General features: G+C 43.6%; 210 protein-coding genes and 9 tRNA genes (1 of these 219 running past the window's edge). 118 read left to right on the top strand and 101 right to left on the bottom strand.

The annotated features are described in order from the left end of the window. Positions 1-294 precede the first annotated feature (294 nt). Positions 295-1,758, top strand: coding sequence for a sensor domain-containing diguanylate cyclase (locus MSG36_RS10210; RefSeq protein WP_050646202.1), 1,464 nt, complete (start codon positions 295-297; stop codon positions 1,756-1,758). Between the two features lie 135 nt (positions 1,759-1,893). Here MSG36_RS10210 and MSG36_RS10205 read toward each other — a convergent pair whose 3' ends face one another. Next, entirely contained in the window at positions 1,894-2,148 is a 255-nt protein-coding gene (locus tag MSG36_RS10205) for a YgjV family protein (protein ID WP_017068159.1), read from the bottom strand. A gap of 268 nt (positions 2,149-2,416) precedes the next feature. Here MSG36_RS10205 and MSG36_RS10200 point away from each other — a divergent pair, with 268 nt between their 5' ends. The 3 genes from MSG36_RS10200 (at position 2,417) to MSG36_RS10190 (ending at position 4,836) form a co-directional block, all read left to right on the top strand. Then, positions 2,417-3,004: a DUF4136 domain-containing protein gene (locus tag MSG36_RS10200; RefSeq protein WP_248367603.1), complete on the top strand. Its 588-nt coding sequence runs from the start codon at positions 2,417-2,419 to the stop codon at positions 3,002-3,004. A 178-nt stretch (positions 3,005-3,182) separates the two neighbouring features. Further along, positions 3,183-4,367 (top strand): D-alanyl-D-alanine carboxypeptidase family protein, encoded by a 1,185-nt coding sequence (locus tag MSG36_RS10195; protein ID WP_248367602.1) that lies wholly within the window; start codon positions 3,183-3,185, stop codon positions 4,365-4,367. A gap of 175 nt (positions 4,368-4,542) precedes the next feature. Further along, the gene (locus MSG36_RS10190) at positions 4,543-4,836 is read left to right on the top strand and encodes a YkgJ family cysteine cluster protein (protein ID WP_081090056.1); all 294 of its coding nucleotides are present in this window, start codon (positions 4,543-4,545) and stop codon (positions 4,834-4,836) included. A 51-nt stretch (positions 4,837-4,887) separates the two neighbouring features. On the opposite strand, the gene MSG36_RS10185 is transcribed toward MSG36_RS10190, so the two are convergent. Further along, positions 4,888-5,784, bottom strand: a complete 897-nt coding sequence (locus MSG36_RS10185; RefSeq protein ID WP_248367601.1) for a LysR family transcriptional regulator — start codon at positions 5,782-5,784, stop codon at positions 4,888-4,890. 117 nt (positions 5,785-5,901) lie between these two features. Between MSG36_RS10185 and MSG36_RS10180 the strand changes: the two genes are divergently transcribed. After that, positions 5,902-6,282: a DoxX family protein gene (locus tag MSG36_RS10180; RefSeq protein WP_248367852.1), complete on the top strand. Its 381-nt coding sequence runs from the start codon at positions 5,902-5,904 to the stop codon at positions 6,280-6,282. A 79-nt stretch (positions 6,283-6,361) separates the two neighbouring features. Here MSG36_RS10180 and MSG36_RS10175 read toward each other — a convergent pair whose 3' ends face one another. From MSG36_RS10175 to MSG36_RS10150, 6 genes are all read right to left on the bottom strand, one after another. Continuing rightward, on the bottom strand, positions 6,362-8,038 hold the full coding sequence (locus tag MSG36_RS10175) for an RluA family pseudouridine synthase (RefSeq protein ID WP_248367598.1): 1,677 nt from the start codon (positions 8,036-8,038) through the stop codon (positions 6,362-6,364). A gap of 150 nt (positions 8,039-8,188) precedes the next feature. Then, entirely contained in the window at positions 8,189-8,809 is a 621-nt protein-coding gene (locus tag MSG36_RS10170; RefSeq protein ID WP_050634257.1) for a glutathione S-transferase, read from the bottom strand. A gap of 35 nt (positions 8,810-8,844) precedes the next feature. Then, the gene (locus MSG36_RS10165) at positions 8,845-9,876 is read right to left on the bottom strand and encodes an NADP-dependent oxidoreductase (protein WP_248367595.1); all 1,032 of its coding nucleotides are present in this window, start codon (positions 9,874-9,876) and stop codon (positions 8,845-8,847) included. Positions 9,877-10,016: 140 nt separating this feature from the next. Continuing rightward, positions 10,017-10,610, bottom strand: coding sequence for a TetR/AcrR family transcriptional regulator (locus MSG36_RS10160; protein ID WP_061016789.1), 594 nt, complete (start codon positions 10,608-10,610; stop codon positions 10,017-10,019). A gap of 158 nt (positions 10,611-10,768) precedes the next feature. Beyond that, complete coding sequence (locus MSG36_RS10155; protein ID WP_060981209.1) at positions 10,769-11,242, bottom strand: FKBP-type peptidyl-prolyl cis-trans isomerase; 474 nt, start codon at positions 11,240-11,242, stop codon at positions 10,769-10,771. A gap of 75 nt (positions 11,243-11,317) precedes the next feature. Beyond that, positions 11,318-11,944: a thioredoxin domain-containing protein gene (locus tag MSG36_RS10150; protein ID WP_004731367.1), complete on the bottom strand. Its 627-nt coding sequence runs from the start codon at positions 11,942-11,944 to the stop codon at positions 11,318-11,320. Between the two features lie 271 nt (positions 11,945-12,215). Here MSG36_RS10150 and MSG36_RS10145 point away from each other — a divergent pair, with 271 nt between their 5' ends. Then, positions 12,216-12,851, top strand: a complete 636-nt coding sequence (locus MSG36_RS10145; RefSeq protein WP_060981210.1) for an OmpA family protein — start codon at positions 12,216-12,218, stop codon at positions 12,849-12,851. A 110-nt stretch (positions 12,852-12,961) separates the two neighbouring features. On the opposite strand, the gene MSG36_RS10140 is transcribed toward MSG36_RS10145, so the two are convergent. Both MSG36_RS10140 and norR read right to left on the bottom strand, forming a co-directional pair. After that, on the bottom strand, positions 12,962-13,321 hold the full coding sequence (locus MSG36_RS10140) for a glutaredoxin (RefSeq protein WP_060981211.1): 360 nt from the start codon (positions 13,319-13,321) through the stop codon (positions 12,962-12,964). Between the two features lie 89 nt (positions 13,322-13,410). After that, positions 13,411-15,003 carry a nitric oxide reductase transcriptional regulator NorR gene (gene norR, locus MSG36_RS10135; RefSeq protein WP_248367593.1) on the bottom strand — a complete coding sequence of 531 codons (1,593 nt, stop codon included), beginning with the start codon at positions 15,001-15,003 and terminating at the stop codon, positions 13,411-13,413. Positions 15,004-15,371: 368 nt separating this feature from the next. Between norR and hmpA the strand changes: the two genes are divergently transcribed. Beyond that, positions 15,372-16,568 (top strand): NO-inducible flavohemoprotein, encoded by a 1,197-nt coding sequence (gene hmpA / locus MSG36_RS10130; protein ID WP_050634252.1) that lies wholly within the window; start codon positions 15,372-15,374, stop codon positions 16,566-16,568. A 155-nt stretch (positions 16,569-16,723) separates the two neighbouring features. On the opposite strand, the gene MSG36_RS10125 is transcribed toward hmpA, so the two are convergent. Continuing rightward, the gene (locus MSG36_RS10125; RefSeq protein WP_050634251.1) at positions 16,724-17,671 is read right to left on the bottom strand and encodes a TDT family transporter; all 948 of its coding nucleotides are present in this window, start codon (positions 17,669-17,671) and stop codon (positions 16,724-16,726) included. A 239-nt stretch (positions 17,672-17,910) separates the two neighbouring features. Beyond that, a complete protein-coding gene (gene clcA, locus MSG36_RS10120) occupies positions 17,911-19,317 on the bottom strand; it encodes a H(+)/Cl(-) exchange transporter ClcA (RefSeq protein ID WP_248367591.1) in 1,407 nt (468 codons plus the stop codon). Between the two features lie 552 nt (positions 19,318-19,869). On the opposite strand from clcA, the gene MSG36_RS10115 reads away from it, so the two are divergent. The 3 genes from MSG36_RS10115 (at position 19,870) to MSG36_RS10105 (ending at position 23,109) form a co-directional block, all read left to right on the top strand. Continuing rightward, positions 19,870-20,853: a GTP-binding protein gene (locus tag MSG36_RS10115; RefSeq protein ID WP_017069160.1), complete on the top strand. Its 984-nt coding sequence runs from the start codon at positions 19,870-19,872 to the stop codon at positions 20,851-20,853. 182 nt (positions 20,854-21,035) lie between these two features. Continuing rightward, positions 21,036-22,322 carry a DEAD/DEAH box helicase gene (locus tag MSG36_RS10110; RefSeq protein WP_019821956.1) on the top strand — a complete coding sequence of 429 codons (1,287 nt, stop codon included), beginning with the start codon at positions 21,036-21,038 and terminating at the stop codon, positions 22,320-22,322. Between the two features lie 166 nt (positions 22,323-22,488). Next, on the top strand, positions 22,489-23,109 hold the full coding sequence (locus MSG36_RS10105) for a LysE family translocator (protein WP_248367588.1): 621 nt from the start codon (positions 22,489-22,491) through the stop codon (positions 23,107-23,109). Between the two features lie 241 nt (positions 23,110-23,350). Here the strand turns inward: MSG36_RS10105 and MSG36_RS10100 are convergent, their stop codons facing one another. Continuing rightward, complete coding sequence (locus MSG36_RS10100) at positions 23,351-25,378, bottom strand: PhoX family phosphatase (RefSeq protein WP_248367586.1); 2,028 nt, start codon at positions 25,376-25,378, stop codon at positions 23,351-23,353. 254 nt (positions 25,379-25,632) lie between these two features. Between MSG36_RS10100 and MSG36_RS10095 the strand changes: the two genes are divergently transcribed. From MSG36_RS10095 to MSG36_RS10070, 6 genes are all read left to right on the top strand, one after another. Continuing rightward, positions 25,633-25,974 carry a YggL family protein gene (locus MSG36_RS10095; RefSeq protein WP_048606344.1) on the top strand — a complete coding sequence of 114 codons (342 nt, stop codon included), beginning with the start codon at positions 25,633-25,635 and terminating at the stop codon, positions 25,972-25,974. 267 nt (positions 25,975-26,241) lie between these two features. After that, positions 26,242-26,382, top strand: a complete 141-nt coding sequence (locus MSG36_RS10090; protein WP_172378940.1) for a hypothetical protein — start codon at positions 26,242-26,244, stop codon at positions 26,380-26,382. Beyond that, entirely contained in the window at positions 26,375-27,058 is a 684-nt protein-coding gene (locus tag MSG36_RS10085; RefSeq protein ID WP_248367584.1) for a spondin domain-containing protein, read from the top strand. Before MSG36_RS10090 ends, MSG36_RS10085 begins: the two co-directional genes overlap by 8 nt. 9 nt (positions 27,059-27,067) lie before the next feature. After that, the gene (locus MSG36_RS10080) at positions 27,068-27,748 is read left to right on the top strand and encodes a spondin domain-containing protein (RefSeq protein ID WP_017062627.1); all 681 of its coding nucleotides are present in this window, start codon (positions 27,068-27,070) and stop codon (positions 27,746-27,748) included. Between the two features lie 81 nt (positions 27,749-27,829). Beyond that, positions 27,830-28,561 carry a response regulator transcription factor gene (locus MSG36_RS10075; protein WP_248367583.1) on the top strand — a complete coding sequence of 244 codons (732 nt, stop codon included), beginning with the start codon at positions 27,830-27,832 and terminating at the stop codon, positions 28,559-28,561. A gap of 66 nt (positions 28,562-28,627) precedes the next feature. Beyond that, positions 28,628-30,001, top strand: coding sequence for a HAMP domain-containing sensor histidine kinase (locus MSG36_RS10070; RefSeq protein ID WP_248367582.1), 1,374 nt, complete (start codon positions 28,628-28,630; stop codon positions 29,999-30,001). Positions 30,002-30,049: 48 nt separating this feature from the next. Here MSG36_RS10070 and MSG36_RS10065 read toward each other — a convergent pair whose 3' ends face one another. Further along, on the bottom strand, positions 30,050-30,514 hold the full coding sequence (locus MSG36_RS10065; RefSeq protein WP_017062624.1) for a hypothetical protein: 465 nt from the start codon (positions 30,512-30,514) through the stop codon (positions 30,050-30,052). 158 nt (positions 30,515-30,672) lie between these two features. Next, entirely contained in the window at positions 30,673-31,602 is a 930-nt protein-coding gene (locus MSG36_RS10060; RefSeq protein WP_248367850.1) for a DMT family transporter, read from the bottom strand. Positions 31,603-31,751: 149 nt separating this feature from the next. Here MSG36_RS10060 and MSG36_RS10055 point away from each other — a divergent pair, with 149 nt between their 5' ends. Next, positions 31,752-32,210, top strand: a complete 459-nt coding sequence (locus tag MSG36_RS10055) for an Lrp/AsnC family transcriptional regulator (RefSeq protein ID WP_019821936.1) — start codon at positions 31,752-31,754, stop codon at positions 32,208-32,210. A gap of 169 nt (positions 32,211-32,379) precedes the next feature. Here the strand turns inward: MSG36_RS10055 and MSG36_RS10050 are convergent, their stop codons facing one another. Continuing rightward, positions 32,380-32,622, bottom strand: coding sequence for a hypothetical protein (locus MSG36_RS10050; RefSeq protein WP_017062621.1), 243 nt, complete (start codon positions 32,620-32,622; stop codon positions 32,380-32,382). Between the two features lie 269 nt (positions 32,623-32,891). Next, positions 32,892-33,467 carry a hypothetical protein gene (locus MSG36_RS10045; RefSeq protein WP_248367581.1) on the bottom strand — a complete coding sequence of 192 codons (576 nt, stop codon included), beginning with the start codon at positions 33,465-33,467 and terminating at the stop codon, positions 32,892-32,894. Between the two features lie 96 nt (positions 33,468-33,563). On the opposite strand from MSG36_RS10045, the gene MSG36_RS10040 reads away from it, so the two are divergent. From MSG36_RS10040 to phaC, 5 genes are all read left to right on the top strand, one after another. Continuing rightward, positions 33,564-34,247: an SH3 domain-containing protein gene (locus tag MSG36_RS10040; RefSeq protein ID WP_248367580.1), complete on the top strand. Its 684-nt coding sequence runs from the start codon at positions 33,564-33,566 to the stop codon at positions 34,245-34,247. 530 nt (positions 34,248-34,777) lie between these two features. Beyond that, entirely contained in the window at positions 34,778-35,518 is a 741-nt protein-coding gene (locus tag MSG36_RS10035; protein WP_048613548.1) for an SDR family oxidoreductase, read from the top strand. Positions 35,519-35,544: 26 nt separating this feature from the next. Continuing rightward, positions 35,545-36,756 (top strand): acetyl-CoA C-acetyltransferase, encoded by a 1,212-nt coding sequence (locus MSG36_RS10030; RefSeq protein WP_248367579.1) that lies wholly within the window; start codon positions 35,545-35,547, stop codon positions 36,754-36,756. 132 nt (positions 36,757-36,888) lie between these two features. Then, entirely contained in the window at positions 36,889-37,236 is a 348-nt protein-coding gene (locus tag MSG36_RS10025) for a phasin family protein (RefSeq protein WP_076651599.1), read from the top strand. Positions 37,237-37,311: 75 nt separating this feature from the next. After that, on the top strand, positions 37,312-39,138 hold the full coding sequence (gene phaC, locus MSG36_RS10020; RefSeq protein ID WP_248367577.1) for a class I poly(R)-hydroxyalkanoic acid synthase: 1,827 nt from the start codon (positions 37,312-37,314) through the stop codon (positions 39,136-39,138). A 127-nt stretch (positions 39,139-39,265) separates the two neighbouring features. On the opposite strand, the gene MSG36_RS10015 is transcribed toward phaC, so the two are convergent. From MSG36_RS10015 to napF, 6 genes are all read right to left on the bottom strand, one after another. After that, on the bottom strand, positions 39,266-39,403 hold the full coding sequence (locus tag MSG36_RS10015; protein WP_010430103.1) for a TIGR02808 family protein: 138 nt from the start codon (positions 39,401-39,403) through the stop codon (positions 39,266-39,268). 11 nt (positions 39,404-39,414) lie between these two features. Then, complete coding sequence (locus MSG36_RS10010; protein WP_009845456.1) at positions 39,415-39,996, bottom strand: NapC/NirT family cytochrome c; 582 nt, start codon at positions 39,994-39,996, stop codon at positions 39,415-39,417. Between the two features lie 29 nt (positions 39,997-40,025). Further along, positions 40,026-40,487: a nitrate reductase cytochrome c-type subunit gene (locus MSG36_RS10005; RefSeq protein ID WP_017062614.1), complete on the bottom strand. Its 462-nt coding sequence runs from the start codon at positions 40,485-40,487 to the stop codon at positions 40,026-40,028. A gap of 125 nt (positions 40,488-40,612) precedes the next feature. Continuing rightward, positions 40,613-43,102, bottom strand: a complete 2,490-nt coding sequence (gene napA, locus MSG36_RS10000; protein WP_248367575.1) for a periplasmic nitrate reductase subunit alpha — start codon at positions 43,100-43,102, stop codon at positions 40,613-40,615. After that, complete coding sequence (locus tag MSG36_RS09995; protein WP_060981227.1) at positions 43,099-43,404, bottom strand: chaperone NapD; 306 nt, start codon at positions 43,402-43,404, stop codon at positions 43,099-43,101. Before MSG36_RS09995 ends, napA begins: the two co-directional genes overlap by 4 nt. Positions 43,405-43,427: 23 nt before the next feature. After that, positions 43,428-43,907, bottom strand: a complete 480-nt coding sequence (gene napF, locus MSG36_RS09990) for a ferredoxin-type protein NapF (RefSeq protein ID WP_060981228.1) — start codon at positions 43,905-43,907, stop codon at positions 43,428-43,430. A gap of 253 nt (positions 43,908-44,160) precedes the next feature. On the opposite strand from napF, the gene narQ reads away from it, so the two are divergent. Next, entirely contained in the window at positions 44,161-45,891 is a 1,731-nt protein-coding gene (gene narQ, locus MSG36_RS09985; protein ID WP_248367573.1) for a nitrate/nitrite two-component system sensor histidine kinase NarQ, read from the top strand. After that, a complete protein-coding gene (locus MSG36_RS09980) occupies positions 45,878-46,510 on the top strand; it encodes a response regulator (RefSeq protein WP_008219279.1) in 633 nt (210 codons plus the stop codon). Before narQ ends, MSG36_RS09980 begins: the two co-directional genes overlap by 14 nt. A 182-nt stretch (positions 46,511-46,692) precedes the next feature. On the opposite strand, the gene dcuC is transcribed toward MSG36_RS09980, so the two are convergent. From dcuC to MSG36_RS09965, 3 genes are all read right to left on the bottom strand, one after another. Further along, positions 46,693-48,060, bottom strand: coding sequence for an anaerobic C4-dicarboxylate transporter DcuC (gene dcuC, locus MSG36_RS09975; protein ID WP_009845449.1), 1,368 nt, complete (start codon positions 48,058-48,060; stop codon positions 46,693-46,695). A gap of 445 nt (positions 48,061-48,505) precedes the next feature. Further along, positions 48,506-49,012 (bottom strand): hypothetical protein, encoded by a 507-nt coding sequence (locus MSG36_RS09970; RefSeq protein ID WP_248367572.1) that lies wholly within the window; start codon positions 49,010-49,012, stop codon positions 48,506-48,508. After that, a complete protein-coding gene (locus MSG36_RS09965; RefSeq protein WP_248367571.1) occupies positions 49,005-49,709 on the bottom strand; it encodes a winged helix-turn-helix domain-containing protein in 705 nt (234 codons plus the stop codon). The genes MSG36_RS09970 and MSG36_RS09965 overlap by 8 nt, the downstream gene beginning before the upstream one ends. 357 nt (positions 49,710-50,066) lie before the next feature. Here MSG36_RS09965 and MSG36_RS09960 point away from each other — a divergent pair, with 357 nt between their 5' ends. The 4 genes from MSG36_RS09960 (at position 50,067) to MSG36_RS09945 (ending at position 58,107) form a co-directional block, all read left to right on the top strand. Further along, positions 50,067-52,313: a lipase gene (locus MSG36_RS09960; RefSeq protein ID WP_248367570.1), complete on the top strand. Its 2,247-nt coding sequence runs from the start codon at positions 50,067-50,069 to the stop codon at positions 52,311-52,313. Then, a complete protein-coding gene (locus MSG36_RS09955; protein WP_248367569.1) occupies positions 52,303-53,496 on the top strand; it encodes an outer membrane protein transport protein in 1,194 nt (397 codons plus the stop codon). The genes MSG36_RS09960 and MSG36_RS09955 overlap by 11 nt, the downstream gene beginning before the upstream one ends. A gap of 194 nt (positions 53,497-53,690) precedes the next feature. Further along, positions 53,691-55,043, top strand: a complete 1,353-nt coding sequence (locus MSG36_RS09950; RefSeq protein ID WP_248367568.1) for an efflux RND transporter periplasmic adaptor subunit — start codon at positions 53,691-53,693, stop codon at positions 55,041-55,043. Further along, positions 55,030-58,107: an efflux RND transporter permease subunit gene (locus tag MSG36_RS09945; RefSeq protein WP_248367567.1), complete on the top strand. Its 3,078-nt coding sequence runs from the start codon at positions 55,030-55,032 to the stop codon at positions 58,105-58,107. Before MSG36_RS09950 ends, MSG36_RS09945 begins: the two co-directional genes overlap by 14 nt. Positions 58,108-58,270: 163 nt before the next feature. On the opposite strand, the gene MSG36_RS09940 is transcribed toward MSG36_RS09945, so the two are convergent. The 4 genes from MSG36_RS09940 to MSG36_RS09925 all read right to left on the bottom strand — a co-directional run bounded on the left by MSG36_RS09940 (position 58,271) and on the right by MSG36_RS09925 (position 62,219). Next, positions 58,271-59,182 (bottom strand): 2OG-Fe(II) oxygenase, encoded by a 912-nt coding sequence (locus MSG36_RS09940; protein ID WP_248367566.1) that lies wholly within the window; start codon positions 59,180-59,182, stop codon positions 58,271-58,273. A 235-nt stretch (positions 59,183-59,417) separates the two neighbouring features. Continuing rightward, positions 59,418-60,182 carry a DUF481 domain-containing protein gene (locus MSG36_RS09935; protein ID WP_248367848.1) on the bottom strand — a complete coding sequence of 255 codons (765 nt, stop codon included), beginning with the start codon at positions 60,180-60,182 and terminating at the stop codon, positions 59,418-59,420. Positions 60,183-60,373: 191 nt separating this feature from the next. Then, positions 60,374-61,270 (bottom strand): hypothetical protein, encoded by an 897-nt coding sequence (locus MSG36_RS09930; RefSeq protein ID WP_248367565.1) that lies wholly within the window; start codon positions 61,268-61,270, stop codon positions 60,374-60,376. A gap of 232 nt (positions 61,271-61,502) precedes the next feature. Next, complete coding sequence (locus tag MSG36_RS09925) at positions 61,503-62,219, bottom strand: GntR family transcriptional regulator (protein WP_009845448.1); 717 nt, start codon at positions 62,217-62,219, stop codon at positions 61,503-61,505. A gap of 318 nt (positions 62,220-62,537) precedes the next feature. Here MSG36_RS09925 and mngA point away from each other — a divergent pair, with 318 nt between their 5' ends. The 4 genes from mngA to manA all read left to right on the top strand — a co-directional run bounded on the left by mngA (position 62,538) and on the right by manA (position 69,765). Continuing rightward, positions 62,538-64,472: a PTS 2-O-a-mannosyl-D-glycerate transporter subunit IIABC gene (mngA, locus tag MSG36_RS09920; protein ID WP_050634219.1), complete on the top strand. Its 1,935-nt coding sequence runs from the start codon at positions 62,538-62,540 to the stop codon at positions 64,470-64,472. A 236-nt stretch (positions 64,473-64,708) separates the two neighbouring features. Continuing rightward, positions 64,709-67,363 carry a mannosylglycerate hydrolase gene (gene mngB / locus MSG36_RS09915; protein WP_248367563.1) on the top strand — a complete coding sequence of 885 codons (2,655 nt, stop codon included), beginning with the start codon at positions 64,709-64,711 and terminating at the stop codon, positions 67,361-67,363. Positions 67,364-67,408: 45 nt separating this feature from the next. Further along, on the top strand, positions 67,409-68,575 hold the full coding sequence (locus MSG36_RS09910) for a glycerate kinase (protein ID WP_248367561.1): 1,167 nt from the start codon (positions 67,409-67,411) through the stop codon (positions 68,573-68,575). Between the two features lie 2 nt (positions 68,576-68,577). Next, a complete protein-coding gene (manA, locus tag MSG36_RS09905; protein WP_081230495.1) occupies positions 68,578-69,765 on the top strand; it encodes a mannose-6-phosphate isomerase, class I in 1,188 nt (395 codons plus the stop codon). Between the two features lie 230 nt (positions 69,766-69,995). Here the strand turns inward: manA and MSG36_RS09900 are convergent, their stop codons facing one another. The 3 genes from MSG36_RS09900 to MSG36_RS09890 form a co-directional block, all read right to left on the bottom strand. Continuing rightward, positions 69,996-70,286, bottom strand: a complete 291-nt coding sequence (locus tag MSG36_RS09900) for a putative quinol monooxygenase (RefSeq protein WP_048615323.1) — start codon at positions 70,284-70,286, stop codon at positions 69,996-69,998. A 203-nt stretch (positions 70,287-70,489) separates the two neighbouring features. Beyond that, positions 70,490-71,860 carry an endonuclease/exonuclease/phosphatase family protein gene (locus MSG36_RS09895; RefSeq protein ID WP_248367559.1) on the bottom strand — a complete coding sequence of 457 codons (1,371 nt, stop codon included), beginning with the start codon at positions 71,858-71,860 and terminating at the stop codon, positions 70,490-70,492. 279 nt (positions 71,861-72,139) lie between these two features. Further along, positions 72,140-73,282: a fatty acid desaturase gene (locus MSG36_RS09890; protein WP_050634213.1), complete on the bottom strand. Its 1,143-nt coding sequence runs from the start codon at positions 73,280-73,282 to the stop codon at positions 72,140-72,142. A gap of 167 nt (positions 73,283-73,449) precedes the next feature. Between MSG36_RS09890 and MSG36_RS09885 the strand changes: the two genes are divergently transcribed. Continuing rightward, on the top strand, positions 73,450-73,995 hold the full coding sequence (locus MSG36_RS09885; RefSeq protein WP_048613495.1) for a GNAT family N-acetyltransferase: 546 nt from the start codon (positions 73,450-73,452) through the stop codon (positions 73,993-73,995). A gap of 173 nt (positions 73,996-74,168) precedes the next feature. Here MSG36_RS09885 and MSG36_RS09880 read toward each other — a convergent pair whose 3' ends face one another. From MSG36_RS09880 to MSG36_RS09780, 21 genes are all read right to left on the bottom strand, one after another. Continuing rightward, a complete protein-coding gene (locus tag MSG36_RS09880; RefSeq protein ID WP_164091088.1) occupies positions 74,169-75,194 on the bottom strand; it encodes a GGDEF domain-containing protein in 1,026 nt (341 codons plus the stop codon). 282 nt (positions 75,195-75,476) lie between these two features. Further along, positions 75,477-76,412 (bottom strand): ribosome biogenesis GTPase YlqF, encoded by a 936-nt coding sequence (gene ylqF, locus MSG36_RS09875; protein WP_050646173.1) that lies wholly within the window; start codon positions 76,410-76,412, stop codon positions 75,477-75,479. A 180-nt stretch (positions 76,413-76,592) separates the two neighbouring features. After that, positions 76,593-77,087 (bottom strand): hypothetical protein, encoded by a 495-nt coding sequence (locus MSG36_RS09870; protein ID WP_248367557.1) that lies wholly within the window; start codon positions 77,085-77,087, stop codon positions 76,593-76,595. Then, a complete protein-coding gene (locus MSG36_RS09865) occupies positions 77,078-77,809 on the bottom strand; it encodes a winged helix-turn-helix domain-containing protein (protein WP_248367555.1) in 732 nt (243 codons plus the stop codon). The genes MSG36_RS09870 and MSG36_RS09865 overlap by 10 nt, the downstream gene beginning before the upstream one ends. A 180-nt stretch (positions 77,810-77,989) precedes the next feature. After that, positions 77,990-79,585 carry an MFS transporter gene (locus MSG36_RS09860; RefSeq protein ID WP_248367553.1) on the bottom strand — a complete coding sequence of 532 codons (1,596 nt, stop codon included), beginning with the start codon at positions 79,583-79,585 and terminating at the stop codon, positions 77,990-77,992. Positions 79,586-79,691: 106 nt separating this feature from the next. Next, positions 79,692-80,474 carry a hypothetical protein gene (locus MSG36_RS09855; RefSeq protein ID WP_248367551.1) on the bottom strand — a complete coding sequence of 261 codons (783 nt, stop codon included), beginning with the start codon at positions 80,472-80,474 and terminating at the stop codon, positions 79,692-79,694. Positions 80,475-80,899: 425 nt separating this feature from the next. Then, positions 80,900-82,552, bottom strand: a complete 1,653-nt coding sequence (locus MSG36_RS09850; protein ID WP_248367548.1) for a M28 family peptidase — start codon at positions 82,550-82,552, stop codon at positions 80,900-80,902. Positions 82,553-82,679: 127 nt separating this feature from the next. Continuing rightward, positions 82,680-82,853 carry a hypothetical protein gene (locus MSG36_RS09845; protein WP_248367545.1) on the bottom strand — a complete coding sequence of 58 codons (174 nt, stop codon included), beginning with the start codon at positions 82,851-82,853 and terminating at the stop codon, positions 82,680-82,682. Between the two features lie 277 nt (positions 82,854-83,130). Next, a complete protein-coding gene (locus tag MSG36_RS09840) occupies positions 83,131-84,723 on the bottom strand; it encodes an amidohydrolase (RefSeq protein ID WP_248367544.1) in 1,593 nt (530 codons plus the stop codon). A gap of 195 nt (positions 84,724-84,918) precedes the next feature. After that, positions 84,919-86,535, bottom strand: coding sequence for an MFS transporter (locus MSG36_RS09835; RefSeq protein ID WP_248367543.1), 1,617 nt, complete (start codon positions 86,533-86,535; stop codon positions 84,919-84,921). A 476-nt stretch (positions 86,536-87,011) separates the two neighbouring features. After that, the gene (locus MSG36_RS09830) at positions 87,012-87,971 is read right to left on the bottom strand and encodes a DUF2860 family protein (RefSeq protein ID WP_248367542.1); all 960 of its coding nucleotides are present in this window, start codon (positions 87,969-87,971) and stop codon (positions 87,012-87,014) included. A gap of 553 nt (positions 87,972-88,524) precedes the next feature. Beyond that, positions 88,525-88,842 (bottom strand): cytochrome c, encoded by a 318-nt coding sequence (locus tag MSG36_RS09825; RefSeq protein WP_248367539.1) that lies wholly within the window; start codon positions 88,840-88,842, stop codon positions 88,525-88,527. 337 nt (positions 88,843-89,179) lie between these two features. Next, the gene (locus MSG36_RS09820; protein WP_248367536.1) at positions 89,180-89,869 is read right to left on the bottom strand and encodes a response regulator transcription factor; all 690 of its coding nucleotides are present in this window, start codon (positions 89,867-89,869) and stop codon (positions 89,180-89,182) included. A 119-nt stretch (positions 89,870-89,988) separates the two neighbouring features. Continuing rightward, positions 89,989-90,870 carry a hypothetical protein gene (locus tag MSG36_RS09815; protein WP_248367533.1) on the bottom strand — a complete coding sequence of 294 codons (882 nt, stop codon included), beginning with the start codon at positions 90,868-90,870 and terminating at the stop codon, positions 89,989-89,991. After that, positions 90,860-93,244: a fimbria/pilus outer membrane usher protein gene (locus MSG36_RS09810; RefSeq protein WP_248367846.1), complete on the bottom strand. Its 2,385-nt coding sequence runs from the start codon at positions 93,242-93,244 to the stop codon at positions 90,860-90,862. The genes MSG36_RS09815 and MSG36_RS09810 overlap by 11 nt, the downstream gene beginning before the upstream one ends. Before the next feature lie 91 nt (positions 93,245-93,335). After that, positions 93,336-94,022, bottom strand: a complete 687-nt coding sequence (locus MSG36_RS09805; protein WP_102479224.1) for a fimbria/pilus periplasmic chaperone — start codon at positions 94,020-94,022, stop codon at positions 93,336-93,338. Between the two features lie 2 nt (positions 94,023-94,024). Continuing rightward, positions 94,025-94,750: a molecular chaperone gene (locus MSG36_RS09800; protein ID WP_048668843.1), complete on the bottom strand. Its 726-nt coding sequence runs from the start codon at positions 94,748-94,750 to the stop codon at positions 94,025-94,027. 89 nt (positions 94,751-94,839) lie between these two features. After that, entirely contained in the window at positions 94,840-95,337 is a 498-nt protein-coding gene (locus tag MSG36_RS09795) for a hypothetical protein (protein ID WP_017058208.1), read from the bottom strand. A gap of 77 nt (positions 95,338-95,414) precedes the next feature. Continuing rightward, a complete protein-coding gene (locus MSG36_RS09790) occupies positions 95,415-95,939 on the bottom strand; it encodes a hypothetical protein (RefSeq protein WP_248367530.1) in 525 nt (174 codons plus the stop codon). A 768-nt stretch (positions 95,940-96,707) separates the two neighbouring features. Continuing rightward, positions 96,708-97,712, bottom strand: a complete 1,005-nt coding sequence (gene ltaE, locus MSG36_RS09785; protein WP_248367528.1) for a low-specificity L-threonine aldolase — start codon at positions 97,710-97,712, stop codon at positions 96,708-96,710. 17 nt (positions 97,713-97,729) lie between these two features. Continuing rightward, on the bottom strand, positions 97,730-98,245 hold the full coding sequence (locus MSG36_RS09780; protein WP_248367525.1) for an NUDIX hydrolase: 516 nt from the start codon (positions 98,243-98,245) through the stop codon (positions 97,730-97,732). A gap of 288 nt (positions 98,246-98,533) precedes the next feature. Between MSG36_RS09780 and MSG36_RS09775 the strand changes: the two genes are divergently transcribed. From MSG36_RS09775 to MSG36_RS09750, 6 genes are all read left to right on the top strand, one after another. Further along, positions 98,534-100,189: an ATPase RavA domain-containing protein gene (locus MSG36_RS09775; RefSeq protein ID WP_229648400.1), complete on the top strand. Its 1,656-nt coding sequence runs from the start codon at positions 98,534-98,536 to the stop codon at positions 100,187-100,189. A gap of 11 nt (positions 100,190-100,200) precedes the next feature. Continuing rightward, on the top strand, positions 100,201-101,646 hold the full coding sequence (viaA, locus tag MSG36_RS09770) for an ATPase RavA stimulator ViaA (RefSeq protein WP_017070584.1): 1,446 nt from the start codon (positions 100,201-100,203) through the stop codon (positions 101,644-101,646). 199 nt (positions 101,647-101,845) lie between these two features. Further along, positions 101,846-101,919: transfer RNA gene (locus MSG36_RS09765), tRNA-Cys, on the top strand. Positions 101,920-101,965: 46 nt separating this feature from the next. Beyond that, positions 101,966-102,041 (top strand) — tRNA-Gly (locus MSG36_RS09760). An 80-nt stretch (positions 102,042-102,121) separates the two neighbouring features. After that, positions 102,122-102,208: transfer RNA gene (locus MSG36_RS09755), tRNA-Leu, on the top strand. Positions 102,209-102,272: 64 nt separating this feature from the next. Further along, positions 102,273-102,346 (top strand) — tRNA-Cys (locus tag MSG36_RS09750). 75 nt (positions 102,347-102,421) lie between these two features. Here the strand turns inward: MSG36_RS09750 and MSG36_RS09745 are convergent. Beyond that, positions 102,422-103,210, bottom strand: a complete 789-nt coding sequence (locus MSG36_RS09745) for a lipase (protein ID WP_248367523.1) — start codon at positions 103,208-103,210, stop codon at positions 102,422-102,424. 349 nt (positions 103,211-103,559) lie between these two features. On the opposite strand from MSG36_RS09745, the gene MSG36_RS09740 reads away from it, so the two are divergent. The 9 genes from MSG36_RS09740 to cobA all read left to right on the top strand — a co-directional run bounded on the left by MSG36_RS09740 (position 103,560) and on the right by cobA (position 109,708). Continuing rightward, positions 103,560-103,646 (top strand) — tRNA-Leu (locus MSG36_RS09740). 67 nt (positions 103,647-103,713) lie between these two features. Then, positions 103,714-103,787 (top strand) — tRNA-Cys (locus MSG36_RS09735). A gap of 46 nt (positions 103,788-103,833) precedes the next feature. Continuing rightward, positions 103,834-103,909: transfer RNA gene (locus MSG36_RS09730), tRNA-Gly, on the top strand. A gap of 80 nt (positions 103,910-103,989) precedes the next feature. Further along, a tRNA-Leu gene (locus tag MSG36_RS09725) sits at positions 103,990-104,076 on the top strand. 64 nt (positions 104,077-104,140) lie between these two features. Continuing rightward, positions 104,141-104,214 (top strand) — tRNA-Cys (locus MSG36_RS09720). A gap of 603 nt (positions 104,215-104,817) precedes the next feature. Next, positions 104,818-107,376 (top strand): nitrite reductase large subunit NirB, encoded by a 2,559-nt coding sequence (gene nirB / locus MSG36_RS09715; RefSeq protein ID WP_050646228.1) that lies wholly within the window; start codon positions 104,818-104,820, stop codon positions 107,374-107,376. A 15-nt stretch (positions 107,377-107,391) separates the two neighbouring features. Beyond that, positions 107,392-107,715, top strand: a complete 324-nt coding sequence (gene nirD, locus MSG36_RS09710) for a nitrite reductase small subunit NirD (RefSeq protein ID WP_248367521.1) — start codon at positions 107,392-107,394, stop codon at positions 107,713-107,715. Between the two features lie 123 nt (positions 107,716-107,838). Continuing rightward, positions 107,839-108,654 carry a formate/nitrite transporter family protein gene (locus MSG36_RS09705; RefSeq protein WP_248367520.1) on the top strand — a complete coding sequence of 272 codons (816 nt, stop codon included), beginning with the start codon at positions 107,839-107,841 and terminating at the stop codon, positions 108,652-108,654. Positions 108,655-108,931: 277 nt separating this feature from the next. Beyond that, complete coding sequence (gene cobA / locus MSG36_RS09700) at positions 108,932-109,708, top strand: uroporphyrinogen-III C-methyltransferase (protein ID WP_017071487.1); 777 nt, start codon at positions 108,932-108,934, stop codon at positions 109,706-109,708. Positions 109,709-109,759: 51 nt separating this feature from the next. Here the strand turns inward: cobA and MSG36_RS09695 are convergent, their stop codons facing one another. Further along, positions 109,760-110,311: a DUF4174 domain-containing protein gene (locus MSG36_RS09695; RefSeq protein WP_248367519.1), complete on the bottom strand. Its 552-nt coding sequence runs from the start codon at positions 110,309-110,311 to the stop codon at positions 109,760-109,762. Between the two features lie 270 nt (positions 110,312-110,581). On the opposite strand from MSG36_RS09695, the gene MSG36_RS09690 reads away from it, so the two are divergent. The 3 genes from MSG36_RS09690 to MSG36_RS09680 all read left to right on the top strand — a co-directional run bounded on the left by MSG36_RS09690 (position 110,582) and on the right by MSG36_RS09680 (position 113,183). Next, positions 110,582-111,055 carry an NYN domain-containing protein gene (locus tag MSG36_RS09690; RefSeq protein WP_004731130.1) on the top strand — a complete coding sequence of 158 codons (474 nt, stop codon included), beginning with the start codon at positions 110,582-110,584 and terminating at the stop codon, positions 111,053-111,055. An 80-nt stretch (positions 111,056-111,135) separates the two neighbouring features. After that, positions 111,136-111,801: a response regulator transcription factor gene (locus MSG36_RS09685; RefSeq protein ID WP_017062555.1), complete on the top strand. Its 666-nt coding sequence runs from the start codon at positions 111,136-111,138 to the stop codon at positions 111,799-111,801. Then, the gene (locus MSG36_RS09680) at positions 111,798-113,183 is read left to right on the top strand and encodes a sensor histidine kinase (protein WP_248367518.1); all 1,386 of its coding nucleotides are present in this window, start codon (positions 111,798-111,800) and stop codon (positions 113,181-113,183) included. Before MSG36_RS09685 ends, MSG36_RS09680 begins: the two co-directional genes overlap by 4 nt. 185 nt (positions 113,184-113,368) lie before the next feature. Here MSG36_RS09680 and MSG36_RS09675 read toward each other — a convergent pair whose 3' ends face one another. Continuing rightward, the gene (locus MSG36_RS09675) at positions 113,369-114,673 is read right to left on the bottom strand and encodes a dicarboxylate/amino acid:cation symporter (RefSeq protein WP_048612623.1); all 1,305 of its coding nucleotides are present in this window, start codon (positions 114,671-114,673) and stop codon (positions 113,369-113,371) included. A gap of 564 nt (positions 114,674-115,237) precedes the next feature. Between MSG36_RS09675 and MSG36_RS09670 the strand changes: the two genes are divergently transcribed. From MSG36_RS09670 to MSG36_RS09640, 7 genes are all read left to right on the top strand, one after another. Continuing rightward, on the top strand, positions 115,238-117,334 hold the full coding sequence (locus MSG36_RS09670; protein ID WP_248367517.1) for a TonB-dependent siderophore receptor: 2,097 nt from the start codon (positions 115,238-115,240) through the stop codon (positions 117,332-117,334). A 194-nt stretch (positions 117,335-117,528) separates the two neighbouring features. Next, positions 117,529-118,296, top strand: coding sequence for a DUF3450 domain-containing protein (locus MSG36_RS09665; RefSeq protein WP_050622345.1), 768 nt, complete (start codon positions 117,529-117,531; stop codon positions 118,294-118,296). Then, positions 118,296-119,672, top strand: a complete 1,377-nt coding sequence (locus MSG36_RS09660) for a MotA/TolQ/ExbB proton channel family protein (RefSeq protein WP_248367515.1) — start codon at positions 118,296-118,298, stop codon at positions 119,670-119,672. Before MSG36_RS09665 ends, MSG36_RS09660 begins: the two co-directional genes overlap by 1 nt. Continuing rightward, the gene (locus tag MSG36_RS09655) at positions 119,672-120,232 is read left to right on the top strand and encodes a MotA/TolQ/ExbB proton channel family protein (protein ID WP_004731144.1); all 561 of its coding nucleotides are present in this window, start codon (positions 119,672-119,674) and stop codon (positions 120,230-120,232) included. The genes MSG36_RS09660 and MSG36_RS09655 overlap by 1 nt, the downstream gene beginning before the upstream one ends. Then, positions 120,229-120,633, top strand: coding sequence for a biopolymer transporter ExbD (locus tag MSG36_RS09650; protein WP_004731145.1), 405 nt, complete (start codon positions 120,229-120,231; stop codon positions 120,631-120,633). Before MSG36_RS09655 ends, MSG36_RS09650 begins: the two co-directional genes overlap by 4 nt. A gap of 19 nt (positions 120,634-120,652) precedes the next feature. Next, positions 120,653-121,273 (top strand): energy transducer TonB, encoded by a 621-nt coding sequence (locus MSG36_RS09645; RefSeq protein ID WP_248367513.1) that lies wholly within the window; start codon positions 120,653-120,655, stop codon positions 121,271-121,273. Then, positions 121,270-122,448, top strand: coding sequence for a hypothetical protein (locus MSG36_RS09640; protein WP_248367511.1), 1,179 nt, complete (start codon positions 121,270-121,272; stop codon positions 122,446-122,448). The genes MSG36_RS09645 and MSG36_RS09640 overlap by 4 nt, the downstream gene beginning before the upstream one ends. A gap of 160 nt (positions 122,449-122,608) precedes the next feature. On the opposite strand, the gene MSG36_RS09635 is transcribed toward MSG36_RS09640, so the two are convergent. Continuing rightward, on the bottom strand, positions 122,609-122,929 hold the full coding sequence (locus tag MSG36_RS09635; protein ID WP_048608214.1) for a hypothetical protein: 321 nt from the start codon (positions 122,927-122,929) through the stop codon (positions 122,609-122,611). A gap of 451 nt (positions 122,930-123,380) precedes the next feature. Here MSG36_RS09635 and MSG36_RS09630 point away from each other — a divergent pair, with 451 nt between their 5' ends. The 9 genes from MSG36_RS09630 to MSG36_RS09590 all read left to right on the top strand — a co-directional run bounded on the left by MSG36_RS09630 (position 123,381) and on the right by MSG36_RS09590 (position 130,101). After that, positions 123,381-124,010: a PepSY-associated TM helix domain-containing protein gene (locus tag MSG36_RS09630; RefSeq protein ID WP_048608216.1), complete on the top strand. Its 630-nt coding sequence runs from the start codon at positions 123,381-123,383 to the stop codon at positions 124,008-124,010. A gap of 84 nt (positions 124,011-124,094) precedes the next feature. Next, positions 124,095-124,613 (top strand): DUF2271 domain-containing protein, encoded by a 519-nt coding sequence (locus MSG36_RS09625; RefSeq protein ID WP_048608218.1) that lies wholly within the window; start codon positions 124,095-124,097, stop codon positions 124,611-124,613. Between the two features lie 111 nt (positions 124,614-124,724). After that, on the top strand, positions 124,725-125,561 hold the full coding sequence (locus MSG36_RS09620) for a DUF4198 domain-containing protein (RefSeq protein ID WP_048608220.1): 837 nt from the start codon (positions 124,725-124,727) through the stop codon (positions 125,559-125,561). A gap of 116 nt (positions 125,562-125,677) precedes the next feature. After that, a complete protein-coding gene (locus tag MSG36_RS09615; RefSeq protein ID WP_248367510.1) occupies positions 125,678-126,013 on the top strand; it encodes a hypothetical protein in 336 nt (111 codons plus the stop codon). Continuing rightward, positions 126,010-126,585, top strand: coding sequence for a hypothetical protein (locus MSG36_RS09610; protein WP_193840443.1), 576 nt, complete (start codon positions 126,010-126,012; stop codon positions 126,583-126,585). Before MSG36_RS09615 ends, MSG36_RS09610 begins: the two co-directional genes overlap by 4 nt. 45 nt (positions 126,586-126,630) lie before the next feature. Then, on the top strand, positions 126,631-127,566 hold the full coding sequence (locus tag MSG36_RS09605; protein WP_193840442.1) for a zinc ABC transporter substrate-binding protein: 936 nt from the start codon (positions 126,631-126,633) through the stop codon (positions 127,564-127,566). Then, complete coding sequence (locus tag MSG36_RS09600; protein WP_248367509.1) at positions 127,566-128,300, top strand: metal ABC transporter ATP-binding protein; 735 nt, start codon at positions 127,566-127,568, stop codon at positions 128,298-128,300. Before MSG36_RS09605 ends, MSG36_RS09600 begins: the two co-directional genes overlap by 1 nt. Beyond that, positions 128,300-129,175 (top strand): metal ABC transporter permease, encoded by an 876-nt coding sequence (locus tag MSG36_RS09595; protein ID WP_017067856.1) that lies wholly within the window; start codon positions 128,300-128,302, stop codon positions 129,173-129,175. The genes MSG36_RS09600 and MSG36_RS09595 overlap by 1 nt, the downstream gene beginning before the upstream one ends. 2 nt (positions 129,176-129,177) lie before the next feature. Then, positions 129,178-130,101 (top strand): ABC transporter substrate-binding protein, encoded by a 924-nt coding sequence (locus MSG36_RS09590; RefSeq protein ID WP_248367508.1) that lies wholly within the window; start codon positions 129,178-129,180, stop codon positions 130,099-130,101. A 116-nt stretch (positions 130,102-130,217) separates the two neighbouring features. On the opposite strand, the gene MSG36_RS09585 is transcribed toward MSG36_RS09590, so the two are convergent. After that, the gene (locus MSG36_RS09585; protein WP_048608234.1) at positions 130,218-130,427 is read right to left on the bottom strand and encodes a DUF2986 domain-containing protein; all 210 of its coding nucleotides are present in this window, start codon (positions 130,425-130,427) and stop codon (positions 130,218-130,220) included. A gap of 97 nt (positions 130,428-130,524) precedes the next feature. Here MSG36_RS09585 and MSG36_RS09580 point away from each other — a divergent pair, with 97 nt between their 5' ends. Both MSG36_RS09580 and MSG36_RS09575 read left to right on the top strand, forming a co-directional pair. Beyond that, complete coding sequence (locus MSG36_RS09580; RefSeq protein WP_048613523.1) at positions 130,525-131,040, top strand: GNAT family N-acetyltransferase; 516 nt, start codon at positions 130,525-130,527, stop codon at positions 131,038-131,040. Positions 131,041-131,042: 2 nt separating this feature from the next. After that, the gene (locus tag MSG36_RS09575; RefSeq protein ID WP_050622357.1) at positions 131,043-131,438 is read left to right on the top strand and encodes a nitrous oxide-stimulated promoter family protein; all 396 of its coding nucleotides are present in this window, start codon (positions 131,043-131,045) and stop codon (positions 131,436-131,438) included. A 95-nt stretch (positions 131,439-131,533) separates the two neighbouring features. Here the strand turns inward: MSG36_RS09575 and MSG36_RS09570 are convergent, their stop codons facing one another. Next, entirely contained in the window at positions 131,534-132,931 is a 1,398-nt protein-coding gene (locus tag MSG36_RS09570; protein ID WP_248367507.1) for an MATE family efflux transporter, read from the bottom strand. A 50-nt stretch (positions 132,932-132,981) separates the two neighbouring features. On the opposite strand from MSG36_RS09570, the gene MSG36_RS09565 reads away from it, so the two are divergent. From MSG36_RS09565 to MSG36_RS09555, 3 genes are all read left to right on the top strand, one after another. Further along, positions 132,982-133,875: an AraC family transcriptional regulator gene (locus tag MSG36_RS09565; RefSeq protein ID WP_248367506.1), complete on the top strand. Its 894-nt coding sequence runs from the start codon at positions 132,982-132,984 to the stop codon at positions 133,873-133,875. Positions 133,876-134,023: 148 nt separating this feature from the next. After that, positions 134,024-134,356 (top strand): winged helix-turn-helix domain-containing protein, encoded by a 333-nt coding sequence (locus MSG36_RS09560; RefSeq protein WP_048608241.1) that lies wholly within the window; start codon positions 134,024-134,026, stop codon positions 134,354-134,356. Between the two features lie 173 nt (positions 134,357-134,529). Continuing rightward, complete coding sequence (locus MSG36_RS09555) at positions 134,530-134,865, top strand: winged helix-turn-helix domain-containing protein (RefSeq protein ID WP_048608244.1); 336 nt, start codon at positions 134,530-134,532, stop codon at positions 134,863-134,865. A gap of 151 nt (positions 134,866-135,016) precedes the next feature. On the opposite strand, the gene MSG36_RS09550 is transcribed toward MSG36_RS09555, so the two are convergent. Next, positions 135,017-136,168, bottom strand: a complete 1,152-nt coding sequence (locus MSG36_RS09550; protein WP_050622360.1) for an MFS transporter — start codon at positions 136,166-136,168, stop codon at positions 135,017-135,019. On the opposite strand from MSG36_RS09550, the gene MSG36_RS09545 reads away from it, so the two are divergent. Further along, complete coding sequence (locus MSG36_RS09545) at positions 136,140-136,379, top strand: hypothetical protein (RefSeq protein WP_248367863.1); 240 nt, start codon at positions 136,140-136,142, stop codon at positions 136,377-136,379. The genes MSG36_RS09550 and MSG36_RS09545 overlap by 29 nt on opposite strands. 57 nt (positions 136,380-136,436) lie before the next feature. On the opposite strand, the gene MSG36_RS09540 is transcribed toward MSG36_RS09545, so the two are convergent. Continuing rightward, the gene (locus tag MSG36_RS09540; RefSeq protein WP_248367505.1) at positions 136,437-137,462 is read right to left on the bottom strand and encodes an AraC family transcriptional regulator; all 1,026 of its coding nucleotides are present in this window, start codon (positions 137,460-137,462) and stop codon (positions 136,437-136,439) included. A gap of 369 nt (positions 137,463-137,831) precedes the next feature. On the opposite strand from MSG36_RS09540, the gene MSG36_RS09535 reads away from it, so the two are divergent. Then, positions 137,832-139,436, top strand: coding sequence for a long-chain fatty acid--CoA ligase (locus tag MSG36_RS09535; RefSeq protein WP_248367504.1), 1,605 nt, complete (start codon positions 137,832-137,834; stop codon positions 139,434-139,436). Next, positions 139,429-141,078 (top strand): GMC family oxidoreductase N-terminal domain-containing protein, encoded by a 1,650-nt coding sequence (locus MSG36_RS09530; RefSeq protein ID WP_248367503.1) that lies wholly within the window; start codon positions 139,429-139,431, stop codon positions 141,076-141,078. Before MSG36_RS09535 ends, MSG36_RS09530 begins: the two co-directional genes overlap by 8 nt. A 132-nt stretch (positions 141,079-141,210) precedes the next feature. Here the strand turns inward: MSG36_RS09530 and trxC are convergent, their stop codons facing one another. Further along, on the bottom strand, positions 141,211-141,645 hold the full coding sequence (trxC, locus tag MSG36_RS09525; RefSeq protein WP_004731082.1) for a thioredoxin TrxC: 435 nt from the start codon (positions 141,643-141,645) through the stop codon (positions 141,211-141,213). A gap of 122 nt (positions 141,646-141,767) precedes the next feature. On the opposite strand from trxC, the gene MSG36_RS09520 reads away from it, so the two are divergent. The 5 genes from MSG36_RS09520 to MSG36_RS09500 all read left to right on the top strand — a co-directional run bounded on the left by MSG36_RS09520 (position 141,768) and on the right by MSG36_RS09500 (position 145,822). After that, positions 141,768-142,865: a ketoacyl-ACP synthase III gene (locus tag MSG36_RS09520; RefSeq protein WP_248367844.1), complete on the top strand. Its 1,098-nt coding sequence runs from the start codon at positions 141,768-141,770 to the stop codon at positions 142,863-142,865. A 22-nt stretch (positions 142,866-142,887) separates the two neighbouring features. Next, positions 142,888-143,352, top strand: a complete 465-nt coding sequence (locus MSG36_RS09515) for a GNAT family N-acetyltransferase (RefSeq protein WP_248367841.1) — start codon at positions 142,888-142,890, stop codon at positions 143,350-143,352. A 108-nt stretch (positions 143,353-143,460) separates the two neighbouring features. Further along, the gene (locus tag MSG36_RS09510; protein ID WP_248367501.1) at positions 143,461-144,693 is read left to right on the top strand and encodes a glycosyltransferase; all 1,233 of its coding nucleotides are present in this window, start codon (positions 143,461-143,463) and stop codon (positions 144,691-144,693) included. Positions 144,694-144,914: 221 nt separating this feature from the next. After that, positions 144,915-145,391: a YeeE/YedE family protein gene (locus tag MSG36_RS09505; protein WP_248367837.1), complete on the top strand. Its 477-nt coding sequence runs from the start codon at positions 144,915-144,917 to the stop codon at positions 145,389-145,391. After that, positions 145,391-145,822: a YeeE/YedE family protein gene (locus MSG36_RS09500; protein ID WP_048613543.1), complete on the top strand. Its 432-nt coding sequence runs from the start codon at positions 145,391-145,393 to the stop codon at positions 145,820-145,822. The genes MSG36_RS09505 and MSG36_RS09500 overlap by 1 nt, the downstream gene beginning before the upstream one ends. A 93-nt stretch (positions 145,823-145,915) precedes the next feature. Here the strand turns inward: MSG36_RS09500 and MSG36_RS09495 are convergent, their stop codons facing one another. Next, positions 145,916-146,791 (bottom strand): endonuclease/exonuclease/phosphatase family protein, encoded by an 876-nt coding sequence (locus MSG36_RS09495; RefSeq protein ID WP_248367499.1) that lies wholly within the window; start codon positions 146,789-146,791, stop codon positions 145,916-145,918. Positions 146,792-147,094: 303 nt separating this feature from the next. Here MSG36_RS09495 and nrdD point away from each other — a divergent pair, with 303 nt between their 5' ends. Both nrdD and nrdG read left to right on the top strand, forming a co-directional pair. After that, entirely contained in the window at positions 147,095-149,215 is a 2,121-nt protein-coding gene (gene nrdD, locus MSG36_RS09490; protein WP_048613547.1) for an anaerobic ribonucleoside-triphosphate reductase, read from the top strand. Positions 149,216-149,370: 155 nt separating this feature from the next. Beyond that, positions 149,371-149,841 carry an anaerobic ribonucleoside-triphosphate reductase-activating protein gene (gene nrdG / locus MSG36_RS09485; RefSeq protein WP_050053060.1) on the top strand — a complete coding sequence of 157 codons (471 nt, stop codon included), beginning with the start codon at positions 149,371-149,373 and terminating at the stop codon, positions 149,839-149,841. 135 nt (positions 149,842-149,976) lie between these two features. Here the strand turns inward: nrdG and MSG36_RS09480 are convergent, their stop codons facing one another. Continuing rightward, positions 149,977-151,404 (bottom strand): MATE family efflux transporter, encoded by a 1,428-nt coding sequence (locus tag MSG36_RS09480; protein ID WP_248367497.1) that lies wholly within the window; start codon positions 151,402-151,404, stop codon positions 149,977-149,979. Positions 151,405-151,573: 169 nt separating this feature from the next. On the opposite strand from MSG36_RS09480, the gene MSG36_RS09475 reads away from it, so the two are divergent. From MSG36_RS09475 to MSG36_RS09460, 4 genes are all read left to right on the top strand, one after another. After that, positions 151,574-152,410, top strand: a complete 837-nt coding sequence (locus tag MSG36_RS09475) for an AraC family transcriptional regulator (RefSeq protein ID WP_248367495.1) — start codon at positions 151,574-151,576, stop codon at positions 152,408-152,410. Between the two features lie 211 nt (positions 152,411-152,621). Continuing rightward, positions 152,622-153,806 (top strand): amino acid aminotransferase, encoded by a 1,185-nt coding sequence (locus MSG36_RS09470; RefSeq protein ID WP_048612657.1) that lies wholly within the window; start codon positions 152,622-152,624, stop codon positions 153,804-153,806. An 11-nt stretch (positions 153,807-153,817) separates the two neighbouring features. Next, entirely contained in the window at positions 153,818-154,504 is a 687-nt protein-coding gene (locus tag MSG36_RS09465; protein ID WP_248367493.1) for a RimK/LysX family protein, read from the top strand. 324 nt (positions 154,505-154,828) lie between these two features. After that, positions 154,829-156,436 (top strand): ABC-F family ATPase, encoded by a 1,608-nt coding sequence (locus MSG36_RS09460; RefSeq protein ID WP_081090187.1) that lies wholly within the window; start codon positions 154,829-154,831, stop codon positions 156,434-156,436. A 168-nt stretch (positions 156,437-156,604) separates the two neighbouring features. Here MSG36_RS09460 and MSG36_RS09455 read toward each other — a convergent pair whose 3' ends face one another. Both MSG36_RS09455 and MSG36_RS09450 read right to left on the bottom strand, forming a co-directional pair. After that, positions 156,605-157,129, bottom strand: coding sequence for a hypothetical protein (locus MSG36_RS09455; RefSeq protein ID WP_248367490.1), 525 nt, complete (start codon positions 157,127-157,129; stop codon positions 156,605-156,607). Between the two features lie 98 nt (positions 157,130-157,227). After that, positions 157,228-157,605 carry a NirD/YgiW/YdeI family stress tolerance protein gene (locus MSG36_RS09450; protein ID WP_048608277.1) on the bottom strand — a complete coding sequence of 126 codons (378 nt, stop codon included), beginning with the start codon at positions 157,603-157,605 and terminating at the stop codon, positions 157,228-157,230. A gap of 277 nt (positions 157,606-157,882) precedes the next feature. Here MSG36_RS09450 and MSG36_RS09445 point away from each other — a divergent pair, with 277 nt between their 5' ends. From MSG36_RS09445 to modC, 4 genes are read left to right on the top strand one after another with little or no spacing between them, the layout of a single operon-like run. Beyond that, a complete protein-coding gene (locus MSG36_RS09445; RefSeq protein WP_248367487.1) occupies positions 157,883-159,349 on the top strand; it encodes a cobyric acid synthase in 1,467 nt (488 codons plus the stop codon). 56 nt (positions 159,350-159,405) lie between these two features. Beyond that, positions 159,406-160,164 carry a molybdate ABC transporter substrate-binding protein gene (modA, locus tag MSG36_RS09440; protein WP_248367484.1) on the top strand — a complete coding sequence of 253 codons (759 nt, stop codon included), beginning with the start codon at positions 159,406-159,408 and terminating at the stop codon, positions 160,162-160,164. Further along, positions 160,165-160,863 carry a molybdate ABC transporter permease subunit gene (gene modB, locus MSG36_RS09435; protein ID WP_019822703.1) on the top strand — a complete coding sequence of 233 codons (699 nt, stop codon included), beginning with the start codon at positions 160,165-160,167 and terminating at the stop codon, positions 160,861-160,863. After that, positions 160,860-161,966, top strand: a complete 1,107-nt coding sequence (gene modC, locus MSG36_RS09430) for a molybdenum ABC transporter ATP-binding protein ModC (protein WP_122080968.1) — start codon at positions 160,860-160,862, stop codon at positions 161,964-161,966. The genes modB and modC overlap by 4 nt, the downstream gene beginning before the upstream one ends. A 312-nt stretch (positions 161,967-162,278) precedes the next feature. Here the strand turns inward: modC and MSG36_RS09425 are convergent, their stop codons facing one another. Continuing rightward, a complete protein-coding gene (locus MSG36_RS09425; protein ID WP_017069091.1) occupies positions 162,279-162,716 on the bottom strand; it encodes a DUF3069 domain-containing protein in 438 nt (145 codons plus the stop codon). Between the two features lie 152 nt (positions 162,717-162,868). Between MSG36_RS09425 and MSG36_RS09420 the strand changes: the two genes are divergently transcribed. Both MSG36_RS09420 and MSG36_RS09415 read left to right on the top strand, forming a co-directional pair. Beyond that, entirely contained in the window at positions 162,869-163,819 is a 951-nt protein-coding gene (locus tag MSG36_RS09420; protein WP_048608284.1) for a diguanylate cyclase, read from the top strand. Between the two features lie 78 nt (positions 163,820-163,897). Next, complete coding sequence (locus tag MSG36_RS09415) at positions 163,898-164,908, top strand: Solitary outer membrane autotransporter beta-barrel domain (protein WP_029235605.1); 1,011 nt, start codon at positions 163,898-163,900, stop codon at positions 164,906-164,908. A 143-nt stretch (positions 164,909-165,051) separates the two neighbouring features. Here MSG36_RS09415 and MSG36_RS09410 read toward each other — a convergent pair whose 3' ends face one another. Then, positions 165,052-166,293, bottom strand: coding sequence for a GGDEF domain-containing protein (locus MSG36_RS09410; RefSeq protein WP_122080967.1), 1,242 nt, complete (start codon positions 166,291-166,293; stop codon positions 165,052-165,054). A gap of 477 nt (positions 166,294-166,770) precedes the next feature. Between MSG36_RS09410 and MSG36_RS09405 the strand changes: the two genes are divergently transcribed. The 9 genes from MSG36_RS09405 to MSG36_RS09365 all read left to right on the top strand — a co-directional run bounded on the left by MSG36_RS09405 (position 166,771) and on the right by MSG36_RS09365 (position 175,390). Further along, positions 166,771-167,139 carry a late competence development ComFB family protein gene (locus tag MSG36_RS09405; protein WP_017060104.1) on the top strand — a complete coding sequence of 123 codons (369 nt, stop codon included), beginning with the start codon at positions 166,771-166,773 and terminating at the stop codon, positions 167,137-167,139. 39 nt (positions 167,140-167,178) lie between these two features. Continuing rightward, positions 167,179-167,460: an HlyU family transcriptional regulator gene (locus tag MSG36_RS09400; protein WP_004731023.1), complete on the top strand. Its 282-nt coding sequence runs from the start codon at positions 167,179-167,181 to the stop codon at positions 167,458-167,460. Between the two features lie 300 nt (positions 167,461-167,760). Then, positions 167,761-169,308 (top strand): Re/Si-specific NAD(P)(+) transhydrogenase subunit alpha, encoded by a 1,548-nt coding sequence (pntA, locus tag MSG36_RS09395; RefSeq protein ID WP_122080966.1) that lies wholly within the window; start codon positions 167,761-167,763, stop codon positions 169,306-169,308. A 10-nt stretch (positions 169,309-169,318) separates the two neighbouring features. Next, on the top strand, positions 169,319-170,716 hold the full coding sequence (gene pntB, locus MSG36_RS09390) for a Re/Si-specific NAD(P)(+) transhydrogenase subunit beta (protein WP_248367482.1): 1,398 nt from the start codon (positions 169,319-169,321) through the stop codon (positions 170,714-170,716). A gap of 287 nt (positions 170,717-171,003) precedes the next feature. Further along, complete coding sequence (vxrA, locus tag MSG36_RS09385) at positions 171,004-172,476, top strand: sensor histidine kinase VxrA (RefSeq protein ID WP_048608294.1); 1,473 nt, start codon at positions 171,004-171,006, stop codon at positions 172,474-172,476. Further along, the gene (vxrB, locus tag MSG36_RS09380; RefSeq protein WP_017060099.1) at positions 172,451-173,110 is read left to right on the top strand and encodes a response regulator transcription factor VxrB; all 660 of its coding nucleotides are present in this window, start codon (positions 172,451-172,453) and stop codon (positions 173,108-173,110) included. The genes vxrA and vxrB overlap by 26 nt, the downstream gene beginning before the upstream one ends. Then, complete coding sequence (locus tag MSG36_RS09375) at positions 173,110-173,997, top strand: DUF2861 family protein (protein ID WP_050650390.1); 888 nt, start codon at positions 173,110-173,112, stop codon at positions 173,995-173,997. The genes vxrB and MSG36_RS09375 overlap by 1 nt, the downstream gene beginning before the upstream one ends. A gap of 50 nt (positions 173,998-174,047) precedes the next feature. Then, positions 174,048-175,196 carry a conjugal transfer protein TraF gene (locus MSG36_RS09370; RefSeq protein ID WP_122080963.1) on the top strand — a complete coding sequence of 383 codons (1,149 nt, stop codon included), beginning with the start codon at positions 174,048-174,050 and terminating at the stop codon, positions 175,194-175,196. A gap of 41 nt (positions 175,197-175,237) precedes the next feature. Then, positions 175,238-175,390 carry a YoaH family protein gene (locus tag MSG36_RS09365; RefSeq protein WP_004731009.1) on the top strand — a complete coding sequence of 51 codons (153 nt, stop codon included), beginning with the start codon at positions 175,238-175,240 and terminating at the stop codon, positions 175,388-175,390. A 731-nt stretch (positions 175,391-176,121) separates the two neighbouring features. On the opposite strand, the gene MSG36_RS09360 is transcribed toward MSG36_RS09365, so the two are convergent. Beyond that, positions 176,122-177,390 (bottom strand): GGDEF domain-containing protein, encoded by a 1,269-nt coding sequence (locus tag MSG36_RS09360; RefSeq protein ID WP_248367480.1) that lies wholly within the window; start codon positions 177,388-177,390, stop codon positions 176,122-176,124. A gap of 1,176 nt (positions 177,391-178,566) precedes the next feature. Between MSG36_RS09360 and MSG36_RS09355 the strand changes: the two genes are divergently transcribed. Then, positions 178,567-178,941, top strand: coding sequence for a regulator (locus MSG36_RS09355; RefSeq protein ID WP_248367478.1), 375 nt, complete (start codon positions 178,567-178,569; stop codon positions 178,939-178,941). 249 nt (positions 178,942-179,190) lie between these two features. Continuing rightward, positions 179,191-180,567, top strand: coding sequence for a class I SAM-dependent methyltransferase (locus MSG36_RS09350; protein ID WP_248367476.1), 1,377 nt, complete (start codon positions 179,191-179,193; stop codon positions 180,565-180,567). 60 nt (positions 180,568-180,627) lie between these two features. Here the strand turns inward: MSG36_RS09350 and MSG36_RS09345 are convergent, their stop codons facing one another. The 11 genes from MSG36_RS09345 to MSG36_RS09295 all read right to left on the bottom strand — a co-directional run bounded on the left by MSG36_RS09345 (position 180,628) and on the right by MSG36_RS09295 (position 188,426). Further along, positions 180,628-181,776: a DGQHR domain-containing protein gene (locus MSG36_RS09345; protein WP_248367475.1), complete on the bottom strand. Its 1,149-nt coding sequence runs from the start codon at positions 181,774-181,776 to the stop codon at positions 180,628-180,630. After that, the gene (locus MSG36_RS09340) at positions 181,773-182,321 is read right to left on the bottom strand and encodes a hypothetical protein (protein WP_248367473.1); all 549 of its coding nucleotides are present in this window, start codon (positions 182,319-182,321) and stop codon (positions 181,773-181,775) included. The genes MSG36_RS09345 and MSG36_RS09340 overlap by 4 nt, the downstream gene beginning before the upstream one ends. A 547-nt stretch (positions 182,322-182,868) precedes the next feature. Then, on the bottom strand, positions 182,869-184,293 hold the full coding sequence (locus MSG36_RS09335; protein WP_248367470.1) for a zonular occludens toxin domain-containing protein: 1,425 nt from the start codon (positions 184,291-184,293) through the stop codon (positions 182,869-182,871). Position 184,294: 1 nt separating this feature from the next. Then, on the bottom strand, positions 184,295-184,639 hold the full coding sequence (locus tag MSG36_RS09330) for a hypothetical protein (protein ID WP_050634067.1): 345 nt from the start codon (positions 184,637-184,639) through the stop codon (positions 184,295-184,297). Positions 184,640-184,642: 3 nt separating this feature from the next. Continuing rightward, positions 184,643-185,893, bottom strand: a complete 1,251-nt coding sequence (locus tag MSG36_RS09325) for a hypothetical protein (RefSeq protein ID WP_248367467.1) — start codon at positions 185,891-185,893, stop codon at positions 184,643-184,645. Positions 185,894-186,016: 123 nt separating this feature from the next. After that, positions 186,017-186,232 carry a hypothetical protein gene (locus MSG36_RS09320; protein WP_019350626.1) on the bottom strand — a complete coding sequence of 72 codons (216 nt, stop codon included), beginning with the start codon at positions 186,230-186,232 and terminating at the stop codon, positions 186,017-186,019. Between the two features lie 19 nt (positions 186,233-186,251). Next, a complete protein-coding gene (locus MSG36_RS09315; RefSeq protein WP_019350627.1) occupies positions 186,252-186,479 on the bottom strand; it encodes a hypothetical protein in 228 nt (75 codons plus the stop codon). Positions 186,480-186,495: 16 nt separating this feature from the next. Further along, positions 186,496-186,837: a DUF1293 family protein gene (locus tag MSG36_RS09310; RefSeq protein WP_050634299.1), complete on the bottom strand. Its 342-nt coding sequence runs from the start codon at positions 186,835-186,837 to the stop codon at positions 186,496-186,498. Next, positions 186,825-187,937: a replication initiation factor domain-containing protein gene (locus MSG36_RS09305; protein WP_065105746.1), complete on the bottom strand. Its 1,113-nt coding sequence runs from the start codon at positions 187,935-187,937 to the stop codon at positions 186,825-186,827. The genes MSG36_RS09310 and MSG36_RS09305 overlap by 13 nt, the downstream gene beginning before the upstream one ends. Next, positions 187,927-188,127 carry a hypothetical protein gene (locus MSG36_RS09300; protein WP_016792045.1) on the bottom strand — a complete coding sequence of 67 codons (201 nt, stop codon included), beginning with the start codon at positions 188,125-188,127 and terminating at the stop codon, positions 187,927-187,929. The genes MSG36_RS09305 and MSG36_RS09300 overlap by 11 nt, the downstream gene beginning before the upstream one ends. 2 nt (positions 188,128-188,129) lie before the next feature. Further along, positions 188,130-188,426 (bottom strand): hypothetical protein, encoded by a 297-nt coding sequence (locus MSG36_RS09295; protein ID WP_050634301.1) that lies wholly within the window; start codon positions 188,424-188,426, stop codon positions 188,130-188,132. A gap of 130 nt (positions 188,427-188,556) precedes the next feature. Between MSG36_RS09295 and MSG36_RS09290 the strand changes: the two genes are divergently transcribed. Beyond that, complete coding sequence (locus tag MSG36_RS09290; RefSeq protein WP_050053076.1) at positions 188,557-188,925, top strand: DUF3693 domain-containing protein; 369 nt, start codon at positions 188,557-188,559, stop codon at positions 188,923-188,925. 176 nt (positions 188,926-189,101) lie between these two features. Here MSG36_RS09290 and yciH read toward each other — a convergent pair whose 3' ends face one another. Further along, positions 189,102-189,413 (bottom strand): stress response translation initiation inhibitor YciH, encoded by a 312-nt coding sequence (gene yciH / locus MSG36_RS09285; protein ID WP_008221404.1) that lies wholly within the window; start codon positions 189,411-189,413, stop codon positions 189,102-189,104. Positions 189,414-189,416: 3 nt separating this feature from the next. Next, a complete protein-coding gene (locus MSG36_RS09280; protein WP_052879566.1) occupies positions 189,417-189,785 on the bottom strand; it encodes a DUF3319 domain-containing protein in 369 nt (122 codons plus the stop codon). A gap of 100 nt (positions 189,786-189,885) precedes the next feature. Between MSG36_RS09280 and MSG36_RS09275 the strand changes: the two genes are divergently transcribed. Further along, positions 189,886-190,854, top strand: a complete 969-nt coding sequence (locus MSG36_RS09275; RefSeq protein WP_248367464.1) for a tyrosine-type recombinase/integrase — start codon at positions 189,886-189,888, stop codon at positions 190,852-190,854. 144 nt (positions 190,855-190,998) lie between these two features. Here the strand turns inward: MSG36_RS09275 and MSG36_RS09270 are convergent, their stop codons facing one another. Both MSG36_RS09270 and MSG36_RS09265 read right to left on the bottom strand, forming a co-directional pair. Continuing rightward, entirely contained in the window at positions 190,999-191,994 is a 996-nt protein-coding gene (locus MSG36_RS09270; RefSeq protein ID WP_248367461.1) for a D-alanine--D-alanine ligase, read from the bottom strand. Between the two features lie 179 nt (positions 191,995-192,173). Beyond that, positions 192,174-192,737, bottom strand: a complete 564-nt coding sequence (locus tag MSG36_RS09265) for an SPOR domain-containing protein (RefSeq protein WP_017060092.1) — start codon at positions 192,735-192,737, stop codon at positions 192,174-192,176. Between the two features lie 216 nt (positions 192,738-192,953). Here MSG36_RS09265 and MSG36_RS09260 point away from each other — a divergent pair, with 216 nt between their 5' ends. Next, on the top strand, positions 192,954-195,635 hold the full coding sequence (locus MSG36_RS09260) for a bifunctional acetate--CoA ligase family protein/GNAT family N-acetyltransferase (RefSeq protein WP_248367458.1): 2,682 nt from the start codon (positions 192,954-192,956) through the stop codon (positions 195,633-195,635). Here MSG36_RS09260 and MSG36_RS09255 read toward each other — a convergent pair. Further along, on the bottom strand, positions 195,627-196,514 hold the full coding sequence (locus tag MSG36_RS09255) for a LysR family transcriptional regulator (protein ID WP_048612676.1): 888 nt from the start codon (positions 196,512-196,514) through the stop codon (positions 195,627-195,629). The two genes, MSG36_RS09260 and MSG36_RS09255, sit on opposite strands and share 9 nt — an antisense overlap. A gap of 225 nt (positions 196,515-196,739) precedes the next feature. Here MSG36_RS09255 and MSG36_RS09250 point away from each other — a divergent pair, with 225 nt between their 5' ends. Continuing rightward, entirely contained in the window at positions 196,740-198,878 is a 2,139-nt protein-coding gene (locus MSG36_RS09250; RefSeq protein WP_248367455.1) for a TonB-dependent hemoglobin/transferrin/lactoferrin family receptor, read from the top strand. Between the two features lie 339 nt (positions 198,879-199,217). Here MSG36_RS09250 and galE read toward each other — a convergent pair whose 3' ends face one another. The 4 genes from galE to MSG36_RS09230 form a co-directional block, all read right to left on the bottom strand. Then, positions 199,218-200,231, bottom strand: coding sequence for a UDP-glucose 4-epimerase GalE (gene galE, locus MSG36_RS09245; RefSeq protein ID WP_248367452.1), 1,014 nt, complete (start codon positions 200,229-200,231; stop codon positions 199,218-199,220). 82 nt (positions 200,232-200,313) lie between these two features. Beyond that, positions 200,314-202,290 carry a diguanylate cyclase gene (locus MSG36_RS09240; protein ID WP_248367449.1) on the bottom strand — a complete coding sequence of 659 codons (1,977 nt, stop codon included), beginning with the start codon at positions 202,288-202,290 and terminating at the stop codon, positions 200,314-200,316. Beyond that, positions 202,290-202,826 (bottom strand): YfiR family protein, encoded by a 537-nt coding sequence (locus tag MSG36_RS09235; RefSeq protein WP_248367446.1) that lies wholly within the window; start codon positions 202,824-202,826, stop codon positions 202,290-202,292. The genes MSG36_RS09240 and MSG36_RS09235 overlap by 1 nt, the downstream gene beginning before the upstream one ends. After that, positions 202,816-204,879, bottom strand: coding sequence for a TonB-dependent receptor (locus tag MSG36_RS09230; RefSeq protein ID WP_248367442.1), 2,064 nt, complete (start codon positions 204,877-204,879; stop codon positions 202,816-202,818). Before MSG36_RS09230 ends, MSG36_RS09235 begins: the two co-directional genes overlap by 11 nt. Positions 204,880-205,049: 170 nt before the next feature. Here MSG36_RS09230 and MSG36_RS09225 point away from each other — a divergent pair, with 170 nt between their 5' ends. The 3 genes from MSG36_RS09225 to MSG36_RS09215 all read left to right on the top strand — a co-directional run bounded on the left by MSG36_RS09225 (position 205,050) and on the right by MSG36_RS09215 (position 207,652). Further along, positions 205,050-205,793 carry a 5-oxoprolinase subunit PxpA gene (locus tag MSG36_RS09225; protein WP_248367439.1) on the top strand — a complete coding sequence of 248 codons (744 nt, stop codon included), beginning with the start codon at positions 205,050-205,052 and terminating at the stop codon, positions 205,791-205,793. A gap of 163 nt (positions 205,794-205,956) precedes the next feature. Continuing rightward, entirely contained in the window at positions 205,957-206,709 is a 753-nt protein-coding gene (locus tag MSG36_RS09220) for a carboxyltransferase domain-containing protein (protein WP_248367436.1), read from the top strand. Continuing rightward, entirely contained in the window at positions 206,702-207,652 is a 951-nt protein-coding gene (locus MSG36_RS09215; RefSeq protein WP_248367433.1) for a biotin-dependent carboxyltransferase family protein, read from the top strand. Before MSG36_RS09220 ends, MSG36_RS09215 begins: the two co-directional genes overlap by 8 nt. A 180-nt stretch (positions 207,653-207,832) precedes the next feature. Here MSG36_RS09215 and MSG36_RS09210 read toward each other — a convergent pair whose 3' ends face one another. From MSG36_RS09210 to MSG36_RS09200, 3 genes are all read right to left on the bottom strand, one after another. Further along, a complete protein-coding gene (locus tag MSG36_RS09210; RefSeq protein ID WP_248367432.1) occupies positions 207,833-209,287 on the bottom strand; it encodes an FAD-dependent oxidoreductase in 1,455 nt (484 codons plus the stop codon). 532 nt (positions 209,288-209,819) lie between these two features. Beyond that, on the bottom strand, positions 209,820-212,258 hold the full coding sequence (locus MSG36_RS09205; protein WP_248367431.1) for an ABC transporter permease: 2,439 nt from the start codon (positions 212,256-212,258) through the stop codon (positions 209,820-209,822). 1 nt (position 212,259) lies between these two features. Continuing rightward, positions 212,260-212,934: an ABC transporter ATP-binding protein gene (locus tag MSG36_RS09200; protein ID WP_248367430.1), complete on the bottom strand. Its 675-nt coding sequence runs from the start codon at positions 212,932-212,934 to the stop codon at positions 212,260-212,262. Here MSG36_RS09200 and MSG36_RS09195 point away from each other — a divergent pair. The 5 genes from MSG36_RS09195 (at position 212,933) to mrdA (ending at position 220,953) form a co-directional block, all read left to right on the top strand. Beyond that, the gene (locus tag MSG36_RS09195; RefSeq protein WP_048608336.1) at positions 212,933-213,550 is read left to right on the top strand and encodes an arylesterase; all 618 of its coding nucleotides are present in this window, start codon (positions 212,933-212,935) and stop codon (positions 213,548-213,550) included. The two genes, MSG36_RS09200 and MSG36_RS09195, sit on opposite strands and share 2 nt — an antisense overlap. Positions 213,551-213,631: 81 nt before the next feature. Then, the gene (gene fabV / locus MSG36_RS09190; RefSeq protein WP_248367429.1) at positions 213,632-214,831 is read left to right on the top strand and encodes an enoyl-ACP reductase FabV; all 1,200 of its coding nucleotides are present in this window, start codon (positions 213,632-213,634) and stop codon (positions 214,829-214,831) included. 178 nt (positions 214,832-215,009) lie between these two features. Continuing rightward, entirely contained in the window at positions 215,010-216,917 is a 1,908-nt protein-coding gene (locus tag MSG36_RS09185) for a GGDEF and EAL domain-containing protein (RefSeq protein WP_248367428.1), read from the top strand. 120 nt (positions 216,918-217,037) lie between these two features. Beyond that, on the top strand, positions 217,038-218,693 hold the full coding sequence (locus MSG36_RS09180; RefSeq protein WP_248367427.1) for an ABC-ATPase domain-containing protein: 1,656 nt from the start codon (positions 217,038-217,040) through the stop codon (positions 218,691-218,693). 361 nt (positions 218,694-219,054) lie between these two features. Beyond that, a complete protein-coding gene (gene mrdA, locus MSG36_RS09175; RefSeq protein WP_248367425.1) occupies positions 219,055-220,953 on the top strand; it encodes a penicillin-binding protein 2 in 1,899 nt (632 codons plus the stop codon). Positions 220,954-221,078: 125 nt separating this feature from the next. Here the strand turns inward: mrdA and MSG36_RS09170 are convergent, their stop codons facing one another. Then, positions 221,079-221,699, bottom strand: a complete 621-nt coding sequence (locus tag MSG36_RS09170) for a DNA-J related domain-containing protein (RefSeq protein ID WP_248367423.1) — start codon at positions 221,697-221,699, stop codon at positions 221,079-221,081. A 574-nt stretch (positions 221,700-222,273) separates the two neighbouring features. Next, entirely contained in the window at positions 222,274-223,113 is an 840-nt protein-coding gene (locus MSG36_RS09165) for a 2OG-Fe(II) oxygenase family protein (protein ID WP_052879583.1), read from the bottom strand. Positions 223,114-223,314: 201 nt separating this feature from the next. On the opposite strand from MSG36_RS09165, the gene MSG36_RS09160 reads away from it, so the two are divergent. Beyond that, positions 223,315-223,923: a DUF2238 domain-containing protein gene (locus tag MSG36_RS09160; protein WP_017069655.1), complete on the top strand. Its 609-nt coding sequence runs from the start codon at positions 223,315-223,317 to the stop codon at positions 223,921-223,923. 109 nt (positions 223,924-224,032) lie between these two features. Here the strand turns inward: MSG36_RS09160 and MSG36_RS09155 are convergent, their stop codons facing one another. From MSG36_RS09155 to MSG36_RS09135, 5 genes are all read right to left on the bottom strand, one after another. Then, positions 224,033-224,284, bottom strand: coding sequence for a hypothetical protein (locus tag MSG36_RS09155; RefSeq protein WP_017060071.1), 252 nt, complete (start codon positions 224,282-224,284; stop codon positions 224,033-224,035). A 21-nt stretch (positions 224,285-224,305) separates the two neighbouring features. Continuing rightward, positions 224,306-225,211: a DMT family transporter gene (locus MSG36_RS09150; protein WP_248367422.1), complete on the bottom strand. Its 906-nt coding sequence runs from the start codon at positions 225,209-225,211 to the stop codon at positions 224,306-224,308. A 49-nt stretch (positions 225,212-225,260) separates the two neighbouring features. Next, on the bottom strand, positions 225,261-226,952 hold the full coding sequence (locus tag MSG36_RS09145) for an SgrR family transcriptional regulator (RefSeq protein WP_248367421.1): 1,692 nt from the start codon (positions 226,950-226,952) through the stop codon (positions 225,261-225,263). A 154-nt stretch (positions 226,953-227,106) separates the two neighbouring features. Further along, the gene (locus tag MSG36_RS09140) at positions 227,107-227,340 is read right to left on the bottom strand and encodes a DUF3389 domain-containing protein (RefSeq protein WP_248339004.1); all 234 of its coding nucleotides are present in this window, start codon (positions 227,338-227,340) and stop codon (positions 227,107-227,109) included. A gap of 95 nt (positions 227,341-227,435) precedes the next feature. Further along, a complete protein-coding gene (locus MSG36_RS09135; RefSeq protein WP_004730936.1) occupies positions 227,436-227,861 on the bottom strand; it encodes a hotdog fold thioesterase in 426 nt (141 codons plus the stop codon). Between the two features lie 140 nt (positions 227,862-228,001). On the opposite strand from MSG36_RS09135, the gene MSG36_RS09130 reads away from it, so the two are divergent. Continuing rightward, positions 228,002-228,790 (top strand): M48 family metallopeptidase, encoded by a 789-nt coding sequence (locus MSG36_RS09130; RefSeq protein ID WP_248367419.1) that lies wholly within the window; start codon positions 228,002-228,004, stop codon positions 228,788-228,790. A 137-nt stretch (positions 228,791-228,927) separates the two neighbouring features. Here the strand turns inward: MSG36_RS09130 and MSG36_RS09125 are convergent, their stop codons facing one another. After that, positions 228,928-230,010 carry a site-2 protease family protein gene (locus MSG36_RS09125; protein ID WP_248367417.1) on the bottom strand — a complete coding sequence of 361 codons (1,083 nt, stop codon included), beginning with the start codon at positions 230,008-230,010 and terminating at the stop codon, positions 228,928-228,930. 357 nt (positions 230,011-230,367) lie between these two features. Here MSG36_RS09125 and MSG36_RS09120 point away from each other — a divergent pair, with 357 nt between their 5' ends. Then, on the top strand, positions 230,368-230,686 hold the beginning of the coding sequence (locus MSG36_RS09120) for an outer membrane protein transport protein (protein WP_248367415.1). Its footprint extends 941 nt past the window's final position; only the first 319 of its 1,260 coding nucleotides appear in the window; the start codon lies at positions 230,368-230,370; its stop codon lies off the right edge, out of view.

The following is a 230,686-nucleotide window of genomic DNA, read 5'->3' as shown; positions in this document are numbered from 1 at the left end:
TTAATGCTAAGTAATCTCTTTATAGACAATAGATCGTAGTAATAGGTAATAAATGCGAATGCTTTTAAGTCTATTTATCAGGATGTTAGTATAAATTAAGTCATCAATTTAAACGTAAAATTAAAACGCCGAACTGAATCCAGTTCGGCGTTTTTGTCATAAGTCACAGATTGCGTATAGAAACCCTTGAAAATATCGACACTCGTTCAGTAAAAAATAAAAACATGATATAAAACAGTCTGTATATAAGAGAAGTCACAGCGTTACCTGAAATTATAAATCTACGGGGTAATCTTGAAAGTCAGACGTAAATACATTCTTAATTTTTCAATTGCGCTCGCCGTCGTGTCGATGATTCTTTCTGCCTTTCAATTTAATCGAACTGAAAGGTCATTGTTGGAATCTAACCAACTGTTTTTTCGTACGATTGTGAACGCGAGTTACGATATTGTCGACACCACAGTGAATGAGGCGATAAAGACATATCTTAAAGGAATTACGGATACCGTTGCGTCTCATGTATGGCATACCACGCCAGAACAAGAAGTTGAACAGGTAAGCCAAATTGCCCGTGAATTGCATATTGGACAATCGGGTTATATCTATTTGATGTCACCCCAAGGCGTCCACCTTTATCATCCATTCTTGCAAGGTCAGAAGCGCGGACATCTTACTCATATCCAAAAACAGCTCACTATTGACTCTGGCATGATCGAGTACTTTCACGCTAATCCTCATGAAATAAGCCGTAGAGCCAAAGTCGCTTATTCGATGAGGCTCCCGAGTGGCAACACTTTGGTTGCGACGACCTATAAAGAAGAACTGATGTATTTGGTCGATCTTGAAGGTTTAAAAGACAAACTTAGAAAGTACGCGTTTGGTGATAGCGGATATGTATACATTGTCGATCTGCAAGGTAACTTAGTGCTTCATCCGGATTATGAACATAAATCATTGAAATCCTTAATAGGCTACTCGTCTGAACTGCTTATTGATCGAATCGCCACCAAACCAGAAGGTCAATTCAGTTACTCGATTTCCAGTGATAGTGGCACGACCAACAAAAAAATCTTCTATAAGTTTTACCCTTATCTTAATTGGGTCATTTCTGCAGGTATCTTAGAGCAAGAGCTTAATCGAAATCATAGCCTGTTGTTTATTAGTTTGATGGCTTTGGTTGTAAGTTTGTTGAGCATTATTGTCGTGTTGGTTCTTTACCTGCGGCATCGTCATCTCAAAATCTTGGATGTGGCAAGCCTAGATTACCTTACTGGGCTTCCTAGTCGACGGAGTTTTATCGAGCAGCTAAAACTGAAAATTACTCAGAATTCACCTTATCCGATAACGAATGTCGGCGTCATCTTGCTTGATATTGACCATTTCAAACGGGTCAACGATCAATATGGTCACGCTCAAGGCGATCGAGTTATCTGTGCGGTCGCAAAGTCACTTAAGAGATTTGTTAACCGTCGTCGTTTGATTGCACGCTATGGCGGTGAAGAGTTTATTTTGGTGACGTTTGATTGTGATGAACATGAGTTATTCGAATTATCAGAGGCGTTACGGCTATGTGTTGAGCAACTTCAAGGCTTGGTGTCGCCAGTGACTATCAGCGCTGGGTGTTGCCATACACAAGCACTGACTGACATTGAAACCGCTATCGATAAAGCCGACAAAGCGCTTTATCAAGCAAAAGAGAGTGGACGTAACAACACTCAAGCGTATCGAGAGAACGAATATCACGTTGCTTACATGTGATTGGTTGAAAGACTCGTTGGATTGAAAAGTTTTGTGCACACAAATCGAGTTCTTGAGAACGACAGACACAAAAAAGCCCAAATAGATCGCTCTATTTGGGCTTTTTCAGAATTATTTGAAAGGCTAATCGCTAATTTAAGCTTTCGCTGCTTTCATCGCTTCCGTTTTTTTTTCCTTTTGCATTTTTGCAAGGAAGTAGATGTTTACACAAGCGATAAAGCCGTTGGTGGCTGCAACTGGCCATGCGTCAATCATGATGCCGTATGCTGTGAAGAGTGCACAGCCAATAAAGTTAAGGACACGCAGACGAACGATATCTTTCATTGTTAATGAAATTGCGACCATAATAGACGCAGCGTAACCTAAAATTTCAACCATATTGAATTCCATTGTTTGACCCTCTTAAATTTGCCGATACTTTGTCGGTACCAATTCTTCTCTTCATGAGATGATTGAGGAAGCTCCGTGCCTCGAATGGTCTGGTTTTGTTTAACGGGGTGAACTATACCAACTCTGTTTTTGTGATTAAACCCCCAAAACGGACAGAAGTGAAGGTTAGCGATTACGCAAACGTTTAATGACCTTTCTATTAACATAATTACTATTTATGTTGGAGGTTAAATTGATAGTTATTCTTATATAGGTAAGGAAGCCTCGAATGATAAAGCGATCCATTTGTGCAACAAAAAGCATAACAAAAGCAGCACTATTGGCTTTGATGGCTATTGGGCTGACCGCATGCACCACGCAAGAAATACCACCCTCGCACAATTATGGTGTGGTCACTAGCGGTGACTTTGATTTTATGAAACACGGCGTGATGACGTACTCTTGGCACCCTGAATCAGAAAAGGTTTACTTTTCTCAAAAATACGATGAAACCGTGGTGACCGATTTAGTGCGTGATTCGATTCAAGAACAGCTCTCAAGTAAAGGTTACCAGTTAAAACAGGATGGTGTCGGCGATGTTGTTGTAGGCTTTGGATTAGCGGAAGAATCGGAACTGAACGATGAATCAATCTTCGATGCGATTAAGCTATCTACTGGTGTGCCATTTTACGATGGTGAAGGTAAAGTTGCGGAGAAAGGATCGTTGTACATTGCGTTTTTCGTACCTAACTCTGAGGTCGTACAATGGCAAGCATTAGCACAGTCTGGCATCCAACCTGATTTAGAGCCAAGCGAGAGCAAACAGCGTATTACTGGCTTTGTTGAAATGTTATTTAGACGTATGCCTGAGCGATAGAATTAGGCGTTAGATGTATTTGTTGAGTCAATATTAGTTGTTGAAAATATGGTCAGATCGCAGATTATACTTTTTTATTTGTAACGAATGGTACAAATACGTAAAGCAACGTAAAGTTCGCGCTTCTTTTGCTAGCATTTGTCTATACTGCTCAAAACGTTAACTTAGGTTTGATTCAATGAAACTGTTTTCCAAATACTCTCTCCCTCTATTAAGTATATTCATTGTAAGTAACGCAGCGATGGTAAGTAATGCAGCTATCGCAGCACCTTCTATAGTACCGAGCCCACCTAGCCTAGGCGCAAAAGGGTATGTGTTAATTGATTTTAATTCTAGTGATGTGCTGGTAGAAAAAAACGCACACACTAAGTTAAACCCAGCGAGCTTGACCAAACTGATGACCAGCTATGTGGCAGGTCAAGAGATGAAGCGAGGCAACATTTCTGCCGATGATCAGGTACGAATCAGTGAAAATGCGTGGGCGAAGAACTTCCCAGACTCCTCAAAAATGTTCATCGAAGTAAACACTGATGTAGCAATGATGGACCTTTATCGTGGTTTGATTATTCAATCCGGTAACGATGCGAGTGTTGCGATTGCGGAACACGTTGCGGGCTCGCAAGATGCATTCGTCGACCTGATGAACTCTTGGGCGACCTCTCTGAAGCTAGAAAACACCCATTTTGCCAATGCACATGGTTTAGACGCTGACGATCTCTATTCGACTCCTTATGATATAGCGCTACTCGGTCGTGCCATTATTCGTGATTTACCGGATGTGTATGGCTTATACAGCGAGCGCTCTTTCAGTTACAACGGAATCACACAGCATAACCGTAATGGCTTGTTGCGTGATAGAAGCTTAACCGTTGATGGCATGAAAACGGGCTACACCTCTGGTGCTGGCTACAGTTTGGCGAGTTCAGCGACACAAGGTGAGATGAGACTTATCGCGGTTGTGATGGGCGCATCAAGCGTTAAGAGCCGTGAATCAGACAGCAAACAGCTGTTGAGCTATGGTTTCCGTTTCTTCGATACACTAAACCCGCACAAAGGCGGCGATCAAGTGGCTGAAGAGAAGGTATGGTTTGGTGAGCAAGACACATTGAAACTAGGTGTGGCAGAAGACACGTTCATTACGTTGCCTAAGTCGGACAGCAAAAAGCTGACTGCATCTATCGAGCTTAACTCTGAACTGAAAGCGCCGATTACAGAAGGTCAAACTCTAGGTGTGGTTCATTACACTGTTGATGGTGAAGATGTTCAAACTCAGCCTTTGATCGCGCTTGAAGCGGTTGAACAGGGCGGTTTGTTCAAACGTTTAATGGACTACGTTAAGCTGTTCTTCGCGAGCCTATTCTAAATAGAGCTTGTGGCGATAAGCCGCGCTGAAAAGTCGAAATATTATGGGTGTTGTGAGTGAATCACAGCGCCCTTTGTTATTTCTACATCAATGAAAACGCCGCGCCGCACTATCTTTATTAGCCGTGGCGGGCGGTTTCGATTACTATACGCAAAATTTAGCAGTGTAGTCACTTATGACGATAGAGATAAAGAACGTAACCGAACCCGAAGTAACCTGTGCCAATTGTCAGGCATGCTGTTGTCGTTTAGAGGTTATGATCATCACAGATACGGGCGTACCTGAAGAGCACATCGCTTACGATGAATGGGGCGGAGAAACCATGAAGCGCTTAGATGACGGCTGGTGTTCTGCGGTAGATAGAGAAACACTGATGTGTACTATCTATGAAAACCGACCATGGATCTGTCGTGAGTTCGAAATGGGCTCTTATGAATGCGTTGATCAGCGCAAGGATGTAATGGGCTAGGACTTTATCTTAGCTATCGATCTCAGTTGAGCTCTAGCTGTTCTTAGAGCTTTAACTATTTCTTGAACTCAAATACTCCGCAAGAAAATCGATAAACACTCGGATTCTTTGGGGCAAATAGTCGCTCGCATGATACACCGCGTACATTGGTAACTGGTCATTACTCCAATCTGTCAACAACCGTATTAATTCCCCTTTCTCTACAAACTCTTTACCCATCCAATTCGGCAAAGCGACAATACCTAAACCTTGACGAGACATCTTAAGCAGCATTTCTGGGCTGTCTGAAGTGAATATTTGATTTACTTTAATACTGCTGGCTTTGTGGCTCTTGTCGGTAAAACGCCACTCATTCACAGGCGTCATCAGTGAATAAGTTAAGCAGTGGTGTTTGATTAATTCTTGAGGCTGTTGCGGTGCTCCGTGTTTCTCTAGGTATTCGGGTGAGGCGAAGTAGTGAACTTTGTTATTAAACAGCAAGCGCGCTTTTAGCCCTGAGTCTTTCAGCTGTGATGCGCGGATGGCGACATCAATATTGTGTTCATTGAGATTAACGATACGGTCGTCAACACTGAGATTAATCCGTATCCCCGGATGTTGTTCAATGAATGCTTGAAGCGGTTCACTGAGTAACATGGTTGAAAAGGCACTTGGAGCGGATATTTTCAATTCACCTTCTACGGACTCAGTTTCTCGCTTGAGCTGACTTTCTATTGCGGACATTTCTTCTAGGAAGCGGACACAGTAAGTGAGGTAGTCTTTTCCTGCATGAGTTAGGGATATTTTGCGACTGTTTCGCTGAAATAGCGTCATTCCTAAATCACTTTCTAACCACGCAATCTTTTTACTGACGGCACTTTGTGTCATGTCGAGTTTATTGGCAGTAGCAGTAAAACTGTTCAGCTGCGCAGTTTCCACGAAGATACGAATACACTCAATTTTATCCATTCCACTTGCCTTATGTCTGCTATCTAAACTCAACCATTCCAAATTGGAATCTTAACTATCATAAAATTAGCATTTATCGTTCGATTTATGAATGATTAAATAATCCCACTGACGTTAATAACTCTTAAGAAAGGTGGCGATATGATTTCAGTGGTGAGTGTATTACTGGTGGTGTTCTTTTTATTGGCAAGCTCAATCAAGACACTTGCTTGGCAGCGTAAAGTGTTCGAAATCCAACTTGGTTTTTTTAAAAGTTATGGTTTAAACCGAGTGATCATGTTTCTAGTTGGCATGGTTGAGTTTTCGGGAGCCGTATTGTTGCTCTGTGCTTTGGTTGGTTTAGCACCTGAACATACGCAACTGATGGGAGGTTTGATATTAGCGAGTACTTCACTAGGGGCGATTTACTTTCACTTGAGATTCGATACGTGGAAGGATGGTATTCCCGCGATGGTGACTCTGTTGGGCTCTGGCTTCTTGGTCATTGCAGCGTACTAAGTTTATTCGTATGTAGCGATAGAGGTGAGAGGCAAAGGAAATAAGAGTAGGGCACGAAGCCCTACTAAATGGAAACGGCTTAGAACTCAGAAGATACTTCAAACTCCATCCATTCACCGGTTGTCGGGTGAATCAACTTTAGGTAGCCAGCGTGTAGGTGTAAGCGCTCGCGTTTGTACCCGTATAAGTCGTCACCACGAATAGGTGCACCAAGCCCTAATGGGTGAGCGCAGTGTACTCGCAGCTGGTGGGTTCGCCCTGTTTTAGGGTACAGGTGAACCTTGGTTTTGCCATTATGAGTGCTCACCGCTTGCCAATGGGTCTCTGCATTTCGGCCGTGTTGATGGCAAACCAGTTGTCTTGGTCTGTCTGTGATGTCGCCGCGCAAAGGAAGGCTGATATCGCCAGATTCGCCCGTTATCTCACCATCTAACAAAGCGGTGTAGCGCTTCTCTACGGTTCTATCAATGAACTGCTTCTGAATGTGCTTGTTTGACTCTGCCGTGAGCGCCAAGATCAACAAACCTGACGTCGACATATCCAATCTATGGATAATCAAAGGACCAGTCGCATCCGGGTAACGCGCTTTTATGCGGGTATAAACTGAATCTTCGATGAACTTACCGGGAACCGACAAGAACTCTTCAGGCTTATTGACGACCACGATCTCGTCGTCTTCATAAACAATATCAAAAGACTTACCTACAGCAGGGTTCACGATAAGCGGGTTATCTTCTAGCTCTATGCCACTTAGCTGGTGTTCGAGGATCTCAAAGCTTTTACTCTGACAAACAGGGTAGAGGTTTGCGTGTTGTCGAATGATATCTGTAGGCGGTAATCCCCACCAAAATTCAGATAATGCTAACGGCTTGAATCCGTGTTCAAACGCAAAGTTAAGCAACTTAGGTAGGCAGCAGTCGCCAGAGCCTTCAAGTGCGTCTTTGCCATCGAGTAATTCGAGCAAGTTCTTAGATTGCTTGGCTTGATCGATAAAGCGATAGTGAGAGAGGCGTTGAGTTTCCAACAGCTGTGAAACTGCTTGGTGATCTTGCTTACGGTTTTTCAGTTCGTTTTCAATCAAATTAACGTGTGATTGGCGCTCTGCGATCTTCTGTTTCCACTCAATACGAAGTGCTTTTAGGTCACGTTTCTCTTGGCTACTTTGATTACCCAGTTGTTTGAGCAAATTCGTCGCCGACTCTAGATTCCCTAATGCTTTTTCTTGGTTTGCTTGCTCTCTGAGTTCGTTACGTTGGGCTTTATTCGCGGCCATAGCTAACTGAAAGGCTTCGATAGCTTGTGCTGATTCGATTTTTAACCCTTCAAGCTTGGCCAATAATGCGTCTAGGTTGTGCGACTGTTGTAGCTTTTCAATGTCACCCGCAAGTTGCAATTGGTGAGCAAGGTTCGCACTGTTTTGAGAGTGAAACTGTTTTGAATCGAAGGCTGGTGGAACAAAGTGAATGTTGTTTAACTGAGAGACCAAAGCCGCATCTAACTGCAAGCCTGAAAACGCAGAAAGGTAACCTAACTCTTGTGTTGTTGGATTCTGCACAAGAAGCACAGCGTAGAGATTACCTTGCGAGGTTTCATTCACACCACCGTCGATAAGTGACTGTTGAAGCTGCAACATAGCGAGTTCACACACAGGGTGCGGCGTATAGTAATACGGGAACGTAAAGCGAGTCGGTAGCGCTAAATCGACATTCGTGTTTGCTAGGTGCAGAGGTGTGTATTGAGCGAGGTTTGCTGGCATTAAGATCAAACTCTATGGCTATTCAGTTAGAGTTCGGTATTGTTGTCGAAATGAAGACAAATGAGAAGCCAAAGCAGAAGATAAATCGGCTTTGGCTTGATTTAGTTTCTCGTGTTTACCCTGGAAAGCACGCGTTTGAGTGAAACTCGATCAGTTCGAGTGTTCTAGCTCTACTTGCTCAGCTTTTTGGTAAGCAGGGTGGCTCTTTAAAAGCTCGCCGTATTTAGCAATGTTAGGGTAAAGCGCAGTTGCACCAAAGTTACCCACGATTTCTACGATGAACGACATCATAAAATCTGCACCTGTTAGTGTGTCTGCAACCAAGTAGGTTTTACCTTCAAGTGCATTATTCACGTAAGTTAAGATCTTTTGGTTTTCATCGTCTGCATAACCGCCTAGGAAGTTAGTTTCACAGCCGTCTTTCATCACAAAGATCTTAAGCAACATTGGCAAAATACCTGAGCTCTCAGCGAAGTGAAGCCACTGCGAATATTCGACGTAGTCTGCGGTGCCGCGTGTAGGTGCGAACTTACCCTGACCGTATTTGTCGATTAGGTATTCCGTGATAGCACCAGATTCAGTGATCACGACACCATCGTCTTCAATGACAGGAGATTTACCCAATGGGTGAATGGATTTGAGTTCTGGTGGTGCAAGAAAAGTGACACTGTCTCGTTGGTAGGGTTTGATTTGGTAATCTACTCCAAGCTCTTCCAATAGCCAGATGATGCGCTTTGAGCGCGACTTATTCAGGTGATGCAAAGTAATCATGATTCTACCTAGTTAACGGGTTCAGTTTATTGAATTTATTTAGCTTCGTTCGTTTTGATAACAAGCTTACCGAAGTTCTGACCTTCCAATAGGCCCATGAATGCTTGTGGCGCATTCTCTAGACCTTCAACCAGGTGCTCACGATAGTGCATCTTGCCTTGAGATAGCCATTCTGTCATTTGAACAGCAAACTCGTTGTAGCGGTGTGCGTAGTCATCAAAGATGATGAAACCTTGCATCTTAATTCGTTTAACCAGCAGCATACCCATCAGGCTAGACATACGATCTGGGCCTTCAGGCAGTGAAGTCGCATTGTATTGAGAGATAAGGCCACACACAGGAATACGAGCACCTGTGTTAAGCAGAGGCATTACTGCGTCGAATACCTTGCCACCAACGTTTTCAAAGTAAACGTCGATGCCGTTGTCACACACTTTAGCGAGTTGCTCTGCGAAGTCGTCAGCTTTGTGGTCGATACATTCATCAAAGCCAAGTACCTCTTTCGCGTACTGGCACTTATCTTGACCGCCTGCAACGCCGATAACACGACAGCCTTTTAGTTTGCCGATTTGTCCAACGGTTGCGCCTACAGCACCTGTTGCTGCCGCAACGACTAGCGTGTCGCCTTCTTTAGGTTGGCCGATATCAAGCAAGCCCATGTAAGCGGTAAAACCAGGCATACCCATGATGCCAAGCGCGTAAGAAGGGTGCGTTGGTTCTTTGCCGAGTTTGATTAGGCCTTCACCGTTAGACACACCAAGATCTTGCCAACCTGTGTAAGCCAGAACCCATTCGCCAATTTCGTAATCAGCGTGGTTTGATTCTTCAACCTGACATACGGTTGCGCCAACCATCACTTCATCAATCGCAACGGGATCTGCGTAAGATTTAGCATCGCTCATACGACCACGCATGTATGGGTCTAGTGAAAGGTAAACTGAGCGAAGTAACATCTCGCCGTCTTTGATACTTGGCGCAGCTACTGTCTCTAAACGGAAGTTGTCTTGAGTCGGTGCGCCAACTGGGCGAGATGCCAATACGATGCGGCGATTGTCTTGTTGAGTCATTGGATATCCTTAATTTATGTTTTATATATTTAGAATTAGACCAGTCGTCTAGTCTTGTTGTCTAAAAATCCCGCCGTCATCAAATTGATAAGAGGGCGGGTGATTTCTTTTAAGTTAAAGCCAATCAAACGCGCTGCGCGTTATTGGCTTTCACCTTTTAAAATTCGTTCAGTAAGGCTCAAAGCCGACTGTAAGCTATGGGAGCTCTGGCTCAGTTTGCTTAATAAGCTTGCACCTAACCACATAGAGTATAGGTTCTGAGCTGCTTCTTGGCTGTCTTCAACCTTTATAGAGCCATCTGCAATACCGCCGACAATGCACTGTTCGATGGTATTCGTCACTTTCTCAGCACCTTTTAATAGCGCTTGGCGCATAGGATCAGAGAGATCAGAAACTTCCGCGCTGAGTTTAACGACCAAGCATTTATGAGCATTACAGGTACCGTTTTCGGTCTTCGCCCATAGCGAGAAATAGCTCAAGATTCGCTGATAATGATTACCTTCACCGTGTACTAAAATTGCTTCAATCTTAGTAATGTAGTTTTCAAAATAGTGTTGAATCAACGCCTCGCCAAATTGCTCTTTAGATTTAAAGTAGTGGTAAAACGATCCTTTCGGCACGTCCGCTTCTTTAAGCAATTGCGATAGTCCAACGCCGTTAAAGCCGTTGTTTACTATTAGTTGATAGCCAACATCTAAAACATGTAGGCGTGTGTCATTCGTTTTTTCGTTCATGGTCGGTACTATAAGTTAAATTAGACCAGTCGTCTAGTGGTCGGTTTTCAAGGGTATATTCGGCCGTTTGCTAAAGTAGCTAAAGTGGCTTCAAATGTTCAAATATAAAAAAGCCCCAACATAGCGCGTATGTTGGGGCTTAAATCGGTCGCCTTCGATTATTTGATAGAGATGAGCTCTACATCAAAAATCAGAGTCGATGATGGTGGGATAGGGCCTGAACCGCCTTTACCGTAAGCTAGAGTGCTTGGAATGAATAGACGAACTTTTTGGCCTTCAACCATGTAAGTCAAACCTTCTTGCCAGCCTTTGATTACTTGCTTAAGGGCAAATGAGATTGGCTCGCCACGCTCAACAGAGCTGTCGAAAACAGTGCCATCGATCAGCGTACCGTGGTAGTGAACCGTTACTTTGCTGTTCTTAGTTGGGTGCTCTGTGCCTGTACCTTCCTCAAGAACAAGGTATTGAAGGCCGCTTTCAGTCGTAATCACGCCTTCTTTAGTGCCGTTTTCGAGTAAGAACTGCTGGCCTTGCTCGAAGTTTTCTCCGCCAGACTTATGATTCGTCCAAGTACGGTAAATCATGAAACCCGCCAAAAGAAAGACAATGACCGGGATGACAAATTTAGACATAGTAAAACCTATTTATATTGAGTGCTGAATTTCGTAGTTAATGCAGAATGTGTTAATCCGCCGGCAAAGCCGCGATTATGGTTGAGTCAAAAGGTAGTTGATCGTTTTTGCGATACCAGCAACGTCTTGGTGACCTGCTGTTAGTACTTGGTATTTACCGTTGATGATAAAGGTTGGTACTGAGTTGATCTGACCTTTTACTGAGATCTCTTCTGCTTTTTTAACGTAGTCGAAAAGAGCAACTTGCTGTTCTTTGTTCAACTGGTATGGGCTAACCAAACCACGAGAAGTAAACGCTGTCTCTAGTGCTTGTTGACGTTGCTCTGGTGTTGCATCTGCACCCATTTGAACGGCACCAAATAAGTCGTCCATGAACGCGTGGTCAGGTGTAGCATCAAGCTGCATCACTGCTGTGTAGTAGATCATTGCGCTGATTTGAGCGCTTTCGTTGAACGTCACGTGCATCTTGCCAATAGTTTGGTCTGTTAGAGACTCAATCTCTGGAATTGCACTTTCCATTTGACGGCAGTGACCACAGTTAAGAGAGAAGATTTCAGTGATCGGGGACAAGTTAAATTCTGTTAGAGCAGTTGGAAGCGCTTCGTATTGAACGCCTTTTTGCGGCTCGTCTGTTTCGCTACAACCCGCGATAATAAGTACGGCAGCGAGTGCTGTGATGAATTTAGTAAAAGGTTTAAACATAATGTTTGCTCTAGCGTTGAGAAGTCCTGAGATTCTAACTATTTAGTACGAATTGGAAAACAATTATAAGGTAAATAAATGCAAACAGTTGGAACTAGCGGATGAAGACAGGCTAGTTGACGGTTAACTGTGATCAACAGCACTTTTTTTGGATCTGTTTTCTTTTGATATAAAGTTTTCGTCTAAAGTTTTTCCCTCGGTGCCGATATAGACATTAGTGAATGGTTTATCTGCATGAGTGGTTGGTGAAGTAATGAGATATTTAGCGATAATGTTAAGCATAGCTTTGGCAGGGTGTGAAACGACATTACCAACGGGCATGTTGGGCGATGATATGCTAGAAACTGCACCGCAAACCGATTACGACTTGATGCATCCTGAATGGGGTGTGGTTCAAACGACTCATGTAGCAAGTAATCGTGGATACTCGATTCAGAGCAGCACCCATCAACAAAGCACCATCACTACCAACTACGGACGTGGCGTATCGACTAACGATCCACTGGAAGTCTTTCTAAGACAAAACCGTATCGATTTTGAAGTGTTGCCGGGTAACCATGTGATGGTTAAGCTTGAGCAGCACGTGAACTTTAAAACAGGTTCAGCATTCCCTGAACCAGCTTATAACCAATGGCTAGATACGTTAGGCAGCTACCTTGCTCAGCGCCAAGATATTGATGTGGTGATTGAAGGTCACACCGATAATACGGGCACAGATCGTATCAACGATCCGCTATCAGAGCAGCGTGCAAAAGAAGTGAAGGCTCGATTAGAGAGCAACTACGTATCAAGCCGCTCCATTTATACACGAGGCTTTGGCGAGTATGTACCAGCTTGTACAAACACCTCTGCGCAAGGCAAGGCGTGTAACCGCCGTGTGGAGCTGATGCTGATTGTCGCGAAGTAGTCATTTGAGCTTTCACTCCTAATTTGAAAACGACTAGCGCTAGATAACAGACATAAAAAATCCCTCACATTCGAGGGATTTTTTGTATCTGGCTTTTGTAGTTTTATTGCTTATGCAAACTGCTTTTCTAAGTAAGTCACGATATCTGAAGATTCGTACATCCACTCAGTTTTGCCGTCTTTTTCGATACGTAGACAAGGCACTTTCACACGACCGCCGCCAACTTCAAGTTCTGCACGGTGTTGCTCGTTGTTTTTTGCATCACGAAGTTCAAATTGAACCGACTGACGTTTCATCGCGCGGCGCACTTTCACACAAAATGGGCATGCTTCGAATTGGTATAACGTGTGCGTTTTTGCTTGCTCATTCACTTTGCTTTGCTCTTCTTGAGAACGCTTCACACCACGTGGGCTGAAAACAAAGTTCAATAACAAGATGACACGACCTAAGAACCAACGGATAAACTTCATAACTCTCTCTACATATTTAAAATTAGCGTTACAATTTGCAGCATTATATACACAAGTTTTGTCAGATGCTCGCAACAAACCGCTAATATCTATTTTGTCCGTTCGATCGTGTGAGACTTAGCCACATTTAGCCCTAAACGTTTAGACAGTCGAGTCAGGTTTGCTCGGTCTGTTTTCAGAACTCGTCCTGCTTGTGCCCAGTTAAAGTTTGCATCTTCCAATACCTCAGTAATGATACTGCGCTGAAAATCGTCCGTTGCACCACGTAACCCTGCAGAAAGGTCGATCGTTGGTGTTGATAATGGCGTGTTCTTCACCTGTGTCGTCGCAATTGGCTGATCTTGGTCTAGAGGACCACAATCTTCTTTGGTGATTGTCACCAGGTTTTTATTGGCGCTACGGGCTAACGCTTTCAATGCGGAACGACTGATCACGTGCTCAAGTTCACGCACGTTACCCGGCCAACCATAACGGTTTAGGAAAGAAAGAACGTCAGAGCGGAACTTAACTTGGTTGATACCAAGCTTACGACGCGCTTGTTCTAAGAAGAAACCAGCTAATAGGCTGATGTCATCACCACGATCTTTCAGTGCAGGCACCGCGATAGGGTACACACTCAGTCGATGGTATAAATCGGCTCTGAATCGACCGTCTTCAACTTCTTGCTTTAAGTCTCGGTTAGTTGCAGCCAGAACACGAACATCAATGGTTTGGATATTGTCTTGGCCAACAGGTTGGATTTCGTTGTTTTGCAGCGCACGCAGTAACTTACTTTGCGCAGCTAAGGGTAATTCACCAATTTCATCTAAGAACAGTGTGCCACCATCGGCTAGAGCAAACTTACCTAAGCGGTTTTTGTCTGCGCCAGTAAACGCACCACGAACGTGACCAAACAGTTCACTCTCTACCAAGTTCTCAGGAATAGCAGCACAGTTAACGTAGACCAGCGGATTTCGCTTCCGTTGAGATTGGTGGTGCAGGGTACGAGCCACGAGCTCTTTACCAACACCAGTATCCCCATGAATCAGGATATTAAATTCAGACGGTGCGACAACCGCTATGTCGTTCTTGAGCGCGACCATGGTATCACTGTTACCAATCAACTCGCCGCCGTCACGTTCCCACGCTTCTACGTTCAGTTCTTCGAGTAATTGCTTTGACTGCTTTGCTTGATGTTCAAGTTGCGAGAAGGTCAACGCCATCTGCATGGTTGAGGCTGCAATAGCCGCCAGCACTTCAAGGTTACGCGCCGGAATATTCGCGAAGACATCAGGTTTCAAGCTGTCTAGAGTCAGAATGCCTAATAACTTGTCGCCAAATAGCAAAGGCAAGCCCATACAAGCATGCATTGGTAAATCGCCATCATGGTCAATAAGCAAACCATCGAAAGGATCGGGTAGGGAGCTGTCAGCATCGAAACGGACAGGAGAGCGAGACGCACAGATCTCTTCAAAACGTGGGTGTTCTGAAATGATAAAGCGACGACCGAATGTATCTCGGCTGAGCCCTTGCATTGCGATAGGTACTAGCGTGTCGCCTTGAAGGCTTAAAAGCGCGACACAATCACACGTTATGGTTTTGCGAATGGCATCGATCAGGCGATTAAAACGATCTTGATCGTTGACACCACTTGCGAGGCCAATGGTCATTTCCATGAGGGTAGATGCGGAGATATCTTGCATAAAAAACTCTAACTGTGTGTGTTTATCAACATAATAGAGTCTTATTGACTTAAAAAAAAGGTCTTTTTGACATTTTTATAAGATGAGTTTTGAGAAGAAAACCAGTAATGATGGGGATTGATAAAGTTGGCACTGATTGTGCAAAAGATACAGCGAAGCCCAATTATAGCTCTGATTAAACAGACTATTCTTGATCTCAATCAATCAGGTGGCATTAATCAGGTTTCGCGATTTTTTGAAATGAAAACGAGTCAAAATAACTCAGTTTCTAAAAATAACTCAGGTTTCAGAAAATCGATAAGTCATTCTCAATTTTTAGTAGTCAAAATGACATATAGGTCATAAGGCTCAGTGTTCGGAGTAAATTCATGCTTAACAATGCACATATCGAAATCATCAAATCTACTATTCCTCTACTTGAGAGCGCAGGCCCAGCTTTAACTCAGCACTTTTATCAACGTATGTTCACGCATAACCCTGAGTTGAAAGATATCTTCAATATGACTCACCAAAGAACAGGTCGCCAAGGCGTAGCACTGTTTGAAGCTATCGCGGCATATGCAAAGAACATTGAAAATCTAGCAGCGTTAACAACAGCCGTTGAACGTATTGCTCAGAAACACACAAGCTTTAACATTCAACCAGAGCACTACCAAATTGTTGGTTTGCACCTGATTGAGACATTACGTGAACTAGCTGCTGACGCCTTTACTCCAGAAGTGGAAGAAGCATGGACAGCCGCTTACCTATTCTTGGCGCAAGTATTCATCGATCGTGAAGCTGAACTTTACCTACAGCGTAAGCAAGCTGTTGGTGGTTGGGAAGCGGCACGTGCTTTTGTGATTGCAGACAAGATCGAAGAGTCAGCGCTAGTAACTAGCTTTATCCTTCAGCCAAAAGACGGCGGTGAAGTTCTGGATTACACTCCAGGTCAATACATCGGTATCGAAGTGAAACCGGAAGGCTCTCAATACAGCGAGATTCGTCAATACTCACTGTCTGATAAGCCAAACGGAAAGCAATACCGTATTTCTGTTAAACGTGAAGGACAAGGCCAAGAGACACAAGGCGTTGTATCTAACCACCTACACGATACGGTTGCTGTTGGTGATGAAGTTAGCCTATACGCACCAGCGGGTGACTTCATGTATCAAGAGCGCAGCAAGCCAGTAACGCTTATCTCTGCTGGTGTTGGTGTAACGCCAATGCAGTCTATGCTTGAGTTCCTAAACATGGAAGATAAAAACGAGCCAGTACTTTACCTTCACGCTTGTGAGAACGTAGGCCAACACTCTTTCACGACTCGTGTTAAAGATATTGTTGCCGACAAAGGTTGGGAAGCGAAAACGTGGTACATGAACAAAGATGAATCTGCATGTGAAAACACGCATCAAGGCCAAATGGATCTAGCGTCTATCTCTGATACTAAAGGCTTTGAAGAGAGCGATTTCTACATCTGTGGTCCTGTTGGTTTCATGAAGAACATCGTAGAGCAGCTAGATGCATTGAAAGTTGACCGTTCACGCGTTCACTACGAAGTATTCGGCCCTCACGCTAACTTCTAATAGTTCTCGAGAGTTCTATTAACACTCGCCTGATCTATTAAAAACCTTGCCTATTCAAAAGGCCTCACATTGTGAGGCCTTTTTTGGTTTGCTCTGTCTAACATCATCACCTACTGCAGAGTATGATGGTTCAGCTAAGATCTTTTCGCTTCGACCTAAGAACGTTTCACCTTCTTGGACATGTAGTCGGAATCAAAAAACTCAGGCCAGTACATTTTCACGTAACCACCGGCTACCCAAATTACTAGGATGGTGGCGATGGTTAGCTCAAAGAAACCGAACTTGTGCAGCCAGTACCATTGTGGGTATTCCGCGCCGAAAAATGTGGTTAGACGATGCATGGCAATAGCGCTGATCACGGATGGGAAGGTGACGGCAGCAATTGAAGGTTGGAACTTCAAACGCATTAGGCGGATGTAACACAAGTAAATCAATAGTGTCATGGTGATGGCGATGCCAGACAATGCGCCTGTTAGAATCGGATCTGGATTGTCGAAGTTAACCAAGTAAGCAGCTAAAGATAAGTTAACCGGAGCTGCCATGATAGCAAGTGTTGGTCTTGCTCGGCGAGGAAGATTGCCTTCGAACACCAAGCGGTACAACACCACTGGCAACATAAGGAAATAGATACCAATACAAGTGACCGCAAGTGTTTCTGAAAATACGGTGTGCCCGAACTGTGTGCCAGCTAAGGAACTGCTGATCAAACCGACCGGATACAGAAACCAACTCGGTACAATGTTCGACATTTTGAAGTTGATGATCTGAAAACTGAAGAACAACACCATCATGGTAAAGTGCAGCAATAGCGCGCAGAACCAAACTGGGTAGGCGATAGCTGGCGATATCTCGGCTAAATAGTCGCACAGAATCAGTAAAGCCATGCTCATTGGTGCCATCAAGCTTCCGCTTAACGGGTGGCGAATATCATTAAGGAAGGTATTAAAGCTCGTTAAATAGCGCAGTAAAACAGGCAGCAATAATAGCGCGCCGAATGCAGCGAGGTAGGGACGAATTATCTCACCAATGCCCGGGATATATAACGCCCAAGCTTGTCCTAACCCAATAACGCCAAGTGCTAAAGACGCCTGAGATGGCGGCACATTTTTTACTTGGGTTAATCTTCTCCAGTTCAACGACTTACTCCGACTTAGTTAATTAAAGACTTTTAGATTATTTGCTTTAGTTAGAGTGTGTAGGTCTTTCATCAATAGATTTTGAGGGCACTCAACTAATTTTGAGTGGATGATACCAAGTTTAACGTTTGCTTTTTTGATTTTGATACGGAATCGGGAGATTAAGCACGTTGAATGTGTGCTTTTGTTTCATGAGTCATTTTTAATTAACGTACTTCCTCTTGCTGAGGGAGATCTTGCTGTCTTAGTTTTTCGTTTTTCAGCGTACGGTTAAGCAGTTGACTGTAAATTGGCTGCCCACCTAACATTTGAGCAATGATTACCGCACCTAAGCAGGTAATGATCAACGGCAGGATCAGGTAGTAGTTATTGGTCATTTCAATAACCAACAGAATACCAGTGATAGGCGCTCGAACGGTGGCGGCAAATAAGGCTCCCATGCCAGCAATGGCAAACATACCCGGTTCAATATTCAGTTCAGGAAAGACTGCCGCTGCGATAAGCCCAAACGCATAACCAAAGAGTGTTCCTAGCGCAAGCATTGGTGCAAAGATACCGCCTGGCGCACCAGAGCCGAAACAAAGCAGGGTTGTGAGGACTCGGCCTAAGAAAATCAGCAACAACACGTTGGCGCTGTAGCTGCCATTCGTGATGTTCGGGATGATACCAATACCACCACCAGTTAATTCAGGTATATAGAGCAGCAACAAGCCAAAGCAACCACCAAGTAGGGTACCTGTCATCAAGTAGCGTTTACGGTCATTCTTGTGGATCGCCACAAACAGGTCTTGGGAAAGTGTAATCAGTTTATTGAAAATCACACCAAATAGGCCGAACAACACACCTAACAACAAGAACAACCAAAGTGCGTTGAGTTCAGGTGGCTGGTACTGAGGCATTGTGATAACGGCAGATTGACCATTGATAGAACGAAACACAATGTTGGCTGAAATCGCTGAGATGATGACGGCTTTGATTGATATGAGTGAGTAGCGAAACTGCGGTCTCATCTCCTCGACCACAAACATGATTCCTGCCAGTGGTGCATTGAATGCGGCGGCTAAACCACCTGCGGCACCCGAAGCTAATAGTGAATGACGAGTGTCGTCATCTTTGACTCGAAAGATATCAGTGACCATACGACCGATACTGCCGCCCATTTGAACAGTTGGCCCTTCACGGCCTAAAACCATACCAGAGCCTAACGCGCCCATGCCGCCAAAGAATTTTACGGGTAATACTCTCCACCATCGAACAGGACGCATTCCGTCCATTGCGCCTTCGATTTCAGGGATACCTGAGCCTGCAGCTTCTGGAGCAAATCGGTGAACGAGGAAATAGCCAATAAAGGCGAATGCCGCACTAATAAGGAAAGCAGCAAGCCACAGTGGTAAATGGCTACCGATTTCATCTTTCAGCCAATCGGTACGAGTTTCTGTGATGAAATGAACCGCAACTTCGAAATAGGTACCCACTACACCTGCAAGTACACCCACAATACAAGAAAGAAAGAGAACGGAAGCTGGGGTCTTATCTCTTGAGAGAAATTGATTAATAGCATCCCTTGGCATTTTTGCTAGTAAGGACTGCTTAATTTTCTCTCTTCTGGTCATAGAAATAAGTTTCCTGAATGAGTTAAGGCGGGGTTGCATTAAATTATACGCTTCCTCTGCATATCCTATAGCAACAAAGTTGAAAAGTTGAATTTCATTTATGGAATGTACGTGTTACATAAATGGAATTTATGGCCAATAGTGGAATCACCGTCACAATTTTGATCGATTCTCTGGCGGCGGCTTGAATATCCCCAAAAATGAACCATAGTTAAATCGTAAAGCAACATAACGAACCGCAAGGAGAAGTGAGGTTTTACACACAATTTGGATGGATTCAGAAACAAAGTTTTAGTTCCTCGTTAAATGTTCAGGTCGATATTTAAGGCTTCCTGATTCGCGAACTCACGATTGAGTAACGAGGGTGAGGCGTACTGAGTAAGTACGCCTTTAGTTCGTCTGGAGCATCCCATTTCCACATTCCGCTTCTACTGCTTTATCTCTTCTGATTATTTTCGCGCCAACCTCTATTAACGAATCTCAGTGTAAACAATCGATTGGGGTCAACTTTTTGGTGATTGAGTATATACTCCCTTAAAAAGGAGAACTGATATGACTAAAAAAGTTCCTACAAACATCATTACGGGTTTCTTGGGTGTTGGTAAAACGACAGCCATCTTGAACCTGCTAAAAAATAAACCTGAGAATGAAAACTGGGCTGTTCTGGTTAATGAGTTCGGGGAAATCGGTATTGACGGTGCTTTGATGACAGATCAAGGCGCATTGATTAAAGAAGTGCCGGGTGGTTGCATGTGTTGTACTGCGGGCGTGCCTATGTCGGTAGGTATTAATGCCTTACTTCGCCAAAAACCAGACCGTTTATTGATTGAGCCGACAGGGCTTGGTCACCCTAAACAAGTGATTGCGACACTGACTTCCGATCAGTACACGCCTTATGTTGATTTAAAAGCGACGCTTGGTTTGGTTGACCCTCGAAATCTTTCTAATGAAAAGTACACCTCGAATCAGAATTTTAATGATCAATTAAACAGTGCAGATGTGATTCTTGGTACTAAAGTTGACCTTGTTCATTCTGAAGACATCGATGTGTTTAACGATTGGGTGACGGATCAAACGCCAGCAAAAGTCTTCCACAAGCTAATTCACGATGGTGAAGTACCATTGGAAGTGTTAGACATTGAAAGAGTATACGGCAGTGCTTCCTCTCATATTGAAGCACATCATCATGATCACGCTGAACAAGAGCCTCAATTCCAACTTCCTCCCGGTGAAGCTTTCATCCGTAAAGAGAATAAAGGACAGGGCTATTTCAGTTGTGGTTGGTTGTTTGGCGCAGAGCATAAGTTCGACTTCGATGCGCTATTCTCTATGTTGTCAGATCTAACGGCCGAGCGTGTAAAAGCTGTCGTGAACACCGACCAAGGTTGCTACGCATTCAATGTCGCGAATCAAGTCGTGTCTGTGAACGAAATTACGCTTGATGGCTTTGAATCTCGATTGGAAGTGATCGACTCGCAGCTCATGCCGTGGGGCGATCTCGAGCAGATTCTACTCAAGCTGTGTGGTATCAAATAGCCCTGTTTTTGCTGTTTGAACCAAGGATCTTGGTGTTTAGCTTGTTGAAGGCGGGATAAACACCAGATTAAATGAGAAAGTTTGCGTTATATCACGATAAATGTGAGATAAATCACTCTAATTACTTTATAGTGCTCGGCTGAAATAAGAATGTAGGCTGTCTGCTTAAGGAACCCGTAACAATGTCATTTTCCTCTCAAGGTTTTGCTCCTGAATTAGTCAAAGCGTTGACTGAGTGTGGTTATGAAAAACTCACTCCAATTCAACAAAAAGCGATTCCAATGGCTCGTAAAGGCCATGATATTTTTGCTACTGCTCAAACCGGTACGGGTAAAACAGCGGCATTTTCATTGCCTGTTATCCAACACCTTTTGAACAGCGGTAAAAAGGCGTCTAGAGGAACGGCTCGCGGCCTTATTCTTGCTCCAACTCGTGAGCTTGCTGCGCAGATCGCTCAAAACATTAAAGACTACGTTAAATACACAGATCTAAGTGTTTCTGCGGTTTACGGTGGTAACAAGATGTCTTCACAAGTTCGTCAACTAGAACTGGGTGTGGATATTTTGGTTGCAACCCCTGGCCGTTTAGAAGAGCACTTAGAAGCGGGTAACGTGTCTATTGCTAACCTAGAATTCCTAGTATTTGATGAAGCTGACCGTATCCTTGATATGGGCTTTATCAATGCCGTTCGTAAGATCATGTTGGATGTAGAAACATCACCGCAAATCATGATGTTCTCTGCAACGACTTCTACTCAGTTAAACCAACTGTCTGTTGATATTCTGCGTAAACCAAAACGTATTAGTGTTGAGCGCGAAAACTCTACGGCTGCTACTGTTGGTCACGTGGTTTACCCAGTGGATCAAGAACGTAAAACTGAACTGCTTTCTGAGCTTATTGGCCGTAAAAACTGGCGCCAAGTGCTTGTGTTCGTGAACTATAAAGAAACAGCGAATGATGTAGTTAAAGAGCTTAAGCTTGACGGTATTAAAGCGGTACTTTGTCACGGTGATAAAGCGCAAAGTGCTCGTCGTCGTGCTTTGGATGATTTCAAAGAAGGCAGAGCACGTGTGATGGTAGCAACCGACGTTGCAGCTCGTGGTCTTGATATCGAAGACTTACCACACGTAATTAACTACGACATGCCTTTCCTAGCGGAAGATTACGTTCACCGTATTGGCCGTACAGGTCGTGCTGGTAAACAAGGTCACGCAATCTCTTTCGTTAACCGCGAAGAAGAGCTGACTGTTGTTCAAGTTGAAAAACTGATTCAACAACGTATTCGCCGTGTTGAACAACCGGGTTACGAACCGAAGAAACGTGATGCTTACATCGAGAAGCTGAACACTAAATCGGCTTACAAAAACCGTCAGGGTCGTAAGAACAACGCGAACGAAGAGCCACAAGATCAAGCAAGCGCTGAACGTCGTTTGACTATGATGAAGCGAATTAAAAACCGTCGTAAGTAAAATTACGGTTGGTGATTGAAAAGAGCCACTGTTATGTGGCTCTTTTCGTTTGTATTGATCGCAATATTGTTTATTGTCATTACTGCTTCGTTTCAACCTCGCTTCATTTCAAGCCCGATCAAGAAACAAGAACTATTAAATAAAAATAAGTCGATAAGGTAATAATATGGATAGCGCACTACTTTGGGCTTTTATTCCCACGTTTTTCTTCGTGTCAATCACGCCCGGTATGTGTATGACTTTAGCTCTGACACTGGGGATGAGTGTTGGATACAAGCGTACATTATGGATGATGATCGGTGAACTGGCTGGTGTCGCTGTGGTTTCTATTGCTGCGGTATTGGGTATCGCTTCGATCATGTTGAATTACCCATGGCTATTTACAGGCTTTAAGTTTGTGGGCGCAGGGTACTTGTTCTACTTGGGCGTTCAGATGTGGCGTTCGAGAGGCAAGCTGGCGATCAGTACTGATAACCAAACCACAAAAGTCAGCAATGATTGGGACTTGGTGGTTCAAGGTTTCGTGACAGCTATTGCTAATCCGAAAGGCTGGGCGTTTATGATTTCTCTACTGCCTCCTTTTATTAACAGCAATAAAGATTTAGCACCTCAGTTGATGATTCTGGTTTCTATTATCTTAGCTTCTGAATTTGTTTGCATGACCTTATACGCGACAGGCGGAAAGAGCTTAAAGCATATGCTGGGCAAAGCCGATAACGTTAAGTTGATGAACCGTATTGCGGGCACGTTAATGATGGGTGTTGGTGTTTGGTTGTTTGTGAGCTAATTCTAGTTAGCCTAAGACGAGCAGAGATCCCCGACTCAGACGTTCCTCCTTCTCGAGGGTGACGCGTACTTGGGATGATGACTACTTAGGATTACGGTGAGTTTTGAAAATTCGGATTCTTACTTAAACCGAAGAATGAAAAGAATATAAAAAGAGCGATAGGGCATTTGGCCTTATCGCTCTTTTTGATTTTACCTAGCTAGATGTTAGAAATGCTTCTGAACTTAGCCAGTTCTACCGATTAAACCGCGATTTCCCCACCGTCTTCACGACGAATCACAACCGTTGATGCTCTTGGGCGGACATTGCCTTGAGTTTGTGCTGTTGCATCTTCAGACGATGGCCAATTTGCAGGGTGTTGAATGTTCACAAACAGTGACTTGAAATCTGGGCTGATGGTAAAGCCAGTCACTTCACAACCGTTTGGACCCACAAAGAAGCGTTTAAGCTGTGCTTGGTTGTTTGCATCAATCACCGCGCTGTTGCCGTTGTCATCCGTTAACTGAGATGGAACCACTGCCAGCATTTGGTCATTGGTGTAGCCAGTTACTTCATCTGCGCCGTTATCTGTCTGAATCCATAAAATACCACGAGCATCAAACGCTAAGCCGTCAGGGCTCGCGAATTGGTTCATGTCTGTTAGACCTGAGCGGTTAATAGACTTGTCTTCCACTGCTGGAGAGCCAAATACGAAGATATCCCAATCGAACTCGCTTGCCGTTTTGCCTTCATCCCAACGGATAACATGACCGAACTTGTTGTCTACGCGAGGGTTCGCAGAGTTCGCTTCTTTACGCTTGTTGTTATTCGTCAGCGTTAGGTAAGCCGTACCTGTCATTGGGTCAACAGAGCACCATTCAGGGCGATCCATTGGCGTTGCACCAACAAGGTCGGCCGCACCTGCGGTATTAATGATAAGCGCCGCTTGAGAATCAAATGAATCACCTAGCTTGCCGCCGTTTGTGGTCTTGCTGCTCAACGTTAGTGGTAGCCATGTACCTGAACCATCATCATTGAACTTAGCCACATACAGTGTGCCTTTGTCCATGTATTTGTCACCCGCACTTAGACGATTGCTTGGATCTGCGTCACGTGGGTCCCATTTCTCTTCAGAAACGAATTTGTAAAGGTATTCAAAGCGAGAATCGTGACCAGAGTAGAATACGATTGGCTCGCCTTCGGTCAACTTACCAAACGTACAGCCTTCGTGACGGAAACAACCCAGTGCAGAACGTTTTTTAGCGCGAGAGTTTGCTGTGTATGGGTCGATTTCAACAATGTAGCCGTGACCATGTGCTTCGTTACGGTAATCGTCCATTGCTGACTCACCTGTTGGCGTCACATCAAAGCGTGCAAACTCGTCTAAGCGTTCTTGTTTGTTACCTGAAAGCGTGTCCCAACCGTAACGTGTTTTGTCGGTAGCGATACCAATACGTTCTTGCGCTGGCGTTGTCTCGCCTTTATTAACGAAATAACCCGGCCAGTTTTCTTCACACGTTAGGTAAGTGCCCCATGGCGTGTAGCCATTACCACAGTTGTTCAAGGTGCCACGAGCTTGGCTGCCATCTTGTGAGAATTTGGTTTTGGTAAATTCACTGTGAGCAACAGGGCCAGACAGATCCATTACGGTCGCGCCCGTGTAGCGGCGGTTAAGTGGATCGTTATCGACCATCACCCATTGGTTGCCTTCAAGTTTTACACGAACCACACTGACGCCGTGTGCGTTGATCTCTTTACGTACTTCATCAAGGCTAGGACGGTTGCCTTCATCGTATGTAGGACCATTAGCGTGCAGTGCTTTTTGGTCGATGTATTCGTGGTTGATCACCAACAAACCGTCGTTGCTGTTACCATTAAGCGGGAAGAAGTGCATGCCGTCGTGGTGCATGCCTAGTGAGTTTGCTTGATCTTGTGCGTTGTTGGTGCCGTCTTTTAACCAAGCATTGCCTTGCTTGTTGAGTGGAGTACCCCAAGGAACCAATACTTGTGCTGTATAGCCTTTTGGCACAACGACACTGTCTGTCAATGAGCCTTTAACCGATTCGAATGCAAGTGTAGCAGTGCTTTTTTGCGGTGCGCTAGATGACGCTGTCGCCGCGTGCGCCGTGCTGTGGCCTGCTAAACCAAACGCACCAAATGCGGTCATTGCACTGATGCCCAAACCGCCTTTTAGAACATTTCTTCTTGAAAGGTTCGCATCTAAAACTTCTTCGAAGGGCTTGTTGTTGCTCTTGTTAAAACGAGTGCTATCAAATGTTTCCTTGCTCATCTCGACTGCTTCCTATTGGCTGATTTTATTATTCGTTATTCATGACTAACCCAGTTATTAACTAATGAGTTAATAAGTTTGGTCAATGTGTGACTAATCGTGAAGCAGTTAAGTGACAGATTTTTATAGATTTGATTAAGGTTTTGTTTCTGTAGCACGAATTTTGCCATTAACACTCTCGTGCAATACAAAACTCTTGGGGATTAGGGTAGAACTGTGTATAAATGCTTTATCAAACGAAAAGAGAGACAGTTATGAAATTAGATAAAATCGAAAACAAAAATCGCCGCCTACGCAAAAAGCTATACCTAGGTGAATTCGCGATTCTGGGTTTTGAAGTAAGCTGCAAGACTTCGATTGCTGATTTTGACCAATACGATGTGTTCATTGACGAGTTCATTGATTTCATCGACAGCATCGGTCTGTGCTTTGGTGGCGGCGGCCTTGAGCTGTTTGAAGGTTTCTTATGCTCGATTGAGCGCTACCGTTCAGTAACAGAAGCAGAACAACTGCAAGTTGCACAATGGCTTGAAGCTCGTGCTGAAGTAAGCAAAGTGGAAGTTAGCGAGCTGATTGACGCAAACTACGCGTTCTAATTTGATGTTGTGTTGTTCGCTTGATTGCAAAGGCCAAATTCGGCTTAGGAAAGAGTAACAACAGTACGCCAGAGTAAAGGCCGAATCGTTAAATCGATTCGGCCTTTTTGCGTTTAATTCGCTCCATTTCTATTCTTTACCTTCTTTTCTATCCCTTATTACGCAAATAATGAATTGATACTTTTCGCTTAAATATTAGTACCTTATCACTACTTTTATTGGCAGTAATAAGTTTGGATAAACTTGTGAGAGTTTTATGAGAATTCAATGAAGTTGCTGATAGATTTGATCGCCATTCTTAGGGTCAACAACACCACAGTTCGTTCTGGCAAAGGTAACGGTATATCGCTGTTATTCGTTTTGTTGGTAACGATAGGACTCGATAAAGGATGGAATCAAAATGAATAAACGTACTCAAATCAGCTTAGTGATCAGCTCGGCTATGCTGGCCTTCGGAGCGGCTCAAGTTCAGGCTGCTGAGCTTGAAGTCACTGTCACTAATACAACGAAAGGGATCTACTTTACGCCTATCTTAGCGGCGGCTCATGACTCAAGCCTGTTCATGTTCAGAACGGGTGAAACGGCTTCTGCGGAACTAGAGTCCATGGCCGAAGGTGGCGATATTTCAGGTTTATCTGGTGTCATTGCTAACGCGGGAGGCGTGGTGGTTGAGAATCCAGCCGCCGGAATCCTCAATCCGGGCGTCGCAACTACGTTTGATATCAGTACTGGCGATTTAGAGTACCTATCATTGGGTGCCATGCTGCTGCCGACTAACGACGGCTTTGTTGGTCTAGATAGCTGGAAAATCCCAACTCAAGCGGGCACCTACAAAGCGACTCTAAATGGTTATGACGCAGGCACAGAAGCCAATGATGAGCTGGCGGGCAGCATGCCTAACCCTCCATTCATTACCTTTGGCGCTGGTGGTACAGGTGTAGAAACGGCAGTATCAAACGCTAAGGTTCATATTCATCCGGGTAACATTGGTGATAGTGACGCGGCGGGCGGCATCAGTGACCTCGATAGCAGTAGTCATCGTTGGTTAAACCCTGTTGCAACTATCACCATTGTTGTGAAGTAAGGGGGATGTATGAAAGCTAGAATTCTATTTATCGCTGCATCAGTAGCCGTTTTGGCGGGTTGTCCGGACGATGACGACGATTACTATCGCTATGATGTGAGTGTTACTAACCTCACCCCTAATCAACCAATGTCACCACTCGCGGTGTTGACTCACAATACGAATTTTGACCTGTTTGAAGTTGGTCAAAGTGCCTCTGTCGATCTTGAATACTTAGCGGAAGGGGGCAGTAATGCACAATTGCTTGCGCTTAGTGACAGTGACGCCAATGTTTATCAAGGCATCTCAGGTAATGGGCTGATTCTTTCAGGTGAGCAAGACACGGTGTCTATTCGTGTCGACCCAAATCAAGAAGGGTATATATCTGTCGCTTCGATGTTGGTTAACACCAATGATGCGTTTGTCGGCGAATCCGGATTATCGCTCAAGTCATTAGCGGTGGGTGATACCTTTACAATGAACATGAATGTGTGGGATTCGGGAACTGAGCTGAACGATGAGCTTGCTGCAACCATTCCGGGACCGGCAGGCGGTGGTGAAGGTTTTAATACCACACGAGACGATACCGATGTAGTGAGTTTCCACTCTGGCGTAATCAGCCAAGATGACGGCCTCACGACCTCTACTTTAAGTGCCAATCATCGCTTCCTTAATCCCGGTGCAAGAATCACCATTACTCGAACTGAGTAACAGGTTGAAAGCACGATGAAAGAATTCCTGCTCTGTTCCGGTCAATTGAAAGGTGGGCAGACTCAGAATAGAGCAGGGATCATGAATAGTGCTGCGGTAAATTTGATGGCAAACATATTGTTGGTTGAAAACGATGATGACTTGGCTGAACTGGTGCAGATGCATCTTAAGTTCCAAGGGCACAACGTAATCAGAGCTAATGTGATTGAAAAGGCTCAGGCGCTCTATAAAGAGGGTCATTTCGATTTGATCGTACTGGATCGTGGCTTACCAGACGGTGACGGACTCGATTTCTGTCGAATGTTGCGTCAGCAAGAGGATTGGACGCCAGTACTCATGCTAACCGCAAGAGACGCTGAGTTAGATAAGGTGTCAGGCTTAGAAGCCGGTGTTGATGACTACATAACGAAACCTTTCAGCGTTCTCGAGTTTCAAGCAAGAGTGAGGAACGTGCTTCGCCGTTTAAGCCATGTCGAATCAGCGACTCAAGAGGTTGTGACAGCAGAATCGATTATGAATTTTGGTGGGCTCACTATTCAACCTGAACGCCATCAGGTGTCACTCAATAACCAAGACGTACCGCTGACGGCTACCGAGTTTACCTTACTTCATTTCTTAGCAACCCATCCGGGACGTGTGTATAGCAAAGACGAGCTGCTCGATCATGTTTGGAATACTCATCACTCTGGCTATCACCATACCGTGTGTAGCACAGTCAATCGTCTAAGAACTAAGCTTGCGATGCCGAATAGTGATGATGATTTCATTAAAACCGTTTGGGGTGTTGGCTATAAGTTTGAGTCGAAAGCTTAGCCCTATGTGTCGCGTCCGAAGTTTACTAAAAGAGCAGTAACACCTAAGAGCCATCGAGGAGAGAACATGAGTTTCAAATCGCGTTTAGTGTTGTTCACCAGTTTGTGGTTTCTGCTCGTGAGTGTGGTGATTGCTTACACCTATCATTGGCAAAAAGAGACCATAGAACAAAGAACTAAGCAGAGCTTACACAAAGAGCTCGCGGTTCATATGCGCGATGATAATCCTCTGATGATTGGTACCGACTACAACCCTAAAGCGCTCAAATCCATTTTCCACACCTTGATGTTGATAGGGCCAGATTTCGATATCTATTTCCTCGACAGTCAGGGCAAAATTACGACTCATGCTGCGCCAGAAGGCACTGTGTTAGCCAACCAGATAGACTTAGCACCCATTCAACAGTTTTTAAACGACGAGCCTTATCCCATTCTGGGGGAAGATCCGATCAATCCGGGGGCTCGCAAGGTGTTTTCCGTAGCAGCGATTGAAGAGCTAGGTTCGACCGTCGGGTATCTGTACGTTTTGATTGGCAGTAATCGTCACACCGTGATTGCCAATTCGCAGGTCGACACGCCATACATCGCGCTAGCAGGGCTCATGCTTATCTCTATCCTAGGTTTTGCGGTTGGGGCTTATCTGTTGGTTAAACGTAGCCTGTTAAACCCAATAGAAGCAGTAACTAACAAACTTCAACAGCAAGCAGAGCAAGATTTTCGATTGGATCCGAACTTCATTCATCAAGTACCAGAATTGGTGCCGATTGCACGCTCGTATCAGTTGATGGCGAAGCACATTCAACAGCAGTTTTTGCAACTTGAATATCAGTCATCACACCGCAGACAAAGCTTATTACAGCTCAGTCATGATTTGAAAACGCCATTGTCGAGTGTGTTGGGTTATCTGGAAACGTGGAAGATTCAAAACCCGCAATCAGACCCGTTAATTGACGTTGCTTACCGTAATGGCAACAAGTTGTCTGAACAACTCCATTCGCTGTTAGATAGCGCCAAGAATGATAACCCGGTACCCACATATCAATACGCTTCAATCGATTTCAATGGGCTGATGAGCGAATGTTTAGAAACGATTCAAAGCCAGTATCGCCATAAGAATGTTGAGTTGAACGTTAATATGCATAATGGAATCAAGGCTGTGGGTGACAGTGATCTGCTTGAGAGGTTGATTTTGAATCTGTTAGATAATGCATTGAGGCATAGCCCAAGTGGCACCGTGGTGTCGTTAGAGGCTGGTTTTGAAGCGGATTCAAAACGGGTGAAGGTGGTGATTCATAATGAGGTTGAACAAGAAGCGCCGAACGGTTCGTTAGGTATTGGCACTAAAATCGCGCAGTCGATACTGATGTTACATCACAGCGTGCTAGAAACAACAAAGGCAGAGAACTCGTTCCAGCAAAGCTTTTACTTGCCTTCGGTATAGCTCTATCTGCCTTCGTTTAGCTTGATGTGTTCTTGCGTAGAACTAACGTTAAGCGTCTTTACTGTCTTCGTTGCCTTCGTTCACTTTCGCGTAGAAGTGAAGCAGCTCAGTTAATTCTTTAACCCAGCCAAACGCATCTTTAGGTGCGTTCTTTAAGATCTTTTCTACTTTCTCACAGTGCACTTCGATTGCGATTGCTTCTTCAAGATTGAAAGAAATTGAGTAGAAGTGCCAAAGCAGTAAGCGAGTCATTCGCTCGATGTTCTGTTGCGAGTTATCCGACTCTGAGAAGGCTAGGTTTACTTCACCAAGCGCGATAGCGGTCATTCGAAGCATTGCGTCAAATTTCGCTGATTGCATGCGTTCTTCGCTGGTGACTTCTTCTTGCTCGAACGTAAACAATTCCGTCATTGCATCTTCAGGAACAAGGCGATGAATCATTCTTAAACTAAATTCTTCTAGTTCATGGCGAGGCATGGTGATTAAGCAATTTAAGGTGTAGTCGCGTTGCATGGTGTTCTCTTGGATCTGCAAAAAGGTCGGACAGTTTAATGGAGAAGCGAGCTCAGAAAAAGCAGATTTTAGATAAGCCTACGTTTGTAGGCTTATCTGTGTACTACAAGCCCTAAAATCGATGCTTAGGGGATCTGTATTTAGGTTTGAACGCAGTATCAGGCTTTGCTGTGGCTTGGCGGTTGGTACTGCATGGACTGGTCGTTTCTCATGAATATGTTGCTCGCGACCAAACTGCCGATGCAAATAGAACCAAGGGCGAGCCAAGTCATCGCATCTGGAATCTCGTTAAAGAGCGGGATCGCCAACAAGGTTGCCACAGCGGGTGTTGCACTGCCAAAAGCGGCAGAGCGTTCAGCCCCTAAGGTATTAACCGCATAAAGGTAAGTGAACGCCGCGATTAAACCCGCCCCAACGCCTTGCAGTGCTGAATGAACGCCAAGCTCTGTAAAGGGCCAATTAGCGATTGGTGTGTCCATAAGGTGGCTTGGGAGAGTTCCAGTAAAGATTAGTACGAGTAACAGCAAAGTAGAACAGAGAGAAATAAAACCGGCACTGACTAACGCATTAAGATTAGCGACACGGGCTGAGATGGTGAACATCGCCCACATTAAACTTCCGCATAAAAACAACAAATGACCTTTGGTGTATTCAAAGTTGAAGCTGCTTAAGCTACTCCCTAAAAACAACAGTATGCCGAGCAAAACCAAACCTAAACCAACAACACGGTGTCGGCTGAGTGGCTGCTTAAAAAAGAGTACCGCAATTCCAGTTACGAACAGAGGGAGCGTGCCCGGAACAAGAGCACTGCCATGTGATACCGGAACAAACTGCATCGCCGTTCCCGCAACGAGCAGATAAGGTAATCCGCTACCTACGAACATACCCGTTAGATATCGTTTAGGGACTTCAGCAATCGTGCTGCGTGCTTTCCACATCAAAGGCAATAACACCACAGCCGGTATGAGAAATCTTGTGAGAGCGATATCGGCAGGTGTTAAATCTGAATTTGCGCCGCCTTTAAGAGACAGGAAAAAGCTCGCCCAAATGAGTAGGGTGACAGTAATAGATAAGTAGCCAAGATTCATAATATAGAAGGAGAGTGGGTGATGACTCATTATGGAGCAGTTGGTGTGCCACAGGTTGGCAAGTTTTGGCTCAACTTGAACCATCGTTGATGATTTCTGCTAATATTTATCAAATAATTAACGGATTTAACTAATCTTTGGTATTTGCTATGGATAGAATTGATAGGCACCTTCTCGAACTGCTACAAAAAGATGGTAGGTTAACCACGGCTGAACTTGCTGATGAAGTGGGGTTATCACCTTCGCCTTGTGCAAGACGAGTCAAAAGGCTAGAAGAAAAGGGCATTATTGACGGTTATCGTGTGAGCTTGTCACGAGAACAAGTCGGCATCGCAATGAGTGTGTTTGTTGAAGTGAGCTTAAACAACCACCAAGAAGTGTCGATTGATAAGTTTGAAGCGGCCATTGTAGAGATGGAGGAGGTGATCAGTTGCCACGTCGTATCTGGGGCTTATGACTATTTGCTAGAAGTGGTTAGCCCGAACTTGATGGCCTACGAGGCATTTACAAGAAAACTTCAAAGGCTCTCTAACGTCAAAGACATTCATACCCACCTTGCTATAAGACAAGTAAAAGGCAATGCACCACTGCCAATTTATACCGATTAAGCCAAACTCTGAGCAGTAACACGAAGGCAGAATGAGCTGAAAACGAAATGGTTTACTCTTGAAGTAGAAGCGCGGTCAATATCAAAAATCATCCATTAAGTGTCAGGCTTCAGGCAATAAAAAACGGAGCCCCTCGTGAAAGGTGCTCCGTATATGATAGGTGCAAAACTTAGTGATACTTAAAGTTAGAGATTGAACAATCCCCAGTTTGTGCATTAATTCTGAATGAAAAAGCATGTGAATGATAATCCACGCCGTCATTCCAAATTGTCTCTCCAAATATCTTACATAGCTCTAGCTCACTTACTGAACCGAACTCTTCCATGTGTTTAGCTACAGATAAAAGTTTACCTCTTATCTCTGCAGTCCATTCCGTGTTACTCAAGCAGTTGAAAGCCATAGTCTTTTGCATATTACCTAGCCAAAATGTTTCTTGTTATTAAGTTATATGAAGATTCATGATAACAATTTTCTGGCGTTTGTAAATCTATTTTGTGATGAATATCTCACATACTCGCTTGCATTGGTCGGAAATTGAACTTTATTGTTGATGGATAGCACATTACTTTTACAACCTATTGATAAAGCTTTGATTAACGAGTTCTTAGAATATTATGAATGGGATTGGGCATATTTATCGGAAAAGTCCAGTCGAACGAGTGAGAGAATCTAATGGTGATTTCAGTTTGATGCATCGTTTACCGGTTGGTTTATGTGGCGCGCTTCATCAATCATCGTCGCTTCTCTGCGGTATTTTGAAGACAGCTGACGGAATTTTTCACTGAGTGTATGGAGATCTCGGGAGAGTGATTGTGAGCTTTGGACGTGCACCTGCGCGCTTTCTGCCTGGCGTGGGAGTTTTGCTTTGGTGCAGTGTTTGGCGACGGCTTGCCATGAATACGCTAGAGAGTCAGCGCCTTCAAGTTCACTAGACACAACATACGCCTGTTGTAGCAAAACCTCGGAGACGTCATACGCGGTATTCATATGATTATTGAGCTGCACATTAAACCTTTCTTCGTACTTTGCCCAAAGCTCAATGATCTGCTTTTCATTAAAGTGTTTAGATAACAATGTCTGTGACTCATAGGTTGAAAGAACTTGGTTGAACTCTTTGGTGTACTGATTATAGCGACCTTCAAAAGAGAGTTGACGATCCAACAGTGTTTGCCAGTTTTCACGGTCACAATGATTCGCTAGAGCGACCTTGGCACTCAAAGTTACGCTTACAATGATAACCTTCCCCCAAAAACTCATGACTTTCCTCTACTTACCGTGCGCTCTATTGAGAGTATAGATGAGCAGCAGCATGAGTTGATGTACACTTGAGACATACCTATAACGGAAGAGCTGGTGGATTTGATGAAAAAAGCGCTGATCGCTTTACTTGTGTTGTTGATATTGGGCGGAGGGGGAGGAGCGGCATATTACTTCTTGGTCATGAATAAAGACCCAATCCCACAAGAGAAAACGGAAGAGCCGGCGTTAGAAGCTACCGAGCAATCTGAATCTGACCTTGTACCCATCATGGATCTTCAGCCTGAACCCGAGCAGACGGAATTTTACGTTTTGGAGAGAAAGCTTGAAGTGGTCGAGCAACCTGAAATTGATGGCTTGATAACAGATTACCTCTATAAAGGAGAAAAGGTGGTGGTACTCGAGAAACAAGGCGAATGGGCACGTATCTCAGACTATATAGTCCTTAAAGAAGGCGGCCCACAGACGGCGGAATGGGTCTCTATGTCAGGCTTATCGAATGATGAAGTCATTATTTCGGAAAAAGAAAGTAAAGAGATATTGGATTCCTATTTGGTTAAGTCTGATGACCTTAAGATCCATCAAGAAAAATTCCGTAATTCGGTGGCTAAACTGATCTCTGAAGGGAAGTGTGTCCCAAGTGATTTTGAAGAATTAGGCGGATGGGTGAAATCTGTTAAGTACAGCAATCGAGATGTATATTTTATTTATTGTGGTGGGTTGTCCCTTGAAAACAAAATTTATCTTGATGTAAATACAAATGAAATATTTACGAAGTAAGATCCCACGCTCTATTTATTAATGCTATTTACTTAAGCCCACTCATAGATTGAGTGGGCTTTTTTTGTCTATTCATAATGCTCATCTTCCCCATTTAGAATGTTAATTATATTGAAGCTTATATAGAATTATTAGGAACCATTTATTAATGGCTAATAAGAGTTTTGCTATTATTCTCGTGATCAATCATTTCAAATTCCCACATTGCATAATTCTTGAAACAAGCTGAGAGATATAGATTTATTTCGTATTTACAAAGGCTTATCTGCTTGGTGATAAAAGTAAAATTAAATAAACCTTATTAATATCAGAGTTTTGCGTTGATTTACATATTCGTAACATTTCATTGATTTTGGGATGTAAGTCTAGTTTTTAATCATAATACGAAAATATTTTATATTTGTAATAATACTTTTTGATTTTGAGTTGTAAGGTTTAATTAAAGCAAAACGTAAAGTTTAATTATCAACTAAGACATTATCTTATTAACATCATTGTTATTTAATTGCTTGTAAGGGATGGAACCATTAATGAAAAAGCTTGCTTTAATTACAGGGTCAAAAGGCGGTATCGGCTCAGCAATTTCCTCTAAATTAGTTGCAGACGGCTATCGTGTTATCGCGACTTATTTTACTGGAAATTACCAATGTGCCTTGGATTGGTTTAACGAAAAACAATTCACCGAAGATCAAGTGAGATTGTTTGAATTAGATGTTACCAATACTGCGGAATGTGCGCTGAGCTTAAGCAAGTTGTTAGAGGAAGAAGGCACGGTGGATGTGCTAGTCAATAACGCAGGTATTACACGTGATAGCGTCTTTAAAAAGATGGATGCCGAAGCGTGGAAAGAGGTTATCGAAACGAACTTAAACAGTTTGTTCAACGTGACTCAACCTTTGTTCGCTCCTATGTGTGAAAAGGGTAACTGCCGAGTCATCAACATCTCTTCCGTCAATGGTCTTAAAGGTCAATTTGGACAAACTAACTATTCAGCAGCGAAAGCTGGAATGATTGGTTTCTCTAAAGCATTGGCTGCGGAAGGCGCTCGTAGCGGCGTAACAGTTAACGTGATTGCCCCTGGCTACACAGCAACGCCTATGGTTGAGCAAATGAAACCTGAAGTACTGGATTCAATCAAGAACCAAATCCCGATGAAACGCTTAGCGACACCTGTTGAAATTGCAGACGCAGTGGGCTTTTTAGCGAGTGAATCTGGCGCGTACATTACAGGCGAAACATTGTCTGTGAATGGCGGCTTGTACATGCACTAATTGGCGAAACTCAAGGGATTGGAATGATGGAAAAAGTATTTATTGTTGCGGCTAAGCGCACTCCTATTGGTGCATTTACCGGGTCGCTAAAAAACGTATCTGCAGGCGAGCTGGCTGGCGTTGCGATCAAAGGTGCACTTGAGTCTGTCGATCTTTCGTTAGATGCGATTGATGAAGTGATCGTCGGCAACGTGATTTCGGCAGGTCAAGGCATGGGGGTTGCTCGTCAGGCTTCCATCTATGCAGGGCTTCCTGAAGAAACACCAGCATACGGTGTGAACATGATTTGCGGAAGCGGCATGAAATCAGTGATGGACGCAGCGGCGCACATCAAAGCACAAGATGCTGAAGTGGTTATTGCTGCTGGCGTTGAAGTGATGTCACAAATTCCTTTTGTGGTACCAGCGAGCGTTCGTAATGGTCACAAAATGGGTGACATCTCAATGAAAGACTTACTGGTTGGTGATGGCTTAACCGATGCGTTTAATCACTACCACATGGGCATGACCGCTGAAAATATTGCGAACACGTTGAATATTTCGCGCCTAGCTCAAGATAACTATGCCTTAGAGAGCCAACAAAAAGCCGTTGCTGCGATTGAGGCGGGTAAATTTAACGAGCAAATCGTGCCTGTAGAAGTTAAGCAGCGCAGACAAACTGTCACTTTTGATACCGATGAGTACCCGAAGTCAGATGCAACCTTCGAAGGTCTACAAAAGCTTCGTCCTGCCTTTGACCGTGAAGGAACAGTCACGGCTGGTAACGCTTCGGGCATCAATGATGGCGCGAGTGCAATCATCTTAGCGTCTGAATCGGCGGTAGCGAAACATGGTCTAACACCTTTAGTGGAACTGACCAGTTACGCACAGTCTGGTCTGGACCCAAAGATCATGGGTTTAGGACCCGTAGAAGCTGTTTCGAAAACGCTTGATAAGGCGAATCTAACTCTAGAAGAAGTAGATTTGTTTGAATTGAATGAAGCGTTTGCAGCTCAAGCTCTTGGCGTGATGTACCAATTGTCAGAGCAGCATGATTTACCGCTTGATGCGTTCAAGCCAAAGGTCAACGTCAATGGTGGTGCAATCGCGCTTGGCCATCCTTTAGGTGCTTCAGGCAATCGAATTATTGTTTCACTCATCCATGAAATGCTTGAACAGAAAACGACTTATGGCGTTGCTTCACTCTGTGTGGGTGGAGGAATGGGAACCGCTGTTTTGCTAAAAGGTATGGAAGGTTAGAACCTGACATATCGGTGGCAAGCTTAAAAAGATCGATTCAGCTTTGCAAAGCATCGTGAGTTAGTCGATGAGCGTCGGCTGAATTGATAGTGACACAAATTTATTAAACTATGTATTCATCAGGAGTTATTTATGTACACGGATATTTTCAAAACAATTACTGACCAAACTGAAAAGCAATTTGAACCGTACTTAAAGTTCAACAAGTTGGTTGCAAAGAACGTCCAAACGATGACAGAGCTGCAAATGAATGCGATGCAGACTTACACGGACATGGGTCTTGCGCAAATGAAGGCAGTGACTGAAATCAAAGACGTGACTAGCCTAACGGCTTTCAACAGCCAGCAACTAGCAGCACTAACTCAACTGTCTCAACAGATGATGAGTGATAGTTCAAAGCTTCAAGCTGTGGCTAAAGAGTTTAAAGAAGATGTTGAAACACTAACAACTGAAAACTTGAAAACAGTTACACCTGCATAAATAAAATCGCCATCGAGTTAGCACTGTGTTTACTGTGAGGCTCGGTGGCGATTTTCCGATTATTGGAGTCATGTTATGTTTCAACACTTCTTTTCGGACTACCTTGTTAAACTTCAACAAACAAACCAGCAATGGTGGGAAAGCTTTGAACAAAACAAGGAAGCCGCGCAATCTCCCCTCAATCAAGCGATGCAAGAATTGAACTTTGATGATGCATCAAAAATCTTCGAACAAGCCGCCAACCAGCCCGCAGTTCTACTTCAGCTACAATCTCAATGGTGGGAACAGCAACTTAAGATCTGGCAGAATGCCGCGCTGATGGGCAACACCGAAAGTGTTATTTCTGAAGATCGCAGCGATAAGCGCTTTATTGATGAAGCTTGGAAAAACGACCCGTTCTACAGCTTTATCAAGCAATCCTATTTGTTATTCAGTAAAAGCTATATTGATACCATCAACTCTATCGAAGGTATTGACGATAAAACTAAAGAACGTGTTGCGTTCTTTTCGCGTCAGGCAATCAATGCACTGTCGCCAAGCAATTTTATTGCAACTAACCCAGAGTTGATGAAACTGACGCTTGAAAGAAATGGTGAAAACCTGCTTGATGGATTAGAGCAGTTACAAGCAGACGTTGAAGCGAGCGCCGATATCCTCAAGATCCGTATGACTAACAATAACGCTTTCCGATTAGGTGTTGATGTTGCTAACACCGAAGGTGATGTTGTCTTTCAAAACGAATTGTTTGAACTGATTCAATACTATCCTAAGACACCGCAGGTCAATGCGACGCCTTTGCTGATCGTCCCGCCATTCATCAACAAGTACTACATTCTTGACCTTCGTGAGAAGAACTCGATGGTGCGCTGGCTGCTAGAGCAAGGACATAGCGTATTCATGATGTCTTGGCGCAACCCAGGTGAAGCGCAGAAAGACTTAGAATTTGGCGACTATGTCACTGAAGGCGTAGCGAAAGCCGTGACGGCAATTGAAGACATCACAGGTAAAGAGCAAATCAACGCCGCAGGTTACTGCATTGGTGGCACTGTGCTCGCTTCAACTGTCGCTTATTACGCCGCAAAGCGTATGAAGAAACGCATTAAAACCGCGACTTTCTTTACGACCTTGTTAGACTTCTCTCAGCCGGGAGAGGTGGGTGCCTATATCAATGAAACGATCATCAACGCTATAGAGAAACAGAACGACGCTAAAGGTTTCATGGATGGTCGCTCATTAAGCGTGACATTCAGCTTGCTTCGTGAAAACAGCTTGTACTGGAACTACTACATCGATAACTATCTCAAGGGCAGCAGTCCAATGGAGTTTGACCTGCTGTATTGGAACAGTGATAGCACTAACGTTGCCTCTACATGCCATAATTTCTTGCTGCGAGAGCTTTATCTTGAAAACAAACTGGTTAAAGACAAAGGTGTGAAAGTAGGCGGTGTTTGGATCGATTTGAATAAGATCAAGATACCAAGCTATTTCATCTCTGCGAAAGAAGACCATATTGCCTTGTGGCAGGGGACTTACCGCGGTGCACTGAATACCGGTGGTAACAAGACGTTTGTGCTTGGTGAATCAGGTCATATCGCAGGTATTGTTAATCATCCAGACAAGAAGAAGTACGGCTTTTGGCTCAACGATAACCTAGACGATTCTGCAGATGAGTGGCTATCGAACGCTACTCACAACGAAGGTTCATGGTGGACTCACTGGAATCATTGGTTACAGGGTTTTGAAGCTGACGAAAAAATCGAACCTTTCAATCAAGGCTCTGAGCTTAACCCTGTGATTGGTAAAGCGCCGGGTAGCTATGTAAAACAGGTGCTGCCGATTGTCGATCAAGAGCAGGTTGATAAAGAGACTGCAGAGAAAGAAGCGCCAGAAAACGAAGCTTAGGGCGTTAAGTCACATTCAATTATAAAGAAACACAACGTCAGATAATAAAAAAGCCACTGAAGTCAGTGGCTTTTTCGTATCAACTCATATCAGAATTTACTGGTAGAAGTTGACGTCATCTCGATTGTTAATCGATTTCTTTGTCTTTACCCATAGATAAAATCCAAAGAGATACGGCTGCAACACCTGCGAAGCCGCCAAGAATGATAACTGGCATAGCGCTGTAACCTAGGATGTGCCAAATTACGCTTTCTAAAGTACTCATTCAATCGCTCCTTATTGCCAGCCTTCAACGCCGTGCATGTCTGGTAGTTTGTGTGCAATACCTTTGTGACAGTCCACACACGTTTTTTCACCAGAAGCTAGCGCAGTCGAGTGTTGTTTCGCACTACGAGGGCTCTGCTCTGAGAAGTCCATGTAATCGAACTGGTGACAGTTACGACACTCAAGTGAATCGTTCTTTTTCAATCGAGCCCATTCGCGTTCCGCTAGGTGAGCACGACGTGCCTTGAACTTTTCTTCGGTATTGATGGTTTTCGCAATAAAGTGTGCATATAGCTCTTTAGATGCTTGAACCTTACGAACAATTTTATCTGTCCATTCATGAGGTACGTGACAATCTGAACAGATAGCACGAACACCAGAACGGTTAGAGTAGTGAATTGTCTCTTGGATTTCAGCAACGATAGGTGCGTGACAGCCAGAACAGAATTCTTCTGTGTTGGTCGCCTCCATACCCGTGTTGAATGCACCCCAGAACAAAAGACCACCCGAGAAACCCAAGAATAAAACAACGCCTACGGCTGCTTTACTTGGCGTCGCGAGTCTTTTCCAAAACGCTTTAAGTAATTTTATCATATATAGCCTCTCTTACAGTCCGGCTACGATTAACGCAGTGAATCTACAGGTTTGAACTCGTTCTCAACTAGTGGCTTAGCATTAGCTTGAGGTACGTGACACTGTAGACAGAAGTAACGACGAGGTGATACGTCTGCAAGTACCGCATCTTCACGGTTCATGTAGTGAGTTACACTCACTTTAGTCGCACCCATTTCTTTTGCGTTTTTCCAGCTGTGGCAAGAAAGACACTTGTTAGCGTTAAGAGAAACTTCATAGCTACGAATAGTATGAGGTACTAGAGGTGGTTGGTACACGTAGTCACTCTCAAGTACTTGGTCACGAGGGAACTTTTTGAAGTCATCTGCTGCGCGAGTTGCTTCAAGTTCACTTGCACCACGTAGAGATTCTACGCCACCAATGCCGCCTGGGTTATCCAGCTCAGCTTCAGCTTGAACTGCACCAGCTAGCAAAAGACCAGCTGATAGTAGGGCAGTAATCAGTTTTTTCATGGTTAATTTCTCCGCCTAAAGGCTAATTCTTTGAGTGGACTACTTCTTTCAAAAAGTAACGAAAAAAGTAGTCGCAATATTAAATACGTTAGATCTTGTATCTAGGTTCTAAAAGCGCTTGGCTATTAAGAAACCTTAGTGATCTTAACTGGACACTTCTTGTAATCCGTCTGTTTAGACAGAGGATCCGTTGCATCCAAGATCAACTTGTTGATCAGAATTCTTGCATCAAAGAATGGTACGAATACCAAGCCTTGTGGTGGACGGTTACGGCCACGAGTTTCAACACGAACGCGTACTTCACCACGTTTGTTTTCGATAAGAACTTCATCACCACGGCGAAGGCCACGAGCTTTAGCATCTGCAGGGTGGATGTAACAAAGTGCATCCGGCACTGCTTTGTAAAGTTCTGGTACACGACGAGTCATAGTACCTGTGTGCCAGTGTTCAAGAACACGACCTGTACATAGCCACATATCGTATTCATCGTTTGGTACTTCTGGTGGCGCTTCGTATGGAGCATTGATGATCAGTGCTTTACCATCTGGCTTGCCGTAGAAGTCCCAATCAGAACCTTTCTTAGCGTATGGATCTGAACCTTCTTTAAAGCGCCATAGTGTCTCTTTACCGTCAACAACAGGCCAACGTAGACCACGAACTTGGTGGTAGCGATCGTATGGTGCTAAATCGTGACCGTGGCCGCGACCAAAGGCTGCGTATTCTTCGAATAGACCTTTTTGAACATAGAAACCTTGAGCTTGTGCATCGTCGTTAAGCTCTTGAGCTTCAGACAGTGGGAATGCATCAACGTTGCCGTTTTTGTAAAGCACGTCGTACATCGTTTTACCACGATGTTCAGGTGCTTTAGCAAGAAGCTCTTCGCCCCAAACTTCTTCAACGGTGAAGCGTTTAGAGAACTCCATGATTTGCCATAGGTCAGATTTCGCTTCACCTACAGTTTTAACTTGTTGGTACCATGCTTGTGTACGACGCTCTGCGTTACCGTAAGCACCTTCTTTTTCGATCCACATTGCTGTTGGAAGGATAAGGTCAGCAGCTTGAGCTGTTGCCGTTGGGTATGGGTCAGAACATACAATGAAGTTGTCTGGGTTACGGTAACCTGGCAGACGTTCAGTGTTGATGTTTGGACCAGCTTGCATGTTGTTGTTACACATTACCCAGTAAGCGTTGATCTTACCGTCTTTAAGCATACGGTCTTGAACAACAGCGTGAGCACCTGGTTTCGGTGGGATAGTGCCTTCTGGAAGTTTCCAGATGTCTTCTGCAATCTTACGGTGTTTAGGGTTAGCAACAACCATATCTGCCGGTAGACGGTGAGAGAACGTACCAACTTCACGAGCTGTACCACACGCAGATGGTTGGCCAGTTAGTGAGAATGGGCTGTTACCTGGAGTAGAAATCTTACCTGTAAGAAGGTGGATGTTGTACACAAGGCTGTTCATCCATACGCCACGAGTATGTTGGTTCATACCCATAGTCCAAAGTGACATTACTTTGATGTTTGGATCTGCGTATTGCTTAGCCAGCTTGATAAGGTCGTCTTGAGATACACCTGACATTTCAGACGCTTTCTCTACTGTGTATTCAGCAACAGAAGCTTTGTACTCTTCGAAGCTAATATCAGTCATTTTGCCTGAGTTAGGGTTCGCAGCTGCTTTCTGTAGTGGATCATCGTCACGAAGACCGTAACCGATGTCTGTCGTTGCTTGCTTGAAGTGTGTGTGCTTCTTCACGAAGTCCCAGTTAACTGCATCGTTTTGAATGATGTAGTTTGCTACGAAGTTCGCAATAGCAAGGTCAGACTGAGGGTTGAAGATGTAACCAGTGTCAGCAAGCTCGAAAGAACGGTGGTAGTAAGTAGACAGTACGTTTACTTTAACGTGTGGGTGGCTTAGACGACGGTCTGTAATACGAGTCCATAATACAGGGTGCATTTCTGCCATGTTTGAACCCCACAGTACGAATGCGTCTGCGTGTTCAAAGTCATCGTAACAACCCATTGGCTCATCGATACCGAAAGTACGCATGAATGCGCCTACCGCTGAAGCCATACAGTGACGAGCGTTTGGATCGATGTTGTTTGAACGGAAGCCCGCTTTCATCATCTTAACGGCTGCGTAGCCTTCCATTACTGTCCATTGGCCTGAACCGAACATACCAACACCTGTTGGACCGTTCTTCTTCAGTGAAGCTTTCCATTTCTCAGCCATTACGTCGAAAGCTTTGTCCCAAGATACTGGTGCGAAATCACCATCTTTATGGAACTCACCATCTTTCATACGCAGTAGGGGAGTCTCAAGACGGTCTTTGCCGTACATGATTTTTGAAAGGAAGTAGCCTTTAATACAGTTAAGGCCTTTGTTTACAGGAGCTTCTGGGTCGCCTTGAGTAGCAACCACTTTACCGTTTTGAGTACCTACTAGTACCGAACAGCCCGTACCACAAAAACGACAAGGCGCTTTATCCCACGTGATTTTTGTTTGATCAGAGCTAGCAATCAGGTTGGTTGCTGTTGCTGGTAGAGATACACCTGCAACGGCTGCCGCTGATGCAGCTGCGTTTGCTTTCACAAACGCACGTCTTGTCATTTTCATACTTCACCCTCAAGTTGAGAATTGTTGCTTCCAGTTTCTAAATCCGTTTCGTCTAGTCCAGTCTCGATTTGGTGGTAAACCAAAGCTGTCCCTAAAACGTTCGTAATATTATTAATTTCTTCGATGGTGTCCGTTACAAAACCTTGGTTTTCGGTTTCTAGAACCACTATGATTTTGCCTTCAGGACTGCTGCCGTAAATCTCTGCATTATCGAATTTCTCGATTTGTGCTTTGATCTCGTCTAGATGCTCTGGGCTCACATGAACGACTAAACTTGATATATGCACTTCATTTAGTGCCATAAATTGCTCTCGTTATTTTTGTTTTATGCATTACTCACAAGAATAGCTGAAGTAGGACAAACTGCTACGCAGGCTCCACAACCGCTACACTCATCTAACTCGATTTTTGGTAGAGCAACACCGCCTGCTCTAAGTTGAAATTGAATGGCCATAGGTTCACACATGTCACCACAGCTTCGGCATTCAACATTTTGTTGCGCTAAGCACTTATCAGAGATACTTGCTTTTGCTTGCCAAGGCTCTCCTTGCTTTGGCTTAAAAATAGGTTCGGGACAAACGTCAGCACATTGGTAGCAAAACGTGCATTCGTCTTTTGAAAAGTCGACAGTAGGAAAACCACCGTCGCCAACAATGATGATGTGCGTCTCGCAACTTTCGATGCATTTGCCGCAACGTGTACAATCATCTGTAAAGCTTTCTAGGTTGTTAATCCAAGGCAATCTAATTTGGCTTGAATCTACTTTTTGCCTAGAAAATAGGCGTCGTCTCGATAGGTCTACCACTAAATGCCTACTTGTGTTGCTAAGATGTTGTAATTGTAGATCATTGTTTCGTTAATATCTTGTCATTTATCCTCACAAGTAGTGTAGTTTTAGAAATATTTGTATAAATACCCCTTAAGGGCTAAATGGGATTCTATATTGTCTTAGATCAATAAATTACGAAGCGTTTGGTCACATATTGAATGGAGCTCTGTTTTTTGATGTGTGACAATAGGTTTCGGACAGCCACTTATTTACATTCAGGATATTGATTTTGCTTATTAAACCTGTTTCATCTGTAACGAGTACAATAGCTAAATCACTGCTATCCATACTTCTTCTTTCGGTTGCTACCACTGGTTTTGCGATCTTCACATTGGCGTCAAGTCTAAACGACGCAGAGGCTGTTAACGTGGCTGGTTCAATGCGCATGCAAAGCTATCGTTTAGCCCATGATATTCAAATAGAATCTGTCGATTACGAATCTCATATTCATGAATTCGAAAGCTCTCTTTACTCGCCATCCATGACCAACTTAGTCAGTTGGAATGTGCCAGCTGACATTACACAAGACTACTATCTGATTATTGGCCGTTGGCATGAATTGAAACAAGTCTTGAATAGTGAAGATCGCGATCACTACCTCGTGTTGGTTGAAAATTTCGTGGCTGAAATCGATGGCTTCGTTTATAAGCTGCAAGAGTTCTCTGAAGATAAGTTAATAAAGTTAGCGTGGGCTGGTGGTATAGGCCTCGGTGGAATTCTGGTCATATCTCTTTTTGTTGTTCACTTTGTACGTAAACAAGTTGTTAAGCCACTGCACGCGCTCGTTGGAGCCAGTCAGCGGATCAAAAACAGTGACTTTGAGGTGGAATTAAAGGTCACCAACAATAATGAACTGGGCATTCTGACTAAGACGTTTAACTCGATGGCTAAAGATTTGGGCGTGCTGTATCGAAACCTTGAGTCAGTTGTAGACGCTAAGACAGTCGAGTTGCAAAACGCCAACCAATCTTTGCAGGCACTTTATCACTCTTCACAAGAACTTACGGTTACACGTATCGCCCCAGAAAACTTCCGAGCTATTCTGCAGCACCTAGTCAGTCTAGACGGAATAGAGTCGTTAAGGCTTGAGATAGCTGATAACTCGGGTCGTTCATTGATTATGGATGAAGGGTATGATTCGAACTTGGATTATGAAAAGTTTGAAATGAAGTTGGATGATAACGAGCTTATCTTGGGCTATTTATATTGTTCATATCATCATGGTCATTCAACTAAGACATTAATTGAGAGTTTTATTCAACTCTTATCGCGAGCTATCTATTATAATCGCGCGCAGAAGAAAGCCGAACAGCTTATTATTATGGAAGAGCGCGCGACGATTGCCCGTGAGCTGCATGACTCGTTGGCTCAATCACTGTCGTACTTGAAAATTCAAGTGACGCTGTTGAAGCGCGTGATTGGTAAATTGCCAGAACAACAGCATCGAGAGCAATCTGAACAAATAGCGTCGGAAATCGGCAACGGTTTAGCTGATGCCTATACTCAATTACGAGAGCTGCTCACGACCTTTAGGTTGACGATAAAAGAGGGCAACTTCGGAGATGCTTTGAGCACCATGCTTGAAGAACTCAGCGAAAGAACAGATGCAAAGATTAACCTAACCAATAATCTTTCATCCATAGAGCTTGATGCACATAGTCAGGTTCACTTGCTTCAGTTGATTCGTGAGGCAACAATAAATGCAATAAAACACGCCAATGCCGACTTGATAGATGTATGCTGTATCGATGAGGACGGTGAAGTATTAGTCGTGATTAAAGATAATGGAGATGGCTTTGACTCAAGTAGTTCCAAGACGAACCACTACGGGATGAGCATTATGCAGGAGCGTGCGGCAAGACTGAATGGCGACTTAACGATTGAAGCAGCTCAAGGTGAAGGCTGTACAGTCATATTGAAATATAAAAGTTTGAAGGAAGTTAAAGTTGACGATTTGTAAAGTAATGCTGGTTGATGATCATCCATTGATGCGTAGAGGTATAAGCCAATTACTGAGCTTTGAAGATGAATTCGAAGTGATTGCAGAAGCAAGTAACGGTACTGAAGCAGTCGCTCTTGCCCATGAAGAAGAACCTGATTTGATCTTATTGGATCTTAATATGAAAGGTATGTCTGGACTTGATACGCTGAAAGCACTTCGTACTGATGGCTCAAGTGCTAACATCGTTATTCTAACGGTTTCTGATAGCCCTGCAGACATAGAAGCGATCGTAAAAGCGGGCGCTGACGGTTACTTGTTGAAAGACACAGAACCCGATGAGTTAATCGAACTGCTTAAGCAAGCACACAGCGGTGACAAGGCATACAGCAGTGTGGTTGCTCGTTACCTGAACGACGCCGGTAGCCGCAACGATATCTTCGACCAACTGACTGAACGCGAAATGCAAATCCTTCAAGAAGTTGCGAAAGGTTACCGCAACAAACAGATCGCTGATCACCTGTTTATTTCTGAATCGACAGTTAAGGTACATATGAAAAGCTTGCTGAAAAAGCTGCAAGTGCCTTCACGTACTGCTGCCACGGTTCTGTATCTAGAGCGCTATGGTGAAATGAAGTAGGGCTTGTTCCTTTGAAATAAAACTATTTCAAGCCTGACTGCTTATATGTGTCTCGATAGTCTTAACGATGTTGAGACAGTGATATTAAAAAAGGCGCTGAACTTATTAAGTTCAGCGCCTTTTGTTTAAGCATTTTATATCGATATTGGTATTACTAAGTAGCTGTGCTTACTAACGTTGGCTTACGCTGCCATAGGAACCAATACAAGCGTACCGAAGATAACGGTAATAAGACCGCAGATTACCGGTACAGACGTACGTTTCACGACTTCAAATGGGCTGATTTTACCCATACCAGAAGTCGCTACGATTACGCCAGATACTGGAGAAATTGTGCGGCCTAAGTTAGACGCTTGAAGCATTGGGATGATTAGGAATGCTGGGTTCAAGCCCATTTTCGCCGCTAATGATGGAGCCAGTTCTACGAATGCATAGAAAGGCGCATTACCAGAACCTGTCGCGATAGCTGCAGCAACTGTTAGACCTGTTAGAATAAGCATCAATGCGATACCGCCTGCACCTGCAGATTCAGCAAGACCAATTAAGTTATCAATTGCACCGATAGACATTAGACCTTGAGCAAATACGCCCGCCGCAACCAACAGCATTACCACGCCTTTGAACGCGTCAGCCATGCCTTGGTAGCAAGAGTCTAAATCTTCTAGTGTTTTCTCGCCGTCAAACTTCTTAACAACGTAATCGATAACTGCACCCACGAAGATAGAACCTACCACAATGGTGTAGATATCAAGTGAAAGCCCTGGAATCGTACGACCGTTGAATAGGAAAACGCCGATGATAGGTAGGAATGGAAGCGCAGCGTAGAAAGCTGGTGCCGTTGTTTCGATTTCAGAAACGTCAACTTTTTCCATTGGTGTGTTTTCTTTCTTATCTAGGTATTTGTTCCAGAAGAAAGCCGCACCTGCCATCACGATGATCGCACAGATAGAAACAGGCAGTACTGTTTGAACCGCAAACACATCAAGAGACATGCCTGATTTTTCTGCCGCGATAACCACATCGCCAGAGGTCGGTGAAAGAATGATGGCTGCAGGTGATGCACAAACCGCAACTGCTGCTGGGCGAGAAATACCCATTGCCGTCATCATTGGGAATAGGGTTGCCATCAATAGCACACCAAGACCCGTTGCAGAACTTACTGCTAGAGACATTAGACACGCTACGATGTAAGCCGCAACAAGAAGTACATATGGAGATTTGATAGCAGCAAGCGGTTTAGAGAATTGTTTCACTACCACGTTGTTAGCACCAATGTGCGTCATGTAAGAAGCAAAGCCACAAAGTAGCATGATTTGCATGCCTAGGCCGCCCCCGCGGTACTGAAGCATGTACTTAACAAATTCTAGTGAGTCGGTAACCATGTTACCTGTTGAAGCGACCTTAGCTGGTAAGACTGTGTGACCAATAAGGCCAGTAATAAGAAGTAGGGCAAGGCCAGCAGTTAGTAATACACCTGCCGCTTTATAGCCTTTCACAATAAAGTAACCAACAGCAATAGTAATCACCAATCCGATCAAGAGCTCTAACATAGAAATCTCCACAAAGTTTAAAAAATATAAGAAAGTGTTTCAGAATATGACAATGAATGTACAGAAAACTGCACTGTGGCACGAGGCATAGTTGAGGTTGATATGATCTAAGACAAACATTTTTTTCGATGTTAATTGTGGTTATAAATCGTGATTAACTACTGTTGTTTAGATGTTAATAAACAAATTTTGTGGCTCGTTAGAATATAACTTGGATCACCTTTGATTGTTCTAGTTGCATATGGAAGTGTTGTTTTATAAATCGCGAGTGTTTTTTGTGCTTTGGAAGGAAACGTGTAACGAAGTGGGTATTTATCGGGGTAAAGAGATGAGAATCTTAGCTTTGAAGCTTACTTATGTTTAACGCCTACTTATTTCCTTTAAGTAAGCGTTAAAACACAAGCAGTCACCAAAATATAATTAAGCTTAAAAATAGCGAGCGAGTTTAGTTCATATCAACGTTAGGGGTGTCATTTGAATACGTTGGCAGTTCAGAACAGACGACCTTCTTACAAAAATGAATCATCCCATAGCGAGTAACGAGCAAAAGCTCTTCTCTATTCAATGGAATGTAAGGCATCGCGTCAGAAGATAGGGTAGACCCTTCACTTATCATGACCTTTTCGTAAAACGACAACTCGCGATTCGGGATGATTTGCTGGTGTTGGTTCTCATCCAGTGAGATGTCGTGTTGAGTGGCAGAGTAAGATCCCGATGACGTAAAGCCGACTTGCTTAGTCGATACGTACAATAGGTCATAACTGTCATTCTTCTTAAATTCGATGTTAATAGAAGACTGGTTATGAATCATATTATTGGACGGGTTAATAATCGACGCTGTATTTGCTAAATAATGCCCTTCAAGATGTGATTTAGGAATAAAAGTAGAAAGCCACCCGACTAATACGCCAAGCAGTACCACAAAAATTGCTGTATTCGTTTTGTTATTCACAAGCCACTCCTTTAAATCCGGCAGGGAAGCTCAGAGATTTTCCTGAATTATCGATGATGATTTTTCGTCCCTTATATTCATAAAGCGTCACGTTGAATAATTCATTAAAAGTGAATTCGTCGGATTCAATTTTACATGAGATAAAATGCTGACCCACGAGATCTTCGCCTAGGCTATTTCTATCTAAATAAGAAAACAAATAATGGGATAAACCTGCAGTCACTACAAATAATGCAACCAGTGCTAATAGACTGTTTGTTTTTTTCGTAGCGACCGTTGTCTCGGTTGTTGAGCTTTTTGTCGCTGTGCTGTTTTCAGGATGTTTCGTTTCTTGTTTTGGTTGCGATTGAATTTTACGCAGCGCGCGTTCTTTGTCTTGTGTCACTTGTCCTGCAAATCGGTAGCCTTTACCACGCTCAGTGACAATGATCATTCCGCTCTTATCTTCTAACGCTTTTCGGCAAATCGAGATGGTTTGCATTAGGCTGCCATCTTCTACGTAAATACCTTTAGACACCCACACCTGCTCAATTAGAACTTGGCGAGTGATCACCTCATTAGGTCTCGAGATAAAAAACTTAAGCAGCTCTGATTCATTAGAACCTATTGGGTACGTACGGCCCGTCTTAAAGTGATGGATTTCACTCTCTTCTAAATTGACCTGTATATCATCATTGATAATAAATTCAGCAGACATCTGGGTTCTCATTATTATAAGCGTTCTAACCTAAATATAACAAATCTTACAACAAACATAAACTTACTGACTTCATCGTCTTTGATATTTAAGTGTATGAATTTATGGTAATTATCAACCTAATTAGATTTCCTTATATACCTTTTTGAGGTTGTTTAATGTGGTTTCAGGTGCTTGCCGTTAGTAGCTATTGGATCATTAGCGGGTGACGCTGATTTAGTGGGTGTGGGTTAATTGCTCAAATTTCTTACGTAGTTTTATCAACGTGTCATTCCAACTCTGTGTTGCCTTGCTCTCTACGAATAAAAGTCGAGTTTACCTCCGACTCAATCGGCAATTCAAATAACGATAAATCGCATGACCACACCAGTTAAATGCGAAAGCTACGAAGGAGCTGTTTTGAAAGATTTCAGTAAGCCATATATATGTGGACTAATTACGCTTGCCTTACTCGGCTGTCAGTCTGAAGACTCGACTCAAGATGCCGTTTCGGTATTGGTTCCCTACAACATTAATGAACTACCAAAACCAAACGATGGGTATGGGTATGACGACGATGGAACAATATCCGGTGTCGGTGAAGACGTTGCCGCAATGTCATCGACCAATGATGCTTATTATCAGGACTACAACAATTCATACGCAGCCCTAGACGGTTGGGGACTTTGTGCGGAACCGATTTTAATTCCGCTTCAAAGTGTTAATTCGGACAAACGTTATCCACTCAATAACGAAACCTTAGCCGGGAATGTTGTATTAATTGATGACCTAACAGGCGAAGAAGTCGTCACTCAAATATCCGCTGATGGTTCCAATATTAAAATTCAATGTGAATCAGGTTTAGTTGAAAGTCGTACTTATTCGATTGTAGTAACGGATGGGGTAAAAACTGAATTTAATGAACCGTTAAAAGCAGACGCTAGTTTTGATGAATTGATTTATTCAGATGTTCCATTAAATAGTGAAAAAGAAGAAGTTCTTCATGCTCAGATAATTAATGCCATTAGCTCATATCAAGCGTTATATCCGGGTAACGGTCTTCCTGTATACGCTGCTCAATTTAAAACTCAGAGTGCTTATTCGCCTCTGGATACGATGAGAAATAACCACGTGCTGTATGGGAGTTCGTTTATTGGTACTCGAAGTGAAGTTACGGGTTTAAAACCAGATTATGACTTGTACCATAAGACGCTGAAAATACCATTTTATTTACCATTTACAAAAGAGAGAGAAGCCGAGTGCACCGTCGACGAATTTGACCCGAAAGAAAATTGTCCACCGCTGTATGAATGGATTACGAACACTTCGGGGGGATTTCCTACTGCGGATAACCCTACGCCTCAAATAACTGAGGACCTTGAAATAACCGCTGATATCTATGTTCCAAATAACTGGGATTGGAATAAAGGTGAACAATTGCCGACCACGATCTTTATCCATGGTGTTACAGCTGAGCGCGGCACAGCTTCTTTGATGGCTAAAGATTACACCACTAAAGGCTATGCCGTGGTGGCGATCGATATGCCATATCACGGGGAAAGAATGCGCTATGACAATACCGATCCAGACGGTGAGGGGCCGGAGAAAGGGGTAGAGATTAGTGCTAGAGCAGACAAGGCGTTCTTCATCAATATTGATTCCCCTTTAGCACTGCGTTCTAACCTTCAGCAATCAGTGTCTGACTTTTTAGGTCTTCGCTATGCCTTGAGTAAAGAAGCGTGGGTTAAAAAAGATGACGTTCACTTAATTGGACAATCCTTGGGTGGAATTATGTCGGTAATGGTCAGCGAATTCAGCCAAGTTAAAGATGGATTCCCAACTAATACTGCTTTTGGATTCAACACGGTGAACTTTGTTGTCCCAGGCCAGGGGCTCACTAATTTGGTTCTGTCTTCTCAAACTTTAGGCCCTGAGATGTCTGAAGGGGTTAAGAAATCCCCAGATGTGCAGCGTGGCATTGCTGAAACTGTCATACCAGATACATGTACAACAGAAGCGACGAATCAACAATGTATTGAAGCACTTAGAGAGTTTGTAGAGCTTTCATCTGATAACGCGCTACTTGTTAGTCAGCTAGAGAATGACATCTTCGATTTAGTTGTTACCGACCTTAAACAAGGGGTCCAAGCCACAATAGATAGTGCAGACCCTGCTAGCTTTATCTCTCGCCAAGTAGCTGCTGAGCAACCAACTCTTTTGTTGGCAGCCGTGGGAGATTGCGGGGAAACCTGTGACGTTGGCGTTGATTACGTCCCAGATAGCGTAATTCCGAATACCGCGCCAGATAACATTCGTACTGGTACTGAACCACTGATTACTGCGCTTGGCTTAGACCCAATAACAGGCACATCAGAAAATACTAATGAAAAGCGTGGAGCAGTAAGAACCACAACGGGCGGGCATGGTACGTATTTGTTCCCCTATGAAGGTCCTGTTGATGAAAATGGCTTGCCGGGCACGCCGGGCGAAAACATGTCTGATGTACGTGAAGCTGTCGACACACAGCAAGTTGCTGTTGCTTCAATGGTAATGAGTGACGGAGCAGTAGTCGTTATTAATAACGAAGATCATATCGAAACAGAGGTGCCTCAAGATGAAGAATAAACTTTTATTGGGCACTGCCGCTGCTCTTGTTCCTTGCTTAACTAATGCGGCTGGATTTCAACTTAACGCGCAGTCAGCAACGGGGTTAGGTCGTGCATTTGCCGGTGATGCAGTGATGGCAGATAGCGCTGCTATTGTTGCTAAGAACAGTGCTGCGATGGCTTACATCGAGCAACCAACACTCTCTGTCGGCGCTATCTATATCGATAGTGGTATTGATGTGTCTAGTGTTAGCTACACACCAATGATTGGTGATACTGAAATGTTAGATGACCAATCATTAGACGCAGGGACATTAGTTCCGAACATTCATTATGTGCATCCTATCGAAGGTTCTAAGTTCACTCTGGGCGTAACAGTCCATTCCAATTTCGGTACTGATGTTGAGTTTGACGAGTCGTTCGAAGCGGATGAGTTTGGAGGAAAAACGGCGCTTTCCAGTATCAATGTTGGCTTCGCTGTGGCTTATGAGTTGTCTGAAAAAATCAATTTGGGCGCAGGGCTAGATGTTATTTACGGTGAGGGTGAAATATACCGCCAAAACCTGTTAAACGTAGATGCTGATGGTTTCGGTTTGGGGGCTAACGTTGGTGCGACCTACCAAGTCAATGAACATAACAAGTTTGGTATTACTTACCGTTACAGCCCAGATATTGAAGTGGAAGGTGACATTACCAAAGGTGGTGTCCCTGCCGACAAGATGAATGTTCCGTTACCAGACACTCTAGAGTTTTCCGGATGGCACCAACTCAACGAACAGTGGGCTTTCCACTACAGCCTGCAGTGGGTGAACTGGTCTGAATTTGACTCGCTAACATCTAACTCATATGACGACTCGATCAAAGAGTACCAGTGGAAAGATGCAGGACATGTTTCTGTCGGTGGTACATACATCATGTCCAAAGACATCGTTCTACGAGCGGGTTACATGTACGACATTTCCCCAACTGACGAACTCACATCGTTATCAATTCCTGATGTTAACCGTCATTGGTTCACAGTCGGAGGAACATATAACTTCACGGCCGCCAGTTCTGTGGACATTGGTGTCGGATTTATCGTCGGAGAATCACAAGATATTGACGAAAGCCTGACGACGATCCCAGGAACGAGTTCCAATATAACTGCTGATGTGACTGCCGATGCTCTCTTACTCGGTGTTCAGTATCAGCATCGTTTTTAACTTTTACTTTGGAGTTCAGAGCGTAAAAATTTAGGAATCATATAAAAATTGCAGGGCTCGACAGTGAGTTGAGCCCTTTTCTCATTATTAGCTGTTTTAGCATTATTTAAATAGCTGGAAGCTCATTAAGTAAGAAATAGCTGCTTAGAAAAACGTTTTAATTCAGACGAATTCAACGGTTATGGTTATTAAAAATGAAATTTACAAAGCTTAGTAAAACAATCTGTTTGGCACTGTTTGCCTTCCATATCTCTCCATCGTTTGCCCAAGACTCAAACTTGATTCCTGTGACTATCGAAAAAGCGCACAAACAAGCATTCACTTCTTCAATCAACGAGGTTGGCAAAATCAGAGCAACGGATTCTGCTGCATTGACATTTAGTGCCTCTGACAAAATTCTTAATATCCATTTCAAAGATGGAGATTCAGTTAAAAAAGGCGAACTGATCGCTCAACTGGACAATACCAAAGCGAAAGCCGATTTAGACAAAGCAAGAAGCTCTCTAGCGTTAGCAAAGTCAAAATTAAAGCGAGTACAAGAATTACTAAAGAAACAGCCTGACTCTATGTCTCAGCAAGATGTCGAAGAACTGGGAGAACAGGCGAATCTAGCCGCAGCTGATTTCCGTCAGAAAGAAGCGCTGATGAATGACTATTTATTGGTAGCGCCATTTGATGGGCAGCTAACTAACTTCACCCACTCAGTGGGCAGTAAGATTGATAGCGCAACCGCGTTGGTCAGCTTAATCAAACTCGATCCTGTTGAAGTTCAGTATTCCATTGGCCAGTCGGACTTGGGCAACGCAAAGCTTGGGCAGAATGTTTCCATCCAAGTTGATGCATTTGTCGATGAAGCGTTTTCTGGCGTAGTGGATTACATTGCGCCAGCGGTGGACGAGAGCTCAGGCCGTGTAGAAGTGCACGCGCACGTGACTAACCCAGAACATCGCTTAGTTCCGGGTATGTTTGCCAAAGTAAGTCAGATGACAAGCGAAGATTCAACACAGATGGTGGTTTCTCAAAACTCCGTTCAAGCAAAAGATGCAGAGCGCTTTGTTTGGGTCGTGAATGGTGAAAAAATCGAGCAACGCATTGTCGAATTAGGCGTGAATACTAACGATGGTTACGTTGTTGTCGAGAAAGGCTTGAAGCTGGGTGATAACGTCGTTGTGACGGGACAACAGAACCTTAAGAAAGCGTCGTTAGTTAAGATCATGAACCCAAATGCTGAACAGAAAACCGTTGAGCTAATAACGGAACCGACAAGCAAAGAGAACATTCAGCAGACCGCTGAGCCTAAAGTAGAAAAGACCGTAACACAGGTGGATGAACCACATCCGATTGAACCTTCAGTTGATTGGACGGAAGCATCGAAAGTTGTAGATGAAGCGATCAACGCAAACAGCGAGCAAGCAGAGACGAGTGCGACTGTTGAGCAATCATCGAGCGAAAGTCAAAGCAAGGAAACTCACAGCAAAGAAACTCACAGCAAAGAAACATTAAGCAAGGAAGCTGTAGCGAAGGAGAATCTGAATGAAGCTTCCTGAAATTTGTATCAAACACCCAGTGTTTGCGTCTGTTCTGAGCATCACCATTGTTTTGCTTGGGCTTTTGTCGTTTCAAAAGCTCTCAATCCAATACTTTCCAGAACATAAAACACCTTCAGCAACGGTAACGGCTGCGATCAATGGCGCTAGTGCTGAGTTCATGTCGCGCAATGTGGCAGATAAGCTCATCACCGCTGCAACGGGCCTCGACAGCGTGAAAACCATGACGACGGACTGTCAGGAAGGCACGTGTAATCTAAAAATCATCTTTGAAGATGCCATTAATGACGTCGAATACACTAGCTTGATGAACAATCTGCGTAGCAGCGTCGAAGCGATTGGTGATTTCCCGCCGAGCATGACGGATAAGCCAACGGTAACGGATGACTCTTCTGACACCAGTATGCCGAGTAACATCATCACGTTTGTGAATACTGGCAAGATGTCTAAGCAAGACATGTACGACTACATTAGCCAGCAAGTCGTGCCTCAATTTAAGCACATCCAAGGTGTGGGTGGCATTTGGGGGCCGTATGGTGGCAGCGAAAAAGCGGTGCGTGTTTGGTTGCAACCGGATCGCATGATGGCGCTCAATATGAGTGCTTCCGATGTGGTTGGAACATTAAGCTCATATAACGCAACGTTTACCGCGGGTACTATCAAGGGGCAAGTGCGAGATTTCTCCATCAACCCAGTAAACCAAGTAACCAGCGTTGATGATGTGCGAGACTTGGTGGTCCGTGTTGATGACGGCAAGATCATTCGCATCGGGGATATCGCTGAAGTCAAAATGGGTGAGGAGAGCCTTACGCCGAGTATTCTTCGTGTTGATGACAACCTAGCAATGTCGATTCAGGTGTTACCACTGAAAAGTGAAAACCCTGTAACCGTTGCGAATAAAGTTAAGAAACAAATTGATCTGATTCAGCCTCAGTTGCCAGAAGGCATCGAGATGAAGATGGTCTACAACCAAGCTGATTTCATTAAAACCGCAATTGATGAAGGCTTCATGACTTTAGTTGAAGCGATTGTTCTGGTTTCAGCAGTGGTGGTTCTGTTCCTTGGCTCTTTTCGAGTTGCTTCAATTCCGATCATCACCATCCCGGTGTGTGTGATAGGCGTATTTGCAGTCATGCATTTACTTGGATTTAGCATCAACGTACTGACGATTCTGGCTATCATTCTCGCCATTGGTTTGGTGGTTGATGATGCGATTGTTGTGGCGGAAAACTGCTACCGTCATATCGAAGAGGGGGAAACGCCGTTCAATGCTGCAATTAAAGGGTGTCGAGAGATCGTCTTTCCAGTGATTGCGATGACGCTAACTCTGGCGGTTGTTTACTTACCAATTGGCTTGATGGCTGGCTTAACCGCCGATCTATTCAGACAGTTCGCGTTCACACTTGCAGCCGCGGTGATTATTTCTGGGTTTGTGGCGTTAACGCTATCGCCAATGATGAGCGCTTACTTAATGAAGCCAGTTTCAACGCCAGCGAAGTGGTATCAAAAAGTTGATGCGAAGCTTAACGTTCTGTCTGACGTGTACACCAAGGAACTAGGTAAGTGGTTTGAGCGTAAAGCCTTAATGAGCGGTATCGCTTTGGTATTGATTGCTTTGTCTGCGCTAGCAGTTTGGAAGATGCCTCAAGTGTTGCTTCCAACAGAAGATACCGGTTTTGTTGAGGTGACGTCTACGCCACCAACAGGTGTTGGTCGTCAGTATCATCTAGATAACAAGGAACAACTTAACAGCGTGTTCAAAGGAGATAGTTCAGTAGAAGCGAACTTATCTTACATTGAAGGTACACCGACCAATCACGTTTTATTGAAACCGTGGGGTGAACGTGACCAGTCAGCTGATGAATTAGTTAACGAGTTTATCGCTAAAGCACAAAGTTCGGTCTCTGCTTACGGTATGTCTTTCAAGGTTCGCTCTGCAGATAACCTGAACATCGCTACCAACATGATCCTCGAACTGACCACGGTTAACCGTGATACCACTGTGCTGTCTGAAACTGCGAGCGAAGTCGTTAAGGCGCTTGAAGATTACGAGGGCGTGACCAACATTAAGAACTCAATGTTGCGTGACCAATTACGTTACGACTTGTCAATTGATCGCAATGCGATTGTACTGTCTGGTGTTGATTACGGTAACGTAACCAATGCGTTATCGACGTTCCTTGGTTCTGTTAAAGCGGCAGATTTGCAAGCGGACGACGGTTATACATACCCAATTCAAGTTCAAGTGAACCGGAGTGATCTTGGTGATTTCAAGGTGCTCGATAAGCTGTATGTGGATTCACAGTCGGGTCAAAGGCTGCCTTTGTCTCAGTTTGTATCAATCAAACAAGTGACATCGGAATCTAACTTCAAGACGTTCATGGGTAAAGACAGCGCTGAAATCACCGCGGACTTGATGCCCGGATATACGGCGAGCGACGTGAAGGCATACATTGATGACACGGTACCAAGCCTGTTGAAACCTGCTCAGAGCTACGAGTTCAATGGAATAGTTAAAGACCTGATTGATTCAACCGCGGGCGCACAAGTTCTGTTCGTATTGGCGTTGATTTTTATCTTCTTGATCTTGGCGGCGCAGTTTGAAAGCTTTGTCGATCCGATGATCATCTTGTTGACGGTTCCATTGTGTATTGTGGGCGCGATTTTGACGCTTTCGGTATTTGGTCAAAGCCTGAACATTTACTCGAAGATAGGATTGCTGACACTGCTTGGCCTCGTGACCAAACACGGTATTTTGCTGGTGGAGTTTGCCAACGAGAAACGCAAATCTGGCGCGAGTGCGAAAGAAGCGGCGATCAGCAGTGCACGTTCAAGGCTGCGTCCAATCTTGATGACCTCACTGACGATGATCCTCGGTTCATTGCCATTGGCACTGGCGGATGGCCCAGGTTCATTAGGTCGAATCAATATTGGTTTGGTATTAGTCGGCGGTTTGACAGCCGGAACCTTCTTCTCACTGTTCTTAGTGCCAGTGGCTTACGTTGGCATGGCGAATCTAAAACAGATGGACATACTGACTCGGTTGAGAACGAAACCCGCATAACTCGCCATATAGATTGACCAGTCAATTGAAGTGAAAACTAAAACGCGCCTACCATGAACCATGGTAGGCGCGTTTTGTATTTATTCTCTCAATTGCCGAGAAAGGCTATGGAGTTTGTATCATCTAACATGGTACGAAGCTGTCTAGAACTGTGCGAAACTGCCTAGAACGGTGCAAAATTGTCATGTACCACTGTTGGTACTGTCCAGCGTTGATGCGCATCTATAGTCTCTAGCACCGGATTTTGGTGTGGTATTTGTCCACGGTCGCCATACAACCACAAAACTAAGTTCGAACGTTCACCACTTGTTATCGGCAGCGCCGCATGGGCAACGTTTCCTCGATGAATCATAGCGACACCGGGCGTGAATGTCGTTTCGTTCATCTTACCCGTAGCAGGGTCATAAAAGTTAAGTTCTGAGCCTGAAAACTCTTCATCTGGTATATTTACGTTTATGTTGAGCGTGACAGAAGACGCATCAGTATGAAGACGTAAAGACGTATCTTTGTTCGCTTGATACTGAATCGAGAACCCAAAAGTTTGCGTATCGTAACCCATGATTTCAGGGAACAATAAGCGAGCGATAGGACGCATGTAACTGTCGAGTAAATCTCGGTAAAACGCTTGGAAACTTGGCGCGGCTAAATAACCTTCAGATCGGCTGTCTAACATTGCTCCACCACGGTTGAGCACTATGCCATATGGTGGGCGTAGCGGGATTTGAGCGTTAGAGACCGCTTCCAAGTAATCACGCAACTCAGCGAGACGTTCAGCATCAAAGAACTGAAACTTAAACACCCCAGGAGAGATCTCTTCGAGTAAATCTTTTACCGCGATTTCTTTCGTTGGATCTTGCCAAGCTTCTCTAACAGCCTCACGAAGGCGGGCATCTAACAGCGAATCATCGAAATCCAATTGGCTGCCTTCCGCACTTGCTTCCCATTCTTTCCAGGCTTCGCTGAACAAGCCCTTATTGTTGTCCCAAAACTGTTGTACAGAAGGAGCTCGTTGAAGCATCGCTTCTCGTGTCGGTAAATCGATGGCGCGTGCGCGCTCTAGTTGATTAGATAACATAATGTGTTCGCTCCTTTTGTTTGCTTGCGAACAATCTATTACACCAAGGTTTGTAGATAAACGGGGTGCTGGGCAAAACAGAATTAACCTTTTCTATATAATCAAATAGCGGCTTAGCGGTTCTGCTTAAGTAAATAAGCGTCAGGAATAGTTAGTGACGAACAAATTACGGAGTGATGGAGAAGCTTAGACGATCATGCAAATCCTTTTGCATGTTCGATGGGGGAAGCGTTATTTAGAAATCGTAGTTTAGATTCATTGAGCTGTAGATTTCGGCGTTACTTTGGTCTGATGCGACAGTAGTGTTGTAGATGTATTCGGTATCAAAAGTTAGCGCCAAATTGCCCATTAAGATGTTCTTTAGATAGCCTTTAAGGTTGTAATTGGTGTTCTCTTCACCGTAAGCCATGTTAGCCGTTGCCCCCATAGAAAACGTTTCTGTTAGGGTTAATGATCCATCAATATTGGCATTGACGATCAGTTCATAGTTCTCTTTGTTTGGAAACTCTTCATCAGAAGACTGTCGCTTACTGATTCGGTAACCCGGACCGGCAGATCCTTGGAGTTTGATTCTTTCTGTATCATAAAAGTGGCGACCCAACCCTGTAGCCGTTATGAATTGCTTACGATAAGTACCAAAGTGGTCGTGTTCAAAACGTGTTGTTGCGACCAAATAGGTGACTTCGTTCAGGTCATAGCTGATGCCATAGTTGGTGGTATAGCGATTGGTGCCGTCTTCGTCGTTTTCAGCATCGGTATAGTAGGTATCAAACTGAACTCGTTGGCCCCAGTTCTCTTTTTTGTATCCAACAGAGATTCCAGAGTTGATCGACAAAGATGAGCTGGTGTTTTGCGAGTAGATAAACCCGAGCTTGGTCAGGGTCGTAAAAGGAGATTCTTCAGCTTCTTCTTGTAACTCGGAACCTTCGCTTAATACGACGTCGTCCTCAAGTACCACTTCTTCAACCTCTTCTCCAGCCTCTTTTCCAAATATGGGCATAGAGAACGCGATGAGAAATAGAGGCAGATTTGCTCGGGAGCGTGTGTATGAAACTGTGTTGGTTAATGGGCGCGTTGTTTGTGAGATAACGTGTGTCGACATAATGGTTTGGTATATAAGGTGATTGAACACGACGAACGCAAGGCTAGTCGTGAAGAGTCGTCAATGATTGAATCGAAAATGCGTGTGAGTTATGACGCCATAGGCAAAGGCGAAAAAATCGTTTTTATCGCTGAGAAACCGTTACCTCGATGAGGATTGAAATCTTCAATGTGGACAAAGAATTCAAGTATCTCAGAGGGTTTATCGTCTTCGATTAGCAAGAACTCGAGTAGCCCTTGTTCGACATGGCATGAAACGATGGTCTCGCTCGATTGATCTGCTGAAATCTGTTCAACATTGATCACAACGCTCGTCTCGGGTAGGACATTGAAAGCATCTTGCGCGCACTTAAGAATACAGCTGCAGACATACTCTCGATATAAGGTATTGCTTTCCGAAAGAGACATCGTTTCAAGCTTCACCTCACCTTGGCACAATACCTTTTTTTCTTTAGGGATCACGTTATGCTTATTGACCTGAATATTGACCTCCAGCAGGTGACCATTCTTATAGGTATTGAAGTTATGGTTAATCAGCTTGGTGTCGACTACCGCGGCGTTAATCGGGTTCTGTTGCGCTTCGGAAAGGGCTGATAGTTTTGCTTCACTATCGTTGTTTAAAATACCTTTCGATAATTGATTGCCCTTGGCCCAGTAGCTGTAGTTTTGAACCCAATGCACAAACTCTGTCTTGTATTGCTCGATGTCTTGTTCGGCGGCACGCTCGATATTATTGGTGAGGGTGTACAACTTCGACTTGTTGCCTAGCAGCATATCTAGCCAGTTAGGTTTGTACTCATCGAGAGCTTCCATGGCTTTGACTTTATTATCGAATCGAACCGTTGGCATTGTCGGCGCAGGTTCCATCGCAATCGACTCCCAATTCATTTTTGGGGTCGGAATGGTATGCACGGATTGGATTAAGTGGAGGTGCTGATTGAATAAGCTCACTTCACTTACAGCGTCCTCAAGTTGTTTGGTATTCATCTACATTCCTGTCGACTGTTGTTCTTGTAATTTGGCGCTTAGTTTATGGTCAAAGCGCGCGAACAGTATTTAAATGAATGTGAATGATCTTTCGTGAGGTTGCTTGATATTGGTTTAGGAATATTTTGAGGAAAAAGTTTGGTTTACTATTGAGATAACAGCATAGAAACACAGAGAACAAGGCGCTCTCTGTGTTGGTCATTTTGCTATTATAGAAACTCGTTGATGAGTATTATCTCTGGCGTCTTGCGACCAAAGTAAATCGGTAATCGTTAGACGTGAAGTAGTTTCGGCTGTATTCAAATACCGTGTTATTGGCGAGGTAACCGCGAGTACGTTTTTCAATGATAGGCTGAGCTGGGTCAATACCTAACTGTTTAGCAACGTCTTCAGGCGGAAGAATCGGTACCAGTTCTTGCTCACTTCGATCAATCACCATGCCTTTGGTGTTCTCAATAAAGTCGTATTTTGATGTCTGCATCACTTGATAGGTGAGATCTGGGAATAGGGCAACAGGTAACCAAGTTTCTTCAACCGTGATTGGATTATTGTCTATGAAACGAACACGTTTTACGTAGAAAACCAATTCGCCTTCTTTGATATCTAAATGTTCAGACATCGCCAAAGAACACGGCTTCATTTCGAAGGCCAGAACTTCACTGTGTGTGACCACATCCAAATGCGCCCACTTTTCTTGAAAGCTCGACTGTTTGTAGATGTCGTAATTGATCTTGTTCTCTTTGACGTAAGTGCCGCTGCCTTGAACGCTTTCAAGCTCATCGTTTTCGATCAGTAGTTTCAGCGCCTGTCTAACCGTTACACGGCTTACCGAGAATACTTCACGCAATTGCGCTTCTGTTGGGAGTGCTTCTCCAACTTTATATTCTCCAGAACTGATCTTTTCTCTTATTGCATCGGCGATTTGGCGATACATAGGGAGTCTTGCCATTTTTGCCTCATTTGTGCGCTAGGACAACTAGACTTTGATTAACAACCTGTACCTTAAATACGTAAATTTGCTCTATATAAGCCTTGCTTTAAAGGTTAGTGTGAGCATCGTATCGGCGTTTTGTAGTACATATAATACAAATTAAACGATACATAACAAGCTTTCTTAAAAGGATTTACCAATACGATTTGAATACAAATTAAATACAAATATGTATTGGTGAGATCGTGATCACGGATTAAATGTCTTGAAGTTGTATTATTCTTCTCGTCGGCAGGGACGACTGTCGTACTAATCCGTGACTATGGGACAAAGGTTATGAAACTTACTACTCTAACGAATAAGTCGCTCGTAAATCTGCAAACTACGTTTAGCAGTCGAGAAGAAGCGATTTACGCACTTGCTGACCAACTGGATCAGCAAGGCAAACTGCATAACAAGCAAGAGTATCTTGATGCAGTATTTGCTCGTGAAGAGCAAGGCCCGACAGCGCTTGGTGAAGGCCTAGCAGTACCGCATGGCAAGACTGACGCGGTTAAGGAAGCTGGTTTCGCTGTAGCAACATTGAAAGAAGAAATGAAATGGAAAGGCTTGGATGAAGACGAAGATGTGAATCTTATCTTCCTCATCGCTATTCCGAATGCAGAAGCGGGTTCTACCCACATGCATCTGCTCACTGCACTGACAACTACATTGGTTGACGACGATGTTCGCGAAGCAGTATTAAAAGCAACAACCGCTGAAGAAATCTTTGCGCTTCTTGATGGCGATAATCAACAAGATGAAAAACAAGACAACTTAGATACAAATGCACCGACAATTGTATGTGTTACTGCATGCCCTGCAGGCATTGCTCATACTTATATGGCGGCAGAGTATCTTGAAAAGGCGGGCAAAAAGCTTGGCTATAACGTGCATGTTGAAAAACAGGGCGCAAACGGTATTGAAGATCGTTTAACGGCTGAGCAATTAAACAATGCAGTGGCTTGTGTATTTGCTGCTGAAGTTGCGATTAAAGAATCTGAGCGTTTTAACGGCATTCCTCGTGTAGAAACGCCAGTTGCAGAACCGATTAAACACGGTGAGCGCATTCTAAACGAAGCGATCGAAGAGTCGAAAAAAGGCAACGGTGCAGAGCGTAAAGTTGCTACTGATGACAAACCTAAGAAAGTGCCACTAAAAACAGAGCTCAAACAAGCACTGCTTTCAGGTATTTCTTACGCGGTTCCTCTTATCGTTGCTGGTGGTACTGTGCTTGCGGTTGCTGTTCTTATCGCGCAAATTTTTGACCTGCAAGAGCTCTACGCAACAAAAGATTCTTGGCTATGGATGTATCGCAAACTAGGTGGCGGCCTATTGGGTACATTGATGGTTCCAGTGCTAGCCGCTTACACAGCTTACTCATTAGCCGACAAACCCGCACTTGGTCCTGGTTTTGCCGCCGGTATTGCAGCAAACATCATTGGTTCAGGTTTCCTAGGCGGTGTCGTTGGTGGTTTGATCGCCGGTTACGTGATGCGCTGGGTGAAAGAGCATGTTCGCTTAGGCCCTGCGTTTAACGGCTTCCTTACTTTCTACCTTTACCCTGTGATTGGTACTTTGGTAGCAGGTAGCTTGATGCTGTTTGTTATCGGTAAACCTGTTGCGTTCCTAAACCAAGGTCTGACGGATTGGTTGAACGGTATGTCAGGCACTAACGCTCTGCTTCTAGGTGCGATTCTTGGCCTGTTTGTATCATTCGACTTGGGTGGTCCGGTAAACAAAGCCGCTTACGCATTCTGTTTAGGTGCAATGGCAAACGGTGTTTATGGCCCATACGCAATCTTCGGCTCAGTGAAAATGGTATCAGCGTTCACCGTAACGGCTTCAACCATGATCGCTCCGCGCTTATTCAAAGACTTCGAGATTGAAACGGGTAAATCAACTTGGTTACTTGGCTTGGCGGGTATTACCGAAGGTGCAATCCCAATGGCGATTGAAGATCCAATCCGTGTAATCGGTTCGTTCTTACTAGGCTCTGTAGTGACAGGCGCGATGGTTGGTGCGGCAGGTATTGGTCTATCGACTCCGGGCGCAGGTATCTTCTCTATCTTCTTGTTACACGATTCTGGTTTGGGCGCATTCTCTGCTGCGGCAATCTGGTTCGGTGCTGCGATTGTCGGCACAGTGATTTCAACCATTACTCTTCTGATGTGGCGTGGTCACGCTGTAAAAAAGGGTAAGTTTGAAGCAAGTACTGCAACACAGAACTAACTGAATTTTGAGTTAGCTCCTAACTCACTACGAAATCAATATATAAAAAATAACGAACAACTGGCTGTCCTAAATACCTGTGCTCCTAACGGTTTTATTCACACAGATTCTGGGCGTGGTTTTCTGCACCCTAAATTTAGTGGCAGCCAATTTTAAACCCTTGAAAAACTTTAATTTAGTCGTATTTGGGTTCGAACTTTAGTTTTACTCGAAGCGACACATTTAGGTAAATGATTATGACTACATCACGCGTACACATTACTCCTCACATGCACTGGGATCGTGAATGGTATTTCACAACGGAAGAGTCTCGTATTCTTCTTGTGAACAACATGGAAGAAATCATGAACCGTCTGGAGAGCGATCCAGAATACAAATACTACGTTCTAGATGGTCAAACCGCCGTTCTAGAAGACTACTTCGCAATCAAACCAGAAAACACAGAACGCGTAAAAGCATTGGTTGAAGCGGGCAAGCTTATTATCGGCCCTTGGTATTCTCAAACCGACACAATGCAAGTTTCTGGTGAGTCAATTGTACGTAACATGATGTATGGCATTCGCGACTGTATGAAATTTGGCGATGCAATGAAGATCGGTTACCTACCAGATTCTTTCAGCATGAGCTCACAGCTGCCGATGATCTACAACGGTTTCGACATCACGCGTGCAATGTTCTGGCGTGGTTGTTCAGAACGTCATGGCACGAATAAAACAGAATTCTTATGGCAATCAAACGACGGCAGTGAAGTTACGGCACAAGTGCTTCCGCTAGGTTACGCAATTGGCAAATACCTTCCACAAGACGAAGAAGGCTTGCGTGCTCGTTTAGATAAGTACTTCCCAGTGCTAGAAAAGCCATCGGTAACGAAAGACATTTTGCTGCCGAATGGCCATGACCAAATGCCGATTCAAAAAGACATCTTTGAAGTAATGGACAAGCTTCGCGAAATCTACCCAGATCGTGAATTCTCAATGAGCCGTTACGAAGAAGTGTTCGAGAAAGTAGAAGCGGCGCGCGACCAACTCGACACAATCAAAGGCGAGTTCAACGACGGTAAATACATGCGTGTTCACCGTACGATCTCTTCTACGCGTATGGATATCAAACTGATCCACGCGGAAATCGAAAACAAGATTGTAAACATCTTAGAACCGCTAGCGTCTATCGCTTGGACATTAGGCTTTGAATACCACCACGGTTTGATTGAGAAAATGTGGAAAGAGAGCATGAAGAACCACGCTCACGACTCGATTGGCTGCTGTTGTTCTGACAAGGTTCACGCTGAAATCCTAAACCGTTACATCCTTGCGGACGACATGGCGACCAACCTGATTCATTTCTACAAGCGTAAGATTGTTGACCACATGCCAGATCGCGAAGGTTGCGACAAGCTGGCGATGTTTAACCTTTCTCCATACGAGCGTGAAGAAGTGGTGAACACGACTATCACTATCCGCGCTCAAGAATTCTCAATCTTTGATGAAAACGAAAACCCAGTTGAGTACTTCATCCAAGACAAGCGTCAAATTGACCCAGGTAAAGTAGACCGCCAAATCGTTCACTACGGTAACTACGACCCGTTCATGGAGTTTGATATTCAAATCAAACGCACTGTTCCAGCGATGGGCTTCACCACGTTACACATCCAAGGTAACGAGAAGGGCGCAGTTAAAGTCGCAGAGCAGAAAGACTACTTGCTAGAGAACGAATACTACCGAATTAATGTAAACGACAACGGTACTCTGACTATTTTCGATAAAGAGACAGAGCAAGTATTCGACCAAGTACTTCGTTTGGAAGACGGTTCTGATGACGGCGATGAGTACGATTACTCTCCATCTCGTCAAGAATGGTTACTGTACTCAGACGAGTTCCCAGTCGAAACATCGATTGACCACCAAGGCTTCCAATCGGTAGCGAACATCGCTTTCCGAATGAACGTACCTGCAAACCTTGCAGAGCGTGAAGAACGCACGGGTCAAAACGGATTCGTTGAAGCGCAATGCCAAGTGGTATTGAAGCAAGGTTCTCGCCGCATCGAAGTCCGTATGGAATTGGACAACCAAGCCGACGACCACCGTGTACGTGTATTAGTACCAACGCCATTTATTTCTGAAACTGTGGTTGCAGATAACCAGTTCGGTTGTATTACTCGACCAACCAATGACCCAGCAATGGCGGTTTGGGAAGAAGAGAAGTGGAAAGAAGCACCTGTTCCTGTGTATCAGTTAATGAACTTCGCAGCGCTAGAAAACGGCAAAGCCGGTATGGCGATTATGTCGAATGGTCTACGTGAATTTGAAGTGATTGCATCTCAAGGTGACGAGAATAGAGATACTTTCGCACTGACACTATTCCGCGGTATCGGCGTGTTGGGTAAAGAAGAGCTATTGCTTCGTCCGGGTCGTCCTTCAGGTATCAAGATTCCGACCCCAGATTCACAAGTGCGCGGCAAGTTGGTCTGTGAATTCACACTGTGTGGCTTCTCTGGCAACCACATTGACGCGAACATCATGGCGCAAGCACGTGACAATGTCACTCAAATCGAATGCTACAACAAGATCCCTTACAACGCGATGAAGCTAAACGTAGGCGAGCAAAACCTACCAATGAGCTTTAGCCTTCTATCTAAGCAACAATCAGGTGCGGTATTAAGTGTGCTTAAGAAAGCGGAAGACGAAGATGCGTTGATCATGCGTGTCTACAACCCAGCAGAAACGGGTTCAGTATCGGATTCAATCTTTTTCACTCAAGTGGTTTCAAGCTGGAAAGAGACAAGCATGGACGAACGCGTTCGTGAAGGTGATTTAGCAACTGAAACCTTTGGTGACTTGTCTTTTGGCGAACTGGCTTCTTGCCAAGCGAAAACATTCCAAATCAAATTCTAATTTCAATCGCCCGCTCACCTTGGTGGGCGGGAATGGTGACCGACAATGAAAATTGTAATTGCCCCCGATTCATTCAAAGAATCACTCGACGCTCATCAAGTTGCGTCTTGTATTGAGCGTGGATTCGCTGACGTTTTTCCTCACGCAGAGTTTGTGAAAATGCCACTCGCCGATGGCGGAGAAGGCACGGTAGACGTGTTGCTAGACGCGCTTAATGGTAAGAAACAACGGCTGCACACGACGGATCCAATCGGACGTGAATGTACGGCTTACTGGGCATCCTTAGAGCAGGCTGTTGATGGAAAAAAGGTAAAAACTGCCTTGGTGGAGTTTGCTCAAGCATCGGGTTTAGATCGATTAACCGTAGAAGAAAGATCACCTCTTACAGCATCATCTTACGGCACAGGGTTGCTGATCAAAGATGCGCTAGATAAAGGCGTAGAACAAATCATCATTGGTCTGGGCGGTAGTGCCACCAATGACGCAGGTGCTGGCATCTTACAAGCGTTGGGAGGCCAGCTATTAGACAAGCAAGGCAACGAGCTATCTGGTGGCGGTGCCGAGTTAAGTCAGTTAGCAAGCATCGATCTTGATGGACTGCACCCTAAATGCAAAGAAGTGACGTTCGTTGTCGCATGTGATGTGAATAATCCTCTATGTGGTGAAAGCGGAGCCAGTGCCGTGTTTGGTCCGCAGAAGGGATCATCAAAAGTTCAAGTTGAACAACTTGATACTGCGATCGGTCACTTTGCCGATATCGCTCAAACACATACGGGTACCAATCATCGCGACACAGCTGGTTTTGGTGCTGCTGGTGGCACACCTCTGGGGTTAAGTCTTGCATTCAATATCCAAATTAAAGCGGGTATTGAGATGGTATTAGATGCTTTGGATGCAGATAAGGTTCTTGAAGGTGCTTCACTGGTCGTGACCGGAGAGGGACAGATGGATAACCAAACCCTGCAAGGTAAAACACCTTTCGGCATCGCTCAGCGAGCTCAAAAGTTGAGTATTCCAACCATTGGAATTGCGGGCTCTTTGGGGCAAGACGTTGAAAAGCTTTACGGTTCAATGTCTAGCTTATTTGGAACCGTACGTTCACCTCAGTCTTTAGATCAAGTTTTATCAGAAGCGAATCAAAACCTGACTCGCACTGCCCGTAATATCGCCGCCACGCTCAAGCTTGGCAGCCAGATTTTTAATGAGAAGTAATTATGTCTCTATTTAAACTCGACAACGTTATTCAAAACTACGCATGGGGAAGCAAAGACTCCATCAACCAACTGTTTGGTATTGTGAACCCAAACCAAGAACCGCAAGCAGAAATTTGGATGGGTGCTCATCCTAATGGTTGCTCAAAAGTAGGTGATACCGGTGAGTCGCTTTCTCACATGATTGATGAAAACAAAATCGATGTCTTAGGCGGGTACACGGCGGCACGTTTTGGTGAATTACCTTTCCTGTTTAAGGTGTTGGCCGCTGAAACACCATTATCAATTCAGGTTCACCCGAACAAGCGAAAATCAGAATTAGGTTTTGAGCGAGAGAATGCACTTGGCATCCCTTTGAATGCGTCTAATCGTAACTACAAAGATCCAAATCATAAACCTGAGTTGGTTTATGCGTTGACCTTTTACAAAGCGATGAATGGCTTTCGTCCAATCGTAGATATTATTGCTTTGTTCGAAGAAGCGGATATTCCTTCGTTAGCGATTGAACTTAATGTACTAAAAGCCAATGCCGACAGTGATTCTCTAAAGTCTTTCTTTAGCGCAATTATGTCTCTTGAAGGTGACCGCAAAGCGTCTGCGCTTAATGAACTTTATGCTGCACATGCGCGACCAGCAAAAACGGTCATGGGACGTGAAGCTTTGCAATACAGCATTGAATTCAAACAGCACTATCCGGGTGATATTGGTTTGTTCGCCCCATTGATGCTCAACACGGTTGAATTGGCGCCGGGTGAAGCGATGTTCCTGTTCGCAGAAACCCCACATGCTTATGTTCAGGGCACAGGCTTGGAGATCATGGCAAACTCAGACAATGTGCTGCGTGCAGGTCTCACACCCAAATATATCGATGTCCCTGAGCTTATCGACAACACGATCTTTGAGCCGATTAAGCCAGAAGATATTCGTCTTAAGCCTGTATTGAAAGAGGGCAAGATGAGCTATCCGATTCCGGTGGATGACTTTGGCTTTGATATCTTATCTGCGACTGATGAGAGCAAGTCACAGTATTTACGTAGCGCGGAGATATTGTTCTGTGTGGAAGGAGAGGCGACCATTACCTCAGAAGGTCGTACAGTTTCTCTTAAGCCCGGAGAATCGGTCTTTGTAAGTAGTAATTCAAGTGTTTACCAATATCAAGGGAATGGCATTTTGGCTCGTGCTTTTAACTAGTGCCCCCGTGCTAGCGATCAGCAAAAGAAATGTCAGAGTGCTACCGTAAAGTGGTACTCAATATTGGATTGATGGTTGTTACCTATCTGTCTTTTACAGTCATGATTATTGACCATACCCGCTACTCTGGCGGGTTTTTTCATTGTTAGAATGAGCAAATATAAGCCTGTTGAAAAGACAAACCCTGCGATCAGAGCAGGGTTTTTATTGAATCAGTAATGAGTGACTGGTTAAGCAATGTGCGTCATTTTATTAAGCACAAAGGTTTCAATACAACCTTCAGTCGCAGCCATGTAGTCAGCGATGTGTTGGCTCGCTAAGTGTTTCTCTAGATGAGCTTCAGACTCCCAGTTCTCATGAAAAACGAAGTGAGCAGGGTTACTGTTGTCTTGGTGCAGATCGTAGTTAATACAGCCGTCTTCAACACGGGTTTTATCGATCAATTTAATCATCTCAGCTTTTACAAGCTCTGTTTTGTCTTCTTTAGAGACGATCGTTGCAATAATAGTCAGTTTGCTCATTTTCAATTCCTTCGCTTTAAACTCGATAAGTTCAAGTAATGTAAGTATAAATTCAGACTGAAGAAAGAGTTCTGAAATCCAATAACTATGGTTCTTAGCATCCACAATTCAAACTCGAGAGTATAGAGTTAAGGGCTATCGGTTACGCTTATTAAAAAGCCCTCATAGAAACAAGAGGGCTTCGTAGGTCTCAATTGAATGGGTTAGTGACTGAAATCAGCCTTTACCCAGATCATTCGGTGATCAGATGATACGTCTTTTCCGTTACCATAATCACCAATTCGTGAGTCATTGAATAGCTTGCGTCCTTCTTCGTATGAAGCAGACCAATAAACACCAGATTCAACAATGTTTAATGAAGCGGACGGAAGTGCGTAATCTACAGCAAGTCCAAATGTCGAAGTGATACGGTTTGGCTGTGGGTGAGACGATGATTTATCTACCGCATGTTCAGCGGCACCATAACTTGTTGGATACAAGCTGCCATTGGTGACATCTTGGTTAACTAATGCATCATTGTGCAAGTCCTGCATTACAGAACTAATACCATCGCCATCTACTGGGTCTAGGTTTTGATCGCCCATCATTACAAAGTGTTTACCTTGCTCTAAGCCACCAGTTTTTCCTGAATCGTCATAGATGAATGACTTGTTTTGGATGTATTGGTGCCAGAAGTCTACTTCTGCTGCGTTTTGTTCAATGTTCTTACCTACATCGAAAGCGGGTGGAGTGGGGTGTGACATCAATAAGTGAACGGTTTCTGTACCATCTTTGGTAGGGATTAGGATTGGTGCATCAACGTGGTTCTTTGAAGATAAACGAACTTCTTCCCACTCTTCAGCTGAGTACCACTCATCGCCGCAACTCATGCCTGCAGGGATTGTATTTGACCCATCACAAACAGTGATTGTTGGAATAGTTGCACCTTCAAGATCTTTCCATTTGAACTCTTGGAATGTACGTGTGTTGGCAGTGTCTATCTCATACTTAGACATTAGAGCAAACGCGTATTGACCATGGTAGAAACCGAAGCCCCATGCATCTCCTGGCAATGTTCCAGGAGTACCATCGTTATCTAAATCAAAACCAAATTCGTTTAATAAACCTGTGTTGGTAGAGTAGCTTTCAAAATATGGGTATGAAATTGGCTCTAGGTTCGCGTCACCACCTGCGCCTTCAATACTTTGAGCAACAGAAAGATAGTTCTTTTGAAAACCTTCTAGCGCTGACTTATCAGTACCTGTCCCGTCGTTGTTAAACTCAGCCATCATTAGCACATCAGGACGATTCTTTTGAATTACGGCTGCGACGTTGCGGATCTGAATAACTTTCGCTGCTGTTTCTTTGTCAGCAGCGCTAATTGTATTATCCAAATAATCTGACACCAACGTCGCTTGAGCGCTAGGTTCGATTTGCATTTCAGTTACGAGATCTTGAAAGGTTGCGCGGTCAAATGACAAATTATAGGTAGCGATCTTAACTTCTTCAGGTTGAACGTAGTCAGTGTCGCTGCTACAACCAATTAGAAGTGCAGAAGAGATGGCGAAAACGATAGATGTTTTTAACAATTTCATAAAGTGGGTCCGCTATTTGCTGAAAGAAATTTGGGACGCGCATATTATGAGATGGACATCATTCTGTAAGTGATATTTGTCACAGGTAAGGCTCCAAGATGACATTTTGTTGCATTGAAAATGTGACATTTGGAACTAGTGTCTTTTATTAGAATAAAGACTTAAAATTCATGGGTTTAATTAGAGCTGTGAATTAAAAAAGCCCTCATAGCAATATGAGGGCTTTTGAATAAGAATCAAACTGTGTTGTTACTGGGGTGTTAAGCGTACTGTTTTACCTTAAGCGTATTGCTCAACCGTCATTGCCCAATTTTTCTTCTGTCGTTCGAAATTCATTTTGATTTGCTGATAACGAACCTTAAGAACTGAGTGTTCGTACTTTTTCACAACGTCTTCGCGCTTGCTTTCAAGTAGCTGCTTTTTAACTTCGTAATACTCGTTCATGTTTGATACTAGAGCATCAAACTCTTGTTGAAGCTTCTCCGCGATTTGTTGCTTGTCGGCACGATGCATGATTTTTTGCTGGGTGCGTTTAAGTAACATTGACGCTTCAGCTTTCTCGATACGAGCTTGAGGGGTTTTCTTAAGCTTACTTGCCAGACCCATCAACGAAGCACTCTTGATCAACCACTTTGTTGGATCGTATTGCCACCAGTAGATGCCGTTACGGTAGTCGTTCTCAAAGATGTGGTGGAAGTTATGGTAACCTTCGCCAAAAGTAAGAACCGCTAACACACCGTTATCACGGGCTGTGTTTTTGTCGGTAAAAGGTTGGCTACCCCAGATGTGAGCAAGGGAGTTAATGAAGAATGTTGTGTGGTGATTAAGTACCAAACGAACCGCGCCTACGATTAACAACATGCCAAGTACGTCACCGTAAATAACACCTAAAGCGATAGGAACACCGAAGTTCATTAGTAATGCTAACAGAACATAGTGCTTGTGCTGCCACATAACAATCTTGTCTTTTTTAAGGTCACGGCAGTTTTCGTAGTTTTCGTACATTGAGGTGCTGTAATTACGAATCATCCAGCCAATGTGTGAGTACCAAAATCCACGTTTTGCAGAATATGGGTCTTTGTCGTTGTTATCGACATGCTTGTGATGCACACGGTGATCAGAAGACCAGTGTAGCGCGCTGTTCTGCAGGGCAAATGCGCCACCTAAAGCAAACAGGAATCTTAGGCTTGAATGCGCTTCAAACGCTTTGTGTGACCATAAACGGTGATAACCCGTCGTGATTGAAAGGTTACAGAACGTAAAGCAGATTGCTAGCCATATCCAGTGCTCCATGCCATAGCCAAAAAAGTAGCCATAAACGGGAGCTGCTACAACAGCAAGCAGCATACTAAAAGAGAACACAAAAATATTGAGCCAGATTAATGGCGGCTTTTTTGTAGATTGTTTGTCGGCACTATTCATTAGCAAATTTCCAATTGGGCTTACATCTGTGCGCTAGAATATCAGCGTACACGTGTAAGTCAATATTGAAAGTGTAAACGTGTATTAGTATGTTTTGCTTAAATATTGTATAAAGGTAGTGTGAAATGTAGTAGCAAGTCATAAATGGAAGTACTAAGGGCTAATAAATGGAAATTAAGGTAGCTGAATATAAAGATTATGAGCGGATTGCCCAATTACACGCGGATAGCTGGAAGCTATATTACCGTGGCATTCTTGCTGATGATTACTTAGAAAATGATGTTTTGGAGGACAGATCTGTTATTTGGCAGACTCGTTTGATTAATCCTCCTTTCAACCAACATGTTTTATTGCTTGAAGAAGGCGGTTTACTGGTTGGTTTCGTCTGCGCGTTCGGTAATCACAACTTTGAACGTGGCACGTTCATCGATGCGTTACACGTAGACAATAATTATCGTGGTCGAGGTGTAGGCAAGCGTCTGTTGTCTGAACTATCGAAGTGGTTGCAACAATACTATTCGGACTCAGGGCTCTACCTAGAGGTGATGTCTGAGAACCACCAAGCGATAGCTTTTTATGAAGCGATTGGCGGCAAAGAAGAACTCGAGCAAGTTTGGAACGCGCCATGCGGCAGCCAAGTGAACGAGAAAGTGATTTCTTGGAACTCTCCCGTTGAACTTGAACAGAAAACAGCAAGCGTCGTGTATTCTTAGTCGATTCTTGTTGAATACTGGTTTTGCTGAGTAGCAAATAGCAGGTTCTTATCGAAGCTAATTTAAAGCAGAAGAACAAAGACAAAAGCCCCGAGCATTAAATTGTTCGGGGCTTTTTTGATTGAATTGGTGGTCATTAAATGAATCGCTAAGGAGCGTGAAATATTGGCCGACTAATCACACCATGTGATCTTATTTCTACCGCCTTTTTTCGAAATGTAGAGTGCTTGGTCAGCGTCGTCGATAAGCTGCTCGACAGAACCAAGGGCTTGAGGGGCATGTTTCACACCGATTGAAATTGTTACTTCTAATCTAAGGCGAGTAGGGGATTCTAAAAGGGCATTAACCAGCGATTCAATTGAAGCCTCGGTTTCTCCTTGGACCAGCACCAAAAACTCTTCACCGCCGTATCGAAAGCAGTTACTGCTAGTCGGTAGTCGTTTTTGAATTTCATCGGCCAGTTCTTTAATCACCATGTCACCCATTTGATGGCCGTAGGTGTCGTTAATCGATTTGAAATGATCAATATCTATCATGATCGATGTAATGGATCGCTGACGGTCTATGCTCGGTTCTATCACCTGATGAAGATAAAGGCGGTTGTAGCAGCCCGTTAGTGCGTCTTGATAGGAAAGGGCCTCGAACATATTAGATTGCTTGCGAAGTTGAATCGCTTGTTTGCGGAGTTGCTCGGATTGAGCGAAACGCTTGTGTACTTCCAAGTCACGTCTTATACAAGCCGCTGAGATCAGGATGTAAGCCGAAATATAAACGGAAATTGTTTCTATTTCATGCTCTGGCTCCACTTCATAAAGCAGTGGCGCAAGGCCGATGAGATAAGCCAAAAAGATAAACGACAGCGTAGATATACTGTATCTGGCTGACAATCTTGAAAACGTACCAATGTAGATCATCACTAAAATGATGCCACCTTGGTAATCGAAGTTGTTCAGCTCGATGGCTAGTCGACCGACATAGACCAAGAAAAGTGAGCTAATTACAAGGAAGGCACTTTCTACGAGTTCCAATACGTTGGGTTTGTTTGTAATACAGTATCTGGCGGCGGCCATCATCAATAAAAAAAGTATGACTCGGAAAATGATAGGCGTAATGCACTCGCTACCAAAGTGGATGTAGTCGGTGACGATAAAAGCACAGAATATTGAGATAGGGATGTAGATGAAATTTATGTACGGCAAATAAATTTCATTATCGAAATAGGTTTTAAATCTTTGATTCTTGAACCCAGAATAAGAGCGCATTGAGAAATTAGCCGAGATTGATACACAATAATTTGCGTAGTATGTCACAGTCTTTGGGATTGTAAACGACCATTTCTATAGATTTGTCAGTATGTTAGCTAGATCAACAAACGGTAGCGGGCAATATTCACGCTCTATTATCGATAGAGCGTGAATATCTAGAGGTAGGTGTAAGAGTGGTAAATAGAAACTAAAGCAGATTATAAAAACTAATCGCGATTAACGCTTGTTCTTCAAGTAACGCTTACGACGCTCTTCTTTTTTCTTAATCTGTTGTTCCGCTTTCAGCGCAGCCGCTTCTTCAACTTCGATCAGCTCTTGTGTGATCATTTCTGGCAACTCAAGCGTTACCTTACCTAAAGTGCCATTACGCAATTCGTGAAGCAGGATTTCTGAACATTTGTGAATGTCGATATGTCCACCGGCACGAAGTGCACCACGCTTACGACCAATCGCTTCCATCAATTCGATGTCAGACTCTGGCAGTTCTTCAATTTGGTAACGTTCTTGCAAAAGGTTAGGGTACTGCTTTGCTAGGTATTCTACTGTGTAGAATGCCACTTCATCGTATTCCATTGCTGTATCTTTTACAGCACCTGTTGCAGCCAAGCGGAAGCCACTGTGTGGGTTTTCTACTTTAGGCCAAAGGATTCCAGGTGTATCAGAAAGGATCACGCCATTCTGCAGATTGATACGTTGTTGACGACGAGTTACCGCAGGTTGGTTACCAGTAACCGCAATCGTACGTCCAGCCAAGCAGTTGATGATGGTCGATTTACCCACGTTCGGGATGCCCATGATCATTGTACGAATGTTCTTGCCCATCTGTTCACGGTGCGGTGCCAGTTTACGTACTAGCTCCATAACGTGGTTCACTTCTTCTTTTACACTAGTCGTAATCGCAATCGCTTTAACGCCTTGCTCTTTCTCGAAGTGTTCAATCCAACGTTCAGTGAGCTCAGGATCGGCAAGGTCGCGCTTGTTCAACACTTTTACACAAGGCTTATCGCCGCGCAGTGAAGAGATCATTGGGTTTTCACTACTGAACGGGATACGAGCGTCCAGTACTTCGATGATCACATCAACCTGTGGGATAACTTCTTCGATTTCTTTGCGGGCTTTATGCATGTGACCCGGAAACCATTGAATAGACATAGAGATAAACCTTGATAAATATATTTGCTGCACATTGTAAGGGTTGGATGATACGTGTAAAGGTATATCTATAAAGGGACGATAAAGATATCGCTTTATCGTCCTCTCACATTGATTTTAGCTGATGCTGAATGAATTGGAACAAGGGATTACGTCGCCAAGACTGAATGTTTGGAGTTATTATTCGCGACGCTTAAGAACAACGCCCATTTTTTCCCCGAACGAGAGGGTTAGGTACATGAAGATTTCATCATCATCGACGGCCCATGACTTACCCGAAACCAAGCTACCCGTTCGTGGTAACTCGCGATTTAAATAAGCTTCTAGTGCTTCTTTGTTAGTGTAATTCAGCTCGGTTAACGAGAAGGTGATCTTTGAGTCAACTCGTCCTTGAACTTGGATATTGCTGGTTACACTCGTTTGAAACGGTGTTGCAGAATCCGATTTAGGTTCGAAAATGGTAATTAACCGTGCACTCTCAGACTCGGGACCATCGATGATGAGTTGAGTCCTGATACTTAATGAGCGCTCGACATAATTAACGGTCGTGTGTCCACTCCAAAAGCCAGTAAACGGTTTAGTTGGCGTGTAGTTAAGTTGGAATAATAGATAACCAAACGCGACACAGGTAGCCCACATCATGAGCACTTTATAGTGTTTCGATTTTAATTGCATAAGGTCACTTGCTCTTGGTAAGCACAATGAACAGTTTCTTCATCGTCTTTTAAGTAGATGGTCATAACCTGTTGGTCTTTGTCGATAACCACTGTTGGTGTCTGGGATAGTGTATCTATGTGTTGGATTTCCGCGTCGAGCACTGAAACTTGTTCTAAATAACGTGTCGATGGAGCGAATGAAGAGCCTAGTCCGTAACCTATCGCTACTGCCAATAAACAACCGATTACAGTCACCGCCCCAAAGCGTTGTAAACGACTTTCATCCCGAGGTTGAATCTTACTGTTGTTTACACGGTTCAGTTCCTCGACTTTGACATCAACAGGATCGAAATCACCGTGCTCAACAGCTAAATACTTTGCTGGGATTTCTGGCGAAACATGGGGATGTTCTTCAATTAGTTTAGGTGCTATTGCTAATAAGTATCCTTGTTTGGGAATAGTACGAATAAATGAGCGTTGGTCGTCTCCCAAAGCTTTTCTTAAACGTTTGACCAGTTGGTTAATCGTCGCATCCGTCGCATAGGTGTTTTCATAAAGCTCTTGAACGATATTTTCTCGAGAAAGTACTTCAGGAACCCGTTTGATCAATGCATTCAGCAAAGCGGACTCTTTTGCTCTTAATCGAGTGAGGTTATTGTCTTTAGACAAAACCCCTGATGTTGATGAATACAAGTATTCACCAATTAGGTAAATAGGTGGTTCTAAAGTGAGTTTGGTCATAGGTAAATGGCTGAATAGAAACTGATTTTATTATCGCATTTTAGTCATTACATCGTCATTAAATATGGGTGTTTTGAGGGTGAAACTGTGTCCGTGGTCGAGGTTCTGAAAACCTGATGACGCTGTAGATAAAAATGAGATGGTAAATAGGCCACGAACCTTATAGAACGTGGCTTAGCGCTATTCTATAGCAAGCCTACTGCAGGCACAGACTCCGATCAATCCGACCGTAAATAGAAGTAAAATTGATGAATGGAAGTTGATTAAACGTGACTCTGCGTTGAGCTTTAAAAGTTTGCTATGTTCAGTTTTGGGAATTTTAGTAGCGGATAAATATTGATTAAGTTGGCTATCCGTAATATACGGAATGGTCTGACTGGTTCCTACGGCCTGTTTAATTGCGTGTGAGTATTGAGCGTGTGAACTGACCTGCGTACGTATCTCATGTTCCATGTTTGCTTGGCCAATCCCTGCAATAACAGAAACCCCAATGGCGATGCCAATGTTTCTCAGTGTGGCTTGAACTCCACCTACTCGTTCTGCGTCTTTTTCTCCAACTGCTTTGGTTATTATGACTATTGATTGGGATGACAACATTCCAATCCCTGCACCAAAAATAACCATAGCCAGGTAAATCATCCGATTGACTTCATAGGCTGATGAGCAAAGCCATGCTAACCCAGCAGCTCCGCAACACAGGGCGAAGGCACTAAGAGAAATGTACTTTTCATTAAATTGTTTTAAAGCTATAGGGGTGATGATTGAAAACACAATCAGACTGATTGCGAAAACCAAAATAATAATGCCCGTCTGCAGAGCCGATAAGTCTATGGCGATTTGTAAAAATGCGACTAGCGTGAAGTTGAGTCCGCCGAAGATCACGTACATCGATACAATGATGATTACCCCAAGAAGAAACTGCCTGTTATGAAACCACGAACTTGGAATCAATGAGCTATCGTGTTTACGCTCAAACTTCTGTTCATGTTTGATAAACAAAGCGAATAGGGCTATTCCAAGAATGATTAGCCAGATCGCTGGGCTCATAAATGAAAGGTAAATAGGTAAATCATAGGGTGAGTTGTTCTGCAGGACTCCCCATTCAGGAGATTTCAATAAGCCAAATATAATCAACAACATGCTACTTGCGCTTAATACGCTGCCAGATTTATCAAACTTCTTAGGTTTCTGGTTATTTAGTGGAGTGATCCAGAGGATTGTACAAACCAATGCCACACCATAAAAAACGCCGGTAACGATAAAACCACTAAACCACGCTAAGTTATCCAACATCCAACCACTAACTATTGGAACAATCGCGGCTGCCAAGCCTGTTGCGGCGGCAAGCAACCCAAATATATTGGCGCGCTTGTAAGTGGGAAAGTGCCCAACGACTAAGGCGATGGAGGAAGGCAGGATCGCAACGCCGGCTAAACCTGACAACGTGCGCGAAACCATGGTTATCCATTCTATGGATGGCGCGTAAAGCTTTGAGACTGAAGACAGCACCCCAAAAACAAGTCCGCATATTAACAAGCGTCTCCAACCAATATACAAACCAAGGATTCCACTCGTTAGCATCAATGACGCCCCAACCAATGGATAGATAGTACCTGCGATTTTTAGTGCGTCGACATTCGAGTTGAACTCTGCAATCAAGGCACTGGTGGCTATCGCCATGGTAGCAATATCCGCTGATATACAAAACTGCGCAAGGCAAAGCGCAATGATCAAACGGGTAACGTGGGATTTAGATGAATCAGATGTTGTGTCCATAATACACTCCAAACAAAACTAAAATTGAGTTATTAAGTAGATAAAATTCATAGTGCTTGGCACCTTTTAGTCGGCAGAGGCTCCCGTTGGAGCCTCATTTCAAGTGTTAGAACTGGTAATTAAACTCTACGCGGTGTGCGCCATCTGAAATGTCAACATTTTCGCTCCAGTTCGCGAAGTAACGTATGTTGAATCGAGGGTTGAACTGGTAAGAAGCGGTAAATTCGTGGACCAAAACACTGTCACTGTTTTCGAAGAAGTAGTCTTTAAAGGTGTCTGTTCCCGACAGAGTCATCATATACATTGGGTTGTAGTTAAGCCAAATCTTGTCGGTAAGTGTGATTTTGCTGTAGGTACCAACAACAGCCAAGGTGCCAGGAACCGTGTACCCATTACTTGAAGTTAGCCCTGCTTTATCAAGGTTATTACCAAATGCAAAACCGGCTCCCGCTAAAGGGAAGAGGGTGATAGGTCCAAATGATGGTAACGCTTGGATCATGGAATAAGACATGGTGCCAATTTCTTGCGCACCTGCGTTTGTCGCGGTGGCGTAATTGACGTCTATTTGGCTACCTCGGCCATTGGTCAGGTCAACTTCAAAGTTACGATATCGGATTGAATCAATCGAATTATTACGCTCACTCGAACCGCTCCATCCTAAAGAATCCCCTGCGAATCCTTTCACTTCAAAGATATTCATTCCTACTTCGGTACTGACTCCTGTGTTATAGGTCGCTCCTACTTTTAAGTTGATACCGTGGTTAGAGAAACCAATACCTGCTTGGGTATAAATGGCGAGTGGATCTGACATGTCTTGTACTGATTCTTCGGCAAAAGCAAATGGTGTGCTCAGAAGTAAAGGAAACGTAATAAACTGCATTTTTTTCATGGGTAGACCTTTTGGTTTACATCGTGCTTTTGAGGCCGACATTATGGTCAGTCGTGTAGCACTGTTGTTTCTGGGGAACGTCTGTATGGACTCGTTATTTGTGAAATCGAGGCTATGTTAAGAGCGGAAGTTCGCAGATGAAACAAAACTAAACCAACAAATTATGTGTCACTTTTTGTTCGTAATAAATTTAATTAATACAGTGCCTTAACGTTTTTTGTCATATTTTGGTGTCATGTTATTTGGCAATTAATGTAATAAGTTGTTTAAGCTTTTTGTGATGAGTAGGCGAGGGGAGTTAGGTCTCATATCATTTGAATTTGATAGATATGTGAAAAAGCCAGCGAAAAGGCTGGCTTTGATTAGACTATTTGGTCCTAGTAATTGATTAACCTTGATGCTGTCAATCGATTCGCTTTGGTCTTTTAAAAATTGCCGTAATAAACTTTGAACAATTCAGAAGAATAGATTGAATGTTCAGGTAGTTGTGCCCCATTTTCCAACAAGTCTTGCTTAGTTAGACCATTTAGGCTGTCGACAATAAAGATATGCGCCTTTGCGTATTTTTCTAACAGCTTGAAGCTGATTAATCCCAAGTCATAATCGGCAGTTGAATGATATGCGTAGCTAGAGATAGCCCAGCCCGTGGAAATAGCCTCTAGGTCATCGAATTTCGAAAATGGCGGGTGAAAGTGGGTTTCATCTGCAGCAGGATCTTGATAATAAAAGTCAGCGGTTGGTAGAGCAAATGTATCGACCGCTTTCTTAAAGATATTAAGAAGACGGGGGCTACGGTTGGTTATAAGTTGCATGGCTGGAATCGCTTGGTTGCTCTTAGCTTGTATTGGTCCTTCTTTCGTTAGAGCGATTAGGCCAAGCTTTTCCGGACGCAACACCATCAACATATTATCGCGAACAAATTGGTGATTCTGCTCAATGAATAGATCCGTAGCGCCAACACCAGGATGTTCGTGATCACCCACAGACAGAATGAGTAGGCCGTGTCCTCGATCTTCTATCGGGCGAGAGGCATAGTGCTTGGCTGCTGCCATCACCATTGCTGCAGTCCCTGCGTTGTCATGTAGGCCATAGAAATAGCTATCCGAATGGAACGTCATCACAACATATTTATCTGATGTACCCGGAATAAAACCGTAAACATTGGATGACGAACGGACAGAGCCATCTTCCATTTCGCCTTGTACACACATTCTAATCTTCAATGGCTGATCTTGTTCTGCTCGATCTAGCAGTTTTCTCAAGTACAATCCATCATCGTAACCTAATGAGATCCAAGGCAGTGCTGTACCGACTGAGTCTCCGCCACCCATAGCTCCTACTCGTGTCGCTATTTGTTTTGCACCTGGTAAAGTCCACCAAGCAATAACACCGGCCGGCATACCATATTGGCCAGTAGCAATACGTGAGTAGGCGGTTCGTGCACTGGAATACATTGGGCCGCCACCTGAGAAATCGGCTTGCAGAAGCACTATCTTGCCGGTCAAATCTCTGCCTGATAGTTCAGCTGCTGTTCCTTGCCCAACATAAATAACTTCAGCTTCAACGCCTTCTGCAGGTGTTTGCCCCGATGGGAACGGTGTAATTGCTTCGTTGAAGGTATGGGGCGTGGTCAGTTCGTTCGAAACCGTAACAGTCAATTCATTGAGAGTTGGAAGCCACTGTGGGGTGCGGATCGGGAATTCATCTTGGCGTACGTCATCAATACCAAATGATCGAAGCGTTTGTGCGACGAGATCTTGGGCTTGTTGTTCATATTGGGTTCCTTGAATTCGTCCCCACAAGATGTTGCCATCGGCACGTGACTGCTTTGAAATATCAACAAGTTTCATCGCGAAGCTTTCGATGTCATCTGCGAGGATATCATCGAACGTACTGTCTTTGACGTAAGGTCGCAGTGTCTCTTCCATTTCAAGGGCATGGAAATGGGTTTCATGCAAAGTTTGCATTGTTTGGCGAAGCTCTTCTGGTTTTTGAAATGAGATATCCGATAAAATCTTGATCATCTCTTCAGGAGAGCTTGCCATGTTTTGAGTTGGCTTTTTGGTAGGGTTAGTCATTTATGACCTCTGTGTTTAGTTATTAATTTGACTTAATACTATCGAGCCGAGGGCACTCCGGAAACGAAACTAAAGTAACAAAATCTATGTCATTTTATGTTATAGTTAACTTACTGTTTAATATGAATTACATTAGCTTTTGATTGTCAAAGAAATCACCGATTTCAAACGTTTGTTGTTCAATGTTTTGGTTGTTTTCTTTTGCTGTGTCGATTGCGCTTAGTATCTTTAGACCTGTGTTGTAAGAAAAATAATAGGTTACAAAAGCTAACAGGAATAAAGGAAAGAGTCGTTTTAACATGGCATGAATCCCTTTAATATTGATTTGTAGCAGTATTTTTAAAGCGCGGAATCAGGGGTATTGATCCATACTGATGATGTAGGGGCAGCAGGGTAGATGAACACCTGATTAATTTGGCTTGCAATAGAACGCTTTCCGAACGGCGTTGTTATGTTGTCTCATGTGATTAAGCGGTAACTCGTGTTGGCATGTGTTATTGAGTACATCCACTGGTTACGCGAAATACTATAAGAAAGCCCCTTTAATAGGGGCTTTAGAATGAGTGAATCCGCCGAAGCTAGGCTTGGTAGGTCACGTTTCCAGACATAATCGTAGTTTTGACTTGTACCTTGTCTAGCTGGCTCGGTGAGATGTTAAGCGGGTTTCTATCAACAATCATCATGTCAGCCACTTTTCCTACCTCTAGCGTACCGTGCGCCTCTTCTATTTTGAATTGTTCAGCAGCCCACAAGGTATAACCTTTTATTGCTTGCTCCACTGTGATCGCTTCTTCGGCATTCAACACATCACCTGTATATGTCTCGCGGGTTACCGCTGCTTTAATTGACTGCCATGGTGCAGTTGGGGTTACTGGTGCGTCATTGTGCAGTGTCGGGTGTAAGCCATGGTCAACAGCTGTCTTAACTTTGAACGTATGGTGGAGGTCTTCATCTTTGAAGTAGTCGTGAATAATCTGACCGCCAGTCCAGTAAAGGTGACCCATAATGAAACTAGGGCGAGTATTTAGCGCTTTCATGCGTTCAAATTGTGGAGTTTCGGTTAATGAAAGATGGTGTGCTAGAGACATGAAATTACTTACGTCATGACCGTTTTCTTGTGCAGTTTTACGAGCGTGTTCAACCGCGTCTAACGCTGCACTGAGCGCTTGTTCTCCATTAGCGTGGAAAACAAAGTCGATACCTAACTGAGCTGCAGCCCCTGCAGTTTGGTTGAATATCTCTTGAGTCCCCCATAACGGGCGAGGTAGATTTTTAAACTCATCATTCTGATATTCCAACTTTGTTGCTGCATTGCCGCCTTGTACTGAACCGTCGGTAAAGGCTTTCAAAAAACCAATGCGGAATTTGTCCGTTTGGTATTCAGCGCGCTGAGCAATGACTTGAGCAAAGTCAGGGTAGTTATTAACTATCCCTCCCACTACACGAACGTTGAAGTTGTCATCGCGTGAAGCTTCGACAAGTGTCCCTAGTGTTTTTGGAGACATGATCATAAGGTCTGAAGTGACAGTGATGCCTTGACGCGCATATTGTTGAGAAGCTGCTACAACATCTCGCACTTCTGGGGTTGGGAATGTCCCTTTATAGGCATGCATAACTGCGGCTTGACCCAAAATCATGCCTGTAAGCTCACCATTTTCATCTTTGATGTATTCAGAATTTGGTGGCACTTCAGAGTCTTTGGTTATGCTCAGCTCTTCCATAGCTTTGCTGTTCAACCAACCGCCGTGGCCTTGCATTGTAATAAACATTGGTAGTTCTGGGTGCGTTGCATCGATCTCAGCTAAAGATGGTATCTCTTGTTTCTTGACATCCCAGCCAATCCCCATCAACCAACCATCTTTATTTGGTGTCATCGTACGAAATGCAGCCATCATTTCGTCCTGCTTTTGGTATTTGAAGAAACTCAGATCATGCATGGACTCCATATTACCGCATAGTAAGATATGACTGTGATTCTCAATAAAGCTTGGCATCAGAGTTTGGCCTGCCAGGTCGATTAGTTTTGCTTTCGGAAATTGTGCTTTCAGGTTTTGTTCTGATCCCACGGCAATAATATGACCATTTTCTGTGACGACCGATTCAACGCTTGGATTGTTGTCGTTCATTGTTAGGATTGATCCACCGAAATAGAGAGTTTGATTGTTATTCATTGTCGATACCTGTGCATTAGAGGAAGAAGTTGAACACGTATTGGTTTCACTGCTGAACAGTTTTCTGAATATTCTTGCGATCATGGTTTGTGCCTCGCTTTGTGTTACCGATGTAAGACCACTTTTTTACTGTAGTGGCCTTAGGTAATCGTTTTTGTCGGTTATTTTTGTTAAAAATGGGGTAGGTTTGTAGGGCTAACTTTTGTTCTGCATAAGTGAGCGACGCGGTAATCCACGACAGATAACGAGTCCTGAAGCTACGATCAACATCAGTGCTAACATAGTTTTGATTGCTGAGTTATGGCGTGCTTCTGCGTTGATCGCGAGAATAATATCTTGCTCTACTTCATTTGCTGTAATGTCGGAAATCAACATACGGAAGTCATCATTGCTCGTGAAAGGTAGTGCAGGGATATTGAGTACAGCTTGTTTGGTTTGAGCCGTTAACGCCTCATGTGCGTTTACATCATTCTTCAGGTTGCCAGTCAAAGAGAACATCAACACAGAACCAAGAACAGCTACGCCAAATGCTTGACCGACATTGCGAGATGTCGCTTGAATACCACCAGATTGTTCTGCGTCACGTTGTTCTAATGCAGACGTTACAGTGATAGAAGCTTGAGTCATAAGAACACCAACACCGAAACCAAAGATAGCTAAGCCAATGTGCTGCAGTGCGTTCACACCAGCTTCTGTGATCCCAAATGTTGCAATGATCAACCCGATGAAAGAGATAGAGAAGCCTGTCAGACAAACGGTTCTTACCGTTAGGTTGGCCATCTTAGCTGGCGCTATCACTGTCCCTAAAATCATACCTATTGCAAACATTGTCATCAGAAGGCCGGCGGCCATAGCGCTGGCACCACCTACGACTTGCACGTAAGCTATGTTGATGAACAGGGAGCCGAACATTAGAAATACAATCGCGCATAAGTACAAACCAATTAGAACCTGTTTGTTTTTGATAAACGCAGATGGAATCAGAGCGGTGCCATGTTTCGCTTCAAAACTTGATTCCCATTTCAGGAGAACAAATAGTGTCGCGAGGCCAAAGATGACGAGAGGCAGAGCAGGTGAAATGCCCATTAGAGTCACATCTGATATTGGCGCGATAAGCCCCCAGTCTGAAATCTTCAGTAGCCCGACAATCGTTGAAAGTAGCCCGACCGAAGATAGTAATACACCGACAATATCGAACTTTCCTTCGAACTTAGCTTTTGGCATTGCTTCAAGTTTGAATGTCGCGAAAAACACCAAAATGAAGTACGCAGTAACGCCAAAGAAAGAAATGGTAAAGCCAAACTTATCAAGCGCAGCTCCCATCGCGAGTGGCACGATAGCCGTTGCTACGCCGACTGCGCCAGCGATACCTGCAAAGGCGATTGCTTGATCTTTACCTTGGTAGAGCCCTGCGACGTGCGCCAAGATCGCAGGAACCAGGAACACAGCACCAAGGCCCGCAGCAACACGACCACCAAAGATCAGAACATCCATATTTGGTGAAAGAGCCGCAATAGCACCAGAAGCAGCAAGCAGTAATGCACCTAAACGGAGCTGGCGTCCCCATCCTAGAAATAAACCTGTTAAACCACCAACAATCATGCCTGCACCTGCAATTAATGGGTACATCGCATTGGCGAATTGAATTTCGGGCATGGTGGCGCTTAGTTGAGTGATCAATGCTTCGGTTGCAACGGCGAACCCGCTGTTGTCGAGCATCGTACCTAACTGGGCGAGTATAAGAATGCCTAAGCTCAGCCATTTGGCTTTGCCTGCAGTCCCTTTTATTTCAGCGTCAAGAGTTGTACTCATCAGATACCTCGGTTGTTTATTTGTTATTTGAATAGTGTGTCGAATTGGTGATTATTATTGAGGTGATAAGCTACTATGGCTAACAACAAAAAATAAAGTGTCGTGACTTTGTAAGTTGCTGTTTGTATTGGTTTTATTTGTTTCGTGTCATTTTTTGTTTTGTGGCGTTATTGATTTGTATAACTGCGGATCGTAGTTCCATCATACTCAGGCTTTACAGGTGTGTTTGCTCGTCCGCTGTTTAAATCTTCGGGCCAAAAGGATTGATAGTATTTTTGGGGATAGGCGACCAATTAAGCGTATTTCGAAACATGACCTGTGCTTTAGTAGCAAAGTGCTTCCAGCGTAAGTTAAGTTAGTGCTATAGGTGGCTGCTAATATTGTTGCCAAAGGTAAAAAGAAGCCGCTAGGTCTTGGAGGTAGCGGCTTCTTTTTATGGATACTAAGTATGATGTTATTTCAAATGGAAAGAAGCGTCAGAAAGTATAATTCAGTGATGCTGATAGTAGCCATTCGCGGTGAGTAAAAAAGTCGATATTCGAATTGTTCTTTCTCGTACCCATAAAAGTTGCGACACTCCAGTTATCCCAACTTCCAAGATCCTTGTATTCGTAAGCAACAAACAGTTTGTAACTATTATCCGTTCTAGTTTTATTGAATACAGGATTGTCGGTACGATAGTCGCTATGAGCATAGTTACCAGTGATAGCTAAGCCGTAGTTTGATGAGACAAAAAAGTAAGATGCTTCTAAAGCGTATCTATTGTGTTGGTTTGCTTTGCCCTCAGCATCGTGAAAGGTGTAGCTCACACCATAGTTAATACCTGATTGAACGTTCAACATTGAGAGGTACTGTCCTTTGATGTAGTACGCTTGGCTATCACGCTCTAAAAGCTCATGGGGAACATGCTCTTCATCGACCTCTGCGTATGCATAAGCCATGTCTAGCGACAGGTTACTTTGTGAAATATTGCTCAGTTTCATCCTCACGGCACCGCCGTTTACGTCAGTTTTTACTCTAACATCATCGAGGTCGTAAGGATTGGTCCAAACTTCACCGGGAATCACGGTTGGCAGATATGCCAAATCAAAAGTGGTACCGGAGTCTAGCTTGGTTTGATAACCAAATTCGAAAGCCAACGTACCAACGGATAAGTCATCACGAGAGGTACCCAAATACAAGCGGTGCTCATGGTTTTCACCAAAATCAAAATTCAAAATACCGAGTGGGGTAACAATAACTTTGTTCCCGTCATCACCACGGCTTTGATCTTTACCTAAGTTTGGGTTGCCTTCAGTGTAGAGGTTTGAATCAGAGTGGGTGTAGAGTGTGGCAAAGAGTATCTCGCCACTGAATTGGTTCCACTCTAAAGAATATGCATTGTGTGCTGTTGTTATAGAAGTCAGGGCAACCAAAGATAATTTTATCGCGTTCATAACAATCTCAATAGTAAGCTTACTTTAAATCATCCTTATTGATGGCTTTAAACATTCAGTCCATTAAATTGTTTCTTAAGACATGGTAGTCAAAAAAGAAAAGTGCAGCGTGGATGCTACCTAGCCTCTAAGTTGGAGAGCTATTCGCATGAATTAGGAGTGAATTATTAGTAGATCAGGCGGATAAAGCTAACTACAAAAAGTGACTTCAAAAAGTGAGTGTAACCACATGAATTTAAATGGTAATTATTTTTTGTCACTTTTATTTTTTGTTGTTTTTAGTATTGATAGTGGCGGGAATTAGCTTTTTTGGTCCTTGAGTAGAAAGGTAAAATGGTAAGGAGTATCGGTAATTAATGGAATTGTTATAAATGTTGTAATCGATGGCCTCATGCTTTTTAATTAAAATCTAATTCTTGTTATATGAATACGATCGCTAACTCATAATCACTAATCATGCATTGTATTTACTTAACGTGTGTATGTTGTTAGATAGCGTGCTATGACGAGCTTCATTCACACCCCGTGATTCATCTTTGTAGGTGGTAGTGCGTTATTTGGAAAGCGAAGCGTAAAAAGCCGCTATGTCTCTCAAATCTTGATCATTGAGCTTACTCAGTTGCGCTCGCATCATATCCGCGTAGTCGCCTTGTCTTTCCCCATTTTGGTAAGCTTTCATTGTATTAAAGAGATAGGTTGGATCTTGACCAGAAAGCTTGGGATACGAGTTATCAGTCGACGGGCTGGTGGGGTTATGACAAAAAACGCAGCTTGGCGATTTTACTTTACCTAGTTCAGCGTCGCCAAAATCAGAGGCATGAAGGCTGAAGGATAGCGCTAGCAATATTAGAGCGAAGGATGGGTTTTGCACGTTTTTACTCCGGTAAAAACATGACTATAAAGCTTACCTTAAGGGGAAGTTCAAGTTCTATTTGCAATAGATGAGCATTTACATATGGTTTAGAGTGAGTTTTTAAAGCTTTGTTAGGAAAGTCGTGCGCAAATGGGAGCTGCTAAGCTTTTTGAAAAGCTATGAGTCATAGAGTTGAAACGTGTCGTGAGGCTTGAGTTTTTGTGATGCGCAGTTGTTAGATCTCAGGGCAGAAACTTGTTAAGGGGGAACTTGCACCAAGCTTTGAAAGGGGACTTTCCTCAACTGCCATAGTGCTTGTTGGTAACTCTAATTTACTATTATCTTTGTATTGTAGTTATACATTGAGCTTCATATCGGGTTGTATAATAGTCTCTAAACTATTGATAAAATATGCTTTTCTTATCGCTTCTTTGCGGTTTGTGACATTTATTTTTTTATATATATTGTATACGTGCGTCTTGACCGTACTTTCTGAAATAAATAGTTCGTTTGAAATTTCTAAATTTGAGTCTCCTCTAATCACGCGCTTAAATATTTGAACCTCTCTTTTCGTAAGGCTAGAGAGTATTACTTTTGACTTGAAAGTGTAATCGTGTCTATTAGATAGAATATGTGACATTAACTTTCTCGGTAGCCACAAATCGTCGTCACACACTGTTTTTAAACAACGGGTAAGGTGATCAATAGGAGCGTCCTGATAGATGATTCCTTTTATATTAAACAAGTTGAATAATTGAATTACGGTAATACTCTGTCCGGTAATGTCAGCAGGAACATCGTAGACTACCCATTTATTTGATTCTATTTTTGATAAAATGATGTTGATATCTTCGATATTTGCTAATAGTAAGTAGCTAATAAGGATGACATCGAAAGTCTTACGGTTACTCGAGCGGCCAATGCTTGTCATACATTCTCTGCTAAAAGAAAAATCACTGTATTTTTCTATTTCGCGCTGAATAAACTGGTTGTTAATACCGTTGTCACCAATTAGGAGCATGTGCTTTAAATTATTTCTATGCATAACTTATCCCGAGCCTGGTAAATCAAGTTTTGATTCTATGACGTTGTGTTTTATAAAATTGAGCTCTGCGGCTTAATTTTTACATAATTGCATAATTGCATAATTGCATAATTGCATAATTATGGTTGCTGTGAAAGTCGAGGTTCAATAGAAATTTGTAATATATCGTCATATTTCCCTCCTGGTTTGTTCTCTGTTTCACCAATGACAAAATTCAAAGGTATAGGTTGACCAATCGTAGCGTCAAGACGTTGAATTCTCGCATCCAGTTGCTCAAGGTTTATTCTGTCGCTATCGAGGGAAAGTTGGTATGGAATATCCCACTTAGTCTCATTAGATTCATGACGTAGCATTCCTTGATGAGATGATTCGAATACGATGGTATAAGCTGTATTGCTTTGAACCCATAAGTTAGGTGCAGAGCGAATAATCTTGTTTGAATATAATGTCCCTAGGTCAAGGTCATAATGTTGTTGGGTTAATCCATAAAAATGAATTTTTGCAGCAGGCGGAACGTTAACAGATACCGGGAGTGAACTAGGGCTAATTTCTATTTGTTTACTATTTGAGGTATAAGAAGGCGAGACTTCCAATAACCCTCGATAGGTTCCTGACGCTAACCATTGTTTACTTGGGAAACGCATTTTTATCGTTGCCGAAGGTTGGTTTTCGGTTAATGATAAGTGCCATTGATTAGCCACTGACATACCAATCTGCCCACTCCATTCAAAGCCGAGTTTTGCTTGGTTTACCCCTTTTAACGATCGACTGGTATCGTTAAGTTGTAAAATTAAGTCTAATTTGCAGGGTTCGCCAATTATGATCGCATCTATACGGTAAGTGTTTATTGTTGCGAACGTTCCTGCGCTGAAAACATCATATTGTGATTTCGATGAGACGGGTTGAATAGCCAAGGCACTGGCTTCACACGCCAATGCCGAAGGTACATGGCTTATGGCGATGAGGAACAAGGCTCCCCAAAGAACTTGTTTATTCCACATAAACATCTCCTAGTCTTATCAAGTTGTCACTGCGTTCACTGAGGGTAATGATGACTGATTCTTGTTCTTTAGTGTCGAGTACCAATTGATATTTTCCCGGCTTTAATCCAGAGATTGCGAATATGCCGTTACGATTGGTAAAGAAGTCAATCGGCAACTGTTTTGCCTCACCAAGGTGATGTGCTACACCAGCGACAAGTGAAATAGGGTTGTTACTTTGACGATCGAATAGCTTGCCAATAACAGTTAATACAGCATCAGATCCGATCTGTAGCTGGAATCCCCGTTTATAACCAGGCTTAATCCAAAAAGCACCATCGCCTAAGTCATACCCTGGTGGCAAGTTATCGACCTCGTAACCGACTACTTGGCCATTATAAGCAACAAGGTCAGGAACCATGGCACTTGCATCTCCTTTAATGTAAACGCGTGCGTACTCACCATCTTTTGTTGGGTCGACAGCCACGTCATTTTTTGCGAGGCTTTCGTGCTTGCTAACAATAGCAAATGCTTCGCGCACTGGTCTGCCGAGCGTCACAGATGAACCTGCAAAAGCAAGGGCACTACTTATCGTCACATCAGTACTGTGATTTCGTGTTTCACCACTAATGTCTTCAAGCCGCGAAGCGTGGGTCGCGTTTAATTCATAACGGTTAGCCGTGTAGTTAATACCAGCATCCATATCGGCATCCGTTTCTTCGTTAGTAATGACACTCGCAAACGCCGACATCCCCCCTGTGTTACCAATATTATTCTGATAGCTGTAATCTAAGGCGGCTTCATTAAGCTCTGTGGTGTAACGACCGACAACACGAGTTTGTCGACTAAGAGGCCAGCTTATGGTGACAGTAGTGCTGATATCATCGTCTTCGGTTGCGTTATGCCGATAGTTAACGCGTGCACTCCAGGTGGCGGGAGTATCAAACAGTCCGTCTGATAAACTCGGGCTAATCAGCCAATAATCGTTCTCTTTGTCTACTCCCGAGCGATAATTGAGGGTCATGGCCGCGCGTAAAGACTGACCAAGGTAAATAGAGCTGAATGCAGATACATAATGGGTGGTTAAGTTGATATCGATATCGGAAGCATCAACCCCTGAGACCCCAGCAAAATTGTTGGTCAGATATTCATAGCTCACACTCAGTTGTGGGGACAGCGTATTCGTATTGGAAAATTCCGCATCGAACGCAAATTTGTAAGCGTCGCCAGTTCCAAATGTAGGGTGTTCGCTACGCGAAGCATTGAGTTCAGTGACGCCCCATGTAGAAGCGAATAACGCGGTAGCACCATATTGGTAAAGATCTTCACGGGTTTGGAAGTTGGTACCTAACGTTAACCAAGGATTAATACCCACATCGACATAACCATGGAAAATACGCTCGTTGGTTAGGTATTCTAGTTGTCCATTTTGTAATTCAGAGGGTGCTCCATACATGACGCTATATTCAAACTCACCGCTATTGAGCAAGTTGTTCCCGGTCGCAACAGAGAACTCGATGCGTTCTTCATTCCCGGAGCGGTCGGTGATGACGAGTACAATATCATTGCTACCTTGCGCTAGAGGTATGTCACTAAGGTTATAGCTACCAGCGCCTAGTGTTAATCGCTGGACTGCAATCCCATCTATATAGACATCGACATTTGAAGCCCTTTGAAGGGTGAATGATTGATTGGCTCGTGGTCGCGCATTTCTGGTTGGAATGAGTGTGAAATCTCGCGTTAACCCAATACCAAGTATGTCGGTACTGTCCTGAAAAGATTGACCACTGTTGTACATATCGCCGAGGACAAGTCGTGTGCCTTGCTCTGCAAAGTCAATATTAAGACGAGATCCTTCTCTTACGTATCTCGAATCTTGTGATGAGCTGTTTTCTAAATAGGATTCGTACTCAAAGTTTAGAAAACCAATGTTAAGTGCGGAGTCGAATTGACCGCGATAGAGATCTTGCCTTGACGAATTCTGGTCCACATATTGGGTCTCATTGGCCGAAAGGGCAAAGTTAACGTACCCACTTAATAAACTTGGTTCGGCATAGTTATAAAAATCATCTGCGCCGTTCATAGACAGTTGTTGGGTTAGGCTAAATTCAGGCGGTACTGTCACGATACATTCTAATGATGAGAAATCGAAACTCAGCCCCAGTCCTACGCTCTCGAAGTCGTTCTGTGACAGCATCTCATCGTCAGTCGTATCATTGAGCTTCCCAATGCCCTCCTGAGTTACGACGGACGAAAGGAGGGAGAGTGTACTTTCCTTAGGTAACAAAATTTCGTTGTTTGCGGTAATGATAATGTCCGCTTCCCCAAGTATGGTGTCACTTATCCTTAGCAACGAGGTAAGTTGAATATCTCGTCCTGTTGGGTTTAAGACCATTTCTTGGCCCCAAGCAGTAGGACTTAAGGCGGCACAATAAAAAAGTACTAATCCCAAGACATACAAAATTTGCCACATCTTGTGATAGGGTTCAGTTTTCATGCCCATGATAAGTGCCCACTGGTAAGTAATTTAAAGAAGAAGGCAAAGTAATAATGGAGCGTGGTGGAATAAACTGCTCACCTAAAGCCTCATGTACTTTTTGGCTCTGAGATTCGAGCCCCGCAAAATGAAGTAACGATGTGTAGGTAAATCGCGATCCTGAATTAGTGAGTGTTAGCTTGCCTTGCTCATCTATGCGCAATTTCACGTCAGGCTCTAACGACGATGAGTGAATGTGCAGCAACGCATTGTAGTGAACTTGTAAGTTGATACCGGTTGTTAAACCGATGGGTTTATCTGTTCTCGCGTTGTTCTGTCCAATATTCACGGTACTGAAACGAATGAAATAACTTTGAGAGGTTTCGAGTGTTCTATTTCCCAACCATTGTATACGGAATACTTGACGTTCTCCGGGGGCCAACATCGCCGCTGGTGGAAACACAAACATCTCTTCACTCGCTAGATCAGATGTCTCGAATGTACCATCAGATAAGAATTTTAATCGACGAACGTTAGCTTCAAGTGGGAGAGCTTGTGTTGAGTTGTTAGTCACAACTAGTTGCGACGTTGCTCTGTGATCTGTGTTGAGCTCAATGACGGTTGGAAACAGTGTTATGCCAAACGCTTGTGCACACAGAAAGCAATAAATTAGCGCACCCCAAATATCACGTCTCATTGCTATTGATCCTGCTCTATTTCAATCGATAGGTTATTCACGTTGTAATTTTTAAGAGGCAGCATTTCAAAAAAACGAGTGGAGTAGGGAAGGACTAAAGTTCCAGGAATACGCTTAGCGATTTCTACGCCTTTTAAATATGTCGAATTTTTACCATCAGATATCTTCCATGTTGTATTGGTTAATCGACCATAACTATTACCACTGTTAAGTACTTCAAGAACCCATTTGTTGTTTTTGGTATTCTGTTCGATACTTTTAATTTCTAGCTGAGAAGCTGTGTTCTGAGGTCGGACGTTAATAAGCGTATTAAATTGCAGTAACAGACTTACTTGTCCTTGGTTGCTGCTTGCTCTTTGAACTTGTACTTGCTTAACAGCAATTCGATACGCTTTAGATTCTGTGATGGAAGGATCGCCTAAATAGCGCACCATAATAGATTGTGATCGTCCAGGTTCAATAATCGCGGTCACTGGAATAACTAGTAGCTCGTCATCAGCAGGAGTGGTGGTCTCTTTGCCATATTTGTCCATTGTCATATATACCGGAGACAACTCAACCGTGAGCGGTTCTTGAGAAGAATTCTCAACCCTCATGGTCATTTGAGCTCTTTTGCCAAGCGGCGTCATTTCCATAGACATCGGTTCTACTTTGAACGCATGAGCGGACAAACAAGTGAACGACAATAAAAACAGAACGGTCCATTTATGTATGATCCATTGATACATAGCGATAAGCTCCAAATTAAACTTACGTCGTTGAGATTGAGGCTAAGATTAAGTCGGAGGCCAAATAATAGCCCCCGACTTATTAACCTCTAATTTGAGGTGATATTTACGGTTAATGTATCTGAGTAGCCACCTGCCCATGGGGAGGTTTCTGTCGTCACAATATCAATAGATGCGGCAACACCTGTCGCTAATGCGCCAGAACCGCCATAAGAATTACTGACTGAAACGTCATTTAGACCTGGGCCCCCTGGTGCATTAAGCGTGAAAGGAGCTAAGCCTGAAGGATTAAATGTTGCATCGTATGTAAGGGCGTAGTCTTCGTTATCATCTGACTCTAGACCACCTTCAGCACTTGTCAGTGTCACAGTTGCACCATCGACGTCATTACACTTCATGTTAAGACCACTAACAGAAAGGTTTTGAATTTGAGATACGTTACCAAAGTCCATCAGTTGCGTTGAAAGACCGGTAACCTCACATACAGGTGAAACAAATCCAACTAACTGTACATCACCTGGAGCGGCTTGGACTTGAGCGCCAAAAATAGCTGTGACTGTTGCTGCGTAGAGTGTTAGCTTTTTCATTAGAAATTCCTTTATCTTAAATGATTGGCTCGAATACTGCTGAGCGTATGTTGTTCTGCAGATACATTGCAGAGTTTTCACTTTGTTACGCTATGAATCGAAGGGTAAACTTCGATCTCAATAACGTCTTGATAATAACCTGCGTAATGCAAGCTATTTTCGAGTGCTACCCTAAGATTCCCCTGTTGAGAGAACGGAATAACACCAGAACTGTCTATCATTACTGGTGAAGTAAGTTGGCTACTGTGCCTACTTTCATGAAGACGAATTTCGTCTATTTGTAATGACAAATTGTAACTTTCAATAATATCAAACCCTTGATGTTGATATTTTAAGCCTCCATATTTTGAGTTGATCGTTATACCCAACGGACGGTTACAATAAATATTAAAAGGCAACGATTGCACATCACGGTGTTCCGTAAAATTCATAATGTTGCCAGAAAAGAAGTTTATTTCGCATCGGTCTTTGATCTGACCACTAATTCCTAACGTTAAGCTATTAGCACTGGCATATAATGAAAGTGACAGACTGAAAATTAACGCTGAGACGATTAAGTTATGAAGAATTCGAAATGCTTTAACCATAATCTCACCTCTCAACGGTTGAATGTAACTTGTTGCTTAACTGTGAAAACTATATGTGCTTTAAAAAATGGTGAAGTAGTAAAAAAAGTTTATTATTTAAGAGAAGTATGAGTTTTAGTATGATTTTAATCTGAACCGAAGAGATTAAATAATTGGATAATAATACTATATTCAATTAGATAGTGGAGTTTCCCCCAATGTTTGAGTTGACGAGCGATTTTTATTTAATTGATAAAAGTAGAAGTATGGTCTACGTCGAGTGTATTGAGTTTTTTGATGGGCCGTTGTCATCACAATAGTTACAGTGTTATTAACGGGGAGGCTAATTTGAAAACTTAATTTATAAGTTGATTTTAGCGATTTTAAATTTTTATTTCGGAGAGGGGTACCTGCTGTTTGTTTATTGAAATTAGTTATTTAAACGAATTTTTTAGGGGAGGTTAACTCTAGTTTTAAATACCGTATGCGTGGTATTTAAAAGCTTGACATTATTATTACTAAGTTATTTACCTCTAGTGAACAGACAAAGCTTTAAGTCATTAATGAAATTCAAACTCAAAGGTTAATTGAATGCTTAAATTTAGGGATTATTCTTAGAAGGTATCCTTATAGGCCAAAATGAGATTGCGTTCTGTTCCAGTCAATCTAGTGTGTTTTCTAGAAAACCTACAGGTGTCGAAGGCTGGTTTTGTTGTGGAATTGTCTAACAAATTTGATGAAAAATTAAAGCTTCCCGAAGGAAGCTTTAGTGTTAATTGCGATAGAGGCTCTTCTCGTTAAGAGTTAAAGTGCATTTTCTAGCTTTGTTAGGAAAGTAGTGATGTCTTCAGAGCTGATATCTCTATGAGTAACAAATCGAACCGGGTTACCTGGAGACATCGTAATGCCTTGTTTGCCCAGTTCGCGAGCGATTCGGTTGATATCCACGGACTCATCTAACTTAGCAAACACAATGTTAGTTTGAATGAAATCAGGGTTAACAGAAAAGCCTTCTAACTTGCTTAGGCCGATCGCTAGGCTTTTCGCGTTCTCGTGGTCAGCTTTAAGTTGAGCAACGTTCTCAGTCAGTGCCATTTTACCTGCTGCAGCAAGAATGCCTCCTTGACGCATACCGCCACCAACCATTTTACGTAGTCGACGTGCTTTAGCGATGTACTCTTTACTACCAAGTAGCAGAGAGCCGACTGGAGCACCTAAACCTTTCGATAAACAAATTGTCATCGAATCGAAGTGTTGTGCGATCTCTTTAATGTCAACGCCGAGAGCGACTGCCGCATTGTATACGCGTGCGCCGTCTAAGTGCATTTGCAAACCGTGTTGGTTTACGAACTCACGAGCTTCCGCTAGGTAAGACATTGGCAGCACTTTACCATTGATCGTGTTTTCTAAACTAAGAAGCTTAGTACGAGCAAAGTGACTGTCGTCTGGCTTAATCGCAGCAGCAAGCTTTTTAAAATCTAAAGTGCCGTCTGGGTTGTTCTCGATTGGTTGAGGTTGAATCGAGCCCAATACCGCCGCGCCACCGGCTTCGTATTTGTAGTTGTGCGCCTGTTGACCACATAGGTATTCATCACCACGCTCACAGTGCGCCATTAGGCCGAGTAGGTTGGCTTGCGTACCTGAAGAGGTGAACATAGCGGCTTCAAAGCCAGTTTCGTTGGCTGCCCACTGCTCAAGCTCGTTTACTGTTGGGTCATCACCATATACATCATCACCGACTTCTGCGCTTGCCATTACATCGCGCATAGCTTGTGAGGGTTTAGTTACGGTATCAGAACGAAAGTCCATGTTTCTCTCCTAGAGTGTTATAGGTAGCCGCAGAGTTGGGCTTTACTTAAACAAGCGATAGTTTTTGTATCGGTGATTTGATCGTGTCGTATTTTATCTTGCAGTTCTTCTAAGCTCAGTTCGATCACTTCTATGACTTCATCTTCATCACATTCAAAGCGGGCAGTGAGGCTTAAGTCTTTTGCGACAAACAGATACTGTATTTCATCACAGAAGCCAGCCAAAGGGGTGACTTGCCCCAAGCTTTGAAAGGAAGTTGCGCTGTAACCGGTTTCTTCTTCCAATTCACGCTGGGCACATTGAAGAGGTGACTCATCAATTTCCATCGTGCCTGCAGGTAGTTCCAAAAGCCATTTCTTAAGAGAAGGGCGGAATTGGTTAATGAGGATGATTTTTCCAGACGAAGTGATAGGAAGAATAACTGCCGCGCCAGGGTGGTTTATTGTTGTATGTTTTACCACGACGTTCGTAGGGAGCGTCACGTTCTCTTCTATGAGAGAAATACTTTTCCATTTATGGATAACTTTACTCATGCAGTCTGGCCACATTCCTTGCCAATTTTTCGTATAACGGAAGACGTGCACCACCATAACGTCTATGGTGTCGAAAATAAAAGAAAAATTAGGTTTCGCATTAGATTTAGTTTCACGCCGTTCGTGATGTTACTCTCATAATTGGAATCTATGATTGCGCCAAAATTACCGACGTAACCATCTGATATAAATGCAACTCAATAATAAAATACACTTGTAACAAAGTGCTAACAAATGTATAAAAACAATTCTACACTCTCAACTGTTCAAAGATTTTCGGAGTAACGCATGAACCCTTCTATTTCTTCACATGCTGACAAGGCGCTACTCTCTGAAAGAATCAATAAATTAGCGCATGCTCTTTCTGATGGTGTCTACGAAAGAGAAGACACAATTAAGCTTTGTTTACTGGCTGCTTTGGCTGGTGAAAGTGTGTTTCTATTAGGCCCTCCGGGCATCGCAAAAAGCCTTATCGCTAAACGTCTTATTCAGGCTTTTGACAACAGTAGTTACTTCGAATATTTGATGACACGTTTCTCTACTCCCGAGGAAGTGTTTGGCCCACTAAGTATCCAAGAATTAAAAGACAACGGTCGTTATGTCAGACTGACCGAAGGCTACCTACCAACAGCACAAGTCGTATTCCTCGATGAGATCTGGAAAGCCGGCCCTGCAATCCTAAACACGCTACTGACTGTCGTTAACGAAAAGACTTTCAAAAACGGCAGTGATATTGAACGTGTACCGATGCGTCTACTAGTGTCGGCATCCAACGAACTTCCAGATGAAGACAGCGGCTTGGAAGCACTCTACGACCGTATGTTGGTACGCGTGTTCGTAAACCGTATTCAAAACAAACAAAACTTCAAATCGATGCTGACCACGGGTACTTCTCAAGAAGCGGTAATTCCAAAAGGTTTGGCGATTACGGATATTGAATACCATCAATGGCAGAAAGAGCTCGATAAGCTAGAACTGACAGACAATTCGTTTGATAAGTTGTTTGAACTGAAAACCATGCTTGAAGAGACGGTTAAGAAGCAAGGCTCTGCGTCAGAGTCAGAATTGTATGTATCAGACAGACGATGGAAGAAGGCCGTTAAACTATTGAAAGCGAGTGCGTTCTTCAGCGGTCGCGATAGCGTGAACCCGCTAGATATCATGCTTCTGCAAGATTGTTTATGGCATAGCCCTGAATCGCGCGATGTAGTTCGTAGCGTGGTGAAAGACTTTGCATTGAACCGAGCGTTTGATCAACAAGAATCGAAAGCTCAAATCGAGATGTCTCGTGAAGAGTTAGAAGAGATTCAAGACGATGTTGAATCGACGCTATCAGTTTCGCTCTCTATGGAATCAACCAGCGGCTTGTTGCGAAAAGACGTTTACCAGAATGATATCAAGAACGCGAAAATGTACAGCGTAGGCAGTGCATACAATCTAGTGAAACTGGTTATGCTGCAAAGCAACATGTCGGTGTCTGAATCTGAGAAAGGCGATAGCCGTTGGGTCTACGTAGCCAAAGACGATTTTGATCGTGTTCTTAAAGAAGGTCACGGCGATATTTACGGCTACGTAAACGAAAATAAAAACCTATGCCGTTTAAAACTCGACTTGGATGCATCGAACCAATTAGTGATTAAAGACATTGCCAATCGCTCTGTCTTGGTGAGCGTTGTTACCACAGATGGTTTGGACCAAGAACTGTATAACAAGTGGTTAAGTGGTGCTGAAAGAGCGCTAGAACAGTTAACCGAAGCGGAATTCAAGTTAAAGCGTGTTCGTACTGAATTCCATGATGCGTTGCCTCACAACTATATTGACCCTGACTTGCCGAAAGCGATGGAAGCAAGTTTGCAAGCGGTCACGCAAGATCTTGAAACCACGAAAGTGAAGAGCAGCAAGATTGCTCAGCGTATTAAGTTTATGAGCCAGTACTTCGAGTAAGAGGAGAGCATATGTTAGGAGCAGACGGCTTAAACCTCGCTTTGATGGTAGCTGATTCCGGAATCATTGATACCGCGATGAATGACCTCATCGCTCGTTCTCAAGTCATGATGGCTGCAGAGAACAAAGGTGTGAAAACATCAGTGAAAAACCACTTAGTTAAATGGCGCGGTAAAGTTAAAAAACGCGTTACTAAGGTATGTGAAACTGATCGATTCCAAGAGGAAATCGCCCTTTATCAAGAAGTGATTTACTGGGATGAACCACAGTTCTTTGATGAGATTGACAGCGTTATCAAAAAGCTGGAGTGGCATTCCGCGTTTTATCTACAAGCTCGACGCCTTATGGAGAACAACAAGGGCGTTTATAACGCGATGTTTCCACACTACTTTTGCGACCAATGGTACCAATCACTTTCTGATGCGATTAAGCAAGCTCAAGTAACCGAACTTGAAACAAGCAAAGAAAAAGTCTTAGCCGATCTTTATCAGCGCATGGAAACTATGAAAAACATGGACAAAGTGACTGAGTCGGGTGATGAAGGCAGTGTAGGGCGCTTGTGGGACATGGCTTCTGCCAAATTAAGCAAAACAGACCTTACCATCATGAAGCGTCATGCTGAGTTCTTGAATAAGCACAAGGGCTTGCAAGAGATCGCTGAAAAGCTAGGCCGTATGGCTGGTGAGGAAGATGATCCTTCGCTACACAAAGCCCCTGTAGAAGAATTGCAGATGGTTGAAGAGAAAAGCGATGAAGCGGTTGATGATATTGTAGGAATTCATGAAAGTGATGACCTGAACAAAATGCTGCCAAACGAAACCATGTTCCTAGCTTATCCTGAACTTGAGGTTATCTTTTACAAGCACTTGGCCGACAAGCGTTTACTGAGCTATCGTTCGCAAGGTAAATCACGCACGTTACGCAAAGTGAAAGCGCAAAAACCAGATAGCAAGAACATCGATATTGAAAAGGGTCCGTTTATCGTCTGTGTGGACGCTTCGGGCTCTATGAGTGGTTTCCCTGAGCAGTCCGCTAAAGCAATGGCTTATGCTTTGATGCAAATCGCTCTTGCGGAAGAGAGAGACTGTTACGTGATTCTGTTCTCTTCTGAGCAGATTACCTATGAGTTAACAAGGCAAGATGGCCTGCGTGAAGCGAGCGACTTCTTAAGTTACTCATTTCACGGCGGTACGGATTTAGAACCTGTTCTTATGAAGTCGATTGACTTGATGACGGGTGATAAATACAAGAATGCCGATTTAATCGTACTTTCTGACTTTATTGCACCGAAACAATCAGACGAAATGATTGCTCAAGTTGAAAAGTTGAAAGAACACAAAAACCGTTTCCATGCGGTTAGTCTTTCTAAGTATGGTAACCCTCAACTTATGACGATGTTTGACCACTGCTGGGCGTATCATCCGAGTCTTGTCGGTCGTTTCATGAAGAAGTGGTAGCGCTAGAACATCTTGTTTAACTCGATTTTGCTGTGTGTTTTTTGATTGAAGAGATCGAACATGCAGCAATTTGATTTAAATGTCAGCAAACGGAATTTAAATTCACTTTTTTGTTTGACTATCTCCCCTCAATCCGTAAAGTAGGCACCCGAACACAGCGGTGCGGCTTGCTTAAGTCCCTAAAGTGTTGAATTAAAAAGGCGCCTTGGCAGAGTGGCTATGCAGCGGATTGCAAATCCGTGGACCTCGGTTCGACTCCGGGAGGCGCCTCCATTCTTTCTCTTATTTTGATAAGTTAAGAGATAATAAGAATGAAAATGCGATACTAGCTCAGTTGGTAGAGCACAACCTTGCCAAGGTTGAGGTCATCGGTTCGAACCCGATGTATCGCTCCAAATTTTGTAGTGTTGATTCATTTCGACATTAAGATGGTGTTTTACTTTTCAGTAATCGGCATCGCAATAAAGAATTGCGTGCCCTGGTGGTGGAATTGGTAGACACAAGGGATTTAAAATCCCTCGACGTTCGCGTTGTGCCGGTTCAAGTCCGGCCCGGGGCACCATCTATTTGATTGTTACCTCGCTTGGTATTAATCAAAAGAGTTGTTCTCTTAAAACACTATTGAAGGCGCCTTGGCAGAGTGGCTATGCAGCGGATTGCAAATCCGTGGACCTCGGTTCGACTCCGGGAGGCGCCTCCATCATCCAGAAAAAACCAGTCCTAGTGACTGGTTTTTTCGTTTCTGGCCCCGCTAAAAGCTTCCTACGCACCCATTTCAATGCTTATCAAAGAAATCTTTGTTACGGATATACTTGCTCATTAAGTGGTAAGAGAAAGGTCTTATCAGCCAACTAAAGATAGAGCGACCAAGACGGATTAAGGTTGGAGTGTTCTCGTAGATTCGTCCGTTATAAAGCCAAAGCACTTTGCCTACATGCCAATAGAGCAAAGGAACCGGTGGCATGAAGGTCACGATGTCGATGTCACAGCAAATTCGGTAGGTTTTCTTACTCATGCGATAGTGCTTTCGAAAGCTCCAGTCACCAATGGCGGGTTGGCCAAAGGTCACTATTCGCTTAATACAGCCTGGATACTTTTTATCAAAGTAATCAGCGAAGACACAACCGATAGCGCCTCCGGAAGAGTGGCCAGTAATAGACACTCTTTTGCCTTGTTCGATGAGAGGTGTGAGCGTGGCTTCCAAGCGCTCAATAACGGTTAAGCCAAGCTTATCTTCATTACGACTTGGCTGGCTCTCTTGAAACATCAGATGGTAGAAGCCCGCATGCACACGATAATTGAGCCCAATTCTCTTACAGCTTCTTGTCCATAGAGCAAAGGTCAGTAGCCAATCTGAGATACTGTGCGATCCTTTGATAACCACAACTACTTCATCTTTGTCGCTACTCCACAACACTCGAATCATGGTTTTACCAAACTGGTTCTTGATGATGCGTTGTCCATTAGGGTCAAAACCATAGCGAGTTTGTTTAAAAACCCTAGGGTAGGCGAGGTTACAAAGAACGGCATAGCGCTCATATTGATATCGTTTTAGTGGTTTCACATGTTTACTTCTTAATAAGAGTTACTTAAAACTCTAGTCGTTGAATGTGAAATGCACATGAAAACGCCATTTGCTTGGTTTAAAACAATAAAATCACCGCATTCAATTGGTATTTGAATCAATGGTTGTCAGTGATTTGTTCGTTTAAATTAGAAATCCAAGTATAAGAACCGTACAAGCTGCACTAAATTTATTCTTTTGAGTTCGATAATTAATCACTTGAATTAAAAGATAAAATTTATTGTTGACGAATTTTTTCCATCCGTTAAAGTACACCTCGTTCTCACGGCTTAGGTCACTGAGAGATGGTGTTTTTACTTTTCAGTAATCGGCCTCGCAAGATTGCGTTGCCCTGGTGGTGGAATTGGTAGACACAAGGGATTTAAAATCCCTCGGCGTTCGCGCTGTGCCGGTTCAAGTCCGGCCCGGGGCACCATCTATCTAGCTTCTACTTTTTGAGTAGAGTGATGAACAAAGAGTTGTTCTCTTAAATCACTATTAAAGGCGCCTTGGCAGAGTGGCTATGCAGCGGATTGCAAATCCGTGGACCTCGGTTCGACTCCGGGAGGCGCCTCCATTCTTTCTCTTAGTTTGATAAGTTAAGAGATATTAAGAATGAAAATGCGATACTAGCTCAGTTGGTAGAGCGCAACCTTGCCAAGGTTGAGGTCATCGGTTCGAACCCGATGTATCGCTCCAAATTTTGTAATGTTGATTCATTTCGACATTAAGATGGTGTTTTACTTTTCAGTAATCGACATCGCAATAAAGAATTGCGTGCCCTGGTGGTGGAATTGGTAGACACAAGGGATTTAAAATCCCTCGACGTTCGCGTTGTGCCGGTTCAAGTCCGGCCCGGGGCACCATCTATTTGATTATTACCTCGCTTGGTATTAATCAAAAGAGTTGTTCTCTTAAAACACTATTGAAGGCGCCTTGGCAGAGTGGCTATGCAGCGGATTGCAAATCCGTGGACCTCGGTTCGACTCCGGGAGGCGCCTCCACTATTCAAAGTTGAAAGGCCAGCAGAAATGCTGGCCTTTTTGCTATCTGAAATTCTAAACCCTCTCATGCTATCTCCAAACTCCCACGTATGCTCTAATCAGTAGCACCTCTAGGAACAAGCCATATCAGATCACTTTTGTGCCTGTCTTTTCGTTGTATAAATCTATCATTCACTAAATAACCAACAGCATCTGTTAACTCGTTGTGCTATGAGTGGGGAGTGGAAAAGGGCGACTGTCTTTTGCGTCATTAAGTTCTTCATATTTATACATAGTTGCTCATGATCCTGTAACGCTTTCATGAGTTATTACACTTATTATGACTACAAATGAAAATGATTGTCATTTACCTGCGTTACTGCTAACCTATTGTGAAAATTTACAACATCTTATCTACTGCACGAAAGTGTATATAAAAGCCCGCTAAACCTTATTAAACCTACGGTTATTCGGTTGCTTCGTATGATAAATCAGCAGATCTACCTCTTTTGTCCTACCCCTTTAGGGTAGTTCGATTTCGTAATTGATTTACATCATATTTTCATTTTCTTTCATAATTCATTATTCGCTCAGTTAAGAAATATATAACCTTCAGGAATTCTTATGAGCAAGATGAAGCTAGTCGTAATCGGTAACGGGATGGTCGGCCATCGCTATATCGAAGATTTAGTCGAGAAGACAGATGTTGCAAACATGGACATCACGGTGTTCTGTGAAGAACCACGTGTAGCTTATGACCGTGTACACCTTTCTTCTTACTTTTCACACCATACTGCAGACGAACTTTCTTTAGTTAAAGAAGGCTTCTACGAGAAACACGGCATCAATATGCTGATCGGCGAACGTGCTATTAACGTTAACCGTGAAAAGAAAACAGTTTACTCAAGCACTGGTCGTGAAATTCAATACGACAAACTTATCCTTGCTACCGGTTCTTTCCCATTCGTACCGCCAATTAAAGGCAACGAAGGTAAAGACTGTTTCGTTTACCGCACAATCGAAGATCTGAAAGCTATCGAAGCAACGGCTAAGAACTCAAAGTCTGGTGTGGTTGTGGGTGGCGGTCTACTTGGTCTTGAAGCGGCAGGCGCACTAAAAGCACTTGGCGTGACAACACACGTTGTTGAGTTTGCTCCTAAGCTAATGGCTGAGCAACTTGACCAAGCGGGTGGTAACCAACTTCGTCAAAAAATCGAACGTATGGGCGTAAACGTACATACAAGTAAGAACACGCTTGAGATTGCTCCTGAAGGCACTGAAGCACGTAACGTAATGCGTTTTGCAGACGGTACAGAGCTAGAAACTGATTTCATCGTATTCTCTGCTGGTATTCGCCCACAAGACAAACTTGCTCGTCAAATGGGTCTAGGCATCGCACCTCGTGGCGGTATCGAGATTAACGATCACTGTCAAACGACTGATAAAGACATCTACGCTATCGGTGAGTGTGCGTCTTGGAACCAAACGTTCTACGGCCTTGTTGCTCCTGGTTACAAAATGGCGACAGTTGCTGTTGACCACGTTGTCGGTAACGAAAGCACATTTGAAGGTGCGGACATGTCTGCGAAGCTTAAGCTTCTTGGCGTGAAAGTAGGTTCTATCGGCGATGCAAACGGCCGTACTCCTGGTTGTAAGAGCTACGTTTACCAAAACGAAGAGCAAGAAGTTTATAAGCGTATCATCGTTTCTGAAGACAATAAGAAGCTTATTGGCGCAGTGATGGTTGGTGATACGTCTGATTATGGTGATCTTCTTCAGTTAATGCTGAACGAAATCGACCTACCAGAACACCCAGATGCATTGATCCTTCCTGCTCACGCTGGTGCTGAAAAGCCAACTCTTGGCGCTGATTCTCTTCCTGAGTCTGCTGTTATCTGTTCTTGTTTCGATGTAACGAAAGGCAAGATTGCTCAAGCCGTTGCTGAAGGTCACCACACCATTGGTGATATCAAAGCAGTGACTGGCGCAGGTACGGGTTGTGGTGGTTGTATTCCACTTGTGACTTCAGTACTGAACGCTGAACTTGCTAAAGCTGGTGTAGAAGTGAAGAACGACGTTTGTGAGCACTTTGCTTACTCTCGCCAAGAGCTTTTCCACCTGATTCGTATTGAAGAAATCAAAACATTCGACGAGCTACTAGAGAAGTACGGTAAAGGCTACGGCTGTGAAGTATGTAAGCCTCTAGCGGGTTCTATCCTTGCTTCTTGCTGGGGTGAGCACATCCTTAAGCCTGAGCTAGTGAAGCTGCACGATACCAACGATAACTTCCTAGGTAACATGCAAAAAGACGGTACTTACTCTGTTATCCCTCGTATGGCGGGTGGTGAAGTAACACCTCAAGCACTAAGCGTTCTTGCTGATGTTGCTGCTGAATACAACTTGTACACCAAGATCACGGGTGCACAACGTATTGGTCTGTTCGGTGCTCAAAAAGATGACTTACCAGCAATCTGGAAGAAGTTAATCGCTGCAGGCTACGAAACGGGTCAAGCTTACGCAAAAGCACTTCGTATGGCGAAAACATGTGTAGGTTCTACTTGGTGTCGTTACGGCGTTCAAGATTCAGTTGGCCTAGGCGTGATGATCGAGAACCGTTACAAAGGCATCCGTACTCCTCATAAAATGAAGTTTGGTGTGTCTGGCTGTACTCGTGAGTGTGCTGAAGCTCAAGGTAAAGATTTAGGTATTATTGCGACTGACGCAGGTTGGAACATGTATGTATGTGGTAACGGTGGTATGAAACCTCGTCACGCAGACCTACTTGCAAGCGACCTAGACCAAGAAACGCTAATCAAGTACATCGACCGTTTCATGATGTTCTACATCCGCACGGCTGCGCCACTACAACGTACTTCGGTATGGATGGACAACCTAGAAGGTGGTGTTGATTACCTACGTGAAGTGATTGTAGACAACAAGCTTGGTATCAATGACCAACTTGAAACTGACATTGCTGGCCTAGTTGATAACTTCGCTTGTGAATGGACAGATACAATCAACGACGAAGCTCAACTTAAGCGCTTTGCACACTTCATCAATGCTGATGACCGCGATGATAACGTTGTGTTTGTTGAAGATGGTCGTGAACAACACCGCCCAGCGACATTCACAGAGAAACACCCAGAAGCGAAGGGCGATATCCTTCACGTTGAACTGGTTTAATTGGGAGACGACATCATGGCATTTACCAAAGTTTGTAAGATCGAAGACATTATCCCAGGTACAGGTGTTTGTGCGTTGGTTAGTGGTGAGCAAGTGGCTATCTTCCGCCCAACTAAGGCTGAAGAAGTATTCGCGATTAGCAACACAGACCCATACTTCCAATCTAACGTGTTATCACGCGGTTTGATTGTTGAGCACAAAGAAGAGCTTTGGGTAGCAAGCCCACTTAAGAAGCAACGCTTTAACCTAGCAACAGGTGTGTGCATGGAAGACGAGAACTTCAACGTGAAAGCGTATAAAGCTCGTGTTGCCAAAGGCGCTGTAGAAATCTCTGCTTAATCTTCGGATGAGTAAGATTTGATAGTTCAAGGGTTCTAGTTCTCGATATTGCCTTAACTCGGCAACTAGAGCCTTTTCCTATCCAATTTTAACTTTTAATTTAAACTTTTTAAGGACAACCTTATGTCTCCTGATTACAAACCAGCTGAATTCGTTCAAACGATGATCGATGTGGGTGAAGCGAAAACGAAAACAAGTACTCGCGACCTTCTGATTCGAAGCACTATGGCTGGTATCATCCTTTCTCTAGCGGTTGTTGTTGCTATTACAGCAATGGTACAAACAGGCATTGGCCTTGTTGGCGCATTAGTGTTCCCAGTTGGTTTCGTTATTCTAAGTGTTATGGGTTACGACCTAGTAACTGGCGTATTCGGCCTTGCACCTTTAGCGAAATTCGACAACCGCCCAGGTATCACTTGGGGTCGTATCCTACGTTGTTGGGGTATTGTTGGTCTTGGTAACCTTATCGGTTCTTTGATTGTTGCTTTCCTTGTTGCAGTATCACTAACGGGTAACTTCTCTTTAGAACCAAACGCTGTTGCTCAAAAGTTCATTGCTGTTTCTACAGGTCGTAGCCTAGGTTTTGAAAACATGGGTATGGACGGATGGATCACGTGTTTCGTACGCGGCATCTTCTGTAACCTTATGGTTTGTCTAGGTGTGATTGGCAACATGACTGCACGCACAGTATCTGGCCGTGTAGCAATGATGTGGTTCCCAATCTTCATCTTCTTCGCACTCGTATTTGAGCACACAGTAGTAAACATGTTCCTATTCCCACTGGGTATGATTCTGGGCGCTGATTTTGGTATCGTGACATGGTTGAACTTCAACCTTATCCCAACAATCCTAGGTAACATCGTTGGTGGTCTACTAATGACGTGTGTTCCTCTATACCTAACTCACGCTAAAACAGCGCCTTCTCTAGGTGCTAAGTAATCCTCAATAGGGTGAAACGTAATTTAGTATGAGATTAAGAGCCCCAACAACATGTTTGGGGCTTTTTTAGTTCGAAAGCCCTTATATCATTGCGCAAATTACTCGCAATAGACTGTTTTGTTATAATTACTTCTATCTTCGTTAGTATTTAGACTGAATATTTATAACAACACCTGATAGTCTAAGGGTTAAGGATTTGGATAAGTCATCATGAATACAGTGACTTATCACATAGATTTAAGCTTGAGATAAAACAAGCAAACCTTCGGAGCGCAGAATGTCAGAAGTATCGTCATCGAATGTTAAAGAAGTAAACAAAGGATTTGTTTCATTGGTAGGTGCAGGTCCGGGCGACCCAGACTTACTTACGCTAAAAGCCGCACGAGTGATTCAACAAGCAGACGTGTTGGTTTATGACCGCTTGGTATCAAAAGATATTTTGGCGATGGCTAACCCAGAAGCAGAAATGCTGTATGTGGGTAAAAAGCTTGATCATCATTGTGTACCGCAAGATCAGATCAACCAATTGTTGGTCACTAAAGCGCAAGAGAACAAGCACGTAGTACGCCTAAAAGGTGGTGACTCGTTTATCTTTGGCCGTGGTGGTGAAGAGTGTGAAACGTTAGCTGAGAATGACGTGAGATTTGAAGTGATTCCGGGCATCACAGCAGCTGCAGGCGCAACGGCTTATGCGGGCATTCCGTTGACGCACCGTGATCATGCACAAAGCGTGCAGTTTATTACAGGTCACTTGAAGAAAGATGGCGAAGATATCGATTGGCAATCTCTTGCTCAGCACAACCATACCATCGTGTTTTACATGGGCTTGAAAGAGAGTCCAAACATTCAGAAAAACTTACTGGACAACGGTATGCGAGCGGACATGCCGGTTGCGATCATCGAAAACGGTACGCGCCAAGAACAGAAGGTATTTAGAGGTGGGTTACGTGATTTAGCTGATCTTGCTAGTGTCGCAAAGAGCCCAGCGTTGATTGTTGTAGGCAGCGTGGCTCAGCTCCATGAAAAACTTGCTTGGTTTAACAAACAAGCTTAATCGTTTGACCTTTTAGTTGGCTCTCTAAGCCACTACTGAGCTCATCAAGAATCAAATACTGCAGCGGCTGCCTTGTCGCTGCATTTCTTGTTGGCGCATCGGCATTTCGTCAATGATATTGGTGATCTGTTTCCAATCTGTTTTACCATTCCATCTGTGCTTCTCTTTTCCGTCTTTACCAATCAAAACAGCGGTATGTGATCCTTTCGGGATCTCGTAAATACTGGTGACGGCCTCTAAGTTAAACTCTTCTTCTAACCAAGTCGGGACTGTGTAACCACTCTCAGCAATAACCATAATGACGACGTCTCGTTCGACTAATTGACAGTTATTGAGCAACACTTCATTCAGAAACTCTTTAACGACTGAATCTTCCTTTGGAGCGAAATAAATCACACTGCGGTGCGGCAAAGGCTTTGAGTGAGAATAGGCGGGGTAGGCGAGTACTGAGTTGATGGTTAAGCTCATGATTAATACCGTGCTGATGGTCAGTAGTTTAAGCAAACTAAACCAGATACCAGAGTTTGATGGTTGATTCGAAGTTTGCACCGCTTTGGTTGTGTCGATGCTTACGTTCGATTTGTGTTTTTGTCGGTGCAGCATTGCCAACCTCCCTTTAAAAGCTCTAAGCCTGAGTACGATTTGAATGCTACGTAAAGAAGAAGGTGAAGATCAGACCCACCTAAGAAACGTTCAAAACAAATCCACTTACAATAAGCATAGTTAGGATTACGTTAAAGACACTTAGCTTTACGCTAAAGATATTAGGTTTACGTTAACGATAGCTGGCAGGTTCATTTTTATTGAGTAAAGCGGCTCGCATTTTACTATTGAATAGAATAGGGTATACGGAAAATCTAAAGGTATGAATTTATGGAAAACATAGCAATTTTGGTCGACGTTCAGAACGTTTACTACACGACGCGCGACAAATACCGTTCTAACTTCGACTATAACCAGTTTTGGTATGTTGCCACGGAAGGGCGTAACGTTGTTGCCGCTAATGCTTACGCAATCTCAAGCCAAGATCCAAAGCAGCGTCAATTTCACCATATCCTTCGTGGTGTGGGTTTTAATGTGAAATTAAAGCCGTTTATTCAGCGTCGAGATGGCAGTGCAAAAGGCGATTGGGATGTGGGTATTGCGTTAGACGCGATAGAACTTGCTGAGACGGTTGATACGATTGTTTTGGTATCAGGAGACGGTGATTTCGAAATCCTTGTAGAGCGAATCAAAGAACGTTTTGGCAAACCTGTTGAAGTGTATGGTGTTCCGGGATTAACTGCTCAAAATCTTATCGATTCTGCCTCAAAATTTGTACCGATTGAAAAAGATTTTCTTCTATAGAGGAAATCGAGCACTTTATAATTGAAATCAATAATAACGATAATTAGAATGCAAACAGTTCTTATTTATCGGTGTGTGTAATGTCTCGCGTTTTAGTTGTTGATGATGATATTCAGTTGTGTGAGTTACTGGGTGAAGTGTTAGAAAATGAGGGGTATCACGTTGATACTGTTCATTGTGGTGAATCCGCGCTTGAGTTTATTCAATCTCACCCTGTCGATTTGGTTCTACTCGATGTAATGCTTCCGAACTTAAGCGGCATTCAAGTAGCAAGACGTATATGTCAGCGTTTTGCTACTCCCATTCTTATGCTAACCGCACTTAATGACGATGCCTCAATGCTCGATGGCTACCAAGCTGGAGCCGACCAGTACATCGCCAAACCTTTCAATGTCCCTGAACTCTTAACCCGTATTAAGGTGATCTTGCGCCGAGTGGGTTTTGAACGCCAAAGACAATCTTTAGCTTCCTCTAATCACGGCTTGTGTGAACAACTCTCTCGTTTGCCATTAACTGGCACTGAAAAAGACTTGCTTGATTACCTAGTCAAAAACGATGGTATTGTCGTCTCAAAATCTGATCTACAAATCCATGTACTCAAGAAAGAACTGTGTCCTTTCGATCGTAATTTAGATATGCATATCAGCAACATACGTAGAAAGCTCGTTCAGGCCGGTTTGTCTAAACAACATATAAAAACCGTTCGTGGTAAAGGTTACAGTTACCTAGAGTCGGTCGGAGCATGAGTATAAAACTGCTGCGTTGCCCTGATTTTATTGCTAAGCGTAAAGACGGACTCACTTTCCAACTGTTCAGTTATCTGACCGTTATTTTGGTGAGTATTTTGATTCTGCAAGGTGTCGCTGAAAGAGCCTTGATGAAAGCGCTGCTTAAAGTGCCAGAATCGGTTAAAGCGGAGATGCTTGACCTTGCTTACCAAGCGAATGTGTTGATTGAAGAAGGGGACATGGATGAACTCGCGGACTGGGGCAATGCTCAGCAGTATTATCTGTTCGTCATTGATAAAGACAATCGCCCGATCACACATCGTCACATGCACCCGCATTTTGAATTTAAGCTCAAATACTTAAGAACGTTAGATCACCAACTTAGTGATCGTGTGAGTAAGCCGATCTTCGGTCTGCCACTAGATAACGGGAAAACGCTGGTTATCCAACTACCGCACCAGTTTCACCCCGCTAAATCTTTTGCCCCATACTCCTATATGCTTAAGGCTTTGATTGCATTGGTCGTTTTGTCTCTGTTCTCGATTATCATGGCCAAAAGCCTGCAGCAACCGTTGGACAGGTTGAGAGAAGCGAGCCGCAGACTGGCTCAAGGTGACTTTACGGTCAGTGTGGTGTCGGAGTTAAATTCCACCACGCGAGAATTCAACGAGCTTGCACACGATTTTGATCATATGACCTTTGAGATTAAATCTCTGGCTGAAAAGCAACGTCGTTTGATTCGTGATGTGTCACACGAGTTAAGAACGCCATTAGCAAGGCAAAACCTCGCACTGCACCTGCTGCGCAGCAAGGTTGATGATAAAAGCATTGGTTTGCTAGAACGAATGGAAAATGAAACAGAAGAGATGAACAAGCTGGTGGGTGAGATACTTGAATTTAGCCGCTTAGAAACCTCTCGCTATGACTCCAAGTTAAGCTTAATGCACCTTGAGCACTATTGTTCAATGTTGATCGCGCAGATGCAAAACGATTTAAAACCGAATCAAACTTTGATTGGTTCCCTAGAGACGCCGACATCAATGGTGAACGTTGATGAGAGGCTACTGCTTCGAGTCATTGGTAACTTGGTCGGGAATGCCATTAAATACGCGGGTGAGAACGCTCATGTTGTCGTGACGACATATGAACAGGACATAGATAAACGTTACAGTGTCATATCTGTAGAAGATGACGGTGATGGCATTCCTGATAACAAGATTGCAGGTATATTCGACCCGTTTACACGAATAGAATCAGCCCGAGACAAACAGTCTGGCGGTTACGGCTTAGGCCTTGCGATTGTTAAAGAAGCGATGGGTGTGATGAATGGGCATGTAACCGCTGAGAATAGAGAAGGTGGGGGACTGAGAGTAAACTTGATGTTCCCAATCGGTGATTAGCTTTCTCTAATGCGAAGTACGTTAAATAGCTAATTATTTCAACTCAGTTGTACTGACTTAAGCGATACCCAATAAAAAACGCCACTGCATCTGCAGTGGCGTTTTTCTTTATGCGCTTTGGTATGGGCTAGGCGTAGCCATTAATTACGCCTGAGCTTGAAGACAAGAGCATCAGATAAGCGAGACTATGCCTGTTGGCGAGCTAGCTTAACTTCTTCTTCTTTCTCACCTGCTGCTGGGTCGTTGAAGCGAGACTCGTCTAGAGCGCCTTCAGACTTAGCAACGATGATAGATACGGCACTATCACCTGTGATGTTTACAGCGGTACGAATCATATCAAGAAGGCGGTCAACACCCATGATTAGAGCAATACCTTCAAGCGGTAGACCAACTTGGTTCAATACCATCGCTAGCATAACAAGACCAACACCAGGGACACCTGCAGTACCAACAGACGCCAGTGTCGCCGTTAGGATAACCATTAGGTAATCACCCATTGAAAGGTCGATGTTGTAGGCTTGCGCGATAAACGCCGTCGCAACACCTTGCATGATTGCAGTGCCGTCCATGTTCACAGTTGCGCCTAGTGGTACTGTGAAAGAAGCGACTTTGTTGTCTACGCCCATGCGGTTCTTAGCTGTTTCCATTGTTACTGGAATTGTTGCGTTCGAAGATGCCGTTGAGAATGCAAACATGATTGCATCTTCCATCTTACGTAGGAACGTAATCGGACTAAGACCTGTGAATCCTTTAAGCATCGCACTGTAAGTCACCAAACCATGCAACAGTAGGGTACCAGTAAGCACTAAGAAGTATTCTGCTAGGTTCCAAATTGCACTTAAGCCAAGGCCAGAGAACAGTTTCGCCATCAAGAAGAATACGCCGTAAGGAGCAAGGTTCATTAGTAGCGCAACTAGCTTCATGATCACTTCGTTTAGATCAGAGAAAACGGCAGCGATACGTTCACCGGGTTTGCCCGCCGCACTGATTGCGATACCAAACAACACTGCAAATACGATAACTTGTAACGTTTTGCCCTCAGCCATCGCCTGAATAGGGTTGGTTGGGAACATGTCGATGATAACTTGGCCCAAAGAAGGGGCGTCCGCTGATTTGAAAGAGCTCGCAGCAGTAAGATCCGCACCAGCTCCAGGTTGGAACAGGTTACCGATAGTTAATGCTAGAGTGATGGCAACGGCAGTAGTACCGATATAAAGTGCAAGCGTTTTGCCACCCATACGGCCAAGAGTTGATAAGTCTTTAAGAGAACTTGTACCGCACACTAGTGAAACGAAGACTAGAGGCACAACAAGCATTTTTAAACTGGCGACAAAGATTTGTCCGCCTACTTCAAAGAGTCCGTTAACGATGTAGTTGTTAACAAATCCGCTGTCTGCAAAAAGGGATTGAATGGCAAATCCCGTTAATATACCTACGACCATACCGAGGATTACTCGACCAGTCAGAGACATAGGTTTCTTGGTATTCATTTAGAACACTCCTTATTATTTATAACTTTGATACCTTTTCAAAGTGAGCAGGAGATTAGCAGTCGGTTGTTCAAATCGAAAAACAAAAAATGAGTTTGGAATTATAGATGTGATCAAAATCACTGATAATTCCGTCAATTAAACAAAACAAAACAAAATAATTCACCATAAATTTACATTTATCGAGACTTTTATACATAAAGCTGCCGTTTCAAAGGTAGTAAATAAGAAGAGATAATTTTCTTATCAATCTGGCCATCTTAAATAGCCCAAGCTAATAACGCTGTTTCAAAAGATTTGACGTCGACAACTACTTTTTAGCGTAAATGCTCTCTAACCATTTGTATTGTATTGAATTGGTTTTGTTTAACTTTATAAAAACGTCTCCCCGACACGCCTTTACAAAACTTTACGAATGCAAAGAATGTAAATTTAATGCAAATGGTAATAGTTATCACTTATATTCTCTCTCGGAATGATTCAGTGGTACCGGAAACGGTTCAGCGAGCACATCGAATAAATAACAAAGTGCTCGTCTAAAAGAATAAAAACGGAGTAAAGGACATGTTTTCAAAGAGCCCATTGGCTTTAGTGATCGGCGCAGTATTAGCTTCACCAGCAGTATTGGCAGAAACAGTAAAAACAGACGAGCATATGGTTGTTGAAGGTCGTGACTACGGTTATAAAGCCGACACGAACACAACAGCAATGCGCATGGAGGCGACCCAATTAGAGACTCCGGGACAAGTTTCAGTAATCGATGAGCAAATCATCGATGAACAGCGTGCAACAACGCTTGGTGACGTGCTTAAAAATGACGCGAGTGTAAGTGCTGGCGGTACAAGCCGTAACCGTGAACGTTTTTCTCTACGTGGTTTCTCGGTAGAAAGCTCTTCGGGCTTCCTTAAAAATGGCCAGCAACATTGGTCTCACTACCGTCAACCAATCGAACTGCTAGAGCGTGTAGAAGTACTTAAAGGGCCTTCTGGTCTTCTTTACGGTATTTCTGCACCAGGTGGTTTGATCAACATGGTAAGCAAAAAGCCAACTTACGATACGCAAGTAAGTGTTAGCCAAGATATTGGTTCTAATGACCATTCTCGTACAACGGTAGACGTAAGTGGCGCTTTGAACGACGCTGAAACTCTACGTGGTCGCGCGATTCTATCTAAAGAAAGCTACGGTTCTTGGAGAACTTACGGTGACGGAACTGAACCACAAACAGAACGTTTTGTTGGTGGGGTATTCGTTGATTACGATGTAACTGAAGACGTGACAGTTTCTGTTCATTACGACAAAACTAACGACGAAGGTAGCGTAGATTCTGGCGCTTTATACACGCTAGACGGCAACCGAGTAGGTAGCGACAAGCACATCTGGGATGCACAGTGGTCACAGATCGAGAATGATGTTGAGAACGTTGGTTTTGATATTGCTGCTAACCTGACTGATACATGGTCAGTAAAAACAGGTTTCAACTACCAAGATTTCGAACGTATTGATATGGAAAGCTACCCAAGCTTTTCAAATATGAATCCTGATGGTACGGGCACCGTGACACAAGGCGGTAACTACCGTCATGATAAATGGCGTTTCAGAACGGCTTACGTTGATCTAACAACAACCGCTGATCTTGCGGGCACAGAGCATCAACTATTATTCGGTGCTAACTGGTTAGGCTACAGCTATTACCGTGGTATGGATCGCTTCAGCAGCGCTGAATACGCACCAGATGCAACAGTACCAGCGCCGTCAGTGGGTCCAACATCGCTAGGTAAGATGAGTACTTACGATACTTGGGGCTTCTACATCCAAGATTTGATTACTATTAATGATGAATGGCAAGTTCTTGCGGGCGCTCGTTTCGACCGTAAAGTAAGTGATGGCGTTGCAGAAGAAAATGTTGCACCTAAGCTTGGCGTAATTTACCACCCAGCATCAAACGGTAGTATCTACGCTTCTTACTCTGAAAGTTTCGAACCACAAGGCGTTGTTTCAAGCGGAAGCCGCAACTACACCAACGATGGTGAACTTCTTGACGCAGCAACGGGTGTTTCTTACGAAGTCGGTACTAAGTGGGAACTGATGGACGAACGTCTATTCGTTTCTGGTGCGGTATTCGATATTACCCAAGAAAACATCTCAATGGATGTAGAAGACACTTCATCAGGCGATTGGACGAAGACACAAGGTGGCGAACAAGTTCACCGTGGTGCTGAGTTAGCAGCGCAAGGTTTTATCTCTGAAAAATTCTCTATGTCTGGCTCAGCAATGTACTTAGATGCTGAAATCACTAACCATGAAACATATGAAGGTAACCGCCCAGTTGACGTACCTGAGTTTGCAGCAAGCGTTTGGTCTACTTACGCAGCAACAAACGAAGTTGATGTTAACCTAGGCCTTATCTACGAAGGTTCTCGTTACGGTGACAGTGCGAACACTTTCAAGAAAGATGGCTACGCGCGTGTAGATATGGGTGCTGCATACACGCTTAAGTACGACGACTCTCTAGACTTCGTTGCTCGTCTAACCGTAGAGAACGTGTTTGACAAAGAATACCTAGCGGGTGGTGGTTCAACATCTTCAAACCACCAATTTGCTGAAGACGTAGTAATCGGCGAAGGCCGTAACTACATGGCGACTTTACAGGTAAAATACTAATTTGTTAGTAGGGTACTATTGTTAGCCTAAATACTAAGGGGAAAGTTTCGGCTTTCCCCTTTCGTGATTCTGCTGTTCAGTAAAAATATCCCTAGTAATGCGAGTGACTTTTAATGATAATGAGAGTGCTTATCAATAATAGTATTTATCAATAAAGTGTATTTGACCTTCTTCTATAGTAAATGACTACAATTATGAATCTTTTAAAAACTAGCCTAGCGCTTGCCATCAGTTTGGTTGCAACGTCTTCTATGGCAAACAGCTTGGATCAAGCTCAATCAATTCAAAACAAGACCAATAACGCGTCGGCTTCGAGCCAAAAGGTTATTGATAAAAGCTCACAAGCGACGTTAATGCTGCAAGCTGAGATTGAGCGTCTGCAAGAAGAAGTGAAAAATCTAGAAATCTATCACGATCACCTTGCTGCATTGGTTGAGAGCCAGAATCAAGAAGCTCAGAGCATTGAAGGGCAGATCGACGAGATCAAATACACACGTCAAGGTGTTGTGCCTTTGATGTACCAAATGATTGATGGCCTTCAACAGTTAGTTGAGCAAGATGTGCCAATCAGGAAAGAGCAACGTCTAGAAAGAGTTGAAAAGCTGCAAGCAATGATGACTCGCGCTGATGTGAGTGATGCTGAGAAGTATCGTCGTATCCTAGAAGCTTACCAAATCGAGATGGACTACGGCATCAAGCTCGGTGCTTACCAAGGCCGTGTTGCATTGAGCAGCGACAGAACGATTGAAGCAGACGTGTTGCACTTAGGTCGTATCTCTTTGGTTGCTCGTAACTTAAATGGCAGCCAATACTGGTCTTGGAATCAAACACAAAATCAGTGGCAGGAGCTAGATTCTTCAATGAAGTCTGAGCTAGATAAAGCTTACGATATTGCAAGCCAGCAAGCGGCGCCAAGCCTAATTACTTTACCTGTTTCTTTAACTGTTGCGGAGGTTAAGTAATGAACTTAAAGCCATTAGCAGCATTGCTTTGCATTACGTCTATTTCATTTTCTGCTTTCTCTGCATCAGACACGACGGCTCAGCTAGTTAATAAAGCAAAATCAGAGAGTCGAACTCAAGCTTCTCACAACGTAGTGCGTGAAGCTGATTTCAAAAAGACAGAACAAGAACTGAAAGCGATCAAAGCTCAGCTTGAAGCGAAACGTACATCAGTACAAAACGCGACAGATGTTCTTACTCAAACGTTTAGTGATAACGAAAACAAGCTTGCTCGCTTAGAAGAGAAGCTGCGTTTAGAAACCGGTAGTTTAGGTGAGCTGTTCGGTGTCGTTCGTCAAAACGCAAAAGAACTCGGCACAGAACTTAGCTCAACCGTGAATAGTGTTGACCGCGCTGAACACACGGCAACTGTTGATCAAATCATTGATGCTAAATCACTGCCTTCAATGCCACAGCTGACCGGTTTGTGGATGAGCATGGTTGAACAGATCCAAGCGAGCTCTGAGCTTAGCAGATCTCAAATTGCATTCATCAATGGTGAAGGCAACACACAAACTGTCGACGCTTATCGTTTAGGTTCAATCGGCCTAGTAACAGACCAAGGCTATGTTAGCTGGAACACTCAGCGTGAAGATGCGATTGCGTATCTGAAACAGCCATCGAATGGTCCAACTTTAGCATCGCTATCTACATTAGCGAATGGCGATGTGTCTAACGTGGTTGTCGATCCTTCTCGTGGGTTCATGCTAGAGCAACTAGCGCTAACACCAAGCCTAACTGATCGCCTTCAAGCGGGTGGTGTAGTTGGTAAAGTGATTCTTGGCTTGCTTGCAATTGGCTTAATCATCGCATTAGTTCGTGGTATTTCTTTGGCTACCGCTCGCCAGAAAATTCGCGCTCAACTTAAGAACCCAGAGCAAGCGGGTGATAACCCTCTAGGTCGTGTTCTTGCGGTTTACAACAAAGAGCAAAACCAAACCGTTGAAGCACTAGAACTACGACTTTTAGAAGCGGTAGTGGATGAACAAACTCACCTAGAGAAAGGTTTATCGATGCTAAAACTTCTAGCGGCACTTGCTCCAATGTTAGGTCTTCTAGGTACTGTAACCGGCATGATCGAAACATTCCAAGTGATCACACAGTTTGGTAATGGCGACCCTAAAGTGATGGCGGGTGGTATTTCTATGGCGCTAGTAACAACCGTACTTGGTCTTGTTGCAGCAATGCCTCTGCTATTAGCACACAACATTCTTAGCACTCAGGCTGAAAACATTCGCAATATTCTTGAGAAACAAGGTATTGGTCTTGTTGCTGAGCAGGCAGAAAAAACGGTTGAATCAAAAGTTGTCGTTTCACCAGTTGGGACTGCTGCGTAATGGATATTTTGTCGGGTTCTCTATTACCAGCGAGTTGGTTAACGAGTGACTGGCTGCTGTCTTTATCAAGCTTTATGGAGCAGGGCGGTTTCGTCCTGTGGTGGCTAGCGGCTGTCGTCCTAGTTTATTGGGTGCTTGTAGTCGAACGTGTGCTTTATCTTGCGTTCTACTTTCCAAAGCAGCGCCAAGCTTGGATTACTAAGTGGCATGAAAGAGAAGATCACTCTTCTTGGCATGCCAAAGCCATTCGTGAAGGTTGGTTAGGGCAAGCGAGTATCTTACTTAACCAGAACTTGAACTTTATTAAGCTGTTAGTCGCTATTTGTCCGATGTTGGGTTTGTTAGGTACCGTTACCGGTATGATCTCTGTTTTTGATGTCATGGCGACTCAAGGAAGCAGTGACCCTAAATTGATGGCTTCAGGTATCTCGTTGGCAACACTGCCAACCATGGCGGGTATGGTTGCTGCATTAGCGGGCATGTTTGTTCACGCTCGTTTAGCGAAAGTGTGTAACCGCTTAGAATTGAAATTAGAAAAATCTTTAAGGAGTCAACGATGAGACTCGGTCGACGTCATTCAAAAAACGAAGAGGCTCAAATAGACCTTACTTCGATGCTTGATATTGTATTTATCATGCTTATTTTCTTTATTGTGACCAGTTCATTTGTTCGTGAATCAGGGGTTGAAGTCAATCGCCCACAAGCGTCTAACGTAGTAAGCCAAAAGGATGCGGGCATCTTTGTTGCGATTACTTCTGCGAATGACATCTTCATCGATAAACGTGTTGTTGATGTTGAACGTGTCCAAGCGACATTAGAACACTTGTTGCTAGAACAACCTGATGCTTCTTTGGTTATTCAAGCGGATGAACACGCTTACAATGGTACGGTTGTTAAAGTGATGGACGCCGCTAAAGGTGCGGGTGTTAAAAACATCGCGCTTGCTGCTGAAAAGCGATGATCTTGGAGGATCTTCATAAATGATTCGCCTATTTCTTGCTTTACCGCTAGCGGGTGCATTGGGCTTAGCTCTGTTTTCTTTTATGGCTTGGATGGTCGATAATGGCCACCAACGTTCACCAGACAACAGTGAGACGTTAAGTTTCAACATGGTAATGGTGGAACAAGAACAAGAAGTCCAAAGAAGACAACGTGCAGTCCCTGAAAAACCAGAAATGCCAGAGCCGCCACCGAAAGCGCAAACGTCTCAGTCACAAGCTGAAGTTACGCCTCTGAATTCGATGTCTTCACTGCCTTCTTTGGATTTGAATACATCGATTGACGGCCTAGCGATTAACGCTCCGACATTTTCTGATTTTGGGTCAAACCAACAGGCAATGCCTCTGTATCGAGTAGAACCTCGTTACCCAGCTAAAGCGCTGAAGCGTGGCGCTGAAGGCCATGTGATTATGTCTTTTACCATCGATGAAACGGGACGCCCAATTGACATTCAAGTCACTGACGCAAACCCACGTCGTATGTTTGAACGTGAAGCGATGAGAGCACTTAAAAAATGGAAATATCAACCGAAAGTCGTCGATGGAAAAGCGATAGCTCAGGTTGGTCAAACCGTGAAACTAGAGTTTAAGTTGGCAAAATGATGAAACAGATATGGATATTAGTGGGCTTGTTGTTAATGCCCCTTACAACACAAGCGCAAGAGCTATCTCAATATACTGCCATTCGTGTTCAAAAGGCGCATAAGCTTGCTCAAGATGAACAGGTTAAACAGGCGATTGACGTACTTGCAGGCTTGGAGCTTTCGAAAGGCTACGATAAAGCATACGTAGCTCGTATGCTGGGTGTGTTTTACTGGCAAGATGGCAAAACTGACGAGGCGATTAAGCAGCTAACTTATGCCGTCGATACGAATTTGTTAGTCGATGAACAAGCTTGGATAACGAAGCGTATGCTTGCTGATCTGTTATTAAATGATCAGCAGTTCAAAAACGCGCTTCCACATTACTATGAGTTAGTGAAAACAGCGCCAGAGGCAGAAAAGAAAGACGTGCTTTGGATGCGAATTGCACAAGCGGAATACCAAATCGAAAACTGGTCAAAAGTACTGGTTGCTATTGGTAATCGTGACAAGTTCAATGCAAAACCAGAACTGTCGCCTCTATCGCTAAAACTGGGTGCGCAACTACAGTTAATGCAGTGGAAGCAATCTATTCCAACACTGGAAAGCCTAATTGAACTTCAACCAGAAAAAGACAATTGGTGGCGTCAGCTTGTAGGCATTCAGTTAAGACTAGAGCGCAACCGTGATGCATTGAACACGCTAGCGCTAGCTGATCTACAAGGGGTTGATCTGAAGAACTCAGATCGCCGCTTGCTTGCACAGCTTTACGCGAAACGTGGTATTCCAGAGCGTGCAGCACAAGAAATTAGTAAGCTAGATGATGCGAACAGCGACGTTCAACTTCTCGCAGAGCAAGCAACTTACTGGCAGCTAGCTAAAGAGTGGGACAATGCGATTGAAGTGTGGACGTTAGCGTCTAAAAAAGACACTCAGTATCATTGGAATGTGGCTCAGCTATTGGTTCAGCAAGGTTACTACGACCGAGCTCTGGTTGTTTTAGACAAAGTGAAAGACAAAAACAAACAAGCCGATGTTGCGTTAGCGAAAGTGCGTTCATGGTACAAGTTAAAGAATCTTGATAACGCCCTTGCTCAAGCCAAGCGTGCGAACAACATTGAGCCATCTTCTGAGGCAAAAGGCTGGATTAAATACCTGACTCAGCTTAGAACGGTAAGTGATAAAGGAAACGTCTAACCGCTCATCGCAAACAGAAGACAAGAACAGCGCATAAGAAACAAGAAAAGCAAAAGGGTGTCATTTGATCGTTCAAATGACACCTTTTTTAATTTAGGCGACTTAAGCCCACCTTGGGACTTTAGCTCATCTAACGTTATTGTCGATTGGACTGGATTGACTAAGGCTCGCACATCGTGCCACTAAGCGTTGCACTTTGAATTGCGCCACTGGTGTTAGCAACCCAGTTAATGGTGCAGTCACGATAAGGGTTCTTAAAGGCATGTAAAGTGTAACCATTATCTAGTGGTTTCTTCGTCTCAACCCAAGCATAGTTTCGAGATGCCCAAAAGCTGATAGGACGTGAGCGTTCGGTTAGATACTGCTCTTGTGCATCGGTTATGTCTGAACCGATGTATTCTTGGACGTGCTCTTCTGTACTGCTCATTTGGCTACTGCACGCTGTTACGAGCGTTGTAAAAGCCAAAACAATAATACGCATTTCAAAATCCCTTTAAGCCTAATTAGCTATCGTTAAATCGGTTATTCGTCTGTATTTAACAAACTGCATCAACCGAAGAGTCCGCCGTTTGTGTATGATCTTCAAAATGATCCAAAGATCAAATAGCTCTGAAGGTTAATAGTTACGAAGCTTAAATAGCTCCAACTTTCATTCCTTAAAGCTACAACTGCTACCTTAAACCAACCTCAATCAAGCATGTTGATATTGAGATTTTTTGAGGTTTGACCTTACTATCGATGACCTCAAATACAAGCTATCCATTCCCTTTAGTACAAGTTAGCAAGAATATGCATACAGTACGATTACTTCCCATGTAATGTTATGTAAATTTCCTTACGCCGCTCGGCAAACGTAAACAATGTAAATTGAATGCCAATACGAATGATTATCAACTAAATTGACGCCATAAAATTTATAGGTATTGGTTTGTATGTCGTTAAAAAGTAGGGCGGTTCAATCATGGGCTCGTCGACTTCATGTTTATATTTCAATGGCACTTCTGTTCGTTGTTCTTTTCTTCTCAGTGACAGGTATCACCCTGAATAGACCTGAGTTATTTGAGTCAAGCCAACCCAATATCCAAAACTCTACGTTAACGCTTCCTACGAGTTTGTTCACGATCCAAGACGGGCGATTAAAAGTCGACGAAAGTGCCTTCGAAACATTCCTGTTTGAAGAGGCCAATTTATCCGGTGTTCCTTCTGGTTTAGACATCTACGCCGAAATTGAAGACGGTGAGTTGCTGATCGGTGAAGTGTCCATGGACTTCAAAGGACCAGGTTACAACGCATCTGTGTTTGTTGACGTGACATCTGAAATGGTCGAGGTCGAAACCACGAATTACGGCGTGATTGCCCTGTTGAACGACCTACACAAAGGTCGTAACAGCGGTGAGGTCTGGAAATGGTTCATCGATATCACTGCACTACTGATGGTCTTCTTTGTACTTACCGGCGTGTGCTTACTGTTACCTAAGAAAAAAACACTCAATACTTCCATTAAATGGACGGTGTTTGGGTCTGCAATCTCACTTGCTATCTATTTTGTCGCCGTACCTTAACCCTTAATTAGTTTGATGAAGCGGTTTGATGAATGAGCTTGAAGAACGAATTAAAGGTTAAACGGATTTAAAAGGTTGTTAAACATGAAAAAAATGAACTGGAGCAAGGCGCTTCTTGCTTTATCACTTTTGCCAAGCCTAGGTATGGCACAAGCGATTTCTGATACGGCAAAACTTGATGTGAGCTTCGAGCTTCCAAAGATTGATACCTCTATGTATGCGCGTCCTTATGTGGCGGTGTGGGTCGAGAACAGCGAACGAAAATCAGTGAAAACCATTGAGCTTTGGGTCGGTAAAGATGAATGGCTGAAAGATCTACGCAGCTGGTGGAGAAAAGTTGGACGTTACGATCGTGAGCTCGTTGACGCTGTAACATCCGCTACGCGTCCAGCTGGCAAGTACCGTTTCGTTTGGGATGGTAAGAGTGATGATGGCCAAGCACTAGAGCAAGGCGAATACACGGTTCATATCGAAGTTGTTCGTGAACACGGCGGCCGTAACTATCTTCGTCAAAAAGTCTCACTCACAGATTCAAACGCTTCTTATGAGCTAAAGGCAACAGAAGAGACGGGTGAAATCACACTGAATTACGTCGCTAAATAGACAACGCAGTAGTGAACACCGATTGGTTTAAGAATCAGAACAGAATCGATAGTAGTCATCGTAGGCTCAGATTGAGCGACACGGCTAACAATTATAAATAATGGAATGAACATGATGAAACAGACAAAAATAAAGGCACTTGCTCTAGCGGGTGTTATGGCGTTCGGCCTAGCGGCTACGACAACAGCACAAGCCCACCCACGCTGGATTTTGCCATCACACTTTACCGTATCGAAAGAAGGCGGTGATTGGCTAACGTTCGACGTGACTGCGTCTCACGGTACGTTTGTTTTTGATAAGCCTGCAGGCAGCGAAAATGCACATGTCATCATGCCTGATGGCCGTAGCGAGCGTCCAAACTTTGTTGTTCGCGGTAAACGTCGTTCAATCTTCGATTTCTACTTCGAAGAAGAAGGTACACACAAAGTTGCGATTAACAACCAGCCATCTTACTACACACAGTACAAAGCGGGCCGTCGTGACACTGTGAAATGGATCAAAGCAAACAAAGCGGAACGTGACTCTGTACTTCCTGAAAAATCACGTGACGTGGTAACACAAATCAGCTTCACTCGTGCTGAAAGCTACATCACAGTAGGTAAGCCAACGGATTCAGTATTCAAAATTGAAGGGAAGCTTCTAGAAATGAAGCCTGTGACACACCCTTCAGACATCGTTGAAGGCGAACCAGTCACGTTCCAATTCTTCTACAACGGTGAAATTCAAAAAGACGTGAAAGCTGAGATCACTCGTGAAGGCACGCTTTACCGCAACCACCAAGAACAGATTGATGTAGTGAGCGACGAGAACGGCGAAATCACGTTCACTCCAGATGTAGCGGGTCGTTACGTAATGAAAGCGAACTACAAAGGTGAGTTGATTGACAACCCACTGGCAGACAAAGCAAGCGCGAACGTTCACCTAACGTTCGAAGCACTGCTTCAATAGTCTGTGATGTCGGGGCTAGATCCCTGATTAAGCAACCAAAAAACTTAAGGGCTCATTTGAGCCCTTTATCGCTCAGTTTACTACTGAGAATTTGCAATGTGGCTAGGGTACGAACCATGACAATAAAAACAAAACTAAAATCGATAATCACTCCATGCTTGGCTCTGGGACTTGGTTTCGCAGCATTACCTGCGCAAGCACACTTTCCATTGATAAGCTGCTGGTTTGAAGGCAAAACTGTGGCTTGCGAAGCGGGCTATTCAGACGGTAGTAAAGCGATTGATTACGCGGTTGAGATGTATGACTACGAAGACAACTTGATTGCAAAAGAGATGACGGATAAGCGCTCCATTGTTGAGTTTCCAAACCCTGACACTGAGTTCTACCTTGTGTTTGATTCAGGCCACGAGTTTCCTGTTGAAGTAGACGTTGTTGAGATCAGCGAAAAATGATGATTCAAGGCGTACGTGCTGACACGGGCGGCAGAGAAGGCAAATGGGTAGGACTGATCATTGTGTTCATTCTGAGCTTTGCCACGGTTGCTATCCCATTTCATCAAGCTGAATCGCATATCAAAGCGGTACTTGATCATCAAATCTTAGTGACCGATGTCGAGCAAGAAAACTTGGCGATGTTATCAGAGCTTCGCTTGGCTCATGAAGAGATTCGCGACCTGCGTATGGACTCAGACGGCGAATGGCCAAGTGTTGCGTCACTTAAAGATGAATGGGTCGCGCCATTTGTTGAAGACCAGAGTTGGAAGCGTAAAGGTTCTCATACTTGGGTACTGGACGAGCGTGGTTATTATTTTTCTACTCCAAGTGAACAAGCTACGCCAACCGACCATGGCTTCGTTGACTCCTTTATTTTGAACGCCAACAGCGTTTCTCCTGAAATCTGGATTTACCTGGGTGGCGTAGCAAGTCAACCGACTAGTTTTGATGAGAACACACTTGAATCTGCTGGCTGGAAAATGGTCGTCAATGAATCAGAAGTTGAGCAGCATGATGCTTCTTCTCATTAAACAATCCGGCTTATAAAAATGCTCACTAATAATAAGAGAATTACTATGCGAATTATGACTCTATTGATGTCGTTATTAGCGGTGTTAATGGCACCCAATGCATTGGCAAAAGAATACAAGATCGACAGCGATAAGCTGACGATTGGCATAACCCTTCAGCCTTACTACAGCTACGTAAAAGCCGTGGTGGGTGACAAAGTGAACATCCTTCCTTTGGTTGATGCTGGCTTTAATCCGCATAACTACTTGCCACAACCGAACGACTTGAAGCGATTGAGCCAGATGGACGCTATCGTGGTAAACGGTATTGGCCATGACGACTTCGCACTTAAAGTAATCTCAGCTGCGCAACGTGATGACTTAGTGGTGATCGAAGCGAACAAAGAAGTGCCTTTACTTCCCGCATTAGGCCAATCTGTGGGTCAAGGCGCGGTGAACCCGCACACGTTTGTTGGACTTTCGACAACAATTCAAAAGGTTTACACCATCGCGAGTGAAGTCTCTAAGCTCGACCCAGACAACGCGGCTTTTTATCGTAAGAATGCACGTAAATACGCAAAGCAATTTCGCTTTATGAAGCGCGATGCGATGTTGTCATTAGGTGAGTTAGATACTTCAGGTATGAAGGTGGCGACCACGCACAATGCGTATGGCTACATCCTTCAAGAATTTGGTGTGGATGTTGCGGCGGTGATTGAGCCTGCACACGGTGTTGAACCAAGTGCGAGCCAGTTGCAAGAAACGATCGAAAAGATCCGCGCATCGGGCATTGATGTTCTGTTCTACGAGCTAAACATGCCAAACCGTTTTGTTGACACGATTGAAGCGGAAACGGGTGTTCAGCTTTACCGTTTCTCTCACATGACGCATGGCGAATATGAAGACGACAAAGTCGAAGTTGAGATGAAGAAGAATCTCGAGACGTTGATCGAAGCAATGAAATTTGCGGCGGCGAACCAAGCTAAAAGCGGGAACGCATAATGCTAGGTCCATCGATTTCAATCAATCAACTCGGTCTGCAATACGACAACAACGTCATTCTTGACGATATCTCACTAGAACTTAAAGCGGGTGAGTGCCATGTAATCATGGGGCCAAACGGCGGTGGTAAAACCTCTCTGCTACGCTCCGTTCTTGGTTTGACGCCTTTCTCTGGTCAAATCAATATTCATTGGCCAGAAAAGCCAAGCATCGGTTACGTTCCACAAAAAGCGACCTTCGAATCAAGCTTACCTTTGACGGTAATGGATTTCGTGTTGCTTAACCAAACTCGAATTCCGCTATTTTGGCGTCGTAAGTCTAAGCAATTGGATCTTGCACTCGCACAATTGGATCGAGTGGGTATGGCGACACGTAGCGATCTCCGAATGGGGCAGTTGTCGGGTGGTGAGCAGCAACGTGTGTTGTTTGCTCAAGCGCTATTGGATAACCCAAGTTTGCTGGTGTTGGATGAACCAACCACGGGTATGGACGAGCAGGGTGTTCGTTATCTTGAATCGCTGATTCGTGAATGTGTTGACGAGGGTCGCACGATCCTTGCGGTTCACCACGATGTAACCGCAGTACGTCGCCTTGAAGCCAATGTACATGTTGTGAATCGATTCTTGGTGGATAGTGGTCCACACGAACAGGTACTACATCCAAGTAAGATTGAAAGCTTATTCCAGCACTACAGCAGTGGTGCTGCGATGAACAAACCGAAGGAGGTTGCGTAATGGATTGGCTACGACAACTTGCCGTAAGTGGTGTTGAAGCGGGTTGGTTATCTGACAGCTTCATGTATGCGTTCATGGTCAATGCACTGGTTGCTGCATTGTTACTGGGCCCGTTACTAGGTGGCCTTGGTACTTTGGTGATTGCTAAGCGTCTGGCTTTCTTCTCTGAAGCGGTAGGCCACGCGGCATTAACCGGTATCGCTATAGGTGTGTTGCTTGGCGAGCCACCAGAAAACCCAATTATTGGTCTGTTTAGCTTCTGTATGATCTTCGCGCTGCTTCTTCACTTTGTAAGAAACAGAACCAATGTGCCATACGATACTTTAGTTGGCGTTTTCCTTGCTTTAGCATTGGCAGTGGGTGCGGCATTGCTGATGTACGTGGCGCGCAAGATCAACATCCACATGCTTGAGAACGTACTATTTGGTTCGATTTTGACGGTAACAGACCAAGACTTAGCGATTCTCGCAGGCAGCTGCGCGATCATTATTTTGCTTTTGATACCGACATTCAATCGTATTCTTTTGACCTGTATCAGTCCGGATATTGCCAAGGTTCGTGGTTATAACACCAGTTTCTACGACTACTTGTTTGTCATGATGATCACCTTAGTGACGATTGCAGCGGTGAAGATTGTGGGTGCGGTACTCGTTGGCGCGTTATTGCTGATTCCAGGAGCTACCGCTCGCTTGCTAACTAAACGCATGGGCAGCTTTGTATTGCTGTCGGCGTTACTGGCAACGGTCGCGTGTTTAGTTGGAACCGTCTTACCAATGGAGTTGAAACTGCCAGTACCTTCGGGCGCTTCAATCATCATCGTTTCTGCGACATTTTTTCTAGCGGCAACGCTATACCGAATTGTAAGAAAGGCATAATCATGACCTCTTTAATGGATCGTATCTCAAGTTCAGTGAAGGCAACGACTCAAGTAGGCGCACTAACTAGCTTATTGTTGGCTGGCTCAATGGTGTCTATTAGCGCCAACGCCGAGGATATCCTCACCAGTATGCCTGTGACTTATGCTTTGGCGACAGAGCTAACCAAAGGTACAGACATTACCACCGAATATCTGCCACCAAAACGCTACGGCATTGATCGTCTGCCAAACTGGTTTGGTACCAAGGGCGCAAGCAAAGTCCTTCAATCCGGCGAAAAGGCGACCGTAGCATTAACATTGTCATCTATCTGGCAAGCTGATCCTACATTTGTATACGCAAGACAGGGCAATATCCGTTTGGTTGAAGTGGATGCTGCTCAAGCGATCACACCGCGTGCTCAAGGTGTTGCCGCGCTGACGTTATCAAATGGCGATGTGTCTAAATACGCATGGTTAAACCCAACCAACTTAACGCGCATGGCAGCGATTGTTGCTGACGACTTTAAGTTATTGTGGCCAGCGCAAGCAGAGGCCATTGATAGCAATCTACAGCGTGTAATGCTTGATGTGCGTGAACTGATTAACAAGCAACAAGCAGTCTTACTGGATAACGATGTAGATTCAGTATTGTTGCTTTCAGAAAGCTTGGAAGATTTCGCTTCAGGTACTCAACTGTTTGTTGAAGAGCGTATGTTCAAAGCTGAACTGGAATGGACAGAACAAGACAAAGCCAAACTCAAAGCGATGTTTTCAGAAGACGATGCACTATGGTTAGTCACAGCGAAAAAGCCAACTAACTTAATTAAGTCTCTAGTACCTAACGAGCGTATCTTAGTGGTTGATTCAGTTGACCGTTGGGGACGAGCGGGGATTAATGCAAAAGCGCCGTTTGCACGCTGGGAAGTACAGCCTTTTAAAGGCTAATCAGCGCGATTAAAAATGGTAGGATCAAAAAAGCAGCCCAATTAGAGGCTGCTTTTTTTGTTCTTGTCTGTTGGCTCTTGGAAGAGTGTTAGACAAGAGAGCTGCGAGTTTACAACTTACTCTGCAGCTTTTGTCTCTTCGGCTTCAACAGTCGCTTCAACTGTGCCTTCAGCTTGCTCTTGAGCGGCTTTAGCTTGTTCTTCAGCTTCCATTTTTGCACGGTCAGCTTTAGAAATGTAGCGAGGCTTGTTGCTACTATGCAGTTTAGAATTCGCCTGTTTCTGCTTCTTTTTTAGAATTTGATTGATTTTTTTCTTACGGTTCATTGCTGCATAGCCTTGTATTTAGTTTAGGCGGTGGAGGATAATCATTTTAGCTCTAGAACTCAATATTTACATGGTATTCAGCAAGGAAAATATCACTATGCAGGCCGTCGAGACCGAACGTTTACGATTAAGAATGATCACGCCTCAAGATGCGGCGTTTATTCAGCGATTATACAGCTCAGAAGATTTCCTGCGTTACATTGGAGACAAGGAAATCAGCGACACTGACAAGGCCGTTGAATACATCAAAAACAACATTCTTAAGATGCATGAAGAGAAGGGTGTTTGCCTATTGATGGTCGAAATGAAGGGCTCATTAACCCCAATTGGTATTTGCGGGTTAATTAAAAGAGATACCTTAGACTCGCATGATATTGGCTATGGCTTTGTTCCAGAGGTGTATGGTCAAGGTTTTGCTCAAGAAGCGGCACAAGCAATAATCGAACAAGCTAAGCAGAATGCTGATATCGATCATTTAGTTGCCATCACCACCTCTGATAACATTCGAAGTATCGCATTACTGACTAAGTTGGGTTTTGTGTTTGAGCGAGTCGAAGACGTATTAAGTGAAAGCGTCAATCTCAACCTGTACGGTTTTTCTCTGGGCAATTAATCATGTTTCAACATAACAACATTCTTCAAGGTGAACTCGCAACGGAGTACAAAACCGTGATTGCGATGGTGCACATCTACTGTAAAGATCACCACGGTGCAGTGCGTCAGAATGGCGCGTTATGTGAAGAGTGTGAGCAACTGTTACGCTATGCCGAAACGAGACTTGACCGTTGCCCTTATGGTGAAGCCAAACCGACCTGCAATAAGTGTCCGATCCATTGCTATAAGCCCGATCCTAAAGAGCAGATGCGTTTAGTCATGCGCTATGCTGGGCCAAGAATGTTACTCAAGCATCCGATTTTAGCGATCAGACATTTGATACATGAAAAGCGAAAAGTGCCTGAGAAGCCGCTGCCGAATGTGTCGAACCGCCATATCCGAATGAATAAGAAGTAACTTACGTTTTAAAATGGTTGCTGAAGAAACGAAAAAGGTCTGATTTCTCAGACCTTTTTGATGTAGATACGCTTCTATCTCAGCTTGAATGTTGCCTATGCCGCTTGCGGCTCGTCGTAAGTCACGGTGAGGTTATTGATCCAGCGTCGGCTTAGGTAACGATGAGAACAAATTGCCAGTTTCACCACTTCTTCCACCAACATCAAACCATAGATGTATTTGAAATCCCATCCAGCGACAAACGCGCCGTAAACACATACTGGAATGCCGACCATCCACATCGCGATGAAATCCATACGCAGGCAGAACGCATTATCGCCACCAGCGCGAATAATACCGTTGATGATCACCATGTTCAGCATCCGAATCACCACAGCAAAACACATAATGGTCATTGCAGGTGAAGCGAACGGGTAGAGCGCATCTGTAGAAAGGTTCAGCCATGTTAGAACATGCTCTTTGCCCATAAACAGTAGCAATCCAACAACCGCGCCGAAGCCAACGACGGCTTTAATGAATGTCAGTCCCATGCTCATTGCGTCATCAAACTCATCACGGCCCAATGAATGACCAAGTAACACTGAACACGCTACCGAAATACCGAAGAAAATCGAGTAACACAGCGACTCAAACGGCGCGAGCATAGAGAACACGGCAAGTTCGGTTGTGCCCATGTGGCCGAAGATCATTTGGTACGCCATAGTGCCCATTGCCCATAACACGGCATTCATCGTTAGTGGCAAAGCAATACGACGGTAAGATAACCATAATGACGGACGATGTGGTGAGCTAGGCGTGGTTAACAACCAGTGTTTACGCATGCGCATGTAGCCGTACATCAAGCCCACTTGAATTGCGCGAGCGAGTGTTGTCGCCAGTGCTGCACCGGCGACGCCCATAGCGGGAATACCAAAGGCACCTTTGATTAGAACGAAGTTAAGCGCAATGTTGAGTGCAATGGTCACCGCGCCCAATAGTAGTGGAGTTACGGTGTCACCTGAAGAGCGCATACTTGCTTCTACTACGACAACAATGTGAGTCAGCAGTAGAACAGGGAAGCCATACCATAGGTAAGTCGCGCCAAGTTCAATCACGGTTTGATCGCTAGTTTGCAACATCATTAAAAACTGAGAACCAAGAGTGATGATTGCAGTAACAGGCAACAGAACTTTTAAGCCAAACACCATAGCGATAGATGATACTGTTCGCGCGCTTTTTCGGTCATTCTTTCCCCAGTATTGAGCGACTAATGTTCCATTTGCTGAGGCCAACCCTGCCATAATCATAATAGCCACGAAGTGCCATTTTGATGCAATTCCCACAGCCGCAGCTGCTTCCATACCATAGTCACTGACCATTAATACGTCAGCAAGGGCAAGAATAGCGACAAGCGCACTTTGCAAAGCAACAGGTAAACCAAGTTTAACGATACGAGGTAAGATGCTCTCTGGCTTGTTATTCATAGATGAGTTAGGGTTGATGTTAGTTGTCATAAGCTCTCCGATTTATGGCAGAACTATAGTGATTTGAGCGAAGTAACAACATGTTTAAAAAACAACAAAACCTGTGCAAATCCGTCATTGATTCAATGAAACCAAAATCAACTTGGCATGATGATGTTTTTCTCGCTGAACAGTGCAAAGAACGTTTTTTGACCGTTGAAGATATTCCAGAGATGAAAAGCTTTGGTGTTTATATGGGCGGCATGGCGAAGCTATATGATGGTTATTGGGTTGAGCGTGAATCCGTTAATGTTCATACGTTGATTTTCACTATGGAAGGTGGCGGCATTCTAACAACCGCAACATCGGTACAAGCGATTACGCCTTATACACTCGTGGTGCTTCCTGCTGAAACCCCATTTCGTTTTGAACTCGATCCTCAATATAATTATTGGAAAATGGCGTGGATGTTGACGCCTGACACTAAGCAGTGGCAACACATAGCAAGTTTAGGACAGGGGATTGTGCCTTTTGGAGAGTGTGAGCAGATCTGGTCATTAATGAACTTGGTTTACTTTGAGATAGGCGGCAGAGCCAGTTACCGTAAGTTACTCTTGAGTGAAATTATCCGAACATTGACGGGGTTTGAGCCTAAGTCGACCAGCACCACTGCACGTGTTCAAGCGCTCTATAACGAAATTGAAAGTAGTCTGCACCAGCCATGGACAGTAGCAGGGATGGCTGAAAGAGTGTTCATCAGTGAAGAGCAGCTCAATCGAGTCACCAAGACGCTATTCAACCTGTCGCCACGCAGTAAATTGATTCAATTACGCATGGATAAAGCCACAAGCCTGCTGAAATATCAAGATTGGTCAGTCTCTATGATTGCTAATCGCTTAGGCTACAAAGATCCTTATAACTTTTCGCATCGTTTCAAAAAGCATTTCGGTTTGTCACCCAGTCAATATCGAAAGAGCCATCGATTTCCTGGTTAGCCTTGCATGTTTCCTCGATCAATTACGCAAGATCAAACTTTTCAGTAATATTACTGTATTGAGCTATCTATCAATTTAGTATTTTTGCTCTATTCGATAGTATTGGAAATATCTCAGAAGACGACTGCTTATGCAACATGAGGAATTAATGCAACAAGTTATCAGCGAGACGGATGATTTAGATCTCCCGTCAAAGCTCATTTTAAACAACAAAGAGTTTCGTTCAGGCACTAAAATCGTACGTAAGCAGGGCTGTGGTTCGATTGTAGGAACGCTTTCAGGGCCTCACCGTAAAGTACTTTTTTATCTTTATCAGAACAAAGGCCAAGTAGTCAGTAAGCAAATTTTGAAGCGTGTAGGTTGGGCCGGTAAAGCGGTGACATGTGCGTCTGTATTGGTGGCTATTTACGAGATCAGAAGAGTTCTTGATTGTCGTTGTATTCAAACCGTTTCCAACGAAGGGTATGTTATGGCGGACTAAATAATCCTCTATTTATATCCTGTTAATATCTTAATAATAAAAATTTAATCTCTTTACCGTACGAATTCCATTGATTATCGTCAAATCTAAAACGTCCAGTTATAAGCGACGTTATATAAATACGACTGAATCTGACTTTGTCGCTGGCTATATAGTAAGGGAATGATATAAAAATGGACTCTTATCCTGTAATAGAAACGAACCACTCTGAAAACAACGTAATACTTGAATTAAACGGTAAAATTGTTGAACTCAACACCAAACTTATTCGCAATGTAGAGAATGGCTACGTACTGGCTACTATGCCTTTGGCGTACCGAAAGATCATTTTATTTATGAATCGACATCGAGGTGAATTGTTCAGTGTTGGTCAATTAAAGAAGATTGGCTGGGAAAGTGAAAAAGTAACTAACTCTTCGGTGATTGTTGCGATATCTGAAATAAGATCATTATTCGGAGATGGACTAATCATTACCATTACTGGTGAAGGTTATGTATTTCAACCTTAACGTTCAGAGGTAATAGAATTTATTTTCTGATTGTTGATGTTTATTGTCGTTCTTTCCTGCAGGCGACATGAACAAAAAGGGCCCTTCGCTTAGACATAAAGTCTTAACTCAGAGCCCTAATGACACGCATCTGGTGTCTGTCTATTTAAGCTTACTCGCCTGCAATCTGTAGGTGAGAGCGCTTGAGGCTAGCAATTAACATGTAGATCGTTGTAGCAAGTAGAGACGCGAACAGGTATGTGAACAATCCTGCTTGTGAATCCATAAAGCTGTCTGCAACGATTGGTCCCGCAACAGAACCGATGCTGTAACAAAGTAACATGATTTGAGTCACTGACACCAAGTAGCTAGGGTCAAGGTTACGGCAACCCAAGTTAATCGCGATTGGGTATAGCGCAAATGTCGCCATGCCTAATACGAACAAGCTCATGCCTAGTACGTAGAAATCGTGGTTGATAGTCAGCACACCAATGCTTGCAACCCCTAGCAGGCAGAACAGAGCCATTAATAACACTTGTCCTACGTGGTGAGATAACCAAGTCACCATCGGCTGTACAGCCATGCCACCCATGATAACCAGAGCCATCAAACCGCCAATGTCTTCGTGTGCAATGTTACGTTGAGCAAGTTCAACTGGCATCAAGCCGTAAATCGCACCTAGCGTTAATCCAGACACAATGCAGCCAATTAGCGCGCTGTGGCTTAATTTGCTGATCTGCTTTAAAGACAAAGATTGCGCATCGTGGATTTGTGGTGGTGTTGCTTGTCCGTACATCAAAACAATGATCGCACCAAACAGAAGGGTGAACATTGCGATGAAAGGTACGCCACCAGTAATACCTAAGTAACCGATACCAAGCTGACCAACTGCAGAACCGCCGTACAGTGAACACATGTAGATAGCGAGACGCTTTGCGCGTTGTGACTCGTCACCGCTCATTAGCCAAGACTCTACAATCACAAAGATACCTGCAACCGCCACACCAGCCACAAAGCGAGCTAACAGCCATACTGCTTGATGTGGGATCAATGGCAATACAAGGATCGTTGCGATGAACACACTCAATGCGACAACGAACGCGTCTTTGTGACCAACACGCGCAATGGCACGTTCAATCAATAATGTACCAGCCAGTAGACCTGCATAGAATGCACTCGCCAACCAACTCGATAGATCTTTGTCTAAGCCATACTCAGACAGCATTAATGGTAATGAACTCATTAAGTAGCCTGAAGCGATCGCGTAAAAAGACAATGCAATAACAGGAACAGTTATGCGAGTTGTTGGTTGGATGTTGTCCAATGCAGGAGCCTCTGATAGTAAAAGAAACGATGAATTTTCCGCGACTATGGGGGAGAAACTGAATTGGGTAAAACGAATAAAAATGGTCGTTAAGATAAAAGAAATTTATCGACCAACTAAACTAAAATACGGTTGCGATATTTGGTGGTTTGACGTGATTTTATGCGGTCAAAAAGTCGTTAAGCCGTTGTTCATTGGTGGTTTAATTTAGAAAAAGATTGCAGCGTGATTGTCATGTTCTGATTTGGATAGGATGGGAGTTTAAGTGTTAGACCGTTTCTTTACGGTATTGGCGTGGCGAGTTACCACTCCACTTACGAAAGGCATGACGAAAGTTAGCGCTATCAGAAAAGCCAACGCGTTCAGATATCTCTTCAATACTCATTCGAGTTGAAGAAAGGTAGTGCCGGGAAAGGTGAAAGCGAACATGGTCCAGTATCTTCTGATAGCTCGTATCCGCTGCTTTCAGGTGACGACGCAAAGTTCGAGAAGACATGCCCAGTTCTGAAGAAATGGATTCTATCGATGGGTAACATCCTGGCCTTTCTATCAGCATCTGAGAGACTTTCTCTTTGAGGCTGGTCGGTGCGCTGACTTTTGCCAACATGTCATCACACGATTTTAAACACATCTGTAAAGTGATGGTATTGGCGGTAGGAAGAGACGAATACAAGGTGGTTGCGTCGAACTCCCATTCAAGACGGTCACTATTGAATTCAACCGGGCAGCGGAAAATCTCTGTGTATAGATCGCCGTATTCAGGTTTTGGATAGGGGAAGCGGATCACTTGAGAAGGAAAGGGCTGTTGCAAAACTTCTTCACATAAATTGTGTATCGCCGCAAACCAATATTCACAGCAAAAGGGCAGCAAAGAATCGAGTTCGATAAGTTGCTCTGCGCGAAAGTAACCAATGTTGTCTTCTACAGACATGGTTTTCCTGAGGACAGGGCCAGCAAGTTGCAGATACTTGAATCCGATTAAAAAGGCATCGAGTAGTGTCTCGCTGCTAAACACCGCATAACCGAGCACGCCAAAGTCGCTGAACCTGGCTTGTTGGCCGACTTTAAGCCCCAATCCGTCTTCGTTAGAATTCGCTAACGCATTACTGAACACAGCAAGCTTTTGCGCCAAAGTGATGTGTGTATCAGGTGTGTTGAGTTGGAGGGCATCGATGTTACTGCCTTCAAGCAACTCTTCGATACTTAGAACAGGCGACAGGTAACGATGCAGCAACTGAAGATCCAGAATGCCGAATGCTTGCATATCGGGTTCGTAAACTGCGGTGTATTCCATAAGCTGCCTCTTGTTGAATATCGATATCTTAACCGAACTTTTAACATTTACGCCTGTTGCTTGTTCTCACTTTCGCAAGCTTGTTCCAAATTTTGGTTTATGTGTGCAAGGTTTTATTGGGCTTGAGCAGGCTGTGTCCGAATATCACCGGTTTTTGTCTTTTTGAAACCTGTTCGAAATGTTATCAAAATGTTGTAATTTGTTGGGTTGCACATTGGAGCGTCACCAACATTTTGCTCAATAACGACTCTTATCTACATGACACACCAATGTGCAGGCTCGTGATGACAATAAAGACACTTATTACAACGATTAGAACGTCTACGGTGACCGTCACAAACAGGTCTAAGCCGCATAAGGAGATCATGGATGCACAATCTTGCTGTTAATTTGGAGCGTAGCGCTTCGCTTTTTCCACCTAAAGCCGCTCTGCGTATGGGATCAGATGAAATCAGTTTTTCTCAGTTAGAACAACTTTCTGGAAATGTGGCTGCTAACTTGAAGAGACTTGGGTTGCAGAAGGGAAATAAGGTCGCATTGTCATGCCCGAACGTGACTTACTTTCCGATAGCCTATTACGGGATTCTAAAAGCGGGCTGTGTAGTCGTGCCTTTGAACGTGTTATTCAAGGCCAGAGAGATCGCTTATCACCTTAATGACTCTGACGCGAAAGCCTATTTATGTTTTGAAGGGAGCGAAGAGCTTCCAATTGGTCGCTATGGTTTACAAGGTTTTGATCAGGCAAACCACTGTGAACACTTTGTCGAGATGCCTATTCCAACAAGTGCGGACACTACTTTAGAAAGTAATGAGCAGCATGAATCAATAGCCGATTGGTTGGCACAACCTTTGACTCCTTTTGAATCTGTTGCTTGCCATGGTGATGATACCGCAGTGATCCTTTATACCTCTGGCACGACGGGTCAACCTAAAGGGGCAGAGCTTTCCCACACCAACATGCAGACCAATGCGATGTCGTCACAATATCTAATGAGATTGGAATACAGTGATACGACGATGGCTACGCTTCCTTTGTTCCACAGTTTCGGCCAGACAGTGATGATGAACGCGAGTGTGTTGACGGGTTCAACCATGGTGTTGATTCCTCGTTTTGAACCGTCATTGGTTATTGAACAGATCATTAGCCATAAAGTCAGTGTCTTTGCTGGCGTTCCTACCATGTACATCGCGCTATTAAAGGCGGGAGAAGAGTCTGCTGACACTTCAGAAAAAACAAGAAAACGCTCTGAACAGGTCAAACATAGCTTGAGGTTAGGTGTTTCTGGTGGTGCTTCTATGCCGCTTGAGGTCATACGACAGTTTGAGTCTCGTTTTGAGCTTCCAGTATTAGAAGGCTATGGTTTATCAGAAACAGCGCCAGTTGCGACCTTTAATCATATTGATGGTGACCGATTGTCTGGCAGTGTCGGTCAGCCTTTATGTGGCCACCTTATCAAGATTACTGATATACAAGGCAACTCTGTCGCTATGGGTGAACTAGGCGAAGTCTGCATTAAAAGCCCAAGTGTGATGAAAGGCTATTATCAAAGGCCAGAGGCGACAGCTGAATCTATTCGTGATGGCTGGTTCTTAACGGGAGATATCGGACGCGTCGATGAGCACGGCAATTTGTTCATTGTTGACCGTGTGAAAGACATGATTATTCGTGGCGGTTACAACGTTTATCCACGTGAGGTTGAAGAAGTCTTGATGTGTCATCCCGATGTTGAAATGGTTGCGGTGGTAGGTGAGCATCATGATCATTTAGGCGAGGAGATCCACGCGCATGTGGTGCTTCACGAACATGCGCAATGTGATAGTGCCGCCTTGATAGCATGGTGTCGTGAGCAACTCGCCGACTACAAATACCCGCGTAAGGTATTCATTCGTAAAGCCTTACCCATGACAGCAACCGGAAAAATCTTGAAGCGTGAGTTACACCCACTAGAAATAGCGGAGATGGCAAATGGATAGTTATGATTTTATTATTGTTGGCGGTGGTTCTGCGGGTTGTGTCATGGCTTCGCGGCTGTCGGAAGATCCCAATGTGACGGTTTGCTTGTTAGAAGCGGGTGGTAAAGACACGGGCCCATTCATTCACACACCTGTTGGCGTTGTCGCGATGATGCCAACCAAACTCAATAATTGGGCATTCGAAACGGTTGAACAGCCGGGTTTGAATGGTCGTAAAGGTTATCAGCCGAGAGGTAAGACACTTGGCGGCTCTAGCTCTATCAATGCCATGATGTACGCTCGTGGACACCGCTACGATTACGATACATGGGAAAGCTTGGGTAACACAGGTTGGAGCTATGATTCGTGTCTGCCTTACTTTAAGAAAGCCGAAAACAACGAAGTTCATCAAGATGAGTTTCATGGTCAAGGTGGTCCTCTTAATGTGGCAAACCTTAGATCGCCAAGCCCTATGCTGGAACGTTATCTAACGGCGTGTGAGTCTATAGGTGTGCCTCGTAACGAGGACATTAACGGTGCGGCTCAGTTTGGGGCGATGCCGACGCAGGTAACACAGTTGAATGGTGAACGATGCAGCGCTGCCAAGGCTTACTTAACGCCAAACCTTTCGCGTCCAAATCTTACGGTCGTTACTAAAGCAACCACCCATAAGGTATTGTTTGAAGACAAGAAGGCGGTTGGCGTCGAATACGGATCGAGCGGCAAACGTTATCAGATTCGATGTAACAAGGAAGTGATTCTATCCGCTGGCGCGTTTGGTTCGCCCCAATTGCTATTACTGTCTGGTGTCGGTGCTAAAGCTGAACTAGAGACGCATGGCATCAAACAAGTTCATGAATTACCTGGAGTGGGCAAGAACCTTCAAGACCATATCGACTTAGTGCACTCGTACAAATGCAGTGAAAAGCGTGAAACTTTTGGTATCTCGCTGCAAATGGCCTCTGAAATGACCAAAGCTTTACCGCTCTGGCACAAAGAACGTCGCGGTAAGATGAGCAGTAATTTTGCAGAGGGGATAGGCTTTCTTTGCTCCGAAGATCATATCGCTGTACCGGATTTAGAGTTTGTATTTGTGGTCGCTGTTGTAGATGACCATGCCAGAAAAATCCATACCAGTCATGGCTTTACCTCTCATGTCACCTTGTTGCGACCGAAGAGCCATGGCACCGTAACGCTGAATAGCAATGATCCCTATGATCCGCCTAAGATCGATCCTGCGTTTTTCAGTCATCCTGAAGATATGGAGATCATGACTAAAGGCTGGAAGAAGCAGTATCAAATGTTAGAGAGTTCTGCGTTTGATGATATCCGTGGCAATGCTTTTTACCCTGTGGACGCCAGTGATGACAAGGCTATCGAGCAAGATATTCGCAATCGTGCAGACACTCAGTATCACCCGGTGGGGACCTGTAAAATGGGACCTAATAGTGATTCTTTAGCTGTGGTGGATAAAGATCTCAAAGTTTATGGTTTGGATAATTTGAGAGTCATTGATGCTTCTGTGATGCCGACACTGATTGGGGCAAACACCAATGCACCAACGATTATGATTGCCGAGAAAGTCGCAGATCAGATCAAACAGGAATACGGGGCAGGTAAGCAAGAAGCTGACATTCAAGCGAAAGGCGAAGCTGTGGTTTAAATCAAGAAGTTAAGTGATAACCATAAATAAAACAGTAGGTTAGATAGTCTTGGTTTGATAAGACTCTCTAACCTATTTTCGTGTGCTTACTTAGAATTAATTAACGCTAAATCAATAGCTTAAATAATAGAGTTATTTGGTTAGAGCTTGATTAAGCCACTGATCGAATTGACCTTTTGGCAGTGCACCGTTAATCGTATCGACACGTTTACCGTCTTTAAACACCATCACGGTCGGAATGCTTCTGATTTGATACATTGCCGCGAGCTGCTGCTGAGCTTCAGTATCAATCTTAACGAATCGAACATCTCCAGAACGCTCTTTTGCAACGTCGCTGAACACAGGTGCGAAGCCCACACATGGGTTACACCATGTCGCCCAGAAATCAACAACCACAGGCTGTGAACTGTTCAAGATAGATTGGAAATTAAGTGACGTTCCCTCGATAGGAGCGCCATCGAGCAGTGCTGTTTTGCACTTACCACAAGTTGGGCTTTCTGAAATTCTTTCTGAAGGAACTCGGTTTACGCCATTACAAGAAGGGCAGCGTGTGTTGAATGTAGACATAACTTTCTCTTTTTATTGCAACTCCGTGGCTAACGCGATTTACGAATCACGCACAGAGCGCTTATACTGTTTAAAACAAGAATACGATACTTAAATAAAAACAAACAATAAACAGGTAAATGATGACAAAATTTTACGCCGAAATTACTGGCTGGGGAAAGTGTCTGCCACCAGCCGTGCTGTCCAATGATGATCTAAGCACTTTCATTGATACGTCTGACGAGTGGATTCGAACTCGAACTGGTATCGAAAACCGTCGTATCAGTCATGTAAATACCTCTGAGTTAGCGACTGTTGCTGCTCAACACGCAATGGCGTGTGCTGGTCTAACGGCTGAAGATATCGACCTCGTTATCATCGCAACGTGCAGTCCAGATTCTCTTATCCCAAATACCGCGTCTAAAGTTCAACAGAACTTAGGCATTAAAAGTGCAGCGGCTTTCGACCTTAACGCCGCGTGTACCGGCTTCATCTACGGTGTTGAAACAGCAACTCGACTGATTCAAGCGGGCAACTACCGCAATGCAATCGTAGTGGGTGCAGAGCGTCTATCATTCTTCATCGACTGGACCAAGCGTGATACTGCGGTTCTTTTCGGTGACGGCGCTGGCGCTGTGGTTTTATCACGTACTGAAGAGCAAGTGGGTTTACAAGAAGCTCAAATCGGTTGTGACGCAGAGGGCCGTGACATTCTAGCAGTACCAAAATTCGGTACTTCTATGGACCGCTTTGCTGCTGATAACGGTTACTGGGACTTTGATTTCGTAGGTAAAGAGATCTTCAAGCGTGCAGTAAAAGGCATGGGCGCTGCAGCACATACAGTATTGAGTCGCACTGGCATCTCAACCGACAACATCGATGTTGTGATTCCGCATCAAGCGAACATCCGAATCATTCAAACTTTGTGTGATATGGCGGGTATTGAGCGCGAGAAAGCATTTGTTAACATCCAAAACTACGGCAACACATCGGCTGCAACCGTACCAATTGCACTGTGTGAATCGCTAGAGCAAGGCTTCGTTAAGCCTAACGACAACATTCTTGTTGCAGCATTTGGTGCGGGTTTAACTTGGGGTGCTGGCCACATTAAGTGGGGCAGCCGCGTTGAACCACTAGGTCAATCGGATGCTAAGCTTCCAGAAGCTGATAAATCGGTTTTAGAGCTTCTAGAAAGAGCCATTTTACACTGTAAAACGCGTCCTAATTCTGAGAGCGAGTAGCTGCATGACTCAAGTTCGTTTTATGACTGAAGCCGACCTCGATGGGGCGGCTTTGGTTCATCAATCTGCGTTTGTTCGACAGAAAAACTCACGCGGCTGGTTACAGTGTAACTTAAGCGCGTCACCACGCTTTCTTAACTTTGCTGCTGAAAGCGAAGGTGAAATTGTTGGCTACATTATTTGGGTGCAGAAAAGCGGGTTTAGGCCTGAAGCTGTTTTAGAACTGGAGCAACTTGCCGTGTTACCAAGTGCGCAGGGGAAAGGATTGGGTAAGAAACTGATTCTTGACTCCTTGCCGCAAGTGAAACAGAAGCTAGCAGATCAAGACTCGACGCTAAAACATGTGCTAGTGACGACCAGAGCGGATAACTTTGCACAAAAGCTCTATCAGTCGACATTAGGCGCTGAAGTCGAAACTACGATTTCAAACCTGTACTCTGCTGATGAAGTGCTTATGATAGCTCGCAATGTAGGTGAGCGAATCTGATCGATGAGTGATTAGAACTCATTATAATCAGCGATATAAGTCGACCACGATCGATAAACGTTTTATTAGGGCTAAGTTAGTCCCTTTTGTTATTTCTTAGGAAGTGTTTTGAAGAAAGTTTTAGCAATTGGCTACGTTTGGCCAGAACCGAATTCATCGGCGGCTGGCAGTCACATGATGTCTCTTTTACGTCTATTTAAGAGACAAGGTTGGTCAGTCGAATTTGCAACACCCGCTCAAGAAACCGAGCACATGATTGATCTCTCTTACGAGGGCATTACAAGCCAATCTATACAATTAAATTGCGATAGCTTTGACGATTACATTGAAGATCTGCAGCCCGATGTTGTGATGTTTGACCGTTTTATGATGGAAGAACAGTTTGGTTGGCGCGTTGAGAAGGTATGTCCGAACGCGTTTAAGCTGTTGGATACTGAAGACTTGCAGTTCCTGCGTAATGCGCGCCACGAAGCGGTTAAGAAAGAAACGGAACTGACCAAAGCACACTTGTACAGTGATTTAGCTAAACGTGAAATTGCCGCGATTTTGCGCTGTGATCTTTCGTTGATAATTTCAAGTTACGAGATGGAACTGCTTCAATCTGAGTTCAATATCGACCCCAAACTGCTTCATCATCTGCCTTTCATGGTTGATCTTAATACGCTGCCTGAAAGCACGAAAAGCTTTGAAGAACGTAAGCATTTCATGACGATAGGTAACTTTAGACATGCGCCTAACTGGGATGCTGTGCTTCAGTTACAAAAGATTTGGCCGAAGATTCGCAAACAGCTCCCTGACACCGAACTTCATATTTATGGATCGTATCCGCCCCCTAAAGCGACCGCATTACACAACCCTAAAACCGGTTTCCATATCAAAGGTTGGGCAAAAGACGCTCAAGAAGTGATGGAGCAAGCACGTGTGTGTGTCGCGCCACTGCGTTTTGGTGCGGGCATTAAAGGTAAGTTGCTTGATGCAATGAAACTTCAAACTCCAAACGTGACCAGTGAAATTGGTAGTGAAGGCATGTTACCGCAAGGTGAGTTGCAATGGCCGGGCGCGGTTGCAGACGATATCGACGCGTTTGTTGAACAAGCTGTTGCTCTCTATAAAGATGAAGAGAAGTGGCTCAAGGCTCAAAGCCAGTGTCATTCAATTCTTGAAGCGCACTATGAACAGAATCAACTGGGCGATAAATTGATCGAGCGATTGATTGCGCTAGATTCTGAGCTTGAGTCTCATCGACTGGATAACTTCTTTGGTTCGATGCTGAAGCACCACAGCATGGCAAGCACTAAGTACATGTCGCAGTGGATTGCTGAGAAGAACAAGATCAAATAGCTGCTCTTTACCACAAAGACAGAATAAATCTTAAGCCCTTAGGTTAACGCCTAGGGGCTTTTTTCATGGGGGAAGCTTCTTGGCTTTTGGTTTTAGACACTAGACTTGCAAACCGAAACATAGTGCCATTACATTAGCATTGACTAATTTATATTTATTAGTAAACTCTAATTTAACTTGTGGTGAGTTAGATTAGAGTTTGTGGATAGGAGAGGTCAGTGATTAGTTTTATACCTTGGGATGCGTTTTTCGGCGGCATGCTGCTAGGCGCGTCGGCAATTATTCTGATGTTGGGCATCGGGCGAGTAGCAGGAATCAGCGGAATCGTTAGTCGCTTATTACCGCCTAGAAAGAATAAAAGCTTAGAATCAGGATCTGAATCCAGCTCGGACACGCGTATTGAGAAAACCGAGAAACATTGGCGACTTGCCTTTGCTGTCGGAATGGTTGTGAGCGGTTGGTTGTTGATTCCAACTGGCTATCAACTTCCTCAGTTAGAAGAGATCAATTTCGCAGTGGTTATCATAGCCGGACTATTGGTGGGCTTCGGCACTAAGGTCGCGAATGGCTGTACTAGTGGTCATGGCATTGTGGGAATGGCGCGTTTATCTAAACGTTCAATTGTCGCGACTTGTGTGTTTATGTGTGTGGCAATGGCAACTGTGTTGGTTAAGAATCTGATTGGTTTGGGGGCGTAATGAAAAACTCTTCGTTTACTATCGTTATTGGCTTGTTCGCAGGTCTTCTTTTCGGCTCTGGCATGATCATCTCAGGTATGGTTGATCCGAACAAAGTACTTGGCTTTTTAGACATTACAGGCGACTGGGATATCAGCTTGGCATTCGTGATGGGTGGCGCGTTATTGGTGTTCGCACCGTTTTATCATCTGGTCATTAAAAAGCGTGCTAAAGCCATCAATGGCGAGCCGTTAGATAGCCGTAACAACCCGCTAATCGACAGAAAGCTGATTCTAGGTTCAACTGCCTTTGGTTTAGGTTGGGGGATTGCAGGTTTTTGCCCGGGCCCTGCAGTAACCAGCCTTAGTGGCGGCAACCCCACGGTGTGGTTGTTCGTCTTAAGTATGCTGGTGGGAATGTGGCTCGCGGGACGAGCGAATAAAACCTGCTAGCAGTGCGCCTATCGTATATCAGATAGGCTTGATATGACCATTTGAGAGGCTGACACGCTTTAACCCAAAAGCCAGTCAGCCTCTTTTTTATATCTATCTGATCGTCGTTGAAACTGGGCAATGGTCGCTAAGTTTGTAATCAAGCACATCTTGTGTTTCAAATACCACCTGTTTCGCAGAAGATGCATTTAGTGACTTACTCACCACAATATGATCAATGACAGAGCGGAATTGGTGCGTGCGATGGTTGTTGCGGTTAGAGCGTACTTTACAATCTGCTCGAGTTTTTCTTGTTGCCAACTGAGCATCGGTATTTTGCGTCATATCTTTCCACATCCAATCTCTTGAGTAGGATAGGTTATGGTTGAAGTCGCCTAGTATCGCGTAATCCTGACCGTTTCTTTCTCTTTGCTGAATCCACTTATTAAGTTGTTGTGCCTGGTCTTTGAGTCTTGAACAATCGCGGTTCGACTTGTAAGCGCCGCTGCAACCCGCCTTTAAATGCACAGACAACATGTGAATCGGCTTGGTTTCCGTTTCTACGACCATGTAACTGGCAAACCTAAGCTTGCTGTTAGCACTCGACTCCAGAGGGAAGTCAGCGTAGTCGGTGAGTGTGATTCCTCTACGAACCGCGAACCCTGTGTATTGGTTCACTTCTTTGAACTGATGGTTGCTGTTTTCTGGTAATGCTCGGTCAGACATCAATATCTTGTATTGATCGCCGGCGATGCGCTGAATGGCATTTACGTCGTCGACTTCTTGAAAGGCGACCACATCCGCATCTAAGGATTGAAAGTATTCTTCAAGTTTGTCGAAATCAGCTTGATCACGTTGGGCAGAAAACTTATTCACAGCCTCGTTGGTTGATAACCATTCGATATTCCAACTGGATATGGTCAAAGGTTCAGCAAATGTCTGGCTACTGAGTAAGCAACCTAACATTATCCAGTTTTGAAGTCGTTTCATGCCAAATATCCCTAATTTTGTCGTCCAATATAGTTGAGCCGTTATCCTACAACACTTACCAAAAATTCAACTCTTTTTAGCAGTTTTTTTATTGTTACATTGTTTCTTTTCGACTTGAGAACTCACGTAATAATATTGGATTTATCTTGTTCAGCGTGCGCGTTTTATTGATCCAAATCAATACTCAAAGTTGGTGGTTCTCGTTAAATACGCCACAATATCTAGTGTTAGTTAAACGATAAATCGCTCTATATAGTGTGTTTGTGGATAAGTCTGTGAATACCTCAAGAGTAAGGAGAAGTGGTGAAATCAATCGTAATCAAGCGTGATGGCTCAAGAGCTCCATTCAGTAGAGATCGCATCCAAGCTGCAGTGGAAGCAGCATCAGACAAGGCCGATAAGGAAATTGCTATTTATGCACTGAATGTGGCATTAGCAGTTGAGTTGAAGCTCGAAGACTACGATGAAGTTCATATCTCTGAAATTCAAACCATGGTCGAGAACGAGCTAATGCAGGGACCTTATAAGTCTTTGGCTCGTGCTTACATTGAATATCGTCATGACCGCGACATCGCACGTGAAAAGCAAAGCGCTTTAACGCGTGAAATCGAAGGTTTGATCGAAGAAAGCAATGTTGATCTGATCAATGAGAATGCCAACAAAGACGGTAAAGTTATCCCAACTCAGCGTGATTTGCTGGCGGGTATCGTGGCTAAACACTATGCGAAAACTCACATTTTGCCGCGTGACATCGTACAAGCTCACGAGTGTGGTGACATTCATTACCACGACCTAGACTACGCACCGTTCTTCCCAATGTTTAACTGTATGCTTATCGATTTGAAAGGCATGTTAACGCATGGCTTCAAGATGGGTAACGCGGAAATCGACACACCTAAGTCGATTTCTACAGCGACAGCGGTAACGGCGCAAATCATCGCGCAAGTGGCAAGCCACATTTACGGCGGTACAACGATTAACCGTATCGATGAGGTTCTAGAACCTTACGTGATGGCGAGCTACGAAAAGCATTTATCTCTAGCAAAAGAGTGGGACATTCATAGCCCAGAAGCTTTTGCTATCTCTCGCACTGAGAAAGAGTGTTACGACGCGTTCCAGTCTTTGGAGTACGAAGTAAACACGCTACACACGGCTAACGGTCAAACACCATTCGTTACGTTTGGTTTTGGTCTAGGCGAAAGTTGGGGTTCGAAACTTATCCAGCAATCTATCTTGAAAAACCGTATTGCAGGTTTGGGTAAGAACCGCAAAACAGCGGTATTCCCTAAACTGGTGTTTGCAATCAAAGATGGTTTGAACCACCAGAAGCAAGATCCAAACTACGACATCAAGCAATTAGCGCTTGAGTGTGCGTCTAAGCGTATGTACCCAGACATTCTTAACTACGACAAAGTAGTAGAAGTGACAGGGTCATTTAAAACGCCTATGGGTTGCCGCAGCTTCTTGAATACTTACGAAGAAAACGGTGAGTTAATTCATGAAGGCCGTAACAACTTAGGTGTTGTGAGCCTAAACTTGCCACGTATTGCGATTAACGCAAAACAAGATATGACTAAGTTCTATGAGCTGCTTGATGAAAAACTGAAGCTGGCTCGTCGTGCGTTAGAAACTCGTATTTCTCGTCTAGAAAACGTGAAAGCGCGTGTTGCTCCAATCCTATACATGGAAGGTGCGTGTGGCGTTCGCTTGAAAGCAGATGACTCTATTGCAGATATCTTCAAGAACGGTCGCGCGTCTGTTTCTCTTGGTTACATCGGTATCCACGAAGCAATGACTGCACTTTACGGCACAGACGTTCACTTGTACGACGATGGCGAAATGCGTGCTAAAGCGCTTGAGTTGGTGGAGTACATGAAGCGTGAAGTGGAATCTTGGACGAAAGAGACAGGTTACGCATTCAGCCTATACGGCACACCAAGTGAAAACCTATGTAGCCGTTTCTGCAGCATCGACACTAAAGAATTTGGTGTGATTGATGGTGTAACAGACCGTGGTTACTACACCAACAGCTTCCACCTAGATGTGCAGAAGAAGGTGAACCCATACGACAAGATCGATTTTGAGATGCCTTATCCAGAAATCTCTAGCGGTGGTTTCATCTGTTACGGCGAATTCCCGAACATGCAGAAGAACATCGAAGCGCTAGAAAACGTCTGGGATTACAGCTACACACGCGTTCCTTACTACGGTACGAATACACCGATTGATGAGTGTTACGAATGTGGTTACAACGGTGAGTTCGACTGTACAAGTAAGGGCTTTACGTGTCCTAAGTGTGGCAACCACGACTCAACTAAAGTATCGGTAACACGCCGTGTTTGTGGTTACCTTGGTAGCCCGGATGCACGACCATTTAACTTCGGTAAGCAAGAAGAAGTTAAACGCCGAGTGAAGCATCTTTAGTAAGCTCTAAGATTATTAGCTAGCTTACTTAGAAGAGCTACGTTTCAAGAAATAGGGTTGGTATCGGCGCTATGTCGATACCAATTCATTTGTTTCAACTCTCGCTACTTTTCGAGTTAAACCATTAAGCCATCACGAGTTCTCAATACTGCCTTATGAATTATCACCAATATCACCCAATCGACGTTGTCAATGGCCCAGGAACACGCTGCACTTTGTTTGTGTCGGGTTGTGTGCACCAGTGTCGCGGGTGTTATAACCAATCGACGCAAAGGTTGGACTCAGGGCATTTGTTTACTCAAGAACTGCAAGACCACATTATCGCTGATCTCAATGATCCGCGAATTAAGCGTCGTGGCTTGTCGCTTTCTGGTGGTGATCCTCTGCATCCTGCAAACGTGTCTGAAGTGCTTAAGCTTGTTCAGCGTGTAAAAGCAGAATGTGAAGGCAAAGACATCTGGATGTGGACGGGTTACGAACTCGACGAACTCGATGATAAGCAGAAGCAAGTGCTTGAATACGTTGATACCTTGATTGATGGTCGTTTTGAACAAGATAAAGCAGATCCAATGTTGGATTGGCGTGGTAGTTCAAACCAAATCATTCATCGATTTACTGACTTATAAGCGTGTTCTGATTCAGGACTCTCGTATAAGAAACAGAAAAAAGGGCTTCATCGTTAGCTAAATGCTACAAATCTGCCCTTGGGTGTGAGTTCTTTGAATCTATCGCCCGCACGTTAGTGTCGGTTTGGCGCTTACTTAAATAGGAATGTGCTCAGGCTCGTCGATTAGGTTGTTTATCCATTTCTTAGATTGAATCCTATGACTGGTCAGAATTATTTTGGCGAGCTCTTCCAGCAGTACGATCATCAAAACCCATTCTAGCGGCCAACCCAACACCAGCGCAGTAAAGTAGGCAAGGGGAATACCAATCGCCCATTGGCCAAACAGGTCGATGAAGATGCTGTAGTTGATGTCTCCACCGCTTTTTAGTACGCCACCAATGCCAACCATATTGAAGACTCTTAGTATCATGCCGAGTGCCATGACTAAGGTGACGTTAACAGCCGTCTCTTTGAGCTCTAAGTGAGTAAGGCCGATCATGTATACGATCGCGGGTTTAGCAAACCAGCACATCAAGGCTAGCAGAGCCGCAAGCCCACAGCTGACCAATACATACCCCCAAGCAGTATTCTCAACGCGTTGATAGTTCTTCGCGCCGATCTCGTTGCCTAAAATGATCGAAGCCGCGACCGCAAACCCCATGAACGCCGAGATCAAGATGCTTTCTACTGGCGATAACAGTGAGATGATCGCGAGTTCGCCAACGCCCATCTGACCAACAATAACGTTATAAATCAATATTCCACCCGCCCAAGCCGTATCATGAACCAACATCGGAATCGCTATCTTGAAATACTTCTTTCTATGCTTAGGTAATATTGCATCGCGCCAATTAGTCAGTGTTGGGAACAGGTGTGCGTAGTGTCTCTTCGCCATAACAAGTAGGGCAATCGTTTGAAAGAATCGAGACACCGTGGTGCCAATAGCCGCACCAACTACGCCCAGTTCTGGGAAGCCAAATAAGCCGAATATCAACAATGCATTGAGAATCGCATTAACGATGATCGCCCAAATGCTGATTTTGGTTGGTAGCTTGGCTTCACCCACAGATCGAAGTGCACTCTCTAGTGGCACAACTATAGCGGTACCAATAAGGCTGGCTCCTGTTATCCAAAGGTAATCCGTTGCCAAGCGGACGTAATCAGGGTCTGAGGCCACCACAGACACGACTGATTCAGGAGCCAATGTATAAATCAACACAAAGGGGATGATGGCAAAGACAGACAATGCCCATGATTGCGCTAATGTGCGTCTAATTCCGTTGAAGTCTCCCGCACCGAAATATTGTGAAGCTAGCACACTGACGGCGCCGCTAATCCCGGATACCATGATTAAGTTGAAGAAAAATATGCGGTTGCCCACGCCAACCGCTGCGGTTGCAGAGTCACCCAGTTGGTTAACCATAAAAATATCGACCACTCCGAGTAATGAAAACAACATGGTTTGCAGCGATACAGGTAAACCGATGTGTAACAGCTTTTGCCAAAAATCTTTGTCTAGATGACGATATGTCGAGCGCATCGCATTTCCCCTGTGGTTAATATGCGAGAAGTTTATCGGCATTTGTTTTGGCTGTATTGTTCAGGTTCATCACAAACTTTTGCCAAACTATCTATTTTTAAAAGCTGTCTATTTGTCAAAACGATCTGTTTTCAAAATCATCTACTTCAAAACTATCGTATGACTAATGTGGCGGTTTAATTGCGGGCAAACTTAATGAGCGACCAGTGAAATGAGTGAGAAACACGAACGCTACGAGATCTCAGATAAGACACATCAAGAGTTTGTCGATCAAAGTCATGTATTGGCATTCGAAGAATTAGGTATCGTTCAATGTGGGACGGCGTCGTGCCGAGATTTCTTTTCGGTACATCGGAAGAATCCACAAAAACACATGCTGCTGTACACGGTTAGTGGCAAAGGGTGGTTAGAAAGTGGCGCGTGTCGCTATCTTCTAGATCCAGGGTCATGCATCACGGTTCCTGCGGGCACAGAGAATGGCTTTGGGATTGAAGAAGAAACATGGCAAATCGCATGGATCTTTCTCTCGCCAGATAAGCAATGGGATAAAGTAGTGAGTGATGAAGTGAGTTACACGTTGTCTCCGGCCGCAGAAGTCGTCTCGTCGTGCATTCACACTCTATTGAGAAGCATTGCACTGCCTATCGATTTGGGGGGAGCGATCGCCAATCACAGTGTGGCTCAAATCGAGTTCATGATTAATGCCCCAATCCCGCATCAGCAATCACGTAATTTGATTCGTTTAAGACGCGTGTTCGACAACGTACAAAAGCAGCTCCATAAAGAGTGGAATGTTCATGAGCTTGCGAGCTTGTTCCCGTGCTCAGAGCCGCATTTCCATCGTTTGTGCCAGCGCTATTATTCACACAGCCCAATGGCTCATATCATGCGTATGAGAATGGAATACGCAGCTCGTTTGTTGAAGTCGAGTGATTGGTCGATTCAACACGTTGGCGAGATCGTGGGTTACCCGAATGCAGCTAACTTTAGCACTCGATTTAAAGTTTGGTCGGGAATAACACCAAGGCAATTCAAACAAGGTATTTAGCTGAGAATCAACAATGTACTTCTTAACCAAGCTACTGATCTTTTGATAAAGCACTAAAAGTGTTCGAAATTTGCGCTGTTTCATGACGTAAAATGACCAATCTCTGATTACTTATTCTAACTAAGCGCTTCTATTAAAAAATGTTTCTGATTTGTCTACGATAATGTTAACGTGAAACTCATTACTTGAATTTCAAAGGGTTGTGACTTTCATGTTTTCACATCTACCAAAACCAACTTTAGATCCAATTCTATCTCTTTCTGTTGCTTACCGCGGCGATACTCGTACTGATAAAGTCGACTTAGGCATTGGCGTTTACAAAAATGACCAAGGCGAAACTCCGATCATGAAAGCCGTTTCTATGGCTCAAGATATCGTTGTTGAAACACAGAAAACCAAAGCTTACGTTGGCCTAGCAGGCTGTGAAGAGTTCAACCAGAGCATGGTTGATCTGCTGCTTAAAGGGACTTCTGCAATGGATCGCGTTGCTGCGATTCAAACACCGGGTGCAAGTGGTGCACTTCGTATGTTGGGTGACTTAATGAAAGTTTCTCAACCAGACACCACGGTTTGGATTTCAAACCCAAGCTACGTTAACCACAAACCGGTGATGGAAGCGGCAGGCTTAAAAGTTCGATACTACAATTACTTCAGTCCTGAAACGAAGCAAGTTGATACTGCAAGAATGTTGGATGATCTTTCAAAAGCGGGTCCATCAGACGTGGTACTACTGCACGGTTGCTGTCATAACCCAACGGGTGCAGATATCAACTTTGAAGCGTGGCAGGAAATCACCAAATTATCTCAGAAGAATGGTTTCTTACCGTTCGTTGATATTGCCTACCAAGGCTTTGGTGATGGCCTAGAAGAAGACGCAAAAGGTCTTCAACACATGGCTAACAATGTTGAAGAGATGTTGATTACGACATCTTGCTCGAAGAACTTCGGTTTATACCGTGAAAGAACGGGCGCTGCGATCGTGATTGGCAAGAACAGTGAACACGTTGGCAATGCCAAAGGTAAGCTTCTTACTCTTGCTCGTTCAACTTACACTATGCCACCAGATCATGGTGCAGCTTTGGTTAAAACAATTCTTCAGAATCAAGAGCTAACCTCGATTTGGAAGCAAGAATTGAGTGAAATGCAGCAACGTTTGTTAAATCTGCGCCAAAGTTTGTGTGATGAATTGCGAAATACTTATAACACGTCACAATTTGACTTCATTGAAAGCCATAAAGGCATGTTTAGTGTACTAGGCTTTAAAGAAACTCAAATGAATCAATTACGTGAAGAATATGGAGTCTATGGTGTTGGTGACGGACGCATCAATATCGCAGGCCTTTCCGAATCTCATATTCCTTATGTAGCTAAAGCGATAGCCAACGTTTCAAAATAGAAGGTGACTGAATGTATAACTGGAAAGCGATTGTAGTTTTAATGCTAAGTGGTGGCCTGTTTGCTTGTTCGACGACGACTCAAGTTCCTGTCGATCCAGAGCAAAAGCCTCAAGTAGAACAACCTGTTGTGGATGACTCTTCAAAGACTGACGCAACTGAAGGCGAGAAAGTAACGGAACCTACGGAAAAGCCTGAAGAAGTAAAACCGACTGAGCCAGAAGCGAAGCCAAAGCCTGAAGAAAAGCCAGCTCCAAAGCCGACTAAAACAAGCGATGGTAAACTAATTCTTGGTGAAGAAGAGTGGGTGTTTGTTCCTGGTTTGAAAGAAGCGTTTAAAGCACGTGTAGATACAGGTGCAACAACATCTTCAATCAGTGCGGTTGATATTGTTGATTTTGAACGTGACGGAAAAGACTGGGTTAAGTTCAAAATTGAACATGACGGCATCACAACGGAAGAGGTCAGCTTACCGGTAGAGCGCTGGGTTAAGATCAAGCAGTCGAGCGCGGAAGGTACACAACGACGTGCTGTGGTTGTCGCTTCAATTCAAATCGGTGATCTGAAAGACAAAACTGAGTTTACTCTAGCGGACCGAACGCATCTTTCTTTCCCACTTCTGTTGGGTAGAAGCTTCTTTAGAGATGTTGCGGTAGTAGATGTAAGCCAAAAATACGTTCAAAAGAAAATTACTAAATAACAATTCTGCTCGTCATCAAAGCTTTTCGTTTTGAAGAGCTATAGTTTCAAAAGTGACGAGATTGAAAGACTTTTAGTGTTGATAAATGAAATCCCTGCTAGTTCTGCTGGTGGGGATTTTTCTATTTACACCCCAATAACGTATGAAAAGCATCTAAATGGTCTATGTTTACTATTCGTTTACTGTTTAGCCTCGACAACGTGATCGAGATCTCTATATAATCCGCGCTTCGATTTTTGTTTAATCCATACTTTCGCACTTCTTATTTAGGTTCTTGAAATAGCCTAATAATTATCTGTCAGTACACGCTTAGGAATTAGTTCTTTGATATCTACCGCGAACATCACAATGCAATTTGGCGCAGAGCCGCTGTTTGAAAACATCTCTGCTAAATTTGGTAACGGCAACCGTTATGGTTTGATCGGCGCTAATGGTTGCGGCAAATCAACGTTCATGAAAATCCTAAGTGGCGCATTAACGCCAAGCTCGGGCAACGTTTCTATCACTCCAGGAGAAAAACTGGGTGTGCTAAGCCAAGATCAGTTCGCTTTCGAACAGTACAGCGTTATCGACGTTGTGATCATGGGCGACAGAAAACTGTGGGAAGTAAAACAAGAACGTGACCGCATTTACTCTTTGCCAGAAATGAGCGAAGACGACGGCATGAAAGTCGCAGAACTTGAAAGCGAATTCGCGGAAATGGATGGCTACACAGCAGAAAGCCGCGCTGGCGATATCCTAATTCAAGCGGGTATTGAAGAAGAGTTCCACTTCGGCTTGATGCAGCAAGTTGCTCCAGGTTGGAAACTGCGTGTGTTATTGGCACAAGCTCTGTTCGCAAACCCAGACATCCTGCTTCTTGATGAACCAACCAACAACTTGGACATTCACACGATCAACTGGCTTGCTGAAGAGCTAAACCAGCGTAAATGTACAATGATCATCATTTCGCACGATAGACACTTCCTGAACTCTGTGTGTACTCACATGGCAGATATCGACTACGGTGAGCTACGTGTTTACCCTGGTAACTATGAGTACTTCCTAGAAGCATCAGGCTTGATTCGTGAACAGCTTCTAGCAAGCAACGCTAAGAAAGCGGCTGAAATCAGCGAGCTTCAAGATTTCGTAAACCGTTTTGGTGCTAACGCATCTAAAGCAAAACAAGCAAGCTCTCGCGCTAAGAAAATGGACAAAATCACGCTTGATGAAGTGAAATCATCGAGCCGTATGAGCCCATCTATTGATTTTGGCGAAGGTAAGAAACTACACCGTCAAGCGCTTGAACTTCAAGACCTTGGTCACGGCTTCGATGGCGAAACATTGTTTGCTGGTGGTAACTTGCTACTTGAAGCAGGTACTCGCCTTGCGGTTATCGGTGAGAACGGTGTGGGTAAAACCACGCTGTTACGCTGTTTAGTTCAAGAGCTAGAGCAAAACGAAGGCATCGTAAAATGGTCTGAAAATGCTTCTGTAGGTTACTGCCCACAAGACAGCACTAAGGATTTTGATAACGACCTGAGCATCTTCGATTGGATCTCACAATGGCGTACAGTGAAGCACGATGACCTTATGGTACGTGGCATTCTAGGTCGTCTATTGTTTACTGCTGACGATGCGAACAAAAAAGCGCGTAACTGTTCTGGTGGTGAGAAGAACCGCCTGTTATTCGGCAAGCTAATGATGCAAGACATCAACGTGCTGGTAATGGACGAACCAACGAACCACATGGACATGGAAGCAATCCAAGCCTTGAACGATGCGTTGAAGGTTTACACGGGCACGCTTATCTTCGTAAGCCATGACCGTGAGTTCGTTTCTTCGCTGGCAACACACATCATTGATGTAAAAGACCAACAGCTAGTGAGTTTCCAAGGTACTTATGAAGAGTACTTAGATCACCAGAAAAAGATGCTGATGGTTAATTTATAAAGCAAGTCGCTGGCTCAGGTCGTGAACGACTAAAAGCCAGCGAGACTAACAAACAAAAAAGCCCCGAACATTAATATGTTCGGGGCTTTTCTATGTAATATGTTCAGCTATTTATTACTCAGTAACCAAACATAAGCTTATCAATAAAATCTAGGTACGATATCTAGATTAGAATCCGAATCGAGCTGACATTAAGACTTGGTGGCCGTATGTGCCGTTATTTCGCATATCAAGGCCAACAGAAAGTTGATCAGTTGAATGGAAACGAGCACCGATACCAACAATAGAACGAGTGTCATCGTTGTCGATCAGTTGACCAAGGCGCGCGTTAACTTCAACGTTTGCCATTAACCAAGCTCTCAAGCCAATGTTAATTTCTGTTTTGATGTGGTTGTCGTCATTACGTTCAATGTTGTGCAGTAACATTTGGCCAGTAACGTCAGCAAATTGACTGATTGGGCCGTTGAATCCCATACCTACTGCTGCATCCCAATCACTTTCAAATTCTGAATCGATACGAGCAACAAAGTGAGAGTTCTGAGTGAACATTGTTGTGACTTCACCACCGAAAGTACTTGGGCTAGTACCCATGCGCAGCTCGAATGTGTTGTAGTTAAAGTTGTTTGCAGACGCAGAGAATGAACACAGTGCAGCGAGTCCTAAAAGGACAGTCTTATTCGTGCAACCTAGCATGGTGACTCCATATAAATTGTATTTTGCGGCAGTATAATACAAAAAAGCCTGCAATATGCAGGCCAATTATTTGAAGTCGGTGTTTTTATATTAATCGCTTATAGAACCTGAATGTGGTCCACTTCGATTTCCGGTGTCTTGCCGCCTTCATATTCGCCGAAGATACGAACTTTTGTATCAGCGGTCAGTGGCTGTGCTAGGCGGATATCATCATCCAGTTCGATTTGAATTTCACTCTGGCCATCAGAGAAGACAAACGTGTCATTCTTTAGTTGACGAACAATCTTGCCATCCACAATTGCTTCTTGCTCTGCGAACATGCTTGTGTCGGCAAGCAGTGTCGCAACAGAAACGGTTTCAATCGGGCCAGTATAAGCAATAGCGCTTTCGTGCTTGTTGCTGTTGTGGTCACTAGCCATTGCGAAAGTAGGAGCAAGGATAATAGTAGATGCGATAGCTAATACAGTTTTTTTCATGGTGAATCCCTTAATGTTGTTTTTAGTAGAAACGTTTTTCTGAATTTGAAACGTTTCTTTTCGTTAATACGTTTTTGTTGAATCGCCTGTTATCGTTCACAAGCTTCGTTTCGATGGGGCTATTAAACAACACTGGGGTTGAATCCAGAGTGAGTAACACATTCATTTTCCATTCATTTTATTGAGCATCTACTCGGCAATGACGTTAAGATGGTCGAAGAGAAATATTGCCCATAGCTATAAATTGAAAATTAAGAAATTAAGGATTTAAGTACAGATGCGATCACCGTTAAACGCCCTTATGGTTCAAGGAACAACGTCAGATGCCGGAAAAAGTGTTTTGGTGGCAGGTTTATGCCGTGTTTTGGCAAGGAAAGGAATCAAAGTGGCACCTTTTAAGCCACAAAACATGGCGTTAAACAGTGCGGTGACAAAAGATGGCGGCGAAATTGGTCGCGCTCAAGCGGTTCAGGCGCAAGCTTGTAACATTGAACCTACTGTTCACATGAACCCGGTATTGCTAAAACCCAATTCAGATACTGGCGCACAAGTGATTCTGCAAGGCCGAGCGATCAGTAATATGGAAGCGACGGGCTATCATGATTACAAGAAAGTGGCGATGGATACCGTTATTGATTCGTTTGACCGACTTTCTGAAGAATACGAAAGCGTGATGATTGAAGGTGCGGGTAGCCCAGCCGAAATCAATCTTCGCGAAAATGATATTGCGAATATGGGATTTGCTGAAAAGGCGGATATCCCGGTTATCATCGTTGCCGATATTGACCGTGGTGGCGTTTTTGCGCACCTCTACGGCACATTAGAGTTGTTATCTGAATCTGAACAAGCTCGCGTAAAAGGCTTTGTGATAAACCGCTTTAGAGGCGATATCGCACTGCTTCAATCTGGCCTAGATTGGCTAGAGGAAAAAACCGGCAAGCCAGTCATTGGTGTTTTGCCATATCTTCATGGTTTTAACTTAGAAGCGGAAGATGCCATTACATCTGCTCAAGAGTCTGACGGAGAAGCTAAGCTTAAGGTGGTGGTGCCAGTGTTAACCCGAATCAGCAACCATACAGACTTTGATGCGTTAAGACTGAATCCTTCGATTGATTTGCGTTATGTCGGTAAAGGTGAACGTGTAAACAACGCTGATTTAATTATCTTGCCGGGTACAAAGTCAGTAAGAGCAGATTTGGATTACCTAAAACAACAAGGCTGGGATAAAGATATTCAACGCCACTTGCGTTTAGGCGGCAAAGTGATGGGTATCTGCGGAGGCTACCAAATGTTAGGTAACATCATCCACGATCCTGATGGTGTTGAAGGCGCGCCCGGCAGCAGTGAAGGATTAGGGTATCTGAATACTGAAACGACCCTTACACAGCAGAAAACCTTAACCAATGTACGCGGCACTATGACGCTGGATGGCAAAACAGCACAAGTAAAAGGGTATGAAATCCACGTAGGCAAGACTGATGTCAAAGAAACAGCCTTACCGGTTCAGTTAGAATCTGGCAGCCTAGATGGCGCTGTGAATCAAGATAACTCGATTTTTGGTACTTACCTGCATGGCGTATTCGACAACAGTGATGCGTTATCGCTTATTTGCGAATGGGCAGGAGCCAGCGATGTGACCGCGATTGACCACGAACAACTTAAAGAGCTGGGTATTAATCGAATCGCTGATGCCATCGAAGAGTACTTAAATCTTGACCTGCTTTGGCCAGAGTTAACAGCTTAAGCCGCCATTTAGAAGTTAGCTAAAGAACCTAAACGAACAATAGATAAGTGATAACAATGAAAAAGCGAGTCTTCCTTTTAACCATGGCCTTAACTTCGGCATTGAGTTCTAGTCATCTTTTTGCTGCGGAAAAGCTACGAGTTTACGCTGCATCGTCGATGACCAATGCGGTTAATCTGTTGGTTGAAGAGTTTGAGAAAGACCATTCTGTCGATGTGATTCCTGTGTATGCGAGTACGTCGTCTTTGGTGCGACAAATCGAAAGAGGAGCACCAGCAGACATTTTTATCTCGGCAAATGAGAAATGGATGACGCATTTAGTCGACCGTAAATTGGCTTTTAGTGACAGCGTCACAAGTCTGTGTGAAAACGAACTGGTGCTGATTTCCCCTAAAGAGACATCGGTAACTTTAGACCTATCAAAAGGTGAACAATGGGCTGAACTGCTTACTAATGAAAGGCTTGCCGTGGGTAACACCATGTCGGTTCCTGCTGGTATCTATGCGAAAGAAGCGTTAGAAACGTTAGGTGTATGGGACGATGTGAAGACTCGATTGGCACCAAGCAACAATGTTCGTATGGCCTTAGCCTTAGTCGAGCGCAGTGAAGCTAAGCTTGGCATTGTCTACAAAACGGATGCGTTGCTTTCTAAAGAAGTTAACCTAGTGTCGACGTTCCCATCAGATCTGCATACACCAATACGTTACCCTGTAGCTAAGTTGAGTGATAAAGTTGTGGCAGAAGAGTTCTATACTTTCCTAAAGAGCGAAAAAGCGAAAGACACCTTGAACAGTTTTGGATTTGAAGTGCGTTAAATGATGTATTTATCGGAATACGAATACCAAGCCTTAATGCTGAGCTTAAAAGTCGCTGGGTTTGCCATCTTATGGCTTATCCCTATTGGCATTGGTCTAGCATGGCTGCTTGCTAAGAAGCAATTTGTAGGCAAAAGTATTGTAGAGAGCATTGTCCATTTACCCTTGGTACTTCCACCTGTGGTCATCGGCTATTTACTGTTAGTGATGATGGGCAGGCAAGGTATCATAGGTTCTTGGCTCAATGACGTGTTTGGTATTGTATTCAGCTTTAGCTGGAAGGGCGCGGCACTCGCTTGTGTGGTTGTGGCGCTACCATTGATGGTTCGCTCTATTAGATTGAGTCTAGAAACCGTAGACAGTAAGCTTGAAGAGGCGGCTGCAACATTAGGTGCGTCACCTCTTCGTGTGTTTTTCACGATCACTTTACCCTTGATGATCCCTGGGATCATTACCGGCACCATGCTTTCATTCGCAAGAAGCTTAGGGGAGTTTGGCGCGACCATCAGCTTCGTTTCAAATATTCCCGGTGAAACTCAAACCATTCCTTTGGCTATGTATACCTTTATTGAAACCCCGGGCGCTGAAATGGAAGCCGCGCGTTTGTGTGTCATTTCTATTGTGATAGCGCTGGGTTCATTGATGCTTTCTGAGTGGCTTAACAAAAAGTCGGCGCAACGCTTGGGAGGCAATGCATGAGTGCTTTGATCCTTCAGTATCAGCAACAACTTGGTGAAACCTTCTTTGATATCGATTTGGAATTACCAAGTAGCGGCATTACGGCAATCTTCGGTCGTTCTGGTGCGGGTAAAACCTCACTCATCAATGCGATCAGTGGTCTTAAACAGCCCGATAAGGGTTTGATCAGCGTATCTGGTACGACTCTGTTTGATAGTGAAAATGGCATTAATTTGCCGACTTACAAACGCAGCGTCGGTTATGTGTTTCAAGAGTCGCGATTGTTTCCACACATGAAGGTGGCGGCGAACCTTAAATACGGCATGAAAAGCGTCGATAAAGCGCACTTTGAGCAAATTGTCTCGCTGTTGTCCTTGGGTTCATTGCTTGATCGCTATCCAGCTCGTTTGTCTGGCGGTGAGAAGCAACGTGTGGCGATTGGCCGCGCGTTGTTATCCAAGCCGAGCATTTTGTTGATGGATGAGCCTTTAGCGTCTCTCGACTTGCCTCGTAAGCGCGAAGTGATGCCATTTCTGGAAAACTTATCCGAAACCGTCCAGATACCGATCATCTATGTCACTCATAGCCTCAATGAAATCTTACGCTTGGCAAATCACCTTGTGATTATTGACCAAGGCAAAGTGATTTCATCGGGCGTGACGGAAGAGGTGTGGGCATCGAGAGCTATGCAACCTTGGCAATCTTTCTCAGAGCAAAGCTCGTTGTTTGAAGCGACATTAGCGGAACACAATGACGACTATGCGCTGTCTCGCCTGATGTTAGGAAAGTCGACGTCGTTATGGGTTCAGAAAGTGTCGAGTGAGCTTGGAACGACAGTGAGGCTACAAGTTAGGGCAAATGATGTCTCTATCACGCTAGAACAGCCGAAAGGAACTTCGATACGTAACATCCTTCCTGTCACCATTAAAAGCGTAGAGACGCACCAACAGGGCACAAATAAGCAGAGTGTCGCTGTCGAGCTAGAATTAGAGTCTGGGTGCTACCTATGGGCAACCATTACTTTGTGGGCGCTGGATGAGTTGAATCTAGAAATCGGGCAGCGTGTTTACGCGCAAATTAAGGGTGTGAGTGTCGCTCAAAGAGATATTGCGGTAACGCATTAAACCTGACAAGGTCAGCTTTTCGATATTGTCGTGATACTGCCTGTTCTAGGTTCTGAAAATACGATCTTGATTCCATGAATGGATACATGCGTCATTTTTATACGGTATAACTGCCAGTTTTGCGCCACACTGTATGAGTGTTAAGGCATATTATTTGTCGAACAATATGAACGTTCGCAACAGGAACATACAGACTTAACGATCGAACTACAGAAAATAGCGGATATAAAAAAGCCGCGTGTTTAAAGCAACATGCGGCTTAATCTTAAGTATTACTGTTAGCGCTCTGCCTAGATTTAGGCGACTAGCGACTTACTTAGTAAAAACTTCTTTGAAATCACGCTTCAAGATCGCATCACGACGAGCTTTCTTGATTTGTTTAACCATGTCTTTTACACAGTTGTGTAGAACTTGGTCTAGCAGTTGAGCACGGTACTCTTCTTTTTCTTCGTCAGTCATGTCTTCTGGAAGTTTAAGAGTAGGGAACTCTTCCATCACGTTAACACCAGCGAAAGCTTGGCTAACTGAGATTAGAGCGTGGAACTGCTCGAAGTTGTCTAAAACATTTTGTGCGCTTGCTGGAAGGCTGTCCCAAGCTTCGCGTACTGCTTCTTCAGACACTTCGTGAATAGAAGTAACCATAAAGTGCATCTCTTTTGGCACGCCATCAAATTCGATAACTTGACGAAGTTCTGGTGAGATGGTGGTTAAATCGATTTCTTGTTGTTCGTTGTTTGTAGCGTCTGACATAGTATTTCTCTTTAAAAAGAAACAATGCTAAAAAGATCTGTAAAAAAGTCAATATAATATAGAGATTAGGGCATGATTTAAGCCCAAATTTGAGCTACTTTGAATATTCAACACTAGATAAAGGTGATGTGATGATAGAAAAGGGATCTTCGATGCGCATATTGCTGGTTGATGACGTTCAACTAGATAGGATGCAACTTGCTATCCGACTCAAGCAACTGAGTCATATTGTAGAAGCTGTCGGTAGCGGAAAAGAGGCCCTGAGTGTTTATTCTGATTTTGATCCTGAACTCGTGTTACTTGATATCAGCATGCCAGAGATGGATGGTTTTGAAGTGGCTAATGAGGTTCGAAGCCGATTTCCAGAATGGGTTCCCATCATCTTTCTTAGTGGTCACGAAGAACCTGAGATGATCGCAAAAGCGATTGACGCTGGTGGCGACGATTACCTGATCAAACCGGTAAACAAGGTCGTTTTAAATTCTAAGTTGATTGCGATGCAACGTATCGCGCATATGAGACGAGAGTTAAAACAAAGCACAGCCAAACTCGAAGAACTGAACATCCTTCTGCAGCAACAAGCCAACGAAGATGGCCTGACCAAATTGTATAACCGTCGATATATGGATACTAAGCTTGAAGAGAGCATAGCGTGGCACGGAAGACGTAATATATCCATGACAGTTATACTTCTAGATGTAGACTTCTTTAAGCCTTACAACGATAATTATGGTCATATTCAAGGGGATAAGTGCTTACAAGGGCTTGCTAATACCTTGAAACAGCTGTTTGTGCGTGCGGGAGAATTTGTTGGTCGTTATGGCGGTGAAGAGTTTGTTCTGATTCTTAGCGATACAGACACTGAAGGCGCTAAGGTACACGCGACTCGAGTTAAAGAGGCATTGCATGAGATGAACTACGCTCATGAACACTCAACGGTATCGGATAGAGTGACAGCGTCACAAGGTGTGTTGTCATTTGTGCCAGAAGGTAGCGAATCTATTGCGTCTATTTACGAAAAGGTCGATCAAGCGCTTTATCAAGCGAAGCAAAGCGGCAGAAATACATTTGTACAACGCAACATTTTGGAGCTTGCTCGTTAGTTGGCGAGCTCTTTTAGATATTTGAATTTATACTTCTAATAGCGTTTGAGCTAGGAAGTGCTTTAAGTGATAAAAGAAATGCCACATTCGAAGTCATTTTCTATGACTAACACATCTTGGACGCTTGCGGTTCCTCTATTTTTTACCGCTTTGCCGACCACTGTTAATGCCAATACGCTATCTGATCTTTTCCGAAAGGATCTAGAGCAGAGCTTTGCCACCAGTGTATTGCTCAACGACACCGATGTTTTCACTTTTGGCATCAACAACTTTGATCCCAATAAAGTATTTAGTTTGGACAATGAAGACATCGGTTCGAATGATTCGGTGAGTCGTCGACAAAACATTACCTCCCTGAGTTTGCCTTACACATTTGAACTACCCAGTTACATTGAAGACAACCATCAAGAGGTGACTCTGCGCTTGTCTGCATTGCGGATCGAGAATGATGTTGAGTACGCGGCAGCAAATAGAAACGACTTCCAAAAAGAGTCGGTAGTGTCTGGCTACGTGGAATTCGCGAATGTGTCCCAGTTAGACGAATATTGGAGCTTCAGCTCTGCTATCGGTAACCATATCTCTTACTACCGCAATGATTATGAATATCGCGCTTCATTGCTAAAGCCTATTCAAGACCAACTGGATGGCGTATATCTCAATACTGATGCTTGGGCTTACATCATCGAGCCTAAAATCAAGCTGATGTACGAAGATAAGAATGACTGGGGAAAGTATAAATTGAGCACCAGTTGGCATTACTTTAATGGCATCGGCTGGGGCGAGGCGAATAATGGCAATGTCGGTCATCCTGAAGGGTGGTATATCGCCAATGAAGCCAAGGTTTTCTATGATCTCGTGCGTTGGGATAAGAACATCACATCGATGTACTCGAGTATAAGACGAATTGATATTGGTGGTGACACGGTGGCATCTATGGGCACCACATCTTACTACGAGGGCAGTGTTGGTTGGTTGCTTAACCCAAACCTGTTTAATGAGTGGGTCGATAACGTGGGAATAGGTTTTACGATTAACTACGGAAGTAGCTTAAAAGGTGGCAGCTTGGTTATATTCTTCAACCAAGATTAAGCTCTTTTTTCCAGTTAAGCCCCTACGGCCTCAAATCAATGAGGCTCGTTGAACTTGGAAGTGATAGTTATTGAAGCAGTTCGCTATTAATGGCTTAAGCTATTTAGATATCTAGCACTCAATATCTTCGCTATCAACTATTGTTAACGGTCAATACACAGTTTGTTTCGACCGGTTTCTTTCGCTTTATACAGCGCTTGGTCAGCAAGCTTCAACACCTCTTCAGGATGTCTGGTGGTTGTGCTATCAGCCAATCCAATACTCACCGTCACATTCACCACTTCCGATGGTTTACCGTTCTTGCCACGCTTTTTCATACCCACTTCATGATCGTCAGGGCGCTCGTGACTATTCCGAATCGTCATGTCGTAGTTTTGAACCTCGGAAATCAGAGCTTGAAGGTGCTCTTTAACTTGTTCTGAATGTTTGCCTTTGAAGATAATCGTGAACTCTTCTCCACCATAGCGATAAGCTTTAGCGCCGCCTGTGGTTTCCCTCAGAATGCGCGCCACCAGTTTTAACACATCGTCGCCAATGTCATGTCCGTAGGTGTCGTTGAATTGCTTAAAGTGATCGATATCGACCATCGCCATCGAATACTTCCGCCCCAAGTGCTTCATATCGACTTCTAAGGCGTGTCGACCGGGGATGTTAGTCAGTTGGTCATTAAAGGCCATATCATGACTGGCAGACATCACATAGACGATGATCAACGTGCCTGACAGCGAGAACATGGTGCTCGAGATGTACTGAACGTCAAAGAAGATGAACGTACAAGAAGAAAGCAGGATAGCGCTATAAACCACAACATCGATAGAGCGGTTATACACCAACACGAGAATGGCAGTAAGGCCAAGCAAGCAAAGGCTATATAACACTAAAACAAAAGGCAGTTTGGAGAAGTCTCTGACAATAAACAAAAGACCTTCACTCCATGATTCAAAACCGCCGGCATGGAAATGAGAGACGATTAATTGCGCCCACACCATAAATAGAATGAGAACGATGGCGTAGAGCAGCATCGACTTTGAGTTTACGCCGTTATCAGGGAAGGCATAAACAAGTAAGCAAGTGACCGGTACTAATGCTGCCAGTAACGACAGCTCTAATAGCGTTGTGCCAGTATTGAGAGGCGTTTGTAATCGAACTTGGATGATCAGGTAAGCGACAAGCATGGTCACCGATACCATCGCCATTCGACCTTGTCTGAATGTGTGGCATAGCAGAACCGCAACGCTCAATAAAATGTAAGGGAGGTTGCTAGCAAACCCTAAATTTGAGTCCGTCACGAGAATGACGTTGTCCATACCAACGAGCAGAATTGTTAACAGGACTAAAGGGAAGCAAAATCGAAACATGCTCGACGTTACAAAAGATGATGCCATTTATGTGGTGAGCCTAACTATATTGATGATCTTATTATTTAATACTATGCGTAGGATACGGTTAAACAAGCGATTGCCAAGCTTTTTGCCTAAATTAGAGCAAAAACATAGTCATAGGTCGCTATTGGTGCAATCATTTTTATATGTATTTGAGTTGCTATTAACCTTAGAACGAACTACACAGTATATATGAGAAATTAATTAGTCGTTATAGATACTTAACAAAATCTGCTCTGCTGCTCTTACGTTTGTGCTGTCACCTAGAGGGCTTGATGATCACTTATCACTGAGCGACCTTGTCATTAAGCGACGTAAGATCTGTAATGAAGTCAGAGTAAGATTAAATAACGCCTAAGTTTCAACTATGGACAGTAAAACTTATAACTGAGTTATAGAAAGCTTTTAGGAATTGCATGGTTTCAATTAAATTCAGAAACGACTGCGACTAGAAAGAACCACTACAAATGGAGGTGTGGTATGCAAATTAGTGTTGATGTACATAACTATATGGAAACTCTGGTAGGTCATGTTTTGGCTACGGAGGAATATGTGTCTAGTTATACCAATGAACAGCTGGCCGACCTCGCGTGCTTGGCTTTAGGTCAGCTAAAACCTATCTATATTCGTTTTGATATCGATTTTCTCTCAGCATTGCCAGAAGACAAATTGGTGCTCTATAAACGCAATAGCGAGATCGCGGTCAAAAATGCTGAAAGTATGATCATTGACGATCGAAGACGTGAACGTGACGACAATGTGCCCGTTATATTTAGTCAACACAATTTTGATGATGACGTAGAATTGCAATGGTACGAAAAGCCGTTGTTGAACCGTAAACAGTCATGATAGTTTAGGGTGAATACGGTCATTTAAGGAGTAAAAAACGTGGGATTCTTTTCTAGATTATTTGGTGGCAAAGAAAAAACCGAACAAAAAGTAGAGATTGAGCCAGTCGAATATAAAGGTTTCAATATCTATCAAGATGCCATTGCAGAATCTGGTCAATACCGTGTTGCTGGGCGAATCGAGAAAGAATTCGATGGTGAAATCAAAACTCACCGTTTTATTCGTTCAGATGTTGTTTCAAACAAACAAGATGCCGATGAATTGATGCTCAAAAAATCGCAGATGTTCATCGACCAAATGGGCGACAATATATTTAGCTAACCAATTAGGGTTAGAATTGATGTTGGTCATAATTTAGAGAGCTTTCAGTGTATATGCTGAAAGCTCTTTTTAGTTTTAGGGACAAAGAACAGCTAGTAGGTTGTTATTAAAAGGATTATTTGCAAGTGGTTTGACCTCTTCGTTCTAGACGGTCGTCATTTTTTCAAATGAAGCGCTCAAATTCCATCCAAATCGTTATAAGTAATAACTTTTCCTGTTCTTTGAACAAAACGCTTGAAGTATTAGTTGTCGTTAGATACAAACGAATAAGTCATTCGTGCCAATAGTCAAGGAATAGCTATGCAAATTGGTGTACCAAGAGAAACGCTCGCAGGTGAAACGCGAGTCGCTGCTTCGCCGAAATCGGTAGAACAGCTTCTAAAATTAGGGTTTGAAGTTTGTGTTGAATCACAAGCAGGTGCGTTAGCAAGTTTTGAAGATGCAGCTTATGAACAAGCTGGAGCAAAAGTTGTCGCCGCAGATGAAGCTTGGAAATCCGATATTATCTTTAAAGTTAACGCTCCGATCGTTGACGAGTCTAAAAATGAAATCGATCTTCTTAAAGATGGCGCTACATTGGTCAGCTTTATTTGGCCTGCTCAAAATCCAGAATTAATGGAACAATTGTCCAGTCGTAACATCAACGTGATGGCGATGGATTCTGTACCACGAATTTCAAGAGCTCAGGCGTTAGATGCATTGAGTTCTATGGCAAACATCGCGGGTTACCGTGCTGTTGTTGAAGCGGCGCACGAGTTTGGTCGATTCTTCACGGGGCAGATTACAGCTGCGGGTAAAGTTCCACCAGCAAAAGTACTGGTTGCAGGTGCTGGTGTTGCTGGCCTAGCGGCAATTGGCGCTGCGGGTAGCTTAGGTGCGATCGTTCGTTCATTCGATGTTCGTCCTGAAGTTAAAGAACAAGTTGAGTCGATGGGTGCTGAATTCTTGGAAGTCGATTTCAAGGAAGATACCAGTGCTGGTGACGGCTACGCAAAAGAGATGTCTGAAGCATTCAATAAGAAAGCGGAAGAGCTTTATGCAGCTCAAGCGAAAGACGTTGATATCATCATTACAACCGCGCTGATTCCAGGTCGTCCTGCGCCTAAACTTATCACCAAAGAGATGGTCGATAGCATGAGCCCAGGCAGCGTAATTGTGGACCTTGCGGCAGCCAATGGCGGTAACTGTGAATACACGGTTGCGGATCAAGTCATTACAACGGCTAACGGCGTTAAGGTGGTTGGTTACACTGATATGGTTGGTCGACTGCCGACTCAATCATCTCAGCTGTATGCAACGAACCTAGTTAACCTGTTGAAACTACTTTGCAAAGAGAAAGATGGCAACATCAATATCGACTTTGAAGATGTTGTTCTGCGTGGTGTTACTGTCGTTAAAGAGGGCGAGGTCACTTGGCCAGCCCCACCGATTCAAGTTTCAGCTCAACCACAACAAGCTAAGCCAAAAGCGGCCAAACCAGAGCCTAAAGTTGAAGAACCTGTTTCTCCAATTAAGAAAGCGGCAGGCATGGCAATTGCTGTTGGTGCATTCGCTTGGGTAGCTTCGGTTGCTCCTGCTGCGTTCTTATCTCACTTTACCGTTTTTGTTCTCGCTTGTGTGGTGGGTTATTACGTAGTTTGGAATGTAAGCCATTCTCTGCATACGCCTTTGATGTCCGTGACTAACGCGATTTCAGGCATCATTGTAGTAGGTGCACTGTTACAAATCGGACAAGGAAGTGGCGTCGTCACGTTCTTATCATTTATTGCCGTATTAATTGCAAGTATCAATATCTTTGGTGGCTTTACCGTGACCAAACGTATGCTTGAAATGTTCCGTAAAGACTAAGGAGTAACAGATGTCTGAAGGATTAGTACAAGCAGCTTATATTGTTGCTGCTGTATTCTTTATTATGAGCTTGGCTGGGTTATCGAAACAGGAATCTGCGCGTGCAGGTAACTATTACGGTATCACGGGTATGGCAATCGCGTTGATCGCAACGATCTTTGGCCCTCACTCTGCAGGTATTGTGTGGATCATCATTGCTATGGTGATCGGTGGTGGTATTGGTATCCACTACGCAAGAAAAGTAGAAATGACTGAAATGCCTGAGCTGGTGGCGATTCTGCACAGCTTCGTAGGTATGGCGGCGGTACTTGTAGGTTATAACAGCTACATCGATCCACCTGCTGCTGTTTCTATCAACCCTGCAGATATTCATGCAGAGCACGTGATCCACCTAGTGGAAGTGTTCCTTGGCGTGTTTATCGGTGCGGTGACGTTCACGGGTTCTATTGTTGCGTTTGGTAAGCTTCGCGGCGTGATCTCTTCGTCTGCATTGAACATCCCTCATAAGCACAAGTGGAATCTAGCGGCTATCGTAGTTTCTACACTACTGATGATCATGTTCGTTAAAGCGGACGGCAGCATGTTCGCGCTAATGGTGATGACGCTTATCGCATTCGCATTCGGTTACCATTTAGTGGCATCGATTGGCGGCGCAGATATGCCAGTAGTTGTCTCTATGCTTAACTCGTACTCTGGTTGGGCAGCAGCAGCGGCAGGTTTCATGCTTGCAAACGATCTGCTTATCGTAACTGGTGCATTGGTTGGTTCGTCAGGTGCGATTCTGTCTTACATCATGTGTAAGGCGATGAACCGCTCTTTCATCAGCGTAATTGCTGGTGGATTCGGCCAAGAAGTGGTTGTCTCTGATGGCGATGAAGAGCAGGGTGAACACCGCGAAACATCAGCTGAAGATGTGGCTGATATGCTGACAAACTCAAAGTCAGTAATCATCACTCCTGGATACGGCATGGCAGTAGCTCAAGCTCAATACCCAGTGCATGAAATCACTGAGAAACTACGAGCGCAGGGTATTAATGTTCGATTTGGTATCCACCCAGTAGCGGGTAGATTACCGGGTCACATGAACGTACTGCTTGCTGAAGCTAAAGTGCCTTACGATATCGTTCTGGAAATGGACGAAATCAACGATGACTTCGATGAGACAGATACTGTATTGGTAATTGGTGCGAATGACACCGTAAACCCTGCAGCACTTGAAGATCCAAACAGCCCAATTGCTGGTATGCCAGTACTTGAAGTTTGGAATGCTCAGAATGTTATCGTATTCAAACGTTCGATGAACACAGGTTACGCCGGTGTGCAAAACCCACTGTTCTTCAAAGAGAACACGCAGATGCTGTTTGGCGACGCTAAAAAGAGCTGCCTAAGCATCTTAGAGCATCTATAGAGATCACCTCTAAGTAATCTGTAACAACTCGATAAGGAGCTCATTTGAGCTCCTTTTTTATCTTACGAAAGCGAACCTATGTGTGGGCTTAGTTGCTACGATACTGGTCAAGCTTATGCAAAACTTGTTCGAATTTAGGCTGGGCTGGTCAATCAGTCTACTAGTACGCCTGTACAGTATGGTCGTAATATATCGGACTTTATCTCTGTAACTCGTCATTCTCACTGTTTTTCATGCGGTTAAAAATTTATCTTTGATAGCGAATGGTATATATTTGGTTGATCTATATGAATTTGCGTTGGTTTGTGATCATCAAAAGAACATTTACTCTTCTTATCGCTACGTTGTCTGTGTCTGCAAACGCATTTGCTGACTCTTTACCTGAGCGTATCGATAATTTCACCAAACTCTTTGATCATGAAACGGCAATCGAATCTTACGATATCCGAGTGCTACAGGCTGATTATCCAACACGTTTGATCATGCCGTCTTCTATGCTGCCACAAACAGCAGAGTATCCATTAAAAGACATCCAGCGCTTATACCAGTTATCAAAAACCTGTAGCGGTAAACTGCCGTTAAGCCCGTTGATTACTGAGCCTTTAGTTTTTACTCGTGCAATGTGTAAAGGGACCAAGCTTTCTGACCGTTGGTTTAGCCGCAGTGGTTTGATTCACCCTGGTGGTGGTTCTTATGCTGCACGATACGTTGAGAAGTACCCAGAAAAGTTCGACTCTCTGAAGCGCTTTATGCATATTCAAGAGCGACCAAACACCGAACACGACGAACTGCTGTCTCGCTTGCAACAAATGGATAGCGAAGCCATCACCGCGCTACTAGCGGGGGCGAGCATGTTTGTAGAGCTCGATGAGATGTGGGTAAAACGTGGCGACAGATATTACCTATATAAAGAATCAGTCTGGAACGAAAACGCCACGCTTGCTGGGTTATCGTTTAGCTTGTCTTCAGAAGGCAACAGCTGTTTTGTCCAGCGTGGTAACGTGTGTTGGGAAATAGAAGATCATTCAGAGCTTCTGCAAGTCGCCATGTTTATCTTGGTTATTGCCAACATCATGCTTGTCTTAGGTTGGGCGATTTACCGCTGGAACAGTAAGAAACAAGAGATGAAGAGTCGCATGCTGGTTCTTCAAATCCTAACGCACGAATTAAGAACGCCGATTGCGAGTTTGTCATTGACGGTGGAAGGGTTCAGACGTGAGTTCGAACACTTACCAGAATCGGTATATGATGAGTTCCGTAGGCTGTGTGAAGATACACGCCGTTTAAGACAGTTGGCGGAAGCAAGTAAAGATTACCTGCAGTCAGATAACCAACCGCTCGCAACAGAGTGGGTGCCAAGTGTTGAAGAGTGGCTCCAATACAAAGTTGAAGAAGACTTTGCGCCGGGGATTGAACTCCGTGTAAACAAAGATATAGCTGCAAAAGTGAACGTATATTGGTTAGGAACGTGTATCGATAACCTAATCAGAAATGCCGTGAAATACGGTGTGGCTCCAGTAATTCTAGAACTGAATACTTCTGACAAGAAGCTGACATTCAAAGTTATAGATAATGGAGACTTGTCTCGCAAAGATTGGGGGCAACTAAGAAAGCCATTCGTAAGTAAGAGTGGACTCGGTTTAGGTCTGACGATAGTGGAATCTATGGTCGGAAAAATGGGCGGTCACATGACGCTTATCGGCCCCCCAACAACATTTATTTTGGAGATACCTTGTGAAACAGACATTGCTTCTCGTTGAAGATGATAAAAATTTAGCTGACGGTTTATTAGTTAGCCTTGAGCAAGCTGGATATGAATGTTTGCATGCAGAACTGATCTCTGAAGTTGAAGGCTACTGGGAACAAGCGGATCTAGTGATTCTAGACCGTCAACTTCCTGATGGCGACTCAGTAGATTCACTTCCAGGTTGGAAGAAAAAGAAAGATATCCCAGTTATTTTGCTTACGGCTCTCGTGACAGTCAAAGACAAAGTAGCGGGCCTAGATTCAGGTGCAAACGACTACTTAACAAAGCCATTCGCAGAGGCTGAGCTATTTGCTCGAATTCGTGCTCAACTTCGCCTGCCAGATTCTGAAGAACAAGATGCATCAAAAGTTATCGCTCAGAATCTTGTTATCGATAAAGCGACACGTGAAGTGTTTTTCAATGAACAGGAAGTAACGTTAACGCGCACTGAATTTGACCTTCTATTGTTCTTGGCAAGTAACCTTGGACGTGTGTTTACACGTGATGAACTGCTTGACCATGTATGGGGTTACAACCATTTCCCAACAACACGTACGGTAGACACACACGTTCTGCAACTAAGACAGAAACTGCCGGGGCTAGAAATTGAAACGCTGCGTGGCGTTGGTTACAAGATGAAAGCGTAATGAGAATAGCCTTACTTCCACTATTAATGTTTTCTTGCGTAGCGAATACCGCGCAAGCAACGGATTGGTTCAAGAGTAGCGATGCTCTGACTCAAGTTCATAAACATCTGCTAGATAATGATTTACCTCAGATGTTTGATTCATTAGTGGAAGTTTGGCAAATCAACTCTTCTCAATCACGAGAAGATCACCTCAATGAACTGTTCGATCAAGCATTGAACAAAGATTGTGGTAAAACGCTCACCAGAAAAACACTCCCAGATTGGATCAGTTCCGTAGTCGTCAAAAGACACATCATTCAAAGCCCTGGCCGAGATACCTTTCGTGTATCGATTAATGTCGAATCCGAAAACAACATTCAAGACATTACCTTCGAGAAGTGGGTCGATAAGATCGTTTCTTCGGACAGTGAGTTAACCAAAGACAGTGAAGTGGTAAACAATGCATCGGTGAGTCTATACCGCAAGCGTTACAATTTAGCCTCTCAACTTGAATCCGGTTTATATCGTTTAAGCGTAAAAGATGATGGCGGAAAGTCTTGGAGCACTTGGATTGTTTTGGGTGAAGTTGCCATGCGTCAACAAGTTCGCTGGGCATCAAAAGACACGTGGCGAATCGATAAAAAAGAACTACTCAATCCTTATTGTCCACTTCCTAAGCTCGAAATCGGTTTGTACGATTACGTTGATGAACACTATGAACAGGTGTGGGGCAAGAGCTACGAATCTGATTATCCAATGAACCTCACTGGCGAAGAACTTCCCAATGATCGCTATGTTTTGGCGGTTTCAATGGTACATTCACGCTGGCAAGGTGACATAGCGATAGAACAAGCACAAACTATCAGTAAAACTTATGATATTTCTAGCGAAGAAGAGTTAAAGTAATTTAAAATTGTGCCGTTAACTATGTAAGGGATCTAACAAAGATAAACGGCATGAAAAAAACTACAAAACTACTCGCAGCGTCAATTGCATTCGCCAGTCTTCCTCTTTCAGCAGCAAACTACGCCATTGAAGCGCGTGGTGATGCGATGGGTGGTGTTGGTGTTGTTTCAGCAAACTTCCTAACTGCTCCATTCTATAACCCAGCACTTGTTGCCATTTATCGTCGTAATGATGACATGGGAATGATCACGCCAAGTTTTGGCGGTAATTATAATGACCCTAACGACATGAAATCGAATATCGATAGTGTCGTTGATGCGTCAAACACCGCAGACTTAGATGCAGCGCTTAACAAACTTGATGGCAACCAAGCTAATGTAGAACTCGGTGGTGTTGTCGCGTTTGCTCTTCCTAATCAGTTTGTTGCGGCAAACCTTTTCGCTAAAGCTTATACAGAATCCTTTGCGACTCCTAACGTTTATACGACAGGTTCAGATGAAGACAAAGTAGAACTGTCTACTGTTGAAGCGGTTTCAATCGGTGTAGCAGAAGTAGGCCTTTCTTTAGCAAAATACCAAACCTTTATGGGTCAACATATCTCATTTGGTATCACACCTAAGATTCAACGTATTTACACGTACAACTATGTTGCGTCGGTCAATGATTACGATTTGTCTGACGTTAGAGAAAACAGCGATGGCGACACAGCATTCAACATGGATGCCGGTGCGCTTTGGTTCTTCGGCCCGTTCCGAGTGGGTGTTGCAGCAACTAACTTGATCTCTAGAGATATCGAAACAAAAGACACAACAAGAACACTTACCAGCAGCACAAGTAGTGCGACACACCAAGTTGGTGGTAAATACACTTACCAACTAGAGCCGGTATACACTGTTGGTGCGGGGATCGTTTCTGATTACTTTACGTTGAGTGTTGATTATGATTTGAATGAAGCAGAGAAGTTTACTTCGTTCGAAGACAACGAACAGATGATTCGTGTTGGTACTGAAGTTGACCTGTTACGTCAGCTTAAGTTAAGGGGAGGGTACTACAAGAACCTGGCTTACTCTGATTCAGAAGGAACAGTCACAGCCGGTATTGGTATCTCGCCACTCAACTTGTTCCAGTTAGATCTAAGTGCAAACTACACAAACGAAAATGCAATGGGTGCTTCAATCAATTTCCTTGCTAGTTACTAACAGTCCTTATATAGTTCTGCTCCTAAATAAAGGAGCAGAGCATGCTAAACGACTTACCAACCCTTTCTCACGAAGAACAACAGAAAGCTGTTGAACGAATTCAAGAAATGATGACCCAGGGCATCAGCACAGCACAAGCTATCAAAATCGTTGCTGAGCAAATTCGTGAAGAAATGAGTAATAAAGAAGAGTAGGGCATCAGCCCTTCTTTTTTAACCCTTTAGTGCACTATAACTATATATATTACCCTCTAGTACATTATCTCGTACATACCAACTCTTTAGCTACCCTAAATTCCCGACCTATCCAAAACTATTAAATTCCGTTTATTCAGTGAGTTATGTCGGAGTAATCCACTTTTCAGGCTTTCCTTGGCTTTGAGTTGTAATTAAATTACAGCAAGATCTGAAAGTAAAACAATCGCCATTTTAGGTGTCAGCATTTATGTCACCACATCTAAGTGCTTAAAAATATGGCGTTTTTTAAGACTAGTGACGTTGTGACTTCTATTTTTAGCGGATACGAGTGCATGAATGCTCAGAAGCAGACAAATGAGGACTTCATCGAAGAACAAGCCACAGCGTTAATAATAATGACTCCCAGGGAGAGTGACTTACAAACGGCTTAGAGCAAGCTGCGTTGCCACATATGTGCTGTACAGAATAAGTTACGAGGAGTAAAGGAGTTGTATAGAAGTCGATTAAGGAACGACGCGTATCAATTTGAGAATGCTAATGATGGCGGTATTACGGATAGTGTGTGTGCGAATCGAATAGAATTCTGATGAGAGAGCAAAGCTCATGGACTTGTTTAGTCAGCCGTTAAAAGTGTAATTGCTGACTAAATAGAGAGTAGATATCGACGGGGTATTGATTGTGTGTTGATAGAGCATTGAATATTGAGCTGTAGGCCAGTCTGGCGAGGCTTAGTCAAACGTAACGACTTGGTTTCGTCCGTTGTCTTTAGCTTGATAGAGTGCTTTGTCTGCACGCTTAATAGCTGAACGAATCGATTCATTCTGTGTAAGTTGGGTAAAACCAACGGATGCGGTGATGCGAAGCCCTTTAGGCCAAGTGGTTTCGTCCATTGAGGAGTAGAGTTGAGCAATAGTCTCGTTACACTGTAGCGTTGTTTGTTCTATGCAAACTAACAAGAACTCCTCGCCGCCCCAACGATACAATAAGTATTGCTCACCAAGGTTGTCGATCACCGTTGAGACAAACAGAATAAGAATTTGATCGCCGGTTTCATGTCCGTAATGGTCGTTGACCTGCTTAAAATGGTCCAAATCAAATAGAGCAATGTGAATTGTCTTTCCTTGTTGTGCAAGACGCTCAAAATCATAAAAGGTATCTAACGCTTCGGTTCTGTTACGACAGCCAGTTAGAGGGTCGGTAGTCGCCTTTATTTTTAACTCTTCGATTTCTTGGGCTAACAAACGCTGTTGCTCTACTGAAAACATTTTCGCTCGTCTAGCTACGTATGACGCCCCACAGACATAGCAGACCGCGTAGATTACCCATAAGCTAATCAAGATCTTCCATAACATAACCTTATTTATAATCTTACCGTGGAAAACAATGCTCTCGACCGTCAGAGTATGGTGGCCATCGAGCGTGCTAGCTCCCAGCCCCAATTCAACTGAAACAGCGTTAGTAATATCGACAGCGCTGTTGGTTATCGGGTGGTTGTAGTAGTCAATCCACCATAAAGGGACATTGAAGTAGTCTAAGTCGATGTGTCTTTTATCGGGGAGTGAGAAATCTAGGCGATTGAACTTGTTAGAAATAGGGTCGCCTTTAACGCTGTAGTTGTCGTCGTGGTTACGTATGTAGAATCGAAACCTTGGATCCTCTTGACCTTCATATTCCATATTGATGGTCACAGAATCAAATCTGGAGAGATCTAAGCCTTTACCTTCAGTTGAAAGAACAAATTCAACCTCACAGAAAGGTGAACTATAGGTACGATTAAAGTCACACTGTAACTCAATTTTATCCTTTGACTTGTGTAATAACCCTATAGTGCCGCCATCATGGTCTCTATCTGTGTTAACGCGTGTAGGGTATCTGTCTGGTGTGATTATGTAATTCTTATCCATGATGGTATGGAAAGAGATCAGCGACAGTACGGTCATTGCCAGGCAAAAAACAGAGAAGAAGATGTTGAGTTGTCTGAATGCTTTGTCGCTCATAATATATTTCGTACGTAAACCTGTAACATTATGCGTGATGGAGTATTCAGGCGCAACTAGGGATTCGATTTTGGATTGGCTAATATCGTTTGGTCAACAAGCCAGATACAGTCGTTCTTCACCAAAAAACACGCGCCCAGCGATCGATATATGCTTAAATAGCGTTGTTTTTGTTCGGTATTTATACGAGAGGTGACGTTTTTAAGGGGTTAATCATTTAACTGTATAAATGTACAGTTATTGTTTGAGTTCTTGATTCTGTGTTCCATAGGACCAAGCTTTAGCTGTACAGCTAGCTACAGTGTCACTTTATTTGTTGACTACATGTGTCGATAAACCATTAAACGCTTTATAAGCTTTCTAATCTCAGGTGGTAACACCATTGCGACTTTAAAAGCGGGCATATCAGCTAGAGAAAACAAGTAAAGCAAAACAAAGAACGATGGGTTTCAAGCTACTCTTAAGTTTATTGCTAAAGCTTATCTAAATTCAATTGAACGCTATTTCAAGGTAAACCGTGATTATGGATCTCCCAAGTATCGGTGTTGTGTACCAGCGTATAAGTGTAATGAATCTATGTAAACATGTTTGCGGTAGCTTGGCACGGTGTTTCAAACAACATAGGACAAGCATTGCCGTTTAATAATCTCGCTAAACACAAAGTACTAACGCTAGAGAGAATCGTTAGCAAGGTTCGCAAAATCTGTGCGCGAATCTACTTAAGACACATGAACTTTATTAGTTGATAGATTTAAACGAGAGCTCAGCATGTGCAGTTGATAAGAAACATTAGTCGCGAGTGTGAAATCTGGAATAGAAACAACAGCAATGCTCACAAGAATTACACACAGCGCAGCGAACCATGAATGCAAACAAAGAAGTGGCAAGATAAGTTTAACTAGACGGACAAAGTTTCTCGTCAATTAGATTTACTGAATGAAGATTGAATTGTGTAGACGCTGGCCGTACATATAATTATTTGATTTCAAATGCACTAAGAAAGCTCTGGTCGACGCAAGAAGCGTAAGAGTCAGTTGGAATGAGGGTTTTAAGGACAAACGATGAGAATACTACCTTTAGAATTAACCACACGTGACTGCGTATTATGTCTGATTATGTTTAATGGTGCATATCTTATAAATGTAGTGCAACCTCTTGTATTTAGAGGTTTTATCATTGAAGTATCGCGAAATGAGTAAGAATTACATTTTTCGAGAGTTAGAGTGCCAAATGACGAAGGAAGAGGTCGCTGAACTGTGTTTTAAAACTGTGAGAACAGTCACAGGTTGGGATGAGGGAAAACCGATACCTCCCGAATGCAAAAGACTTATGCGAATGGCCAAAGGCAGAGAACTTAGTATTAGTGAAGATTGGGTACAGTTCAAAATGTTATACGACAGTATGGAGCTGCCGACTGGACAAGTGGTGCGGCCGCAACAAATATTGGCAGGAATTGCACTATTGGGGATTCAATCTGAGTTAGAAATTAAGACTTCAACACACTTACTTGGCCTTGCTAGAGCGATAGCTAACATTAAGCAAATGAGTTGATTTAGCTTAGCCGATTGGGGGACATAGACAAAAAGAGCCCCAACTTCGCGTTCAAACGCATGTGTTGGGGACCTATCTACCGCTCGTTTATTGTTTGAAATTTGTCTGTTTCAATTCGACCAACAATTAAGCTGCTGAAGTACAATCCATGTTAGAAATCTTGTTAATTTAACCTTCAAATTTGAAAATATACGCTTTTTCTTCAATATGTTAGTATTGGCATTATTCTTATCGATGATTATCACTACCATGAACAACATTAACGAAGAGCCTACTACAATTGAGTCTATCGGCCCTTTTGCGTGCTTACCTTGTAAGATCGAAGAAGCTAATCTTTCTCATGAACTGTCGATACATCTAGTCAACTCACCAGCCCTAACTGGAACCAATGCTTCAGTAGGCCAAGCCCCTCCAAGTGAAAAGCCAACTTTTGAAACTGTAACTGGGCAGATAGCACCAATTGTGAGTCTGTTGGGAGCAATCTTTATATTCTATAAATATGGTGCTGATCGAAAAGAAGCCCGTAGCCAAAAGAAGATTGAGAGACTGGAAGAACACTTAAATACGTTTTTTGGCCCCCTGAAGGAGCTAAGAGAAGAGTCTAAATTACTTTACGAGATGTTTGCTATTGACCTAAAAGACCAAGAGAAGAAACAAGGTCGCCATTTTCGTACGATTAGATATCTTCGTCAGAATGATCTGAATACACTGTCGGAATACGATATAGAGATACTAGATAGTATTATTCGTATTTCAAAAAAGAATATCGAATTCATTGAAGAGAATAGTGGCGCAATCGAAAATACGGCGTTGTCAACTTTACTAGGCAAACTTTGCGCACACTTTCGGGTTATGGAAATCGCTGCGAAGGGTAAGTTGCTAGGGGCACCAGAAAGTATGGAAAATATTGTCTTTCCACTTGAAACGGACGGTGCTATTGATAATGAAGTCAAAAAAATCCATTACAAATTAGACAAACTGCGCAATAATTTAACTATAAAAGAAAGATTAAAAAAGGTTTACTACCGTCACATGATTGATCAAACCATACAGTTTTATGATAACAATGCTGATGCTTACTATCGTGAGACTAACCATGTCGATATGGAAGATAGTTATGATAGGTTTAGAAAATTAATCGGGAATGGTGGCAGAATTCTTGATGCTGGCTGTGGAGTCGGAAGAGATACCCGCTATTTCATATCTAAAGGTTATAAGGTCCAATCCTTTGATTTGTCGAGCAGGATGTGTGAAATCACGAGGAAGTATCCGTATTCATTTTGTACACAGATGTCTTTTATGGATGTCGATTATTATGAAGAGTTCGACGCTATCTGGGCTAATGCATCTTTACTTCATGTTCCTGAATCTGATATGCCAGAAGCAATTGCGAGGCTAGCTAGGTCTCTAAAAGTTGGAGGATATCTGTTTGCATCTTTTAAAACAGACAAAAATTTTAGCTCTAAAGACACACGAAAATTTTATTTCCATACCAAAGACGACTTAGAAAAGTCTATCAGACTTTCTAAGTTCGACTTAGTATTTGTAGATAGGTGGAGTTCCTTCAAGGGTGATAACCCTTCGAACGAAGAATTTCACTCTTATATATGGCAAAGGAAATCTTGAGTGGTATTTGTCTTGATTAGATGTAAAAAGCTCCTTTATAGGAGCTTTTGAAAGGCAAGATTACTGTGCAATCATTTCGTTAATTAACTTTACTCGGTTCTTGGCTGTAGGTTCGTTAATTGTCATTTTAGTTTTACTCCAGATCTTACCGACGAATGGTTTTTCAGACATAAACAGTTTTTTCTGACCTATCAGTTGAACAACTGCTTCTTCAGGGGAGAGCCCTTGTTTGTGCAGTAGAACAAATGCTTGTGTATACAACTGCCATCCAAGTGGCCGAAATAACAAGTGATCAGAATTATCATTCGCTCTGTATTTTGCAACGATAGAAGCAAAATCTCTTGAATCCACAGCTTCTTTGAGTTGCTCGCTATTTTGAATAGTCGCAGTGAAAAATTGATTAGCAAACTTGAAAAAGCTATCTCGTTTTTTATCAGAATATTTAATAGTTTCCAACTTTGACAACTCAACGTTAAAGAAACTTGCTCCTAATTCTTGTACACACTTAAAGATTGAACCTAGGGTTGTAATATGTCGGCGGTCAGATAGGTTTCTTGTCGAGAACGAGATGTTATCTTCAGTAAAGTAACCTCCTTTCTCGATAATATCCCGGGTTACACAAGCTGCCAAATCGTCTTCATCCAACGCAATAATAGCTTCTGTTTTGACCAGTTTTGCTTTTTTGTTCAAGGTTGTAAAAAGTCTTCGGGATTTCCTCATACCTTCTGGAGTGTTTTTATGAGACACAATAATGACCGGAAGCGTATTGTGTTTATGCTTATCATCTTGCTTAAGAGCTTCCTTTATACCTGCCAGTCTATGTTGGCCATCTAAAGCAAACATACGTTCTTTTTCCGTCAAAGAAAGGAAACCAAAACACTCTCGAGCATATGATGGTATTGTGGCCTCGTCATTGGCGTCGCTATTTGAATTAATGCCGTCAAATTGATGCCATCTCGGGTCACCTTCATAAATCCCAATAACTAATGCGTTGAAAAAGTGATCTACATTGCTGTTTATATATTCAGCTATGTCAGTCGCTCTGTCATTTTCGATTTCCCTTTGAATCATATCAGACAGCTTTTTGATAGTATGAAGATCGTCTGCAAAACTAATCAAGCGGTCGATATCTTCGAAGGTCATCAAAGAAGTATATGTAAACCAAGACCCGATTTTTCCCTTCAAACATGGGATCATCAGATTATTCATAAGTTTGCTCCTTTGCGATCTAGTTTTACCTCAACGCTGTAGTCCATGTAACTATAGGGAGGTTGAAATATGTTGTTTAGTTTTTTTTCTACTTCGCCAGGAGATATTCCGGCAGGAGTAACCGCGTAGCTATAAGTGATATGGTTAACCCAAAAATTAAAAAGCGTATGTAGCTTAGGGCGATCACATGGCTCTTCTTTATACTTACTATACGATTTATATCTCTTTAGAATTGAACTTTTGTTACCAAGCTCACCACCTTTTCCTATATACATTATGTAAGAGTTGTTTGGCAGGATGCCATTGTCAAATTCAATTGAGAATGCGTACACACCTTTCTCATCAGGAACATCTGCATTGGGGTCCATGAACTTACAATTCTTCCACTCAAGTTGAGGGATGTCATCTATATAATCGGCATAGTAGTGAGGCATCAGTCTAACAGACTCTTCGTACATCCTAAGTAGAGCTGAGCGCCCAAATTGGGTGCCTTTCATTTTATCCAAATCTTCTGGACTAAATTCATCGTTTAATGATATCGACAACGGCAATTCCTCATATTATATAACGGATACACATATATACCATTTATTATATATATCAACGAAGTAGTATCAATAACATGATCTATAAGTGGTTTTAAGTACAGAAAAAGAAAGATGAATTTACTTCACCTATACCGATAAATGGGACGTACATTAACCCTAATTTAAGAGCTTGCTTTAAAGATAAGTTGATGCAAACCTTTTGGTTAGGTCGAATTTACCCCCGTGATACAACACGGGGGTTGCTGCCCACAGCGTCGCGCTCGCTGTTCAGCTCTCACGACTCACGCGAAGCTGTGAGCAGAATAGAAAAGAGTTGTTAGTAAGATGGGTTGCAGTAGCAAAAAGCCCCACTAATGTTGTGAGGCTCTGCTAGGGTGATCTTGGCAATGTGAAGGGCTAGTGATGTGGTTTCATCAAGTCAGCTACGCTTCGCTGCTTTTCGGGCATTTAGGGAAGTCATACCCAAGAACTGTATCGAGTGCCCTTATCCCTGCGGGGCGAGTATGTCATTTTTTGACATACCACCGTTCAAGTATGTCATTCGTCACATGCTGAAGATATCGACAGACCTTTGAACGTCTTCGACTCTACCACTCATCAAATCGTTACTTTCAGAAGCGATAGCAACGCCACTGGATGTAGGTGGACACGTTAAAACCCTCGACACTGTTTTAGAGCGCACTTGAATCAAGCAATCATCAATCAATTCGAAGCGGTAGCCATAGCGGTTCAATACAGCCGAACGTATATAAAAGGTGTCTACACCTTTATCTATCCTAAAGACAAAGTCTGAATACTCACCAAAGCCCTTTGGATAAACCGTTCTACTTACTGACGTAAGATAGACCGCTGTAGAGCCGTTGAATACGGGAAAAGCATCAAAGAAAGGATTCACAGCATCAGGAACATTTTCAGCAGAAGCTTGAGAAGTAGCATTGCTAGAACCCACCCGAACAGAACTTTCCCCATCTTGGATAGGAACATTTTCAGATACTGGAACGTTAACCGGAGTAGATAGAGTAGGCGAGTTGGTAGAGGCAGCTGGCGCATCAACCGTTTGAACTTCACCCACATCAGAATCAGATAGTACATAAGATAAATCCCATAGAAATTTGCCAATGGCCGCGACACCGATAAGGATCGCAAGAATGAATTTTGGAGACTTCAAAACCGAGATATCAGACTTAGTAGCGTTAAAGCCTCCGGTTCCTGTGGACTGATAAAGCGCGAACACATCAACAGGGATTTTCTTGGTGGTACTACTAGCCATGTCGGCCTTAGTGGAAGGAGCTGTCTTAGTGGATTTTGGAGGGTGGTTAAAAATCCTAGGCTTACGACTTCGAAAGAACGTATCTGTTGAGCGGTGAGAATAAGCTTCACCGGCACACCCTTTTAACCAAGTGGGGATTGCAGTGTAATCAGGTGTGAGCATGACAATATCCCATTGGTATTTTCTATGTCGCATGAATGCACCGTAGAAGTCGAACGGGTAGAGCAGTCTGTTATTTTCATCGAGTTGGGTTCGTTCGCAATCATCAACGTCACCCACTTCAAACGAATCAGGGTCAACCGGAAGCCAACGAGAATAGAACAGTTCTGAAAAGTCTTTAGGTAGATAATCCACGAACTCAGAGAAAGGCTTTTGTAAGAACTTCTCACGCTTAAATCCTGCTTCGGGACAATACAAATCCTGACACTCATCAATCACAACGAATGCGCCAAGGGGCATCCAGTTAAACCAATTTTGCCAGAGCATTACCCCCTCAGAAGATCGTGTGAAGATCCTAATCAAGCGTGCTGAATCTGGAAACTTTTCACCTAACAATTCTTCGATAGATTCTTTAGGTTTCAAGCCCTCAATATTGGTGACAACGATACGACCCTCACGCAAAGCAGGGAGGATTTCGAACCATGTAACGTATGCGGTTTTATAAGCCCCGTTAGAGCCATGACGAAAAGAAACAGCCATATCACCACCCCATAATTCTAAGCACAAATGCCGTGGCAAACGCATCAACAACAATTCGAACTGAATCAACAATGCCGAACTGGTAACAAGCAAAGCGCAAGTCTGAGGGAAGCTTGTTAAAGGCCATGTTCAACACCGTGTAGACCTCATATTCAGAAAGCAGCAAAGAGGCAACGTTATAGGCCATTTCTAGCATTTGGATTTTTAGGTAGATATAGAGCTTAATGAACCAAAACCATGCGTAGGTGAACACCTCCAGAAACAAGTCCGGTATGGTGGCGAAGAAGTCGTAAATACTGCCGAAGACAGAAACAATATAATCAAGTGCGCTGTAGAAATATTCCATGATTTATACCTTAGAGCGACCAGAGGAAAGCAAGATAAAGCCAGCTAATAGAGTGGCGATGAATAAGATAACGGTTCGAATCATATTGCTATTGGTGGAGCCTAACGTGCTGAAAAGATTGAAACCTACATCAACATCCCATCGACTAAGAAAGAAGCTTGTACCGTCATATGAACCGTCAGAAAAAGACATTTGACCTAGTTTTAGAGGGGATTGTTTGAGCTTGCTTTCAAGTGTTTCTTCTAACTCATCAATTTCAGTTTTAAGATCATCAAGTGACGTGGTGAGTACTGTGTTAGCAGCAAAACCATTACCTTTACCTGGTGCAGTGAATGACTCTGATTTTCCAAAGACGTCTTCGAGAACATCTTTGATATCACCTTTGGTAAGACCATCACCAGAGTCGCCATTATTGCTACCAGAGCCAGAGCCAGAGCCATTGTCACCGCCAGTAGAACCGTCACCACCAGTAGAACCGTCACCACCAGTAGAGCCATCGCCACCAGTAGAACCGTCACCACCAGTAGAACCGTCACCACCAGTAGAGCCATCGCCACCAGTAGAGCCATCGCCTCCAGTAGAGCCATCGCCACCAGTAGAGCCATCACCACCAGTAGAGCCATCACCACCAGTAGAGCCATCGCCACCAGTAGAGCCATCGCCACCAGTAGAACCATCACCGCCAGTAGAACCGTCACCGCCTTCAGATGTTTCTGAGCCATCACAGGAATCACCTGTATAGGTAAAAACACCGTATGGAGGATTAGCAGCAGGGAAAAATAGGTCTGACTTGGCTCGACAAGAGTTTCTACAAATATTCACAACGTCACGCGTACCCACAGGAAAAGAAACAGTACCGAGCTCGTTACCTTCCATTTTTTCGCATGGATTTTCACAAAGTCCTGTACTTGGATTTATCTCTTTATTTGCAGGACAAGAGCCAGTCGATTGAAAAGTGATCATGTGATAGGAATTGCCAGAGTTAGAGCCAGAACAGTCAGCGTTTTCGTAAATTCTGTAGTTAGCGCGAATGGTGGTAGTGCCAAGAGCAAAAGAGGTATAGCAAACATATTTGCCGTACCACTTACCAGAAGTAATGCGCTTAGGTTCGGCTGACTTTGCTAGCGAAAGGAGACCACTACCAGTCCCCACAGTGCCTACTGGTACAGTTGAAACTTGAGAACGATAAACGCTAGAAAGTGCGAAAGCGTTAGAAGTGAAAGCAAAGAATAATAGAGCAATAAGACGAAACACAATATATCCCTTATGAAAAAAGGGAGCCGAAGCTCCCAATCAATCAACCTGCTATGACTCCGGTGTAAACCCCATAAAGGAATGAGGCACACATTAAAGAGCCAAGAACAACGGAGACAATCATTACTTACGGAGCCAAGCGACAACCATACCTAGACCGAAACCAAGTGCAGCAATACCAATTACACCAGAAGTAGTAAGGCTAACCATAGATTTACCCGCATCGACAGCTGCTGTGATAGCGGTTTCATTTGCACCTTCAGCGAACGCAGAGCTAGAAGTAAGAGCGACAGAAGCAACAAGGATTTTATTGCTAACCAATTGACGTAATTTCAACATAATAATTTTCCTAAATGGATTAACGAAAGTGTTTTAATACACGGCCTAGAACATGACCACCAACAAAGGTTGCCAAGCTCTGACCGACAACGAATTCATACAAAGATTTGTCGAATTCAAGTAATGACCAATCAAATTGACCATCAACCAAGTGCGTTAACTGTTCTTTAGAGACCAAAACATACTCACAAACATCCCCCGATGATTGTTGCAAAATCCCATCAATAACAGTCACGCAAATAGACATAGCACTTAAGACCTAATTACTTAGCTTTCATAAAGTTATCGAAGTGCTTTTTAATTTCTTCATCGACAGGAACGAGCTTGTTCACCAAAATGTCTAGAGGATCATTTGGGTTAGCACCAAAGCTCAGTTCGTAGTCACGGTTGGCAACAAAAGCACGTGATTGGATAAGCTGACGAGCGTAGGCCACATCAATTTTCAGAGCTTGTTTGTTGTAAGGGATGTCAGTTGAGAAACCGATACCAGTTTGCTGAAACTTCTCGTTATCGACTTCTTCTACGGCACGTAGGACAGACAGCTCCGCGAACTCCATATTAGATTTCGGGAAACGCTTGATAGAGATACCAGTTATTGTAGGCATATTCTTGACTCCAAAATTTCGATTTTCTGTTTAGTGTATTCGTCAGGAATGCCTAACGAGGTTTCAAAGTTGGCGCGTCTATGGTGCGTAGGAATGAGCATTCCGAATGCTTCACCTAAGTCACCCTCAGTCATTGCCACAACTTCAGAAAGTGCTTTACCACATTGGCGACGAACCCAAGCAATACGAGCAAAGAACTCAAGACCGGCTTTCTTTTTGTTAAGCTCAATCTTCATCGGTTCAGCAGGGTCGATACTTGCTGAGAAGTCACAAAGACCAGCAAAGGCCGAAGCAGGCGAGGCGAGTAGTGCTAAATCACACTTCTTCAATTCCACTTCATTGCGGTACCAAATCACTTCAGGGTCAGCGATGTTTTGCTCAAACTTCTTGTTGTACACACGCCAGTAGATTGCAGAGGTACGAGAGCCAACTAAAACGGCTTCCTCTGATAATTCACCGGATTGTGAAACGCGCTTATGAGGAACCATTGTCGGACCACGACCACGAGAAGCAGTGCGAAATGCTCCCTCATAAAAACATTTCTCAGCATACTTACAGTCAAAGATTCCGGTGTAGTCATCCACGCAGAGATCCAAACGGGCTAGGCGAGTGATACCCAAAAGTGACAACCACCAATGCACCTTTTTGTGTGTGGTGAAGTCAAACAACTTAGCGCAACCCGTACCATTGATTTGTACGTAGACCGTATCGTTGTTACCACCAACACCGACCAAGCCACATTCAACTGTTCCCGTAGAATCGTAAATCACCATCGAATCTTCATAGCCATGTAAGCCACGGCCACGCATAGGCGATAGACGGAAGTTAAAGACTTTCGCCATGAACTCATCAAACCTATCGGCTAAAACCTTACGACACTTGTTACGGTGTAACTCTATTGATTTCTCTATAGCTTCTGGTGAGTTAAGGCGTCCTTTGACGGTTTGTTTCTTAAATTCAGGAAACTGCATGTTGATAAAGTCTTGTTCGTTCGAGTTGTCCAAGTGTCTAAGCGAACCGTACGAAAATGAAAACGCTAAGTGATCCACTTGAACCGGACGAATTTCATCATGGAACTTATGAGGCTTTTTAGATGGCATGGAACACACCCTTAACCAAAAGCTCTTGGTAGTTCTCATCGGTGATTTCAACAATCTGAAATGACACCATGCCGTAATGAACTTCCATGAACTGGAAGAAGTCACGCTGAGTCTTAAAGAAGTTATGGCCCCAAGGAAAATAGGCGTTGATACCGTGATTGGGTTCGTTGTCGAAGTAGATAGAATCCATGATTAACGTTCCAAACCGTAGAACGCACAGAACTGTTCAAGCTCTTGGTCGTCATCAAACGTAAAAGTGAAAGAGTCACTAGAGTTATAAAGTGGATTCTTATAGCTGACAGTGTGAAAAAGTTCTTCGCCAATTGTGCGTTGGCCAAGTTCAAGTTCGCTAACAAGGAACTCAAAGCAGATTTCTAGTGGTGAGTTATGAAGAGACACGGACGCGTGTGTGAAATCTGGATAGTTAGAGAAGCTAACGTGTTCAGATTTCAAAACAGAGCCGTATTCAATAGATTCAATTTGGAACATAGAAGCCACCAGAAGTAGTAAGTACGATGATTTCCGTACAGTAAATACGATAAATCTCGTAGTGGCAATACGATAAAATTCGTGTTTATGAGCTAGAATCGAGCTAGAGGAAACAAACGAGGTTTTCAAAATGTACACAAAGAAACTCATAGATGCTTATAAAGAGCACATGAACTATGTCCAATATAAGCAAGTCGCATCTGATTTAGGCATTAGCACTCAAATGCTAACGGATATTCGAAAAGACCGAGCGTTTTTAAAAGAGAATCAAGTACTTATGCTTGCTGACATTGTTGGTGAGGATAAAGAAAAGGCATTAGTTGGTCTTGCGTTAGATAAAGCAAAAACGTACGAAGCACAGACACTGTGGAACAGCATTGCAAAAAAGTATAACGGGCTTGGTTTAAGAAGCATTTCAATGGCTTGCGGTGGATTAGCACTAATGGTTGCTACCCCAAATGAAGCCCTAGCCAACTGCGTATTATGTACGTTATGTTAAATAGCTCGGGTTTTTGGTGTTTATAAGGCAGGTATCTTTGTGTGATGCCCTGCCTTTGTATTGTGTCGATATTCTCTAATTTATACTGTGTATTTAACCATACTGGCTATTTACCATAAAATACCTAATAACCAGTGATAATAATCTTCGATTTTAACCCTGGTATTAGTTAGAGATTAACCGCCAGCAAATTTAACTTTGTAGCCTTTCTTTTCAAGGTGCGCTTTGATCTTGTCACGAGCATCACCTTGAATTTCGATGTTGCCATCTTTTACTGAGCCACCGCAGCCGCAAACTTTCTTGAGTTCTGCTGCCATTAGTTTTAATGGTGCGTCATCTAGGTCTAAGCCAGTCACGACAGAAACGCCTTTGCCTTTACGGCCTTTGGTTTCTTTTTGGATTCGAACAATCCCATCGCCTTTAGGACGTTGGACTTTCTCTTCTTCAGGCTTAATACGACCTGTTTCTGTTGAATATACTAGGCTCATAATTTACTTCTTTTGTTGCTCTGCTTTTTGTTTTGCGAGTAAGTAAGCTTCTATATGGCGTTGAATTGCAATCTTGCCGCCTTTGATTAAGCGACCGTTAAACATGCAATACCACGCATTAGGCTCACCGGTGTCATTCTTGATTTGGTAGCCGTTGAAGTTTTCAGTAGAGCCACCAGTTCCTCTCGACTTATTTAATGACATGAATTCTTTTGGATCAATAATAGATGCGGTATCAATCCACCAATCAATACTTTTTTTCACGGCAGCTAGGTTGCCCTGAATAACGTTGTTTTTTAACTTAGCACGCCAAACTGTGTTGTTAGCATCTATCGATTGAAGATGGACGCTTCGGTAAATTGAATTAGCCATATCTATTAATCATCTTTCTGTTTTCACTGCATTAATCATAAGTATACTAATAATGATATCAAGCATAATATGGTAAAAACACCTGTCGAGGTATGGTAATTTGAGAAAAAAAGTCCCTATTTTAACCGACTCTGTGATAATTAATTCATTTGTTGAAAAATTAAACAGCAACGCGACAATAGAAATTATAGATGAGTTGACAGGATTTCAATACTCTCGCAATTCACTGTTGGGCATTTACAGTGATTGGAATCGCTATCATGCGTTCTGTACCAAACATCGTATTAACACACTTCCCGCATCTATAACTGCTGTTCGTCGTTTTCTTGAAACGGAGTCTAACGATAGAAAATACGCATCCTTAAAGCGTTACACTGCAACGCTGAGCATGTTACATACTGTCTTGAGTTTTGCTAACCCGATCAAGCACAGGCAAGTTCGCTTTACCCTACTCCACTTACAATCTCAAATGGCCGGTGACGCTAAACAAACCAATGCTATGACATCTACGCATCTCACTGATTTAAATACGTTACTCTCCTATGAGAAAGCAAATCTGAAAGAGATCAGAGACATCGCTATTTATAACGTGATGTTCGAGTGTGCTTTAAAGCGCTCAGAGCTTAAGGCGTTATCGATGACCGATGTTGAGTACGTTCAAGATCATTACCAAGTAACAGTCAAAGATTCGGCTTATCAGTTGTCACAAATAGCCAGTGTTGCACTTCAACGTTGGCTTTCGTTTACTGGTATACAAGATGAGTTGCCAGTATTTCGTGCGATAGACAAGCATGAGAATATTGGTTTGCAGCCTTTAGATGATTCGTCCATCTACAGGATCTTGAGAAGAGCTAGCGACTTACTTCAACTGCCAGAAAATCACCATTTCTCTGGAAATTCGATTCGTGTTGGTGCTGCACAAGAGTTGTCGAAACAAGGTCTTAAGGTGAGAGAGATTCAGGACTTTGGTCGTTGGCTTAGCCCGGCAATGCCAGCTCAATATGTCGGTTTCACGGGAACGGCTGATAGTGAGAAGATGAAGTTTAAGGCGTTAATACCTTGGCAATGACGGGTCGCAGATTACTTGGATATAAGTTGCGGTTCAAACGATAGATTTTTAAAATAGCTGGCTTTAAAAACAACAAGTGCCTTGGCAGAAAGCTCAAGGCACTTGTTGGTTCAGCTCTAAGTGAACGAAAATGAGTTAGACAACCTAAGAAAGGCTCGTTCTCACGCAATTCTCCAAGAACTGGCTGAATTTGTGGCCGTCATGCTCAACCATTTTAGGGAACATGGAGATTGGCGTCATGCCTGGGAAGGTGTTAACTTCGTTCAGGTAGATCTCGTTGTCTTGCGTTAAGAAGAAGTCGATACGAGACAAGTGACGAAGCTTCATCTGAGTGAAGACTTTTCGTGCGCTGTCTGCAATCAATTCACGCTGTTCGTCCGTTAAGTTACTTGCTTCAACTTCAGTGATCGAGTGACTGTCTGCACTGTACTTCTCTTCGTAAGAGTAAAATGCGCCATTAGGTGCAATCACCTCACCCGGCTTGCTGATATGCAGCTCGCCATCGATTTCATAAGCAGCAATTTCTAGCTCTCTAGGCACCACTGATTTCTCAACCAATACTTGGTCCGAGAAAGTGAACGCCTTGTTGATAGCCTCGCTTAAATCTTCTACTTGGTTAACTTGGTAACAACCTACAGAAGAACCTTGACGAGCCGCTTTCACAAACACTTTACCCCACTTTTCAAATGCTTGAGTTGCTTGTGAGTGAGCTTGATCATTGTTGTCTGATAAGAACAGGTACGGCGTGTTTGGAATGCCGAGTGCGTCGTACCAAAGCTTTGACGTGATTTTGTTAAAGCTGTTATTGCTAGCTTCTGAACCACAACCTAGGTATGGAATTTTAGCCATTTCAAACAGGGATTGAATGTCACCTGTTTCACCTGGGAAGCCGTGGATGCAAGGCACAATAAAATCGACTTTAGATGCTAAATTGTCACCGCGTAAGGTTTGGTCGTTAATATCAAGATAAACCAATTCACCTGAATCAAGACACCAGCCTTCGTTTTTAATTTCAACTCTTACAACGTTAAAATCTGCAACGCTATTGAGCTGTTCAAAAAGGTAATTAGCTGAAACTAAAGATACTTCATGCTCTGAAGATCCACCGCCGCAAAGTAGAAGGATGTTTGTGGTGTTCATGGGTAAATTCGGTCCTTGAAACTAGGAGTACTGACTTCAATGATAAACAAAAGTCGAGATAGGTACAGTGTTTTGATTGTTAAAATTGGGTTCGAAAGATCGAGCGATTAACTATTAAACAAAACAGCGAGTCTTAAAACAAAAGAAGGAGCATTTGCCCCTTCTTCATGAATCAAAACTTAGTTCAACTTGTTAAGCGTAGGGTATTCAGAGTTCTTGATGTCATCAATGCTCTTAACGAACGGCTTCAAGTTTTGGAAAGTGTTCGGCAGTGTTGAGATGGCCTTTTTAGCTTCTAAGCGTGTCGCGTAGTCACCATAAAGTACCGTGAACCACTTAGTGCCGTTAACCATTTTGTAGTTTTCCCAAACTGGTTGAGAAGTCGTAGGCAGCATTTTCACGAAAGAATCGACTTTACTTTGGCTGCCAACAGCAACAACTTGAACTGTGTAACCAAAACGTTGGTTCATGTCTTGTTGTTTCTTGGTTGGGCCTGTCACTACTGCAACTGGCTTAGCTTTAGTCGTTTGAGCGACTTTCTGTTCAACAGGTTCGGTTCTGATAACGTTGACAACATTTTCTTCAACAACGCTTGTTTGCTCAGATTGAGATACAACTGGAGCTTCAACTTTTGCCGTTTTGTACTCTTCTTGATAACTATCTGAAGTGACATTGGTAACGTAGTCGTCAGATACACATGCAGCCAAGAGCAGTGGCAAAGTCACAATTGCAAATTTTTTCATGGAAAGCTCTATATCCTTAATAATAATTACTATAAATCATGCCGATACGTCGGTTTAGAATCAAGTTAACTTTGAGATTATACACCATTAGTGGGTGACCTATTTCACAAACTTTATGCAGTGTTTGCTTATTCATCGGAATTCGGTGAATTTGCCATCAACTCGTGAGTGCAAAGTAAGTTACGATGAACTTACGTGCATTGCTAGGATATGTCTATGAATCATCTTGATCCCCTACTTAAACCCCGTTCAATCGCTGTTGTTGGTGCTTCTCAACGAGAAACGCGCGCAGGGTATATTGTTATGAACAACTTATTGCACGGGGATTTTAAAGGTGCGGTGATGCCGGTTACGCCGAAATATGATTCAGTGGCCGGTGTGCTTTCTTACAAGAACATTTTGTCGTTACCGATTGTTCCTGATCTCGCAATCTTGTGTACCAATGCGACCCGCAATGTCGCCATTTTTGAAGAGCTGGCTGAGAAAGGTATAGCCTCTGTCATTGTGCTTTCTTCAGACATGCAGCAAGAAAGCGATAATGGTGAGACGTATGATGAACGATGCCTAGCGATTGCAAAAAAACACAGCATTCGAGTGTTGGGTTCTAATAGTTTGGGGGTAATTGTCCCTTGGTTAAATTTGAACGCCTCATTCTCTCCAGTGACAGCATTACCCGGTAAGATCGCTTTTGTTTCTCAGTCGGCAGCTGTGTGTACCACTATTCTCGATTGGGCTAATGACAAAGAGATCGGTTTCTCTGCGTTTATCTCTATAGGCAATGGCAGCGATATCGAATTCTCGGAGTTATTGGATTATCTTAGCACCGACTCTCACACCGAAGCGATATTGCTTTATGTAGACAGCATTACTGATGCGAGGCGCTTTATTTCTGCAGCGCGTGCGGCATCGCGCAATCGACGAATTTTGGTGTTGAAAGGCGGTCGAACGGCGAAAGGTAGAGCCGCTGCAATGGCACACACTGGTGGTGCCGACACATTAGATATCATTTACGACTCTGCAATTCGACGCAGCGGCATGCTAAGAGTTAAGAACTTACATGAACTGTTTGCTGCGGTAGAAACACTGACTCATTCCGTTCCCTTGCGTGGCGAGCGCTTGGCTATTGTTACCAATGGTGGCGGCCCTGCGATTATGGCGGTGGATACCCTATTTGACCGCGGTGGTAAGCTTGCAGAGTTTTCAGAAGAGACACTTGATAAGTTGAACAAGGTGTTGCCATCGAGTTGGTCTCACAGCAATCCTATCGATATTGTTGGAGACGCCGGTGATCAGCGTTATATCGACACCATAAACATCTTACTCGATGGTGATGAAGCTGATGCGATTCTTATTATGCACAGCCCTTCTGCGGTCGCACATTCAGCCAAAACGGCAGAGCGAATTATTGAAGCGATTAAAAAGCACCCTCGCCACAAGCGCTTTAACATCCTGACGAATTGGTCTGGTGAGCTAACAGCAAGGCCTGCACGAAAGCTGTTTACCGAAGCAGGTTTCCCTACCTATCGAACCCCTGAAAGCTCAGTGGTCGCATTCATGCACTTAGTCGAGTACAGACGTAACCAACGTCAGTTAATGGAAACGCCGACTACTGCAGAAAAAGTACACATTGAAGATCTAGCAGATGCGAAAAGTTGGATAGAAAGACAACTACTGGATAACGACACAGTTAGCCTTGATACTCACCAAAATAGCCAGTTTTTCAAGAGCTTCAACCTCGATGTGTTACCAACTTGGATCGCTTCTGACCCAAGTGAAGCAGTACACATCGCTGAAACGATTGGTTATCCCGTTGCAGTAAAATTACGTTCGCCGGATATTGCACATAAGTCAGACGTACAAGGCGTGATGCTCAATTTGCGAAACAGCAGTGAAGTTGCCAATGCGGCTCAGGCAATTCTCGATCGTTCTCAATTATCCTTCCCTACAGCGCACATCCATGGCTTGTTAATTCAAGGAATGGCCAAGCTCGCGGGTGGCCAAGAACTGCGAGTTAAGGTCACAACGGACGAAACCTTTGGCCCTATCATTTTACTTGGTCAAGGTGGCTCTGAGTGGGATGAATCGATTGATGCTGCGGCAGCTTTCCCTCCGCTTAACATGACACTGGCGCGTTACTTGATTATTCGAGCGATAAAAAGCGGCAAGATTCGTCTACAAAAGCTTCCTAACCCGATTGATATAGAGGGCCTTTCTGAATTATTGGTTCGCATATCGCAGATGGTGGTTGATTGCCCTGAAATACATGATTTGGATATCCATCCAGTGCTGGCCAACGGAGACAAATTCACGATATTAGACGCTGATATCATATTGAAAGCCTACGAAGGAGATCCGCAAGAAAGGTTGGCAATTCGCCCTTACCCAGTCGAGCTTGAAGAACGTATCCAGCTAAAAGATGGAACCGAAGTGTTGTTACGCCCTATTCTTCCCGAAGATGAACCGCTTCATGCTGACTTCATTAACCGTGTGTCTAAGGAAGATCTCTATAAGCGTTTCTTTAGTGATGTTGGTGAATTCAATCATGAGGCGTTGGCGAATTTCACTCAGATTGATTTCGATAGAGAAATCGCCTTTGTGGTCGTTCGCGAGGAACAAGGCGTTCCAGCGATCATCGGCGTGTCCCGTGCGCTGATTAACCCTGAGAACACGGACGCCGAATTCGCAATATTGATTCGTTCTGACCTTAAAGGTGTTGGTCTAGGTCGCATTCTGATGACTAAGGTTATCGATTACTGTCGAGCGAAGCAGACTAAACAGATGTCGGGTATGACGATGCCAACCAATAGAGGGATGCTGACACTAGCTCAAAAGCTCGGTTTTAAGCTAGATATCAGTTTTGAAGACGGTACTGCAGATATGGTGTTACCGTTACTTTAACGCCCATGTCTTTTTAAGATGTTGGATACACCAAGACTTGGCGTCGCCCATTTTGTTGCGTCGCCAAGCCATTACGATATCAATAGGCTGCGGCTCGGTACCGGAGATCTGCTGTAGAACGCCAGATTCGATCAAAGGTTTAGCAACACTATTCGGCAAAGTGCCAATCCCTAGTCCTGATGTCAAAGCCTCTACTTTTGCAGGAAAACTTGTCACAGTTAATCGTGGCTGTTTTTCTAGAATATTGATACTTAGTGCAGGCTGATCGCGCGCGGTATCTGCAATAGCAATAACCCTGTAACTTTCTCTCGCCTTTTGGTCGAATTCACCAGAACGTTTGTGAACATAGTGGTTCGATGCCGCTACCCAAACCATTTCCATTTTACCGATAACGTCACTTTTCATGTCGTTTGGGATAGTGTCAACCTTTGGGCACACCAGCAAATCGGCTCGGCCGTCTGAAAGGGATTCCCAACACCCTGCTAAGATCTCTTCTTGCAAACGAACGCGTGTTTTACTGATTTTTCCTAGTTCATCTACCAGCGGGAAAAAGTTAGCAATCGGGATAATACCATCAAAGGCGATGGTCAAATCGAGCTCCCAACCATTGGCTAGAATGCTTGCCTCGTTAACAAGGCGTTCTGTTGCTCCAAGAATTACCCTACCTTGCTCAAGTATCAACTGGCCCGCTTCTGTGAAGTTTGCACGATGTCCAGAACGGTCAAAAATCATGATGTCCAGATCTTGTTCAAGCTTCTGTATTTGATAACTGAGTGATGAAGGCGCTCTGTCCATTTCATTGGCCGCGGCGGCGAAACTTCCACGTCGGTCGATGGCATCTAATATGTGTAACGCTTCAAGTGTTATTGGACTATGCATCAGTTTCCTACTTTATAAATGAGAGGTTAATCACAAAAATGGAAGCATTCACCAGATAAATGGAACCATTAAAGGTCTTTTAATACAATGAGTTATACGGTTTAGGCATGTTTTTAATGACAAAAGTACAAATAAATTGAAATGCAAATAATAGTAATTATCATTTAGATCCAATATTATCTTTCGCAAATCAAGATAATACTATGGAATTAAGGTAACTATCAGATGTATAAGCAATCCCTACTCTCTGCTTCAATCGTTTTAGCGCTTTCATCAACATCAGCCTTTGCTGAAGATTATGCCCTATTTGACGAGGTTGTTGTATCGGCAACTCGTACTGAACAAAGCAAAGCAGATGTTTCAAGCTCTATTGAATCAGTATCTTCGGAAGATATTGATAATCAAATGTCTAACGACATAAAGCAAGCACTTCAGTACACACCTGGCGTAGAAGCTCAAGGCAGTGGCCGTTTTGGTATTTCGGGCTTCAACATTCGTGGTGTTGAAGGTGACCGTGTTAAGTTGATGGTCGATGGTGTTCAACAACCTACACCGTACAACCCTGGTGCAACAGAGCAACGTAAATATTCTAATGCAATTGAAGTAGACACACTGAGTGTCATTGAGGTGAATAAAGGACCAGCTTCTACGCTTTATGGTTCTGACGCTATTGGTGGTGCTGTACTGCTAAGAACGAAGAACCCAGAGGATATGCTTAGAACAGACGGCGACGAAAACCGTTTTGGCATCAAATCTAGCTACACTTCTGCTGACGAACAGTTTAAGAACACGCTTTCTTGGGCTATGCGTAAAGACAAGCTAGAAACTATCGTAATGGCGACATACGCTCAAGGTCATGAAACTGAAACACACTCGTCAGGAAGTGATATCGAAGGCCCTGATCGTGGTGCAGCTAACCCTGCCGATACCGAACTAAGCAACTTTTTAGCAAAAGCATTTTATAATGTATCGGATTCAAACAAGATCGGCTTAACTGTAGAACATTATCAGCGTCAATATGATGAAGACGAGTTAAATTACAACGGTTATACGCTTATGCCGGGCTTTGTATACACGGATAACTACAATGAAGACACCAATAAACGCTTCCGTGCAACATTGGAGCAGCAACTTAAACTGAACTCTTCTATTGCAGATTCTTTGGACTGGTCTTTAAGCTACCAAGATTCAAGTACTCTGAATAAAAACTACGATACAACAGGCTTTAACGGCCGTCGACTTCGTGAGCGTGACGCATCAGATGTGAACATGCAAGTAGATACACAGCTTTCTAAGTTGGTGAACATTAGTGGCGCTGACCATGAGTTTACGTATGGTTTCACTTACCTGCAAAATGATTTTGAGTTAGACAACACCGATCATAAGTTCGACCAAGGCACAGTTACTCCAGGTAGTACGGGTATCCCTGACGCAAAAATCACGCAATGGGGTGTTTTCCTTCAAGATCAAGCATTCTTCATGGATGACAAACTCATAGTAACTGGTGGTCTACGTTATGACTCGTTTGTTGCTGATCCATCAACTGATGAAGGTTACACAACTGAATATGACAAGAATGAAGATGACGCGTTCACAGCCAAGTTAGGTTCGGTTTACCACATCAACGATAGCTTGTCTGTGTTTGGTCAGATTGGTCAAGGCTTCAAAGCTCCTTCTGTTTATGACCTTTACTACTTCTATAATCAAGGCGCTATCGTAGAGGCAAACCCTAACCTGAAAGCAGAAAGAAGCCTTTCTTATGAGCTAGGTCTGCGTGGTAGCAACCAATATGCTCGCTTCGAATTAAGCACGTTCTACACTGACTACACTGATTTCATCAACGAAACGAAAACAGGTGAGCAAGGTGGCAAAGACGTATTCACGAAAGAAAACTTAGATGAAGTAACTATTTATGGTGCTGAATTCTCGTCAACCATTAACCTTGATACTCTGTTTGACGCACCTTACGGCACTTACACTCGCCTAGCAGTTGCTTACGCAGATGGCGAAGACAAGTCGACTGGTAAGTCAATTGATTCAGTTGCACCTCTAACGAGTACAATCGGGTTAGGTATTGAACGTGATAACTTCGGTTCAGCGTTGAATGTCAAAATGGTTGCTTCGAAGGATGATTGGAACTCTGACGACAATGTCGATGTATCTGGATACACAGTTGTTGATTTGACTGCTTATTACCGCCCTATTACAGATTTAACTCTGCGAGCTGGTCTATTTAATGCTCTAGATAATAAGTACTGGTTGTACAGCGACATGTCTGGTAGCGCACACGATTCTCAATTCAATACAGATATTAAGTCTCAACCTGGTCGCAACTGGGGCTTATCTGCAAACTACGAATTCTAATTCGTTAAAAACCTGAATTTCAGATACTAAAAAGCCAGCTAAATGCTGGCTTTTATTATTTCACTAAAAATTGTATCAAAAAGGGATAAAGTGAAATTACTTCTCTGCCATTTCTTTCTTAACCATAACTGCAGCAGCAATGATGAAAGTGATGATTAGGGCTAGTTCCATGATTAACTCCAAAGAAAATTAACATTAAACATATAATTCGCGTGGATGATAACACAACAGATACAGAATGATACTTTTTAACCACTAATTTACTTTTTTTTCGATTTAGATCAAAAAAGATGCCCTAGAGCATCTTTTTGTAAGTTAACTATTCATGAGGCAACTAGATCAACTAGGAAAACCATCAGGATTGGTTGACTGCCAGCGCCATGTATCCTCAGTCATTTCAGTCAGTGTTCGTGTTGCATTCCAACCAAGCTCTTTCTGAGCTTTAGCAGGATCTGCCCAACATTCTGCGATGTCACCCGGGCGACGCTCGACAAGCTTATAAGGGATATCTTTACCGCTCGCTTTCTCAAACGCTTTAACCATATCTAATACACTTGAACCGTTACCAGTGCCAAGGTTGTAGATATGAAGACCGTCTTTACGCCCTACTTTCTCAAGCGCTGCGATGTGGCCATCAGACAGATCCATTACGTGGATGTAATCGCGAACGCCAGTGCCGTCTTTTGTTGGATAATCGCTACCAAATACAGATAGGAATTCACGGCGGCCTACTGCTACTTGAGAGACAAATGGCATTAGGTTATTTGGAATACCTTGCGGGTCTTCACCCAGCTCACCACTTGGATGTGAACCTACAGGGTTAAAGTAACGCAGCAGTGTAATGCTCCAATCCGGATTGGCTTTTTGGAAATCGGTTAAACACTCTTCAACCATTAGTTTACTACGACCATATGGGTTGGTTGCGCTTGTTGGGAAGTCTTCAGTAATTGGCACACTTGCAGGATCGCCGTATACCGTTGCTGAAGAGCTAAATACCAAGGTTTTTACACCCGCATCACGCATTGCATCAACAAGAACTAACGTGCCGTTTACGTTGTTGTCGTAGTATTCAAGAGGCTTTTCCACAGACTCTCCGACGGCTTTCAGACCAGCAAAATGGATAACCGCTTCGATGTTGTGTTGCTTCATGGTTTCAGTCAAAAGCGCTTTATCACGTACGTCACCTTCAATGAAGTTGGGACGAACGCCCGAGACTTTTTCGATGCGCTCTAGAACGCTTGGTTTGCTGTTGTACAAGCTATCAAAAAGTACAGGTGTCATACCTGCGTTGATCATCTGGATACTTGTATGGCTACCAATGTAACCCATGCCACCTGTAACTAAAACATTCATGCTTAGCAGACCTTTAAATTAAAAATATTCAACCTATCACTTATGATACAACAACTTAGGGTGTGCTAACAAACACCGGAATCTATTTACCATCACGAGCGAACACAAACTGGCCTTTTCCTTTGCGTTTAGCTTGGTACATCGCCTCATCAGCAACTTTTAGAATCACGTCAATATCACGCTCTGAGCCATCAACTAAATGGATACCTAAGCTCGCTCCCACATGAAGTGAACGCTGTTTATAGTTTACTTGTTGCCCGATCAGATCCAACAATCGCTCGGCTAACTTAGCTAACAAGACCTTGTTTGTCTGTTTAATAATAAGAACAAATTCATCACCCGACAAACGTGCAACCAAATCCCCCGCTCTTACCTGAGATAACAATCGGTTTGATACTTCTTTAAGGATTTCGTCACCTGCATCGTGTCCATAGCTGTCATTCACTTCTTTGAAACCATCCAAATCCAAGTAGATAACCGCGAAATGCTGATTTGAATAGTGGCTCGACGTGACAACATCATCCATAACCTTATACAGTTGCGCTCTATTCGCTAACCCGGTTAATGCATCGTGATGAGCCAAGTGTTCGAGTCTTTCCATCTCTTTAACGTTGGATAAATCAGACAGCGTTAATACCATATCAAACTCGTCTTTCTCGTTGTCTGAGGCAATTCGATTCACTTTGACAAACATTGGAACTAACGTGCCGGACGCGCTTTTCTCCCACACTTCGCCTTGCCATTGACCATAGTTGTCTAACGAACTGCGAATTGTCGGCATCAATGATGAAAATTGCTGCCACGAAAATACTTCAAAGGGTGTTTTGCCCACCAGTAGATCAGAGTGATAACCGAGAAGTTGTGTGATCGCCGGGTTAACCATGGTTATCACATTGGCCGAGTTGAGCACGATCAAACCGTCTTTACTATTTTCGAAAACACCCGCAGCAATACGCTGGCGACTCATGGCCGTTTCTATGTCGGTGACATCTTGGATTGCATAAAGAATACGACCATCTTTTGTCAAAGAACGACTGCTCACACGAAGCCAGCGTTTTGATTGAAAGAGATCGGTGGTTTCCAGTAATTCGTCATTAAGTTCAATATTGGCATCAATAACATCTTGTAAGTAACCAGTTTGCTTGGTCGCGATCAACTCTTGGATCAACAAGTTCTCAAGAAAGGCTTCCGAGCATTTAAAAATATCCCGAGTAGCTGCGTTCGCATGAAGAATGAGCCCTTTTTCATCCACCACCAACAAAGAGTGCTGAACGGTTTCAATGACCTCATTTGCGAATGATTTTTCTTCTTGTAACTTGTCTAACGTAAAATTGATTTGGTTATCGCGATGTTGAAGCCTTTCTAACATGGTATTGAAAGCTCGCACCAGATCACCGATTTCATCGCGGTTCGTTACGACTAATTTAGGCTGCTTCGAACGACGCTCAACAAAGGCTTGCATCGCCTCATTGAGGTCAAACATCGGTTCGATAATCAAGCGTTGCACCAATTTGACCAGTACTCCGCCTAACATCACCAGAAACAACAGGTAGACGACCGCAACCTTGAAAATATTCGTTAAGATCGAATTAAACGTCTCTTTCGATATTGTTACTCTCAAGTTCGCGATCACTGCGCCATCCAGCATCACTGGAACGAGCAAGAAGATGAAATGCTCAGAGATGGCAAATTGATGATCAGCGATATCGTCTAATTCATCTGCGTTTGGCCTTGGAACCAGAGTGTTGCTCACCTGATAGCTGGCAAAAAGCTGTTCGTTGATGTCATAGAGCTTCACTCTAACAATATCTTTATCTGCGACGAAAGCTGACAAGATTTCCTGAGCCGATGACTTGTCTTCAAATAAAATCGCAGCTTGTAGGTTATAAGCAACACCTTGTGCCAGCACTTTAACACGCTGAATAAGACTCTCTTTCTCCCTCTCAAACGTGACAGTGTAATTTACCGATTGAATCGTGACAAAAGTGACTGCGATGAAGATGATAATGGGTAATATCAGCTTGTTTTTAATCGATATGTTATTAATGAAAGACAACATTATTGGCCCTCCACTATCGCGATTCGTAACAAGTTTGAGCCAATGACGTAGTCACCGCGCCTTGCGTTCTCTAGATTGATCTTAGGTTTGAGCTTATTATCGATGTGCGTGAGTTCAATGACTCCACCTAGGTCCGTAAAGTTAGGAATGTCGCTGATTGTCACAGTATGTGGCGAGTGCTCTTGACTACGAAATTGATCATTTTGACGCTCAGACAAATACGTAATATCGCACTTAGAAGTAATCGACTGTTGAACTTGGATAGCGAGCGAACGAATAGATTTCCCCTCTGTAATTGACGTTAGCACTTGGCTTACCTTTTCATCGCCAATCACACAAAAGTTCACAGCGTTCATAGAGCTTTCATCATTCCAACGTATAAAATTCGCAATTCTAAACAGGTACACCGCTTTCACTTCATAAGGTTTGAAGCTTGCCGCTGAGGTATTCAAAGGCATAATAAGCATCGTTAAAGCGACAAGGCCTAGTTTAAAGAATCCGATCTTAATGCGGTGGTTAAGCCATTTAGAATTCATGAGAGATCCTCACATACACCGATTCTTGATTGACGCTTTTCTGAGATGTGAATTCAGCTTGATAGCCGTCACTCTTACCTATGTTTTCAACAACCACTTCAATTAAAGGCGCTGCGGACGATTTTTTCCATGCAAGACGCGCATCAAAGGTTATTTCATGTGGATAAGACTGCCATTCATATTGAGTGCCATCGCCTGCTACCCAATAGTCTGGGTAATTCACATTAATGTACTGGCCTATCACATCGAATTGCCAACTTTCGGTGATATTCCACATCAACTGTGCCGTGGCTAAATGTTCATTATCAATATCGTAATAAACACTCGTTTGAGGGCTAGATTTAGGGTCATTACCTTTATTCTCACCTTCTAACGTCGTATAGGCGTAACTCAGGTAACTGGCTAGATCTGGGGTGAGTTGGTAACTCGCGCCTAACTCTAAGCCATAAGTTTTTGCTTTATAATCATCAGACAACGCCCCGACATAGACATGATTCGCAGGGATATCATTCGGGTCATAGCTGTGAAAGCGAAGGTTGTCATGTTCACTCAGGTAAATCGTTGCATCGAGTTCGAAATTTGAATTGTTTGAGTAGCGATAACCCATTTCCGCCGTTACGACGTTCTCTGTTTCAAGACTGGAGCTTGATTTATATACATCTAGGTAGCTGTTGTTTGAATCAGCATTGTAACTATTGAAATAATAGGTGGAATTGGAATCCATATAAGATGGTGCAACAACCGCACGGCTAAGTCCCGCCCATACTGAATGACGTTGAGTTAACTTATATAAGCCACGCAGTTGAGGTGAAAGTTCTGTCGATTCATTCTGTGTAAAGTGTTCAACCTTGGCGCCAAGAGTAATCGATAGTGCTTCCGTCATTTGAATTTGAGACTGTATAAAAGCGTTCGCAATATAATCGTTGGCAGATTGGATGTTGTAGGCTCGACCGTAGTAATCAGGGTTGTACCAATCCACGTCCGAAACTTGGCTTGAGGAGAAATCAAAATACATATATCGCAAGCCACCACCGAGTGTTAGCTGATGGTTTGCCGATAGTTGGTTGATATAAGTAGAGTCAAAATCGAGGGTCGAATAGCTTCCCGGAGCATCTGGCGCGTTATCCTCATTATATTCACCCCATAACGAATATGAGAGTGTCGAACTTTCATCAAAATGGCGAGAGTCGTTGAATTGGACGTAAACAGATTGACTCTTGTTATCGAAATCGTTGGCTTGTGATCCGACAAACGATCCTGAGTTATCATATTGGAACGTATACAACTCCGACTCATAGAAGCTTTTCTCACCACCAATACGTAATGACCAATTTTCTTCGGCATTACTTGGCTGAAAAACCATCCCTGCCGTTTGTGCTTTCCATTTTTCAGATTCGTTTGTGCGATACGTGGGTTCTTCTCGGTACTTATAAAAGGCACGAGCATTCACACTGTCGTTTAGGCTTAATCCCTGACGAACACTAAATTCATAGTTATCAGTATTAGACGCGACACCGGAGAGATAAGTCCCCTGCGTATCATTGGCAGACTTAGTAATGATATTGACAACACCATTAACCGCGTTGCCTCCCCAAATTGTTCCGCCGGGGCCTTTTAGTACTTCGATGCGTTCGATGTCGGCAAGTACATAATCAACGTCGCTCCAATACGTACCGCCATAGACTGGGCTAAACAAGCTTCGTCCATCCATCATCACGAGCATCTTGTTATATAGCCCATCATGAAAGCCGCGTGTCGAAACAAACCATGAGGTTTCGTTGAATTTGGTGACTTTGAGTCCGGGTACAAGCGTTAGGACTTCCGCAATGGTTTTCGCGCCACTGCGCTGAATTCGCTCATTAGAAAGCACATACACCGACGAAGGAATGTCAGTGAGTTTTTGTGTCACTTTCGAAGCCGTTTCCATTTCGACATCTAACATAGACAACTCTTCAAGGCTCATCGACATGAGTTGGTCTAGAGAGTTTTCTTGAGCAGAGACAAAAACAGGTGTCGTTAATGCTAGTCCTAAACAAACCTGGCGGGATATCATGTGCTCACCTAATATACAGATAGATATTAATCCTTTAATCAATAGTTCAACTATATATGAAATGCCATACCGGTAAATCTACGGTGTCGAAAGTTTGAGTTAGGTCACTGTTTATTTATGGTATTTATAAGACCGTCATTACTTACCTCAACGTAAAGGATTAGCACCACGTGACAACGAAGATTTTGCTTAATTGCGACATGGGAGAAAGTTTCGGCACTTGGAAGATGGGCGATGACGAGTCGGTCATGGAATGGGTCGATATGGCAAACATCGCTTGTGGCTTCCACGCGTCTGATCCGCACGTTATGTCCAAGACGATAAAACTGGCACAGCACTATCACACCCAAATTGGTGCTCATCCCGGTTATCAAGATCTCGTTGGGTTTGGTCGCCGGTCTATTCCACACACCATGGACGAGATCAGTGAACTGGTGTGCTATCAAGTCGGGGCATTAAAAGCCCTTTGCCGCTATCACCACACCTCTGTTGGCTATGTGAAACCTCATGGCGCCCTTTACAACGATATGATGGCAAACATCGATGTGTTTAATGCGGTAGCCCAAGCCGTCGCTGAATTTAACATCCCGTTGATGATTCTCTCTTCATCAGACAATCAACAGTATTTGGATATTGCTGACGATCATGACTTGCCTCTCTTGTTTGAAGCGTTTGCCGACCGTGCTTATTTAAATAACGGACAATTAGCGCCACGTACTCAAAAAGGCTCGGTTTACGTCAATCAAGACGATATCTATAACCAAGTCATGCAAATCATTAACTATGGCTCGGTTACGACTTTAGAGGGCGAAAGACTGCCTATTGAAGCTGATACTATCTGTGTTCATGGTGATAACCCTCAATCCATCGCATTAATTAGAAAAATCAGACAAGACCTCAACGCTTTTAATTAGTATGAAGCGTGTGACTGGTATGACGCATGGTCTAATCGCTCGCCCAATCGAGTGCCTAATCAATCGCTCGTATGATCTAATTGTTTTGTATTGGCTTGGACACGGAAGTGAGACACGCCAAGTAAGCTAATAAAAGGCAAGATAACAAACGTATGGAAACGAAATGACGACGAATCAGATTGAATTCAATATAGCGCCAGTCGCGGAATGCAGCGTTTTGGTGACTTTGACACTATCGCCTTCAAATAATCAATCTAGCGCCGAATATGCGCAGTACATGGCTCACTTTTCCAATGCCATTCGCCAAAATTTAGCATCGGTGTTGATGAATGTGACGCCGGCTTACCAAACAATATTGGTCGACTACCTCCCTTATCGAATATCAGAACAGCAGCTCATTGAACGGCTCAATAATTTGTTGAATCATGCTCTGTCGTCCTTTTCTAGAGTTAATAAAACTCGTAATACGATTGAGCTTCCTGCCTATTACTCACCAGAAACGGCGCTCGATTTAGACCGATACCAAGACAAAGGCGTGACTCTGGACGATATTATTCAATATCACACCTCACAGACATACAGCGTCAGTGCGATTGGGTTTACGCCTGGCTTTGCGTTTATGTCGGATGTGGTTAATGAGCTTGCCTTGCCCCGCCACTCCACACCCCGCTTAAATGTGCCCAAAGGCAGCATCGCCATCGCGGATACGAAAACAGCGGTGTACCCTTCGGATTCACCGGGCGGCTGGAATATTATTGGCAATTGCCCGCTTCCGTTGTTCGATCATAGCCAATTGAAGAACGTCGATATCACGCAAAGACCGCTGTCTCTGCTTAATGTTGGTGATACCGTCCGTTTCATCGCGATTTCAAAACAAGAGTTTGTAGAGTTGGGTGGAGGCATCGTAAATGGCTAAGACAAAAGCTAAACCAACACTGACGGTGATTAAGCCCGGTCCGTTGAGTTTGATTCAAGACTTCGGGCGATTTGGTGTTGCTCATCTTGGATTAACGCAAGGTGGACCGGTTGATGATTACTCTTATAGCTGGGCCAATCATCTATTGGGTAACCCAGTAAACCAAGCAGTATTGGAAATCACGCTTGGGCAATGTGCGTTACGAATCGATTTTGATTGTGAGATGGCACTATGCGGGGGTGATTTACAAGCGAAACTCGATGGTAAACCACAGCCTAACTGGCGTACTTTTCAAGCTTTTAAAGGGCAAGTTCTCTCATTTGGTTTGCCTAAAAATGGTCTAAGGGCGTATTTAGCTATTAAAGGCGGTTTCGATGTTCCATCAACTCTTGATAGCTGCTCTACAGTAACTCGTGAAAAGATTGGAGGGTTAACGCAAGATGGAGAGCCATGCCAGCAAGGGCAACAAATAGCTTTTACCCAACACCAACTATCACATCCATTTAAAGCGGTAAGTGTTACCTTCCGATACACGCCTGATTATAATCTACCCGTGAACCTACGAGTGATTGAAGGCTATCAAAGCGAGCTATTCTCCGAGTCAGCAAGAGAGACTTTGTATAACGCTGAATATCACGTTGACCAAAACTCTAATCGGATGGGTTATCGACTCAGTGGCGAGCCCGTAGACTCGCCTGACATTTCGCTATTGTCAGAAGGCATTGCCCTAGGTGCGATTCAAATCCCCCAAGACGGACAACCTATCGTGCTGCTTAATGACAGACAGACCATAGGTGGTTATCCGAAGATTGGATGTGTCGCAAGAATCGATTTACCACGCTTGGCACAAGCAAAACCTGGACATGCGATATCGTTCAGCAAGGGTGATCGCTTAGGCTTACAAGATGTTTGGTGCCAATGGGCTCAGTTTTTCGGCTATTAGTTTTTGCGATGTGTTATGTGCTAAATGCTATGTAGCTAAGAATAATTAGCTAGGAAGACGTCGTTTTGATGAGTTTCGGTATGTAAGTTGGCGTTTGAATGAAGATTCGGCTTACCTATTACAGTAAGCCGAATTGAAGAAGTTAAGCGCAGTCGATGATGATCGGCTAATTATAAGCTATTAAGCGTGATCTTGACCTGACACCTTTGCAAGCGCTTCTGGGTATCCACGTTCTTGTGTCAAATCTATCGCTCTGTTTTCAATATCATTCAGATTAAGTGACACTGTCACTAAGTGCGTATCTTCAATAGATACCGCCTCTGATACATCAAACCATTGCTCAGCGACCTTTTGTGCCGCTTCTAATGTTGAAGATGCTTTCACGACTTCAAGTCGAGCATAGCGTTCACCACAGAATGAAACGTCTGAAGCTCTTAAGCTTGGATCGGTTCCCGGAATCTGTTGTGCACCAAACAAAGGCTTACCACCAACCAGTGCAGAACTGAAACTTGGGATGAACTGAGACATATGCGTTATTGCCGCGCGAGTTCTTAATTCAAGCTGCTCTTCACTCCAACCCGATACGATTTTCTTAAGCAGCTTCGAAGGCAACTGTGGCTGTGACGAGTCTGTTGAAGATGAAACAAGCCCACCCTCAAACAGAGTAATCCCTTCTGTCATACCGTGAAGTTGGAACACACCATCAGCATACGGCGTTAATTGCGCCATGCCTTGCGGTGTGCCTCTCGGGCCATGGAAGATAACCTCTGGCCACTCTTCCTTACATTCTTGCGAATACGGCCACTCTGTAACGTATGCAGCTTTAAATTCAACAAGTCTTTGCTGCTTAGAGCCAACAAAGTCGTCCACGATACCCGTTTCAAACCCACTCGCATTAATCAAGTAATCGGTCGTTAGTTGGCAGCTTTGGTTTTCGGCATCGGTATAAGTCAAAGACCAACCTTGACCTGTCGACTCAACAGATCGTAATCGACTGTTGGTTAACACGGTACAGTTAGCTTGTTGCCCCAAAGAGAGTTGAGCGGTTGCAGAAAGTCGGAATACGCTCCAACCATACTCTTGGACCATCGCAACAGGATACTTAAGAGTCTCTAAATCCGTATGTTTGGCAAAAGGAATGCACCAATCATCAAGCGATGTTGGTTTCAGAGGCTGTGTTTTCGCAGAAAGTGCTAACAAATCTTCTTTGCTGTACAGCTTGTAATACTCTTCCGGATCACCAAGCACTTGGTTGCTTTTATCTTGTTTAACAAGATCGACATAAGCGCTTTTGATTATCTTGAGACGAGGAAGAAGATCTAATGGCTCTCCACCATCACTGTGTGGAACGGCGATGATTGTCGGGCGAATATTGATCGTATGGGGAAATAAGCGGACGGTATCAATTGACTGCGAGAGCAACTGAAGACACTGCTCTACAGAAATATCTCGATACAAATTGCCCCCAGCGTGCAGGTGGCAAATTGGTGGGCCATTAACCAAACTCGGCCCTTTTTCTAAGATAGTGACCTTGAAACCCAACTCACTAAAGTGAATCGCGCTCGTTGTTCCGGCAATACCACCACCAACAATGGCAATAGAAGGTTGATTTGTATCCGTTTTGTTGTGGTTCATCGTGTTCTGTAGAATAAGATTAACTGCATCTATTCTACTTTTGTTCTGCGATGAATTAAAACACATTTTTATCAAGGTCTTAGATAGGCGGGATTTAATATCTATGTAAAAAATATAAATAATCTCTTGACTCAATAACTCCAGATAGAGTTTTAAAGGTTATTCTAACAGTCAAATTTGTCCTAAGTGACGCCACATAAAGGCTGCCTCAGTACTCTTAAAACATAGCGGTTAACTTATCCCTAAAGTTATCCACCGTTTTTGTGGATAACTGTTGATAACGTGCTTGCTAAGTTGCGCAAACCCTTTGTTTACAGGGACTAACCGCTGTTCATTAAATCGGCATTATTGGGCAATTAGTTTTAAAAAATGCTAAAAAGAGTGGAATATAAGGTGCGATATTTTTTACTTATGCTACCGGTTGGTCAAATAAAAAACGGTCTAAAGCGACGTATTATAAATAGTGCATGACTAAGTATAAATAATCTCACTTTTAGACCGTTTTAAGCGCTTGGCTAGATCTCGCTAGCGACTAGCCAAAATCCTTGTTTACTGGTGCCAACAAACGCTTAATTAAGCTATTCACTACCGCGGCCAATGTGATGAACGTTAGCACGGGTAGCGCTATCCACAGCATCGGGTGAAGTGAAGGTTGTAACTCGAAGCCAAAGTTCATAACGCCTGCCACGCTCAGCTCAGAACCGAGCGCTGCAATTGAGCCTGCGACTAACGCCATTAACCCGTACTCGCACCAAATAGTATTGAGAATTCGCTTCCTACTCGCGCCTAATGTTCGATACAAGCGTATCTCTTGTTGTCTTTGAGATAAGCTTAGTCGCAATAGAGTGAAGATAAGCAACAGCCCCGCCACCACACCTAACGCCGCAAGTACCGTTATCGACCAAACAATCTGTTTGAGCAGCTCTTGGATCTTGCTACCCATCTTGCGAATATCCATCAAACTCACGGTTGGGTGATTTCGAGAGAGTTCGTTGAGCATCTGATTGTGTTGTTCTTCTAACCTGAAGCTCACGAGCCAAGTAGAAGGAATTGAACTCAAGACATCTGGAGTAAAAATGAAGTAGAAGTTCGGCTTCATTTCTCGCCACTCGACTTTGCGGATGCTATTCACCTTGGCAGAAACATTCTGGCTGTTGATTGTGAATGACAGCTCATCGCCAATCTTTAGATCCAGTTGCTCCGCGACATCCGATTCCACAGATACGCCCTGCTCTTGTGTCCAGCTGCCTTCTAAAACTTCATTGTACTCAGGTAAGGTATCTCCCCAAGTGAAGTTGATCTCACGGCTTAATGCGTCTGTTTCTCCAGAGGTATCACTGTATTCCGATGCTTCAACACCGTTGATAGTCGTCAGTCGTCCTCGGATAATTGGAAACGCTTGAGTACGCTCTACTTCGTTTGCATCAATCGTCTCGAGATAACTGTCTTTTTCATAGCTTGCAATGTTAAGTGCAAACGCATTTGGTGCGTTCTCTGGTAAGGTTTGCTGCCAATCTGACAGTAAATCACTTCTTACCAACCAGATGATAGACAGCAACATCAGTGAAAGCGCTAAAGAGCCAAATTGAATCCCAGTTGCTAAAGGTGTGCGATTAATTCGACTCAATGCCAAACGCATAGACGTAGATGTCGGTAACTTACCAACCAAACGCAGAACAAGCGTACTGACAATTGCGAGCACTAAGAACAAGCAAGCGATACCTGCTAGAACTATCCATACCAGTAGATTATCGCCATACATCAGCATCATTGGAATAATAGGAACCAGTAACAACAAGTATTTCTTGAAGCTTTCATTGGACTGGTGACTTGATTGGATAACGCTGATTGCCGAGGTGTTGACCAAGCCAATTAACGGGATACCAAGAGCAGGAACACCAATTAAGATGCTTGATAAAATCGCCAAGATTGCAGGTTCAATACCATAGCTAGGAAGTGGCGTTGGTAATAAGTCGCCCAAAGGTATACGAAGCAAAAACTCCAAGCCGATACCGATGGTTATTCCCAGTACTGCACCGATAACCACTAATAGAGATACCTGTACAGACAACCATTTAACGATCCACTGCTTGCTTGCACCCAAACTCTTAAGCATCGCGATGGTTTTACGGCGACTCGCAACATAATGTTGGCAAGTGAGTACCAAAGTGGTCGCGGCCATGATCACAACAATAGCAACGGTTAACGAAAGATATTGAGTCGTGCTTTCGAACATGTCGTTAGTACGGCTCGCAGAATCTTGAGTACGCCAGCGATCGCTTGGTGTTAATTCTACGCTGTCTTGCGCGGCTTGCAGTTTTGTATCATCACCGTTTAGAAACAGCCTAAAACTAACACGACTGCCCGGTTGAATCGCTCCCGTGGCATCGATATCACTTGTATGAATCAGAACGGCTGGCATCTGTTGGAACGGGTTAAAGCTTAAGCCTGGTTCTTGAGTGATTCGTCCAGTTATCGCTAAATCGGCATCGCCAATAGTGACAATGTCACCAATTTCAACCTCTAACTGTGCAAATATACGCTCGTCTAGCCAAAGTTCACCCGGCTCAACATGGTTACTTGATGCTTTATCTGCGCCCTCTAAGATCATTTCACCGCGTAACGGGTAATTACTTTCAACCGCTTTCACCGTCACTAACTGCATCGAGTTGTCACTGAATGCCATGGTTGAAAAACGAGTCAACTGAGAGCTTTCTATTTGTTCAACTTGAGTGAGGTCTAACAAGGGTTGCGGAACTGGGTTTGCTGAGATAAACACGCTATCGGCAGTTAGTGCATCTTTGCCCTGCTTAACGATTACCTGCTCCATACGTTCGGCCAACGCCGACAATGCAAACACACAAGCAATAATAAGCGTTAAAGCGATTGAAACTGGCCACAACTGACCGTGTCGAATCTCTTCGATACTCCATGAAAACAGGCGTTTATTCAGTCCGTTTGATGAATTCAATTTAGGCTTCCTCTATCTGACCGACATGCATCTTGAGTGTTCTTTGGCAACGTTGTGCAAGCTTAGGATCGTGTGTCACCAAAACTAACGTTGTGCCGTGGGATGAGTTCAATTCAAACAACAACTCAACAATTTTGGCTGCCGTTTGTTGGTCTAGATTACCTGTGGGTTCATCGGCAAAAAGGATTTTTGGCTTAATCATAAATGCGCGCGCCAACGCTACCCTTTGTTGCTCACCACCCGATAGCTGAGACGGCAAGTGATCAAGCCTGTCTTTTAAGCCTACTGATTCAAGCAGAGCAGTCGCGCGTTCGATGTCTTCGTCTTCTCCCTTCAACAAACAAGGCAACGTGACATTTTGCAGCGCAGAAAGGCTTGGAATTAATAAGAAGCTTTGAAATACAAACCCAACCGATTCACTGCGAATCTTAGCCCTTGCCTCATCATCAAGCTGTGAAAGTGGCTGTCCTAATAAACTGATTTCGCCTTTCGTTGGTACATCAAGACCAGCAAGCAGCGTCATTAAGGTCGACTTACCCGCGCCAGACGTGCCGACAATCGCGACAGTTTCGCCTTCACGAATATCGATATCGACGTGCTCTAGGATTGTTAAATGTTCTTGATTAGTAGACACTGTCTTCGAAACAGCTTCTGCCTTAATGATGGATGTATGCATGACTCGACTAATTTCCTTTTTATTCTTTATTTTATTTTCAACCGCTTCTTTGGCTCAAGATACCGACTTAGATTCTAAGTTGCTGGTCCTTGGTGATAGCTTGAGTGCTGGTTACAACATGGACATCAAACAGAGTTGGCCAAGCCTGTTACCAGACGCGTTAGCAAAGCATGACAAAACGGTAACCGTGGTTAACGGAAGTATTTCTGGTGATACAACGGGCAATGGGTTAGCTCGCTTACCACAATTGCTTGAAGAACATGCTCCAGACACCGTTCTTATTGAACTTGGTGCGAATGATGGACTTCGTGGGTTCCCACCTAAGCTGATGTCTGCGAATCTTGATCAAATCATTGAGCAGATAAAAGCTGCGGGCGCCAAACCTATAATGATGCAGATTAAAATCCCACCGAATTACGGAAAGCGTTATAACCAACAGTTTGAATACGTTTTTGCAGCGCTTGCTGATCAACAAAACGTGCCACTTTTGCCGTTTTTCCTAGAGCATATCATCCTCAAACCTGAGTGGATGATGAACGATGGACTGCATCCAAAACCAGAAGCTCAACCTTGGATTGCTGAATTCGTCGCCGAAGAATTATATCAGTATCTTTAAGTTTTAATGGTCTAGCTCAATAAATTTTACACAGCTTTACGTTAGCCTGAGTGCATATCACCGTTAACTGTAAGGTTATTTATGCTGATCGAACCTGTTATCAAGGGTGTGGTAGCCAAAAGCGCTCACCCTCTTGGCTGTCAAGAAGCCGTAAAGCAACAAATCAAGTTTGTTAAGAGTGCGCCGCAAATCAAAGATGGCCCTAAACGAGTACTGATTATCGGCGCTTCCTCAGGCTTTGGCCTAGCCGCTCGTATTGCCCTTACCTTTGGCGGCGCAAAAGCTCACACTATCGGCGTCTCATTCGAGCGCGGTCCAAACGAAAAATCCCTAGGTAGTGCTGGTTGGTACAACAACATCTACTTCAAAAAAGAAGCTGAACGAGAGCAACGCACTGCTATCAACATCGTTGGTGACGCATTTTCACAAGAAACACGTTCACAAGTTGTCGAAGCCATCGAAACCTACTTCGAAGGTGAAGTGGATCTGATTATCTATAGCTTAGCTGCGGGCGTTCGTCCTAAACCAGATTCCGATGATTTTTGGCGCTCTGCCATCAAACCTATCGGTGAAAGCGTAACTGGCGCAACCATTTCTCTGGAACACGACAACTGGGTGACCAACACGCTTGATGCCGCGACGGAAGAAGAAGCCGAAAGCACACTCAAAGTGATGGGCGGCGAAGATTGGGAGCAATGGATAGATGAGCTCATCAACGCTGAATCTATTGCTCCGGGTTGTAAGACGATCGCGTTTTCTTATGTGGGTCCAGAAGTCACACACCCTATTTATTTAGACGGTACATTGGGACGCGCTAAGATCGACCTTCACCAAACCAGCCACGCACTTAATCTAGAGTTAGCTAACTTTGATGGCAACGCTTACGCGACGGTCTGTAAAGCACTAGTCACTAAAGCGAGCGTTTTCATCCCGGGACTCAGCCCTTACCTACTTGCTTTGTATAAAGTGATGAAAGAGAAAGAGACCCACGAAGGTTGTATCCAACAAATGCAGCGTCTGTTTAGCAGCAAACTCTATGGTCAATCAAAAGTACCGCTTGATGGCGAGCGATTGATCCGTATGGATGACTGGGAACTAGACCCAGAAACCCAAGCACACGTGACTGAGCTACTAGAAAAAATAGACGAAAATAACTTCCAAACCTTAGGGGATTACCAAGGGTTTAAAGAGGAATTTCTTCAATTAAATGGGTTTGCTCAACCATCGATAGATTATAGCCAAAAACTTAATACAGAAGATTTTATAAAGTTAAAGCCTTAATCTAAAATTATCTCATTACTGAGACCCGGATTCACATTTGAAAACCTCTGCATAATTGCGGAGGTTTTTTCGTGCAACATTTCTTATACTTACTAAACGTAAGGTTCATAGTTTATTTGGTTCATCATAATTAACACAGGATGTGTTGATGCATTTAGCATAATTGACTCGGAGTCATATGAAGAAAATAAAAACGATAGACTTAGATATTCCAGACGATATGGAGTCCGGTTGGCAGAACATTGTTGACCTCTTAGCTCAAATCACTCAAGTGCCTGCCGCGCTCATCATGCGTGTTCACGCCAACTACATTGAAGTATTCTCTACTAGTCGCAGTAAAAACAATCCATACAACAAAGGGGATTCTGAAACCTTAGGCAATGGGCTTTACTGTGAAACGGTGATGGAGTCTCAACACCAACTTGTTGTGCCCAATGCCCTCGCTGATCCTGCCTGGGAAAATAACCCAGACATAAAGCTCGGTTTAGTCTCTTATTGTGGCATTCCGTTGCTTTGGCCGAATGGTGAATTATTTGGCACTATCTGCATTTTAGACTCGAAAGAAAACCACTACACTCCCACCTATATCAAGCTTTTACAGAGCTTTCGCACCTCGATAGAGTCTCAGCTTAAAACCCTGTTTCAGCATGCTAAGCTCACTCAAATGAATAGAGACTTAAAAAACCGTGTTTACACTCGGACTAAAGATCTTGCGAGTCTTAATTATTCATTAAATCAAGAGATTGATAAGCGAAAAGCTGCAGAGCAAAAGATCAATTTCCAAAAGAATCACGATCTCGGTACGGGCTTTTTAAACCGAAACGCATTTGAATCTCGCTTAAACCACAAGCTACTGTCACAGCGAAGGCTGACAGACAGCTCATTTGCAGTCGTTCATATTGGTTTTACCAACGGCAGACGCATACAAGCACGATACGGCTATAACGCGTTAGACCAAGTGCTTGTTGAATACCGAAAGCGTATCGACAGTATTTCTGATATCGATGTATTAACTGCACGCCCTACTTCGGTCGATCTCGTGTTGGCGTTTAGCGTTAAAGATTTGCACCATCGCCTTGAAGAGCTTTGCCAGACGCTTGTTAAAGTTGGCCATTCAGAATTCGATATCGAAAGTGACAAAGTGCATTTGCACGCGTTTATTGGGATTGCAATTACGAACGACGAAGATGACGCGGAAAGCATTCTGCAGAAATCTTCTGAAGCGATGTTAGCCTGCAAAGATTCAGGGCAAAAGTTCGCTTACTACTCTCAATCTCATACCGAAGAACAAACCCACATCAATAAGATTGAAGGATACTTGCTTCAAGCCGTTCGTAATGATGACCTTATGCTCTACTTTCAACCCAAAGTCTGTCCGTTGACGCATCGTTGGGTGGGTGCAGAAGCTTTGCTTCGTTGGCGACATCCTGTTTTGGGCGACATCTCTAACGAAACACTGATCCACATGGCTGAGCAAAACGGTTTGATTTTTGAAGTGGGCAGCTTTGTTTTGCGCAATGCGATTGAAAAAGCCAAAGAGTGGTCTGAATACGTCGACGATTTTAAAATGGCCGTCAATGTGTCTGCGATTCAACTTAAGAACATACACTTTGCGGAACAAGTGGTTCACCTACTCGAAACCTATCATCTAGAGCCTCGTTTCTTAGAACTTGAAGTCACAGAGAGCGGCTTGATTGCTGATGAAGTGGTTGCCAAGAATACCTTGGAATCTCTGCATGATATAGGGGTTACATTGTCACTAGATGACTTTGGTACAGGCTACGCCTCTTTCAGTTACCTGAAGAAATTCCCATTCGATACCATTAAGATTGATAAGAGCTTCATCGACCAAATGCTTAACTCAAACGAAGACTCGGAAATTGTTCGTTCTATAGTCCAAATTGCCAAAAAGCTCGACCTAAAAGTGACGATTGAAGGCATAGAATCGGAGGTTCAGGAGCAATTTATTATCAATGAAGGCTGCGATGTGGGCCAAGGTTACCTTTATGGAAGGCCAATGCCGAGCCAAGAATTCGAACACAGCTTAATCAATCAAAACTATTTGGGGACAACTCGTTACGCTTAAAGCGAAAAAGAGCAGTTAGTTTTGGATTTAGGCCTACTTTCTCTTTACTCTAAAGGTGGTGATTTTTATAATCGCCGCCTTTCTGTTTTTATCTTTCCCCTTATATAGGCATTCCTCGTTATGGATCAGTTGACTGCAAAGCTTAAAAAGCTCGAAAAACAAAACTACCGTGCATATCAACAAATTAAAGGTCAATACGACTTTGCTGATTTTGAATTACACATCGACCACATCCAAGGTGACCCATACGCGTCAGCTTCTCGTTTTCGTGCAACGCGCGCGTGGTCTTTGACCGGGTTAGATTGGCTGAAAGAAAAATCTTACGAATACCAAGTAGCTGCTCGTGACTTTATCGCACGTAGCTTCTCTGAGTTCGCGAAACAAGAATCGACCGTGTCTATCGCCCTGACGGGTCAAACCGTATTAGACAACACAGCTGTTGTATTCACAGACCACGGCATCGAAATTCGTTTCCGTATTAATTTACCAGCTGATGGTCGTAGCATTCTTGCTAAGAAAGCGAACAACATCATCACTTTCTACTTACCGAAATTTATTCGTCGCGCGACGCTTGAGCGTGAGTTAAACATCGATGCAATGATCAAACATTGTGAAACGATTGAAGACCAAGAAGCGCTGCGTGCTCAATTGGATGAAAACAACCTAGCGGCGTTCGTTGCAAATGGCAGTGTGTTACCTCGTATCGCGGGTAACTGCGACCTTCCGATGAAAGACGCGGTACCTTTCGCGGCTCCAGAATCATTGAGTGTTACTTTAAACACTCCAAACCAAGGTGACGTGACTGGCCTAGGCATTCCAAAAGGCATTACGCTGATCGTTGGTGGTGGTTACCATGGTAAATCGACACTGTTGAACGCCGTTGAACGTTCTATCTACAACCATATTCCTGGTGACGGTCGCGAAGGCATTGTAACTGCGATTGATACGATGAAGATCCGCGCTGAAGATGGTCGATGTGTGCACAGCTTGAACCTGTCAAACTACATCAACCATTTACCAATGCAGAAAGACACGTCTGATTTCAGCACACAAGATGCGTCAGGCTCTACGTCTCAAGCGGCTTGGTTACAAGAATCGATTGAAGCCGGCGTTCAAACTCTACTTATCGATGAAGATACGTCAGCGACTAACTTCATGATTCGTGATGAGCGTATGCAAGCACTAGTGTCAAAAGGCGATGAGCCAATCACACCACTTGTCGATCGCATTGGTCAACTTCGTGAAGAGATGGATATCTCTACCATTGTTGTAATGGGCGGTTCTGGTGATTACCTAGATGTCGCGAACACTGTGATTCAAATGCACGACTACCAAGCGGTAGATGTGACTGAAAAAGCAAAAGACGTGATTGCTCAGCACCCTACTCAACGTACTAATGAATGTGAAACTGCTTTAGAAACGTTTGTGCCGCGTTCATTGAACCGTGCTTCACTCATGAACATTCTGACTGACGGTAAGTTCCGTGTTAACGCGAAGGGTAAAGAGTCACTGCGTTTTGGTAAGGAATTCGCAGACCTTTCTGCGCTTGAGCAGTTAGAATCACCGTCTGAAGTGAACGCGATCGGTTGGGCTTGGTTCCAATTCGCACAAACTCCAGGTTGGTCAAACAACCCTGCGAAAGAGTTTAACGCTATTTTAGAAAATGAATGGCACGCTAACATGCCTAACTACGGTGACCTAGCGAAGCCAAGAACATTAGATGTGATGGCTGCTCTCAACCGTATGCGTAAATCTCAGTTCAAGCCTTCGAACTGATTTCGTTAAATATCGGATTTACTGTGCTTCTTGGCTTTTGAAGTTTTAATCTTCTAATTTACTAAAGCTTCTAAGCCACTAAGTAAGCAAATTAACCTTCTACGGCTCTCATTCTGAGGGCCGTAAATTTATCTAACCTCTAGTGTCATCAAAACTCTTGAACTTTAGAAATTCATAAAACCAATCTTTACATCAATTACTTATCATCTTGTGCAATAAGAAAACTATAGGCGCTGTTTAGTGCCATCTAATACTGTCGATCCCAAAAATCATGACATAGCTTTTACAAAACCCTAGTGATATTCAGATAAAGTCCCGATTCGACAGGTGTAACCAAATGTAACAAAACCTTGAGGCTTCAATGAATCATAAACGCGTTAAGATGCGTGACCATAAAATCGAAGTGAACCTATTCAAAAACCGCGTAATCGTCGCGTTTTGTGGGATCTTGATGTTCACTCTTGTCTTAGTCGGTAATCTATACCGACTTCAAGTTGAAAATTTTAAAAGCTATCAAACTCGTGCCGATGGCAACAGAATCAAAGTATTACCTATCGCTCCTACTCGTGGACTTATATACGACCGTAATGGCGTGTTGCTTGCAGAAAACAAGCTTGTATTTGATCTGACGATGATTCCAGAGCAAACCGATGATGTCGATGCAATGCTCGCCAAGCTAGACAAATATGTCCCGCGTGATGCAGAGCAGATCGCGCGTTTCAAAAAACGCTATCACAACACCCGCCGTTTTAAATCAGTGACTATTCTAGAGAACTTAACGGAAGAAGAGATTGCTAAGTTCTCCGTGCACCAGTACCAGTTCCCCGGCTTATCTATCGATACCAGCTTAAAGCGTTTTTACCCGAATGGTGAAGTGCTTACCCATGTTCTTGGTTACGTGGCGCACATCAATGATAGCGATCTCAGAAAGCTTGAAGAACAAGGGATAGAAGCGAATTATCAAGCTACAACAATCATAGGTAAGCTCGGCGTTGAACGTTATTACGAAGATATCCTGCACGGCACCAAAGGTTATCAAGAAGTCGAAGTAAACAGCCGTGGCCGAATAGTCCGAACCATTGAGTACGTGCCGCCTGTAGCTGGCAAAGATATCGTGTTAAATATCGACCTTGAGCTGCAAAAATACGTCTTTGAGCAACTTGATCACAGAACTGGAAGCGCGGTTATTCTCGATCCGAAAGACAACAGCGTGCTGGCAATGGCATCCAGCCCGAGTTACGACCCTAACCTATTTGTCGACGGTATTTCGAGTAAGAACTATCAACGCTTATTGAATGATCCTGCTCACCCGTTGGTCAACCGCACCACTTTAGGTGTTTATCCGCCTGCATCAACCGTTAAACCATTTATGGCTGTGGCAGGACTGCAAGAACATGTAATCTCTGAAGATACGATTCGTAACGACCACGGCGTTTGGAGAATTCCTGGTTCTAAACGAAACTCTAAATCGTGGCGAGACTGGAAACGTTGGGGTCACGGACCCGTCGATGTCACTCAAGCCATTGAAGAGTCGGTGGATTCATTCTTCTATCAAACTGCTTTTGATTTGGGTATTGACCGAATTTCAAGTTGGATGAACCGATTCGGGTTTGGTGAACCGACAGGCATCGATATCTATGAAGAAAGTACCGCCAACATGCCGACTCGAGAATGGAAGATGATGCGTTATCGCACTCCTTGGTATCAGGGTGACACAGTTCCGATTGGTATTGGCCAAGGTTATTGGACATCCACTCCAATGCAACTTGCTAAAGCAACGTCGGTATTAGTTAATCATGGCAAGGTGATGCCCCCTCATATCTTGAGAGCCACCTTAGCTCACGGCGAAGAATTCAGTACGCAACAACTTGTCGAACCGGAGCAAATGCCCTCGATTACTGAAGTACCAGATAGAATTTGGAATGTACCGATCAACGCGATGCGACTCGTAAACCACGGTAGTCGAGGCAGCGGTAGACGTGCATTTAAGGGAACTGAATACACGAGCGGCGGTAAATCTGGAACTGCACAAGTGTTTGATCTTGCGAAAGATCAGGTCTACAACTCAAAGAAACTCGCTAGGCATTTACTTGACCACGCGCTTTACACGGCTTTTGCACCGTATGAGCACCCTGAATATGTCGCAACTGTGGTTATTGAACACGGTAACGGTGGTTCAAAAGTCGGTGCGCCTTATATCCGTAAAGTACTCGACTATGCCTTTGAACATAAAAGTGGTGAGAGTAAAGATCACTCCTAGCGCAAATAACTTAAGTCGTTCCAACACATAGCGTAATAACGACAAAGCTCCACTTGTGTCACTCACAATGTGGGGCTTTCTGTTTTATGGTTCTACTCAACTAGGCAGCTAAAAGCCCCCTTCGCTTACGAGCTTCTTAATACATGCCAAGCTTCACAAAGCGTCTGGAATTTTGCGGTGTTGCCCTCGTCTCTGTCTGGATGCCACCTCAACGCCAGTTGTCGCCAACGTTTTCTAATCTCATGGTGAGTGGCGTCTAAAGGTAACTCAAACAGGTTCAACGCTCGGCTTCGATCCATATCGAGCTCAACACCGCCCACAAACTTTCTGTACCGAGTCCAAAATTCGTTCAACAGCCTTTTGACTTCGCCTTCGTCCGCTTCATAGTTAACCCAATTAATGTAGTATTCTCGAAGTGGGTCTTGATGATCGATGCTGTGACTGCTTCCGTGATAACGACCATTCATCAATTCGATGTCCATCGCTTGGACTTGGAGCCAACCTTCAGGGTGTAAGGTTTCTTGAAGCTGATAAAGCGCATTCATGATAAGGAAGTTCTTCTTAAACAACTCTTTCTCAGGCACTGCATCTAACACTGGCACAAACCCAAGGTCGTTCAGGTGAGCCGCTAATGTGTGTACTTTCCATCCGCTTGGCTTTTGCTTAAGCACTTCCATTATCGGCCAAAGCAATGGATTTTCCATATGGCAATGAAAGTTTGCTCTCAGATCTTGATGATTCGACATAGTTGACTCAGTTAGCTTCTCTGAATTAATGGATTTCTAGAACAGTGGATACTATAGGTAACCTGTTTCGCATCCGTTGCGTATCTTCTTTAATTGAAAGCGATTTTCTACGATTTGTCGAGCTTAAGGACAAACAACTTTCTACGCTTGGCTTAAAGGCACCTTTCATCGTCAAAACTGAGTACCATTTCGTTGAATACAACCATTAGGGCGTGTTGACCTTTAGCGGTTAAATTTTGTTCGAGATAAAAGCGTTTTAATCGCGGCGAGGGAGAAGTAGCCTAGTCATTCTAAGCAAATCTCCCTCAACAAAGAGTAAAACGCTTTTAGCCGAACCCTTCGGGCAGCGTTTGCTGGTCATTTCTACTACGTTATCGGCTTCTCATGTAGGCTAGCTACACATCGATGCCTCTGCCTTGTATAAATACCCAGCAACTCGCTGCAAAAATCAGCTCGAAAGATCAACACGCCCTAGTAATAAAGCCGCTCTTTTTTGGTCCGGATACAAAAAAGGTCAGCGATTTAGCTGACCTTTCACATCTATCCCAATTTTAGGGACGAAGCATTGAACTTACTAGATAACGCCAAGCTCTCTTAGACGTTCCATTAAGTATTCGTTTGCTGTGTACTTTTCAGACAGCACTACTTCTGGTTTCGGGTGAAGGAATAGAGGCAAAGAGATACGAGACTTCTCTTGGCGTTCACCTGATGGGTTGATTACACGGTGAGTTGTCGATGGAAAGTAACCACCTGATGCTTCTTGAAGCATGTCACCGATGTTGATGATCATGTTACCGAAGTCACATGGAACATCTAGCCACTCGTCATTTTGAGCTTTAACTTGAAGGCCCGGCTCGTTTGCAGCAGGAAGAACCGTCAGTAAGTTGATGTCTTCGTGTGCCGCAGCGCGGATTGCACCTGGCTCTTCGTCACCTTGCATTGGTGGGTAGTGAAGAACACGAAGCAGAGTCTGTTCACTGCCGTTGATCATTTCTGATAACGCAATAGAGAATTTATCTTGTACTTCTTTAGGAGCATGAGCTTCAACCCAACCTAGCAGCTCTTGAGCAAAAGCATTCGCACGTTGGTAGTAATCTAGAATCTGTTCTTTCAGCTGCTCAGGGATTTGGCCCCAAGGGTATACGTGAAAGTACTCTTTGATGTCTTTTACAGTGTGGCCCTTAGCAACTTCAGACACTGAAGGTGGAAAATATCCATCTTGTGTTTCAACATTAAAGTGGAAGTTCTCTTTTTCTTCAGAGATGAAGAATTGGTACCAGTTTTCGTAAATTGACTCAACAAGCTCTTTCGGGATTGGGTGGTTCTTAAGAACACCAAAACCAGTTTCACGTAGAGAGCGAACAAATTGTTCTGCTGCGTCGTCAGCAAGGTAATCGACAGTTTCCAGTTTCATGACTTTCTTTCTTGTTATGTAGTAATAGAGCGATTTTAAGGATCGCTTTGTTGTAAATCAAACTTTTGTGAAACTCTAGCAACCGTTTGTCTAGATACTGGGCGATAACGCTACTTTTCAACAAATCTGGTGATTAAAGCTCAATTAAACACTGTTCAATATTGTGTGACACTATTAAAAACTTCGACGAGAGATCTTGATATGACAATCACGCCACTTGCTCAAAATCGACCATTACTGTCATTGACGACGCTGTATCTGATTGTGTTTCTATTTTCAGCGTTTGCTCCTTCTTCAAGAGCAGTATGGATTGCCGAAATTGTCCCAGCGCTTGCGATATTGGTGGGTATTTGGTGGTTATCAACCAAGCTCACCTTCACTAAGACAGCTTACGTTTTGATGTTTATCTGGCTGATTTTGCATACGATAGGCGCAAAATATACCTTCGCGGAAGTGCCATTTGATTGGTTCAATAACATGATAGGTTCAGAACGGAATAACTTTGACCGTGTCGCGCATTTCTCTATTGGCCTTTATGCTTACCCACTCGCTGAGTACTTAATTCGTAAAAAACTGGCTCAACCGGTACTGGCATGTTTCTTTGCTCTATTTGCGATCATGAGTGTTGCTGCGGGTTATGAAATTATCGAGTGGTGGTACGCGGAGATCGCAGGTGGTGATGAAGGTATCGCGTTCCTTGGTTCACAAGGTGATATTTGGGATGCACAGAAAGATATGCTGTGTGACACCACGGGCGCAATTGTTTCGCTATTACTTCTTAAGCTTCAAGGGCGTGTCAGAGCTTACTGAGCTCAATTCTTTACTCTGAGTATCAAAAACAACGTTGAAATGCCACACACAAACCGTGCTGTGGCATTTTTAGTTTCAACATTATTTGCTCGTTACAAAATATGACTGCTTATTTCATCGTCACCTTGCCACCAACAAACTTGTAGGCTGGTGTACCTCGAACCAAGGTGTCTCGCGCAAATTCAATCCCGCATTCAGGGCACACACATGGTTTTGTCGTGAAATCTTCAACGATACGCTCCTTAAAACATTTCACGAGTGCACCTTTGCCACCTTTCCGATACTTAAAAAGCTGCGTTTTGCATTTGGCACAGAAAATCTGAACCGTCTTGGTTGGTTGTTTCTTGTTTGGTTTAGCCATAGAAGTTAATGATTGAACTCTTTATTTCTTAAGTTTAGGGGCGACAAGAACCAAGCTTATCCCAAGGAGTATAACGGTTGATGAGACTATAAATTGCATGGTGACAGGTTCAGATAACAGTAATACGCCACCAAGTGTCGCGATAACTGGAACAGAAAGCTGTGCAATAGACGCCACCACTGTATTCAGCTTTTTCACCACGTAATACCACAAACTATAACCCACACCAGAAGCCACAGAGCCCGATATAACCGCGTAAATCAAACCTTGTTCAGTGATAGACACTTGCGTTAACGCATTAGGAATCAAAACTAACAAGCTTAATGCCAAAAGGATAACTAGCGAACTGAATCCAAAGTTAGCGGTTGTCGATTGCAATGCGTTTAGCGATTTCTTTCCTGCCAATGTGTAAATGCCCCACCCAACTCCGGCCAGAGACATCAAGATGATAGAAACTAAATCAGGTGCCTGTGTCGATTCCGTTGGCATTAATAAATAAACAAGCCCTGCTACCGATAACAAACATCCGCCCCATTCAATAAGTGACATTCTGTTGCCAGAAAACAAGTGCGCGGCAATCATCGTAAATTGCACCGCGACAAACAACACCAGAGCACCAAGACCTGCGCCAAGCTCTAAGTAAGCAAACGAGAAACCAAACATATACACGATCAGTGACAATATTGATGTGAGTTGAAACTGTGATTTGAGCTTTGTGTATAGCGATGTGTTGTTTGTTAACTCACGTTTAGACTTAGATTGGGAAGATAACGTTACTAAAATCAAAAGTGTAAGCGCACCAGATAAGATGCGCACGATCGAAAAGCTCAAAGGATCAATCGTTTGATCCATTAAGGCCCAGCGACACAAAACTGAATTAGCAGCAAATGCCACCAGCGTAATAAATGTAACCATCAGAGTTTGCATCGTTTTTTCCTAAATGAGTTGTTTGGTCCTAATTGAGTTTTGTTGGATTTCAATCAACGTCAGGCTTCACCCAAACTTGGCTAAAGTCGAACCAACCTAATGCATTACATTTCGCGTTTTGCAACGTACCACATTGATCTTTATTAACGCCTAACCAGCAATGGAACATTGGAATTAATTGATTGCTTTGGACCAGTTGTTTACCTAACTGTCGTGCTGGAAATTGCTCGAATTCCCCCGAACGCCAACGGTCAATCATTTGACACCATTGGTCGAAGTCTTCTGCCGGGCTAGATTCATCAAGAAAACTGTAGTCCATTAGCCAACCGGCTAAAGCGTCGTCTCTGTTATTAGCGATACCCATAGGGTTAATCCAAACATCAACATCATCGGCGTGCGGAGGATCGGTTTCGTAACCGTAAAGATCAACATCAACGTTGTATTGCTTCAGCACCGTGACAATCGCCTTGGCAAGCGTTGGAAACATTGGGTGTTGGCATTGATACGCCAATCTTATCGTTGGTTTGGAATTTGCTGGTGGACAAACTGGCACCTTCAATTTTATGTCATACCAACCAGGTTTTATGCCATAAGCGTGCAGTACGCCCAAATCGATAACGGTCTCTTTTGGAATATGAACAAACAGATCCGCCGCATTCAACGCGTTAGATAAAAACTGTGCCCATGCAGGATCTTGTGCAATACCTTTCTTTCTATTGAGCAGTAAATACGTGCAGCCAGGATCGAGTTCTACTTCATCGCTATCGCCACGGTCGGCCATTACAGGTTTAGAGAGACTTGGGTAAACCATTGAAGAATAAGCCTCATCCACCACCCAAACTTCAACGCGATCAATTAACGGTCTGAAACCAAAGTACCCATTGAAAGCGGTTAACACGAGTTGTTTCTCGTCGTTCTTTTCAATGCGATAAGGTCCCGTTCCAATCGGTCGAATATCGTAATCTTCACCACGTAACGTGATCGGTAAAGTGACTTTGGCGACCGACTCCGTTAGCGCGAGCGGAAAATACTTGTCTGGGCGTGTGAGAAAGACATCTACAACACAATTTGCAGGTGAAGAGACATCTTTGATATGAGAAAACATGTTGAGAGGTTCGAGCGCAAGCAGTGTATCCACAACATGATTGGTTAACAGAGGCTCCCCGTTATGAAAGCGAACACCGGGTCTCAAGAAGAATCGCCATTGGTAATCGCTGATTTTTTGCCATGAATGAGCCAGATCGGGTTGGAGCTGGTCATTCTCATCTAGACGAGTCAACCCACTGAATACCTGACAAGCGATATGTTGCTCTGAACGACGCATCGATTTGGTTGGGTTAAGCATTGAAAGCGGTCGGTAATAAGGCAAACGAATAACTTGTTCGCCTTCTTGATACTGTACACCCAAGTAGTTTTGAATAACTTGGGTGAGTTTGGCAGCATTGTGATCAAGCACTGACAGCGCCTGTCCAATTTTTCCTTCCTGCAAGTAGCGTCTTGCTAGGTTCTCGCTGACATCACAACGATTCTGTTTAAAGATAAGTTGAGATAACTTCCCTCGACCAGCTGCTGGTAACCACTCTACCCACCCTTCTTCTTCAAGCTTGTTGAGTACCATTCGGGCATTACGACGGGTACAACAAAGCACATCCGTGATGTCGTCGAGTTGAACATCAGAATCTTTACCATCGAAGTATTCAAACAGGGTTTCAAATTGAACGCGAAGTCTTGGGCTGCTCATAAAGAGGAAAACTTATTCAAAGGACATTGAATTCAGTTTCCCTATTTTATGGCGTAAAATCAATATTACTGACACGATTTTATTGTGAATTATTGAGTACGACATCCTAAGATGTTATTCAATCTAAAGGGTTAAGTGCTTTTACCGTAAAAGATTACGTTACATCGCAGCCAATTTCATTGGCGATTTCACGAAGCTGCTGTTCATCGTCTAATTTTATCGACCATTTACACTCAGAACCGTTAGCGGAAATGACATTTGCCCCTTTTCCGATCAATTGAATTGCATCAACTTGAGCTTGCAAAGTGACTCTATGCTCACCATCTAAACGAACAACCAATTCATGTGCGGTTGCGATGACTTTTCCACTTTTAAACGTTATGACCATGGGCTTCTCGGGTTACTTCTTTAAATACTGATTGCTTGTTCTAAGTACTGATTACTTCTTCTAAAGACAAAACCAGCGTACGACTGCCTACTCTGTTATCGCTTATGTTTCTTCACGGCAATGGTTAAGCGGCTGGTACAAACTAAGCGTTGACGCTCATCAGTGATATTGATCTGCCATACTTGAGTAGAGACGCCCAAGTGAATAGGCTCAGCAGTACCGATGACGTGCCCTTCGCGCATTGACCTTACGTGGTTCGCATTGATATCGAGCCCAACGCAATAATAGCCTTCTGGTACGCAGAAGTTTGCTGCCAATGAGCCAAGCGTTTCTGCTAGCACAACTGATGCTCCGCCATGAAGCATACCCAGTGGTTGGTGCGTAAAATGACAAACCGGCATGGTTGCCACCAAAGAGTTGTCATTTACTTCGGTGTAAACAATGTTGAGGTGTTCAATTAAGGTATTTTTTGAGGTCGCGTTGAAGGTATCTAGGTCAACGGGCTTTTTCCAAATACTCATGTGGGTTCCTTAATTATTGATCTTGTTATCGCGTGCATAGCTTTTTTCTATATTACTGGCTGTTAGTTATCTTACAGCCCTTAGTTATTACGCAAGTTGATGTTAACATGCATAAAAACCGAATACACAGAGGATATTGTATGACGTCATGGATGAAGTTTGCCTCGCTTCTCACACTTGCAGGCCTAACCGCGTGTAGCGCTTCTCCGACAGGCAGAAACCAATTGCTGCTTTTTTCAGATAAAGATATGTCTCAGCTTGGAGCACAATCTTTTGAACAAATGAAAAAAGAACAACCCATCAGCAAAGATGCCAAAACTAACGCCTATGTACAATGCGTAGCGAACAGCATCACTCAATATATTCCTAAACAAGGTTTTAGTGAATGGGAAGTTGTTGTGTTTGATAGTGACCAAGTGAATGCATTCGCCCTACCTGGCGGAAAAATCGGTGTATACACAGGGTTACTTAAGGTTGCAGTCAATCAAGACCAACTCGCAACGGTTATTGGTCACGAAGTGGCACACGTTCTAGCGGACCACAGTAATGAGCGCCTGTCTCAGTCTAAAATCGCTAATACTGGCTTATCTATTACTAACGTCGCGTTAGGCGCATCTGAGTACAAACAGTATCAAGGTATGACGATGGCCGCGTTAGGATTAGGCGTCCAATATGGCGTTATTCTGCCGTATGGGCGAACTCAAGAGTCTGAAGCCGATGTTGTTGGTTTAGAGTATATGGCTCAAGCAGGGTTCGATCCAAACCAAAGTGTCAACTTGTGGCAAAACATGGCGAAAGCATCAGGCGGTAATCAACCGCCAGAATTGCTTTCTACGCACCCTTCCCACAGTACGCGTATTAAAGATCTGCAAGCGACGATAAAAACGCTTCCTCAATCAGGGTCACCAAAACCAAATTGCAAAGCGTAATCTAAGTAAGAATCGCCTAGCTGGTGTAAATACAAAAATGCCCTATCCATATTGGTTAGGGCGTTTTTAGTTTCTTGCTTTCTAACAGTTCAAGTGCGCTAAGCAGCTGGATAATTCCAACAACAGAAAGTCACTGGTTAAGTACCAAGAATTTGTAATGGTAGGCTTAATAGCTGGTCACCGGTCGATGCAAAATACCAGATAACACCGATCAAACTGCTCACTAAACCCACATACCAAACGAACGACACGACTTGCCCGTATTTGTCTAACGGTAACAAGTGACTGTGATGACGTCCTTTCCATTCGAACAGTATTTCAACACTACCCATAATCAATAAGAAACCAAACAGGGTTAAATTCAACTGATAACTCAATACCACGCCAGCAACGGCAGCCGCGACACACAACACAATACCAAGCACACTGTTCATCGAGAAGCTGATACTTTTAAGAACATGTCCGCCATCGAGAGGCAAAATCGGCAATAGGTTGAACAGGTTTAATAGAGCATTAAATACCGCAAGGCCGGCAAAGAACATTTCTCCAGTAGCCCAATACAGCACCATAAATACTAACGACAATATCAGGCCGAACAATGGCCCCATTATTGAGATAACCACATCTTGCCAGCGCGTATTAATCTTTTCATCGGATAACGCTAAACCACCAAGGAATGGTATCAAATAAATGCCTTTGGTCTTCATGCCGAAGTATTTCATCGCTCTAATATGACCGTACTCATGGAACATTAAACAAGCGATTAAGGCCAAAGCGAACTGAATTGAAAACAACCATGAATAGGCCGCTAAACTCGCAGAAGCAAGTACGACCTTGATTAGCTTGGCGCTTTTTAGCGCTTTCATACCAAGCGACACCAACCCAATTAGGCTAAAACGCTTCTCTGGTTTAGGAGCGATAACAGGAGTTTGTTGTTCGATATCTTTGGTGTTTCGATTGCCTTCGGTAATGGTTTGGCCATTCACCGACGCTTTATACGTCATTTCAAACGGTTGCCACTGAACGGTCGACTCAACGTGACACTGCAACATTTCATCTCCAGCGCGTAGTGTAAATTCGTGTTTTCGTGCGTCTTCTTGATCTGTGGTCGCATCTAATTGAGATACCAGAGTGTTGTCCCAATACAACTGTTGCCACCCTGCCATTGACCCTTCTAAACGAAGCGGTTTACCAAGAAACTCTATCGCGAGTAATTCCAAACTTAAATTCCAATTTAAAGACTTCTAACGAGTGTCGATATTATGCCGATTTAGCGATCGACGGTAAACATAAACAAAGTTGTTACATATTGAGCAATTGAACACTTTTTGTACCAATAGCTAACATAAACATTCTGGTCACACCTCCAACCATGGATAAAGCATTGATTGTAATTATATTATTAGTGTTAGAGTGCCGCCCCTCAAAAATATAACCTCTCAAAATAACAACTATTTCTTTGACTTTATATAAAACATGAATTTAACATACCGTTTACATTAGAGCTTCAACACCAACAATGCTCAGTGTGTTTTCAAACAATAATAATGAAATTCGATGCCCTAGGAGGGTCAAGGATGAAAACAATACAACGCTCTCTCGTTTCGCTTTCTGTGCTATTTGCATGCAATTCACTTGCGGCTGGCTTCCAAGTTGCTGAGCATTCTGCCTCAGGTCTTGGTCGCGCATTCTCAGGTGAAGGCGCTGTAGCCGATAACGCGAGTGTACTAGCGAGAAACCCCGCCGCAATGACCCTATTTGATACAGCCCAATTTTCAGGCGCGGTTTCTATCGTTGATCCAGAAGTAGATATTACTCAAAACAATGTTCCAGGTTCTGGCGGACAAAGCCAAGTATCTAAAGACGTAGCGCCACTTCAAGTCGTCCCTGCCGCAT

It is taken from the genome of Vibrio sp. 1CM8B, from assembly GCF_023161685.1.
Taxonomy (GTDB): domain Bacteria; phylum Pseudomonadota; class Gammaproteobacteria; order Enterobacterales; family Vibrionaceae; genus Vibrio; species Vibrio coralliirubri.
The sequence above is the reverse complement of the archived record's forward strand: the minus strand, read 5'-3'. Positions and strand labels throughout refer to the sequence as shown.

Bases quoted from the DNA above. Each gene is read 5' to 3' on its own strand.
- MSG36_RS10205 (WP_017068159.1), bottom strand. From the start codon at position 2,148: ATGGAATTCAATATGGTTGAAATTTTAGGTTACGCTGCGTCTATTATG.
- MSG36_RS10200 (WP_248367603.1), top strand. From the start codon at position 2,417: ATGATAAAGCGATCCATTTGTGCAACAAAAAGCATAACAAAAGCAGCA.
- MSG36_RS10195 (WP_248367602.1), top strand. From the start codon at position 3,183: ATGAAACTGTTTTCCAAATACTCTCTCCCTCTATTAAGTATATTCATT.
- MSG36_RS10190 (WP_081090056.1), top strand. From the start codon at position 4,543: ATGACGATAGAGATAAAGAACGTAACCGAACCCGAAGTAACCTGTGCC.
- MSG36_RS10185 (WP_248367601.1), bottom strand. From the start codon at position 5,784: ATGGATAAAATTGAGTGTATTCGTATCTTCGTGGAAACTGCGCAGCTG.
- MSG36_RS10175 (WP_248367598.1), bottom strand. From the start codon at position 8,038: ATGCCAGCAAACCTCGCTCAATACACACCTCTGCACCTAGCAAACACG.
- MSG36_RS10170 (WP_050634257.1), bottom strand. From the start codon at position 8,809: ATGATTACTTTGCATCACCTGAATAAGTCGCGCTCAAAGCGCATCATC.
- MSG36_RS10165 (WP_248367595.1), bottom strand. From the start codon at position 9,876: ATGACTCAACAAGACAATCGCCGCATCGTATTGGCATCTCGCCCAGTT.
- MSG36_RS10160 (WP_061016789.1), bottom strand. From the start codon at position 10,610: ATGAACGAAAAAACGAATGACACACGCCTACATGTTTTAGATGTTGGC.
- MSG36_RS10155 (WP_060981209.1), bottom strand. From the start codon at position 11,242: ATGTCTAAATTTGTCATCCCGGTCATTGTCTTTCTTTTGGCGGGTTTC.
- MSG36_RS10150 (WP_004731367.1), bottom strand. From the start codon at position 11,944: ATGTTTAAACCTTTTACTAAATTCATCACAGCACTCGCTGCCGTACTT.
- MSG36_RS10145 (WP_060981210.1), top strand. From the start codon at position 12,216: ATGTTAAGCATAGCTTTGGCAGGGTGTGAAACGACATTACCAACGGGC.
- MSG36_RS10140 (WP_060981211.1), bottom strand. From the start codon at position 13,321: ATGAAGTTTATCCGTTGGTTCTTAGGTCGTGTCATCTTGTTATTGAAC.
- norR (WP_248367593.1), bottom strand. From the start codon at position 15,003: ATGCAAGATATCTCCGCATCTACCCTCATGGAAATGACCATTGGCCTC.
- hmpA (WP_050634252.1), top strand. From the start codon at position 15,372: ATGCTTAACAATGCACATATCGAAATCATCAAATCTACTATTCCTCTA.
- clcA (WP_248367591.1), bottom strand. From the start codon at position 19,317: ATGACCAGAAGAGAGAAAATTAAGCAGTCCTTACTAGCAAAAATGCCA.
- MSG36_RS10115 (WP_017069160.1), top strand. From the start codon at position 19,870: ATGACTAAAAAAGTTCCTACAAACATCATTACGGGTTTCTTGGGTGTT.
- MSG36_RS10110 (WP_019821956.1), top strand. From the start codon at position 21,036: ATGTCATTTTCCTCTCAAGGTTTTGCTCCTGAATTAGTCAAAGCGTTG.
- MSG36_RS10105 (WP_248367588.1), top strand. From the start codon at position 22,489: ATGGATAGCGCACTACTTTGGGCTTTTATTCCCACGTTTTTCTTCGTG.
- MSG36_RS10100 (WP_248367586.1), bottom strand. From the start codon at position 25,378: ATGAGCAAGGAAACATTTGATAGCACTCGTTTTAACAAGAGCAACAAC.
- MSG36_RS10095 (WP_048606344.1), top strand. From the start codon at position 25,633: ATGAAATTAGATAAAATCGAAAACAAAAATCGCCGCCTACGCAAAAAG.
- MSG36_RS10090 (WP_172378940.1), top strand. From the start codon at position 26,242: ATGAAGTTGCTGATAGATTTGATCGCCATTCTTAGGGTCAACAACACC.
- MSG36_RS10085 (WP_248367584.1), top strand. From the start codon at position 26,375: ATGAATAAACGTACTCAAATCAGCTTAGTGATCAGCTCGGCTATGCTG.
- MSG36_RS10080 (WP_017062627.1), top strand. From the start codon at position 27,068: ATGAAAGCTAGAATTCTATTTATCGCTGCATCAGTAGCCGTTTTGGCG.
- MSG36_RS10075 (WP_248367583.1), top strand. From the start codon at position 27,830: ATGAATAGTGCTGCGGTAAATTTGATGGCAAACATATTGTTGGTTGAA.
- MSG36_RS10070 (WP_248367582.1), top strand. From the start codon at position 28,628: ATGAGTTTCAAATCGCGTTTAGTGTTGTTCACCAGTTTGTGGTTTCTG.
- MSG36_RS10065 (WP_017062624.1), bottom strand. From the start codon at position 30,514: ATGCAACGCGACTACACCTTAAATTGCTTAATCACCATGCCTCGCCAT.
- MSG36_RS10060 (WP_248367850.1), bottom strand. From the start codon at position 31,602: ATGAATCTTGGCTACTTATCTATTACTGTCACCCTACTCATTTGGGCG.
- MSG36_RS10055 (WP_019821936.1), top strand. From the start codon at position 31,752: ATGGATAGAATTGATAGGCACCTTCTCGAACTGCTACAAAAAGATGGT.
- MSG36_RS10050 (WP_017062621.1), bottom strand. From the start codon at position 32,622: ATGCAAAAGACTATGGCTTTCAACTGCTTGAGTAACACGGAATGGACT.
- MSG36_RS10045 (WP_248367581.1), bottom strand. From the start codon at position 33,467: ATGAGTTTTTGGGGGAAGGTTATCATTGTAAGCGTAACTTTGAGTGCC.
- MSG36_RS10035 (WP_048613548.1), top strand. From the start codon at position 34,778: ATGAAAAAGCTTGCTTTAATTACAGGGTCAAAAGGCGGTATCGGCTCA.
- MSG36_RS10030 (WP_248367579.1), top strand. From the start codon at position 35,545: ATGGAAAAAGTATTTATTGTTGCGGCTAAGCGCACTCCTATTGGTGCA.
- MSG36_RS10025 (WP_076651599.1), top strand. From the start codon at position 36,889: ATGTACACGGATATTTTCAAAACAATTACTGACCAAACTGAAAAGCAA.
- phaC (WP_248367577.1), top strand. From the start codon at position 37,312: ATGTTTCAACACTTCTTTTCGGACTACCTTGTTAAACTTCAACAAACA.
- MSG36_RS10015 (WP_010430103.1), bottom strand. From the start codon at position 39,403: ATGAGTACTTTAGAAAGCGTAATTTGGCACATCCTAGGTTACAGCGCT.
- MSG36_RS10010 (WP_009845456.1), bottom strand. From the start codon at position 39,996: ATGATAAAATTACTTAAAGCGTTTTGGAAAAGACTCGCGACGCCAAGT.
- MSG36_RS10005 (WP_017062614.1), bottom strand. From the start codon at position 40,487: ATGAAAAAACTGATTACTGCCCTACTATCAGCTGGTCTTTTGCTAGCT.
- napA (WP_248367575.1), bottom strand. From the start codon at position 43,102: ATGAAAATGACAAGACGTGCGTTTGTGAAAGCAAACGCAGCTGCATCA.
- MSG36_RS09995 (WP_060981227.1), bottom strand. From the start codon at position 43,404: ATGGCACTAAATGAAGTGCATATATCAAGTTTAGTCGTTCATGTGAGC.
- dcuC (WP_009845449.1), bottom strand. From the start codon at position 48,060: ATGTTAGAGCTCTTGATCGGATTGGTGATTACTATTGCTGTTGGTTAC.
- MSG36_RS09965 (WP_248367571.1), bottom strand. From the start codon at position 49,709: ATGTCTGCTGAATTTATTATCAATGATGATATACAGGTCAATTTAGAA.
- MSG36_RS09960 (WP_248367570.1), top strand. From the start codon at position 50,067: ATGACCACACCAGTTAAATGCGAAAGCTACGAAGGAGCTGTTTTGAAA.
- MSG36_RS09955 (WP_248367569.1), top strand. From the start codon at position 52,303: ATGAAGAATAAACTTTTATTGGGCACTGCCGCTGCTCTTGTTCCTTGC.
- MSG36_RS09950 (WP_248367568.1), top strand. From the start codon at position 53,691: ATGAAATTTACAAAGCTTAGTAAAACAATCTGTTTGGCACTGTTTGCC.
- MSG36_RS09945 (WP_248367567.1), top strand. From the start codon at position 55,030: ATGAAGCTTCCTGAAATTTGTATCAAACACCCAGTGTTTGCGTCTGTT.
- MSG36_RS09940 (WP_248367566.1), bottom strand. From the start codon at position 59,182: ATGTTATCTAATCAACTAGAGCGCGCACGCGCCATCGATTTACCGACA.
- MSG36_RS09935 (WP_248367848.1), bottom strand. From the start codon at position 60,182: ATGCCCATATTTGGAAAAGAGGCTGGAGAAGAGGTTGAAGAAGTGGTA.
- MSG36_RS09930 (WP_248367565.1), bottom strand. From the start codon at position 61,270: ATGAATACCAAACAACTTGAGGACGCTGTAAGTGAAGTGAGCTTATTC.
- MSG36_RS09925 (WP_009845448.1), bottom strand. From the start codon at position 62,219: ATGGCAAGACTCCCTATGTATCGCCAAATCGCCGATGCAATAAGAGAA.
- mngA (WP_050634219.1), top strand. From the start codon at position 62,538: ATGAAACTTACTACTCTAACGAATAAGTCGCTCGTAAATCTGCAAACT.
- mngB (WP_248367563.1), top strand. From the start codon at position 64,709: ATGACTACATCACGCGTACACATTACTCCTCACATGCACTGGGATCGT.
- MSG36_RS09910 (WP_248367561.1), top strand. From the start codon at position 67,409: ATGAAAATTGTAATTGCCCCCGATTCATTCAAAGAATCACTCGACGCT.
- manA (WP_081230495.1), top strand. From the start codon at position 68,578: ATGTCTCTATTTAAACTCGACAACGTTATTCAAAACTACGCATGGGGA.
- MSG36_RS09900 (WP_048615323.1), bottom strand. From the start codon at position 70,286: ATGAGCAAACTGACTATTATTGCAACGATCGTCTCTAAAGAAGACAAA.
- MSG36_RS09895 (WP_248367559.1), bottom strand. From the start codon at position 71,860: ATGAAATTGTTAAAAACATCTATCGTTTTCGCCATCTCTTCTGCACTT.
- MSG36_RS09890 (WP_050634213.1), bottom strand. From the start codon at position 73,282: ATGAATAGTGCCGACAAACAATCTACAAAAAAGCCGCCATTAATCTGG.
- MSG36_RS09885 (WP_048613495.1), top strand. From the start codon at position 73,450: ATGGAAATTAAGGTAGCTGAATATAAAGATTATGAGCGGATTGCCCAA.
- ylqF (WP_050646173.1), bottom strand. From the start codon at position 76,412: ATGTCTATTCAATGGTTTCCGGGTCACATGCATAAAGCCCGCAAAGAA.
- MSG36_RS09870 (WP_248367557.1), bottom strand. From the start codon at position 77,087: ATGCAATTAAAATCGAAACACTATAAAGTGCTCATGATGTGGGCTACC.
- MSG36_RS09865 (WP_248367555.1), bottom strand. From the start codon at position 77,809: ATGACCAAACTCACTTTAGAACCACCTATTTACCTAATTGGTGAATAC.
- MSG36_RS09860 (WP_248367553.1), bottom strand. From the start codon at position 79,585: ATGGACACAACATCTGATTCATCTAAATCCCACGTTACCCGTTTGATC.
- MSG36_RS09855 (WP_248367551.1), bottom strand. From the start codon at position 80,474: ATGAAAAAAATGCAGTTTATTACGTTTCCTTTACTTCTGAGCACACCA.
- MSG36_RS09850 (WP_248367548.1), bottom strand. From the start codon at position 82,552: ATGACTAACCCTACCAAAAAGCCAACTCAAAACATGGCAAGCTCTCCT.
- MSG36_RS09845 (WP_248367545.1), bottom strand. From the start codon at position 82,853: ATGTTAAAACGACTCTTTCCTTTATTCCTGTTAGCTTTTGTAACCTAT.
- MSG36_RS09840 (WP_248367544.1), bottom strand. From the start codon at position 84,723: ATGAATAACAATCAAACTCTCTATTTCGGTGGATCAATCCTAACAATG.
- MSG36_RS09835 (WP_248367543.1), bottom strand. From the start codon at position 86,535: ATGAGTACAACTCTTGACGCTGAAATAAAAGGGACTGCAGGCAAAGCC.
- MSG36_RS09830 (WP_248367542.1), bottom strand. From the start codon at position 87,971: ATGAACGCGATAAAATTATCTTTGGTTGCCCTGACTTCTATAACAACA.
- MSG36_RS09820 (WP_248367536.1), bottom strand. From the start codon at position 89,869: ATGCATAGAAATAATTTAAAGCACATGCTCCTAATTGGTGACAACGGT.
- MSG36_RS09815 (WP_248367533.1), bottom strand. From the start codon at position 90,870: ATGTGGAATAAACAAGTTCTTTGGGGAGCCTTGTTCCTCATCGCCATA.
- MSG36_RS09810 (WP_248367846.1), bottom strand. From the start codon at position 93,244: ATGGTCTTAAACCCAACAGGACGAGATATTCAACTTACCTCGTTGCTA.
- MSG36_RS09805 (WP_102479224.1), bottom strand. From the start codon at position 94,022: ATGAGACGTGATATTTGGGGTGCGCTAATTTATTGCTTTCTGTGTGCA.
- MSG36_RS09800 (WP_048668843.1), bottom strand. From the start codon at position 94,750: ATGTATCAATGGATCATACATAAATGGACCGTTCTGTTTTTATTGTCG.
- MSG36_RS09795 (WP_017058208.1), bottom strand. From the start codon at position 95,337: ATGAAAAAGCTAACACTCTACGCAGCAACAGTCACAGCTATTTTTGGC.
- ltaE (WP_248367528.1), bottom strand. From the start codon at position 97,712: ATGGACTTTCGTTCTGATACCGTAACTAAACCCTCACAAGCTATGCGC.
- MSG36_RS09780 (WP_248367525.1), bottom strand. From the start codon at position 98,245: ATGAGTAAAGTTATCCATAAATGGAAAAGTATTTCTCTCATAGAAGAG.
- MSG36_RS09775 (WP_229648400.1), top strand. From the start codon at position 98,534: ATGAACCCTTCTATTTCTTCACATGCTGACAAGGCGCTACTCTCTGAA.
- viaA (WP_017070584.1), top strand. From the start codon at position 100,201: ATGTTAGGAGCAGACGGCTTAAACCTCGCTTTGATGGTAGCTGATTCC.
- nirB (WP_050646228.1), top strand. From the start codon at position 104,818: ATGAGCAAGATGAAGCTAGTCGTAATCGGTAACGGGATGGTCGGCCAT.
- nirD (WP_248367521.1), top strand. From the start codon at position 107,392: ATGGCATTTACCAAAGTTTGTAAGATCGAAGACATTATCCCAGGTACA.
- MSG36_RS09705 (WP_248367520.1), top strand. From the start codon at position 107,839: ATGTCTCCTGATTACAAACCAGCTGAATTCGTTCAAACGATGATCGAT.
- cobA (WP_017071487.1), top strand. From the start codon at position 108,932: ATGTCAGAAGTATCGTCATCGAATGTTAAAGAAGTAAACAAAGGATTT.
- MSG36_RS09695 (WP_248367519.1), bottom strand. From the start codon at position 110,311: ATGCTGCACCGACAAAAACACAAATCGAACGTAAGCATCGACACAACC.
- MSG36_RS09690 (WP_004731130.1), top strand. From the start codon at position 110,582: ATGGAAAACATAGCAATTTTGGTCGACGTTCAGAACGTTTACTACACG.
- MSG36_RS09685 (WP_017062555.1), top strand. From the start codon at position 111,136: ATGTCTCGCGTTTTAGTTGTTGATGATGATATTCAGTTGTGTGAGTTA.
- MSG36_RS09680 (WP_248367518.1), top strand. From the start codon at position 111,798: ATGAGTATAAAACTGCTGCGTTGCCCTGATTTTATTGCTAAGCGTAAA.
- MSG36_RS09675 (WP_048612623.1), bottom strand. From the start codon at position 114,673: ATGAATACCAAGAAACCTATGTCTCTGACTGGTCGAGTAATCCTCGGT.
- MSG36_RS09670 (WP_248367517.1), top strand. From the start codon at position 115,238: ATGTTTTCAAAGAGCCCATTGGCTTTAGTGATCGGCGCAGTATTAGCT.
- MSG36_RS09665 (WP_050622345.1), top strand. From the start codon at position 117,529: ATGAATCTTTTAAAAACTAGCCTAGCGCTTGCCATCAGTTTGGTTGCA.
- MSG36_RS09660 (WP_248367515.1), top strand. From the start codon at position 118,296: ATGAACTTAAAGCCATTAGCAGCATTGCTTTGCATTACGTCTATTTCA.
- MSG36_RS09655 (WP_004731144.1), top strand. From the start codon at position 119,672: ATGGATATTTTGTCGGGTTCTCTATTACCAGCGAGTTGGTTAACGAGT.
- MSG36_RS09650 (WP_004731145.1), top strand. From the start codon at position 120,229: ATGAGACTCGGTCGACGTCATTCAAAAAACGAAGAGGCTCAAATAGAC.
- MSG36_RS09645 (WP_248367513.1), top strand. From the start codon at position 120,653: ATGATTCGCCTATTTCTTGCTTTACCGCTAGCGGGTGCATTGGGCTTA.
- MSG36_RS09640 (WP_248367511.1), top strand. From the start codon at position 121,270: ATGATGAAACAGATATGGATATTAGTGGGCTTGTTGTTAATGCCCCTT.
- MSG36_RS09635 (WP_048608214.1), bottom strand. From the start codon at position 122,929: ATGCGTATTATTGTTTTGGCTTTTACAACGCTCGTAACAGCGTGCAGT.
- MSG36_RS09630 (WP_048608216.1), top strand. From the start codon at position 123,381: ATGTCGTTAAAAAGTAGGGCGGTTCAATCATGGGCTCGTCGACTTCAT.
- MSG36_RS09625 (WP_048608218.1), top strand. From the start codon at position 124,095: ATGAAAAAAATGAACTGGAGCAAGGCGCTTCTTGCTTTATCACTTTTG.
- MSG36_RS09620 (WP_048608220.1), top strand. From the start codon at position 124,725: ATGATGAAACAGACAAAAATAAAGGCACTTGCTCTAGCGGGTGTTATG.
- MSG36_RS09615 (WP_248367510.1), top strand. From the start codon at position 125,678: ATGACAATAAAAACAAAACTAAAATCGATAATCACTCCATGCTTGGCT.
- MSG36_RS09610 (WP_193840443.1), top strand. From the start codon at position 126,010: ATGATGATTCAAGGCGTACGTGCTGACACGGGCGGCAGAGAAGGCAAA.
- MSG36_RS09605 (WP_193840442.1), top strand. From the start codon at position 126,631: ATGCGAATTATGACTCTATTGATGTCGTTATTAGCGGTGTTAATGGCA.
- MSG36_RS09600 (WP_248367509.1), top strand. From the start codon at position 127,566: ATGCTAGGTCCATCGATTTCAATCAATCAACTCGGTCTGCAATACGAC.
- MSG36_RS09595 (WP_017067856.1), top strand. From the start codon at position 128,300: ATGGATTGGCTACGACAACTTGCCGTAAGTGGTGTTGAAGCGGGTTGG.
- MSG36_RS09590 (WP_248367508.1), top strand. From the start codon at position 129,178: ATGACCTCTTTAATGGATCGTATCTCAAGTTCAGTGAAGGCAACGACT.
- MSG36_RS09585 (WP_048608234.1), bottom strand. From the start codon at position 130,427: ATGAACCGTAAGAAAAAAATCAATCAAATTCTAAAAAAGAAGCAGAAA.
- MSG36_RS09580 (WP_048613523.1), top strand. From the start codon at position 130,525: ATGCAGGCCGTCGAGACCGAACGTTTACGATTAAGAATGATCACGCCT.
- MSG36_RS09575 (WP_050622357.1), top strand. From the start codon at position 131,043: ATGTTTCAACATAACAACATTCTTCAAGGTGAACTCGCAACGGAGTAC.
- MSG36_RS09570 (WP_248367507.1), bottom strand. From the start codon at position 132,931: ATGACAACTAACATCAACCCTAACTCATCTATGAATAACAAGCCAGAG.
- MSG36_RS09565 (WP_248367506.1), top strand. From the start codon at position 132,982: ATGTTTAAAAAACAACAAAACCTGTGCAAATCCGTCATTGATTCAATG.
- MSG36_RS09560 (WP_048608241.1), top strand. From the start codon at position 134,024: ATGCAACAAGTTATCAGCGAGACGGATGATTTAGATCTCCCGTCAAAG.
- MSG36_RS09555 (WP_048608244.1), top strand. From the start codon at position 134,530: ATGGACTCTTATCCTGTAATAGAAACGAACCACTCTGAAAACAACGTA.
- MSG36_RS09545 (WP_248367863.1), top strand. From the start codon at position 136,140: ATGCGAGTTGTTGGTTGGATGTTGTCCAATGCAGGAGCCTCTGATAGT.
- MSG36_RS09540 (WP_248367505.1), bottom strand. From the start codon at position 137,462: ATGGAATACACCGCAGTTTACGAACCCGATATGCAAGCATTCGGCATT.
- MSG36_RS09535 (WP_248367504.1), top strand. From the start codon at position 137,832: ATGCACAATCTTGCTGTTAATTTGGAGCGTAGCGCTTCGCTTTTTCCA.
- MSG36_RS09530 (WP_248367503.1), top strand. From the start codon at position 139,429: ATGGATAGTTATGATTTTATTATTGTTGGCGGTGGTTCTGCGGGTTGT.
- trxC (WP_004731082.1), bottom strand. From the start codon at position 141,645: ATGTCTACATTCAACACACGCTGCCCTTCTTGTAATGGCGTAAACCGA.
- MSG36_RS09520 (WP_248367844.1), top strand. From the start codon at position 141,768: ATGACAAAATTTTACGCCGAAATTACTGGCTGGGGAAAGTGTCTGCCA.
- MSG36_RS09515 (WP_248367841.1), top strand. From the start codon at position 142,888: ATGACTGAAGCCGACCTCGATGGGGCGGCTTTGGTTCATCAATCTGCG.
- MSG36_RS09500 (WP_048613543.1), top strand. From the start codon at position 145,391: ATGAAAAACTCTTCGTTTACTATCGTTATTGGCTTGTTCGCAGGTCTT.
- MSG36_RS09495 (WP_248367499.1), bottom strand. From the start codon at position 146,791: ATGAAACGACTTCAAAACTGGATAATGTTAGGTTGCTTACTCAGTAGC.
- nrdG (WP_050053060.1), top strand. From the start codon at position 149,371: ATGAATTATCACCAATATCACCCAATCGACGTTGTCAATGGCCCAGGA.
- MSG36_RS09480 (WP_248367497.1), bottom strand. From the start codon at position 151,404: ATGCCGATAAACTTCTCGCATATTAACCACAGGGGAAATGCGATGCGC.
- MSG36_RS09475 (WP_248367495.1), top strand. From the start codon at position 151,574: ATGAGTGAGAAACACGAACGCTACGAGATCTCAGATAAGACACATCAA.
- MSG36_RS09470 (WP_048612657.1), top strand. From the start codon at position 152,622: ATGTTTTCACATCTACCAAAACCAACTTTAGATCCAATTCTATCTCTT.
- MSG36_RS09465 (WP_248367493.1), top strand. From the start codon at position 153,818: ATGTATAACTGGAAAGCGATTGTAGTTTTAATGCTAAGTGGTGGCCTG.
- MSG36_RS09455 (WP_248367490.1), bottom strand. From the start codon at position 157,129: ATGCTAGGTTGCACGAATAAGACTGTCCTTTTAGGACTCGCTGCACTG.
- MSG36_RS09450 (WP_048608277.1), bottom strand. From the start codon at position 157,605: ATGAAAAAAACTGTATTAGCTATCGCATCTACTATTATCCTTGCTCCT.
- MSG36_RS09445 (WP_248367487.1), top strand. From the start codon at position 157,883: ATGCGATCACCGTTAAACGCCCTTATGGTTCAAGGAACAACGTCAGAT.
- modA (WP_248367484.1), top strand. From the start codon at position 159,406: ATGAAAAAGCGAGTCTTCCTTTTAACCATGGCCTTAACTTCGGCATTG.
- modB (WP_019822703.1), top strand. From the start codon at position 160,165: ATGATGTATTTATCGGAATACGAATACCAAGCCTTAATGCTGAGCTTA.
- modC (WP_122080968.1), top strand. From the start codon at position 160,860: ATGAGTGCTTTGATCCTTCAGTATCAGCAACAACTTGGTGAAACCTTC.
- MSG36_RS09425 (WP_017069091.1), bottom strand. From the start codon at position 162,716: ATGTCAGACGCTACAAACAACGAACAACAAGAAATCGATTTAACCACC.
- MSG36_RS09420 (WP_048608284.1), top strand. From the start codon at position 162,869: ATGCGCATATTGCTGGTTGATGACGTTCAACTAGATAGGATGCAACTT.
- MSG36_RS09415 (WP_029235605.1), top strand. From the start codon at position 163,898: ATGCCACATTCGAAGTCATTTTCTATGACTAACACATCTTGGACGCTT.
- MSG36_RS09410 (WP_122080967.1), bottom strand. From the start codon at position 166,293: ATGGCATCATCTTTTGTAACGTCGAGCATGTTTCGATTTTGCTTCCCT.
- MSG36_RS09405 (WP_017060104.1), top strand. From the start codon at position 166,771: ATGCAAATTAGTGTTGATGTACATAACTATATGGAAACTCTGGTAGGT.
- pntA (WP_122080966.1), top strand. From the start codon at position 167,761: ATGCAAATTGGTGTACCAAGAGAAACGCTCGCAGGTGAAACGCGAGTC.
- pntB (WP_248367482.1), top strand. From the start codon at position 169,319: ATGTCTGAAGGATTAGTACAAGCAGCTTATATTGTTGCTGCTGTATTC.
- vxrA (WP_048608294.1), top strand. From the start codon at position 171,004: ATGAATTTGCGTTGGTTTGTGATCATCAAAAGAACATTTACTCTTCTT.
- MSG36_RS09375 (WP_050650390.1), top strand. From the start codon at position 173,110: ATGAGAATAGCCTTACTTCCACTATTAATGTTTTCTTGCGTAGCGAAT.
- MSG36_RS09370 (WP_122080963.1), top strand. From the start codon at position 174,048: ATGAAAAAAACTACAAAACTACTCGCAGCGTCAATTGCATTCGCCAGT.
- MSG36_RS09365 (WP_004731009.1), top strand. From the start codon at position 175,238: ATGCTAAACGACTTACCAACCCTTTCTCACGAAGAACAACAGAAAGCT.
- MSG36_RS09360 (WP_248367480.1), bottom strand. From the start codon at position 177,390: ATGAGCGACAAAGCATTCAGACAACTCAACATCTTCTTCTCTGTTTTT.
- MSG36_RS09350 (WP_248367476.1), top strand. From the start codon at position 179,191: ATGAACAACATTAACGAAGAGCCTACTACAATTGAGTCTATCGGCCCT.
- MSG36_RS09345 (WP_248367475.1), bottom strand. From the start codon at position 181,776: ATGAATAATCTGATGATCCCATGTTTGAAGGGAAAAATCGGGTCTTGG.
- MSG36_RS09335 (WP_248367470.1), bottom strand. From the start codon at position 184,293: ATGGCTGTTTCTTTTCGTCATGGCTCTAACGGGGCTTATAAAACCGCA.
- MSG36_RS09330 (WP_050634067.1), bottom strand. From the start codon at position 184,639: ATGGAATATTTCTACAGCGCACTTGATTATATTGTTTCTGTCTTCGGC.
- MSG36_RS09320 (WP_019350626.1), bottom strand. From the start codon at position 186,232: ATGTTGAAATTACGTCAATTGGTTAGCAATAAAATCCTTGTTGCTTCT.
- MSG36_RS09315 (WP_019350627.1), bottom strand. From the start codon at position 186,479: ATGTCTATTTGCGTGACTGTTATTGATGGGATTTTGCAACAATCATCG.
- MSG36_RS09310 (WP_050634299.1), bottom strand. From the start codon at position 186,837: ATGCCTACAATAACTGGTATCTCTATCAAGCGTTTCCCGAAATCTAAT.
- MSG36_RS09305 (WP_065105746.1), bottom strand. From the start codon at position 187,937: ATGCCATCTAAAAAGCCTCATAAGTTCCATGATGAAATTCGTCCGGTT.
- MSG36_RS09300 (WP_016792045.1), bottom strand. From the start codon at position 188,127: ATGGATTCTATCTACTTCGACAACGAACCCAATCACGGTATCAACGCC.
- MSG36_RS09295 (WP_050634301.1), bottom strand. From the start codon at position 188,426: ATGTTCCAAATTGAATCTATTGAATACGGCTCTGTTTTGAAATCTGAA.
- MSG36_RS09290 (WP_050053076.1), top strand. From the start codon at position 188,557: ATGTACACAAAGAAACTCATAGATGCTTATAAAGAGCACATGAACTAT.
- yciH (WP_008221404.1), bottom strand. From the start codon at position 189,413: ATGAGCCTAGTATATTCAACAGAAACAGGTCGTATTAAGCCTGAAGAA.
- MSG36_RS09280 (WP_052879566.1), bottom strand. From the start codon at position 189,785: ATGGCTAATTCAATTTACCGAAGCGTCCATCTTCAATCGATAGATGCT.
- MSG36_RS09270 (WP_248367461.1), bottom strand. From the start codon at position 191,994: ATGAACACCACAAACATCCTTCTACTTTGCGGCGGTGGATCTTCAGAG.
- MSG36_RS09265 (WP_017060092.1), bottom strand. From the start codon at position 192,737: ATGAAAAAATTTGCAATTGTGACTTTGCCACTGCTCTTGGCTGCATGT.
- MSG36_RS09260 (WP_248367458.1), top strand. From the start codon at position 192,954: ATGAATCATCTTGATCCCCTACTTAAACCCCGTTCAATCGCTGTTGTT.
- MSG36_RS09255 (WP_048612676.1), bottom strand. From the start codon at position 196,514: ATGCATAGTCCAATAACACTTGAAGCGTTACACATATTAGATGCCATC.
- MSG36_RS09250 (WP_248367455.1), top strand. From the start codon at position 196,740: ATGTATAAGCAATCCCTACTCTCTGCTTCAATCGTTTTAGCGCTTTCA.
- galE (WP_248367452.1), bottom strand. From the start codon at position 200,231: ATGAATGTTTTAGTTACAGGTGGCATGGGTTACATTGGTAGCCATACA.
- MSG36_RS09240 (WP_248367449.1), bottom strand. From the start codon at position 202,290: ATGTTGTCTTTCATTAATAACATATCGATTAAAAACAAGCTGATATTA.
- MSG36_RS09235 (WP_248367446.1), bottom strand. From the start codon at position 202,826: ATGAATTCTAAATGGCTTAACCACCGCATTAAGATCGGATTCTTTAAA.
- MSG36_RS09230 (WP_248367442.1), bottom strand. From the start codon at position 204,879: ATGATATCCCGCCAGGTTTGTTTAGGACTAGCATTAACGACACCTGTT.
- MSG36_RS09220 (WP_248367436.1), top strand. From the start codon at position 205,957: ATGACGACGAATCAGATTGAATTCAATATAGCGCCAGTCGCGGAATGC.
- MSG36_RS09215 (WP_248367433.1), top strand. From the start codon at position 206,702: ATGGCTAAGACAAAAGCTAAACCAACACTGACGGTGATTAAGCCCGGT.
- MSG36_RS09210 (WP_248367432.1), bottom strand. From the start codon at position 209,287: ATGAACCACAACAAAACGGATACAAATCAACCTTCTATTGCCATTGTT.
- MSG36_RS09195 (WP_048608336.1), top strand. From the start codon at position 212,933: ATGACTCGACTAATTTCCTTTTTATTCTTTATTTTATTTTCAACCGCT.
- MSG36_RS09200 (WP_248367430.1), bottom strand. From the start codon at position 212,934: ATGCATACATCCATCATTAAGGCAGAAGCTGTTTCGAAGACAGTGTCT.
- fabV (WP_248367429.1), top strand. From the start codon at position 213,632: ATGCTGATCGAACCTGTTATCAAGGGTGTGGTAGCCAAAAGCGCTCAC.
- MSG36_RS09185 (WP_248367428.1), top strand. From the start codon at position 215,010: ATGAAGAAAATAAAAACGATAGACTTAGATATTCCAGACGATATGGAG.
- MSG36_RS09180 (WP_248367427.1), top strand. From the start codon at position 217,038: ATGGATCAGTTGACTGCAAAGCTTAAAAAGCTCGAAAAACAAAACTAC.
- mrdA (WP_248367425.1), top strand. From the start codon at position 219,055: ATGAATCATAAACGCGTTAAGATGCGTGACCATAAAATCGAAGTGAAC.
- MSG36_RS09170 (WP_248367423.1), bottom strand. From the start codon at position 221,699: ATGTCGAATCATCAAGATCTGAGAGCAAACTTTCATTGCCATATGGAA.
- MSG36_RS09165 (WP_052879583.1), bottom strand. From the start codon at position 223,113: ATGAAACTGGAAACTGTCGATTACCTTGCTGACGACGCAGCAGAACAA.
- MSG36_RS09160 (WP_017069655.1), top strand. From the start codon at position 223,315: ATGACAATCACGCCACTTGCTCAAAATCGACCATTACTGTCATTGACG.
- MSG36_RS09155 (WP_017060071.1), bottom strand. From the start codon at position 224,284: ATGGCTAAACCAAACAAGAAACAACCAACCAAGACGGTTCAGATTTTC.
- MSG36_RS09150 (WP_248367422.1), bottom strand. From the start codon at position 225,211: ATGCAAACTCTGATGGTTACATTTATTACGCTGGTGGCATTTGCTGCT.
- MSG36_RS09145 (WP_248367421.1), bottom strand. From the start codon at position 226,952: ATGAGCAGCCCAAGACTTCGCGTTCAATTTGAAACCCTGTTTGAATAC.
- MSG36_RS09140 (WP_248339004.1), bottom strand. From the start codon at position 227,340: ATGGTCATAACGTTTAAAAGTGGAAAAGTCATCGCAACCGCACATGAA.
- MSG36_RS09135 (WP_004730936.1), bottom strand. From the start codon at position 227,861: ATGAGTATTTGGAAAAAGCCCGTTGACCTAGATACCTTCAACGCGACC.
- MSG36_RS09130 (WP_248367419.1), top strand. From the start codon at position 228,002: ATGACGTCATGGATGAAGTTTGCCTCGCTTCTCACACTTGCAGGCCTA.